The sequence below is a fragment of the Roseovarius sp. W115 genome, assembly GCF_032842945.2.
GTDB classification, from domain to species: Bacteria; Pseudomonadota; Alphaproteobacteria; order Rhodobacterales; family Rhodobacteraceae; genus Roseovarius; species Roseovarius rhodophyticola.
Window position 1 is genome coordinate 738,781 of sequence record NZ_CP146606.1, and the last position, 223,127, is coordinate 961,907.

General features: G+C 57.7%; 229 protein-coding genes, 2 tRNA genes and 7 pseudogenes (2 of these 238 only partly in view). 87 read left to right on the plus strand and 151 right to left on the minus strand.

The genetic code is table 11. The annotated features are described in order from the left end of the window. Both RZS32_RS03745 and RZS32_RS03750 read left to right on the plus strand, forming a co-directional pair. Window positions 1–424, plus strand: the 3' portion of a protein-coding gene (locus tag RZS32_RS03745; RefSeq protein ID WP_317055690.1) for an HD domain-containing protein. The gene continues 200 nt to the left of window position 1, outside the view; only the last 424 of its 624 coding nucleotides appear in the window; its start codon lies beyond the left edge, outside the window; it ends in the stop codon at window positions 422–424. A 277-nt stretch (window positions 425–701) separates the two neighbouring features. Further along, the gene (locus RZS32_RS03750; RefSeq protein ID WP_317055691.1) at window positions 702–3,851 is read left to right on the plus strand and encodes a valine--tRNA ligase; all 3,150 of its coding nucleotides are present in this window, start codon (window positions 702–704) and stop codon (window positions 3,849–3,851) included. 152 nt (window positions 3,852–4,003) lie between these two features. On the opposite strand, the gene RZS32_RS03755 is transcribed toward RZS32_RS03750, so the two are convergent. Beyond that, on the minus strand, window positions 4,004–4,792 hold the full coding sequence (locus RZS32_RS03755) for a crotonase/enoyl-CoA hydratase family protein (protein WP_317055692.1): 789 nt from the start codon (window positions 4,790–4,792) through the stop codon (window positions 4,004–4,006). A gap of 60 nt (window positions 4,793–4,852) precedes the next feature. After that, window positions 4,853–5,017, minus strand: a complete 165-nt coding sequence (locus RZS32_RS03760; RefSeq protein WP_317055693.1) for a Tat pathway signal protein — start codon at window positions 5,015–5,017, stop codon at window positions 4,853–4,855. Between the two features lie 100 nt (window positions 5,018–5,117). On the opposite strand from RZS32_RS03760, the gene RZS32_RS03765 reads away from it, so the two are divergent. Then, window positions 5,118–6,224: a pyridoxal phosphate-dependent aminotransferase gene (locus tag RZS32_RS03765; RefSeq protein WP_317055694.1), complete on the plus strand. Its 1,107-nt coding sequence runs from the start codon at window positions 5,118–5,120 to the stop codon at window positions 6,222–6,224. Between the two features lie 86 nt (window positions 6,225–6,310). Beyond that, window positions 6,311–6,490, plus strand: a complete 180-nt coding sequence (locus RZS32_RS03770; RefSeq protein ID WP_317055695.1) for a hypothetical protein — start codon at window positions 6,311–6,313, stop codon at window positions 6,488–6,490. On the opposite strand, the gene RZS32_RS03775 is transcribed toward RZS32_RS03770, so the two are convergent. After that, window positions 6,462–7,691, minus strand: a complete 1,230-nt coding sequence (locus RZS32_RS03775; RefSeq protein WP_317055696.1) for a pyridoxal-phosphate-dependent aminotransferase family protein — start codon at window positions 7,689–7,691, stop codon at window positions 6,462–6,464. The two genes, RZS32_RS03770 and RZS32_RS03775, sit on opposite strands and share 29 nt — an antisense overlap. Before the next feature lie 133 nt (window positions 7,692–7,824). On the opposite strand from RZS32_RS03775, the gene RZS32_RS03780 reads away from it, so the two are divergent. Further along, window positions 7,825–8,508 (plus strand): tyrosine-protein phosphatase, encoded by a 684-nt coding sequence (locus tag RZS32_RS03780; protein WP_317055697.1) that lies wholly within the window; start codon window positions 7,825–7,827, stop codon window positions 8,506–8,508. Between the two features lie 3 nt (window positions 8,509–8,511). Here RZS32_RS03780 and RZS32_RS03785 read toward each other — a convergent pair whose 3' ends face one another. Continuing rightward, window positions 8,512–9,183, minus strand: a complete 672-nt coding sequence (locus RZS32_RS03785; RefSeq protein WP_317055698.1) for a TIGR04283 family arsenosugar biosynthesis glycosyltransferase — start codon at window positions 9,181–9,183, stop codon at window positions 8,512–8,514. A 67-nt stretch (window positions 9,184–9,250) separates the two neighbouring features. Between RZS32_RS03785 and RZS32_RS03790 the strand changes: the two genes are divergently transcribed. Beyond that, window positions 9,251–9,994, plus strand: coding sequence for a YgfZ/GcvT domain-containing protein (locus tag RZS32_RS03790; protein WP_317055699.1), 744 nt, complete (start codon window positions 9,251–9,253; stop codon window positions 9,992–9,994). A 75-nt stretch (window positions 9,995–10,069) separates the two neighbouring features. Here the strand turns inward: RZS32_RS03790 and efp are convergent, their stop codons facing one another. Further along, complete coding sequence (efp, locus tag RZS32_RS03795) at window positions 10,070–10,633, minus strand: elongation factor P (protein ID WP_317055700.1); 564 nt, start codon at window positions 10,631–10,633, stop codon at window positions 10,070–10,072. A 218-nt stretch (window positions 10,634–10,851) separates the two neighbouring features. Between efp and RZS32_RS03800 the strand changes: the two genes are divergently transcribed. Then, the gene (locus tag RZS32_RS03800; RefSeq protein WP_317055701.1) at window positions 10,852–11,172 is read left to right on the plus strand and encodes a DUF6280 family protein; all 321 of its coding nucleotides are present in this window, start codon (window positions 10,852–10,854) and stop codon (window positions 11,170–11,172) included. A gap of 63 nt (window positions 11,173–11,235) precedes the next feature. On the opposite strand, the gene RZS32_RS03805 is transcribed toward RZS32_RS03800, so the two are convergent. After that, the gene (locus RZS32_RS03805) at window positions 11,236–11,820 is read right to left on the minus strand and encodes a cobalamin biosynthesis protein CobQ (RefSeq protein ID WP_317055702.1); all 585 of its coding nucleotides are present in this window, start codon (window positions 11,818–11,820) and stop codon (window positions 11,236–11,238) included. Window positions 11,821–11,878: 58 nt separating this feature from the next. Between RZS32_RS03805 and RZS32_RS03810 the strand changes: the two genes are divergently transcribed. Continuing rightward, entirely contained in the window at window positions 11,879–13,339 is a 1,461-nt protein-coding gene (locus RZS32_RS03810; RefSeq protein WP_317055703.1) for a cobyric acid synthase, read from the plus strand. Here RZS32_RS03810 and RZS32_RS03815 read toward each other — a convergent pair. The 9 genes from RZS32_RS03815 to RZS32_RS03855 form a co-directional block, all read right to left on the minus strand. Next, window positions 13,330–14,631 (minus strand): hypothetical protein, encoded by a 1,302-nt coding sequence (locus tag RZS32_RS03815; RefSeq protein ID WP_317055704.1) that lies wholly within the window; start codon window positions 14,629–14,631, stop codon window positions 13,330–13,332. The two genes, RZS32_RS03810 and RZS32_RS03815, sit on opposite strands and share 10 nt — an antisense overlap. Before the next feature lie 76 nt (window positions 14,632–14,707). Continuing rightward, entirely contained in the window at window positions 14,708–16,117 is a 1,410-nt protein-coding gene (locus tag RZS32_RS03820; RefSeq protein ID WP_317055705.1) for a TolC family outer membrane protein, read from the minus strand. A 26-nt stretch (window positions 16,118–16,143) separates the two neighbouring features. Continuing rightward, the gene (locus tag RZS32_RS03825) at window positions 16,144–16,797 is read right to left on the minus strand and encodes a protein-L-isoaspartate O-methyltransferase family protein (RefSeq protein WP_317055706.1); all 654 of its coding nucleotides are present in this window, start codon (window positions 16,795–16,797) and stop codon (window positions 16,144–16,146) included. A 172-nt stretch (window positions 16,798–16,969) separates the two neighbouring features. After that, window positions 16,970–18,949, minus strand: a complete 1,980-nt coding sequence (locus RZS32_RS03830) for a thiamine pyrophosphate-dependent enzyme (protein WP_317055707.1) — start codon at window positions 18,947–18,949, stop codon at window positions 16,970–16,972. Between the two features lie 11 nt (window positions 18,950–18,960). Then, complete coding sequence (locus RZS32_RS03835) at window positions 18,961–19,230, minus strand: hypothetical protein (RefSeq protein ID WP_317055708.1); 270 nt, start codon at window positions 19,228–19,230, stop codon at window positions 18,961–18,963. Continuing rightward, window positions 19,227–19,991 (minus strand): hypothetical protein, encoded by a 765-nt coding sequence (locus RZS32_RS03840; RefSeq protein ID WP_317055709.1) that lies wholly within the window; start codon window positions 19,989–19,991, stop codon window positions 19,227–19,229. Before RZS32_RS03840 ends, RZS32_RS03835 begins: the two co-directional genes overlap by 4 nt. After that, window positions 19,991–21,034: a Rieske 2Fe-2S domain-containing protein gene (locus RZS32_RS03845; protein ID WP_317055710.1), complete on the minus strand. Its 1,044-nt coding sequence runs from the start codon at window positions 21,032–21,034 to the stop codon at window positions 19,991–19,993. Before RZS32_RS03845 ends, RZS32_RS03840 begins: the two co-directional genes overlap by 1 nt. Continuing rightward, window positions 21,031–21,396 (minus strand): hypothetical protein, encoded by a 366-nt coding sequence (locus RZS32_RS03850; protein ID WP_317055711.1) that lies wholly within the window; start codon window positions 21,394–21,396, stop codon window positions 21,031–21,033. Before RZS32_RS03850 ends, RZS32_RS03845 begins: the two co-directional genes overlap by 4 nt. Beyond that, on the minus strand, window positions 21,393–23,003 hold the full coding sequence (locus tag RZS32_RS03855) for a glutamate synthase-related protein (protein ID WP_317055712.1): 1,611 nt from the start codon (window positions 23,001–23,003) through the stop codon (window positions 21,393–21,395). Before RZS32_RS03855 ends, RZS32_RS03850 begins: the two co-directional genes overlap by 4 nt. A 95-nt stretch (window positions 23,004–23,098) precedes the next feature. On the opposite strand from RZS32_RS03855, the gene RZS32_RS03860 reads away from it, so the two are divergent. Next, entirely contained in the window at window positions 23,099–24,112 is a 1,014-nt protein-coding gene (locus RZS32_RS03860; protein ID WP_317055713.1) for a histone deacetylase family protein, read from the plus strand. Between the two features lie 65 nt (window positions 24,113–24,177). Then, window positions 24,178–24,960, plus strand: coding sequence for a phosphonoacetaldehyde hydrolase (gene phnX / locus RZS32_RS03865; protein WP_317055714.1), 783 nt, complete (start codon window positions 24,178–24,180; stop codon window positions 24,958–24,960). Here phnX and RZS32_RS03870 read toward each other — a convergent pair. The 6 genes from RZS32_RS03870 to hisS all read right to left on the minus strand — a co-directional run bounded on the left by RZS32_RS03870 (window position 24,957) and on the right by hisS (window position 30,628). Beyond that, window positions 24,957–25,484 carry a DUF4166 domain-containing protein gene (locus RZS32_RS03870; protein WP_317055715.1) on the minus strand — a complete coding sequence of 176 codons (528 nt, stop codon included), beginning with the start codon at window positions 25,482–25,484 and terminating at the stop codon, window positions 24,957–24,959. The two genes, phnX and RZS32_RS03870, sit on opposite strands and share 4 nt — an antisense overlap. Further along, window positions 25,481–25,942, minus strand: coding sequence for a thiol-disulfide oxidoreductase DCC family protein (locus tag RZS32_RS03875; protein ID WP_317055716.1), 462 nt, complete (start codon window positions 25,940–25,942; stop codon window positions 25,481–25,483). Before RZS32_RS03875 ends, RZS32_RS03870 begins: the two co-directional genes overlap by 4 nt. Window positions 25,943–26,047: 105 nt before the next feature. Beyond that, the gene (locus tag RZS32_RS03880) at window positions 26,048–27,220 is read right to left on the minus strand and encodes a mandelate racemase/muconate lactonizing enzyme family protein (RefSeq protein WP_317055717.1); all 1,173 of its coding nucleotides are present in this window, start codon (window positions 27,218–27,220) and stop codon (window positions 26,048–26,050) included. Window positions 27,221–27,366: 146 nt separating this feature from the next. Beyond that, window positions 27,367–28,062, minus strand: coding sequence for an ATP phosphoribosyltransferase (gene hisG, locus RZS32_RS03885; protein ID WP_317055718.1), 696 nt, complete (start codon window positions 28,060–28,062; stop codon window positions 27,367–27,369). After that, window positions 28,059–29,144 carry an ATP phosphoribosyltransferase regulatory subunit gene (locus RZS32_RS03890; protein ID WP_317055719.1) on the minus strand — a complete coding sequence of 362 codons (1,086 nt, stop codon included), beginning with the start codon at window positions 29,142–29,144 and terminating at the stop codon, window positions 28,059–28,061. The genes hisG and RZS32_RS03890 overlap by 4 nt, the downstream gene beginning before the upstream one ends. Next, window positions 29,141–30,628, minus strand: coding sequence for a histidine--tRNA ligase (hisS, locus tag RZS32_RS03895; RefSeq protein ID WP_317055720.1), 1,488 nt, complete (start codon window positions 30,626–30,628; stop codon window positions 29,141–29,143). The genes RZS32_RS03890 and hisS overlap by 4 nt, the downstream gene beginning before the upstream one ends. A 141-nt stretch (window positions 30,629–30,769) precedes the next feature. Between hisS and RZS32_RS03900 the strand changes: the two genes are divergently transcribed. After that, complete coding sequence (locus RZS32_RS03900) at window positions 30,770–30,964, plus strand: SlyX family protein (protein WP_317055721.1); 195 nt, start codon at window positions 30,770–30,772, stop codon at window positions 30,962–30,964. Window positions 30,965–30,971: 7 nt separating this feature from the next. Here the strand turns inward: RZS32_RS03900 and dnaE are convergent, their stop codons facing one another. Next, the gene (dnaE, locus tag RZS32_RS03905) at window positions 30,972–34,475 is read right to left on the minus strand and encodes a DNA polymerase III subunit alpha (RefSeq protein ID WP_317055722.1); all 3,504 of its coding nucleotides are present in this window, start codon (window positions 34,473–34,475) and stop codon (window positions 30,972–30,974) included. 168 nt (window positions 34,476–34,643) lie between these two features. On the opposite strand from dnaE, the pseudogene RZS32_RS03910 reads away from it, so the two are divergent. From RZS32_RS03910 to RZS32_RS03925, 4 genes and pseudogenes are all read left to right on the plus strand, one after another. Beyond that, window positions 34,644–36,166 (plus strand): annotated as a pseudogene (locus RZS32_RS03910) (ABC transporter ATP-binding protein). Further along, on the plus strand, window positions 36,153–37,235 hold the full coding sequence (locus RZS32_RS03915) for an ABC transporter permease (protein WP_317055724.1): 1,083 nt from the start codon (window positions 36,153–36,155) through the stop codon (window positions 37,233–37,235). The pseudogene RZS32_RS03910 and the gene RZS32_RS03915 overlap by 14 nt, the downstream one beginning before the upstream one ends. Further along, window positions 37,235–38,155 (plus strand): ABC transporter permease, encoded by a 921-nt coding sequence (locus RZS32_RS03920; RefSeq protein ID WP_317055725.1) that lies wholly within the window; start codon window positions 37,235–37,237, stop codon window positions 38,153–38,155. Before RZS32_RS03915 ends, RZS32_RS03920 begins: the two co-directional genes overlap by 1 nt. A 27-nt stretch (window positions 38,156–38,182) precedes the next feature. Then, window positions 38,183–39,253 (plus strand): BMP family ABC transporter substrate-binding protein, encoded by a 1,071-nt coding sequence (locus RZS32_RS03925; protein ID WP_317055726.1) that lies wholly within the window; start codon window positions 38,183–38,185, stop codon window positions 39,251–39,253. 84 nt (window positions 39,254–39,337) lie between these two features. Here RZS32_RS03925 and RZS32_RS03930 read toward each other — a convergent pair whose 3' ends face one another. Next, a complete protein-coding gene (locus tag RZS32_RS03930; protein WP_317055727.1) occupies window positions 39,338–40,072 on the minus strand; it encodes a THxN family PEP-CTERM protein in 735 nt (244 codons plus the stop codon). 254 nt (window positions 40,073–40,326) lie between these two features. Further along, the gene (locus RZS32_RS03935; protein WP_339106812.1) at window positions 40,327–40,968 is read right to left on the minus strand and encodes a Hint domain-containing protein; all 642 of its coding nucleotides are present in this window, start codon (window positions 40,966–40,968) and stop codon (window positions 40,327–40,329) included. A 170-nt stretch (window positions 40,969–41,138) separates the two neighbouring features. Between RZS32_RS03935 and RZS32_RS03940 the strand changes: the two genes are divergently transcribed. From RZS32_RS03940 to RZS32_RS03950, 3 genes are all read left to right on the plus strand, one after another. Next, window positions 41,139–41,804 (plus strand): DUF938 domain-containing protein, encoded by a 666-nt coding sequence (locus RZS32_RS03940; RefSeq protein WP_317055729.1) that lies wholly within the window; start codon window positions 41,139–41,141, stop codon window positions 41,802–41,804. Window positions 41,805–41,938: 134 nt separating this feature from the next. Then, window positions 41,939–42,595, plus strand: a complete 657-nt coding sequence (locus RZS32_RS03945) for a GH25 family lysozyme (RefSeq protein WP_422395933.1) — start codon at window positions 41,939–41,941, stop codon at window positions 42,593–42,595. A gap of 101 nt (window positions 42,596–42,696) precedes the next feature. Further along, window positions 42,697–43,308, plus strand: coding sequence for a DUF937 domain-containing protein (locus RZS32_RS03950; protein ID WP_317055731.1), 612 nt, complete (start codon window positions 42,697–42,699; stop codon window positions 43,306–43,308). Window positions 43,309–43,366: 58 nt separating this feature from the next. Here the strand turns inward: RZS32_RS03950 and RZS32_RS03955 are convergent, their stop codons facing one another. The 4 genes from RZS32_RS03955 to RZS32_RS03970 all read right to left on the minus strand — a co-directional run bounded on the left by RZS32_RS03955 (window position 43,367) and on the right by RZS32_RS03970 (window position 50,559). Continuing rightward, a complete protein-coding gene (locus RZS32_RS03955; RefSeq protein ID WP_317055732.1) occupies window positions 43,367–45,874 on the minus strand; it encodes a GcvT family protein in 2,508 nt (835 codons plus the stop codon). 144 nt (window positions 45,875–46,018) lie between these two features. Beyond that, complete coding sequence (locus tag RZS32_RS03960) at window positions 46,019–47,704, minus strand: hypothetical protein (protein WP_317055733.1); 1,686 nt, start codon at window positions 47,702–47,704, stop codon at window positions 46,019–46,021. 90 nt (window positions 47,705–47,794) lie between these two features. Next, a complete protein-coding gene (ggt, locus tag RZS32_RS03965; RefSeq protein WP_317057841.1) occupies window positions 47,795–49,573 on the minus strand; it encodes a gamma-glutamyltransferase in 1,779 nt (592 codons plus the stop codon). Further along, window positions 49,573–50,559, minus strand: a complete 987-nt coding sequence (locus RZS32_RS03970) for a 2-hydroxyacid dehydrogenase (protein WP_317055734.1) — start codon at window positions 50,557–50,559, stop codon at window positions 49,573–49,575. Before RZS32_RS03970 ends, ggt begins: the two co-directional genes overlap by 1 nt. A gap of 104 nt (window positions 50,560–50,663) precedes the next feature. Here RZS32_RS03970 and RZS32_RS03975 point away from each other — a divergent pair, with 104 nt between their 5' ends. Continuing rightward, entirely contained in the window at window positions 50,664–51,161 is a 498-nt protein-coding gene (locus RZS32_RS03975; RefSeq protein ID WP_317055735.1) for an SH3 domain-containing protein, read from the plus strand. 96 nt (window positions 51,162–51,257) lie between these two features. Further along, window positions 51,258–51,332 (plus strand) — tRNA-Gln (locus RZS32_RS03980). A 313-nt stretch (window positions 51,333–51,645) separates the two neighbouring features. Here RZS32_RS03980 and RZS32_RS03985 read toward each other — a convergent pair. From RZS32_RS03985 to RZS32_RS04000, 4 genes are all read right to left on the minus strand, one after another. Next, complete coding sequence (locus RZS32_RS03985) at window positions 51,646–52,404, minus strand: ABC transporter ATP-binding protein (protein WP_317055736.1); 759 nt, start codon at window positions 52,402–52,404, stop codon at window positions 51,646–51,648. Then, window positions 52,401–53,369, minus strand: coding sequence for a FecCD family ABC transporter permease (locus RZS32_RS03990; RefSeq protein ID WP_317055737.1), 969 nt, complete (start codon window positions 53,367–53,369; stop codon window positions 52,401–52,403). Before RZS32_RS03990 ends, RZS32_RS03985 begins: the two co-directional genes overlap by 4 nt. A gap of 83 nt (window positions 53,370–53,452) precedes the next feature. Continuing rightward, on the minus strand, window positions 53,453–54,559 hold the full coding sequence (locus RZS32_RS03995) for an ABC transporter substrate-binding protein (protein WP_317055738.1): 1,107 nt from the start codon (window positions 54,557–54,559) through the stop codon (window positions 53,453–53,455). A 170-nt stretch (window positions 54,560–54,729) separates the two neighbouring features. After that, window positions 54,730–55,071 carry a hypothetical protein gene (locus RZS32_RS04000; RefSeq protein ID WP_339106813.1) on the minus strand — a complete coding sequence of 114 codons (342 nt, stop codon included), beginning with the start codon at window positions 55,069–55,071 and terminating at the stop codon, window positions 54,730–54,732. A gap of 69 nt (window positions 55,072–55,140) precedes the next feature. On the opposite strand from RZS32_RS04000, the gene RZS32_RS04005 reads away from it, so the two are divergent. Next, window positions 55,141–55,374 carry a hypothetical protein gene (locus tag RZS32_RS04005; RefSeq protein ID WP_339106814.1) on the plus strand — a complete coding sequence of 78 codons (234 nt, stop codon included), beginning with the start codon at window positions 55,141–55,143 and terminating at the stop codon, window positions 55,372–55,374. A 112-nt stretch (window positions 55,375–55,486) separates the two neighbouring features. On the opposite strand, the gene RZS32_RS04010 is transcribed toward RZS32_RS04005, so the two are convergent. The 8 genes from RZS32_RS04010 to groES form a co-directional block, all read right to left on the minus strand. Then, window positions 55,487–57,004, minus strand: a complete 1,518-nt coding sequence (locus RZS32_RS04010) for a hypothetical protein (RefSeq protein WP_317055741.1) — start codon at window positions 57,002–57,004, stop codon at window positions 55,487–55,489. Window positions 57,005–57,008: 4 nt separating this feature from the next. Beyond that, window positions 57,009–57,875, minus strand: coding sequence for a hypothetical protein (locus tag RZS32_RS04015; RefSeq protein WP_317055742.1), 867 nt, complete (start codon window positions 57,873–57,875; stop codon window positions 57,009–57,011). Beyond that, window positions 57,862–59,565 carry an Hsp70 family protein gene (locus RZS32_RS04020; protein WP_317055743.1) on the minus strand — a complete coding sequence of 568 codons (1,704 nt, stop codon included), beginning with the start codon at window positions 59,563–59,565 and terminating at the stop codon, window positions 57,862–57,864. The genes RZS32_RS04015 and RZS32_RS04020 overlap by 14 nt, the downstream gene beginning before the upstream one ends. 583 nt (window positions 59,566–60,148) lie before the next feature. Continuing rightward, on the minus strand, window positions 60,149–60,631 hold the full coding sequence (locus tag RZS32_RS04025) for a hypothetical protein (protein ID WP_317055744.1): 483 nt from the start codon (window positions 60,629–60,631) through the stop codon (window positions 60,149–60,151). Window positions 60,632–60,772: 141 nt separating this feature from the next. Further along, window positions 60,773–61,045 (minus strand): hypothetical protein, encoded by a 273-nt coding sequence (locus tag RZS32_RS04030; RefSeq protein ID WP_339106815.1) that lies wholly within the window; start codon window positions 61,043–61,045, stop codon window positions 60,773–60,775. Continuing rightward, complete coding sequence (locus RZS32_RS04035) at window positions 61,042–61,278, minus strand: carboxyltransferase domain-containing protein (RefSeq protein ID WP_317055746.1); 237 nt, start codon at window positions 61,276–61,278, stop codon at window positions 61,042–61,044. Before RZS32_RS04035 ends, RZS32_RS04030 begins: the two co-directional genes overlap by 4 nt. 541 nt (window positions 61,279–61,819) lie before the next feature. Further along, complete coding sequence (groL, locus tag RZS32_RS04040) at window positions 61,820–63,463, minus strand: chaperonin GroEL (protein WP_317055747.1); 1,644 nt, start codon at window positions 63,461–63,463, stop codon at window positions 61,820–61,822. Between the two features lie 45 nt (window positions 63,464–63,508). Further along, a complete protein-coding gene (groES, locus tag RZS32_RS04045) occupies window positions 63,509–63,796 on the minus strand; it encodes a co-chaperone GroES (protein ID WP_317055748.1) in 288 nt (95 codons plus the stop codon). 205 nt (window positions 63,797–64,001) lie between these two features. On the opposite strand from groES, the gene RZS32_RS04050 reads away from it, so the two are divergent. Beyond that, on the plus strand, window positions 64,002–64,997 hold the full coding sequence (locus tag RZS32_RS04050) for a TraB/GumN family protein (RefSeq protein WP_317055750.1): 996 nt from the start codon (window positions 64,002–64,004) through the stop codon (window positions 64,995–64,997). A gap of 185 nt (window positions 64,998–65,182) precedes the next feature. Here RZS32_RS04050 and RZS32_RS04055 read toward each other — a convergent pair whose 3' ends face one another. Beyond that, window positions 65,183–65,590 carry a hypothetical protein gene (locus RZS32_RS04055; RefSeq protein ID WP_339106816.1) on the minus strand — a complete coding sequence of 136 codons (408 nt, stop codon included), beginning with the start codon at window positions 65,588–65,590 and terminating at the stop codon, window positions 65,183–65,185. A 411-nt stretch (window positions 65,591–66,001) separates the two neighbouring features. On the opposite strand from RZS32_RS04055, the gene RZS32_RS04060 reads away from it, so the two are divergent. Then, window positions 66,002–66,604: an NAD(P)H-dependent oxidoreductase gene (locus RZS32_RS04060; protein WP_339106817.1), complete on the plus strand. Its 603-nt coding sequence runs from the start codon at window positions 66,002–66,004 to the stop codon at window positions 66,602–66,604. A gap of 3 nt (window positions 66,605–66,607) precedes the next feature. On the opposite strand, the gene RZS32_RS04065 is transcribed toward RZS32_RS04060, so the two are convergent. The 4 genes from RZS32_RS04065 to RZS32_RS04080 all read right to left on the minus strand — a co-directional run bounded on the left by RZS32_RS04065 (window position 66,608) and on the right by RZS32_RS04080 (window position 68,876). After that, window positions 66,608–67,297, minus strand: a complete 690-nt coding sequence (locus RZS32_RS04065) for an MBL fold metallo-hydrolase (RefSeq protein WP_317055753.1) — start codon at window positions 67,295–67,297, stop codon at window positions 66,608–66,610. Further along, window positions 67,297–67,458: a hypothetical protein gene (locus tag RZS32_RS04070; RefSeq protein WP_317055754.1), complete on the minus strand. Its 162-nt coding sequence runs from the start codon at window positions 67,456–67,458 to the stop codon at window positions 67,297–67,299. The genes RZS32_RS04065 and RZS32_RS04070 overlap by 1 nt, the downstream gene beginning before the upstream one ends. 66 nt (window positions 67,459–67,524) lie before the next feature. Next, entirely contained in the window at window positions 67,525–68,217 is a 693-nt protein-coding gene (locus tag RZS32_RS04075; protein WP_317055755.1) for an SGNH/GDSL hydrolase family protein, read from the minus strand. Then, window positions 68,217–68,876, minus strand: a complete 660-nt coding sequence (locus tag RZS32_RS04080; RefSeq protein ID WP_317055756.1) for a DUF2161 domain-containing phosphodiesterase — start codon at window positions 68,874–68,876, stop codon at window positions 68,217–68,219. Before RZS32_RS04080 ends, RZS32_RS04075 begins: the two co-directional genes overlap by 1 nt. A gap of 95 nt (window positions 68,877–68,971) precedes the next feature. Here RZS32_RS04080 and RZS32_RS04085 point away from each other — a divergent pair, with 95 nt between their 5' ends. Then, window positions 68,972–69,892: a manganese-dependent inorganic pyrophosphatase gene (locus tag RZS32_RS04085; RefSeq protein WP_317055757.1), complete on the plus strand. Its 921-nt coding sequence runs from the start codon at window positions 68,972–68,974 to the stop codon at window positions 69,890–69,892. Here the strand turns inward: RZS32_RS04085 and RZS32_RS04090 are convergent. From RZS32_RS04090 to meaB, 8 genes are all read right to left on the minus strand, one after another. Beyond that, complete coding sequence (locus tag RZS32_RS04090) at window positions 69,870–71,300, minus strand: 3'-5' exonuclease (RefSeq protein ID WP_317055758.1); 1,431 nt, start codon at window positions 71,298–71,300, stop codon at window positions 69,870–69,872. The two genes, RZS32_RS04085 and RZS32_RS04090, sit on opposite strands and share 23 nt — an antisense overlap. Window position 71,301: 1 nt before the next feature. Next, complete coding sequence (locus RZS32_RS04095) at window positions 71,302–71,820, minus strand: hypothetical protein (protein ID WP_317055759.1); 519 nt, start codon at window positions 71,818–71,820, stop codon at window positions 71,302–71,304. 4 nt (window positions 71,821–71,824) lie between these two features. Continuing rightward, window positions 71,825–73,645: a DUF294 nucleotidyltransferase-like domain-containing protein gene (locus tag RZS32_RS04100; RefSeq protein WP_317055760.1), complete on the minus strand. Its 1,821-nt coding sequence runs from the start codon at window positions 73,643–73,645 to the stop codon at window positions 71,825–71,827. 104 nt (window positions 73,646–73,749) lie between these two features. After that, window positions 73,750–75,534, minus strand: coding sequence for a sodium:solute symporter family protein (locus RZS32_RS04105; protein ID WP_317055761.1), 1,785 nt, complete (start codon window positions 75,532–75,534; stop codon window positions 73,750–73,752). A gap of 4 nt (window positions 75,535–75,538) precedes the next feature. Further along, on the minus strand, window positions 75,539–75,799 hold the full coding sequence (locus RZS32_RS04110) for a DUF4212 domain-containing protein (protein WP_317055762.1): 261 nt from the start codon (window positions 75,797–75,799) through the stop codon (window positions 75,539–75,541). A 59-nt stretch (window positions 75,800–75,858) separates the two neighbouring features. Beyond that, window positions 75,859–76,545, minus strand: a complete 687-nt coding sequence (locus tag RZS32_RS04115) for an adenylate kinase (RefSeq protein ID WP_317055763.1) — start codon at window positions 76,543–76,545, stop codon at window positions 75,859–75,861. Between the two features lie 2 nt (window positions 76,546–76,547). Beyond that, on the minus strand, window positions 76,548–78,509 hold the full coding sequence (acs, locus tag RZS32_RS04120; protein WP_317055764.1) for an acetate--CoA ligase: 1,962 nt from the start codon (window positions 78,507–78,509) through the stop codon (window positions 76,548–76,550). A 435-nt stretch (window positions 78,510–78,944) separates the two neighbouring features. Then, the gene (gene meaB / locus RZS32_RS04125) at window positions 78,945–79,925 is read right to left on the minus strand and encodes a methylmalonyl Co-A mutase-associated GTPase MeaB (protein WP_317055765.1); all 981 of its coding nucleotides are present in this window, start codon (window positions 79,923–79,925) and stop codon (window positions 78,945–78,947) included. A 440-nt stretch (window positions 79,926–80,365) separates the two neighbouring features. Here meaB and hrpB point away from each other — a divergent pair. Then, window positions 80,366–82,812 (plus strand): annotated as a pseudogene (gene hrpB / locus RZS32_RS04130) (ATP-dependent helicase HrpB). A gap of 290 nt (window positions 82,813–83,102) precedes the next feature. Here hrpB and RZS32_RS04135 read toward each other — a convergent pair. The 3 genes from RZS32_RS04135 to gndA all read right to left on the minus strand — a co-directional run bounded on the left by RZS32_RS04135 (window position 83,103) and on the right by gndA (window position 86,206). Continuing rightward, on the minus strand, window positions 83,103–83,696 hold the full coding sequence (locus tag RZS32_RS04135) for a DUF416 family protein (protein WP_317055767.1): 594 nt from the start codon (window positions 83,694–83,696) through the stop codon (window positions 83,103–83,105). Between the two features lie 120 nt (window positions 83,697–83,816). After that, window positions 83,817–84,797, minus strand: coding sequence for a sterol desaturase family protein (locus RZS32_RS04140; protein WP_317055768.1), 981 nt, complete (start codon window positions 84,795–84,797; stop codon window positions 83,817–83,819). Window positions 84,798–84,799: 2 nt separating this feature from the next. Then, a complete protein-coding gene (gene gndA, locus RZS32_RS04145; protein ID WP_317055769.1) occupies window positions 84,800–86,206 on the minus strand; it encodes an NADP-dependent phosphogluconate dehydrogenase in 1,407 nt (468 codons plus the stop codon). A gap of 73 nt (window positions 86,207–86,279) precedes the next feature. Here gndA and RZS32_RS04150 point away from each other — a divergent pair, with 73 nt between their 5' ends. Beyond that, complete coding sequence (locus tag RZS32_RS04150; RefSeq protein ID WP_317055770.1) at window positions 86,280–86,639, plus strand: cupin domain-containing protein; 360 nt, start codon at window positions 86,280–86,282, stop codon at window positions 86,637–86,639. A 116-nt stretch (window positions 86,640–86,755) separates the two neighbouring features. Here the strand turns inward: RZS32_RS04150 and argF are convergent, their stop codons facing one another. The 3 genes from argF to folK all read right to left on the minus strand — a co-directional run bounded on the left by argF (window position 86,756) and on the right by folK (window position 89,655). Next, window positions 86,756–87,682 (minus strand): ornithine carbamoyltransferase, encoded by a 927-nt coding sequence (gene argF / locus RZS32_RS04155; protein ID WP_317055771.1) that lies wholly within the window; start codon window positions 87,680–87,682, stop codon window positions 86,756–86,758. Then, window positions 87,679–88,872: an aspartate aminotransferase family protein gene (locus RZS32_RS04160; RefSeq protein ID WP_317055772.1), complete on the minus strand. Its 1,194-nt coding sequence runs from the start codon at window positions 88,870–88,872 to the stop codon at window positions 87,679–87,681. The genes argF and RZS32_RS04160 overlap by 4 nt, the downstream gene beginning before the upstream one ends. 219 nt (window positions 88,873–89,091) lie before the next feature. Beyond that, window positions 89,092–89,655: a 2-amino-4-hydroxy-6-hydroxymethyldihydropteridine diphosphokinase gene (folK, locus tag RZS32_RS04165; protein ID WP_317055773.1), complete on the minus strand. Its 564-nt coding sequence runs from the start codon at window positions 89,653–89,655 to the stop codon at window positions 89,092–89,094. A 148-nt stretch (window positions 89,656–89,803) separates the two neighbouring features. On the opposite strand from folK, the gene RZS32_RS04170 reads away from it, so the two are divergent. Further along, complete coding sequence (locus tag RZS32_RS04170) at window positions 89,804–90,376, plus strand: NYN domain-containing protein (RefSeq protein ID WP_317057842.1); 573 nt, start codon at window positions 89,804–89,806, stop codon at window positions 90,374–90,376. A 126-nt stretch (window positions 90,377–90,502) separates the two neighbouring features. Here RZS32_RS04170 and RZS32_RS04175 read toward each other — a convergent pair whose 3' ends face one another. From RZS32_RS04175 to fabD, 3 genes are all read right to left on the minus strand, one after another. Further along, window positions 90,503–90,736: an acyl carrier protein gene (locus RZS32_RS04175; RefSeq protein ID WP_298912012.1), complete on the minus strand. Its 234-nt coding sequence runs from the start codon at window positions 90,734–90,736 to the stop codon at window positions 90,503–90,505. A gap of 227 nt (window positions 90,737–90,963) precedes the next feature. Next, a complete protein-coding gene (fabG, locus tag RZS32_RS04180; RefSeq protein WP_317055774.1) occupies window positions 90,964–91,701 on the minus strand; it encodes a 3-oxoacyl-[acyl-carrier-protein] reductase in 738 nt (245 codons plus the stop codon). 81 nt (window positions 91,702–91,782) lie between these two features. Beyond that, a complete protein-coding gene (gene fabD, locus RZS32_RS04185) occupies window positions 91,783–92,718 on the minus strand; it encodes an ACP S-malonyltransferase (protein WP_317055775.1) in 936 nt (311 codons plus the stop codon). A gap of 148 nt (window positions 92,719–92,866) precedes the next feature. Here fabD and RZS32_RS04190 point away from each other — a divergent pair, with 148 nt between their 5' ends. Further along, window positions 92,867–94,162, plus strand: coding sequence for a cytochrome b/b6 domain-containing protein (locus tag RZS32_RS04190; RefSeq protein WP_339106818.1), 1,296 nt, complete (start codon window positions 92,867–92,869; stop codon window positions 94,160–94,162). Window positions 94,163–94,331: 169 nt separating this feature from the next. On the opposite strand, the gene RZS32_RS04195 is transcribed toward RZS32_RS04190, so the two are convergent. From RZS32_RS04195 to RZS32_RS04205, 3 genes are read right to left on the minus strand one after another with little or no spacing between them, the layout of a single operon-like run. Further along, a complete protein-coding gene (locus tag RZS32_RS04195) occupies window positions 94,332–95,228 on the minus strand; it encodes a hypothetical protein (protein ID WP_317055777.1) in 897 nt (298 codons plus the stop codon). 11 nt (window positions 95,229–95,239) lie between these two features. Further along, on the minus strand, window positions 95,240–96,256 hold the full coding sequence (locus RZS32_RS04200; protein WP_317055778.1) for an SPFH domain-containing protein: 1,017 nt from the start codon (window positions 96,254–96,256) through the stop codon (window positions 95,240–95,242). A gap of 2 nt (window positions 96,257–96,258) precedes the next feature. Continuing rightward, window positions 96,259–96,969 carry an NUDIX hydrolase gene (locus RZS32_RS04205; RefSeq protein WP_317055779.1) on the minus strand — a complete coding sequence of 237 codons (711 nt, stop codon included), beginning with the start codon at window positions 96,967–96,969 and terminating at the stop codon, window positions 96,259–96,261. 134 nt (window positions 96,970–97,103) lie between these two features. Between RZS32_RS04205 and ispH the strand changes: the two genes are divergently transcribed. From ispH to rnhA, 8 genes are all read left to right on the plus strand, one after another. Beyond that, the gene (gene ispH, locus RZS32_RS04210; RefSeq protein ID WP_317055780.1) at window positions 97,104–98,054 is read left to right on the plus strand and encodes a 4-hydroxy-3-methylbut-2-enyl diphosphate reductase; all 951 of its coding nucleotides are present in this window, start codon (window positions 97,104–97,106) and stop codon (window positions 98,052–98,054) included. A 272-nt stretch (window positions 98,055–98,326) separates the two neighbouring features. Then, window positions 98,327–98,989 carry a lysophospholipid acyltransferase family protein gene (locus RZS32_RS04215; RefSeq protein ID WP_422395934.1) on the plus strand — a complete coding sequence of 221 codons (663 nt, stop codon included), beginning with the start codon at window positions 98,327–98,329 and terminating at the stop codon, window positions 98,987–98,989. Beyond that, window positions 98,986–99,936, plus strand: coding sequence for a phosphatidate cytidylyltransferase (locus tag RZS32_RS04220; RefSeq protein WP_317055782.1), 951 nt, complete (start codon window positions 98,986–98,988; stop codon window positions 99,934–99,936). The genes RZS32_RS04215 and RZS32_RS04220 overlap by 4 nt, the downstream gene beginning before the upstream one ends. Then, entirely contained in the window at window positions 99,933–100,301 is a 369-nt protein-coding gene (locus RZS32_RS04225) for a hypothetical protein (RefSeq protein WP_317055783.1), read from the plus strand. Before RZS32_RS04220 ends, RZS32_RS04225 begins: the two co-directional genes overlap by 4 nt. Then, complete coding sequence (locus tag RZS32_RS04230; protein WP_317055784.1) at window positions 100,298–100,942, plus strand: CDP-alcohol phosphatidyltransferase family protein; 645 nt, start codon at window positions 100,298–100,300, stop codon at window positions 100,940–100,942. The genes RZS32_RS04225 and RZS32_RS04230 overlap by 4 nt, the downstream gene beginning before the upstream one ends. Window positions 100,943–101,006: 64 nt before the next feature. Then, on the plus strand, window positions 101,007–101,459 hold the full coding sequence (locus tag RZS32_RS04235) for a DUF3429 domain-containing protein (protein WP_317055785.1): 453 nt from the start codon (window positions 101,007–101,009) through the stop codon (window positions 101,457–101,459). Then, window positions 101,456–102,055 carry a class I SAM-dependent DNA methyltransferase gene (locus RZS32_RS04240; protein WP_317055786.1) on the plus strand — a complete coding sequence of 200 codons (600 nt, stop codon included), beginning with the start codon at window positions 101,456–101,458 and terminating at the stop codon, window positions 102,053–102,055. The genes RZS32_RS04235 and RZS32_RS04240 overlap by 4 nt, the downstream gene beginning before the upstream one ends. After that, window positions 102,048–102,506, plus strand: a complete 459-nt coding sequence (gene rnhA, locus RZS32_RS04245) for a ribonuclease HI (RefSeq protein WP_317055787.1) — start codon at window positions 102,048–102,050, stop codon at window positions 102,504–102,506. The genes RZS32_RS04240 and rnhA overlap by 8 nt, the downstream gene beginning before the upstream one ends. A gap of 54 nt (window positions 102,507–102,560) precedes the next feature. Here the strand turns inward: rnhA and RZS32_RS04250 are convergent, their stop codons facing one another. From RZS32_RS04250 to def (RZS32_RS04270), 5 genes are all read right to left on the minus strand, one after another. Beyond that, window positions 102,561–102,800: a GlsB/YeaQ/YmgE family stress response membrane protein gene (locus tag RZS32_RS04250; protein WP_317055788.1), complete on the minus strand. Its 240-nt coding sequence runs from the start codon at window positions 102,798–102,800 to the stop codon at window positions 102,561–102,563. 3 nt (window positions 102,801–102,803) lie between these two features. Continuing rightward, window positions 102,804–103,046: a hypothetical protein gene (locus RZS32_RS04255; protein ID WP_317055789.1), complete on the minus strand. Its 243-nt coding sequence runs from the start codon at window positions 103,044–103,046 to the stop codon at window positions 102,804–102,806. A 104-nt stretch (window positions 103,047–103,150) separates the two neighbouring features. Further along, a complete protein-coding gene (fmt, locus tag RZS32_RS04260; protein WP_317057843.1) occupies window positions 103,151–104,056 on the minus strand; it encodes a methionyl-tRNA formyltransferase in 906 nt (301 codons plus the stop codon). Between the two features lie 11 nt (window positions 104,057–104,067). Continuing rightward, on the minus strand, window positions 104,068–104,568 hold the full coding sequence (def, locus tag RZS32_RS04265) for a peptide deformylase (protein WP_317055790.1): 501 nt from the start codon (window positions 104,566–104,568) through the stop codon (window positions 104,068–104,070). 6 nt (window positions 104,569–104,574) lie between these two features. After that, entirely contained in the window at window positions 104,575–105,099 is a 525-nt protein-coding gene (gene def, locus RZS32_RS04270) for a peptide deformylase (protein ID WP_317055791.1), read from the minus strand. Between the two features lie 85 nt (window positions 105,100–105,184). On the opposite strand from def (RZS32_RS04270), the gene RZS32_RS04275 reads away from it, so the two are divergent. Beyond that, window positions 105,185–106,354 carry a MalY/PatB family protein gene (locus tag RZS32_RS04275; protein WP_317055792.1) on the plus strand — a complete coding sequence of 390 codons (1,170 nt, stop codon included), beginning with the start codon at window positions 105,185–105,187 and terminating at the stop codon, window positions 106,352–106,354. Then, the gene (locus tag RZS32_RS04280) at window positions 106,351–106,980 is read left to right on the plus strand and encodes a glutathione S-transferase family protein (RefSeq protein ID WP_317055793.1); all 630 of its coding nucleotides are present in this window, start codon (window positions 106,351–106,353) and stop codon (window positions 106,978–106,980) included. The genes RZS32_RS04275 and RZS32_RS04280 overlap by 4 nt, the downstream gene beginning before the upstream one ends. 6 nt (window positions 106,981–106,986) lie before the next feature. On the opposite strand, the gene RZS32_RS04285 is transcribed toward RZS32_RS04280, so the two are convergent. From RZS32_RS04285 to RZS32_RS04325, 9 genes are all read right to left on the minus strand, one after another. Continuing rightward, window positions 106,987–107,337: a hypothetical protein gene (locus RZS32_RS04285; protein ID WP_317055794.1), complete on the minus strand. Its 351-nt coding sequence runs from the start codon at window positions 107,335–107,337 to the stop codon at window positions 106,987–106,989. A gap of 110 nt (window positions 107,338–107,447) precedes the next feature. Then, window positions 107,448–108,230 carry a precorrin-4 C(11)-methyltransferase gene (cobM, locus tag RZS32_RS04290; RefSeq protein WP_317055795.1) on the minus strand — a complete coding sequence of 261 codons (783 nt, stop codon included), beginning with the start codon at window positions 108,228–108,230 and terminating at the stop codon, window positions 107,448–107,450. Further along, window positions 108,227–108,757 carry a DUF6882 domain-containing protein gene (locus RZS32_RS04295; RefSeq protein ID WP_317055796.1) on the minus strand — a complete coding sequence of 177 codons (531 nt, stop codon included), beginning with the start codon at window positions 108,755–108,757 and terminating at the stop codon, window positions 108,227–108,229. The genes cobM and RZS32_RS04295 overlap by 4 nt, the downstream gene beginning before the upstream one ends. Beyond that, complete coding sequence (cobJ, locus tag RZS32_RS04300; protein ID WP_317055797.1) at window positions 108,754–110,562, minus strand: precorrin-3B C(17)-methyltransferase; 1,809 nt, start codon at window positions 110,560–110,562, stop codon at window positions 108,754–108,756. The genes RZS32_RS04295 and cobJ overlap by 4 nt, the downstream gene beginning before the upstream one ends. Further along, complete coding sequence (gene cobI, locus RZS32_RS04305; RefSeq protein ID WP_317055798.1) at window positions 110,553–111,254, minus strand: precorrin-2 C(20)-methyltransferase; 702 nt, start codon at window positions 111,252–111,254, stop codon at window positions 110,553–110,555. Before cobI ends, cobJ begins: the two co-directional genes overlap by 10 nt. A 54-nt stretch (window positions 111,255–111,308) precedes the next feature. Beyond that, window positions 111,309–112,511 (minus strand): precorrin-6y C5,15-methyltransferase (decarboxylating) subunit CbiE, encoded by a 1,203-nt coding sequence (cbiE, locus tag RZS32_RS04310; RefSeq protein ID WP_317055799.1) that lies wholly within the window; start codon window positions 112,509–112,511, stop codon window positions 111,309–111,311. A 57-nt stretch (window positions 112,512–112,568) separates the two neighbouring features. Next, window positions 112,569–113,210, minus strand: a complete 642-nt coding sequence (locus RZS32_RS04315) for a precorrin-8X methylmutase (RefSeq protein ID WP_317055800.1) — start codon at window positions 113,208–113,210, stop codon at window positions 112,569–112,571. Between the two features lie 53 nt (window positions 113,211–113,263). Continuing rightward, complete coding sequence (locus RZS32_RS04320; protein ID WP_422395935.1) at window positions 113,264–114,379, minus strand: sirohydrochlorin chelatase; 1,116 nt, start codon at window positions 114,377–114,379, stop codon at window positions 113,264–113,266. Between the two features lie 114 nt (window positions 114,380–114,493). After that, window positions 114,494–114,718 carry a DUF6732 family protein gene (locus RZS32_RS04325; RefSeq protein WP_317055801.1) on the minus strand — a complete coding sequence of 75 codons (225 nt, stop codon included), beginning with the start codon at window positions 114,716–114,718 and terminating at the stop codon, window positions 114,494–114,496. A 308-nt stretch (window positions 114,719–115,026) separates the two neighbouring features. On the opposite strand from RZS32_RS04325, the gene RZS32_RS04330 reads away from it, so the two are divergent. The 3 genes from RZS32_RS04330 (at window position 115,027) to RZS32_RS04340 (ending at window position 117,947) form a co-directional block, all read left to right on the plus strand. Then, window positions 115,027–116,010 carry a glutathione S-transferase family protein gene (locus tag RZS32_RS04330; protein WP_317055802.1) on the plus strand — a complete coding sequence of 328 codons (984 nt, stop codon included), beginning with the start codon at window positions 115,027–115,029 and terminating at the stop codon, window positions 116,008–116,010. 26 nt (window positions 116,011–116,036) lie between these two features. Then, window positions 116,037–116,930, plus strand: coding sequence for a DMT family transporter (locus RZS32_RS04335; protein WP_317055803.1), 894 nt, complete (start codon window positions 116,037–116,039; stop codon window positions 116,928–116,930). Window positions 116,931–117,095: 165 nt separating this feature from the next. Next, entirely contained in the window at window positions 117,096–117,947 is an 852-nt protein-coding gene (locus RZS32_RS04340) for a DMT family transporter (protein ID WP_317055804.1), read from the plus strand. A 6-nt stretch (window positions 117,948–117,953) separates the two neighbouring features. Here RZS32_RS04340 and RZS32_RS04345 read toward each other — a convergent pair whose 3' ends face one another. Further along, on the minus strand, window positions 117,954–118,391 hold the full coding sequence (locus tag RZS32_RS04345) for an NUDIX domain-containing protein (protein ID WP_317055805.1): 438 nt from the start codon (window positions 118,389–118,391) through the stop codon (window positions 117,954–117,956). A 35-nt stretch (window positions 118,392–118,426) separates the two neighbouring features. Here RZS32_RS04345 and RZS32_RS04350 point away from each other — a divergent pair, with 35 nt between their 5' ends. Continuing rightward, a complete protein-coding gene (locus tag RZS32_RS04350; protein ID WP_422395936.1) occupies window positions 118,427–119,185 on the plus strand; it encodes an esterase/lipase family protein in 759 nt (252 codons plus the stop codon). Between the two features lie 40 nt (window positions 119,186–119,225). Then, the gene (locus RZS32_RS04355; protein WP_422395955.1) at window positions 119,226–120,320 is read left to right on the plus strand and encodes an alpha-D-ribose 1-methylphosphonate 5-triphosphate diphosphatase; all 1,095 of its coding nucleotides are present in this window, start codon (window positions 119,226–119,228) and stop codon (window positions 120,318–120,320) included. 32 nt (window positions 120,321–120,352) lie between these two features. Here RZS32_RS04355 and RZS32_RS04360 read toward each other — a convergent pair whose 3' ends face one another. From RZS32_RS04360 to purE, 3 genes are all read right to left on the minus strand, one after another. After that, window positions 120,353–120,781 carry a hypothetical protein gene (locus RZS32_RS04360; protein WP_317055807.1) on the minus strand — a complete coding sequence of 143 codons (429 nt, stop codon included), beginning with the start codon at window positions 120,779–120,781 and terminating at the stop codon, window positions 120,353–120,355. Window positions 120,782–120,853: 72 nt separating this feature from the next. Beyond that, window positions 120,854–121,927 (minus strand): 5-(carboxyamino)imidazole ribonucleotide synthase, encoded by a 1,074-nt coding sequence (locus RZS32_RS04365; protein WP_317055808.1) that lies wholly within the window; start codon window positions 121,925–121,927, stop codon window positions 120,854–120,856. Beyond that, on the minus strand, window positions 121,920–122,408 hold the full coding sequence (gene purE / locus RZS32_RS04370; RefSeq protein ID WP_317055809.1) for a 5-(carboxyamino)imidazole ribonucleotide mutase: 489 nt from the start codon (window positions 122,406–122,408) through the stop codon (window positions 121,920–121,922). Before purE ends, RZS32_RS04365 begins: the two co-directional genes overlap by 8 nt. A gap of 77 nt (window positions 122,409–122,485) precedes the next feature. On the opposite strand from purE, the gene RZS32_RS04375 reads away from it, so the two are divergent. Continuing rightward, window positions 122,486–123,286 carry a class I SAM-dependent methyltransferase gene (locus RZS32_RS04375; protein ID WP_317055810.1) on the plus strand — a complete coding sequence of 267 codons (801 nt, stop codon included), beginning with the start codon at window positions 122,486–122,488 and terminating at the stop codon, window positions 123,284–123,286. A 9-nt stretch (window positions 123,287–123,295) separates the two neighbouring features. Here RZS32_RS04375 and RZS32_RS04380 read toward each other — a convergent pair whose 3' ends face one another. After that, window positions 123,296–123,520 (minus strand): YdcH family protein, encoded by a 225-nt coding sequence (locus RZS32_RS04380; RefSeq protein WP_317055811.1) that lies wholly within the window; start codon window positions 123,518–123,520, stop codon window positions 123,296–123,298. Between the two features lie 163 nt (window positions 123,521–123,683). On the opposite strand from RZS32_RS04380, the gene RZS32_RS04385 reads away from it, so the two are divergent. From RZS32_RS04385 to RZS32_RS04405, 5 genes and pseudogenes are all read left to right on the plus strand, one after another. Further along, window positions 123,684–124,097, plus strand: coding sequence for an Hsp20 family protein (locus RZS32_RS04385; protein ID WP_317055812.1), 414 nt, complete (start codon window positions 123,684–123,686; stop codon window positions 124,095–124,097). Window positions 124,098–124,101: 4 nt separating this feature from the next. Next, window positions 124,102–124,329 carry a DUF1150 family protein gene (locus RZS32_RS04390; RefSeq protein ID WP_317055813.1) on the plus strand — a complete coding sequence of 76 codons (228 nt, stop codon included), beginning with the start codon at window positions 124,102–124,104 and terminating at the stop codon, window positions 124,327–124,329. A gap of 133 nt (window positions 124,330–124,462) precedes the next feature. Continuing rightward, window positions 124,463–125,336: pseudogene (locus RZS32_RS04395) on the plus strand (TIGR01459 family HAD-type hydrolase). A 103-nt stretch (window positions 125,337–125,439) separates the two neighbouring features. After that, entirely contained in the window at window positions 125,440–125,883 is a 444-nt protein-coding gene (locus tag RZS32_RS04400) for a MaoC family dehydratase (RefSeq protein WP_317055815.1), read from the plus strand. A 330-nt stretch (window positions 125,884–126,213) separates the two neighbouring features. Further along, on the plus strand, window positions 126,214–126,402 hold the full coding sequence (locus tag RZS32_RS04405; RefSeq protein WP_317055816.1) for a hypothetical protein: 189 nt from the start codon (window positions 126,214–126,216) through the stop codon (window positions 126,400–126,402). Window positions 126,403–126,565: 163 nt separating this feature from the next. Here RZS32_RS04405 and RZS32_RS04410 read toward each other — a convergent pair whose 3' ends face one another. Further along, a complete protein-coding gene (locus RZS32_RS04410) occupies window positions 126,566–127,336 on the minus strand; it encodes a nuclear transport factor 2 family protein (protein ID WP_317055817.1) in 771 nt (256 codons plus the stop codon). 92 nt (window positions 127,337–127,428) lie between these two features. Between RZS32_RS04410 and RZS32_RS04415 the strand changes: the two genes are divergently transcribed. Genes RZS32_RS04415 through RZS32_RS04430 form a run of 4 tightly spaced genes read left to right on the plus strand, consistent with a single transcriptional unit; the run spans window position 127,429 to window position 130,281 of the window. Then, window positions 127,429–127,803 (plus strand): winged helix-turn-helix transcriptional regulator, encoded by a 375-nt coding sequence (locus tag RZS32_RS04415; protein ID WP_317055818.1) that lies wholly within the window; start codon window positions 127,429–127,431, stop codon window positions 127,801–127,803. Between the two features lie 38 nt (window positions 127,804–127,841). After that, window positions 127,842–128,768 carry a bifunctional riboflavin kinase/FAD synthetase gene (locus RZS32_RS04420; protein WP_317055819.1) on the plus strand — a complete coding sequence of 309 codons (927 nt, stop codon included), beginning with the start codon at window positions 127,842–127,844 and terminating at the stop codon, window positions 128,766–128,768. After that, a complete protein-coding gene (locus RZS32_RS04425; RefSeq protein ID WP_317055820.1) occupies window positions 128,765–129,235 on the plus strand; it encodes a YcgN family cysteine cluster protein in 471 nt (156 codons plus the stop codon). The genes RZS32_RS04420 and RZS32_RS04425 overlap by 4 nt, the downstream gene beginning before the upstream one ends. After that, window positions 129,235–130,281, plus strand: coding sequence for a threonine aldolase family protein (locus tag RZS32_RS04430; RefSeq protein ID WP_317055821.1), 1,047 nt, complete (start codon window positions 129,235–129,237; stop codon window positions 130,279–130,281). Before RZS32_RS04425 ends, RZS32_RS04430 begins: the two co-directional genes overlap by 1 nt. On the opposite strand, the gene RZS32_RS04435 is transcribed toward RZS32_RS04430, so the two are convergent. Further along, window positions 130,278–130,691 carry a DUF2177 family protein gene (locus RZS32_RS04435; protein ID WP_317055822.1) on the minus strand — a complete coding sequence of 138 codons (414 nt, stop codon included), beginning with the start codon at window positions 130,689–130,691 and terminating at the stop codon, window positions 130,278–130,280. The two genes, RZS32_RS04430 and RZS32_RS04435, sit on opposite strands and share 4 nt — an antisense overlap. A 10-nt stretch (window positions 130,692–130,701) precedes the next feature. After that, a complete protein-coding gene (locus RZS32_RS04440; protein WP_317055823.1) occupies window positions 130,702–131,301 on the minus strand; it encodes a 2-hydroxychromene-2-carboxylate isomerase in 600 nt (199 codons plus the stop codon). Window positions 131,302–131,418: 117 nt separating this feature from the next. Between RZS32_RS04440 and RZS32_RS04445 the strand changes: the two genes are divergently transcribed. Further along, window positions 131,419–132,435, plus strand: a complete 1,017-nt coding sequence (locus RZS32_RS04445) for a ribose-phosphate pyrophosphokinase (protein ID WP_317055824.1) — start codon at window positions 131,419–131,421, stop codon at window positions 132,433–132,435. Window positions 132,436–132,520: 85 nt separating this feature from the next. On the opposite strand, the gene RZS32_RS04450 is transcribed toward RZS32_RS04445, so the two are convergent. The 7 genes from RZS32_RS04450 to RZS32_RS04480 all read right to left on the minus strand — a co-directional run bounded on the left by RZS32_RS04450 (window position 132,521) and on the right by RZS32_RS04480 (window position 139,461). Then, on the minus strand, window positions 132,521–132,871 hold the full coding sequence (locus RZS32_RS04450) for an H-type lectin domain-containing protein (RefSeq protein WP_317055825.1): 351 nt from the start codon (window positions 132,869–132,871) through the stop codon (window positions 132,521–132,523). 116 nt (window positions 132,872–132,987) lie between these two features. Beyond that, on the minus strand, window positions 132,988–133,413 hold the full coding sequence (locus RZS32_RS04455; protein ID WP_317055826.1) for a F0F1 ATP synthase subunit epsilon: 426 nt from the start codon (window positions 133,411–133,413) through the stop codon (window positions 132,988–132,990). 91 nt (window positions 133,414–133,504) lie between these two features. Continuing rightward, window positions 133,505–134,929, minus strand: a complete 1,425-nt coding sequence (gene atpD / locus RZS32_RS04460) for a F0F1 ATP synthase subunit beta (RefSeq protein WP_317055827.1) — start codon at window positions 134,927–134,929, stop codon at window positions 133,505–133,507. 18 nt (window positions 134,930–134,947) lie between these two features. Beyond that, on the minus strand, window positions 134,948–135,826 hold the full coding sequence (locus RZS32_RS04465) for a F0F1 ATP synthase subunit gamma (RefSeq protein ID WP_317055828.1): 879 nt from the start codon (window positions 135,824–135,826) through the stop codon (window positions 134,948–134,950). Between the two features lie 13 nt (window positions 135,827–135,839). Further along, window positions 135,840–137,378, minus strand: a complete 1,539-nt coding sequence (gene atpA, locus RZS32_RS04470; protein ID WP_317055829.1) for a F0F1 ATP synthase subunit alpha — start codon at window positions 137,376–137,378, stop codon at window positions 135,840–135,842. Then, window positions 137,379–137,945 (minus strand): F0F1 ATP synthase subunit delta, encoded by a 567-nt coding sequence (locus RZS32_RS04475; RefSeq protein ID WP_317055830.1) that lies wholly within the window; start codon window positions 137,943–137,945, stop codon window positions 137,379–137,381. It lies immediately after the preceding gene. A 766-nt stretch (window positions 137,946–138,711) separates the two neighbouring features. Beyond that, the gene (locus RZS32_RS04480; protein WP_317055831.1) at window positions 138,712–139,461 is read right to left on the minus strand and encodes a class I SAM-dependent methyltransferase; all 750 of its coding nucleotides are present in this window, start codon (window positions 139,459–139,461) and stop codon (window positions 138,712–138,714) included. A gap of 63 nt (window positions 139,462–139,524) precedes the next feature. On the opposite strand from RZS32_RS04480, the gene gloB reads away from it, so the two are divergent. Both gloB and clpA read left to right on the plus strand, forming a co-directional pair. Then, on the plus strand, window positions 139,525–140,292 hold the full coding sequence (gloB, locus tag RZS32_RS04485) for a hydroxyacylglutathione hydrolase (RefSeq protein WP_317055832.1): 768 nt from the start codon (window positions 139,525–139,527) through the stop codon (window positions 140,290–140,292). Between the two features lie 150 nt (window positions 140,293–140,442). Next, window positions 140,443–142,776 (plus strand): ATP-dependent Clp protease ATP-binding subunit ClpA, encoded by a 2,334-nt coding sequence (gene clpA / locus RZS32_RS04490; protein WP_317055833.1) that lies wholly within the window; start codon window positions 140,443–140,445, stop codon window positions 142,774–142,776. Window positions 142,777–142,892: 116 nt separating this feature from the next. On the opposite strand, the pseudogene RZS32_RS04495 reads toward clpA, so the two are convergent. From RZS32_RS04495 to RZS32_RS04505, 3 genes and pseudogenes are all read right to left on the minus strand, one after another. Then, window positions 142,893–144,568 (minus strand): annotated as a pseudogene (locus RZS32_RS04495) (peptidoglycan -binding protein). Between the two features lie 12 nt (window positions 144,569–144,580). After that, window positions 144,581–145,771 carry a biopolymer transporter ExbB gene (locus RZS32_RS04500; RefSeq protein ID WP_317055835.1) on the minus strand — a complete coding sequence of 397 codons (1,191 nt, stop codon included), beginning with the start codon at window positions 145,769–145,771 and terminating at the stop codon, window positions 144,581–144,583. 67 nt (window positions 145,772–145,838) lie between these two features. After that, window positions 145,839–146,369, minus strand: a complete 531-nt coding sequence (locus tag RZS32_RS04505; RefSeq protein ID WP_317055836.1) for a gamma-glutamylcyclotransferase — start codon at window positions 146,367–146,369, stop codon at window positions 145,839–145,841. Window positions 146,370–146,450: 81 nt separating this feature from the next. On the opposite strand from RZS32_RS04505, the gene RZS32_RS04510 reads away from it, so the two are divergent. Continuing rightward, window positions 146,451–147,455, plus strand: a complete 1,005-nt coding sequence (locus RZS32_RS04510; RefSeq protein ID WP_317055837.1) for a DUF2125 domain-containing protein — start codon at window positions 146,451–146,453, stop codon at window positions 147,453–147,455. Here the strand turns inward: RZS32_RS04510 and RZS32_RS04515 are convergent. From RZS32_RS04515 to RZS32_RS04535, 5 genes and pseudogenes are all read right to left on the minus strand, one after another. Then, window positions 147,452–148,045, minus strand: coding sequence for an extensin family protein (locus RZS32_RS04515; RefSeq protein WP_338550251.1), 594 nt, complete (start codon window positions 148,043–148,045; stop codon window positions 147,452–147,454). The genes RZS32_RS04510 and RZS32_RS04515 overlap by 4 nt on opposite strands. 13 nt (window positions 148,046–148,058) lie before the next feature. Continuing rightward, entirely contained in the window at window positions 148,059–148,976 is a 918-nt protein-coding gene (locus tag RZS32_RS04520) for a prephenate/arogenate dehydrogenase family protein (protein ID WP_317055839.1), read from the minus strand. After that, window positions 148,973–150,073, minus strand: a complete 1,101-nt coding sequence (hisC, locus tag RZS32_RS04525) for a histidinol-phosphate transaminase (RefSeq protein WP_317055840.1) — start codon at window positions 150,071–150,073, stop codon at window positions 148,973–148,975. Before hisC ends, RZS32_RS04520 begins: the two co-directional genes overlap by 4 nt. 117 nt (window positions 150,074–150,190) lie before the next feature. After that, complete coding sequence (gene rpsD / locus RZS32_RS04530) at window positions 150,191–150,811, minus strand: 30S ribosomal protein S4 (RefSeq protein WP_317055841.1); 621 nt, start codon at window positions 150,809–150,811, stop codon at window positions 150,191–150,193. 211 nt (window positions 150,812–151,022) lie between these two features. After that, window positions 151,023–152,086 (minus strand): annotated as a pseudogene (locus RZS32_RS04535) (Hint domain-containing protein). A gap of 202 nt (window positions 152,087–152,288) precedes the next feature. Here RZS32_RS04535 and RZS32_RS04540 point away from each other — a divergent pair. Further along, window positions 152,289–153,071 (plus strand): maleate cis-trans isomerase family protein, encoded by a 783-nt coding sequence (locus RZS32_RS04540; protein WP_317055842.1) that lies wholly within the window; start codon window positions 152,289–152,291, stop codon window positions 153,069–153,071. Here RZS32_RS04540 and RZS32_RS04545 read toward each other — a convergent pair. The 6 genes from RZS32_RS04545 to RZS32_RS04570 all read right to left on the minus strand — a co-directional run bounded on the left by RZS32_RS04545 (window position 153,068) and on the right by RZS32_RS04570 (window position 156,314). Continuing rightward, a complete protein-coding gene (locus RZS32_RS04545) occupies window positions 153,068–153,652 on the minus strand; it encodes a GNAT family N-acetyltransferase (RefSeq protein ID WP_317055843.1) in 585 nt (194 codons plus the stop codon). The genes RZS32_RS04540 and RZS32_RS04545 overlap by 4 nt on opposite strands. A gap of 8 nt (window positions 153,653–153,660) precedes the next feature. Then, entirely contained in the window at window positions 153,661–154,314 is a 654-nt protein-coding gene (locus RZS32_RS04550; RefSeq protein WP_317055844.1) for a thioredoxin family protein, read from the minus strand. Next, window positions 154,311–154,709 carry a ketosteroid isomerase-related protein gene (locus RZS32_RS04555; RefSeq protein ID WP_317055845.1) on the minus strand — a complete coding sequence of 133 codons (399 nt, stop codon included), beginning with the start codon at window positions 154,707–154,709 and terminating at the stop codon, window positions 154,311–154,313. The genes RZS32_RS04550 and RZS32_RS04555 overlap by 4 nt, the downstream gene beginning before the upstream one ends. Continuing rightward, a complete protein-coding gene (locus RZS32_RS04560; RefSeq protein WP_317055846.1) occupies window positions 154,706–155,167 on the minus strand; it encodes a low molecular weight phosphatase family protein in 462 nt (153 codons plus the stop codon). Before RZS32_RS04560 ends, RZS32_RS04555 begins: the two co-directional genes overlap by 4 nt. Window positions 155,168–155,172: 5 nt before the next feature. After that, on the minus strand, window positions 155,173–155,652 hold the full coding sequence (locus RZS32_RS04565; protein WP_317055847.1) for a UPF0262 family protein: 480 nt from the start codon (window positions 155,650–155,652) through the stop codon (window positions 155,173–155,175). A 143-nt stretch (window positions 155,653–155,795) separates the two neighbouring features. Then, a complete protein-coding gene (locus RZS32_RS04570) occupies window positions 155,796–156,314 on the minus strand; it encodes an REP-associated tyrosine transposase (protein ID WP_317055848.1) in 519 nt (172 codons plus the stop codon). A 185-nt stretch (window positions 156,315–156,499) separates the two neighbouring features. On the opposite strand from RZS32_RS04570, the gene RZS32_RS04575 reads away from it, so the two are divergent. Further along, window positions 156,500–156,781: a hypothetical protein gene (locus tag RZS32_RS04575; protein WP_317055849.1), complete on the plus strand. Its 282-nt coding sequence runs from the start codon at window positions 156,500–156,502 to the stop codon at window positions 156,779–156,781. A gap of 216 nt (window positions 156,782–156,997) precedes the next feature. Here the strand turns inward: RZS32_RS04575 and hisD are convergent, their stop codons facing one another. The 4 genes and pseudogenes from hisD to RZS32_RS04595 form a co-directional block, all read right to left on the minus strand. Continuing rightward, a complete protein-coding gene (gene hisD, locus RZS32_RS04580) occupies window positions 156,998–158,302 on the minus strand; it encodes a histidinol dehydrogenase (RefSeq protein WP_339106819.1) in 1,305 nt (434 codons plus the stop codon). A 58-nt stretch (window positions 158,303–158,360) separates the two neighbouring features. Further along, window positions 158,361–158,831, minus strand: a complete 471-nt coding sequence (locus RZS32_RS04585) for a DUF2948 family protein (protein ID WP_317055851.1) — start codon at window positions 158,829–158,831, stop codon at window positions 158,361–158,363. After that, window positions 158,828–160,095: pseudogene (gene murA / locus RZS32_RS04590) on the minus strand (UDP-N-acetylglucosamine 1-carboxyvinyltransferase). The gene RZS32_RS04585 and the pseudogene murA overlap by 4 nt, the downstream one beginning before the upstream one ends. A 2-nt stretch (window positions 160,096–160,097) precedes the next feature. Then, window positions 160,098–160,256 carry a hypothetical protein gene (locus RZS32_RS04595; protein ID WP_317055853.1) on the minus strand — a complete coding sequence of 53 codons (159 nt, stop codon included), beginning with the start codon at window positions 160,254–160,256 and terminating at the stop codon, window positions 160,098–160,100. A gap of 88 nt (window positions 160,257–160,344) precedes the next feature. Here RZS32_RS04595 and RZS32_RS04600 point away from each other — a divergent pair. From RZS32_RS04600 to RZS32_RS04630, 7 genes are all read left to right on the plus strand, one after another. Further along, window positions 160,345–160,419, plus strand: a tRNA-Thr gene (locus tag RZS32_RS04600). Window positions 160,420–160,728: 309 nt separating this feature from the next. Beyond that, a complete protein-coding gene (locus RZS32_RS04605; RefSeq protein ID WP_317055854.1) occupies window positions 160,729–161,775 on the plus strand; it encodes a rod shape-determining protein in 1,047 nt (348 codons plus the stop codon). Between the two features lie 31 nt (window positions 161,776–161,806). Next, window positions 161,807–162,730 carry a rod shape-determining protein MreC gene (gene mreC / locus RZS32_RS04610; protein ID WP_317055855.1) on the plus strand — a complete coding sequence of 308 codons (924 nt, stop codon included), beginning with the start codon at window positions 161,807–161,809 and terminating at the stop codon, window positions 162,728–162,730. Beyond that, a complete protein-coding gene (locus RZS32_RS04615) occupies window positions 162,723–163,262 on the plus strand; it encodes a rod shape-determining protein MreD (protein WP_317055856.1) in 540 nt (179 codons plus the stop codon). Before mreC ends, RZS32_RS04615 begins: the two co-directional genes overlap by 8 nt. After that, entirely contained in the window at window positions 163,259–165,208 is a 1,950-nt protein-coding gene (gene mrdA, locus RZS32_RS04620) for a penicillin-binding protein 2 (protein WP_317055857.1), read from the plus strand. The genes RZS32_RS04615 and mrdA overlap by 4 nt, the downstream gene beginning before the upstream one ends. A 9-nt stretch (window positions 165,209–165,217) precedes the next feature. Beyond that, window positions 165,218–166,357, plus strand: coding sequence for a rod shape-determining protein RodA (gene rodA, locus RZS32_RS04625; RefSeq protein ID WP_317055858.1), 1,140 nt, complete (start codon window positions 165,218–165,220; stop codon window positions 166,355–166,357). Between the two features lie 3 nt (window positions 166,358–166,360). After that, entirely contained in the window at window positions 166,361–167,293 is a 933-nt protein-coding gene (locus RZS32_RS04630; protein ID WP_317055859.1) for a 2-hydroxyacid dehydrogenase, read from the plus strand. A gap of 76 nt (window positions 167,294–167,369) precedes the next feature. On the opposite strand, the gene RZS32_RS04635 is transcribed toward RZS32_RS04630, so the two are convergent. From RZS32_RS04635 to pncA, 3 genes are read right to left on the minus strand one after another with little or no spacing between them, the layout of a single operon-like run. Then, window positions 167,370–168,149 (minus strand): SseB family protein, encoded by a 780-nt coding sequence (locus RZS32_RS04635; RefSeq protein ID WP_317055860.1) that lies wholly within the window; start codon window positions 168,147–168,149, stop codon window positions 167,370–167,372. After that, the gene (locus tag RZS32_RS04640; protein ID WP_317055861.1) at window positions 168,142–168,729 is read right to left on the minus strand and encodes a uracil-DNA glycosylase family protein; all 588 of its coding nucleotides are present in this window, start codon (window positions 168,727–168,729) and stop codon (window positions 168,142–168,144) included. The genes RZS32_RS04635 and RZS32_RS04640 overlap by 8 nt, the downstream gene beginning before the upstream one ends. 4 nt (window positions 168,730–168,733) lie before the next feature. After that, entirely contained in the window at window positions 168,734–169,330 is a 597-nt protein-coding gene (gene pncA, locus RZS32_RS04645; RefSeq protein ID WP_317055862.1) for a bifunctional nicotinamidase/pyrazinamidase, read from the minus strand. Between the two features lie 101 nt (window positions 169,331–169,431). Between pncA and RZS32_RS04650 the strand changes: the two genes are divergently transcribed. After that, complete coding sequence (locus RZS32_RS04650; protein ID WP_317055863.1) at window positions 169,432–170,346, plus strand: rhodanese-related sulfurtransferase; 915 nt, start codon at window positions 169,432–169,434, stop codon at window positions 170,344–170,346. 53 nt (window positions 170,347–170,399) lie between these two features. Continuing rightward, window positions 170,400–171,353 carry a KpsF/GutQ family sugar-phosphate isomerase gene (locus tag RZS32_RS04655; protein WP_317055864.1) on the plus strand — a complete coding sequence of 318 codons (954 nt, stop codon included), beginning with the start codon at window positions 170,400–170,402 and terminating at the stop codon, window positions 171,351–171,353. A gap of 49 nt (window positions 171,354–171,402) precedes the next feature. Here the strand turns inward: RZS32_RS04655 and RZS32_RS04660 are convergent, their stop codons facing one another. The 5 genes from RZS32_RS04660 to RZS32_RS04680 all read right to left on the minus strand — a co-directional run bounded on the left by RZS32_RS04660 (window position 171,403) and on the right by RZS32_RS04680 (window position 175,719). Then, window positions 171,403–172,590 (minus strand): DegT/DnrJ/EryC1/StrS family aminotransferase, encoded by a 1,188-nt coding sequence (locus RZS32_RS04660; protein ID WP_317055865.1) that lies wholly within the window; start codon window positions 172,588–172,590, stop codon window positions 171,403–171,405. Then, the gene (locus RZS32_RS04665; protein WP_317055866.1) at window positions 172,587–173,519 is read right to left on the minus strand and encodes a GDP-L-fucose synthase family protein; all 933 of its coding nucleotides are present in this window, start codon (window positions 173,517–173,519) and stop codon (window positions 172,587–172,589) included. The genes RZS32_RS04660 and RZS32_RS04665 overlap by 4 nt, the downstream gene beginning before the upstream one ends. Next, on the minus strand, window positions 173,516–174,565 hold the full coding sequence (gene gmd / locus RZS32_RS04670; RefSeq protein ID WP_317055867.1) for a GDP-mannose 4,6-dehydratase: 1,050 nt from the start codon (window positions 174,563–174,565) through the stop codon (window positions 173,516–173,518). Before gmd ends, RZS32_RS04665 begins: the two co-directional genes overlap by 4 nt. Window positions 174,566–174,683: 118 nt before the next feature. Beyond that, entirely contained in the window at window positions 174,684–175,001 is a 318-nt protein-coding gene (locus RZS32_RS04675) for a hypothetical protein (protein ID WP_317055868.1), read from the minus strand. Beyond that, on the minus strand, window positions 174,979–175,719 hold the full coding sequence (locus RZS32_RS04680) for an SDR family oxidoreductase (protein ID WP_317057844.1): 741 nt from the start codon (window positions 175,717–175,719) through the stop codon (window positions 174,979–174,981). The genes RZS32_RS04675 and RZS32_RS04680 overlap by 23 nt, the downstream gene beginning before the upstream one ends. Window positions 175,720–175,820: 101 nt before the next feature. On the opposite strand from RZS32_RS04680, the gene RZS32_RS04685 reads away from it, so the two are divergent. Next, window positions 175,821–176,441 (plus strand): cysteine hydrolase family protein, encoded by a 621-nt coding sequence (locus tag RZS32_RS04685; RefSeq protein ID WP_317055869.1) that lies wholly within the window; start codon window positions 175,821–175,823, stop codon window positions 176,439–176,441. Between the two features lies 1 nt (window position 176,442). On the opposite strand, the gene RZS32_RS04690 is transcribed toward RZS32_RS04685, so the two are convergent. Both RZS32_RS04690 and RZS32_RS04695 read right to left on the minus strand, forming a co-directional pair. Next, complete coding sequence (locus tag RZS32_RS04690; RefSeq protein ID WP_317055870.1) at window positions 176,443–177,609, minus strand: winged helix-turn-helix domain-containing protein; 1,167 nt, start codon at window positions 177,607–177,609, stop codon at window positions 176,443–176,445. Further along, window positions 177,606–178,394 (minus strand): hypothetical protein, encoded by a 789-nt coding sequence (locus RZS32_RS04695; protein ID WP_339106820.1) that lies wholly within the window; start codon window positions 178,392–178,394, stop codon window positions 177,606–177,608. The genes RZS32_RS04690 and RZS32_RS04695 overlap by 4 nt, the downstream gene beginning before the upstream one ends. Window positions 178,395–178,668: 274 nt before the next feature. Between RZS32_RS04695 and panB the strand changes: the two genes are divergently transcribed. Both panB and panC read left to right on the plus strand, forming a co-directional pair. Beyond that, complete coding sequence (gene panB, locus RZS32_RS04700) at window positions 178,669–179,508, plus strand: 3-methyl-2-oxobutanoate hydroxymethyltransferase (protein ID WP_317055873.1); 840 nt, start codon at window positions 178,669–178,671, stop codon at window positions 179,506–179,508. Further along, window positions 179,505–180,347 (plus strand): pantoate--beta-alanine ligase, encoded by an 843-nt coding sequence (panC, locus tag RZS32_RS04705; RefSeq protein WP_317055874.1) that lies wholly within the window; start codon window positions 179,505–179,507, stop codon window positions 180,345–180,347. The genes panB and panC overlap by 4 nt, the downstream gene beginning before the upstream one ends. A gap of 44 nt (window positions 180,348–180,391) precedes the next feature. Here panC and RZS32_RS04710 read toward each other — a convergent pair whose 3' ends face one another. Genes RZS32_RS04710 through rpe form a run of 3 tightly spaced genes read right to left on the minus strand, consistent with a single transcriptional unit; the run spans window position 180,392 to window position 183,069 of the window. Further along, a complete protein-coding gene (locus RZS32_RS04710; RefSeq protein ID WP_317055875.1) occupies window positions 180,392–181,672 on the minus strand; it encodes an acetylornithine deacetylase/succinyl-diaminopimelate desuccinylase family protein in 1,281 nt (426 codons plus the stop codon). Between the two features lie 60 nt (window positions 181,673–181,732). Continuing rightward, window positions 181,733–182,389 (minus strand): phosphoglycolate phosphatase, encoded by a 657-nt coding sequence (gph, locus tag RZS32_RS04715; protein WP_317055876.1) that lies wholly within the window; start codon window positions 182,387–182,389, stop codon window positions 181,733–181,735. After that, on the minus strand, window positions 182,386–183,069 hold the full coding sequence (gene rpe / locus RZS32_RS04720; RefSeq protein ID WP_317055877.1) for a ribulose-phosphate 3-epimerase: 684 nt from the start codon (window positions 183,067–183,069) through the stop codon (window positions 182,386–182,388). The genes gph and rpe overlap by 4 nt, the downstream gene beginning before the upstream one ends. A 127-nt stretch (window positions 183,070–183,196) precedes the next feature. Between rpe and RZS32_RS04725 the strand changes: the two genes are divergently transcribed. From RZS32_RS04725 to cueR, 5 genes and pseudogenes are all read left to right on the plus strand, one after another. Then, window positions 183,197–184,834: a long-chain fatty acid--CoA ligase gene (locus tag RZS32_RS04725; RefSeq protein WP_317055878.1), complete on the plus strand. Its 1,638-nt coding sequence runs from the start codon at window positions 183,197–183,199 to the stop codon at window positions 184,832–184,834. Then, window positions 184,831–185,850, plus strand: a complete 1,020-nt coding sequence (locus tag RZS32_RS04730) for a phosphotransferase family protein (RefSeq protein WP_317055879.1) — start codon at window positions 184,831–184,833, stop codon at window positions 185,848–185,850. Before RZS32_RS04725 ends, RZS32_RS04730 begins: the two co-directional genes overlap by 4 nt. Beyond that, window positions 185,847–186,215, plus strand: coding sequence for a PaaI family thioesterase (locus tag RZS32_RS04735; RefSeq protein WP_317055880.1), 369 nt, complete (start codon window positions 185,847–185,849; stop codon window positions 186,213–186,215). Before RZS32_RS04730 ends, RZS32_RS04735 begins: the two co-directional genes overlap by 4 nt. A 111-nt stretch (window positions 186,216–186,326) precedes the next feature. Further along, window positions 186,327–188,784 (plus strand): annotated as a pseudogene (locus tag RZS32_RS04740) (heavy metal translocating P-type ATPase). Continuing rightward, window positions 188,781–189,167: a Cu(I)-responsive transcriptional regulator gene (cueR, locus tag RZS32_RS04745; RefSeq protein ID WP_317055882.1), complete on the plus strand. Its 387-nt coding sequence runs from the start codon at window positions 188,781–188,783 to the stop codon at window positions 189,165–189,167. The pseudogene RZS32_RS04740 and the gene cueR overlap by 4 nt, the downstream one beginning before the upstream one ends. Window positions 189,168–189,324: 157 nt before the next feature. On the opposite strand, the gene RZS32_RS04750 is transcribed toward cueR, so the two are convergent. The 18 genes from RZS32_RS04750 to RZS32_RS04835 form a co-directional block, all read right to left on the minus strand. After that, the gene (locus RZS32_RS04750) at window positions 189,325–190,656 is read right to left on the minus strand and encodes an NAD(P)/FAD-dependent oxidoreductase (RefSeq protein ID WP_317055883.1); all 1,332 of its coding nucleotides are present in this window, start codon (window positions 190,654–190,656) and stop codon (window positions 189,325–189,327) included. Next, complete coding sequence (locus tag RZS32_RS04755) at window positions 190,653–191,384, minus strand: SDR family NAD(P)-dependent oxidoreductase (protein WP_317055884.1); 732 nt, start codon at window positions 191,382–191,384, stop codon at window positions 190,653–190,655. Before RZS32_RS04755 ends, RZS32_RS04750 begins: the two co-directional genes overlap by 4 nt. Further along, entirely contained in the window at window positions 191,381–191,500 is a 120-nt protein-coding gene (locus tag RZS32_RS04760; protein WP_339106821.1) for an SDR family oxidoreductase, read from the minus strand. Before RZS32_RS04760 ends, RZS32_RS04755 begins: the two co-directional genes overlap by 4 nt. Next, window positions 191,461–192,111 (minus strand): SDR family NAD(P)-dependent oxidoreductase, encoded by a 651-nt coding sequence (locus tag RZS32_RS04765; protein ID WP_339106822.1) that lies wholly within the window; start codon window positions 192,109–192,111, stop codon window positions 191,461–191,463. Before RZS32_RS04765 ends, RZS32_RS04760 begins: the two co-directional genes overlap by 40 nt. After that, window positions 192,101–193,294: a cytochrome P450 gene (locus RZS32_RS04770; RefSeq protein WP_317055886.1), complete on the minus strand. Its 1,194-nt coding sequence runs from the start codon at window positions 193,292–193,294 to the stop codon at window positions 192,101–192,103. The genes RZS32_RS04765 and RZS32_RS04770 overlap by 11 nt, the downstream gene beginning before the upstream one ends. Window positions 193,295–193,297: 3 nt before the next feature. Beyond that, entirely contained in the window at window positions 193,298–194,404 is a 1,107-nt protein-coding gene (locus tag RZS32_RS04775; RefSeq protein WP_317055887.1) for a mandelate racemase/muconate lactonizing enzyme family protein, read from the minus strand. Continuing rightward, entirely contained in the window at window positions 194,404–195,957 is a 1,554-nt protein-coding gene (locus tag RZS32_RS04780; RefSeq protein WP_317055888.1) for a trimethylamine methyltransferase family protein, read from the minus strand. The genes RZS32_RS04775 and RZS32_RS04780 overlap by 1 nt, the downstream gene beginning before the upstream one ends. Continuing rightward, complete coding sequence (locus tag RZS32_RS04785; protein ID WP_317055889.1) at window positions 195,947–196,324, minus strand: hypothetical protein; 378 nt, start codon at window positions 196,322–196,324, stop codon at window positions 195,947–195,949. Before RZS32_RS04785 ends, RZS32_RS04780 begins: the two co-directional genes overlap by 11 nt. Further along, on the minus strand, window positions 196,321–197,814 hold the full coding sequence (locus tag RZS32_RS04790; RefSeq protein ID WP_317055890.1) for an aldehyde dehydrogenase: 1,494 nt from the start codon (window positions 197,812–197,814) through the stop codon (window positions 196,321–196,323). The genes RZS32_RS04785 and RZS32_RS04790 overlap by 4 nt, the downstream gene beginning before the upstream one ends. 117 nt (window positions 197,815–197,931) lie before the next feature. Then, on the minus strand, window positions 197,932–198,840 hold the full coding sequence (locus RZS32_RS04795; protein WP_317055891.1) for a dihydrodipicolinate synthase family protein: 909 nt from the start codon (window positions 198,838–198,840) through the stop codon (window positions 197,932–197,934). Next, entirely contained in the window at window positions 198,830–199,534 is a 705-nt protein-coding gene (locus RZS32_RS04800) for a GntR family transcriptional regulator (RefSeq protein ID WP_317055892.1), read from the minus strand. The genes RZS32_RS04795 and RZS32_RS04800 overlap by 11 nt, the downstream gene beginning before the upstream one ends. Window positions 199,535–199,649: 115 nt before the next feature. Next, window positions 199,650–200,246, minus strand: coding sequence for a hypothetical protein (locus RZS32_RS04805; protein WP_317055893.1), 597 nt, complete (start codon window positions 200,244–200,246; stop codon window positions 199,650–199,652). Beyond that, window positions 200,243–201,094 (minus strand): carbon-nitrogen hydrolase family protein, encoded by an 852-nt coding sequence (locus RZS32_RS04810; RefSeq protein ID WP_317055894.1) that lies wholly within the window; start codon window positions 201,092–201,094, stop codon window positions 200,243–200,245. Before RZS32_RS04810 ends, RZS32_RS04805 begins: the two co-directional genes overlap by 4 nt. A gap of 4 nt (window positions 201,095–201,098) precedes the next feature. Then, on the minus strand, window positions 201,099–201,512 hold the full coding sequence (locus tag RZS32_RS04815; RefSeq protein WP_317055895.1) for a hypothetical protein: 414 nt from the start codon (window positions 201,510–201,512) through the stop codon (window positions 201,099–201,101). A 74-nt stretch (window positions 201,513–201,586) separates the two neighbouring features. Continuing rightward, window positions 201,587–202,951: an FMN-binding glutamate synthase family protein gene (locus tag RZS32_RS04820; protein WP_317055896.1), complete on the minus strand. Its 1,365-nt coding sequence runs from the start codon at window positions 202,949–202,951 to the stop codon at window positions 201,587–201,589. A 58-nt stretch (window positions 202,952–203,009) separates the two neighbouring features. Beyond that, complete coding sequence (locus tag RZS32_RS04825; RefSeq protein ID WP_317055897.1) at window positions 203,010–203,879, minus strand: GXGXG motif-containing protein; 870 nt, start codon at window positions 203,877–203,879, stop codon at window positions 203,010–203,012. Then, window positions 203,867–204,802 (minus strand): glutamine amidotransferase, encoded by a 936-nt coding sequence (locus RZS32_RS04830; RefSeq protein ID WP_339106823.1) that lies wholly within the window; start codon window positions 204,800–204,802, stop codon window positions 203,867–203,869. The genes RZS32_RS04825 and RZS32_RS04830 overlap by 13 nt, the downstream gene beginning before the upstream one ends. An 81-nt stretch (window positions 204,803–204,883) precedes the next feature. Next, the gene (locus RZS32_RS04835) at window positions 204,884–206,362 is read right to left on the minus strand and encodes a glutamine synthetase family protein (protein WP_317055899.1); all 1,479 of its coding nucleotides are present in this window, start codon (window positions 206,360–206,362) and stop codon (window positions 204,884–204,886) included. Window positions 206,363–206,569: 207 nt separating this feature from the next. Between RZS32_RS04835 and RZS32_RS04840 the strand changes: the two genes are divergently transcribed. From RZS32_RS04840 to recR, 4 genes are all read left to right on the plus strand, one after another. After that, entirely contained in the window at window positions 206,570–207,253 is a 684-nt protein-coding gene (locus RZS32_RS04840; protein ID WP_317055900.1) for a FadR/GntR family transcriptional regulator, read from the plus strand. Between the two features lie 94 nt (window positions 207,254–207,347). Continuing rightward, window positions 207,348–208,175: a hypothetical protein gene (locus tag RZS32_RS04845; RefSeq protein ID WP_317055901.1), complete on the plus strand. Its 828-nt coding sequence runs from the start codon at window positions 207,348–207,350 to the stop codon at window positions 208,173–208,175. A 180-nt stretch (window positions 208,176–208,355) separates the two neighbouring features. Continuing rightward, entirely contained in the window at window positions 208,356–208,700 is a 345-nt protein-coding gene (locus tag RZS32_RS04850; RefSeq protein WP_317055902.1) for a YbaB/EbfC family nucleoid-associated protein, read from the plus strand. 16 nt (window positions 208,701–208,716) lie between these two features. Further along, the gene (gene recR / locus RZS32_RS04855) at window positions 208,717–209,310 is read left to right on the plus strand and encodes a recombination mediator RecR (protein ID WP_317055903.1); all 594 of its coding nucleotides are present in this window, start codon (window positions 208,717–208,719) and stop codon (window positions 209,308–209,310) included. A gap of 94 nt (window positions 209,311–209,404) precedes the next feature. On the opposite strand, the gene RZS32_RS04860 is transcribed toward recR, so the two are convergent. Both RZS32_RS04860 and RZS32_RS04865 read right to left on the minus strand, forming a co-directional pair. After that, window positions 209,405–210,559: an NAD(P)/FAD-dependent oxidoreductase gene (locus tag RZS32_RS04860; RefSeq protein WP_317055904.1), complete on the minus strand. Its 1,155-nt coding sequence runs from the start codon at window positions 210,557–210,559 to the stop codon at window positions 209,405–209,407. Window positions 210,560–210,605: 46 nt separating this feature from the next. Continuing rightward, entirely contained in the window at window positions 210,606–211,355 is a 750-nt protein-coding gene (locus tag RZS32_RS04865) for a DUF1013 domain-containing protein (protein ID WP_317055905.1), read from the minus strand. 177 nt (window positions 211,356–211,532) lie between these two features. Here RZS32_RS04865 and RZS32_RS04870 point away from each other — a divergent pair, with 177 nt between their 5' ends. Continuing rightward, on the plus strand, window positions 211,533–212,120 hold the full coding sequence (locus tag RZS32_RS04870) for a ribonuclease T2 (protein WP_317055906.1): 588 nt from the start codon (window positions 211,533–211,535) through the stop codon (window positions 212,118–212,120). Between the two features lie 54 nt (window positions 212,121–212,174). On the opposite strand, the gene RZS32_RS04875 is transcribed toward RZS32_RS04870, so the two are convergent. The 4 genes from RZS32_RS04875 to RZS32_RS04890 all read right to left on the minus strand — a co-directional run bounded on the left by RZS32_RS04875 (window position 212,175) and on the right by RZS32_RS04890 (window position 215,574). Next, entirely contained in the window at window positions 212,175–212,726 is a 552-nt protein-coding gene (locus tag RZS32_RS04875) for a hypothetical protein (protein WP_317055907.1), read from the minus strand. Further along, window positions 212,723–213,841 carry an exo-alpha-sialidase gene (locus RZS32_RS04880; RefSeq protein WP_317055908.1) on the minus strand — a complete coding sequence of 373 codons (1,119 nt, stop codon included), beginning with the start codon at window positions 213,839–213,841 and terminating at the stop codon, window positions 212,723–212,725. Before RZS32_RS04880 ends, RZS32_RS04875 begins: the two co-directional genes overlap by 4 nt. A 3-nt stretch (window positions 213,842–213,844) precedes the next feature. Continuing rightward, complete coding sequence (locus RZS32_RS04885) at window positions 213,845–214,816, minus strand: NAD(P)H-quinone oxidoreductase (RefSeq protein ID WP_422395956.1); 972 nt, start codon at window positions 214,814–214,816, stop codon at window positions 213,845–213,847. A 74-nt stretch (window positions 214,817–214,890) separates the two neighbouring features. Continuing rightward, window positions 214,891–215,574, minus strand: coding sequence for a COQ9 family protein (locus tag RZS32_RS04890; RefSeq protein ID WP_317055910.1), 684 nt, complete (start codon window positions 215,572–215,574; stop codon window positions 214,891–214,893). Window positions 215,575–215,686: 112 nt separating this feature from the next. Between RZS32_RS04890 and rpsU the strand changes: the two genes are divergently transcribed. Continuing rightward, on the plus strand, window positions 215,687–215,893 hold the full coding sequence (gene rpsU, locus RZS32_RS04895; RefSeq protein WP_007818122.1) for a 30S ribosomal protein S21: 207 nt from the start codon (window positions 215,687–215,689) through the stop codon (window positions 215,891–215,893). Between the two features lie 128 nt (window positions 215,894–216,021). Here rpsU and RZS32_RS04900 read toward each other — a convergent pair whose 3' ends face one another. After that, entirely contained in the window at window positions 216,022–216,423 is a 402-nt protein-coding gene (locus RZS32_RS04900; RefSeq protein WP_317055911.1) for a hypothetical protein, read from the minus strand. A 175-nt stretch (window positions 216,424–216,598) separates the two neighbouring features. Between RZS32_RS04900 and ilvD the strand changes: the two genes are divergently transcribed. From ilvD to RZS32_RS04915, 3 genes are all read left to right on the plus strand, one after another. Further along, window positions 216,599–218,326: a dihydroxy-acid dehydratase gene (gene ilvD, locus RZS32_RS04905; RefSeq protein WP_317055912.1), complete on the plus strand. Its 1,728-nt coding sequence runs from the start codon at window positions 216,599–216,601 to the stop codon at window positions 218,324–218,326. A 137-nt stretch (window positions 218,327–218,463) separates the two neighbouring features. Beyond that, complete coding sequence (locus RZS32_RS04910) at window positions 218,464–219,228, plus strand: DUF6478 family protein (protein WP_317055913.1); 765 nt, start codon at window positions 218,464–218,466, stop codon at window positions 219,226–219,228. A gap of 15 nt (window positions 219,229–219,243) precedes the next feature. Then, complete coding sequence (locus RZS32_RS04915) at window positions 219,244–219,621, plus strand: hypothetical protein (protein ID WP_317055914.1); 378 nt, start codon at window positions 219,244–219,246, stop codon at window positions 219,619–219,621. A 123-nt stretch (window positions 219,622–219,744) separates the two neighbouring features. Here the strand turns inward: RZS32_RS04915 and RZS32_RS04920 are convergent, their stop codons facing one another. Continuing rightward, window positions 219,745–221,703 (minus strand): bifunctional 2',3'-cyclic-nucleotide 2'-phosphodiesterase/3'-nucleotidase, encoded by a 1,959-nt coding sequence (locus tag RZS32_RS04920; RefSeq protein WP_317055915.1) that lies wholly within the window; start codon window positions 221,701–221,703, stop codon window positions 219,745–219,747. A 158-nt stretch (window positions 221,704–221,861) separates the two neighbouring features. On the opposite strand from RZS32_RS04920, the gene nudC reads away from it, so the two are divergent. After that, window positions 221,862–222,830: an NAD(+) diphosphatase gene (gene nudC / locus RZS32_RS04925; RefSeq protein WP_317055916.1), complete on the plus strand. Its 969-nt coding sequence runs from the start codon at window positions 221,862–221,864 to the stop codon at window positions 222,828–222,830. A 55-nt stretch (window positions 222,831–222,885) separates the two neighbouring features. Next, window positions 222,886–223,127 carry the 5' portion of an SRPBCC family protein gene (locus RZS32_RS04930; RefSeq protein ID WP_317055917.1) on the plus strand. The gene runs 226 nt beyond the window's last position, so 242 of the gene's 468 nt are visible here — the first part of the coding sequence; its start codon is at window positions 222,886–222,888; its stop codon lies beyond the right edge, outside the window.

The following is a 223,127-nucleotide window of genomic DNA, read 5'->3' on the forward strand; positions in this document are numbered from 1 at the left end:
GGATGGGGCAGATATCGACTGGGTTGTCGCCGCCCTTCTGCACGATATCGGTGACATCTACGCGCCCTACAATCACGATGAATACGCCGCCACGATCCTCAAGCCCTTCGTGCGCGAGCAATGCACCTGGGTCGTGGCGACCCATGGTGATTTTCAGATGGTCTATTACGGCCACCACCTTGACGGGGCAGACCCCAACAAACGCGACCGGCACGCCGGTCACCAATACTTCAACGACTGCGCCGAGTTTTGCGAACGCTGGGATCAGGCGAGCTTTGACCCCGACTATGACGACCTGCCGCTGGAGTTCTTCGCACCTATGGTCGAAGAGGTCTTCGCCCGACAGCCCTATGACCCCGACGTGATCCAATCAGGCGTACGCGAACCGCTGGTCGATGAAAAACGGGCCGCTGACCGCAACTGACGCGCTTTTCGGGTATTTTCAACAAGAAAGAAGCCCAATCGAAGCGCCCCGACCCATGCGAGGTCCTGCGCTGCGGCCGGGCACAGGTGGGGCAGCTTCTTCCTTGTGCGGTCATCGACTCCCCAGCCTGTACCGCCCGCATGTCCTACCAATCCATGGTTAAGAAAGCGTGGGCTGCTTCTTTCTTGTTCCAAATACCCGTGCCAGCCTCTTCCCCTTGCCCGGCCATTTGGGTATTCGAGCGTCAACGCAAAAGACGAGCACGAGGTCCCGCGACATGGGCATGGACAAGACATTCAATGCGGCCGAGGCCGAACCACGCCTGTCAAAGGCCTGGGAAGAGAGCGGCGCTTTCAAGGCCGGGGCCAATGCCAAGCCGGGGGCCGAGCCGTTTTCCATCATGATCCCACCGCCCAATGTGACGGGTTCGCTGCATATGGGCCACGCGTTTAACAACACGCTGCAGGACATCCTGATCCGCTGGCACCGCATGCGCGGCTTTGACACGCTCTGGCAGCCGGGCACCGATCACGCAGGGATTGCCACGCAGATGGTGACCGAACGCGACATGATGGAGCATCAGGAGCCCACACGCGTTCAAATGGGCCGCGAAGCTTTCGAAAAACGCGTCTGGCAGCAGAAGATCAAATCGCGCGGCACGATCATCGGACAGCTCAAACGGCTTGGCGCGTCATGTGATTGGTCGCGCGAGGCCTTCACCATGTCCGGCGCGCCCTCTGCTCCCGAAGGTGAGGAAGGCAATTTCCACGACGCAGTGATCAAGGTCTTTGTCGACATGTACAACAAGGGCCTGATCTATCGCGGCAAGCGACTGGTCAACTGGGACCCGCATTTCGAGACCGCCATCTCTGATCTTGAGGTCGAGAATATCGAAGTGGCGGGCCATATGTGGCACTTCAAATACCCGCTCGCCGGTGGCGCGACCTACACCTATGTCGAGAAGGACGAGGACGGCACCATCACGCTGGAGGAAACCCGCGACTACATCTCCATCGCCACAACCCGGCCAGAGACCATGCTGGGCGATGGGGCCGTTGCGGTTCACCCATCCGATGAACGTTATGCGCCAATCGTCGGAAAACTCTGCGAAATTCCAGTTGGCCCCAAAGAGCACCGCCGCCTCATTCCGATCATCACCGATGAATACCCTGATCCCGACTTTGGCTCCGGTGCGGTGAAGATCACCGGCGCGCATGACTTCAACGACTATGAGGTTGCCAAACGCGGCGGCATCCCGATGTACCGCTTGATGGACACCAAGGGTGCCATGCGCGACGATGGCGCGCCCTATGCGGAAGCGGCTGAGATTGCCATGGCCGTGGCCAAGGGAGAGCGCAGTCTCAGCGAGGCAGAGGTCGATACGGTCAACCTGATCCCCGATGATCTGCGTGGGCTGGATCGGTTTGAAGCGCGCAAGCGGGTGGTCGAGCAGATCACCAGCGAAGGTCTGGCCGTGATGGTTGCCGCTCAGGGCGAAGCACCGTCACCCTCCAGCTCGACCCGAGGACCTCTTGACGCAGAGATCCCCGGTCAAGCCGGGGATGACGTGCAAATGATCCCCTTCGTTGAAAACAAACCCATCATGCAGCCCTTCGGCGACCGCTCCAAGGTCGTGATCGAGCCGATGCTCACTGATCAGTGGTTTGTGGATACTGACAAAATCGTCGACCCCGCCATCGAGGCGGTGAAATCCGGCGAGGTGAACATCATGCCGGAGCAGGACCGCAAGGTCTATTTCAACTGGCTGGAAAACATCGAGCCGTGGTGCATCTCCCGCCAACTGTGGTGGGGGCATCAGATTCCGGTTTGGTATGGGCCGAAACGCATACCAAACGTAGGCAATGGCATTGACTACAGGTCTGCAGAGCGTGTGGCGTTTTGCGGTGCGAATTTTCAGGAAGTTGCAGACAAAGCTCGTGCATATTACGAACGAGACTTTGTTGAGGAATTTAGTCTCGAAGAACGTCCCGCTACCGTCGACTTAGAGACGCCGGATGACATCACACCAATGTGGAACTCTACGGTTTGGACTATCGAACGAGATCACGATACGTTCATTTCAACTCGGGAGACTGGCACCAATAACATAGTACTGCTCGAAAGAGACCCCGACGTGCTCGACACCTGGTTCTCCTCCGGCCTCTGGCCCATCGGCACGCTGGGCTGGCCCGAAGACACCGATGAGCTGAAGAAATACTTCCCCACGTCCGTCCTCGTCACCGGCTTTGACATCATCTTCTTCTGGGTCGCCCGGATGATGATGATGCAATACGCCGTGGTTGACGAAAAGCCCTTCAAGGACGTTTATGTCCACGCCCTCGTCCGCGATGAGAAGGGCAAGAAGATGTCCAAATCCCTGGGCAATGTCCTCGACCCGCTTGAGCTGATTGATGAATACGGCGCCGACGCCGTGCGCTTTACGCTCACCGCCATGGCCGCCATGGGACGCGACTTGAAGCTCAGCACGCAACGTATTGCAGGATATCGGAATTTCGGCACCAAGCTCTGGAACGCCGCCCGTTTCGCCGAAATGAATGAGGCGGTTGGCAGCACGGGTGCAATCCCACAGCCAAAAGCCACGGTAAACCGTTGGATTCTCGGCGAAACTGCGAAAATTCGCGGTGTCGTCGATTCTGCCCTTTCGCAGTACAGGTTCAATGACGCCGCCAATGCGCTCTATGGTTTTGTCTGGGGCAAAGTCTGTGACTGGTATGTGGAATTCTCCAAACCCCTGCTAATGGATGGCGATGCGGCGACCAAGGCCGAGACGCAAGAGACCATGGCCTGGGTCATTGACCAATGCCTGATCCTGCTGCACCCGATCATGCCTTTTGTGACGGAAGAACTCTGGGGAACCCTCGGAAAACGCGAGAAAATGCTCATTCACGCCGATTGGCCCACCTATGGCGACGAGCTGATTGATCCAGCGGCCGATGCCGAGATGAACTGGGCCATTTCGCTGATTGAAAGCGTCCGCTCAGCGCGCGCACAGGTGCATGTGCCCGTGGGCCTCAAGACACCTTTGGTGGTCACAGGCATGTCCGATGCGGCGCGTGCCGCCTGGACCAACAATGAGGTGATGATCCAGCGGCTGGCGCGTATTGAGGGTCTGACCGAAGTGGACGCCTTCCCCAAAGGCTGCATCACAATCGCGGCTGAGGGCGCGAGTTTCGGCCTACCTCTGGCCGATGTGATCGACGTGGGCGAGGAAAAGGCGCGGCTGGAGAAAACGCTGGGCAAGCTCGCCAAGGAACTGGGTGGGCTGCGGGGGCGGCTCAACAACCCGAAATTCGTCGAAAGCGCGCCCGATGAGGTGGTCAACGAGGCGCGTGAAAACCTTGCCATCAAGGAAGATGAAGAGGCCAAGCTGAAGGCCGCGCTTGAGCGGTTGAACGAGCTGGGCTGACCTGCGCTTTCATCGTTCCCGAAATACTCAGACAAACGCCGCGCCCACCTCAGGCGCGGCGTTTCAATTTCAGGAACACCGACATCCGTACCGACGTGATACCGACGCAATACCGACATGATACCGACGTGATACAGACGTGGGTTTTGCCCTTACTCGAACTTTGGCGCACGCCCGGCCATGTTGGCGGCGATCACCTCCATCTGATGCGGTTTGCCGATGAGATCGGCCTGTTCCCGGCTCTCGGACAGAAGAACAGCCTCCTCATCCGCGCCGCTTTCGGCAAAGCCAATCAGACGCTTGGCCGCGCGAATTGCCGATGGGGATTTCCCCGCAATTTCAGTGGCTAACCCCATCGCACGGGCCTGCACATCTTCGGCAACCTCTGTCACCAGACCCCAGTCCAGCGCCTTCTGCGCCTCAATCGGTGCGGCCGTGTAGGTCATTTGTCGGATCACATCCGACCGCGTCAGCCGGGACAGAAGGACCATGCCACCCATATCCGGGATGAGCCCCCATTTCATCTCCATGATCGCCAGCTTAACCTCTTGATCCGCAATCCGAATATCAGCCCCAAGCGCCAGCTGAAACCCCGCGCCATAGCACACCCCGTGCAGGGCCGCGATCACAGGTACAGGCAGGTTGCGCCACACCATGGCGACCTCCTGAAACAGGTTGCCAGAGCCATGGGTGCGCGGCATGACGAACGCCTCGGGATCCTGAGCGGCGAATTGGGCAAAGCTCATCACGTCAAGCCCGGCACAAAAGGCCTGCCCTTCGCCCGCGAGCACCACGGCACGGATGTCATCGCGAGCGCTAAGCCCCTGCCCTGCCGCGACAATTTCCTCGGCCATCTTGATGTCCATGGCATTGCGCTTGTCGGGCCGGGTCAGTGTCACCCGGGCAATATGACCTTCAATTTCAACAGAAACACGCGGCATGGGGAACCTCCTTGGTTATCCCCATGAAAGCGCAAGAGTGGCCTGCTGACCAGCGCGACGTCAGGGCACAACGCGTTCCACGGCGCGCATCATGCCAAGCCCTTTGTCATAGACCAGCGTCAGAATGCGCCGTCCACCCGTGCGCGTGGCGATCATCGGCACGGCGCGCACGCCCCCGGCGGCAATGGTGGCGGCGATAAAACTGCGGCGCGTGAGATTGGGCATACCTTGCCCTCCTTTTACTTGCGAACGATTCTCATCTATGTGCGAATGCCATGTTTTCAAGGCCTTGCCTACGCCCTGATGATAACGTTATCTGCAGGTCATGACTGGCCCACGCTACACAAAACTGGTCGACTCGCTGCCCGCCACGGTGCCGTTTGTCGGCCCCGAACAGCAGGAACGCGCCCGTGGTGCCCCCTTTGCCGCGCGGCTGGGGGCCAATGAGAATGTCTTTGGTCCCTCTCCCAAAGCCATTGCCGCAATGCAGGCCGCGACCGGTGATATCTGGATGTACGGTGATCCAACCAGCCACGATTTACGCGCAGCGCTGGCCGTGCATCACGGTGTCGGGATGGAAAATATCGTTGTGGGCGAAGGGATTGACGGGCTTCTGGGCTACCTCGTGCGGCTCATGATCGGGCCAGGTGATGCCGTGGTGACATCGGATGGCGCTTATCCCACGTTCAACTACCATGTGGCGGGGTTTGGTGGGGTGTTGCACAAAGTGCCCTACAACGATGACCGCGAAGACCCGTTCGCTCTGTTTACCAAAGCGAAGGACGTTGGCGCGAAGCTTGTGTATCTCGCCAATCCGGATAATCCGATGGGCACCTGGCACGAAGGACCGGCGCTTGCCCGCGCGCTGGATGACCTGCCCGACGGATGTTTGTTGGTGCTGGATGAAGCCTATGTGGAGTTTGCGCCAGAAGGTACAGCACCGAGCATTGCGATTGACGACCCCCGCGTTATTCGCATGCGTACTTTTTCCAAAGCCTACGGTATGGCCGGGGCGCGTGTCGGCTACGCCATGGCTGCTGCGGAGTTGGTTCAGAGCTTTGACAAGATCCGCAATCATTTCGGGATGAACCGGGTGGCGCAGATCGGTGCGCCGGTGGCCTTGCAGGATGCCCAGTGGCTGGCAAAGACCTGTGCGGATGTGGCCGCAGCGCGGGACCGGATCAGCGAAATCGCAAGCGGCAATGGACTATTGGCCTTGCCATCGGCAACAAATTTCGTCGCGGTGGAGTGCGGTCTGGACGGCGCATTTGCCCGGCGCGTGCTGGCCGCGTTGGTTGAGCAAGGCGTGTTTGTTCGCATGCCATTTGTCGCACCACAAGATAGATGCATTCGCATTAGCTGCGGCCCGAAAGCGGATATGGAGCTTTTGGAAAAGACCCTTCCCAAAGCGCTTCAGATTGCGCGCGGATAGACCGATCTAATCGGGAAATTGGAAAAAATACGCCGAACGCAGAAATTTTACCTGAAAATTTCGAAAGCTGCGTTAGTGTTTTAATCATGCGTGATCGTGAAGTGTCAGAAGCTCCCAATTACACCAATGCCGCCCTTGTGATGGGGGCTGTTAACTTGATCTGGATCTTCATCGTCCTTTGGGCCGTCTTCGGCTTTCACATCGTGCTGGCGGCGGGATGGCTGATCAACTGGGCGATCACTCGGCTGCTTTTGCGCCGGGCATAGCCATTGAACCTTTGGCCAGTTCACGGGCGGCTGCGTCAATGGCGCCAACACCATGCGGGATGCCCAACGACTTAAGACCGGCTTCCATGGCACCGAGTACACCTAGAACCGCCTGACCGTTCACATGCCCCATGTGACCAATGCGAAATGCCCTGTCTGATCCGGGGTCATCCGGCGTTTCCATGCCAAGCCCAATGCCCAAGGTCAGCCCCATTTCGGACTCAAGCCACTGTCGCAGGCGCGTGCCATTTTGCCCATCCAGCGAAAGCGACGTAACTGCCCGGCTGCGATGGTCGCGATTGGCGATGTTGAGGCGAAGGGGGCCGTCCTGAGCCCAAATGTCACAGGCCGCCCATATGGCCCGGGCCAGCCGCTCATGTCGCGCCCAGATTGCTTCAAGCCCCTCTTCGGCAATCATATCGAGTGCGGCGCGCAGCCCAAAGACGTGGTGTGTCGGGGTGGTGCCCATAAAGTACTGGTAAAACATCTCAGGCCGCGCCCGTGGCACCCAGTCCCAATACCGGCTTACCCGGTCGATCCGGGTGCGTGCTTGAGCCGCCTTTTCGCTGAAAAAGACAAAGGCCAGTCCCGGTGGCGTCATCAGACCTTTTTGGCTGGCAGCCATTGTCACATCAACGCCCCAAGCGTCCATTTCAAACCGGTCGCAGGCCAGCGACGCAATGCAATCGGCAAAGAGCAAAGCCGGATGGTCGGCGGCATCCATGGCGGCGCGAATGGCGGGTATGTCATTGCGAACGGATGTAGAGGTATCCACGTGGCACACCATAACCGCTTTGATGTCACGGGATTTATCCGCTCTTAGCGCGGCCTCGACCTGATTGGGATCGACGGGGGTTTGCCGCCCGAAATCAAGTACGTCGAATGCGACCCCTAGCCCTTCTGCCATCTCGGACCATGAATAGGCAAACCGCCCTGTTGCCAGGAAAAGCACCTTGTCGCCGGGCTGCAACGTATTGGCCATCGCGGCTTCCCAGCCCGCATGGCCGTTGCCGATATAGATGGCCGCCTCGCCCTTGGTGCGGGCCACAGCGCGCAGGTCATCGACAAGCGGTGGGATCGAGTCAACCAAGGCACCGGAATAGATATCGGGGGCCGGGCGGTGCATCGCCTGGAGCACGCGGTCCGGCATGATCGACGGTCCGGGAATTGCAAGATAGTGTCGTCCGCCCGCACCGCTCATCGATTTACTCCTTGATATGCCGCCCACAAGACTACCGTGATGCTCTCTGCCGTCAATTCTGCAGTGCTCTTAGCTTGTGCTTGCGTGCCATGCACCCTAAATGGGTCCGACGAATTCGGTGGGACACAATCACGTGAAGCTTTTCAAACGCATATCTGATTGGGAGGCCAATTTGCGCGCCTCCTATAACACGGATCTGTCCACACCTGAAAACCGCAGGCGCGCCCAGATTTATAACCTGTGGTTTGATCACGCGATCCTGCGCGGTGTTTACACAAACTTTTATCAAATCGCACCGGGGGTGTATCGCTCGAACCACCCAACGCGTAAGCGTTTTGAACAAATGAAAGCTGATGGCATCAAGTCAATTTTGAACCTGCGCGGCAGTTACCCATCTGCGCACTACCTCGTGGAAGAAGAGACCTGCCGCGAGATTGGATTGCAACTGACTTCGGTCAGCATGCAGGCGCGGCATGCGCCGCCAGCGAAGGATATTCTGGAATTGATCGGGCATTTTCGTACGATCGAAAAACCCTTCGTCATGCATTGCAAGTCAGGGTCAGACCGCGCCGGTTTTGCCTCGGCACTCTATCTTCTTTTGATTGAAGGGCGCCCCATGGAAGAGGCGCGCAAGATGCTGGGTTTCAAGTACCTGCACATCAAACAGTCAAAGACCGGCGTACTGGACCATATTCTAAAGGTTTATGAGGAACGTAACAGCAAAGACCCTATTGGGTTTGAGGATTGGTTGCGCACAGAATACGACCATCTGGCCATGCAGGCGGATTTCCAGGCCAAGTATAAGCCTTGGTTCTGAGATTTAGTAGCGGCGCGCCAGGTTTTTAGGGTTGGCACCGCATAAGTACCTCAGCAGCAAACCCAAATTACGCCTGCCCCGCCGCAGCCAGCCATCACGCTCGTAGCGTTCAGCGCTCGTGGTGACGGCCAGCGGCAAGAGCGTGATCCGCTTTTGCAAAGCACGGGTCATAGCGACATCTTCCATAAGCGGAATGTCTGCAAAGCCGCCTGCCATGTCATAGTCTTTGCGCGACACCAAAAGACCCTGATCACCATAGGGCAAAGAAAACATGTGACTGCGTAGATTGGCCCATCCAGCCACCAGCTTGGGCATCAGACCAACGCCATCGAATTTCAGTTGAAAGGCTGCGGGTCTGCCTGAAGGAATGTGTGCAACAACGGCATCTGACCAACCAGCAGGCAAAACGCTATCGGCATGCAGAAAGAGAAGCCACTCCCCTTCCGCCACTTCAGCCCCGCGGCGCAGCTGGCCGCCGCGAGAGGCCGGACCGGTCAGGAAAACAGCTCCTGCCGCATCTGCAATCTGTTTCGTTGCATCATCAGATCCGCCATCAGATAGAATGAGCCCACGGATCAGCCCTGCCTGCAAGCCCTCAGCGAGAGATGGCACAGATCGCTCAAGCCCTGATGCAGCGTTCAGAGTCGGAATGATGACCGAGAGCTTGGCGCGCATGAGAATTCCTCTGTTACACGTCGTCTTTCTGCCTATATGTCACGAAAGGATCAATGAGAGAGAGCCTATGACACGCAGCATTTACCGGATCAGTGGTGCCGACAGGCTGAGCTTTCTGCAAGGCTTGATCACCAATGACATCGCCAAGCTGGATCAGGGGCTGGTGTATGCAGCGATTTTAACGCCACAGGGCAAGTACCTCGCTGACTTCTTTTTGGTGCCAGAAAAGGAGGCCGTGCTGTTGGATGTGGACGTGTCGATTGCAGCAGGGTTGGCGCAGAGGCTCAACATGTACAAGCTGCGCGCCGATGTGGCGATTGAGGAAACGGGTTTGCAGGTCACGCGCGGAACGGGCGACATGCCAAAAGGAGCCTTCGCTGATCCACGCCATGACGCTATGGGCTGGCGATCTTACGGTAAAAGTAGCGGTGATGACGGCACCGATTTTGATGCCATCCGGGTGGCGCATTGTATTCCGGAGACGGGCGTTGAGCTGACGCCGGACACCTATATCCTCGAGGCCGGTTTTGAGCGCCTGAACGGCGTGGATTTTCGCAAAGGCTGTTATGTTGGTCAGGAAGTGACCGCTCGGATGAAACACAAGACCGAGCTGCGCAAAGGATTGGCTCGGGTCGGCGTTTCGGGTGAAGCGCCGGTTGGCACCGAAATCGCCGCGAATGGCAAAGCGGCTGGAACGCTTTTCACGCAATCAGGGGCGCATGGGATTGCGTATTTGCGGTTTGATCGAGCAACTGAGTCGATGATCGCAGGAGGCGCGACGGTCAGCTATCCAATTTCCATAGCTGAATGACGTCGCGTAAGCGGTCCTCCGCCGACGATATTCGTGCCTGACAGTCGCTTGTTAGAGCAGCATTAGACCACAAGATCAGGCGCGTTCGGAATATTCCATGGTCTCGGTGTTAACGATGATATCTTCGTCCTGCCCGACGAAAGGCGGCACCATGACTTTGACGCCATTGTCGAGGATCGCAGGTTTGAAGCTGTTGGCCGCTGTTTGGCCTTTGACGACCGGTTCGGTCTCAACCACGCGGCAGGTTACCTTTTGTGGCAAAGTGGCGTTGAGCGCTTCGCTTTCGTAAAACTCTACAATGATGGTCATGCCATCCTGAAGGAACGGACGGCGGTCGCCCAAAAGTTCGGCGGGCAGCTCGATTTGCTCGTAAGTCTCTGAATCCATGAAGACAAGCATGCCGTCGCTCTCGTAGAGAAACTGCTGATCTTTCTGCTCAAGGCGCACGCGCTCGACCTTGTCCGCGCTTCTGAAACGCTCGTTCAACTTAGAGCCATTGCGCAGATTGCGCATCTCGACTTGGGCAAATGCGCCGCCCTTGCCGGGCTTGACATGGTCGACTTTCACAGCGCTCCAAAGTGCGCCGTTATGCTCCAGAACATTGCCTGGGCGGATCTCATTTCCATTGATTTTGGGCATTGGGCAAAACCATGACAAAAGGTTGAACGATATTTGATCCTCCCTATATCTAGCTGTGCGACAGGTGGCAAGACGACGAGATATCGTGCTGCACCTGCAGAAAGCCATGCGATAAATGCATGGCTGTTATGCATTCAGGGGCTATCCGAATCGAAGAAAACGCGCCATAAACGTCGCTACGCCGAAAAGACAATAATAAAGAAAAACAAGGACGAAACATGAAAGATTTCGTTGACGGCTCCGCGTTCAATGCCGAACAAGGCAATCGCGCCCGTAAACTATTTGCAGCCGTGGTGTTGGCTGCGCTGGATGATGCCATTGCAGACGACAAGAAGTACGGCAATGGCCCGGAACAGATCGCTCGTTGGGCGCGTTCGCGCGACGGACGGGAGGTTTTGTCATGCGCGGGGATCGACCCCAATGAGCGCGTGGTCTCCGGCCTGATGGAGTTCGTCTCCAAGGGTGTCCGTACGTCTGTAGCGCTGTCTCGTGAAGAGAGCGAACGCCGCAATGCGGCTGCACAGGCGGAAGCTGCGTAGGCTTTTCCGAACATTTTGCTGCTCAAAAGGCCCTGTCAGTTCTGGCAGGGCTTTTTGCTTTGTTCAGACCGCATCGCTGGCGAAGATAAACATCCAGATAAAGACCGGAAAGAGCTGTAAAATCGCCAAAGCGCCGATCAAAAGACGCGAACGCAGGCTGGTGAACCGCAGCATCAGGATCACGCAGAAGAGTGCAGACAGCGCCATTTCGATCGGACCCACGATAGTGGCGTGATGTGCGCGGTCCCAATAGCTGACCGGGCTTTGAAAGACCCAGTCGCTGATGGGCCAGAAATGCGGACGTCCATCATCGTGGTGCAGCGGAAAATCCAAGGCCAGATGCATAAGCCCGGACGCGGCAAAGACCATGCCATTGCGCGCTTGATACCACCAAGCCAGGGCAAACCCCGCGCCCCAAACGAGGAAAGAATTGTCGACCTTGAACACCTGCTGCCAGGCATCCGAAAAATAGAGCGTGTTGAAAACATAGTTGGGGCTCAGCCCGAGAATGTATAGCGAAGTCGCGGCCATCAAATAGAGCGACAAATCCGGTGCCAGCGCCCCGGCCATAGCCGCAAAAGTGCGCTTTCGGTCAAAGGGGCGCGCAAAAGCGGCGGTCGCAAAAATCACATGGGCGGGCGTGTTCATGGCTTTCCAAGATGGGGCACGAGTTATACCTGTTATGCGGGTACTATGAGGTCAGGCCATGGCGCAGTCCATCATGATTCAGGGGGCAGGCTCAAACGTGGGCAAGTCGATGGTCGTGGCTGGGCTGGCGCGCGCATATACACGCCGCGGTCTGTCGGTGGCCCCGTTCAAACCGCAGAACATGTCCAACAATGCCGCTGTGACCGTGGATGGCGGTGAGATTGGGCGTGCGCAGGCTTTGCAGGCGCGGGCCTGTGGGCGGGATGCACATACGGATATGAACCCCGTTTTGTTGAAGCCTGAGTCAGAGATCGGTGCACAAGTGGTGGTCCAAGGTCAGCGTTTCGATACGTTACGCGCACGCGACTACGGCAAGGTAAAGCATAAACTCCTGCCGCCGGTTCTGGAAAGCTTCACGCGGCTTTGCGACACAGCTGATCTTGTTCTGGTAGAGGGAGCCGGCAGCCCGGCTGAGATCAATCTGCGCGCCGGGGATATTGCCAATATGGGCTTTGCTGAGGCCGCTGGCGTGCCTGTTGTGCTGGTGGGTGACATTGACCGGGGCGGTGTCATTGCCCAGCTTGTGGGCACGCAGGTTATTTTGCCCGAAGACGACGCGGACCGGATCAAGGCGTTTGCCGTCAACAAGTTCCGGGGAGATGTCCGGCTATTTGACGAGGGTCTGAGTGAGATTGCCGCGCGGACCGGTTGGCCTTCGCTTGGCGTAATCCCATGGTTTGCGGATGCCTGGCGCCTGCCTGCCGAAGACGTCATGGACATAGGATCTTCAAAGGGCGGCACGCTGCGCGTGGTTGTGCCAAGACTAAGCCGGATCGCCAACTTTGATGATCTCGACCCGCTCTCATCGGAACCTGACGTCAACGTGGAAATTATCGAGCCGGGCCGGCCCTTGCCGGGCAATGCCGACCTTGTCCTGATCCCAGGCAGCAAATCCACCATTGGCGATCTGGCTGACTTTCGCGCCAATGGGTGGGATGTGGACCTTGAGGCGCATATCCGACGCGGCGGGCATGTTCTGGGTATTTGCGGCGGCTATCAGATGCTTGGACGCGAAATCGCAGACTCCGAAGGCATCGAAGGGGCGCCTGGGACGGTAAAAGGGCTGGGGCATCTGGATGTCACAACCGTGATGCACCCTGAGAAACGGCTCGCACTGACACAGGCAACTTATCAGGCAACGGGTGACAGCGTGGAAGGCTATGAAATCCACATTGGCAAAACCGAGGGTCCCGATACAACGCGTGCCTGGCTCAGCGTCGGACATCGCCCCGAAGGTGCGGCATCACCAGATGGGCGTGTGCGGGGATGTTATCTGCATGGGCTGTTTGCCTCGGACGCGTTTCGTGCAGCGTATCTGTGCGAATTAGGCGGGGTATCCGACCTTCAGTTCGACAACCGGGTTGACGCAACGTTAGATGCGCTTGCGGATCATCTGGAAAAGCATATGGATTTGGATTTGCTGCTAAATCTGGCTGAAACGCCAAAGATTCAGTCGTAGTCCTGACCCATCATCGCGCGATGAATTTCGCGGCGGACCAGTTTGCGCACATTGCGCGTGATGCGCTCGCCAAGCGCGCCTTGCAACTCCTGACGCACAATTTCGCTCACCAAGTCTCGCAACGTGTCTTCGTCGATGACAGTGTCTTCGGAAAACCAAGCCGCATCCGCCGCTGCTTCGGCGGCGCTTTCGGTGACGGCATCTGACACGATCTCGGTGACATCATCGGTCAGAGCCACGTCAGCGAGGTTCAATGGCTCCGATGTCGGCGCTGGCTCTTCGCTTGGCATAGATGCCGCTTCGCTCATCGCCTCTGCAAAAGCGTCTGCCGCCGGTTCCACCGGCTCATCGAGCACAACCGCTTCTTCAATCGCCTCGACTTCTTCGGGGCTGACTTCTTCTACGTGCTCTTCGGGGGTGAATTCCGGGTCTCCTCCATGGTCTTCCCAAGGAAGAGGCGCTACCTCACCACCGGCATAATCATCTTGCTCTGCGGAATCCGGGTCCCATTGCTCAGTCCGTGCGGCAACCGCGGCTTCTACCTCGGCGATGCGTGCTTCAAGCTCACTTTCCAAAGGCGCGTCGGGCTGCTCCGGTTCGGCGTAAGACGTGTCATCTTCGAGGTCTTCTTCGGTCCAATCCTCAGCTTCGTCAGCCTCGGACAATACTTCAAGTTCAGTGTCCAGGCTGTCATCGTGCAACTCATCCTCAGGCCATGTCTCATCCTCGGCCAAAGGTGCTTTGGGAAGGACATCTTCGCTCTCTTCGCTGGTGACCCAATCCTTTTTCGCCTCAGGGCGCAGGCGCACAAAGTCCGAACCTTCTTCAGGGGCTTTCAGAGGATCATCCCCCTCGCCCAGACACTCATGCTCTTCATGATCATCCGCATCGTGTTCTGCATGTTGCGGCTCTTCAAAGCTGAAATGCGCTTTGTCTTCTGCCTGATCTTCGGCGTCTACATCAGGGGGGTCTTGTTCGCCTCCCTCTTCATTCACGCGCAAAGCCGGTGTCAAAACGAGTTTCACACCCGTTGTCCCAAGCTCAATACCCTTGGCTGTGTCCTCAGGCGCATCATCCCCATCAGCGTAAACCGAGACATCGGGCGTGTCCGCCGGGTCGACCTGATCATCCACGGACGCATCATTTTCAATGTCCTGATCATCATGAGACACCTGATCCTGGCGCTCAACTTTCACACCAAGCCCGGCTTCACCGCGGTGATCCACGGACACGAGGCGACGAATGGAGGACAGAACGTCCTCGATTTCCGCATTGGAGACGGGATCAGACATGCTCAATTACCAATCTTGCCTGAGCGCAGTGTAGCTTCAGCGGGAAAATCACACAACAACCCAAACCATTCGTATTTTAATCTTTGCCCAAGGCGCGCAACACACGGTCAAGCTTTTGGCCTTGAGGACTGATCGGCACCGGCGCGTCTTTGACAAGATTATAGTACGCCGCTGGATCATATAGCTGTACGTCGAGGTTCAGATCCTTGGCTGTAAGCTGCCCCAGAGAGGCCAGAACAGAGTAGGCCGCAACCACGACATCTGCTTCCGCAGCGATCATGTTGGCGCGGGCGTCCAGTAACTCCTGTTCCGCATCAAGCACATCAAGCGTTGTTCTTGCGCCTAACGTGGCCTCCTCGCGGACGCCTCTGAAGGCCACGTCAGCGGCACGCACCTGTTCGCGGCTGGACCTGCGTTGCGCCTGCGCGGCCCTCAAGATCGCATAGGCATCACCAACATCCTGAACAATACGGCGACGCACTTCATGAAGATTACCGCGCGTCGCATCGCGCTGTGCCATAGCCTGGCGCTTAAGCGAGCTGATAAGGCCACCTTGGTAAATTGGGCCTGTAACCTGAACGCCGAAGCTTCCTGTTCGGCTGAAATCATTGTCAGAGATGTCCTCGCTTGCGCCAAGATTGCCAAACAAGCTGACATCCGGTTTTGTTTCTGCATCAGCAGCCAGGACATTCAGTTCAGCAGCTGACACTTCGTGCCGTGCTTGCAAGATATCCGGATGAGCCCGCACGGCAATCTGAGCGGATTCATCAATGTCTCCTGACAGATTCGGCAAATTCCGAGGTGGCTGCAGGTTTCCGGGAAGGCGGCCGACTGCGGCTCGAAACTCTTCGATCGCCTGGGTCAAGTCACCTTCTGCAGCAGCGAACTCGCTGCGTGCAGCTGCCAGGCGCGCTTCGGCTTGTGCCACATCTGTCCGCGTCACTTCTCCGACTTCAAACCGGTCTTGTGCGGCGCGCAATTCCTGTCGTAACAGCCGAAGGTTGTTATCTCTCAAAGCCACAAATTCTTGGTTGCGACGTACATCTTGAAATGCTGCAACAGCGCGCAACAGGACTTGTTGCTCGACACTGCGCAATGCCTCTCGCGTCGCCAAAACGGACTCTTTCGCGGCCTCAAGCTGAAACCGTGTTTGTCCGGCATCAAACAACAAAAGTTGAAGCGACAGTCCAATATTGACTGTATTTGATGATGTCGTACCGGTGAAAACGCCAGCGGCCGAACGTCCAAAAGAACGCGTGAAATCAGCGCTGTAATTGATAATCGGGCGCAAAGCAGCCAGAATTTGAGCCGCATCTTCATCTGCGGCGCGCAGCAATGCCCGGTTTTGGTCTAGGAGACCCGAATTTTCATAAGCACTTACCAAGGTTTCCGCGAGTGTTTCGGCGCGGGCAAGTCCAGTCGTTGTAAGTGATATCGCTAGTCCGATGCTGGCTGATTTAAGCCAGTCTTTTATCATTCGTTTCATGCTCTGCCTCCCGTGTGAACGCGTTGTCACAAGGTGAAAGCGGCGTGGCGTTCAAAACCTGCTAGCACAGGCGCACCTGCATTGAACGCAAACCGCCAGTTGATGTCTCCGTCAATCTTGTAGCCAATCCGAACAGCACCCAGCGCCTGTTCGGCAAAAAGGCAGCCGATGCGGCCCCCTTCTTTCAGTTGATCCGCGATTGTTTGCGGCAAGTGTTCGATCGCGCCCTGCACCACGATCACGTCATAAGGTCCATGCTCTGATGCACCTTCGGTCAGTGCGCCTTGGTGCAGCACAACGTTGTCCGCGCCCTGATCGGACAGGATCGTCTGCGCCTCGCTTGCGCGGGTTTCGTCATCTTCCACGGCGATAACAGCTTCGGCCATGCGCGCGATGACCGCGGAGGAATATCCAAGCCCCGCGCCAAGGTCGAGCACAAGCTCGTCATTCTGAATATCGAGCGCATCCAGAAGCTTGGCCAGAGTGCGCGGCTCCAACATCACGCGCCCGCCGCCAAGGTCTACGTTTTCACCCACATATGCGGCCTCGCGCAGCGCATCTGGCACGAACGCCTCACGTGGGACTGACAACATAGCCTCAATCACGGGAAACTTCGTAACATCCGACGGGCGGATTTGCGTGTCTACCATCATGGTTCTGCGCGTGGCGAAATCAGTCATAGGCGGGTCTCTGCACCATGTTCAACTTGGGTTGTGTTCTGACACATTGCAGCCCTTGCGACAATGGCAATCTGGATAGCTGAGGTGTGGCATTCCCCAGCTATGGTTTGTTTACAATGATTAATTCTTAAGGAACGAACGCTGGGGCGTCACCGATCAATGGCCGCCAGTTCTACACCAACTCCGCGTCGGTCATGAACTCCACAAGGGCTGGCCCTTTGGCAGACAAAGCCTCTTTGAGCACAAGCACAATCTGATCCGCCTCGGTCACCTTTTCGCCGACACCGCCGCAAAGCCGGGCAAAGGCAGAAAACGGCGGGTTCACAAGATCAGTCTCCCAAACGGGCCATTCGCCGGCGCGTTGCTCTTTCGAGATCTTCCCAAGCTGACCATTGTGAAGCAGAAGATGGGTGATGTTCATGCCGTATTTGACAGCGGTGGTAAACTCCATCGGGTACTGACCAAAGCCTCCATCGCCGGAAATCGAAATGACCTTGCGCCCTTTGAGGGCGTCAAAATCCTGCGTCGCCGCCCAGGCGCCCAATGCTGCGGGAAGACCAAAGCCGATAGAGCCAAGATAGCCAGACATAAGAACGCGTTGCGTGCCCTTGGTTTCCAGATAGCGGCCAAAGGAATAGGTGTTGTTGCCCACATCCACAGCAAAGATTGCGTCATCAGGTGCAAGTTCCGAAAGCGCCTTGAACACCGCCGCTGAATGCAGGCCGGTGCCGTGATCCTCTGACAGACGCGTGGTCTTTTCATCCCGCCAGATGCGCCAGCGGTCGGCCAGTTCTGTTACTTGATCTTCCGCCTGCGCATGCGGTTTGGCCCGTGCTGTCATGACGTTGCAAAAGACGCCAACTTCACCCCAAATGGGCAAGTCAACAGGGTGGAATTTACCTAATTGCATCCGGTCATAGTCGACCTGAATGATCGGCTTGGAAGGCTCAATTCCTGAATGATTTGAAAAGCTTGCGCCCAGAGCTATGATAAGATCAGTTTCATTCATGAACCAGCTGGCAATGGGCGTGCCTGACCGGCCCAGAACGCCCGCAGCGTTTGGATGATCATCGGGGATCAGGCCTTTGGCCTTGAACGTGGTCAGCACCGGCGCACCAAGTTTCTCAGCCAATGCAATGATTTTTTCGCGCGCATCAAAGGCACCGTGGCCGACAATGATTATGGGCCGTTTGGCGGCATTTATCTTGTCTGTTGCAGCTTCCAGGTCGGATGCAGATGGTGTCACATCCACGCGGCTGATACGGCCTTGAGGGTGGCTTGCAGGCTTGTCGGAGGGCACGGTTTGCACGTCATCGGGGAAGATGAGATGCGCGACATCTTGATTGATGATGGCATTTTTGCAGGCCAGTGCGGCCAGCTCAACGGCGTTGGCCCCGCCCAAGACCGGTTGGGAAAAGCGCGACACAGCGGCAAAGGCAGACGCCAGATCAATGTCCTGAAATGCACCGGGACCAAGAACCTGGGTCTGCACCTGCCCCGTCAGCGCCAGCACGGGGGCGCGATCCACCTTGGCGTCCCACATGCCGGTCAGAAGATTGGTGGCCCCGGGTCCTGCAATGGTCAGACATCCCGCGGGCATGCCCGTAAGTTTGCCATAGGCCGAGGCGGCAAAGGCGGCGGCCCCTTCGTGGCGGATGCCATAGTACTTCAAGTCCTTTGAGCCAACTTTCAGGCGAATGGCTTCAGCGAGGCCAAGGTTGGAATGTCCCACCATGCCGAAAACCGACTTCAGCCCCCAGTTCACGAATGTCTCGACCATCGCATCGCTGATTGTGCGCGGTGCTTCTGGTTCTGGCTCCAGCCCCACAAAAATTTCGCCATCACGCAAATCAATCGGGAACATCTTTTGCCCGGTGTCTTCATGCCCGCCGGGCGGCTTGCCCGTCAGCGGGTCAAAATCCCATCCGTGCCAGGGGCAACGCACCCAGCACTGGTCATCCACGCCTTTCTCGATGGACCCTTCCCCCAACGGTCCGTTTTGGTGCGGACAACGATTGTCCATCGCCGCCCATTGCCCATCGAAATGCACAAGACAAATCGAGGTCGTGCGCGCCGTGACCGTTTTCACTCGGCCTTCCGGCAAGTCCTCCACACGGCCCACAGAAATCCAGTCAAGTGCCTCATTGGCCATGTTTTTTCCTTTCACTCGTGGCTGCCGCCACTGGTTAGATCATAGAGTTTTTGCAGGATGGTCAGGATCAGGAAGCTCAAGACGACCCAGATCACCAACTCAAATTCTGCAAAGTCTGTGCCGCGCAGCCAGCGCGCCAGAAGGCCACCTTGGGGGCGCAGCGCCTCAATTCCGAAAAGCCCCTCACGACCCCAAAGCTGAAACACCCAAAAGCGGGAGATATAGAGCAGGCCCAAGCCCACAATGCCCGCGACCCCGGTCCAGATGAGCCGCCGGATCATTGCATCAGCTCCGCCGTTTCAGGCTCAAGGTGGAAGACCAGAAGATCGCCGTGGCGCACCACCTTGCCCTCTACCGAAATATAGGCCGCAACAAGGTCGTAGGCGGATTTCGGGAAAATCGTGCCATCCGGTCCGACGACCAGCAGAAACTCACTGCCTTCAACAGGTTGCGTGCTGACAAAGACCGGAGGGATATCCCCGATCAGACAGAGGTTGGCGCAAGCCTTATGCGCAATACCTGTGCCAGGGCGCATGGCCCCAGCCAGGCACTTTCCATCGCAAATCTCGCCGGCAATGCGCCAACGACCCAAGTCTTCGCTGTCCATCTCAGGCGCGTCGCCTTCCGCTCTGGAAATGCCATTTTGACCACCGCGCACCTGCATCATGTCCAACTCACCCCGGTCGAGAATAGTGCCAGATACCGTGACAAGCTGCCCGTCCAGATCCCGAACCCGGTTCATAAGACTTTGCTTACCTCCTGCCGAAAGCATGAGCGTGTGCCCCTCCGGCACATGCTCGCTGCCTTGGGTGACACGCACCACGGGGTAAGGCGTCAGCTCCATCACACCCGTCACGGTCTGACGGCCATAATCGCCGCGAAACGCTCCATTGCCCGGATCATCCTGAGTGGCACCAATACCAAGACCCACGCCCGCCATGAGCAAGACCAGTCCAATGCCAATCCCAATGAGGAAACTTCTCAGCCCATCCGGGGCGGTCAGGTAGCCCACGAAAAACGGTTTGTCTTTGTTGTCGGCCATTATGATACCTCAACTGGATCGACATGTGTGCCAGGTGGATTGGCTTTGGGGTCAACCAGAACCGCACCGTCCTGAACACGCAGATTGTAAGTTGGGATTTTCTCGGTGAAGGGGGCGGGTGATTGTCCGTCCGTCACGCGATACTGAAACCCATGCCAGGGGCACGTCACCAGACAATCAATGATGCGCCCTTCTCCCAAAGGGCCGTTCTGATGCGCGCAGGCGTTCGAGATCGCCGAAAGCTTTCCCTCATGCTTGAACACCGCCACACGCTTGCCATCCGGCAAAAGAGCGATGCGTGCGCGACCTTCGTCGATCTCGTCCGCCTGACAGATGCGCATCCAGTCGCCTTCAGCGCTGGCCAGCGGGTCGCCCGTTTTGCGTTCCGCCAGATAAGCCCAGACATGCAGCAGTGCGACGAGAAACGCGGTGACAATAAAAAACACCGGCAAAAAGAGGCTTTGTTGATCTTGCAGGATGCCAAGGCTGATATGCGCCACAACCGAAACATATGCGAGGTAAATTAGATAGTGCAGGCGCTTCCACACAGGCGCGGTAAGGAACTTGAGCCAAAAGTCGTGACTTGTCGCGGCGAGGATCAACAAAATCACTAAAGCAAACGCGCCCAGCGCTTCAAAGGGAAAGCCCAAAAGCTGGCCGTAGTTGGTGTTTGACAGGATCAACGCATCCCATTTGGGCACGAACGAAAAGGCGAAATACCAATTGAGAATATATCCCGCATGGGCGGTCGCGACGAAAGCGGTCATCACTCCAAAATGGCGACGATTGTAGAGCAGCGGCATGAAGCGTGTGTCGAGCTTTGCCAAAGGTCCAATCGCCAGAATAATCGACAACATCAGAAACGCGCAGGCCCCAAAGGCGCGGGCATTGTGGACCTGGCTGTTGATTGGCCGCTCGTGGCTGAGGATTTCAGGGGTGACATGGATGAAAACCCAAAGGAATGCCGCCACACCGGCCAACATGATACCGTCATAAATCCACTTGTTCGGGTTCCACTGAACGGGGATGTACTTGACGCTCATTGCCCCGCCTCCGACAAACGTTCGGGGGCGATGTGGGCGGGCCAGGTTTGTTTGATACTCAACCCGGTGGCGATGATGACACCGATGGCGATGGCCATGCCGATGGCGACAAAACCATATGCGCCGCGCACGGCCTTGTACCGTTTGGCCTCATCCGCGCGCCCGGTTTCCAGAGCGTACCAGCGCCACAGGACCATCGGCCAGATCAGGAGCACACCGGGCACCAGAAGCGGGCGAAAGATGTAAGCGCCGCGTGCATCTTCGTCGATCCGGTCAATGCCTATGGTTAGAAAGAAAAGCGCGACAACTGCACCCACCATGAGCCAGTATTCCGCGAAAATCACCAGTCCCGCGGCCATCATTGCACGCCTCCATAGGCCACGCCCGACAGGTCCGCCATGTCACGTTTCCAGGTGGTCAGATCATCTGCGTTGAACTTCGAGAGGTGATCATGCCCACAGGCCCGGGCCATCACCTGCATCAACTCTACCGAAGCCTCAAAGAAATTGGCCAGCTGCCGCGCGGATTTCTCAATGACCAGACGGCTCACAAGATGCGGTTTTTGCGTCGCGATGCCGACCGGGCAGTTATTGGTGTGACAAGCACGCATGGCGATGCAGCCGATCGCCTGCATGGCTGAGTTGGACAGCGCCACGGCGTCGGCACCGAGCGCCATCGCTTTCACAAAATCAACCGGCTTGCGCAGCCCGCCTGTGATGACAAGGCTGACATCCCCGCGTTCAAGGCGGTCAAGGTGCCGTCGCGCACGTGCCAAGGCCGGAATGGTCGGCACCGAAATATTGTCACGGAAGATAAGCGGAGCGGCCCCTGTGCCACCGCCGCGCCCATCGAGAATGATATAGTCCACGCCCACCTCTAGGGCCGCATCTATGTCCTTTTCAATATGCTGCGCGCTGAGCTTGTAGCCGATCGGGATACCGCCTGTGCGGTCGCGCACCTGATCAGCGAAGTCCTTGATCTGGCTGGGATCCGTCCATTCCGGGAAGCGCGCAGGCGAGATCGCGTCCTGCCCTTCCTCAAGGCCGCGCACATCGGCGATCTTGCCTTTGACCTTGGCTCCGGGAAGATGCCCGCCCGTGCCGGTTTTGGCCCCCTGCCCGCCTTTGAAATGAAAGGCTTGCACCCGGTCCAGCTTGTCCCACTCAAAGCCAAACCGCGCGGAGGCCAGCTCATAGAAATAGCGGCTGTTGGCTTCCTGCTCTTCGGGCAGCATGCCACCCTCGCCTGAGCAAATCCCGGTTCCGGCAAGCTCTGCCCCGCGCGCCAGCGCCAATTTGGCCGGCTCGCTCAAAGCGCCAAAGCTCATGTCAGAGACGAAGAGCGGGATATCAAGTGTTAAGGGCTTCTGTGCATTCGGGCCGATCACAACTTCTGTGCTTACTGGATCGTCGTCCAGAAGCGGCGCACGATGCAGTTGCGCGGTGATGATCTGAATGTCATCCCAATCCGGCAGTTCGGCCCGCGGCACCCCCATGCTGTCAACCACGCCGTGGTGGCCCGTTTTGGAAAGTCCTTCGCGTGCGTAGCGCTGCACAAGTGCATTATGTGGCTCTTCTTCGGTGCCGTGGCTCGTGTCGGCATAAAGGCCTAAGTACTCATCGCGCTGAAACGGTTGGGGGTGATCTTTGGCCCAGGCGTTGATTTCATCCTCATCCACCCAAACCTCGCCATTTTCGGTCCAGGAGGTGAATTTTGGCAGTACTTCGGCGTTGTTATATTCCGACACGCCCGAGTCGAGGCGGTAATCCCAGTAGTGCAGTCCGCAAATCAGGTTGTCACCCTGCACAAAACCGTCCGACATGAGCGCCCCACGATGCAGGCAGCGACCATACATCACCGACACCTCCTCATCAAATCGCACCACCACGAGGTCTACCTCACCCACCAGCGCGTATTGTGGTTTGCGATCCGGCAGGGTGTCTAACTTAGCGACCGAGACTTTTTTCATGCGATTCCCTTAGCTTGATTTGTCGCGATGTTGCTGCATTTGAATTTGTAAGGCTAGGTTTACAGAAAAAACGTGATCTGATTTGAGTGTCAGGCATGAAAGTTTTTCTCGATTCCGCACAAGAGGCGCATCATCCGCAGAACTTCCTTCACCAGGGAGTAATCAAACCATCCCCGGAAAGCCCTGAGCGCATTGAGCTTTTGCGAAAAGGGGCAGAAGATGCGGGGGCCAGTATTCATACGCCACCTGACGCAGGTTTTGCGCCCATCGCGGCGGTGCATGACGCGCGGTATTTGACCTTTTTGCAGACGATTCACGAAAGATGGAAAGCCCTGCCAGGCGCCGCGCCGGAGGTCATTCCAAATGTGCACCCCCGCGCGCGCAGCGATGGCTATCCCAGCTCAGCAGTGGGTCAGGCAGGCTACCATCAGGCTGATACGGCCTGTCCCATCGGGCCACACACCTACATGTCAGCCTATGCCTCGGCACAATCGGCCATTGCCGCGACGGATGCGGTTCTCGCAGGCGAAAGACATGCCTATGCGCTCTGCCGTCCGCCAGGGCATCATGCCTATGCCGATCAGGCAGGCGGCTTTTGCTTTCTGAACAACTCCGCCATCGCGGCGCAGCGGTTGCTGGATCATGGGATGCGCCCTGCAATATTGGATGTGGATGTGCATCACGGCAATGGCACCCAAGGCATATTCTATGCACGTGGCGACGTGCTGACCGTTTCGATCCATGCCGATCCGGATGGGTTCTATCCGTTCTTCTGGGGCCATGCCGATGAATTGGGCGAGAAGGATGGAGTGGGGGCCAATCTCAACCTGCCTTTGGCGCGCGGTAGCGACAACGTTGTGTTTCTCGGCGCTCTGGACAGGGCGCTGACCCGAATTGCTGACTTCGGTGCAACCGCGATTGTCGTGGCGTTGGGGCTGGATGCGCATGAAGACGATCCTTTTCAGGGTCTGGCACTGAGCACGGACGGCTTTACACTGGTTGCCGCCGCAATATCTACCACGGGGCTGCCACTGGTTCTCGTACAGGAAGGCGGATATGTCTCGGACGCCCTTGGCCACAACCTGACGGCTTTCTTTGAAGGGCTGTAGCCTGTCAAACTTCTCTTCACCTTGCAGGCCAGTGCGTTCGGGCTGAAAGAAAGGAACCGTTGCTCATGTCCCGTTTTACTGCTGTCGTCTTTGACTGGGCCGGTACAACCGTTGATTTTGGGTCGTTCGCCCCGATGGGCGTGTTTGTCAAAGCCTTTGCAGAGTTCGGCATTACCGCCACAATCGAGGAGGCCCGCGCGCCTATGGGCGCGGCCAAATGGGACCACATCCGTGTGATGATGGACATGCCCTCCATCGCGCGGCAATGGCAGGACACCCATGGGCGTGCCCCGACAGATGCCGATGTCGATGAGGTCTACAAGGTTTTCGTGCCGATGAATGAAAAGGTTGCGGCGGAGTATGCCGATCTGGTGCCCGGCTGTGCCGAAGCCATTGCGGCATTGCGCGAAATGGGGCTCAAGATTGGATCAACCACCGGATATACCCGCTCGATCATGGGACATGTTCTACCTGTGGCCGCAGCACAAGGGTATGTCCCGGACAATCTGGTGTGTTCTGATGACCTGCCCGAAGGACGACCTGGGCCGTTGGGGATGTATCAGTGCATGATTGATCTGGTGGCCTATCCGCCCAGCTCGATCCTCAAGGTGGATGACACCGCGCCGGGCATTGCCGAAGGCGTTGCGGCAGGGTGCATCACCGTTGGCGTGACGCTTTCTGGGAATGCGGTTGGCAAAACGCCTCAGGAACTGGCGGCTTTGTCCAAAAATGACATCGCTGCGCTGCGCGATCATGCGACAAATATCCTTGTGGGCGCGGGGGCGGATCATGTCATCGACACGGTGGCGGATCTGCCTGAGCTTGTGCGTCGGTTGGACGCGAGCTAGCCCACCGCCAACCAGCCATGATAGCGCACGATAGGTTTGTTACTCCAAGGCAGGCAAATGGCGATCTCGAAGCGATACCGCCCCTGATCTGGTCGTTCACTGGCCGTGACATTCGGCGCAGCCCAACGCGGCACAGGAAGACCTACAAAACGAAACTGCCATTCCGTCAGGTCAAGGCCGCCCGAGGCAGGCGATAGGCGGCTGATTGCTGTCATCGCGCCCAGGCGTTCCGCCAATCTGTCCCCGTCTTCCACCCATTGAACAGTGCGCATCACCTGATCTCCAATTTGGCGGGTCCAAACCTCTCTTTGCCCTCGTTTTTCCTTGTTAAAACTCAGAGACGCCTGTTCGAACGCCTTTGGAAAACCCGCGCATCTCAAGGCCAATCGCAAGAACGGGTTACGCGTCATCTCAACCGTAATCTCACCCTGGAACCGGCCCATGCTTTCATGCAAAACCCGGCATTCCGGTGCCAACGCCGCAAGCCCTTCAGCGCCCAAAATCTGCGCATAGACGCTTGTCACCGCACCAGCCTTGATTGCACCGCTGCATCCGGCAAAGCGCATAAATCCGCACGACCAAAGATGCGATACCGGTTGCGCGCGATGCGGGCGTAGATCCAATCCTGCAGACCGAAAGGCAGGGCCGACAAGACGCGCAAGGGCGCGTAAATCACGCTGAGCCTGGGGAACAAGCGCAACATGGCATCCAGCGAACCATAGGCGCGCCCCTCTTCTACCAAGAGCCAGGTTTCCGGATCGTCCGGACGCATACCATAGTGCCGCAACAGCGCCTGACCCAGGGCCCCTTGCGCAGGGGCAATGCGAACGGCATCCTCCCGATCAAGCCGCGCGATCCGCCGGGCGGCGCGTGAACACAACGCGCATTCTGCATCCATCACGACATGTATGCGCGTCTCGTCAAATGCCGGAACCTCAGGATCATCGCGATAAGAATAGGCGGGGTGTGGCTGGGGTCGCATGACATCGATCCTTTCGGCGAAAACTTAAGTCTTTCAGGTTCCTACGCCAAGATGCAGATCGTCACATGGGCTTCTTTCTTGTCAAAAATACCCAATTGCCTTGGTCTATCTCTTGCGAAAATTTCCCCCATATCCGCCGCCGGTTTGCCCCGCAGGAAACGCGCCCTCGTCGCAATACCGCTGATGGCAGCGCGCCAGCGCTTTGGGATCAATCGCAACGCCCAAACCCGGCCCGGTGGGCACTGGCAATGTGCCGGAACGCGGCTGCATTGGGCCGCCTTCGATCACGTCATCCGCGTACCAGCGCAGCAAGGTCTGGCTGGCCTCTCGCACAGGCTCCAGTGCGGCACTGAGATGCAGGTAAGCGGCGCTTGCAACACCTGTTTCGCCACTGTGAAATCGAAACCCTATATCGAACCGCGCGCAGGATCGGATAAAATCAACAGCCCCGGACATGCCGCCCAATTCATTGATATTGGTCACGATTGCGTCTGGCGCGCCAAGCTCCACCGCGCGACGCAGATCAATCCGGTGGCTTGACAACCCCGCGTCTGTAACGGACCTCAAAGCGGCCATTTCTTCATAGCTTTCAACGGGCTCTTCGTACCACGCCACGTCATACGGCCCAAGCGCCTTGATCGCGCGCTTTGCTGTGGTCAGCACCCAGCCGCCATTGGCATCAAGCCGCAATTCGCGGTCGCCAATCGCCGCGCGCACCTCGCGGACCATGTCCACTTCGGTTGCAAGATCGAATGTCGCCAGCTTGCCTTCAAAAATCTGCGCGTCGTGTTTGTCGATCATCTCGGCACAAAATTTTGCAATCTCAACCGGTGTGGCCTCACCGGGATGCGCCGGGCCGGGATCGCGAAAGGCGAAATATTCGGTCAGCGCAATCTCATCGCGGACCTTACCGCCAAGAAGATGCCACAGGGGAAGGCCTTCGGTTTTGCCACGCGCATCCCACATGGCCATTTCGATGCCACCGAACACACGCCGCTTGGCCTGCACATTGTCCCAGGGCGAATAGGCCATGCCGGGCACACAAAGACGTTCGGCCTCGGTCACAAGCCGAATATCACGTCCGACAAGACGCGCACCCATCGCGTCAATATCGGCGGCCCGATCCCCGTCAGCGCATTCGCCAAGACCCACAACACCATCTTCGGTCTGCAACTCAATCACAGTTTTGGTCAAAGAGGCGATGGCGCCGTAGCTGAACCGATAAGGGGCGACAAACGGAACATTAACCGGCGTGGCCTTGATGGAGCGAATGATCATCGCGTTCTATCCCTTTGATGTTCAAAAAGGTTAGAGCGTTGACGCAGTTCTGGGAAGAAACAAAGTCCGTTTGGCCCTTGGTTTCTACACTTGCACCATCGTGATTGGCATTTTGCACATATCAAACCTGAGCAGCGGTTATCCCCTCAAGCAACACCCAAGCGCTCGATCAGCTCACCAAGTGTTTTGCGATCCGGATCACAGATATCTGCACGGCGCGCGCGATAGAGCGTGGCCTCACTGCGCAAGATCAAGCCGTCTTCCAGTGTTTTCAAATGATTGGCGCGCAATGTGTCACCTGTAGATGTAATGTCGGCGATCGCCTCGGCGGTTTCGTTCTTGACCGTACCTTCCGTGGCGCCCTGGCTATCGACGAGCTGATAATCGGCCACGCCATTCTCGCGCAGAAACTCACGGCACAAGCGATGGTACTTGGTGGCAATGCGAAGCCGAAACCCGTGCACAGACCGAAAGGCCGCCGCCGCTGCGTCCAGATCATCCAGCGTATTCACATCGACCCAGGCCTGCGGGACGGCCAGCACGAGGTCAGCCTGACCAAAGCCCAAGGGCTCCAACTCCTCAACCACCTGATCCCATTGCCCCAGTTTTTCGCGCACAAGATCGGTGCCGGTCACGCCCAGATGAATGCGCCCGGCGCGCAATTCCCGGGGGATTTCTCCAGCGGACAACAAGACCAGTTCAACACCGTCGATACCGTCTACAAAACCCGAATACTCACGATCTGACCCGGCACGGCCCAACGTGATGCCGCGCTTGGCAAACCAGTCAAAGGTCTTTTCCATCAATCGCCCTTTGGAGGGCACACCGATCTTGATGCTCATGCCGCGCCTCCGAGTTCAACCACCAGACCGGGCCGTATGACACCGCCGACTGCTGGAATTTCACGCCCCTGCCCCAATTGGCGGGTCAGCGCGTCGTAGCGCCCACCACTAGCGACTGGCGGCAGCTCCGGACGGTCCGGCGCATAGAAGCCAAAGACAAACCCGTCATAGTATTCCATCTGTGTGCGGCCATAACTGGCTTCGAAATCAAGCACTGTCACGTCGATGCCAGCAGCGTTGAGCGCGTCAAGCCGTTTGGCAAGCCGCGCAACAGCGGGGCTGATAGAGGGCAGGTCAACCGCGATCTCGCGGAGGTGTTCGAGCGCGTTAACAGATGTTTCGCGCACAGACAGAATGGCATCCAAGAGGGCGACATCATTTTCAGACAAATTTGGGGCTGCTGCATCTTCACGCAGGGCGGCAATGCGCGCTTCGATCTCGGTATGGCTGCGCAGACCGATCAGAGGGGCGGCTTGCTCCATCGGGTTGTCCATAGCCAAGAGGCTGGCGCGGCTTTCCGGCACGGATGTGCGGCCGGAGAACCGGTCGACAAGTGCGCGAAACCGACGGGGCCGCCAGATGTGACGCATCAAGGCCGCCTTGCGACGTTCTGTGGTTTGCAAGCCGGATACCGCTGCGGTGAGAATGCCGATATCACCTGTCGACGCCCGCAGATTCAGTGGCTTCAGAATGTTGTAAATCTCTGAAAACACACGGGCATCGGCGGCCTCAGGGGCCTCGCGATCAAAAAGCTCAAACCCAACCTGATGATACTCACTGGCCCGGTCGGGATCGTCCTCTTGCCGACGAAACACCTCGCCGGAATAGGTGTAGCACGCGGGTTCGGCACCGTGTTCCATATGCATTTGCACAACTGGCACCGTAAAATCCGGGCGCAGCATCTGCTCGCCGCGTAACGCGTCAGACGTCACATAGGCGCGTGCACGGATATCTTCGCCGTAAAGATCAAGCAGGGTAACCGCAGGCTGCAAGATTGGCGGATCAACCGGCGTGGCCCCCGCCGCCTCAAAAACACCGCGCAGGCGCGTTGACTCGGCTTTGATCGCGGCAAGGTTGGTCATTTCCCCTGCCCGTCGAGGATGTCTTTTACCTTGTTAACCAGTTGGTCACGCGGCACTTCAAACTGGCTGGGGCGTTCTTTCCATTCTTCGAGCGTCGCGCTTTCGGCAATTTTTGCGCCCAAGATCAGGTCCTTGATCTGGATGATGCCTTTTTCCTTTTCGTCACCGCCTTCAATCACTGCAACCGGGCTGCCGCGCCGATCTGCATATTTAAGCTGGTTGCCGAAGTTCTTGGGATTCCCGAGGTAAACCTCAGCGCGGATGCCTGCCTGGCGCAGCTCGGCGACCATCGCCTGGTAATCTGCCATCCGGTCGCGATCCATGACCGTCACAACCACAGGACCCTCGACCATACCGCCAATCCGGCCCTTTTCGCGCAAAGCCGCCAAGAGCCGGTCCACACCGATGGAGACACCCGTGGCTGGCACGGCCTGACCGGTGAAGCGTTTGACCAGATCATCATAGCGCCCGCCGCCTGCGACCGAACCAAATTGCCGTTTGCGGCCCTTTTCATCGTGAATTTCGAAGGTAAGTTCGGCCTCGTAGACCGGGCCTGTATAGTAGCCGAGACCACGGACAACGGAAGGGTCGATGACGATGCGGTCTGGTCCGTAGCCTTGAGCGACAAGAAGATTGACAATAGTTTCAAGTTCTTGCACACCTTCAAGGCCCATTTGACTGGAGCCTACCGCTTGGCGCAAGTTCGAAGTAGTCTCTGACGCCTCGTTTGATTTTGAGGTCAGGAAACCCAAAACGGGGCCAGCCTGATCGTCGCTTAAAGCCACCCCATCAATGAACGCCCCGGATGCATCCAAACGGCCTTTGCCCAAAAGCTCCCGCACGCCGGCCTCGCCCACCTTGTCAAACTTGTCGATGGTACGCAGCACCGCATCGCGTGTTTCGCCCTCTTCAAGGCCCATGACTTCGAGCACGCCATTCAGAACCTTGCGGTTGTTCACCCGCACGACATAATCGCCGCGCGGGATGCCCACCGCCTCCAGCGTATCCGCCAGCATCGCACAGATCTCAGCATCAGCGGCCATGCTTGCCGTGCCCACAGTGTCTGCATCACATTGATAAAATTGACGAAATCTCCCCGGCCCGGGCTTTTCATTGCGCCAGACTGGTCCCATCGCATACCGCCGATACGGTGTGGGTAGATCATTGCGGTGCTGCGCATAGACCCGCGCCAAGGGGGCCGTGAGATCATAGCGCAGCGCCATCCAGTCGCCCGCGCCGTCTTCATCCGCCTCTTGCCAGGCAAACACACCCTCATTCGGGCGATCCACATCAGGCAGAAACTTCCCCAGTGCCTCGACCGTCTCAACCGCGCTCGTCTCAAGCGCGTCGAAGCCATACTGATGATAGACCCCGGCAATTTTATGCAGCATATCAGCACGTTCCGTGACTTCGACACCGAAGTAGTCACGGAACCCTTTGGGCGTTTCCGCCTTGGGTCTTGGGGCTTTTTTCATCTTGGCCATGTCCAACGTCCTTGGCTTTGGGCATCTGCGGGCGGTCTAGCCGAAGGGCCGTCAATGGGCAAGCGATGGCGTATTCACGCCCAAGCATCACGAATTGCTGCGCCACATTGACCGCATTAACTCTTTGCCGATAATTGCAATATGGAACGGCTGGAAGAGAATATTGCGCATTTGCAGCGCACCGTTGATGAGTTGTCAGACGTGATCGCCCGTCAGGAAGCCACAATCTCGATGCTCAATCGCCGCGTTCAGCTTTTGATGGAAGCCGAGGCGGAACGCGAAGCCATGAACACAGGCCAGGTTCTTGCAGGAGACAAACCCCCACCGCACTGGTGATGAGCCGTTAGATATCCTCGACTGTCACAACACCTGAAAGACTTTTGATTGCGCCTTTGATCTTGGGTGTTACAGGGAATTCGCGCCCGGCGGCAATCTCGACTTCTCCTGGAAGCTCCTGATGCATCAGGCAAAAATAGATGGGCCCTCTTCCTGTCCTCTGTTTGAGATCTTCGGCAGAGGTTAGGACACTTGCGACCGATGGGATCGCAGCCTCGCTTTCCACAAATATCCGCAGACCCGAGGCACCTGCATCGGCCACAACGGTATCGGCGGGTTGTACACTTCGGGCCAGAAGTTTGAGTTGATCGGCCTCCATGGTGGCCTCAACGCCGAGGACAATCTGCGCACCGGTTTCCAGATCATCGCGCGACGCTTCTAATGTGTCAGAAAACATAGTGACCTCATAACCGCCCGTCACATCGCTGAGCTGAACAAAGGCAAATCTGTTGCCACGGGCGGATTTGCGTTCCTGACGCCCTGCAACGACCCCGGCCATTTTAGCCACAAGCGCACCCTTTTGGGCAGCCAATTCCGTGACCTCATCCAGCGTTTTGACATCCTTGCGACGCAGAGCGGCCATGTAGTCATCCAGCGGATGACCGGAGAGGTAAAAGCCCACAGCGGTAAATTCTTCGGTCAATCGCTCCGCCGGAAGCCAGTCTTCTACCGGACTGAGACGCGGTTCGGGAAGGTCATCGCCCGCCTCGCCAAAGAGTGAAACCTGATTGGAGGCGCGTTGTTCAAAAATGGCTGCAGAATACCGCATCAACGCCTCAAGGCTGTCAAACACACGGCGGCGGTTGCGATCCAGTTCATCAAAACCGCCCGCGCGGGCCAGCATTTCCAGCGGCCGCTTGCCAATGGATTTCAAATCAACCCGCCGCGCAAAATCAAAGAGCGTCACAAAGGGTTTGTCACCCCGCGCTTCAGTGATCAGGCGCATCGCCTCGGCACCCACGTTCTTGAGCGCGCCGAGCCCATAGTGCAGCACACCCTCCTTTACGGAAAACGTCGCTTCTGAGCGGTTCACGCAAGGCGGCGCCCAAGGCAGATCAAGTTGTTTGCGCACTTCTTCAAAATAGACAGCCAGCTTGTCGGTGAGATGAATATCGCAATTCATCACCCCGGCCATAAACTCCACCGGATGGTTCGCCTTCAGCCAGGCCGTCTGGTAGCTGACGACGGCATAAGCGGCGGCATGCGATTTGTTGAAGCCGTAATTGGCGAACTTATCCAGAAGGTTCCATACCTCCAGCGCCTTGGCGTCATCGACACCGTTTTCCTTGGCGCCAGCAATGAATTTCGGCCGCTCGGCATCCATCGCCTCTTGAATCTTTTTGCCCATCGCGCGGCGCAGAAGATCCGCACCGCCAAGGCTGTAGCCTGCCATTTCCTGCGCGATCTGCATCACCTGTTCTTGGTAGACGATGATACCTTGGGTCTCATCCAGAATGTGATCAATCGAAGGGTGCAGCGTTTCGCGCTCTGAAAGCTGGTTTTTCACCTCGCAAAACTTCGGAATGTTCTCCATCGGGCCAGGGCGGTAGAGCGCCACAAGGGCGATGATGTCCTCGATGCAGTCGGGCTTCATTCGCTTAAGCGCATCCATCATGCCGGAGCTTTCCACCTGGAACACGGCGACGGTTTTGGCGGCGGCATAAAGCTCATAGGTTTTGGTATCATCCAGCGGAATGGCGTTGATCTGATTGACCGCGCCTTCGGCAGGTTCATAAAGCTGCGTGCCATCAGCGGCGACATGCAAATCCCGGCCTGAAGCGTGGATCTGCGCCATTGCGTTCTGAATAACGGTCAGGGTTTTCAGGCCGAGAAAGTCGAACTTGACCAGCCCGGCCTGTTCCACCCACTTCATGTTGAACTGCGTGGCCGGCATGTCAGAACGTGGGTCCTGGTAGAGCGGCACCAAAGCATCCAATGGCCGGTCGCCAATCACAACACCGGCGGCGTGGGTCGAGGCGTTTCTGAGCAAACCCTCTACCTGCATGCCGTATTTCAGCAGACGGTCGACAACCTCTTCGCGCTTAGCCTCGTCGCGCAGTCGTTCTTCCTGTGCCAGGGCTTTCTCGATGCTCACCGGCTTCACACCTTCGACCGGGATCATTTTGCTAAGCCGGTCCACCTGTCCGTAGGGCATCTGCAACACCCGGCCAAGGTCGCGCACCGCCGCCTTGGACAAAAGCGCGCCGAACGTAATGATCTGCCCCACCTTGTCGCGGCCATATTTTTGCTGAACGTATTGAATGACCTCTTCGCGACGATCCATGCAGAAGTCGATATCGAAATCCGGCATACTGACCCTCTCTGGGTTCAGGAACCGCTCAAAAAGAAGCGAGTAAGCCAGCGGATCAAGGTCCGTGATGGTCAGTGCATAGGCCACAAGGCTTCCCGCACCTGAGCCACGGCCCGGCCCCACTGGGATGTCCTTTTCCTTGGCCCATTTGATGAAATCGGCAACGATCAGGAAGTAGCCAGGAAACCCCATGCCTTCGATAATGCCAAGCTCAAAGTCGAGGCGTTTTTCGTACTCTTCAACAGACGTCGCATGGGGAATAACGGCCAGTCGCTCTTTGAGACCCGCTTCTGCCTGTCGGCGCAGTTCTTCGATCTCATCATCTGCAAATTTTGGGAGGATTGGGTCGCGTTTGTAAGCTCCGAATGCGCAGCGTTGCGCAATTTCCACCGTATTTTCAATGGCCTCAGGCAAATCAGCGAAGAGCGTCGCCATCTCTGCCGGACTTTTGAAGTAGTGCTCGGCCGTCAGCCTTCGGCGCGGCTCGGACTGATCTACATAGGCCCCTTCAGCCACGCAGATCATCGCGTCATGCGCCTCATACATCTCCGCCTTGGGGAAATAGACGTCATTGGTGGCCACCAAGGGCAGCTCCATCGCGTAGGCCATTTCCACAAAGCCACGCTCTGTCAGCTGCTCGGCCTCGGGTATGCCAGCCTCACCGCGATGGCGTTGCAACTCGACGTAAAACCGGTCTCCAAAGGCGGCTTTAAGCCGTGTCATCAAAGCCTCGGCCGCTGTGTGCTGGCCAAGCTGCAAGAGCTTGCCCAACGCGCCATCCGGACCACCGCTGAGACAGATGACCGCCTCAGCATACGCCTCAAGGTCTTCGATTGTCAGGTGTGGCAACTGCCCATCCGCGCGCAGGTAAAGCGCCGAATTGAGCTTCATGAGGTTCTCATACCCCTGCTCATTCTGCGCCAACAGAACGACGGGGGCGGGTGGCACTGCGCGCTTACCGGGTTCAGGCACGAGATATTGCAGATCGAACTGACACCCCATGATCGGCTGCACACCGGCCCCGCTGGCAGTCACTGAGAACTCCAGTGCCGCGAACATATTGTTGGTGTCGGTCACAGCAACCGCCGGCATGTCGTGGGTGACGCAGAGATCCGCTAGCTTTTTGAGGCGCACGGCCCCTTCAAGAAGCGAATATTCGGTATGAAGGCGAAGATGGATGAATCGAGGGGTGCTGCTCATGGTGGCGATCCTAGGCGACCACCCCGCCCTTCGCCAGAGCCCAGTGCTCAAATCAGAGGCATTTTCTGTGGACAACTGCCCCATCCTGGACCCGGCCCATTGCAGCGCCTGCCCGCCTTGGGCTAAGCAGATGCGGGGTTGCCGGACATCCGGGGGGACAAGCGGCGCGTGACAGAGCCATTGCTGAGACTTTCCGGCCTAACCAAAGCCTATCCTGGGGTTGTGGCCAATGACGATGTCAGCTTTGACATCCAGGCCGGAGAGGTTCACGCACTCCTGGGAGAAAACGGTGCTGGCAAATCTACCCTTGTGAAGATGATTTACGGGTTGGTGGCGCCTGATCGCGGGTCCATGCAGATGCATGGAGAAACGTTTTCGCCAAAAGAACCCAGAGAAGCCCGCGTCTCTGGTGTCGCCATGGTGTTTCAGCATTTCTCGCTCTTTGAAGCTCTTAGCGTTGCTGAAAACGTGGCCCTTGGCATGGAGACCCCGCCGCCAATGTGGCAGCTATCCGAGCGCATCCGCGATGTCTCGAACAGTTACGGTCTGCCGCTGGATCCAAGCCGCATGGTTGGCGACCTTTCTGCAGGGGAACGACAGCGCGTCGAAATCATTCGCTGCCTGCTGCAGGACCCTCGGCTGTTGATCATGGATGAACCGACATCGGTTTTAACGCCGCAAGAGGTCGAGATCCTGTTTGAGACTTTGCGCAAGCTAATGTCTGAAGGCGTCGCGATCCTCTATATTTCCCACAAACTTGAGGAAATTCGGCGCCTGTGTGATCAGGCCACGATCCTTCGGCACGGACGCAAGGTCGGCACGTGTGTACCGTCTGAGACATCGGCGCGAGACATGGCCGAAATGATGGTCGGCAACAGCTTTGCCACCCCAGCGCGTGCAGATCACAAAGCGGGCGACGTAATACTGGAATTGCAGAACCTCTCGATTCCAGCAACGTCAACCTTTGGCATCTCATTGAAAGATATAAACCTTTCCCTTCGGGCTGGCGAAATCCTTGGCATTGGTGGCGTTGCCGGGAATGGTCAGGATGAGCTACTTGCCGCTCTGTCTGGTGAGGTGCGCAGCGCCCGTGACGCCATCCTCTTACAGGGCCAACCCATTGGTAAAACCGACCCGACTGCGCGGCGCGCAATGGGTCTTCTAGCGGCTCCTGAAGAACGCCTGGGCCATGCTGCCGCCCCCGATATGAGCCTGACGGAAAACGCGCTTCTGACGGGTCTGACGCGTCAAAACCTGCATTGGCATGGGGTTCTCAAATGGTCGGCGGCTCGAAACTTTGCGGAATCCATCATTGTCAAATTTGATGTGCGCACCCCGAGCGCAAACGTGACGGCACGCGCGCTTTCAGGGGGAACCTGCAGAAGTTTGTCATAGGGCGCGAGATCATGCAGCGCCCATCGGTCTTTGTCGTGAACCAGCCCACGTGGGGCGTTGATGCTGCGGCTGCGGCCGCGATCCGCCAAGCCCTGCTTGATCTGGCCACCAATGGAGCGGCTGTGCTTTGCATCAGCCAGGATCTGGACGAGCTTTTGGAAATCTCTGATCGGTTCGCGGCCCTCAACGAAGGACGACTGTCCGATATCAAACCGGCCAGCGCGCTTACGGTCGAAGAGATCGGCTTGATGATGGGCGGCGCGCATGGGATGGAGGTGGCGCATGATCCAGCTTGAAAAGCGCCCTCAACCGTCGCGCCTCTGGACGTTTCTGACCCCGATGCTTGCCGTGGCCATCACAATGATTGTCGGCGGCGCGCTATTTGCCGCTTTGGGCAAGAACCCTGTCGAGGCCATTCGCACCATCTTTTGGGATCCGCTCTTTGGTGAGTTCGCCTTTTACTACCGTCCTCAGTTGCTGGTCAAAGCCGCGCCCCTTATCCTCATCGCCATAGGCCTCAGCCTTGGATTCAAGGCCGGCATCTGGAACATCGGGGCCGAGGGGCAATATATCATGGGCGCATTGGCAGGTGCGGGCGTGGGCCTTGCCTTCTATCCGCTAGAAGCGGCATATGTTTTTCCCCTGATGATCATTGCCGGGGCTTTGGGCGGCTGGGCCTGGGGCATGATTCCGGGGCTTTTGAAAACCCGGTTTGGCACCAATGAAATCCTTGTCTCGCTGATGCTCGTTTACGTGGCCGAACAGCTCTTGGCTAAAATGGCGCTTGGGCTTTTGCGCAACCCCGACGGTCGCGGCTTTCCCGGCTCGCGCAACCTGCAGCAATATCCATCAGCCCATAACGCCGAGATCATCGCAGGCACGGGTATACATTGGGGCGTGGTTGCCGCCCTCATCGCTGTCATCTTTGCCTATATTCTCTTCACCCGGCACCTGCTTGGATATCAGATTAGGCTGGCGGGCCAAGCGCCCAAGGCCGCGCGATTTGCAGGTGTAAACCCTGCACGCCTGACGCTGGTCTGCCTTGGATTGTCGGGGGCGCTCGCGGGTCTCGCAGGCATGTTTGAAGTCTCAGGGCCCGCGGGCCAAATCAACATCGACTTCAACGTGGGCTACGGCTTTACGGCGATCATCGTGGCCTTTCTGGGCCGCTTGCACCCTGTCGGGATTCTACTGGCGGGGCTATTGCTGGCCCTGACATTTATCGGTGGAGAAAACGCCGAGTCGAATCTTGGCCTACCCGCTGCTGCGATCCAGATGTTTCAGGGGATGCTGCTCTTTTTCCTTTTGGCGGTGGATGTGCTGACGAATTTCCGGCTGCGCTGGAAAACGGCGGAGGTGGTGTGATGGACCTTTCCTCAATCAACCCCACGCTTCTTCTGGCCTCGCTCATTGTCGCATCGACCCCAATCCTTCTCGCGGCTCTGGGCGAGTTGGTGGTTGAGCGCGCAGGCGTCTTGAACCTTGGGGTCGAGGGGATGATGATCACCGGCGCCATCTGCGGCTTTGCCATTGCGGTGAATACCGGCTCACCCTTTGTGGGCTTCATTGCCGCAGCACTCGGCGGTGCGGCATTGGCATTTCTCTTTGCTATCCTCACGCAATTTGCACTGGCCAATCAGGTGGCCTCGGGCCTGGCGCTGACGCTCTTTGGATTAGGTCTAAGCGCCCTTCTGGGACAGGGGTATCAGGGCCTCAAGCCGCCCCCAACATCCGACATCGACATCCCAATCCTTTCCGACCTGCCCATTCTTGGCCCGGTCCTCTTTTCCCATGACCCAATGGTCTATCTTGCTCTGTCACTGGTGGCCGCCGTGTGGTTCGTGCTCAATCGCACACGTGCAGGCCTGATCCTGCGCGCCGTTGGCGAAAACCACGGTGCGGCTCATGCCTTGGGGTACAAGGTCATCCGTATCCGCATCCTCGCGATCCTCTTTGGCGGGGCCTGTGCGGGTTTGGGTGGTGCCTACCTCAGCCTCGTGCGCGTGCCGCAATGGACCGAAGGTATGACCGCCGGGTCGGGTTGGATCGCGCTGGCCCTCGTGGTCTTTGCGAGCTGGAAGGCAGGCCGCGTTCTTCTGGGCGCCTGGCTCTTTGGCGGGATCAGTGTGCTGCAACTGAATCTGCAAGCCGCAGGTGTTGCCATTCCAGTGGAATATCTCAGCATGTCGCCCTACTTGATCACCATCCTCGTGTTGGTCATCATGTCGGCTGACAAATCACGCGCGCCCGGATCACTGGGCCGCACCTTTCACGCCTCGGACTAGGGGCCAATTCAAACAGGGAGTATCTGCATGTCCTTAACCCGTATACTTGCCAGTGCTGTTGTGGCGCTTGGGATGGCTGGCGCGGCAGTCGCCGAAGACAAGACTAAGGTTGGCTTTATCTATGTCGGCCCAATCGGTGATGGCGGTTGGACCTATGAACATGATCAGGGGCGTCTCGCCGTAGAAGAGCATTTTGGCGACAAGGTCGAGACCGTGTTTCAGGAGAGCGTGCCGGAAGGCGCGGATGCCGAACGCGCGATCACGCAGATGGCTTTGCAAGGCGCGGATCTGATCTTCACCACGTCTTTTGGGTATATGGACAGCACCATCAATGTGGCCTCAAAATTTCCGGATGTGAAATTTGAGCATGCTACTGGCTTCAAGACCGCCGACAATGTTTCGGTGTATTCCGCGCGTTTTTACGAAGGCCGCGCCATTCAGGGGCACATCGCTGGTAAGATGACCAAGTCGAACGTCATCGGCTACATCGCGTCCTTCCCCATCCCCGAGGTCATTCGCGGGATCAACGCAGCTTATATTCACGCCAAGGCGGTGAACCCGGATGTCGAGTTCAAGGTGATCTGGGTTTACACATGGTTTGATCCGCCAAAAGAGGCGGACGCGGCCACGGCTCTGATTGATCAGGGCGCAGACGTGATCCTGCAGCACACAGATTCCACCGCGCCTCAGGCGGCGGCGGAAAAAGCCGGTGTGATTTCCTTTGGTCAAGCCTCTGACATGTCCGAATACGCGCCGTTGCCACGGGTGAGTTCGATCATCGACAACTGGGCGCCGTACTATGTCGCGCGCACGCAAGCGGTGATTGATGGAAGCTGGGAAAGCACTGAGACCTGGGACGGCATTGCGCCCGGCATGGTCGAGATTGGCGCCATTTCCGAGGCTGTTCCGGCGGAGATCAAAGCCGAGGCTTTGGCGATGAAAGATTTGATCGCCTCCGGTCAGTACCACCCGTTCACCGGCCCCCTGAACAAGCAAGACGGCACGCCTTGGCTCGCCGAAGGCGAAGTGGCCGATGACGGTACACTTTTGGGTATGGATTTCTATGTCGAAGGGCTGACGGCGGAAATTCCACAGTAAGTTTTCGCTTTATTTGCAAAAGAAAACCCCACCTGTCGTGGGGTTTTCGTTTTTCCAGCTAAAGCGTTTCGCGATAAACCTGTGTTACACAGCTTTGCGCTTACGCCGCGCAAGACCCAGCGCGCCCAGACCTGCAAACAGCATCCAACCCGCAGCAGGAAGCGGAACAGGTGCGACCTCAACGATAGGTTGGCTGAACCGGCCGACGAGAAACGCCTGATTGTTTTCGTTTTCCAAAGTTGTGAAACTGTTCAGAAACGAAGACGGATCCAGCGGGTCTGTGACAAACCCAGCGATTTCAAGCGTAAAGTCTGTGTCTCCAACCGTCACGATCTGAGTTGTGTCCTGCGCATTGAGCAGTGTGACCAGATCAGGACACGGCGAAACCGTCCCCGGTATAGCACAGGGTGAGGCGTTGTTCGGCGTTTCAAAATGGTCGAAGGAAAAGACCGAGTCGAATGCAAATCCTACGTTTTCGACCATACCTTCGATCGACACTGTCAGATCAGCCGAAACCAGTGAAGGTGGGAATACCGGGAAGTTCAGGTGGTTAAACGTTCCCAGAATAAACAGCTCATCGGGATCTGCGGACAGAGGCGTTGCAGCGCCTGTAAAGTCGTATCCGCTTGGCCCATTGGACGTTGCAGGATCCCCCCAACGGATTGACCCTGTCCCTTCGCCTGAGGCGGTCCCGCCACCTGCAAGAACTGTGTTTTGCCAGCTGCCTGAAATGGCATCTACGGAAAAGGTAACGGCGGAGGCAGCCCCTGTTCCGATCAGCACCGCAGCAGCGGCACCCAAGATCTTCAATTTAAACATGGTTCTTCTTTCGTACATACATGTGTACGAGGGCGGTTTTTCGCTTCTTGCTAATCGCACACTTCCCCATCACCGCATGAACCTATGGTTCACACAGGTTAACAAAAAGCGTCTGAAGTAGAGCATAGTGAATGCTCCAAGAGCAAGCGAACTTTTGCGCAAGAGAGGGGGAAAATGACACCAAAGAAGTCATTTCTGACATAAGTGCGTATTTGCGCCCTCCAAATGGCACCGATGCGTGCGCAACCGCGCTCTTACGCCGTCTGCGCCAAATAAGCACTCGCACGCGCCACAGGGACCGACAAGCCAGGGTAGGCACAGCGGCGGCGGCTAAGCTCTGGGAAGAGATCCTTGAGCGTTTGTTGTGCCGAGACGTCCAGAAGGTTGAGTGCCTTGGGAGATGGCAGGAACGATTCCACTGGAAGCCCTTCGGCGGTGATCACTTCGTGCTGATCAAAAACAACATTGTAGTAAGTCACTTCTTCGGCAGTGCGCTCGGCAAAGGCCTTGTCGCTGTTATGCGCCACGCCATCGACGCGCATCAGGCATCCTTGGTTATCTTCCGACCCGGCAATGCGGTAGCCGGGTATGAGAACGCGGTGACCGCTGGCCATGCGCAGATCGCGCCCAGGCATCATCGGACCAATCGCGCGAGTCTTGAGACGGATTGGGGCAAGCTCAGGGTGCGCGCGCATCTCGTCTGCCGTCACGGTCCAGCTCCAGATCATGCGCACAGGCTGTAAGCCGTTGTTGCGCGTCACAACCATATCGCCCGGATTGAGCATCTCGATGCGACGTCCACCAAGCGGCGTGCGCACATTGGCCTCGCCACAAATCCCGGTCAGATACCGACGGTTGGTTTTTGTCCGTGCAGTGATCGAAGCGACATAGCCCATGTGAAACTCCCATTCGTCCTCAGCTATTGTTGAGAATTCTAGGTCAATGCGCCGCATTTGGGGTCGAAGTAGGGAATTCCTGTGCCGAAGGCCGGGTTTTCGCCACTTTTCAACGCTGCGGCAAGCTTTAGCATAGACATATAGCTGTTAATCAACCGTGAAAGCATAACATGCCTCAATCCCCGCCCCCTCCGCGCATCTCTGTGGCGCATGCCGATGAAGACGGTCGCATGCATGCCCCCGCCGCAGAGCGCAACGCCGATGCCATCGCGGGTTTGCTTCAAAATCACGCGCCGCAAGACGGGCATGCGTTGGAAATAGCCAGCGGCACGGGCCAGCATGTAGCGCAATTCGCACGCGTTACGCCTGGGCTTATCTGGCACCCGACTGATGTGGCCAAAGACCGGCTGGCAAGTATCAACATTTGGGCGCGGGAGACTCACCTGGGCAACATTGAACCATCGGTTCACCTTGATGCCACCCGTCACGGTTGGCACACGGATCACAGGCAGACTGCGCTCATACTTCTTGTAAACCTGCTGCATCTGATTTCGACGCCGAAAGCGTGCATTCTGATCTCCGAGGCCGCTCGGGCCTTGGTGCCTGGAGGCAGGTTCATCTTCTATGGTCCGTTTCTACGGGACGGGTCTGCGACGTCAGAAGGAGATCGGCGGTTTCACGCAAGTTTGCAGGCGCAGGACCCGGAGATTGGGTACAAGAATGATACCGATGTGGTAGCTTGGATAGAGTCCGCCGGATTACAGGTTCATACCATAGAAGACATGCCGGCCAACAATCTGGCCTTCGTCACCGAAAGGCCTAAGGAGCAGCGATGAATTCTTGCCGAGCATGGCCTTTAAATATATGTTTTTTATCTATATTTTTCATTTCTTTAGTCGCTTTCTCCACAGACCAAGCGAACGCTGATACATCCCCTCCCAAAGGCTTGAAATACGGCGATAGTGACCCTGTGGCCTGGTCTGGCCGGGCGCCATCTCGATACGCCATCCATGGGCTTGATGTGGCGCGCTTTCAGAATTCTATAAACTGGCGTCGGGTGAAGGCGGCGGGCATATCCTTTGCCTTCATCAAGGCAACCGAGGGTGGCGACCTTTTAGACCCCATGTTCAACGAAAACTGGCGCAAGGCAGGGCGCGCAGGTGTGCCGCGCGGGGCGTATCATTTTTACTATTTCTGTACGCCGCCAGAAGTACAGGCGCGGTGGTTCATCCGCAACGTCCCCAAAAAGCGAGGCGCGCTTCCTCCGGTGCTCGATCTGGAATGGAACCCGTTTTCGCCCACCTGCACCAAACGCCCGTCTGGCCGAGAGGTTCGGCGGCAGGCGCGGGTGTTCATGGACATGCTCGAACGCCACTACGGTCAGCGACCGATCATCTACACCACGATAGAGTTTTATCGCGACACGGGCATTGGCCGTTTCAACGAAGAGTTCTGGCTGCGATCCACGGCCAAGACGCTCGACAAAACTTACCCCGGACAGCGTTGGAGTTTCTGGCAATACACCGGCACAGGCCGCGTTCCGGGTGTTGTGGGGGATGTGGATATCAATGTTTTTGGCGGCAATCGCGCCACTTGGAATCGATGGCTTAAAGCGCGTGCGCGCTAAGGCAATCCAACGCTTATGCGGCAAGGCATCCTGAATTCCCCTTACAATACGGACGTGTTTCGCCGACCTTGTTTTCAGATTTCTTTAACTGAGGGGATGCAATGTCACTTTTGAAATTATTGGAGCAGGCTCAGGGCGGCCAGGGATTGATGCAACTGGCGCAACAATTCGGGCTGGACAATGAAAAGGCTCAAGGCCTGACACAGATGCTGGCACCGGCGATTGGCTCGGCCGCCAAGCAACGCGCGCAACAAGGTGGTGCAGCGCAGGTTTTGGAATCGTTCCGTGGCCAAAACCAGGCGGGGCTTTTCGAGGATGCGCAATCCGCGGCAAGTGCCGGTGGTCAGGCGCAGGGGATGGACTTTCTGCAAAGCCTGCTCGGCGGCAAGGCCGAGGCAGACGGGCTGGCTCAGGAAGCCGCCCAGCGCAGCGGTGTTGACGCCGGCACAGTGTCGCAATTTCTGCCAGCACTGGCGGCTATGATCCAGGGCGGGCTGCAGAAAAACATGCCCGACGCCTCGATTGATGGGATGTCCGCCGGCCTGATGGGCAGCTCCGAAGGCGCAGGCGGAGGCATCATGGGTCTTGTCGGAAGTCTGATGGGCGGCGCCAAAGAAGGCGACGGTGGTGGCCTTGGCCCCCTTATGCAAATGCTCGATGCCGATGGGGATGGCTCTCCGATGGACGACATTCTTGAGAAATTCATGAAGTAACCTGCCTTAGAGACAGGAAAAACGAAGCCCGCGCGCACACCGCACGCGGGCTTTTTGTTTAGCCGTCTTTACGGATGACCTCGTTCTTCGGATCATACGGGCTGTCACAGGTCACAACCGCATCCCAGAGCTTGTCCTGTATTTTGACGCGCAGTTTTGTGCCCTCCACCGCGAGTTCAGATGGCACATAACACATGCCAATGGACTTGCCGAAATGCACCGAGTACCCGCCAGAGGTCAGGCGCCCCACACGTGTACCATCTTCGGTATAGAGCGCTTCGCGCCCCCATGGGTCCGCGTCGTCCGGCCCATCGATCAGCACGGTACAGCATTTGACCCGCACACCGGTCTCCACCAGTTTTGCCTTGCCGTGGAAGTCTTTCTCAAGGTCAACAAAGCGCGGCAAATCGGCCTCGAGCGGCGTCGCATCGCGACCCAATTCGGTGCCGAAGGCGCGATAAGATTTTTCCTGCCGCAGCCAGTTTTGTGCCCGCGCCCCCACCAGCTTCATCCCATGCGGTTTGCCAGCCTCTTCGAGCAGGTCAAAGAGGTAGTTCTGCATTTCCATCGGGTGATGCAGCTCCCATCCTAGTTCACCAGTATAGGCCACGCGGATCGCATTCACGGGGCACATTCCAAGCTCAATCTGGCGTGCAGAGAGCCAGGGGAAGCGTTTGTTGGAAAGAGCGGTCGTAGGATCGGCATCCTTGATCACGGCATTCAGAACGTCCCGCGACTTGGGTCCCGCTATGGCAAAGACACCCCATTGCGTGGTGACATCCTGAATTTCGATATAGCCGAACTCATCCAACTTATCTTCGGCAGCCTTGCGCAGGAAATCGGCGTCATATTCCGTCCAAGCGCCTGCGGAAACGCAGTAATACTCATTCTCAGCCTGCCGCACGATGGTGTATTCGGTGCGTGTCGTGCCATGCGAGGTCAGCGCATAGGTCAGGTTGATGCGGCCCACACGGGGCAGTTTGTTACAGGTGAACCAATCGAGAAACGCCGTGGCGCCGGGCCCTTTGACCACGTGTTTGGTAAAGGCCGTCGCGTCAATCAGCCCCACGCCCTCGCGAATGGCTTTGGCCTCTTCAACTGCATATTGCCACCAAGCCCCACGCCGGAAAGACCGGCTGTCATGGTCAAAACTGTCGGGTGCATCCAGTGGCCCATAGTAGTTGGGCCGTTCCCACCCGTTGACCCAGCCAAATTGCGCGCCGCGCGCCTTTTGCCGGTCATAGGCCGGAGCAGTGCGTAAGGGGCGGCAGGCCTCACGCTCCTCATCGGGATGGTGCAGGACGTAGACGTGGTTGTAGCACTCTTCGTTCTTGCGCGCCGCGAACTCGGTGGTCATCCAGTTCTGGCTGTAGCGTTTAGGGTCGAGCGAAGCCATGTCGATCTCGGCTTCGCCATCAACCATCATCTGCGCCAGGTAATAGCCCGTGCCGCCTGCAGCCGTGATGCCAAAGCTGAAGCCTTCGGCCAGCCACATGTTGCGCAGACCCGGCGCCGGACCCACGAGCGGGTTGCCATCGGGTGTGTAGCAGATGGGGCCGTTGAAATCGTCCTTGAGGCCACTTTCCTCGCAGGACGGCACGCGATGGATCATCGCCATATATTGCTCTTCGATCCGCTCCAGGTCGAGCGGGAACAGGTCGGCGCGGAAGCTGTCTGGCACGCCATGTTCAAAGACAGCGGGCGCGCCCTTCTCGTAGACACCCAGGATCCAGCCGCCGCGCTCTTCACGTACATAAGATTGCGCATCCGCATCGCGAACAACCGGGTGTTCCACCCCACCGTTTTTGCGGAACTCCACCAAGGATGGATCCTGATCCATGACGATGAACTGGTGCTCTACAGGAATGGCCGGGAACTTGATGCCAAGCATCTTCGCGGTGCGCTGCGCATGGTTGCCCGAGGCGGTGACCACATGCTCAGCCGTGATCACAACCTGCTCGTCAGAGGGCACCAGGTTGCCACCCTTCTCCAACATTTTGGAGCAAGTGACTTCCCAGGCCTCACCGTTCCAGTGAAAGGCATCGGCCTGCCATTTGCGTTCGATCATCACGCCGCGCTGGCGCGCGCCTTTGGCCATGGCTTGCGTGACATCGGCCGGGTTAATGTAGCCGTCTTCCGTGTGGTAGATCGCACCTTTCAGGTCTTCGGTGTTGATCAACGGCCAGCGCTCTTTGATCTGGTCCGGCGTCAGCCATTCATAACTCACATCGCAGGTCTCAGCTGTTGAGGCATAGAGCATATACTCGTCCATGCGCTCTTGGGTTTGCGCCATGCGCAGGTTGCCCACAACCGCGAACCCTGCGTTGAGACCTGTCTCTTCCTCGAGCTGTTTGTAGAAATCGACCGAGTACTTGTGAATGTGGGTGGTCGCATAGGACATATTGAAAAGCGGAAGCAGGCCAGCGGCATGCCATGTCGAGCCTGAGGTTAACTCGTCACGCTCCAAAAGCATAACATCGTCCCAGCCGGCTTTGGCCAGGTGATACGCAATCGAGGTGCCAACGGCACCGCCACCAACGACTAGGGCTTTGACTTGGGTTTTCATGAAGCGCGACTCCCTGCAGGCTTGCTGGCAGGATATTTACCATGCCTGTACGTGCAAGGCGGGTCTACCCGACGCAAGGATGCGCAAAAGCGACGCGACGCGCCTGTGACGGGCACGCCGTGTTAAGAATTCATGTGAAATCCCTTAGTTGCAGAAGCTTCCGACGCATGAACTGCCGGAGTTTGTTCCGTTCGACAGTTTCAGGCGGGAAGGTTTGGGCGCGCTCTGCTGTTGCACTTGAGGCTTCAATGCTGGCTCTTCGCTTTGTCCCGTCAAACGCTGAATAAGAGCTGCCATCCCTTTAGCTTCTTCGTTCGTCTTTGTCGCATCGCATTCAAGACGATACCGCGACCCTTCGTAACGGCAGCTGTTTTCGGCCAGACCGTGCTGACCCTCAAAAACCCGCGCCGCGAGGGCAAAGCCCATACGCATTTCAGCATCGGACGACCCGCGCTTTTCCATGAAAGCGTCCAACTCGGCAGGGTCTACGGACTTGGAGTAAACCATGCCCTCATCCGCATCAGAAGCCGCTTTATCGATTTCCATCATCACAGCGCCGGGTGAGCGCGCTCCTTGCTCCCCACCTTGGTCCTTCATGATCTCAGCAGTTGCAGCGGCAATTTGTGACGACAATGACTCTGTTGTGTTTCCGCTTTCGCTGTACCCGCCCAACTCTCGAGCCAGTTCAGGCGACATTTCAGGGGCCTGCTCCTCGTGGGATTGCGCTTGCTTTGCAGTTTCTGCATCGGCAAAGGCCACGGCAATATTGACCAGCTTACCTACTTCGGCGGAAATCTCGTCCGCTGATTTACCTTCCATCAAGGCCGCAATAGCGGTGTGGTACCCGACATCAATCAAAGAGTTGAGATTCATCTGTTTGCCGCCGGTGATGTCGAGCAGCCCGTCGCCACCATAGCCTTGGGTATACGTGTTCACGATCATCGCCGTCGCATCCATGTTGGCCATGCGGTACTGCGCCTCGGTGGCGCGCAGCTGCAGGAACTCAGAGCGAAGATCATACATCTGTTTGGCGACCGCCACTTCACTTAGGGTATCGGCAAGAACCACATCGTTGCCAACCGTTGCCATTGGCTGCGGCAAAAGCTTGTTCAGCCCGTCGTAATCGATGCCTTCAAGGATTTGGCGTGTCGACTCGCTTGAGGCGTTGGCATGCACCATGATCTGCGCCTCATGGCCAAATCCAAGGGTCGCATTGAGCACACGGAAATGATGCGCGCGTTTACCGTCGTTGCCGAATTGCTCGACGTAGCCGACGCCGCCGACAACGGCATAGCCTTTCTCAGACTCACCAAAGTTGAAACTGATGCCTTCTATCGTTGCCGCCACCAAGCCGATCATCGAGTTGCTGCTAGGGCGTTCATACAAATCGATTTCCACGTAGATCGCCTCGGATCCATTCTCATAAACCCAGCTGCGCTCTGCGCGTTTGCGATCCTCTGCGCGACGTTCTCGCGCCTGCATTGTATCCAGCAAGGAGGCTCCGGCATTGCCGTTTGCCGAGGCAGGTTTGTAAGGCATGACCGCAGCATTGTCCCCTTCGGCCAGTGACCGGCGCGTCCAACCTTCCGGCGCTTCTGGCAAATACTCCAGCGCACCGCGACGCCAGGCGGTTTGACGCTCTTTCTCGGCTTTCTCGGCGGCTTTGTCAGCGCTGGCTTGCGACATGCGCTCAGAGAAGGACCCGACATAGGTGCTCACGGGCATCTGACCGAAAGAATAACCGCCTTTGGTGCTTTGCGTGTAGTAATCAGCACCTGCAATGGCCGTGGCGGCCACACATACGAAACCAAGGGAATATACGTTAAACATACAGAATGCTCCGGGATTCACAGTTGCGTGATACCTGCGGGGCAAATCTGGCGATAATTCGGTCAGGCTGAGGCGATTTCCTGATATGCGCTATTCGCCCAATGCAATCCCTTCGCGGCGCGGATCAGCACCGCCTTGCAAAACATCCCCAATGGAAATGGCATGCAGACCGGATGTCAGGTCACGCAAATTGACCTCAAACCCCAGTGATTCAAGGTCGGGAGCAAGGTTTGCGGCGGATGTTCCGGCCTCTACATCATAGACGCCAAACCGGTTGACGAGATGCGGCATGCCCACAGCCGTTTGCACATTCATCCCCCAATCCAGATGCGCGATGATCGTCTTGGCCACATATCCGATTATGCGACTGCCACCGGGGCTTCCTATCACGAGCACTGGCGTGCCATCTTTGAGCACGATCGTGGGCGCCATCGAAGAGCGCGGCCGTTTTCCCGGCTCAACACGATTGGCCACCGGCACCCCATCACGGTGGCTGACAAAAGAGAAATCCGTCAGTTCATTGTTGAGCAAAAACCCCCGGACCATGAGGCGCGATCCAAAAGCGTTTTCAATAGTTGTCGTCATTGAAAGTGCATTGCCGAAGCGATCAACTATGGAGATGTGCGAGGTTGAAGGCTGCTCAATCGGATCATCAGGTGCAAGATTGAGGGAATGATCAAACTCCGGACGGCCCGGGCGCACGGTTGGCAAAGCATCATCGCCTTGCAGCAACCCTGAGCGACGGGACAAATAAGCCGGATCAATGAGGCCCTCAACGGGTACAGGGACAAAATCGCTATCGGCCATGTAAAGCCCACGATCTGCAAAGGCCAAACGGCTGGCGTCCCCAATCAAGCGCCATGTTTCTGGATTGTTTGGGCCAAGTTGGGCGATATCGCTCTGTGCCAAGAGCCGCAGAATTTGCCCAACCGTCAGCGCACCAGAAGATGGTGGCCCCATGCCGCAAACGTCATGACCTCGATAGGGCGCGCAAACTGCGGGGCGTTCCTTGACGCGGTAAATCGCCATATCCACGCCGCTTAGGACACCTGGATTACCTGCTGCGTTTTGTACCGCCTCGACGATGTCACGCGCGATATCACCAGTATAAAACGGCTCGGGCCCTTCTTGTGCCAGGATGCGCAGCGTGTTGGCATAGGCCGGGTTTTTCAGAAGAGTTCCTTCGACAAGCGGCGCTCCTCTGGGAACGAAGTATTTCGCGGTGTTTGAATTCAGCGCCAGCCTTTCGGCATCACGCGCGACCATCAGGGCCATGCGTGGCGAGACAGCAAAGCCCTTATCGGCAAGGTCAATCGCCTCTCGAAAAAGACCCCTCCAGCGCGCCTTGCCCCAGCGCGCATGCGCCTCGGCCAAAAGTGCAGGCACGCCGGGAACTCCAACGGACCGCCCACCAATCACAGCGTCAAAAAACTCTAATGGCGCGCCGTTTTCATCCTGGAAAAGCCGCGGTGTCGCTGCCAAAGGCGCTGTTTCACGACCATCCAATGTCGTGATTTCGCCCGTTTGACCATCGTACCAGACCAAAAAGGCCCCACCGCCCAGCCCGGAACTCTGAGGTTCGACCAGACCCAGGACCGCCTGCACGGCTATCATGGCATCCGCCGCCGAGCCGCCATCGCGCAAAACCCGCGCTCCGGCCTCTACCGCCAAGGGGTTGGCCGCGACGACCATCCAATCTTGCGCCTCGACGGGACGGCTTTGCGCTTTGGCATCTTGAGCTTCTGCCGAAGGTCCGGACAGCACCAGCGCGCCAGCCCCTGCAGCCTCAGGTGCAACTGCATCCGCTGCTTCTTGGGCCAAAGCAGATGGCGCCCAAAGCAGACAGGCAAACAGCGCGACCAGACGCATCATAGCATGGATGGCACGACCTGATCCGGCGGACGGTGCCCATCGTCAAAGGTCTTGATGTTCAAAAGAACTTTTTCACCCATCTCGACCCGGCCTTCCATGGTCGCCGAACCCATATGCGGCAAGAGCACCACGTTCTTGAGCTCTCTGAGCCGCGGATTGGCGGTGTTTTCCTGCTCGTAGACGTCGAGACCCGCCCCTGAAATCTCGCCCGAACGCAGCATCCGTGTCAGAGCGTTTTCATCAATGACTTCGCCACGGCTTGTGTTCACGATGACCGCCTCTGGCTTCATCAGTTTCAACCGCCGCGCATTCATCAGGTGAAAAGTCGAGGGGGTATGCGGGCAGTTCACACTGATCACATCCATCCGCGCAACCATCTGATCGAGGCTCTCCCAGTAGGTCGCGCCCAGGTCCTGTTCTATCTCTTCGCGCAAACGATGACGGTTGTGGTAATGAATTTGCATGCCAAACACCGCCGCGCGTCGCGCCACGGCCTGACCGATCCGCCCCATACCCAGAATACCCAGCCGCCGCCCCGCGATGCGCCCGCCAAGCAAGGCCGTAGGGGACCACCCTGCCCAGCTTTCCGATTGCATCACTGCCAAGCCCTCAGGAATGCGCCGTGTGACGCTCAGGATCAGAGCCATGGTCATATCAGCCGTGTCATCGGTCAGCACGCCGGGGGTGTTAGACACCAAAATGCCGCGCTGGCGCGCGGTATGTACATCAATGTGGTCCACCCCCGCGCCGTAATTTGCAATAAGCTTGAGGTTCTCACCCGCCTGCCCGACCAAACCCGCATCGATCTTGTCGGTGATCGTGGGCACCAGAACGTCCGCAGTTTTCATCGCCTCAACCAGCTCTTCGCGGGTCATCGGAGCGTCGGTCTCGCGCAACGTGACATCAAACAAATCACGCATTCGGTTCTCAACGACATCGGGCAAGCGTCGCGTAACAACAACACTTAATCGCGCAGATGGCATGGACCCCTCCTCATGTCTTCCAAAACGTCGGCTCTGATGCCACAGTGGCGCAGGAAAGACCGGGGCACAAGAACCCCACCCAATGAATGAGCAGTAAACAGGCTATGAATTTTAAATTAATCGTTGTTGCAGCAGGGTTTCTGCTGACCACAAGCTTGTCCGCCTTCGCTCAGGAGCGCGGACCGGAAACCAACCTGCCTTTGCCGCGCTTCGTGTCAATGAAGGCATCTGAGGGCAATGCAAGGCGCGGACCCAGCCTGACCCACCGGATTGACTGGGTTTTTAAGGTAAAGGATCAGCCTCTCGAGATCACCGCTGAGCACGGCCACTGGCGGCGCGTGCGCGACCGCGAGGGCGCCGGCGGGTGGATCCACTATTCGCTGTTATCCGGCGCGCGCACAGCTCTGGTCGAGAAAGATATGCTCGACATGCGCGCCAAACCCGATGAGACCGCCATGGTCGTCGCGCATCTTGAACGCGGGGTGGTCGCACATATCGATGAATGTCACCTGGAGTGGTGTCGCCTAAAGACGGGTGGTTATCGCGGCTGGGTGGCAAAATCCCACATCTGGGGTGTCGAAGCGAGCGAAGTTCTGGAGTAATCCCAAACGCGAGCAGAGAAGTTTCGCGCGACAGGATTTTTTTACCCAAGCGCTCTTGATCCACATGCGCGCTCGGAGTAAGGAACGCGTCACAAATGGGGTGTGGCCTAGCGGTAGGGCAACTGTTTTTGGTACAGGAGATCGTAGGTTCGAATCCTACCACCCCAGCCAACCTTCCTTGAAATATGAGCTCGGTGGAGACGATCGCGATTTTTCGCGTAATGTCCTGCGATTGCTTTGTGTGTTTTCCAGCTAAGACTCACTTTTGGTCAGAATCCGGCCCGGAATGGGCCTGCGTCTCTCCAGGCGATTTTGCCGTAATGCGTTTTGCGACAAACCTGACTCACAGAGTGTCGCCAAACCCAGCGTGACACTCAATCGCTGCACGCGTTTTGCCTGTCGCGGATGTCTCAGGGTAAAGACGAAAGGCTTTTGCAGGTAAGCGGCACAATGCGGTCGCCCGTTGCTCCTTAGAAAAACAGGTTCAAATTGCTTTGATCGCGGTGATCCTGAGCCTGTTGTCTGTCGAGTGTTGTACATCGGCCTGAATGCCGTAGACACGTTCAAGACGGTCTGCTGTCAGCACTTGAGGTGCTGTTCCGCACGCATCCAATTGCCCGTTGCTTAGGCATGCGACCTGGTCGCAGAATTGGGCTGCAAGGGACAGGTCATGGAGCGCCACGACGACTGCGATCTGTTTAGACTTCGCAAGATGCTGCAGTGTTTCAAACACGACCAGTTGATGCCTTAGGTCAAGCGCAGCCGTTGGTTCATCAAGCATCAGCAAACGAGGTTGGCGAAACAGCGCCTGGGCAAGATATGTCAACTGCCGTTGTCCACCACTCACTGCGTCCAGAGTTCTGTGAGACAAGTGCGCAAGACCAAAATCTGCCAAAAGGTGCTGTGCGGCCTGGATGAGATCGTCGCTCACGCGAATGCCCAAGGTGGCAAGCCGCCCGAGCAACACAACTTCGGTAAGGGTCAGGGACGACCCCGCGCTGCTGTCCTGGGGCATGTAGGCCACCATGTCGCGACGGCTTGATACATGCAAAGGTGAGCTGTCAAAGGTCATCTCCCCCGTACACGGCGCCAGGCCTGCCATGGCCTTGAGCAGGGTTGACTTGCCCACGCCATTCGGGCCGATCAGCCCCGTGATTTGTCCTATGGGTAAACTCAGGCTCACGTCTTGCAGCACAGGCGTTCTGCCGTACCGGACGGAGATGTTATGTGTTGCAAAACTCACCAATGTCTCCTTTTGCCCAGCACAATAAGGCCGAACAAAAACGGCACGCCCAGGACGGCTGTGACGATTCCGATTGGGATGACGGATCCGGGGGAAATGAGTTTGGACAAGATTGACGCACCTGACATGATGATCGCCCCACATATCGCTGACATCGGAAGCAGAAACCTTTGATCCTCACCAACCAGGCCTCGTGCGACATGTGGGGCGACAAGTCCGATAAAACCGATCGTGCCGACAAAGGCCACGGCTCCGGCCGTCAGAAGTGCAACGATGACAAACATGCGCACACGCAACCGGGTCACGTTGACACCGACCGCTGCGGCGCGTTCGTCGCCCAAACGCAAGGCCGTGAGCCGCCAGACATCCGGCAGGATTGCCAGGACGCAAAACCCCAAAATTGCCGTTGTGATTGGCAGGTTGTCCCACGACGCTTTCAGCAAAGACCCAAAGAGCCAGAAAACGATAGACTGTAAAACCTCAGGCGCCGCCAGATACTGCACAAGAGATTGCAGAGACTGAAACAAAAACAGCGTCGCAATCCCCGCAAGGACCATGACTTCTGGCGTCATGCCCCTTGCTCTGGCCAATCCATAAACCAGAGCCGCTGAAACCATTGTGGACGCAAAAGCCGCTATCGGCACCGTGAGCCAGCTCAGCACAGGCAGAGTGATGCCTGTAAGAATAATCACAGCAGCGCCAAACCCAGCTGCGGCCGAGAACCCAAGCGTGTAGGGGCTGGCCAGCGGGTTGCCGAGAATTGTTTGCATAATCACACCCGCCACGGCCAGCGCCGCGCCGACCACAATCGCCATAAGCGACATCGGCAAGCGGATGTCCCATACAATGACTGAGGTGGTTGAATTGGCTTGGCCAGGCCAGAATAGAGCCGTGATCACATCACCGAAGCCAAGCATCGCAGGTCCGGTAAGGATATCGAGCAATATGCACACGAAAAGCAACATGGCCGCACCGCACAGGGCCGTCATGCGCCTAGCTACAAGGTTTCGATAAGACGGGGCGGCGTGAACCGCCCCACTGTTCACGCTCATTTAAGCTGCGTCATGTAAGTGCCGCTGAATTGGATCGGCATGTAGGTTTCAAAAAACGCGTCCAGATTGGCCTGTGGGTCCACATCCTCAAAAAGCTCGGGATGAAGCGTTTTAGCGATGTACTGGAAGAACGCGAAGTCATAGAGCGTACGGGCTCCGCCATGGTAGAGAGCATGGATTTCGTTCGCGGCCACAGCGTCAAGTTGATCCCATCCTGGCCGCCCGAGATAAGGCTGCATCCGGTCATGCGTCAGTTCTTTTTCCACCCCCGGCCCCATGATCACAGCCTTGTCCCTTGACCGCCAGCCTGACCCGGCGAGAAACACAACTTCGGGGTTTTGCGCCAGAACGTATTCCGGGCTGAGAGGGCCCCATTTTGCAACCTGACCCTCTGCAATGTTTTGTCCGCCAGCGGACGCAACCAGTTTGCCCCACATCGTGTTTCCGTAAGAATTGTCGACCTCATCCGCCCCTTTGCGACCAAGTTCGACGTAAACCCGCGGCTGTGTCTCCGCTTGGGCGACCCGAGCCAGAACATCCGCATAGGCTTTCGCATAGGTGTCGGCCAGGGTTTGAGCACGTTCCTCTTCCCCCAGGATAGCGCCAAGCGCTAACGTCGATGCGACATGCTTGTCCACCTCTTGCGCGTTGTAGTCGAGAATAACGACCGGCACGCCGGCAGCTTCGATACGCGATATCGCATCGCCCAGCGCATCGTGCTGCCAGGCCGCAAAAATCGCCACGTCCGGTTGGGTTGCCAGTGCCGCTTCGAGAGAGAAGGTGCCTGCATCAACTTCTCCTATATCAGCAATCTCGGCAATCCGCGGCACGGCTTCGACATAGGCATCCCACTGCAGGCTGCGCCATCCTTCCCAGGCGTCCCTTGAGATACCAACGACGCGGTCGTAAACATCTGGGCCACCAACAGCAAACGTGTCTTCATAATAGAACCCAAGCAAAATACGTTCTGACTTTTTAGGGACGTCCACGGTCCGACCGAGGACGTCGGTGACGGAAATAGTTTCGGAGAAGGCTGGCATTGGGAGCATCAAAGTTGTGCCCAGAAGCGCCGCGAAAAAACGGCGTGTGAAAAAGTTGGTCATGGTTGTTCCTGTTTTCAGAATTGGCAGTCGGCCCCACAGTGCCTGCAAAAAAGCATGTGATTGCTGTGCGCTGTGGTGCTGGGCGTGTTGTGAAATCACGGCTGCGAGCGTGGCCGGTCCGAAGGGCCGTTGCCTTGCCCCTCAGTCACGCGACACCGCATAGAACCGTATTACGCGACAGGCGGCGCGCGGGACGGTCTGGACTGGTCGAACGCCTGCGACAGCCCTCCAGGCTCGCGGAAGCTGGTCGGAAGAATGCTCCAACGGGTGGCGTGATGGCAGGTTGGCTTTTGCTTGTTGAGAAAGGCAAAGCTGTTTTTGAGCAGACACGCTTCACACTCCGGGATTGCCGCACCGCCGCTCCCATCTCCTGTACCACAAATGTCGCTGATTGAACCGCCAGCTTCGAGGTAGCTTTGGATTGCCGGATCAAGAGCCTCAGGCGTGTCCTGCCACTTGTGGGCAAATCCAACCATCACAATCGCGAGGAACATGACGGTTGTCATGCCCAAGGAAGCGATCCGTTTTGCCAACCCACCGTTCATGCACCTATGACGCCATGTCCTTCGGAAAATAACAAGATGAATTTTGAAGCAAAACAAGTGAAGGACATCACAACTCTAAAACCTGCATTCGCTTTGGTCTCAGAGCGCGCATCCCAGAACACTGGTCAGGCAAAAAGCGGGATTTTGCGTTCAAAGGTCGGCAATGCGGACGAAGCTGTCATTGCGAAACCAGGAGAAAGGCGAGCACTCAGTTTAGCTCCTGTTACACCGAGGACAAAAAGACGACAAAATTCGTTTGAGCTACGTTGATGCTTTCTTCGACAAAGCCACTTCGACGTGCCGCAGCGCGGCGACCTCGATTTCGAATGGTTTGAAGCTTTTGGCCGTGAAGTTATGGTCTATGACTTCGCCGCACCTTGACTTACCGAAACCCCAAGCTTGAAAGTTGCATTTCCAAGGCATCTTTCAATATTGGCGCCCAGTACTCTCTGTCTCTGTAAAACTGGTAGAGCTGTGGCTGCCGGATCAATGCGCGCTCTATGAATTGTCTATTCTCTGATAGATCACCCGCGCTGTCCCATCCCAAAACCGTGGCGTAATCGCTGACGATCTTGGATTTGATCGTTTTCATCATTTCCAGCTCTGCCTTTGTCAGCTCTACGTTCACCCCCTGTGACATGGCAAACATGGACAGAAACACATGATCCACGGTCTGGTTCAACCGGTGAAACAAGACTGTGCCAGGTAGCTGCGGCACCAGGGTATTGGACACAGTAATGGTGGCGGCTAAGTCACGGCTTTGAACATCAAGCGACCGCGTGATTTCAAAAATCTGGAGACTGTCGCAGGTTTGCCAGGCCAGGTTTGGCCCATCTTTGCAGGTCCATGGTCTCAGCTCTGAAAATTCGGCATGCTGACAGTCTTGACCTTGATCTGCGCACAGACGGTTGTACTGCACGTCATAAGCTGTTTGATCCAGAGTGATCTCGATCCACAAATTTTGGCGACCCGCCATCAAATCACGCAGAGCGGTCAGGGCCTGTGGTGTGTCGAGAGTGCCGCGGCGTGTCAGATCCATGCGTGCGGCAGGGGACGGCGTGCTCAGATCAACCTGAAAATAATCTTCCAACGGCCTGCGGGATTTATTCGGTGTGACCAATGTGGTGGCAAACTGATCACCGCTGGCTTCGAGCTCAATGGAAATCCCGGTAAGATGCACATTGAACGCGCTGCTTCGGAAGGCCGGTCTGTTCTGTTGTGCATTCAACCTCGCAAAGGTGGCGAAGGCCGGAATGCGCAAGGACAGCGCGCAGTCTGGTTTTTGACTAACGACAGTTGACTGACAGACCAACGCACGCACTTGTTTGTCACCGAAATGCCTGCGCGTGTTTGGTATCGGGATATGAGTAAAGCTTGGGGCCTGTCCGGGCGCGAGGCCTTCTGCAAAAAGCTTTGGGTACGGCAGGTCGACCAGAGCAAGGGTTGGCTCACGCCGGTCTGCGCGTTTCAGCCTTTCCGCGCTAGTCCCAAAATATTTCGCGGCATCGCGCAAATCCGCGTTGATTTCAGAGCGGTCAACGCGCGGAACAGGCGAAAACACCTCATGAAACCAAAGCAGATGTCCCCCAATTCCCATCCAGATTGCCATGTAGATGAGAACCTGTGCGCGTTTGTACCCCCACACCGGCTTGCTCAACCAAATCCGAAAGGCCCAGACCGAGGGCAACTTGTATACCCTGTTTGCCAGGCCAGTTTTGCGCAGCAGCATGGGCACACCGCGCCAGGCCAGCATCGTGATCACACCGAATGCAAACGTGGCTTTGAGAACATGGTCACTGGACAGGTGGTCATTCGCGATCAAACCAATGGACACGACAAAGCCAAAGACAATGCCGATCATCAATGCGGGTGCGGACAACAAGGCTTTGAAACCGTGCATCTGATTACACCGCCAACAAAAACAGCCACGCCACAAAGGGAAAAACCCACATGAGCGGTGGGATACGTTTGGCAAAATCCTTTGGTGGAGGCCGGACGGCACCTGCACGTGCCGCATCGCGCCATCTGTCTTCGCGAAGCACCTTTGCCATGGTTGCCTGCAACGTTCGGGCGTTTGGAAACTGCCTCAAGAACCCGATCCCGTCTGAGACCCAACCAAACCGATCATCAATCAGGCCACAAAGATCGCCTCTTCCGCCCGATATGTTGCCACCGGACTGAATTCTTTGCGATAGGAAAGCAACCATAGTTTGTTGCAAATGTCGTGACACGGCCGGGTCATCCAATGCAGAGGATTTCAGCAAAGGTGCCCAGTCCTCTGCGTTCAGGTGTTTGCCTTCGACAAGGTTTTGCGCTTTCCTTAAAAGCACTTGTGGATCTGAAAGATCTTCGGCACCCCAAGGCCCTGCCTGCTCGGGTGGCTTAGACGGGGCTGCAGGTTTCGAGGATGGTTTTAACTTGGGTGGCGTGTCGGTAGGACCCTTGGATTTCGCGCCTTTGCCTGTGACCCGGGGCTTTGGCGGTGTAGCGACTTGTTGGGGTTGCGCAGAGGCGCGTGGGTTCGTGACCTGAGACACAACCGTGCGATGTCCGTGCTTGGGCGCGGCACCTTCTTTCACGCTCTTGAAAGATTTCACCATCCTCCGCGCGGCATCATAAGCTGCGCGTAGCGCTTCGAACCCTTCGATATCTGCTTCTGCGTCAATTTCTTTCAGACGCGCAGCATAAGCACGCCTTATGTCGCGCTCTGAGTCAGGACAGTACGGCAGCCCCAGTTGGGACCATGGCCAAGATGGCTTAGTGTTGGACAAATCGGGCCTCAATTTGAACGATGAGGTCCGAAATTTCCTTGCGCTCACGCTCAATCACCGAGGGATCTTGTGTTTCGAGCGCAGTTTCGAACCGGGCCAGGATACTCATCAATGCCTGACGGTCTTCGCCCAAAAGCATTTCGTGCAAATGCTTGATGCCTTCAATGAGCGCAATATTTGCAGCGTCATCGCGCGCGTTTACCTTGAGCGCCTCCATCGCCTTCAAACGTTTGGCTTTTTCACTGTCCGACATGGCCTCGGCCAAGTTGTCGATGACTGTCGATACGGTCTTGCCGATTGACAACACCTTGACGTCCACAGCCAACAAACCGCTGACATCATAGGTAAACCGAACCTCGATTGCTTCCTTGCCTTTGGGGCCTGGTGGTACGGGCACCATCAGCATACCCAATGGGACATTGTCCTGTGCAATAGCGGATTCGCCCTGAAATACACGCACCTCGATTTTGGTTTGTTGGTCCATGGCCGTTGAAAAGAACTGACGGCGGCTTGCAGGCAATATGGTGTTTCGCTCGATGATCGGAGCAAAGGCGCCGGCCACCACGGTTTTGCCCTCCCAATGGTTGGATTCAATGCCCATGGAAAAAGGCGCGACATCGGTCATGACAATGTCGTTGAGATCCTCATGCTTGTCCGCAAGACCGGCCTGTACCGCCGCGCCAAGCGCTATGGCATGATCCGGGTCAATCGTGCGCTCGGGAAGTTTCTTGAAGACCTTCGCGGCCAAAGATCTGATGCAGGACATGCGCGTGGCACCCCCCACCAAGATTACGCGGTCTACGTCACCAGGTGAAATATCTGCGTCATAAAGACTCTTTTCAATCGGTCTGTTGAGACGGGTCAACAGATGTGCGGTGACCTGATCAAAGAGGTCGCCTGTAACCGTGAAACTGTTTGTCTGTCCGGAAAGCTCGATTTGAGCTGTAGCCTCCTCACTTCGTTCCAGCGCGCGCTTGAGCTGTTCTGCAGTGGAGAGAAGCATTTCCTTTTCGTTGGCCCGCAGGTTCTTCCAGAGCAGGCCCTTTTCCTCACAAAAATGGCGGGCGAGCGCCTCGGTGAAATCTTCACCGCCCAGAAAGGCGTCCCCCGAACTGGCTCGCACTTCCATGACGCCGTCAAACATTTCCAAAATCGAGACATCAAACGTTCCGCCCCCCAGATCAAGCACAACAAAGGTGCTTTCGCCGTCTCTGTCCAGGATGCCATTTGCCAGAGCTGCGGCTGTGGGTTCGTTGATAAGACGACGAACATTCAAACCGGCAATTTCTGCGGCATCCTTGGTTGCCTGGCGCTGCACGGCATTGAAGTAGGCTGGCACGGAAATGACAGCATCAGTCACTGTATGTCCCAAATCCGCCTCTGCGTCTGCTTTCAGGTTGGACAGAACCATGGCGGATAGATCGACCGCGGTGTAGCGTTTGCGCCCCAGTTTTACCTCTGTGTTGGTGCCCATCATGCGTTTGAAAAGCGCCTTGGTCTGTTCCGGGTGACGCACCAACCTTTGCTGCGCAGCACGGCCAATCAATACCGTCTTCATGTCATCAGCCAAACCGACAACAGAAGGGGTCAGCATCTCCCCAATCGCATTTTTTATGATACGTGGTCCTTCCGCCTCGTAAACGGCGACCAGCGAGTTTGTCGTACCCAAATCAATTCCGACGGAAACCATCTCGAACAAAACCTCAATTTTTTTCTATCCCAACGTATTTATTCGACGCAGGCACTCGCGGTATGCCAAATCCACACGAGAGTTCAACGTGGTTTCATCGCCAAATGTCTCTTTTTTAGACAAGCGTTGGACAATCCCAAGATCAACCACGGAAACATAACATCGAGCCAAATGGGACATGCAGATCAACGGTACGGATGGAACTGCCATTCAGAACTATGTGTTAAATTTCAGCTCCTTTCCAAACAAGCAAGACCCTACCAATCAATGCTCGAGTCGGTAGTCCACTAGCCGCTTTCAGAAATTGATCTGAAGTATCAAGTCACCTGCGCCTGAACAAACCTTCATGCTTGACTTGTTCACTTAGGGTTCGAAGCGGTCATCTGATAGTTTCGGTCGGGAAGATTAACAGTTTTTGGAACGCGAAAGTCGGCTGAGCGGACAAACCCGACCTTCGCCTCAGCTCATGGAGCGCCCGCTTTCGGGCATAGCGAATTGCAATTGCGAACTGCCTTCATAGATGGCCGTTCACAATTTTGGTGCTCTGAGCAGCTTCCGTTCGCCGGGGTGTTTAAGCTACCGTCTACACAAACTGAAAATCATCCTGGTCAAGCAAACTTGCAACGAGTTTGTCCACGGTTATCGTGTCAGTACCATTGTACGTGACTACCGCATCACCAGCAGTTTCTGAAATCACCAAGTCGCTAAACTGGGTAGGCCCACCTGAAAAGCGAATGATGTCGAACCCGTCGTTGAAGCCTTGAACGACGTCATTCCCATCGCCAGGCGAGAACAAGAACACATCATCGCCTAGCCAACCATCCAATGTGTCATTGCCCGTCCCGCCCGCAACGACGTCGCTGTAACGAGTGCCGATAATGTCATCGTTTCCCGACGTCGCTTGATCCGCAACTGCACGCTCACGAATGCCAGCGTCATCTAATGTGACATCTGCAAACACAAGGGATTCAATATTTGTTGAGTGATGGCCAACGTCATATCGCGATTGACGATCCAACTCGATTGTCCCGTCTGGTGTTTCGATGAAAATATCATCAACAGCCACTGAAAATGATACTTGGTCTGACGTGTATTGGCTGAGATCGAGGGTGTCGATGACACCCGTGCCGCTGCCGCCGATTACTTTGTCATTGCCGGATGTTTAGATAAACGTATCTGCCCCAAGCCATCCATCGATTGTATCGTTTCATTCGCCACCGCCGAGCACATCCTCAAAGCGCGTTCCGACAATGTTATCGTCACCCGAAGTAGTTTGATCTGATCCAGCTCTCGAGCGGATCGCTGCTTCGTCCAAAACCGTATCAGAAAAGATGATTGAGGCGATGTTGCCAGAATTGTGACCAATGTCATAAGCCGTCTGACCATCTAGTTCGATCACGCCATCAGGCGTTTGAATCAGTATTTCTCCAATAGTGTCTGCGACAGTGAATAGCACTTGGTCCGAGCTGTATTTGCTCAAGTCCAAGACATCTGCCTGCTGTGGATTTCATCATAGGGGATCGTTGTGAGATCGACAGAAAGAAATGCCGACACCAAGGACGAAGACGTTTCCTGAACCTCGCCCCAAGCTTGGGCATCAACTGCAGCTCGAAAGGCAATCGCGGCAAGATTGGCCTGCTTGGACAATGCGTCGCCGAACGTGACCACCACACCCGGCACCCCGATGCGGCGAATTTCGGGATCACGGCTCATGAGACGGCACCCGTCGATACAATCGCGGCAGCAGGATCGGTGTGAGATACATCGGCAATTGGCAAAGGGGCGCTCGAAACTGTTTGCATTGTAGTTTGTAAACCATGGCGGCAACTATTTGAATTTGATGCCTGTTTTTCCTGTTCGCGAAAAATTCAGACGCAGAGTATTCCTTTACCTAGATGAAACTGCGGTGATGAGAAGACGGTGTGCGATCTTACTTTAGAACGGTCCGCAACGACCAAGCGTTTCACGATCCACACACCGCCTCTGCCTGCCATAAATGGTGTGGCTGGCAGAGGCTCCATCTTCGCATGGAGACAGGCAAAGTCATAGGACAAGCGCTTCGTTTTTAACCTGAGACATCAGCGAAAGGTAAACCGCGTGCAACTGTTAGGTGTCTCGCTGCGTTTCCTGATGATCTGTGTGTCAGGTTTACCGCGAAACGCTTTGGGAAATCACCTGAGTCTCAAAGATCGCCCCAACGAAAAAGGGACCGCCCAAAGGCGGCCCCTCAATCTCACGCAATGTGCCGAGTGGCTTACATCATGCCGCCCATGCCGCCCATGTCAGGCATGCCGCCGCCTGGGGCTGCGCCCTCTTTGGCGGGTTTGTCGGCGACCATTGCTTCTGTAGTGATCAGCAGGCCTGCGATTGAAGCTGCGTCTTCCAGAGCAGTACGAACGACTTTGGCCGGGTCAATCACGCCGAACTTGAACATGTCGCCATATTCTTCGGTCTGCGCATTGAAGCCGAACGAGTCGTCGCTGGATTCGCGGATTTTGCCCGCAACGACGGAGCCGTCCACACCAGAGTTCTCGGCGATTTGACGCAGAGGTGCTTCAAGAGCTTTGCGCACGATTGAAATACCGTTGTTCTGGTCACTGTTGGCACCTTCAACGCCTTCCAGCTTCTTGGCGGCTTGAACCAAAGCCACACCGCCACCGACAACGATGCCTTCTTGCACGGCTGCACGGGTCGCATTCAGGGCGTCATCGACACGGTCTTTGCGCTCTTTCACTTCGACCTCGGTCATGCCGCCCACGCGGATCACAGCCACACCGCCTGCGAGTTTCGCAACACGCTCTTGCAGTTTTTCACGGTCGTAGTCAGATGTGGTTTCTTCGATCTGGCCGCGGATCTGAGAGACGCGCGCTTCGATTTCGGCTTTCTCGCCAGCACCGTCGACAACGGTTGTCTCGTCCTTTGTGATCTGCACTTTCTTGGCCGAGCCGAGCATATCCATTGTGACATTCTCAAGCTTCATGCCCAGATCTTCGGAGATGACCTGACCACCTGTCAGGATCGCGATGTCCTGCAGCATGGCTTTACGACGATCGCCGAAGCCAGGTGCTTTCACCGCAGCAATTTTCAGGCCGCCGCGCAGTTTGTTGACCACGAGGGTTGCCAGCGCTTCGCCTTCCACATCTTCCGCAATGATCAGCAGAGGCTTTTGCGACTGAATGACCGACTCAAGGAGTGGCACCATCGGCTGCAGCGACGAGAGTTTCTTCTCGTGCAACAGGATCATGCAGTCTTCGAGTTCTGCTGTCATCTTGTCAGCGTTGGTCACGAAGTATGGTGACAGGTAGCCACGGTCAAACTGCATACCTTCGACAACATCGGTTTCTGTTTCCAGACCTTTGTTTTCCTCAACAGTGATGACACCTTCGTTGCCAACCTTTTGCATCGCACCAGCAATTTGCTGGCCGATTTCGGCTTCACCGTTGGCCGAGATGGTGCCGACTTGCGAGACTTCTTCGCTGTCTTTGACTTCGCGAGATGCGGATTTGATCGACTCAACCACTTTCGACGTGGCCAGGTCGATGCCGCGCTTGAGGTCCATCGGGTTCATGCCCGCGGCCACTGCCTTCATGCCTTCTTTGACGATTGCCTGCGCCAGAACGGTCGCAGTTGTCGTGCCGTCACCGGCTTCGTCATTGGTGCGGCTGGCGACTTCTTTCACCATTTGCGCGCCCATGTTCTCGAACTTGTCTTCCAGCTCGATTTCCTTGGCAACCGATACACCGTCTTTGGTGATGCGCGGTGCGCCGAAGGATTTGTCCAGAACCACGTTGCGGCCTTTGGGGCCGAGGGTCACTTTGACCGCATCGGCCAGAATGTTGACGCCGCGCAGCATTTTGTTGCGGGCATCTGTATCAAATTTCACGTCCTTGGCAGACATATGTGTCTCTCCTGACTGGTCTTTAAGAATGTTGTTGCGAAGCGATTAGGCCTGAACGCCCAGGATGTCGCTTTCTTTCATGATCAACAGCTCTTCGCCGTCGATGGTGATCTCGGTGCCCGACCATTTGCCGAACAGGATGCGATCACCAGCTTTTACAGCCATATCGATCAGTTCACCGTTGTCCTTGCGCGCGCCGTCGCCGCAGGCAACAACTTCGCCTTCACTTGGTTTTTCCTTGGCGCTGTCTGGAATGATCAGACCACCAGAGGTTTTCTCTTCGCTCTCAACGCGACGCACAAGCACGCGGTCATGTAGCGGTTTAAATGCCATCTTCTTTGGCTCCTTGGCTCAAAGTTACTCCCTTGAGGTCTCATGACCCCGTTAGCACTCACCTCAGATGAGTGCCAACGGCGCATAGCTAAGGATCAATTCTTTCCGAGTCAACATCTCAGCCAGGAATTTTTTGCACCCTTCGATTGCGGTCTTCGATCCAAGCGCATAGGTTAACAAAACCATAAAAACAAAGGATAAAGCGATGCGGCGCGTTTGGGCAATTTTGACTTTTGTCTTTGGGGTTTTACCGATCACGGCCCTGGCGCAGGATGTCTGCGGCGGTGAGGACCTGATTGACCTGATGCCATCGCAAGAGCGTCAGGCCCTGCTGGATGACGTCGCGCGTGAACCTTACGCCGAGGGGCTTTTATGGCGCGCCACCAAGGGCGACACAATGATCGAATTTTTCGGTACTTACCATTTCCGCCATGCCCAGACCGATGCACATCTGGAGCGTCTGAAACCCATGATTGAGGCCGCCGATACGGTTTATCTGGAGATCTCCAACGCGGATCAAACCAAGATGGAACGCGAAATGGCCAGCGACCCTAGTTTGATGTTCATTACCGAAGGGCCGACATTGGTGGACCTTTTGGGCGAAGAAGACTGGAAAGCCTTTTCTGAGGCCATGCGCGAGCGCAACATTCCCGGCTTCATGGCCGCCAAGTTCAAGCCCTTTTGGGCCACGATGATGCTTGGCATCGGCCCGTGCGAGGCGCGCTCCGGCGCACTTGAAGATCGCGGCATCGACGTTCTGGTGGGCGAGTATGCCAAGGAACTGGGCACGGGCAGCAAGTCACTTGATGACTTTATCGCCCTTCTAAAGATGCTCGATGAGGACCCGCTTGAACAGCAACTCAACCTTATCCGCCTGACGCTGGCCTGGCCCGGCAATGTCGATGACATGTCCTACACCATCCGCGAACGCTATCTGGCCGAAGAGATCGGCCTTACATGGGCCTTCTCCAAAGCAGTATCGCTCAAATATGGCGGCCCTACCGCCGAGGCGGATTTTGCCCGATTCACCGAGCTTCTGCTCGAAGACCGCAACCGCAAATGGGTCGACACACTTGTGGCCGATACCCAACCCGGTGAACGCGTCTTCGTGGCCTTTGGCGCAGGCCATCTGCCCGGAGAGATTGGCGTGCTGTGGATGCTGGAACAGGAAGGCTTTGCAATTGAGCGGTTGGAAATGTGACCGCAAGCGGCCAATGATTGAACCCAAAATAGCAAAGCTGTCCGAAAAACTGATTTCTACAACAGAAAGCTGAGGAAACCTTCGAAAGCTTCAAAACGACTGTTGGAAGCAACGGACTGTAGGAGTGTGTTCCGGCATGCATGGCATCATCGAACAGACAATTGCCAATCCTTTGTCATCAACTGTCAAAAAGAATAATTGAAAAGCGCCAAATCTCTTTTGTGGCGCTTCGCGATAATCTCTACATCGTTGTCAGAATAGTAATCTTGGTACTTTTTGCCTGTGCCAAACTTGTTCAGAGGTTTTTTAGGCATTCTCAAAATCAAACCGTACCGATCGCGCAAAGCTTCCAAATCTGACATCAATGTCTCTTGGCGCAGTATTTCATTCACCACAACCTTTCCGTTTTCGTCACAAACCCAATCAGAAACTTGCCGCCCCATATCATGTCGATGAGTGCGCTGCGCAGTCTCATCTTCGAGCCAGGAAATATAGTCCGAAAAGCTAAACTTCTGAAAAAGCACGTGTTCTAAATCATAGCCGGTTTTTTGGGTTTTTGTCGTTTTATGTAGTTGAACCACGAGATGTGCCACTCAAACGGATTTCGAATGGCGCTAAAAGTTATGAATTCCGAAATCTCACAGCCCAAGATTGGAAGGCATTCACGATACTCCATCCACGTCAAATGACCCTTGAGTTCTTTGGTCCGCACTGAAACGCATTTCCGAAACCTATTGCCAAACGCACTGCCCACAGTGCTGCCGCCGCACTTGGGAGTATGGATGAAGAGCATTTTCAGGCCTTTAGTTGGGATAAATCGCTCATGAAATGTACGCGGAACATACATGAATTAGTCACTCAGGTTCTATTTGCCTGAACAATACAATTTGCTGAATCTATGTCTACATATGGTCTATAAACGACTTTGGTAACTTTGGTCGCTGTTACCCAAAAGTGGCTTCACCCGTCTGCCCGCACTTCGCGCTTCACAAGCGACTTAACCCATGCAACGCTCAAATATGCACGTCCTCACCGTCCTTGATCACCCGAACCCGGACTCGTTCAGCGCTGCAGTGGCACAGCAATTCATGTCCGGGGCTGAAGCGGCCGGGCATTCCACAGAGCTGGCCGATCTGAATGCCGAAGGGTTCGACCCCTGCTGGTCCATGGCCGATATTGAGGCCGATGATGGCGATACGGCCCCGAGTGATGTGCAAAAGGAGCAGACGCGCATCGCGCGGGCGGATGCGATTTGTTTTGTCTTCCCACTCTTCTGGTGGGGCATGCCTGCGATGACCAAGGGCTGGGTGGACCGGGTCTGGTCTTGGGGCTGGGCCTATGATCAGCTCGACGACCCCGAGAAATCGCTGCAACGCCCGCGCACTGGTGTTCTATTGGTCCCTGCCGGGGCACGTTCTGACGAGATGGAAACGGAAGGCTATCTTGCCGCGCTCGACACCGCCTGGATGAAAGGCACGTTTGGCTATTTCGGATTTACCCAACGCGACTTGCAGATCCTGAATGGGTCAACCGGATCCGACGCGCGGCGCAAGGCTTTGCTGAACAGGGCCTATGACATCGGAGCTTCGCTCAAACCGCCGCTCTAGCCCTCACCCGTCCTCATCCCACGCAAACGCATCCCCTTTGGCGCGCACCCTGCCAATCGACGGCAGTTGAAAATGCGTGCCCAACACGCGTCGGTCCGCCTCACACGCGGCCTCCAGCAAGGCGCGTCGGGACGCAACCGCCTGCTTCGCATCCTGATCGAACTTGAAATGCCACTCGGGATGCCAGCATTGCGCCGCCGAATGGATCGCATCCCCAGTGATGATCGCCTCTTTGTCGTCCGCCTTGATCAGGACAGAGACATGCCCCGCCGTGTGACCAGGCGTTGGCATCAGCGTCACGTAGTCCCCAAGGGCATGCGCGCCCTCCACAAACTCCGCTTGCCCGGCCTCTATGACCGGCAAAATACTCTCTTGATACATGGCCTGAGCATTTTCGCGGTAATAGGGCTCGTCCGCCTTGGGCAGAAGGTATTTGGCATTCGGGAAGGTCGGCACCCAACGGCCATCTAAAAGCTGCGTGTTCCAGCCCACGTGATCCACATGCAAATGCGTGCAGAGCACGTAATCCACATCACCGGGCTCGATCCCAGCCGCCGTCAACCCGGCCAGAAACCGTGTGTCATCCCGCTGATGCCAATCCGGAAAGCTGGGTGCGGTCTTATGATTGCCCACGCAGGTGTCGATCAGGATCACATGATCCGGTGTCTTGAGCAAAAACCCCTGCACCGGCATCAAAAGCCCTCCGGTTTTGGCGCAAACGCCCCCGGAACATGCGTCTCAATTACATGGGCCACATCCGGGCCAGCCGTCGGGAACAACTCTTCAGGCGCCAGAAATGGACCATAGAGATCAAGCGCGCGCCAAATCTCAATCGCACCGATCCGACATAGCATGGGCTTTCTCCTTGTCTCGAAAGGGATCGCTTCAGCCTGCATCGCAGAAGCAGGAATGTCGAGCCGTCAGCCAATCATCTCAGCCACGCGCGCCGCCCAGCGATCGTAGATCACCGGTCCGGGATGAAACCCGTCCTCTGCCATCAGATTTGTGTCCATTGGAAAGTCGAACGGCACGTATCGCACAGCATCTTGATATGAAGCAATGCGGCGCAGGTCCTCGTCAAAGAAGGTCGCACGGCGCCCCAGCACAGTACGAAGAGGTGCTGGCAAAAGCGGAAACTCACCCAACGGAGGCACAGCCGTGGCGTAGACCTCACGCACGCCAAAGCACCTTTGCAAAAGCATGATCAGGTCTTTGTAATTTTTCTGCCACCGACTGCGCGACATGCCATTTTTGGAATCATTCACGCCCAAAGCAATGACCGCGATGTCGAACCGGGCTTCGGACTCGGCCTCCAGGTTCTGCAACACCGTTGTCGTGGTCGCCCCACAGCGCGCAACCAGTCGCCAGCTCACCTGGTGGCGCTGTGCCAACCGCGCCACCAACCGCCCGATCAGCGCATCTTCTTGATGTGTCACGCCAACACCCGCGGCCGAACTGTCGCCCAAAACCAAAAGCCGCAAGGGAGGGCCATTACCCGCGACGCCCTCTCGCGGCCCGGCCGCCTCCTGCAAGCGCGCGGCGCGAAAGCGAACCCAGGCGACCTGCGGGATGAGGATCGGCGCAAGGGCGAGCGTCAAAGCCAGATCGCGCATCAGGACTGACCCTTTCGCGATTTAAGCCCGGCCTCGCTCAGCGCATACACACCCCGTGCTGCACGAAAAAACCAGCCGGAATGATTGTCCGCCATGATCCGCGTGGCCCGTGTGACTCCAGTTTCCCGCGCAATCTCGGCCCCTGAACACGGACCATGTTGCGCAAGGTAGGCCGCACATTTCTCTACATCCTGCTTATAGGCCGTCTGAACCTGGCCTCGCGTACCACCGAGATTCGGATCACCGTCGCGTGCTGTAAACTCTTTGATCAGACGCGCTTGCTTCACTTTGGACTTGCGTGGCTTGAACGGCGTGGGATCGCAATGCACCTGAAGCGCGCTGTCTTTGACTTGCACGCTCAGCACCCCCAGCCCCAGACGTTTGCACAACCCCACATTGCCCTTAAACGTGCGCCAGCCCGCCTTGCCCTTCCAGCGCGGCACAGCAACATAGACATGATCGGTCACCGCCTGCCGCGCCACCGCCTGGTGCAAAAGCGTCAGAGAAAACCCGGTTTTGAGCTCAACAATCACCGGATCCTGCGCCAGCTTTACCCCAACGACATCCGCCGCGCCCACTTCGGATTTTACCTCATAGCCCTGACCTTCCAGCCATGCTTTGACAGGAGGATAGAGATCAGTTTCACGCAGATGCGACATGCATGCAATTTGGCCGCAGCCGAGGTGGGTGACAAGCCCTCAAAGCAAGCCTATAAGGCGCGCAAATTCTTTCATTCAAGGTACAGGACACGTCCATGACCACGCTCGTATTTGGCCACAAATCTCCCGACACTGACAGCACAGGATCCCCCATCCTCTGGGCGTGGTATCTCAACGAGATCCAAGGCGGTAATGCCGAAGCAGTTCTGTTAGGAGAGCCGAACACCGAAGCCGCCTTTATGCTGGAAAAATGGGACCTGCCCAAGCCACGCATCATCGAGGATGTGGCCGACGATCAGCCCTGCGTGATTGTCGACACCAACAACCCCGCCGAGCTTCCTGCCAATATCAATGGCGCGGATGTTCAGGCCATCATCGACCACCACAAGCTGGTGGGAGGTCTGGAGACCAAAGGCCCCATCGACATCACCGTGCGCCCGCTGGCCTGCACTGCGACGATCATGGTCGATCTGATGGGCGACGACGCTGCCAAAATGCCCGACTGGGCCAAAGGCGCGGCACTCACCTGCATTCTCAGCGACACGCTGGAATTCCGCTCGCCCACCACGACGGACCATGACCGCACCGTGGCCGAAAAACTGGCTGCGGATCTGGGTATTTCGATCTCGGACTACGCCTCAGACATGTTCGCCGCCAAATCCGATGTCAGCGCCTTTTCCGATGCCGAGCTGTTGCGCATGGACAGCAAGGAATACGGCGTCGGCGACACCAAATTCCGCGTCTCCGTTCTGGAAACCACGGCGCCCGACATGGTGCTCAACCGCAAGGATAGCCTGATGGCCTCCATGTCGGATGTGGCCGCCGAGGACGGTGTCGATCAGGTGCTGCTCTTTGTTGTCGACATCCTTAACGAAGAAGCCACGCTTCTGGTGCCCAACGACTTGGTCAAAACTGTCGCCGAGAAAAGCTTTGGCGCATCCGTGAGCGGCGACGCCGTTGTCCTGCCCGGCATCATGAGCCGCAAGAAACAGATCATCCCGAATTTGGCGGTGTAAGGTTCATATCTTTTAGAAGGCGACCGTGCTTTTTGGTCTCAGCGATGACATCTCCAAAGGTGACAAGACCTTTGCCCTCCAACAGCGGGATCAGTTTGACCAACGCCTCCGCGGTTGCCTGAGCGTCGCCCAAGGCAGTGTGGCGCAACTCTGCTGGTATGCTGACGGAAAGCCGATTGCAGAGCGCATCTAGAGAATGCTGCTCCGTTGTTCCAAAAACCACGGCAGACAGCAGCACTGTATCTAAAACGGGATGGCTCCATTCTACATCCATTTGCGCTGCGAACCGGTGAAGAAAGGCAAGGTCAAACGGCGCATTGTGGGCCACAAGAACCGCGTCGCGGGCAAAGTGATGAAGTTGTCGGCCGGCGGTGACGAAATCCGGCGCACCGCGCACATGGTCATTTGTGACACGGTGCACTTTGGTCGAGGCTGGTGGAATGGGGCGGCCTGGATTGACATAGCTGTCCAAAATCTCACCCGCGACAATACGGCCATTCAACACGCGAACGGCACCGATTTGAACAACATCATCAGTCTGGGGAGACAGACCTGTGGTTTCGGTGTCAAACGCGACGAAACACAAAGACCGAAGTTCTGTATTCATAATGTCAACGGTTTGGCCACTGTCCAGTAAATCGAAATCATAGACCAGTGGACGCGGGCTGCGAGAGCCGGTGTCGACGGTTTTGGCGTCCAGGATGAGCATATACCCGTTGGTTGCCAATGGCTTCAGGCTGACATTGAAGGAGCGTTCGCCGGAAAGATCTGCAAGCTGAGTGGATATTTCCGCGTCGGCCTTGGCCAGTTTCGCTTGAGCACTTGCAAGGCCTTCAGCGTCGAAATAGTCCGTCAACGGCGCTTTCAGACGCGGTGGCGCGATCTGTGCAAGCACTTCAGCGGCCTGACCATCGTAGAGCACAATTTCATGCGCCGGATTGACCAGGATCGTGGCGAGTGGGATCTCTGTCAAAAGCGCGGTAAGTCGCGCCGTTTCGGCCTGAAGCCGTTCGGTTTCGCGGGCAACCTGCGCGGCCGTATCCACAACATTTGTGTTCAGCGTCGCCGAGACGGCATTGGCGGCAGGAGCCAGATCACCAAGGTACTTGGCGGCGTCGGTTTCAACTTCCTTGTCGACACCTGAATGCGCACGAAGCCGCAACTCGGAGGCGAGCTTATCAATTGGCTTGGCGACGTTCTCATCGAACAAAAGCCAGATGCCCGCGATCAGGGCCGTGTTGAGAAAAGCAAACAGGATAAGTGCTGTGACAAAGGGGGCCGATGGCACCCCCGTTTCGGCGCGCGCCCAGCCGAAGTAAAGCGCCCCAGCCGCCAACAGCGCCGCACCCAACGCCAAAAGGCCGAAGAACAGGAAAATGCGCAGGCGAAGGCTGAGACGGGTGAACATGTCAGGTCTCACACACCAGTTTCAGGATCGGATCATCCGGTGGCATGGATTGCCAATCGGCATTGGTCACTGTCCCATCTTCTGCAAAGGATGCGCCATCTATCAGAAGCGCGGATTTTGCCCCCGCACAGTCATAGAGCATCGGCGCCTGGTTCACAGGCGACCAGCGGCCAAAGAAGTATATGTCCGCCAGCCGCTGATCCGGCAGGTTTTCATTGCTGCGCGCCGTAGCGGTGTCGACGGCGACAAAACGCTTGGTGTAGGGCCAGAACTGCGTCCAGGGGCGAAGCCAGCTTTGTTCCTCGACCGTCATGGCGACCTCAACACCTTGAGGAAGGCGTTCAACGGTTCTGTCGAACCATGTGTATTCGTTGGAAATAGTCATGCCGATCATGCCAAGCCCGGCAGCGACCGGCATAAGCCAGCGCGGCAAACGCCGACCGGTTGCAATATTGAGTAGCATGGCAACCCCGGCACAGGCGATCCCGGCAAAGATGGTAGCGATAAGTTCTAGAAACATGCGCTTATCCTAACGTGCCTTTCCCGGATGACACAGACGATTGCATCGTTTTGACAACAACGAACGCATCTCGGAGATGGCTGCGCTCGAAGTCCGAGAGGTCAGAGGGATCGAGAAAATTGTCCGGGTGTTCACCCGCCTTGACCAGTGTGGCCTGATGTTCAAGCCGCAGAGTTGCAATGGCATCATAGGCATCCAGCAAGTCCGCACCGCCGGACTCAGAGAGTATTCCCGCAGCTTGCGCAGCGTCCAGCCGCGCGCGGGTATTGACCGGTTTGAGCTTGCCCTGAAGCGCATAGATACGACCCAGATCAACAATGGGCACGACCCCGTTGTGCTTGAGGTCCAGGTGATTTCTGTGTTCACCGGACCGGATTGTTGCCAACCCCCGCAAGAGCCCGAGCGGCGGATGATGCTTAAGCGAATTTGAAATCATATGCGCCACGAAGATCGAGTTCTTGGAGGCTTTTCCCAATGTGTCCGACTGCAACTCGGCAAACAGGCTTTCCTCGCCGCCAATGGGGCGCAGGTCAAACATGACCGAGGCCAGCATCTGCGCCTCTGGATTAGGCTTCGCAATCCATCCTTTGAAGTAGTCGCGCCAGACATGCACGGGCTGACACCAGCGCGCATTGGTCGCCATCATGTCGCCGGGGCAGTAGAAGTATCCGCAGGTATCGAGACCATCGCTCACGAATTTTGCGAGCTCTGCAAAATAGGCCATGTCCGCCTCGGTCGCATCGTCGGAAAGGATGAGACAGTTGTCCTGGTCCGACACACCGGTCTGCTCCTGCCGTCCTTGAGAGCCACAGGCAAGCCAGAGATAAGGCACCGGTGCCGGGCCAAGCTGTGCTTCAGCCAAGGCAAGCAGACGGCGCGTGACGCAATCCGCGATGTCTGTAATCAGCCGCGTGACCACATCATGCCGGTTGCCTGTCCCGACAAGCTGCGCCAGGAGCTGCGGGATTTCGGCGGTCACACGCGCCATGCTGGCCGCATCCTGCGCCTTGGCTATGCGACCAACCAAAGTTCCCGATGACAACGCCTGAACGCGTGTCAGATCGGTTTGCGTGACAATGCCAACAAGCTTGGTGCCATCGACAATCGGAATATGACCAATGCCGCGCTCCATCATCAGGTGCAGCACATCGGTGCCCAGCGCATCCGGCCCAAGCGTCAGTGGGTCGGCGGTCATGATGGTGGAGACGGGTGCCCCTGTGTCCGCGCCCTTGGCCACAACACTGCCGTTCATGTCGCGCACGGTGACGATGCCGCGAATACCTGCATCATCCACAACGCAGATCGAAGAAATTCTGTGGTCATGCATTCGGGCCGCCGCGTCGCGGATCAGGGTATCCGGCGCGCAGATCACAGGGTTGCGCGACATCAGTTCTTCAACCGGCAGTGTCGTCAAGTCCTTGCGGTCAGCCCGCGCCGGACGGCGGCGATCAAAAAAACGGGCGACTTTCGGCGAGGTGTCGATCAGATCGAACAAAGCCTTGGATGGCATGCAGATCAGGGTTGCATCGGCTGTGACTTTTGCCGTTCGACTGGCGACATCTTCGCGCAGAATGGCCCGCTCGCCAAAGGAGTTGCGCGGACCTAATAGAGAGAGCTGAACACCAGTCTCGTCCTTGATCTCGATCTCGCCGGACACGACGATGTAAAGGTTTTCTACCGTATCACCAGTCTCGAATACGGCCTGCCCCACAGAATAGTCCTGCGCCGTGCAGTGTTCTATGAGCACGTCTAGATCGCTTTTTGACAGGCTGTCATAGGGGTGAACAGAGCCAAGGAAATGAGTCAGCGAAGCCGAAAGGGACATGTCTTGGGCCTTATGCAATGTGGTCCTGCCCACCATGTGGCGGACAGGACCGAGTTTACAGACGGCACACCGTCGCGAACACCGCGACGGTGCAGATCACAAGCCTAGTGGCCTTCAACTGCTGTGCCTGCGCCACGTGGGACACGTACACTCGCCACGAGATCCTTGATCTCTTGTGGTGTCTCTTTGGTCATACCCGAAACCACATAGGCAACGATGAAGTTCACCATGGCACCGATGGCACCGAAGGAGGTGGACTTGACCGGCCCCAGGAGGGGATCAGCATCCGTGAACGCATTGGTGTCCGGGATGAAGAACCAGCCTTTGTGCAGGAAGATATAGAGCAAAGTGACCACGAGACCTGCCAGCATGCCTGCAACGGCACCGACATTGTTGATGCGGGTCGAGAAGATACCCATCATCAGCGCCGGGAAGATCGAGGCCGCTGCAAGACCAAAGGCGAGCGCCACGGTTTGCGCCGCAAATCCCGGGGGATTGAGCCCAAGGATCACCGCGACCACAATGGCGGCTGCCATCGAGATACGCGCGGCCAGTAGCTCGGACTTCTCGGACATGTTTGGCGTTAACTGACCTTTCAGGAGGTCGTGACTGACCGCCGATGAGATCGCCAGCAACAGACCCGCCGCCGTGGACAGAGCCGCCGCAAGACCACCTGCCGCCACCAGACCGATGACCCATCCCGGTAGGGATGCAATCTCGGGGTTGGCCAGCACCAGGATATCGCGGTTGAAGTTGGTCAGCTCATTGCCTTCCCACCCATTCTCCGCGGCCTTGGCCTGAAGCTCCTCGTTGGCATCGTTGTAATACTGGATCATGCCATCGCCGTTTTTGTCTTCCCAGCCGAGCAACCCGGTTTTCTGCCACGTGGCCATCCACGCGTATTCCGGCGCTGTCTCGATCTGTTCGACACTCACAGCGGCGCCATCCGTTCCATTGGGCCACATCAGCTCTGAGATGTTCAGCCGCGCCATCGCACCCACAGCAGGAGCCGTCAGGTAAAGCAGGGCGATGAACACCAGCGTCCAACCAGCCGACCAGCGAGCGTCAGAGACTTTGGGGACAGTGAAGAAGCGCATGATGACGTGTGGCAAACCAGCCGTGCCGATCATCAGCGACAGGGTGAAGAGCACCATGTTGATGGTCGAGCCATGCGCGGCAGTGTATTCCTTGAAGCCAAGGTCAGTCACGATCGCGTCCAGCTTAGCCAGAAGCGGCTCACCACTTTCGACTGTTCCAAAGAGGCCAAGAGCCGGGATCGGATTGCCTGTCAGTTGCAGGGAAATAAACACTGCCGGAATCGTGTAAGCGGTGATCAGAACACAATACTGAGCGACCTGAGTGTAGGTCACACCCTTCATGCCGCCGAACACTGCATAGGCAAACACAACGCAGGACCCGATCAGCAGACCCCAGAACGCGTCGATTTCAAGGAAACGACCAAAGGCAATGCCCACGCCCTGCATCTGACCAATCACATAGGTGATCGAGGCCACCAGCAGACATATCACGGCCACCATGCGCGCGGTCTTGGAGTAGAACCGGTCGCCGATGAACTCGGACACGGTGAACTTGCCGAATTTGCGCAGATACGGTGCCAGGAGAAGTGCCAGAAGCACATAGCCACCCGTCCAGCCCATCAGGAAGGACGAGTTGTCATAGCCGGTAAAGGCGATGAGGCCAGCCATCGAGATGAAAGAGGCCGCCGACATCCAGTCAGCCGCCGTCGCCATCCCGTTGGTGACCGGATGCACGCCGCGACCCGCAGCGTAGAATTCTGAAGTGGACCCGGCACGAGCCCAGATCGCGATGCCGATATAGAGCGCGAAACTCGCGCCCACAAACAGCAGATTGAGTGTAAACTGATCCATGGTTTTATTCCTCGTCCACGCCGTGTTCTTGATCCAGCCTGTTCATCCGCCAGGCGTAGAAAAAGATCAGCGCCAGGAAGACCAGGATCGAGCCTTGCTGGGCGAACCAGAAGCCAAGATCGGTGCCGCCGACGGAAATGCCCGCCAGCGCAGGGCGCAGGATGATCCCGAACCCGAAAGAGACCAGCGCCCAGATGACGAGGCTGATCAGGATGAGACGCACATTGGCAGACCAATACGCGTTGCTTTCATCGTTTTGAGACATGGGTTTGTCCTCTCTTGAAAGTGTTCCTGAGACCCTTGAGGGCCTTGTTATGATGCGCTTTATTCTGTGGCTCTGGACACAACAGCGCTTAGATCGGACGCGATCTTGTCGATCGCCTCCATGGCATCGACGCGGCTTAACGCATCTTTGCCGTCGTAATAGGTGATGAGCGGCGCGGTCTGGGCATGGTAGGCCTCTAGCCGCTGTGTCACGGTTTCCGCAGTGTCATCCGCACGGCGCTTCATATCGGTCGAGCCGCATTTGTCACAGACGCCGGGCTTTGCGGTTGGTTTGAAGGTTTCATGATACCCTTCTCCGCAGCCGCCGCAGGTAAAGCGTTGTGTGATCCGCGTGACCATTGCCGCGTCATCAACCTCCAGGCTGATCGCCGCATTGATCCGCTGGCCGGTTTCTTCCAACAACGCATCCAGCGCCTCGGCCTGAACCGTTGTGCGCGGAAACCCATCAAGGATCACGCCACTGGCGCAATCGGGTTCAGTCAGACGATCGCGCAGGATTGCGATGACGATGTCGTCACTGACCAGCTCGCCGGCTTCCATAACAGCCTTGGCTTGCTTGCCAGCCTCTGTGCCCGCAGCCACAGCAGCACGCAAAAGATCCCCGGTCGATAGTTGCACCAGACCATGCTTTTCTTCCAGAAGACGGGCCTGCGTGCCCTTTCCGGCCCCCGGTGGTCCAAGCAGAATGAGAACAGGCGCGGTCGTGGGTGTGGTTGTGCCATCCATGGTTACACCCTCCGGTTCATACGGTTGTCGATCAGGTCATCCACGACCGATGGATCGGCCAGGGTCGAGGTATCGCCCAGGCTTCCAAAATCGTCCTCAGCAATCTTGCGCAGGATGCGGCGCATGATCTTGCCTGAACGGGTTTTGGGAAGACCGGGGGCCCATTGGATCAGGTCCGGCTTGGCAATCGGGCCAATTTCGGTGCGAACCCAAACTTCAAGCTCTTTGCGCAGTTCGTCCGAAGGCGCCTCACTGCCCATCAACGTGACATAGGCGTAGATGCCCTGCCCCTTGACGTCATGCGGATACCCCACCACAGCGGCTTCAGCGACCTTGGCATGGGCGACCAGCGCGCTTTCAACCTCGGCCGTGCCCATCCGGTGACCAGAGACGTTGATCACATCATCGACGCGGCCCGTGATCCAGTAATCGCCATCCTCGTCCCGGCGACAGCCATCACCTGAGAAATAATACCCCTTGTAGTCGCTGAAATACGTCTTCTCGAACCGCTCATGATCGCCCCAAACGGTACGCATCTGACCGGGCCAGCTGTCGCGCATGCAAAGAACGCCCTCGATACCGTTGCCATCGATCTCAACACCGCTTTGCGGATCAAGAACCACCGGCTGCACACCAAAGAACGGCTGTTGCGCGGCACCGGGTTTCAGCGTTGTGGCCCCCGGCAGGGGCGTCAGCATGTGGCCACCGGTTTCGGTCTGCCAGAACGTATCGACAATCGGGCAGTTCCCTTTGCCGACAACATCATTGTACCAGGTCCAGGCCTCAGGATTGATCGGCTCACCGACCGACCCCAGAAGCCGCAGGTTCGACAGATCGTGCTTTTCGACCCAGTCATTGCCAGCCCCCATGAGCGCGCGAATAGCCGTTGGTGCCGTGTAGAATTGATTCACCTTGTGCTTGGCACAGACTTCCCAGAAGCGTCCCGCGTCGGGATAGGTGGGCACGCCTTCGAACATGATGGTCGTCGCGCCATTGGCCAGAGGGCCGTAAACAATGTAGCTGTGTCCAGTGACCCAGCCCACATCGGCAGTGCACCAGAAAACATCACCGTCGTGATAGTCAAACACGTATTCATGCGTCATCGCGGCATACACGAGATACCCACCGGATGTATGCACCACGCCTTTAGGCTGGCCCGTACTGCCGCTGGTGTAGAGAATGAAGAGCGGGTCCTCGGCGCTCATTTCCGCAGGCGCGCAATAATCTGACGCCTCCAGCATCATCTCGCCATAATCATAGTCACGGTCGGTCCAGGTCGTTTGACCTCCAGTGCGCTTTACAACGAGACATTTCACGCTGTCCTTACAGTGCAGAAGGGCTGCATCCGTGTTCGATTTGAGCGGTGTTTCACGACCCCCACGCGGAGCATAGTCAGCTGTGATAACCAGCTTCGCGTCACATCCGTTCACCCGCGCGCCCAATGCATCGGGCGAAAATCCGGCAAACACAATCGAGTGGATTGCACCAATGCGGGCGCAGGCCAGCATGGCGTAGGCGGCTTCCGGGATCATCGGCAGGTAAATGACAACCCGGTCGCCCTTGCGAATGCCGAGCTCTTCCAGAACGTTGGCCATTTTGCAGACCGAGCTGTGCAATTCCCGATACGTGATGTGCTTGGCGTCCTGCGTGCTGGGATCATCGGGTTCCCAGATGATCGCCGTCTGATCGCCACGTGTTTCCAGATGCCGGTCTATGCAATTGGCTGATACGTTCAGGGTCCCATCCTCGAACCACTGAATGTCGATATTGCCGGGCTCAAAAGACGTGTTCTTGACCTTGGAAAAGGGCTTGATCCAATCAACCCGCTTGCCGTGTTCTGCCCAGAACCCGTCCGGATCGGAAATCGAGGCCGCATACATGTCCGCATACCCGCGCGCATCAATATGTGCGCGTGAAACGGTGTCTTCGGACGGCGGGAAAGACGGCTGAGTCTGTGCGTTCATGATGTTCCTCCTCATCGCGCGCGTGCTCTGAAAGGCGCAAATGCGGTTCAGAGACATGGCTGGAGACATCATAGGGCGTTTAGTAAATTTAATTAATTAGTGCATGATATTATTGGTTTTTATTTGTAAAAAATATGAACTGTTCTTTTCGAAAAGCGTAATTTTATTTACAAATCGCGTTTTTCTTGAATGTTTTCCGCAAGGTGGAAAGCGGGCGCAACACCATTCAGCATACAATTGCATACCGATTTAAGCCATACGCAGAGATATTCAACCTGCGACAAATCGTCAAGCCACTCACAGACGCATCGACTCAGGTGCGTAACGCGCGACGCTCTCTCAGCGCGTCTTCATTCTGAAAATGCCTGAGCCGCGCAGCACGCGTTGCCAGACACGCATCGGGCATTTCACGCTTCCCTCCCTTGGTGAAGGCACTCATTCGTATTTGAGCGCGCCCAGCACCTCTCCCGCTGCTGCAGTCGGCGTTTTTCGACCTGACGAGACGTCTTCGGCCGCCCGAGCCATAGCCTCGCGTGCCTCAGCTGTCTCCAGCCGCGACAGAAGGCCCTGCCGCACTTCCTGCTCAAACCAATATTGCGCCTGTATCTGACGCCGCTGGTCGAAATGCCCGTTTTCCCGCCGCCAATTGATCAGCGCGTGCATCTCTTCCCATGCGGTTCTCAACCCCTCTTCATGCAGGGCCGAGACCATCAGCGCCTTGGGAAAACCATCGGGGTCATTCGGGCGCTTGCGCATCAGCCTGAGAGCACCTGCATAGTCGGAACAGGTCCGTGTCGCGGCAGGTTTCAGATCACCATCCGCCTTGTTTACGAGGATCAAATCAGCCATTTCCATGATCCCGCGCTTGACCCCCTGAAGCTCATCGCCACCCGCGGGGGCCAGCAAAAGCAGGAACAAATCGCACATTTCGGCCACCACGGTTTCCGATTGCCCAACGCCGACGGTCTCGATCAAGACAACGTCAAAACCAGACGCCTCACAGAGCGAAACCGCTTCGCGCGTACGCCGCGCCACGCCGCCCAAATGCGTCTGGCTCGGGCTGGGACGGATAAAGGCGTTTGGATCCCGGCTAAGCCGCTCCATCCGGGTTTTGTCCCCCAGGATCGAGCCGCCCGTGCGTGCCGAACTGGGATCAACCGCCAGAACCGCCACACGCAGGCCCTGCCCCGTCAGCATCATGCCAAAAGCTTCGATGAAGGTGGATTTTCCGACACCAGGCGTGCCCGAAAGCCCGATCCGTACCGCCTGTCGTCCCGAGCGCCCGAGTCGCTCCAGAAGCTCCCGTGCCGTTGCCCGATGATCTTCTCGCGCGCTTTCAATCAGAGTGATCGCCCGCGCCAGCGCACGTCGCTCTCCGGCGAGAAGCCGCTCGGCAAGCTTTTGCGTATCACTCATTTCGCTCTTGGTCCTTCAATCAATCAGTCGCGGCCTTGTAACAAAGGTCTTTTGCCTTTTGCCTTAGTCCAACAGAGATTGTCCAGTGGTCCTGCGAACGGGCCCTCGGCAGAGTCTTGCGCGCAGTTGAACGGATTTTTGCCAACAGTAACAGAGACATCAGACAGAAATGCCCTCGACTGTTAGTCTCACCGTCAGAACGAGTTCCGTTATCCCGGGGTCATCTGCGCGTCTCGCGCAAACCCGATCCTGCCACAGACCCCGGTCTGCGTCCGGATACGCCTCAACCGTGGGTTATGCGTCTTGTACCAGGTTCGGTCCATCCCCAGGTCCCGGCTTGGTATAAGTCTCAGTCAAAGCCCCAGAGGCGTGTCCGGGCGCCAAGAACTCTATAAATTGTCACTCTGGAAACCGAGAGCATCATCGCCGATAAGTCTGGCATGACAGATGCTCATCTGCCCATCCAAGATGCCATAGCGCCATTGCTGAAAGCCCTGCAAGATCAGGGGCGTGCCGTGCTTCAGGCGCCCCCCGGAGCGGGTAAGACGACTGTGGTTCCCCTGGAAATCCTCAAATCCGGGCTGAGCCGGGGGCGCATTGTCATGCTTGAGCCGCGCAGGCTTGCCGCGCGGGCCGCCGCCGAGCGGATGGCCCAAACTCTGGGCGAGCCGGTTGGCAAAACGGTAGGCTACCGGGTGCGTGGTGACGCCAAGGTCTCGGACACCACGCAGATCGAAGTTGTGACCGAAGGCATCCTGACCCGCCGCATTCAATCCGACCCGGAACTCAAGGGCATTGGCACCGTCATCTTTGACGAGTTTCACGAGCGCTCTCTCAATGCCGACCTTGGTCTCGCGCTGTGCCTCGAAGTGGCGGGGGCGTTGCGGGATGATCTGATGCTGCTGGCGATGTCCGCCACGCTGGACGCAGAACCCGTGGCCAATCTCATGCATGCGCCCGTGATCACCTCTGAGGGGCGCAGTTTCCCGGTGGAAACCCGTCACCTCCCCCGCCCGCTGCACAAAGACACCCGATGGGACGCCGCCCTTGCTGATCTGGTGCAGCAGGCCGTGCAAGACACCCAAGGCGGCATTCTGGTGTTTTGCCCCGGAGAAGGGGAAATTCGCCGTCTGGAGTCGGCGTTGAGGGATCGGTTGCCTCAGGATTGCCACCTGCAGCCCCTCTTCGGCGCCATGCCCTTTACCGCGCAACAGGCCGCGATTGCGCCAGTGAAAGGCGGCCGCAAAGTCGTTCTGGCCACAGCCATCGCTGAAACCTCGCTCACCATTGAAGACATCCGCGTTGTTGTGGATGGCGGTAAAGCGCGGCGCGCACGGTTTGACCCCGGCTCAGGCATGTCGCGGCTGGTGACAGAGCCTGTGACCCGCGCCGAGGCCGCCCAACGTCAGGGGCGCGCGGGGCGCGTGGCCGAAGGTGTCTGTTACAAGCTCTGGACAAAGGCCGAGGAAGGCGCGTTGCCGGCCTATCCCCCGGCAGAGATCGAGGCCGCGGACCTCACGGGTCTGGCCCTGGAACTGGCCCTTTGGGGCACCACGCCCGAAGCTCTGCCGCTTTTGACGCAGCCCAATGCAGGCAGTTTTGCCGAGGCAAAGGGGCTCTTGCAGATGTTGCAGGCCCTGGACGACACGGGGCGCATCACTGCGCATGGCAAGCGACTGGCCCGTCTGCCGCTGCACCCGCGTCTCGCGCATATGCTGGAGCGCGCTGGCCCGGAGGCTGCCTTGCTGGCGGCTCTGCTCGCGGACCGTGATCCGCTTGCGCGCGGCGCGCCGTGTGACCTGTCGCTGCGCCTCGCCGCGCTGCGCGATGCCAAGAGCTATGCCGCAAGACACCCATGGCCCGCCAACGCCGGGTCCCTTGCCCGCATCCGGAAAGAAGCCAAAAGACTGTCGTCGCAGGTTCAAACCAGCCCATCCGGCTTGAGCGACGCGGACATGGCGGCCCTTGCCTATCCCGACCGCATTGGCCTGCGCCGCAAAGGAGATGCGCCGCGCTATGTTTTGTCAGGTGGCAAAGGGGCTGTGATGGCCGATGACGATGCGCTGGCAGGCACGCGGCTTATCGTGGTCACGGATCTTGATGGCAACCCGCGTGAGGCGCGCATTCGACAGGCGATTGCCCTGTCCGAGGCCGAGCTGCGCGGGCGCTTCGGTGATCAGATCGCATGGCAGAACACATGCCAATGGGACAAGCGCTCTCGTCAAGTCACCGCCCGCAGCCAAGAGCGATTTGGCGCACTCGTGCTCGAAGACCGTGTTTGGAAAGACGCGCCTGATGCAGAGATTGCCAAAGCCATGCTGGACGGGGTGCGTGACCTTGGGCTGACATGGACCGACGCCGCGCGCCGGTATGTGGCGCGCGTCGCGCTGTTGCGGGACGCTGGTGAGGACGTACCTGATATGTCCGACATGGCGCTTCTAGAAGAGCTTGAAGACTGGCTCTTGCCCTATCTCAACGGCGTCAAGACCGCCCAGGATTGGAGACGGTTTGACATGCTAGACGCCCTGCGCGCGCGGCTCAGCTGGGATCAGATGCAGCGTGTTGACGCCGCCGCCCCGGCGCATTTCACCACGCCTCTGGGCCGCAAAATCCCCATCGACTATTCCGGTGAGCATCCCGAGATTTCCCTGCGCCTGCAGGAAATGTTCGGCCAGACCACGCATCCCATGGTGGGCGCCACCCCCTGCGCGTCACGCTCCTGTCCCCCGCAGGCCGCCCGGTGCAAACCACGCTCGATATCCCCGGGTTTTGGGTGAATTCCTACCCGGACGTGCGCAAAGACATGCGCGGGCGGTATCCAAAGCACCCCTGGCCAGAGGACCCGCGAGAGGCGGACCCGACGTTGCGGGTGAAGCGGCGGGGGTAACCCTTCAACCAAAAGGGACATGAGCCGCGCGATGGCCAGACCGCGGGGTGGCGACCATCCATTGCTTCAAAGCACTTTATGTCAGCCAAGTTCGCATGGTCTCGGAGTGAAGCGTTGATGTCATCCAATCGCCAGCCCGGGGGCGGTCTGGCGATCGCGCGGAGGGCCTGCGGCCCTTGATTCCGCGCGAGAGGTGTACCCTAGGACTCGAAATGGTCATCCGGCGGAATCAGTTTGACCTAATTAATTCTAAACGGCGGTAACATAGACCAATAGTTTTCCATACTCTTCTAGAAGTCTGGTAACGGGCAGACATCGACAAGCTGTTCATGTTTTGCAGCGGCTTTTAGAAGTTGAACGCTTTCACCACTAAGCTCTTTGTCACAAACAACCGAAAGGTCTCTTTTCTGGCGAATGAATTCTCTTTGAATGAGTGGATGTTGATCGACTAAGTCATCGTTCACATTGGACACAGTTAAATCCATTAACTCATAGACTAAGCTATCCAAAGAATCCAAAGCATGCGAAGACACTAATTTTGTTGGTATGTCTAAATTTTTGACCAAGAAGTTATGCAGAGTTGCAACAGAATAAATAACATCTCCAAATCCCTGCCCGTAACTCATAAGCCCATAGCTGTCCAAGAATAGATCAATGGAGAAATTTCCTCTGAACACCTTGTCTGTTTCATCTTCTAACCAAGCCCAAACTTGGTCCAAATAACGCCCTAAACTTTCACGTTCGGTCGCGTACTTCGCCTCCGCTTTGAAGGTCGAAAGTTGCCTTTGACACACCGAGCATGCGTAGCAAACATGCTGCATTTTTGTTAGACCAGAGCTCTTCGATTCAATTTCGTTGAGATGTTCTAACATGACGCGTGCCAAACTCTTTCCTTTCTTATTCCTATGAAGACATGCATCAAAATCGTCACACCGCGTGATGGTTTAGCAGGTTTGGGAAAGTTTACTCCGGACTCAAACCTACCGCCCCAAAGCCACCTGCAACTACCCCCGCCCCCGCCGGTCCTTCAACGCCTCATGCGCCTCCACCGTCCCATCATGGAACGTCCCGAACCACTTGTCCCACGGCATCTCCAAATTCCCGTAATTCACCTCGAAATACCGATGGTGCATCTGGTGGTGGAATGTGCCCAGCGCCAGCGTCTTGCGGTCCCGCACCAGCATATTCTCAAACCCGGTATGCGACGTTGCCGCCGTCAGCGCCTGATGCTGCATGTGAAAAAGAATGTGCAAAGGATGCGTCGGGATCACAAAATGAATGAGGATCGAACTGAAAAACATCACATGCTCAATGGGATGCATCGACAGCCCCGACCATGGCCCGACATTGATGTTGCGGTGATGCAGGGAATGCGCGATCTGGTAGAGCGGACCCCAATGCAGGGCGCGGTGAATCCAGTAGAAGTGAAACGAAATCCACACCGGCGTCAGCAGGAAGAGCAGCACAAACCAGACCGGATTATCGGACCACAGCAGCACCGGCGCATACCCATTGGCCATGGCCCAGAACATCAGCACCTCATAAGTCGTCCAGAACCCCACCCCGCTGGTCAGGCTCCAGAACATGTTGTCGCGCACCTGCCCACCAAGGGTGAACTGCTTGCCTTTGCGCATCAACTCTCGCGGATCGAACTTGAGCCGATCCCCCTGCCGCCGTGCGCCGTGGAAAAACCAGTGCAGCCCGCCCGCGACCAGGATCATCAGCCCCATATTGCGCAGCCAAATGCCCGCCACCCAATCAAGGCTCAGCGTTCTGGCTGTCTCCAGTGACGGCTGAAACAGCCACCAGCAGATCAGAGCGAATACAACAAGGATCGAGTTTTCGGCGATCTGAAACCAGCGCACGGCAATCCAGCCAACCATGCGCCGCGGATCAGGGGGCCAGCTAAAGAACGGAGACACGGCAATGGGCACATCCGGCACGTGGTGCCAGCCGGGTAGCTTGTGATCGTCTTGTTGCGACATGTTCAGTCCCACCAAGGCCCGTGATGCATGCCCTCATCCCCCAATCGTTCAAACCCGTGATAGCCAAAGAAATCGCGCTGCGCCTGAATGATATTCGCCGTGCCAAACCCTTGCCGCATCGTATCGTACCATTGCAAGGCCGCCGACAGCGCCGGAATGGCATGCCCGCCCGCCACCGCGTCCCCGACCACCTTGCGCAACGCCGGGAGGCACTCGGTCAGGCGGCTGGCAAAACGTGGCGCGAGGATAAGCTGCCCATGCGGAAGCTCACCGCGAAACGCCTCTGAGATATCATCGAGAAGCGCAGACCGGATGATGCAGCCTGCGCGCCAGACCTCGGCAATTCGGGCAAAATCAAGCGTCCACTCGTATTCCCTTGACGCCGCCGCCAGCACGCGAAACCCCTGCGCATAGCACAGGATCCGCGCCGCCATGAACGCCTCTGACAACGTGCCTGCATCCACCTCCAATGCTCCCCGCGCGCCGCCCAGTATAGTCTGTGCGCTTTGGCGGGTGTCTTTCTCTGAGGACCAGCTGCGCGCGCCCACGGCGGCCTCAATCATATTGGCAGCTTGCCCCATGCGCACCGCCTCGACCACAGTCCAGCGCCCGGTGCCCTTTTGCCCGGCGGCATCCTTGATCACATCGACCACCGGATGGCCGGTCTTGGGGTCGTGATATTGCAAAAGCTGCCCGGTGATCTCAACAAGATAGGATTTCAGCGGACCTTCGTTCCAGGCCTCAAAAAGCTTGCCAATCTCGGCAGGCGGCCACACCGCGCCATAGTGCAAGAGCGCATAAATCTCGGCGATCACCTGCATATCGGCATACTCGATCCCGTTATGCACCGTCTTGACGAAATGTCCTGCTCCGTCCGGCCCAAGGTGATCCACACATGGCTCACCTTCATACCGCGCCGCAATCGCACGCAAGACATCCCGCAGCTGCGCCCAGCTGTGATCACTGCCACCCACCATCATGGAGGGCCCATGCCGCGCGCCCTTTTCACCACCCGAGACGCCCATGCCTACGAAATGCAGGTCCTTCTCGGCCAACGCCGCAGACCGGCGACGGGTGTCATGGAAATCTGCATTGCCCCCGTCAATGATCGTATCGCCCTCCTCAAGCAAAGGCGCAACCGCCTCGATCATCATGTCCATCGGTTTGCCCGACGGGATCATGAACAGGATCACCCGCGGCGTCTTTAACCCCGCCACAAACGCCTCAAGCGTATCATGTGCCATTAGGGCGTTCGCCAGGTCCCCGGCCTCTTTCATGAATTCCGCGATCCACTCAACCTCGCGATTGGTCACGGCCACGCGAAAGCCTTTCTCGGCCATGTTGAGCGCCAGCGCACTGCCCATCGTCCCCAGACCGTACACCCCGATCTGTGCCTTGTCGTCTGCCATGGGGTCTCCCTTTACGGCGCGTCTTTTGCCGCTAGGGTAGACCGACATGCCCCCGAAGCCAAGGAGCCAGCCAATGTCCCAGACCCCCTTTCGCATCGACCCCTCGCCGGGTTCTTCCATGGGCCCCTCAACCCTGACCGAGGCAGAGGCCTTTACGACCGACGACACGACCGAACTCAACCACACCCATTTCGCCACCGCCGACGAAAGCGTTCTGACCGGCACCTGGGAATGCGCGCCCTGCCGCGAGGAAATCGACGCCTATCCTGTGCATGAAATGATGACCGTGGTCGAAGGTCACCTGCGGCTCACACATCCTGATGGCAAGATCGAAGAATTCGGTCCAGGCGACACGTTTTTCATCGCCAAGGGCGCTCCGGTGATCTGGGAAATCACCAAACGGCTTCGCAAAATCTACATGATTGTAGAGTAGCCTGACACCGCTTCTTTCTTGTCTCCAATACCCCCGCCGGAGGCTATCCGAGGCGGCGGCCAACGGCCAGAGCCGAGACAAACCTGCGCGCGCACTGCGCGCTCAATCCAGCCGGCTCAAACCCCCAAACACCAGCGCATGATCGCCTTTTGCGCATGCAACCGGTTCTCGGCCTCATCGAAGATCACTGAATTTGGCCCATCCATCACCGCCGATGTGGCCTCTTCCTCGCGATGCGCAGGCAAGCAATGCATGAAAAGCGCGTCAGGCTTGGCATGGGACATCAGCTCTTCGTTGATCTGGTAGGGGCGCAGCATGTTGTGACGGCGCTCCTTGCTGGACTGGCTGTCATGCATGCTGACCCAGGTGTCCGTCACCACAAGGTCGGCGCCTGTCAACGCCTTCACCGCGTCGCGCTCAATCACGACCTTGCTGCCAGCCTTACGCGCCAGCCCGACGAACTCGTCCTCAGGGTCCAGTTGCGCCGGACCGGTAAAAGTCAGGTCAAACTGAAACTGTGCTGCGGCATGAAGGAAGGACGAACACACATTGTTGCCGTCCCCCGACCACACGACTTTCTTACCCTTGATCGGCCCGCGATGCTCTTCAAACGTCATGACATCGGCCATGATCTGGCAGGGATGTGTGCGGTCGGTGAGTCCATTGATCACCGGCACATCGGCATATTCGGCCATCTCCATCAGCACGCTTTCATCAAAGGTCCGGATCATGATGAGATCGACATAGCGGCTCATCACGCGGGCTGTGTCGGCAATCGTCTCGCCATGGCCCAACTGCATATCCGTCCCGGACAGAACCATGGTCGTTCCGCCCATCTGGCGCACGCCTACATCAAAGCTGATGCGCGTCCGGGTCGACGGCTTTTCAAAGATCAGCGCCACAACCCGGTCTTTCAAAGGCAAGTCATCGTCCAACGCGCCACGCGTACGACCGGCGCGGGCGTCTTTCATCTGCTGAGCCGAATTGATGATCTGATGCAACTCGACCGCATCGGTTTTGTGAATATCAAGAAAATGGTTCATGCCGGTTGCTCGTCATTTGCGTTAGCCAATTTTTGAGCCACGGCCTCCAGCCGTGCCACCGCCTCGGAGATTTCGTCGTCGGTAATGGTCAATGGCGGCAAAAGCCGGGCCGTGTTTTCCGCCGCAGGCACAATCGCCATTTCCGCATCATACGCAGCCGAAACAACGTCTCCGACAGGTGGCACGCATTTCAGGCCCAGCATCAAGCCCGAGCCGCGCACCTCTTCAAAGACAGACGGATAACCCGCCACAAGCGCCTCCAGTTTCTGGCGCAAAAACCCCGCCTTGCGGTTCACATCGTCGAGAAAACCCGGTGCTGTAACGTGATCCATCACGGCATTGCCAACGGCACAGCCCAGCGGATTGCCCCCATAGGTCGACCCATGTGTGCCCGCCGTCATGCCCGAGGCCGCCTCTGCCTTGGCCAGAACTGCCCCGAGTGGGAAGCCCCCACCAATGCCCTTGGCGACCATCATGATATCGGGCTCAATCCCCGCCCATTCATGCGCAAAAAGCTTGCCGGTGCGTCCGACACCGCATTGCACCTCATCCAGGATCAGAAGCAGACCATGCTCATCACACAGATCACGCAAGCCCTTCAAACAGACATCCGGCAAAGGCCGAATACCGCCTTCGCCCTGAATGGGCTCAACCAAAATCGCCGCCGTCTTGTCGTCAATCGCGGCGCTCAGCGCGTCGTGGTCCCCAAAGGGCAGATGCTTGAACCCCGGCAGCAGCGGCCCAAAGCCGTGCGTCATCTTCTCTGATCCCGCAGCTGCGATGCCCGCAGAGGACCGACCGTGGAAAGACCCCTCAAACGTCAGAATTTCAACCCTCTCCGGCTGATCTTTTTCAAAGAAATACTTGCGCGCCATTTTAACAGCCAGCTCGCAGGATTCCGTGCCCGAATTGGTGAAAAACACCGTATCTGCAAAGGTCGCGGCCACCAGCTTGTCCGCCAGCGTTTGTTGTTGCGGGATATGATAAAGGTTTGACGTGTGCCACAGCGCACCTGCCTGCTCGGTCAAAGCGGCGACAAGCGCTGGATGCGCATGCCCGAGCGCATTCACCGCAATCCCGGCGCCCAAATCCAAAAATCGGCGGCCATCTGCCTCAATCAGCCAGCTGCCTTCGCCTTTGACAAACTGCAAAGGCGCACGGTTATAGGTTGGCAAGACAGACGAGATCATAGCGTCATTCCTTATTTTCGAAGGTTTCTTGAGTGCCGCATGGGCGGCGACAAGTCAATCTGGGATGGGAGTGTGGCAGCGCACTGCCGGGATCAAACAAATGGCGAAACGTCAGACGGGAAAACGTCGGCGTCGGCTTGCAGCGTATATGGCTCGTTTGATCATGACGCGGTCATGGCATAACTCACGCCACGAAGCAAAGGCATTTTTGCGACCGCCTTACAACGGCACGACCTCCGCTACGTCCTGCTGGGACAAACAGGCCAACATTTCGCGCACGCTAAGGTCCAAAATCGGATGCCGCCAGTCCGGCGCGATGTCAGCCAATGGCACAAGAACAAATGCCCGGTCTTGAAGTCTGGGATGCGGCAGGATGAGCGTGTCTGGCGCGTTTTGCATCTGCTCTTCCATGGGCAACGCGCGCCACTTAGCATGGGTTTTTTCATCCGGCCAAACCTCTGCGTCCACCGCCAAGAGATCGAGGTCCAGCGTTCTTTGCCCCCATCTCTGGGTCCGCGCGCGGCCAAACTCGGCTTCAACCTCGTGCAGCACCTGCATCAGCATTTCGGGCGTGTGATCGGACATGAGTAATGCGGCCGCGTTGACATAGTCCGGTCCGGCCCCTTTGGGAAAGCACGGAGTTGCATAAAACCGGCTCACGTCTTTGACCTCAATCTCACGTCGCGCGAGTGACTTCAGGCCCTCTTTCAATGTGTGTGCCGGCCCACCTTCAGCGGTCGGAATATTGCCGCCCAAAGCAATCAGACAGGTTTGATTTGACATGACACAGACCTATCCCTTTGGATGGTTACAAGACTCTTGCGCGACCGAAACTAAACTTTTAGGTTCGCATTTTGAACCCGCCCGTTTCCTTACCACTCACACTCGGAACAACGCGGGCGGTAAAAATGATAATTTGGAAGGACTTTTAATGTTTTACAAGGACGAACGGCTTGCGCTGTTCATCGACGGGTCGAATCTGTACGCAGCGGCTAAGTCGCTCGGGTTCGACATCGATTACAAGCTTCTCAGGACGGAATTTATGCGTCGTGGTAAGCTGCTGCGCGCGTTTTATTACACGGCACTTCTTGAGAATGATGAGTATTCGCCAATCCGGCCTCTGGTCGACTGGCTGAACTACAACGGCTTCACCATGGTTACCAAACCGGCCAAGGAATACACCGACAGCCAGGGACGCCGCAAAGTCAAAGGCAATATGGATATTGAACTTGCCGTTGATGCCATGGAATTGGCGCCACGGGTTGAGCATATTGTGCTCTTCTCCGGTGACGGTGACTTCCGCCCTCTGGTGGAAAGCCTTCAGCGTCAGGGCGTGCGCGTCTCAGTGGTCTCGACCATTCGCAGTCAGCCGCCAATGATTTCCGACGAGCTGCGCCGTCAGGCCGACAACTTTATCGAATTGGAAGATCTGCGCGACGTGATTGGCCGCCCCCCGCGCGAAGACGCACCCGTCCGTGAGCAAATGGCCGTTCCCGCAAAATAAGCCCGATCCGGGCGCGTGAGCCCAAACAGAACCACGACACCGCACCACATCGTGACCCAACCGGTCAGAGCATAGAAAAAGCCCCCGCCACACGGCAGGGGCTTTTTTTCATCAATCGAAAGCGGTTTAGGACGCTTCAGAAATAAACTTTACCGCGTCACCAAAGGTCTGAATGGTTTCGGCTGCGTCATCAGGAATTTCGATGCCGAATTCTTCTTCGAAGGCCATAACCAATTCGACCGTGTCGAGGCTGTCCGCGCCCAGATCGTCAATAAAGGAAGCGTTTTCAGCCACCTTGTCTTCTTCCACACCAAGGTGTTCCACAACGATCTTTTTTACGCGGTCTGCGATATCGCTCATTTTGTCATCCTCATATTCTGTCGGGCGCGTGGCCCACAAGTCCTGCGCTCAGCCCAGTGAAGCGCCATATAGGGTGCCCGGCGGGCGTCTGCAATGTGCCCAGTTTCCCAGGCATATCGAGGACAGTCAGATGCTGCCCCCGCGTCATCTGCGCCGCCTATAGCACATGGCGCTGGATTGGCAAATGGTTTCCCTCGCGTGCTTTGGAAGCAGCACAAAGGCGCAAATCAAAGCATCGCCATGCCGCCATTGACGTGCAAGGTGGTCCCCGTCACATAGCCTGCTTCCTGGCTTGCAAGGTACAGAACAGCCGCGGCAATTTCCTCTGGCGTGCCCATACGCGCCGCTGGAATCTGACCGTTGATCTTGTCTTTCTGCTCGTCCGTCAGCTTATCCGTCATGGCCGTGGCAATAAAGCCCGGCGCCACCGCATTGGCGGTGATCCCGCGGCTGGCCACCTCATAAGCAATGGATTTGGTCAAACCAACCATCCCGGCCTTGGACGCGGCATAATTGACCTGCCCAGGGTTGCCTGTGGCGCCAACGATGGAACTGATGTTGATGATCCGCCCCCATCGCGCCTTCATCATCGGTCGCATGACCCCGCGACAGAGACGCATGGTGGCGGTCAGATTGACATCTATGACGCTCTGCCATTCTTCGTCCGACATACGCATGAAAATCTGGTCGCGGGTGATGCCAGCGTTATTGACAAGGATATCCAGCGACCCCATCGCCTCCAGCGCGGCCTTGGGCAAGGCATCTACCGCCTCGGGATCACTGAGATTACACGGCAAAACATGCGCGCGGTCCCCTAGCTCTTTGGCCAAGGCCTCAAGTGGTTCGACCCGTGTGCCTGACAAAGTGACAGTGGCACCCGCACCATGCAAAGCAGAGGCAATCGCCCCTCCGATGCCCCCGGATGCCCCGGTCACCAGCGCGGTTTTTCCCGTCAGATCAAACATGTTTTTTCCTTCCTTGATCACATGGCAAATTTCTTCACAAAGAAATTTGCCATGAAAATTAGAATTTTCTTGGTCTTAGGCTCAGGCGTCGGCCACTGCTGCCGCGACATCCTCTGGCGTGCCAACAGCGCGCACCGCGATCTCGCGATTGATGCGCCGCACCATCCCGCTCAATGCTTTGCCCGCACCAATCTCCCAGATCTCGGTCACGCCTGCGCCGCCCATATGCTCCACCGTTTCCCGCCAGCGCACCGAGCCGGTGACCTGCTCAACAAGCAAGCTGCGTATCTCTTCGGGATCCTCAACCTGAGCGGCGCGCACATTGGCAACCACCGGCACTTTGGGCTTGGCGATCTGCACCTCTGCCAAAGCTTCGGCCATCGCATCTGCGGCCGGTTGCATCAGGGCGCAGTGGAAGGGGGCGCTCACCGGCAAGAGCATGGCGCGCTTGGCGCCCTTCTCCTTCGCGATGTCCACAGCGCGCTCCACCGCCGCTGCGTTACCTGACACCACCACCTGAGCCGGATCGTTGTCATTGGCGGCCTGACAAACCTCGCCTTGGGCCGCCGCCTCCGCGACATCACGCACAACGGCCAAGTCCAGCCCAAGGATTGCCGCCATGGCACCCTGACCGACCGGCACCGCGGCCTGCATCGCCAGACCCCGCGTGCGCAAGAGCCGCGCGCAATCGCCGATCTGGAGCGCTCCGGCGGCTGCGAGTGCGGAGTATTCTCCCAAAGAATGCCCCGCGACCATAGCCGCCTGATCAACGCCCACGCCCTCAGCTTCCAGCGCCCGCATCGCGGCCATGGAGGTGGCCATCAAAGCGGGTTGCGCATTTTGCGTCAGCGTCAGTGTTTCCTGATCCCCGTCCCAGATCAGCCCACTCAGGCTTTCGCCGAGCGCCTCATCTACCTCTTCAAAAACCGCCTTTGCTGCCGGATACGCCTCAGCCAGCGCCTGGCCCATGCCGATGCTCTGCGCACCTTGTCCGGGAAAAACAAATGCTTTGCTCATGATAAGCCCTTTCCTCCGCCTGTTCTTTTTCCGATACCGCGCCACAACGCTGCACGCAATGTCCCTCCGCGTCGCATCCTTCCGCGCATCTTTGCACGAAACATGTGCGTGAGTGGGAATTGTTCTGGTCTCTGAGGCGTATAGGTACATGTACACGACCAAGATCGACGGGACGCCCATCATGCCGATGACAAATTCGAACACTACCTATGGCGCTATCACCAAGAGCTTTCACTGGCTCACGGCGCTGTTGATCCTGAGCGTGATACCCTTGGGCATCTTCGCCAATGATCTGGCCTATGCGATCAAGGATCCGGATGTGGCGACCACAGATGCGGATATCTCGCGCGCGGCGTTTCTATTTTCGCTGCACAAAACGATTGGTGTGACGATCTTTTTCGTGGCGCTCTTGCGCATCCTCTGGGCGGTGTCCCAGAAGAAACCGGGGCTGTTGAACGGGGACAATACGCTGGAGGCCACGGCTGCGGAAACCGTGCATTGGTTGCTCTATGGCTCATTGGTTCTTGTCCCGCTCACCGGGTGGATCCATCATGCCGCGACCACGGGATTTGCGCCCATCTGGTGGCCTTTTGGTCAATCCCTGCCCTTTGTGCCCAAGGACGAAGCGCTGGCGCATCAGATGGCCGGTTTGCACTACATCCTGCAATGGGTGCTGGTCGGGTCCGTGGCCTTGCATATCGCTGGCGCGCTGAAGCACCATGTGATCGACGGGGATGCCACGCTGCGGCGCATGTTGCCAGGGCGGATGTCTGCTGAGCCGACAACGGAGCAACCTGGACATGCTCTGCCATTCATGGCTGCGCTGATTGTATGGGGTGTTGCTCTCGGCACCGGATCTGCCCTCGGCTGGCTCAAGCCGCATGAGGCTCATGTTGAAACAGCTGCACCCGCTGTGGAGAAGACACAAACCGCCGAGACCGCCGAACCCGTTGTCGCCGCCGGCGACAACCAATGGATCGTTGAGACCGGCACGCTCAGTATCGCGGTCACGCAACTCGGGTCTGAGATCAAAGGCAGCTTTGCGACTTGGAACGCAGACATCACCTATTCTGAAACAGCGGATAACGATGGGGTTTATGGTACAGTTCAAGTCAGCGTCGACATAGCCTCGCTCACGCTCGGCTCGGTAACATCCAACGCGACCGGCGCAGACTTCCTGGACGCCGCGAACCACCCCACCGCGCTTTTTGAGGCGCAGATAATTGAGGGCGAAACCGGTCTCGTGGCGCAAGGCACACTGACCATAAAGGGCGCAGAGGTGCCCGTGGCGATACCCTTTGAGCTTGCCATCACCGACGGACTCGCCGACGCCCAAGGACAGTTGACCGTAGACCGGCGCGATTTTGGGGTTGGCGGTTCGGATGAGGGAAATGTGGGAGCCAGCGTGGTGATTTCCTTTGAGCTGACGGCGCGCAAAGGGTAACGCATACGGGCCTCAAATGTTTCGCGCGCGAAACAAGTTAACAGATTGTTAAAATTTGGCTTTTCGAACCTTTCCACCCGAGTGCGGGTCCGGTCTGCCGGGGTTCACCCCGGCCTTTGAGGTCACGTCAGGCGGGATGAAATCCCGCCCTACCGCGCTGGGCAACGTCCTATCCCACCACAAGCCTGAGCCGCGCCTCGGCCACGCGCACACTCACCTGCGCGCCCCAGTCAAAGCTCAGAAAGTCCTGCTCGATCCCGTCGGCAAAGATCACCCCGCCTTCATTGATGCGCGACAGCACATCGAGCGGCGCTTTTTCTTCAATCACCCCGGAGCGCAATTCGGCACCGGATTGACGGCTCGGCCAAGGCTCGCGCGCAAAGAACACCGCCTTGGCGTCCTCAGCGCCAAAGCTGTAGTCGGCCTGGGTGGCGGTCATGATCGACTTTGCCCAGCCTGTCAGGCCCGTGCCAGTGGACACGATCATCCCGCTTGAGGATTGAAACTCACGCGCATCCCCAAACTGCAGCTCATATCGCGCGCTTTGGTGTGACCGGTGCCCGATGAAAAGCTCATTGAGCGCCAAGAGCCTGTCACCCCCGGCAAGCTGCGCCTCGACCATGGCGCGGGCCTGAGCCTCGACATCGCCGGTACCGGCGCGCTGCATCAAATCAGGCAGCGCTTTGAGCCCATGTGGTGTCAAAACCCCCTCGCCCATATCGCTGGAGGGGGTGACGCCGATGACCGGCTGACCCTCGAGATACTTGGCCAGATTGGCCACCAGACCGTCCTGCCCAAGGGCGACGACAACGTCATTGGGAAAGAACAAAAACCGGTTGAGATCGCCGCGCTCGACCTCGGCAAAGGACCACTCGGGCGGCACCATCGCCTTGGCCGCGGTCACGGCGTCACGTTGGATGCGGTCACGGGTTTCGACCTCCTCAAAAACCTGACCGCGCGAGGACAGGTAGAACTCCACCTGCCCCCGCGTCCCGTGCCGGGCCAGCAGCGCTGAAAGCTCGGTTTCGCGCGTCACAAGCACAACACGGGGGCGGAGACTGGACATCACTCATCCTCCTATTCTCGGGCCGCTGCAGGCATTGCCCCCTGCAGCTGTTTGACCAGACCGGCCACCATATCAGGGCTGATGGTCACGCTGTCGATTTTCTCCAGCTTGGTGGCGAATTCGCGCGCCGCCAGGGCATAAAGCGCCTCAGGTGCCAGTTGCGAAAGCGCGGCCATACGGGCCTTTTCCATATCGGCCTGCGCCTGTTCCACCGCGCGCACGCGGGTGGCTTCGGCTTCGGCCCCGATGACCTTGGCCTCGGCTGCCCCCTCTGCTGCGATCTTGCTGGCCGCCGCCTTGGCTTCGGCTTCGGCACGGCCATTGGCGTCTTCGCGGGCAATCAGCTCGGCCTGACGCGCAGCCAGTTCGACCTGATTGTTCAGCTCGTTCTCGGCAATGGCGCGTTCTTTTTCCACCGCCAAAGCGCGGCGGGCAAAGGTGGCCTCGTCCGATTGCTGTTGCAACGCCTCAAAGGTCGGGGCCTGCAAGGCACGGGCCAGCTCTGAGCTTGGGCTGAGATTGGCCACGCGCACCGCGATGACCTCAAGGCCCATGGCCTCGGGGGTGGGGTCCTTGGCAAAACCCGCGTTCAGCGCTGTTTGCAAAGGGGCTAGCCCCGCCTCAAGCACCGCGCGCACGCCCAGCGCCTTGATGTAGTCATCCACATATTGCCGCGACAACGCGCTCAGCACAGAGCGGATGTGGTCCTCTGGCTTGCTCTTCGGCTTTCCGGTCTTCAGATCAAGGGTGAAATCCACCCGGTCCGAGAGCCGCGCCGCATCCGCCACCCTCCACAGAACGGTGCCTTGCACAGCCAGATCCTGATAGTCGGAGGATTGCGATTTGACCAAAAAGGTCAGCTCGCGGTCCGCAAGCGGGACCTCAATGATCGACCCACGGGTCGGGTCAAACCAAAAGGACAGCCCGCGGCCCTCGCGACGGATCTTGCCTTCGCGGTAATGCCGGATGTGGCTCGAGGCCTCAGCCCGCAGGTGGCTTGCAAATGGGTATCTTGTGATTTGTGCCATGATCATTCCTCCTGATCTTGTGACAACTCGTACAATTCGGCCGGGCGATAGGCCCCGCCACTTTCCCGCACGCCGGTGGCGCGCAGGGTGTGCCTGTCCAAAAGCTTCCGGCGAAAGGCCGGTTTGGTCAGGCTTTGGTCCAGAATGGCTTCATGGACCGCCTGCACATCCCGCAAGGTGAAGCGGGGTGGTAGGAACTCGAACCCGATGGGCGTGTAGTCCAGCTTGCCGCGCAGGCGCTTGACCATGTCACCAAGGATGTCGGCGTGATCAAAGGCCATATGCAGGGGCGCGCCGGTGTCGTCCGACACATTCGCCGTGCCGCCAGTTTCTCCGGGCCAATCCACTGACACACGGACAAGCCGCAGGTCTGGATTGGCCGCAACGCCTTTGATCAAAACCTCAGCCGGCATGATTGCCAGATACACCACGCTGATGACGTGGCCGCGCGGGTCCCGGCCCGGCGCGCCATAGGTGGCGAGCTGTTCGAAATGCACGTCCCGAAGGCCGGTCTTGTCGCGCAAGACCCGTGTCACGGTCTCTTCCAAAGACCCGTCGCGATGCACGAAACCACCGGGCAAAGCCCAGTCACCGCCCATCACGCCCCCGTCCTCGCGGCGCATGATCACACAGCGCAGCGCGCCATCATGGACGCACAGGATCGCCAGGTCCACCGCTATGGCCGGGCTGGGATAGTCGAAAATCGAGGTCATCTTTGGGTTATCCTTAGTTATTTTCATTATAGTTATTACTATATTGATAATATGTCAAGCCCTGCCCAGAAATTCCTTTCCCTCTGGACCTCGCGCGCCCGACCGCTTACCTCTTGGAGCATGTAGGAGAGACCATGACGAAACCGCCTCTGACCCTCTATCTTGCAGCGCCGCGCGGCTTTTGCGCAGGCGTGGACCGCGCCATCAAGATCGTGGATATGGCTTTGGAAAAATGGGGGGCGCCGGTCTATGTGCGCCATGAGATTGTGCACAACAAATACGTGGTCGATGACCTGCGCGCGAAGGGCGCGGTGTTTGTCGAGGAACTCGAGGAATGTCCCGATGACCGCCCGGTGATCTTTTCGGCCCATGGCGTACCCAAATCCGTGCCCGCCGAGGCCACCAAGCGCGAGATGCTCTATGTCGATGCCACCTGCCCTCTGGTGAGCAAGGTGCATATCGAGGCCGAGCGGCATGCCTCAAACGGGCTACAGATCATCATGATCGGTCATGATGGGCACCCGGAAACGGTGGGCACGATGGGGCAGTTGCCCGAGGGCGAGGTGCTCTTGGTGGAAACGGTTGAGGATGTGGCCGAGGTTGAGGTGCGCGATCCGCAAAAGCTCGCCTTTGTCACGCAGACCACGCTTTCGGTGGATGACACCGCTGATATCGTGGCGGCACTTCAGACGCGGTTCCCCGCCATCGTCGGGCCGCATAAAGAAGACATTTGTTACGCCACCACCAACCGGCAGGAAGCGGTAAAAGCTATGGCACAAAAGGCCGAAGCGATGCTGGTGGTCGGCGCGCCCAATTCGTCGAATTCCAAACGGCTGGTGGAAGTGGGCGCGCGCGCGGGCTGTTCCTATGCGCAGCTTGTGCAGCGGGCGACCGACATCGACTGGCGCGCCTTGGGCGACATCAAGACCATGGGCATCACCGCCGGAGCCTCTGCGCCCGAAGTGCTGATCAACGAGGTGATTGATGCGTTTCGGGATCGGTTTGACGTGACCGTTGAGGTTGTCGAGACCGCGCAGGAGAACGTTGAGTTCAAGGTGCCAAGGGTGCTGAGAGTACCGGCGTAGGGCGGGGTTTCACCCCGCCTTGTTCCTCTTTTTTTGGTGCCGGGGTGAACTCCGGCCTACTTCTTCTGCCGCGCGATTCTCTAAAAAACAAATATTAACAATATGTTAAAGTGTTTCGCGCGCGAAACATTTGAACATCAAACTGCGCTTTGTCGTAGGGTAGGATTTGCTTAAATTCTGCTAACTGCGGCTTACAAGGTCAGGAAAACCCGCCTTCCCAAATGTGCGCCCTCGTGTAGGTTGAGACGCATAACAAGACCATGGGACAGCCTTTGTTTAAACAGTTTCTCGCCTGGATCACGGGCAATGCCATCACGACGTTCGCACGGTTCATCACCGCTGTGCGTGCCATTTGGGACGGTGTGGAGCCGGTTCCGGCGCAGCGTGTGTACTTTGCCAACCATACATCCAACGGCGATTTCATCCTGATCTGGACGGTGCTGCCGCCCAATCTGCGCTCTCGCACGCGGCCTGTGGCGGGGGCGGATTACTGGCTCACGTCTCCCTTGCGCACGTTTATTGGCCGGGATGTGTTCAACGCTGTTCTGATCGACCGCAATTCGGAAACCCGTACCGACGATCCGATGCAGTTGATCCTTGACGGGATCGACACGGGTGCGTCGCTGATCATCTTCCCCGAAGGCACGCGGAACATGACCGATGCGCCTCTCTTGCCGTTCAAAAGCGGTATTTTCAACATCTCGGAGGCCCGGCCCGAGGTGGATCTTGTGCCGGTCTGGATCGACAATCTGAATGACGTGATGCCCAAGGGTAAGCTGGTGCCTATTCCGCTTCTCTGCACGGTGACCTTTGGTGCCCCGATCAGAGCGGAGGCAGGCGAGGCGCGCGAAGATTTCCTCAAACGCGCCGAAGCTGCCTTGCTGAACCTTGCCCCCAAAGACAAACAGCCAGTCGATGCGGAGGTTGCAGCATGAACGGTATGCACGCAGATTTCCTCACTCTGCTGGCTGGCATCATTGGGCTTTTGATCGTGGCCAGCGGTGTTGGCTATGCGCTCAAGCAACGCATCGCCCCCGATGGTAACAACGCGACCATTGAAAACCTCAATGCGCGTATCCTGGCCTGGTGGGGCATGACGGCCTTTCTGGCTGTGGCGTTCCTTGCCGGGCGTGGCGGGGTGATCCTGCTTTTCGCTTTCGTCTCCTTTGCTGCGCTGAGAGAATTTGTAACGCTCACGGACCGGCGGCGCGCTGATCACTGGGCGATTGCTGCGGCTTTCTTTGTGATCCTGCCTGCGCAATATGCCCTGATCTGGTGCGAGTGGTACGGCATGTGGTCGGCTTTGATCCCGGTCTATGCCTTCCTGATCCTGCCGATCATCGCGGTGCTGCAAAGCGACACCGAGGATTTCCTGATGCGTATCTCGCAAATGCAGTGGTCTTTGATGATCTGTGTGTTCTGCGCCAGCCACGTGCCAGCGCTGCTTTTCCTCGACATCCCTGGTTTCGAAGGCCGCAACGTGCTGCTCATTGCCTTTCTCATTGTGGTGGTGCAGCTCTCGGACGTGCTGCAATATACCTGGGGCAAGCTTTTGGGGCGTCATCCGGTGGCCCCCAAACTCTCACCCTCAAAAACATGGGAAGGGCTGATTGGCGGCGTTGCCTCCGCCACCTTGATTGGCACAGCGCTGTGGTGGATTACCCCCTTCACACCACTGCAGGCCGCGCTTATGTCGCTGATCATCACGCTCGCGGGCTTTTTTGGTGGGTTGGTGATGTCGGCCATCAAACGTGACCGGGGGGTCAAGGATTGGGGGCATATGATTGCAGGGCATGGCGGGTTCATTGACCGGCTCGACTCGGTGGTGTTCTCGGCCCCCATCTTCTTTCACCTCACGCGCTACTTCTGGTCGATGACATGAGCCTTCTGCGGTCCAACTTCGCGCATATGGCCGGGGGCTTTGCCCTTATGGGCGGATGGGCTGCGCTGGCGCATGCGAGTTATCCATTCGCCACGCAGGTCAAGGCGGGGCTGACACAAGGTACATTGACCGCAATCATCACACTGGGTTTGAAACAGGTGGTCGAAGCTCTTTCAACGCGGTTGCCCGGCCTTGCAGGATTGATCCTGCCTCCGCTGGTCGCCTGCGCGGTCTCCGTTTCTTTGCTCTACACCATTCATACCCTCGTCGGCACGCCCGAGGTTTGGACCACCCTTGCCTTGCCCTCCACTGTTGCCACGATATACGCGGCCCTCTACACCATCCGTCTGAGGCAAACGCCATGACCGAGAGCCGCCGACCACTGGCCAGCCGTGACACAGGCTGGGCCCAGCGCATCGCCCGCTGGCTTAGTGGCACGTCGCTCACACCCAATCGGATCAGTCAGGGCTCGATCCTCTTTGCGGCGATTGCCTTTCTCGCATTCTGGGCCTCCGCGTACACCGGCACCGTTTTGACAGGCGCGCTCTTTCTGCTGGCCGCGCTGGCTTGTCAGTTCCGCCTGCTTTGCAATCTCTTTGATGGCATGGTCGCGGTTGAGGGAGGCAAGTCAGAACTTGACGGCCCTTTCTGGAACGAGGCACCGGACCGGGCCGCCGACCTGTTGATCCTGACAGGCGCGGGGTTGGCCATCGGCAACCTCGCTCTTGGATTGGCCGCGTCAGCTATGGCCATCGCCACGGCCTATATCCGAGAGCTGGGCCGAGCCGAAGGACTTGGCTCTGACTTCTCGGGGCCTTTTGCCAAACCCCAACGGATGGCCGCCATCACCGTTGGAGCCGTACTGGCTGCGCTGGAGCTTTGGCTGAATGGCACGCGTTACACCTTGCTTGTAGTCCTCTGGATCACGGCCTTGGGCACAGGTTTCACTGTCTTGCGCCGCTCTGCCCGCATGATTGCCGCCTTGAAAGACCGATCCGGGCCTTGAACGTCTGCGAGCGGCCTTCTACACCCAAGGCCAACCCGTATGGTTTCAGAGGACTTATCGCACTGTGACGCAGATCCCCAAAGCGCCGCTCTATCTGGGCCTTGCTGGCACTTTGCCGTTTTTGTGGAGTGCTGCGACGGTTTTATTGCCGAGCCTGTCCGATTGGACAGTCGCCACGCTTGGGGCGCGCTTTGCAGGGCCTTATGTGGGGCTCTTTTACGGCGCGGTGATCCTGAGTTTTATGTCCGGTGTGCTTTGGGGGTTTGCCACAAAACTGCCCGAGGCTGACGCCCCCAAAGGGTATGCCCTCTCAGTTCTGCCGGCCTTGTGGGTGTTTTTCACCCATGGAGGCGGTGCATTTCAGGCAGGGCAGCTTTTGATTCTCGGATTTGCAGCTATCTTACTGCTGGACTGGCATTTCTGGAAAGCCGGGGTTGCGCCATCATGGTGGATGCGCCTGCGCCTTTTGATCACAGCGGTGGTGATCCTGTGCCTGACAATTGGAGTGACGCAATGAGCCAGGATGACGAAACCATTCGGGTCTACAGCGCTGAGGCGGATCGCTATGCAAAGGTCTTCACGCCGCCTGAAAATGATCCGGCACTCATGGCGTTTCTGGAAAGCCTTTCGCCCAACAGCGCCCTTCTTGATCTGGGATGTGGCCCAGGATTTGCGGCAGCTTACATGGCCAAGGCAGGCCACAGCGTCACGGCCACTGACGCGACCCCGGAAATGGTTGAAATGGCGGCGGCGCATCCCGGCGTGACAGCCGAACTGGCCACCTTCGATGACATCTCTGGCACTGATATTTACGATGGTATCTGGGCCAATTTCTGCCTTTTGCACGCGCCCCGCGCTGATTTGCCCAAACACCTTTCGGCGCTGTCAAAGGCGCTCAAACCCCGTGGACTTTTCCATATCGGCATGAAAACCGGCGCGGGTGAGAAACGCGACGGCATCGGACGTCTCTATACCTATGTCACCGAAGACGAGTTGCGCGGGCTTTTGCGAGACGCCGGTTTGACGCCCCTTGACAGCCGCACCGGCGCGGACCCTGGCCTTGATGGCACCGTCGCTCCTTGGGTCACCATGCTGGCGCGTGCGGATGCCTGAGCTTTTTGCCTATACCGATGGGGCCTGTTCAGGCAATCCCGGCCCTGGGGGCTGGGGCGTGCTGATGCAGGCCAAGGATGGCGAGGCGGTTGTGAAAGAGCGAGAGCTTCAGGGCGGCGAGGCGGAGACCACCAACAATCGCATGGAACTGCTTGCGGCCATCCATGCATTGGAAACCCTGTCCAAGCCATCCTCCATCACCATTGTGACAGACAGCGCTTATGTAAAAAACGGCGTCACCGGTTGGATCCATGGCTGGAAGCGCAATGGCTGGAAAACCTCGAATAAGAAACCTGTCAAGAATGTCGAGCTGTGGCAGCGTCTAGATGAAGCCGCTTCGCGCCATGATGTGATCTGGGAATGGGTGAAAGGCCATGCAGGACACCCGGAAAACGAACGCGCAGATGAGCTGGCGCGCGCTGGCATGGCCCCTTTCAAGCCGGAAAAGTAAGCCTGGGTTTCACTGTTCGAAAAATACTCAAAACCCGACGTGACACGCGCGCGCCTATTTGCGTTTTTGCAGCGCCTGATACATCCAGATCACCACAAAGGCCCCAACGACCGCGCCGATGATCCCGCCCAATAGGCCCAGAACGGCCAAAGCGCCTTGCAGGATGAAGCCACCCACCAAAGCGCCAGCTATGCCAATGCCGATGGTCACAGCCGGGTTGGCCTCAATCCGCATCATCCGGGTAGCAAAATACCCTGCCACAGCGCCGACGATCACAAGGTAGATCAATCCCATGGTCTATCTCCCTTTGCGCCAATGTGTCGGCACGATAATAAGCGCACCTATCGAGGACAGGATGGCGTCAAACCCCGGCGTACCAAAGCGGAAGCCGAACATGATCCGCACAAAGTAAAACAGGAACGCCCCACCGACACAGATGATGATGGATGGTAAGTATCCGTTTCGGGTGAATCCAGATTTCTCGCTTACATATCCCACGATCCCGGCGATCACGACCGTGCCAAAAAGCTGCAAAAACATCTGCTCATCCTATTTTTTAGGTTTGACGCTATGCTGGCGGCTTTGACGCAGTAAGGCAAGCGTCGCTGGGTATTTGGGACAAGAAAGAAGCAGGATTGGGCGGCTCAGAGCCGTGTGCCTTTGGGCAAGGGGAAGCCGCGCAAAAAGGTGTCGCGATCTTGCGGGCCTTTGCCCGCCCGTTGCAGACGGAGTATTTCGACGGCACCTTGCCCGCAGGCGACGGTCAATGCATCGTCCAGGATTTCGCCCGGCGCGCCACACCCACTGGCCACGCGTGATGCAAGGAATTTTAGACGCTGTCCCTTCACATCGCACCACGCACCGGGGAAAGGCGACAGACCTCGAATATGCCGATCCACCTCCGCCGCACGCCAGGCCCAATCAATGCGCGCCTCGGCTTTGTCAATCTTGTCGGCATAGGTCACGCCGCTTTCTGCCTGAGGTTCAGGGTTTAGCTTATCCAGGTTTTCAAGTGCTTCGACAATCGCCGCGGCGCCTATGTCAGACAGTCTGTTGTGCAATTCACCGGTGATTTCTTCAGCTCCAATCGCGGTGGTTTTGCGCAAAAGAACCGGCCCTGTGTCCAGCCCCGCCTCCATCTGCATAATGCAGACACCCGTCTCAGAATCTCCCGCCATGATCGCGCGATGAATAGGAGCCGCCCCACGCCAGCGCGGCAAGAGGCTGGCATGAATGTTGAGGCATCCGCGGGTTGGGGCATCGAGAATGGCCTGAGGCAGGATCAGCCCGTAGGCCACCACCACGGCAACATCGGCATTCAGTGCAGCAAATTCCGCCTGCGCGGCTTCATTCTTCAGATTAACGGGATGGCGCACGTCCAACCCCAACGCCTCGGCGCGCACCTGCACGGGGCTGGGGCGGTCTTTCTTGCCACGACCCGCCGGGCGCGGGGGCTGGCAATAGACGGCAGCAATCTCATGGCCAGCATCCAACAGCGCATCAAGCACCGGCACGGAAAAGTCCGGGGTTCCCATGAACACGATGCGCAGTGGTGTGGTGGTCATTTGCCGGCTCGCTTCCGTGCCCTTTTCAGCACCATATCGCGTTTCATCTTGCTCAGCCGGTCAAAATACATCCGGCCCTCAAGATGGTCGATCTGGTGCTGGACGCTGGTGGCCCAGAGACCGACAAAGTCGCGCTCTTCCATCTCGCTCGTCTCGTTCAGGAACCGCACGGTCACGGCGCGGGGGCGGGTGATTTTGGCGTAGACACCGGGCAGGTTGGGGCTGGCTTCCTCGTGGTCGCGCATCTCTGTGCTGGCGTGCAAGATTTCGGGATTGGCCATACGCACCGCCTGACCCCGTTCGTCCGAGGCGTCCACCACGGCCAGCCGAAGCATCACACCGATCTGCGGAGCGGCCAAGCCAACGCCCGGCATGGCATCCATCGTCTCGATCATATCGTTCCAGATGGTGCGGATCTCATCGGTGATCGTATCCACAGGGTCGGCCGCCGTGCGAAGCCGCTTGTCAGGCCAGATGACGTAGGGCCGTGTTGGCACGCCGCGCTACTCCCGCGCCTTTTCGCGCTTTAACTTCTGCATCTTGCGCGTGATCATCTGCCGTTTGATCGGACCCAGGTAATCGATGAAGAGCTTGCCGTTGAGGTGATCAATCTCGTGTTGCACACATGTGGCCCAGAGCCCATCGAAGGTCTCGGATTGCGCATTGCCATCGCGGTCGATCCACGCCACCTCCACCACCTTTGGCCGGGTCACTTCGGCGAAGTGATCGGGGATGGAGAGGCACCCCTCTTCGTAGACGTTTGTCTCGTCTGAAGAGGCCACGATTTCCGGGTTAAACATGACCAAGGGACGAGGATCTACATCGGCCTCTTCATCCTTGGCGCAGTCGAGCACGATCAACCGGTTGAGACTGCCCACCTGCGGTGCGGCAAGCCCGATCCCGGGCGCATCATACATCGTCTCAAGCATGTCATCGGCCAGTTCACGCAACTCATCGCTGAGATCGGCGACCGGATCACAGTGCTTTTTCAAGCGTGGATCAGGGTGGAGGACAATGGGACGTAACATGGAGGTTCATTTAGGCGATTGCACGCGCGCCTGCAACGCCATAGCTTGCGACAATCACCACAAACAAGCCTCGCCGGAGACCCCTATGAATTTTGACGAGTTGATCGAGCGCCGCGGCACGCAATGCGACAAGTGGGACAGTATGGAAACCAAGTTTGGCGTCCCGGCTGAAGATGGGCTGGCCATGTGGGTCGCTGACATGGATTTCCGCCCGCCTGCCTGTGTTACCGATGCGTTGCGCGGGATGCTCGGTCATGGTGTTTTTGGCTACTACGGCAGTGATACGAACTATCGTGAGGCGATCTGCTGGTGGATGCAGACACGGCATGGCTGGACGATCGACCCAACTTGGATTTTCACGACGCATGGATTGGTCAATGGCACAGGCATGTGCGTTGAAGCCTTTACCGAGCCAGGGGACGGTGTGGTGCTGTTTACGCCAGTCTACCATGCTTTTGCCCGCGTTCTGAAAGCAGCCGAGCGCAAAATCGTGGAATGCCCGTTGGTCAATAATGACGGGCGATATGAAATGGATTTCGACGCCTATGACGCGATCCTTGATGGCAGTGAAAAAATGGTCGTCCTGTGTTCGCCGCACAATCCCGGCGGGCGTGTCTGGACCAAGGAAGAGTTGGAAGGCGTGGCCGCATTTGCCCGCAAGCATGACCTTATTCTGGTGTCTGATGAGATTCACCATGACCTCGTCTTTCCCGGTTCAAAACATACGGTGATGGCCCATATCGACGGGATTGAGGACCGGCTTGTGATGATGACGGCCACCACCAAGACCTTCAACATTGCTGGCGCGCATTCGGGCAACGTGATTATCGCTGATGACGCGTTGCGCGCGCGCTTTGCCAAACGAATGGGTGCGCTTGGCATGTCGGCCAATTCCTTTGGCGTGGTCATGGCCGAGGCGGCCTACACCGCGCAAGGCGCAGAATGGGTCGATGCGCTGTTGGAATATCTTGATGGCAACCGAAAAGTGTTCGATGCAGGTGTGAACGCTATTCCCGGGCTACGCTCGATGCCGCTCGAAGCGACCTACCTGTCGTGGGTGGATTTCTCGGGCACGGGCATGGCGCGCGACGCGTTCACCAGTCGGGTTGAACATACCGCCAAGATCGCCGCCAATCATGGCCCGACTTTTGGCAGCGGCGGGGAAAATTTCCTACGCTTCAACATCGCAATGCCGCGCGTGCGGGTGGAAGAGGCGGTTGAGAGGTTGCGCGGGGCCTTCTCAGATTTGCAATGACACCGCTCTGCCTGCATGGCTATCGGTTCAGCGTTTACACACGAATTGTGCGGATTGTTCTTCTCGAAAAAGAGCTGGAATACGCATACTCGGAAGTGGACCCTTTCCTGAACACTCCTGAGCCTGCCCTGCACCCTTTTGGCCGCGTTCCAACGCTGACGCATGGACCCGCTACACTTTACGAGACATGCGCGATTACGCGGTATCTTGATGCAGAGTTTGACAGCCCCGGCTTGACCCCATCCGATGCTTTGTCGCAGGCGCGCATGATGCAGGTTATCTCCATCGTTGATAACTACGCGTACTGGCCTTTGGTGCGACAGGTCTTTTCGCACAGCGTGTTCCGCCCAATCGAAGGGGAAGCGTCAGACCCTTTGGAAATAGAGATGGGCCTGAAGGCTGCGGAACCTGTGCTTGAAGCTTTGGACGTGATTGCCGCAGAGGGGCGGGTCCTCGTGCCGGACCAGTTCACGCTTGCATCCGCACATCTGATACCGATGCTCGACTACTTCACACGTGCACCGGAAGGCGCAGACGCCCTCCAGAAGCACCCAAATCTTTCGCACTGGCTTGAGGTCACGCAGCAGCGCCCATCCATCACCGCCACGTCACCTGTTTTGAGTTGAGTTCTTTCAAACCTTAGAAATCAAGGCCACCGGCGCGTTATCTGCACGCTCGAAATCCACTGGCTGTTCGCTGCCTGCTTCGTTCACGACTTTCAGCTCAAAGCGCATTTCGGGGCCTTCTTCCTCTGACGCAACAATGAGACAGCGCGACAGATGGTGTGCGCCATCATAGAGGTCCACAAGCCCCCGCAGATGCGGTGCGGTTTCGGCATGAAGCGCAAAACCCCCATCCCAGGCCCGGATCACAGAATAGCTTTGATTGCCTGCTTCGACGCGCAGGCGTCGGCTTTTTTGCAGGCCACGTTTGCGGGCATCTTCAAGCCCGGCCTGAACTTCAGCAGAGAGAAACGTCGTCATGGCATCCCCAGAATCACACAACCAACTGGGGCAGGATGTAGGGCTAAACTATGACAGTCACGTTAAAATTCCGCTGCAGCGCAGTAAAACGCCGCCGCGGCGCAACAATACTACCCATCGGATGCCACTGTTGCGACTCGGGGTCTCAATACATGCGGGATCGCAGCATCGTATAGCGCACTTTCCGTGAACTCTGCGATTTCGCCCAGCACGGGGCCCACCAGGATCAGCGCCGTGCGCGTGATCTTTTCGGCGCGCACCTTTTCGCGGATGTCACTCAGAGTGCCGCGAATGAACATTTGATCGGGCCAGCCAACGCGATAGGCCACCACCACAGGGCAATCCGCGCCATAATGTGGAGTCAGGACACGTTCAATTTCGCGAAATGCGCGCACGCCCAGATGAATGGCCAATGTTGTTCCGGTCCGAGCGAAATTTTCCAGTGTTTCACCCTTGGGCATCGACGTTGACTTCATCGACACACGCGTGAGCACGATAGATTGTCCGATCTCCGGCACGGTCAGTTCCTGACCAAGTGCAGCGGCGGCAGCTGCATAGGCGGGCACGCCGGGAACGATCTGATAGTCTATGCCTTCTGTCCGCAGGCGGCGGATTTGCTCGGCAATGGCTCCGTAAAGCGAGGGATCGCCGGAATGCACCCGCGCCACGTCCTGGCCTTTGGCATGGGCGGCCACGATCTCGGCATGGGTTTCATCGAGTGTCATGGGGGCCGTGTCCATCACCCGCGCGCCTTGCGGGGCACAGGCGACCACTTCGGCCGGCACCAGCGAACCGGCATAAAGGCAAACGGGGCATTCCCCGATGATGCGCTCAGCCTTTTTGGTCAGAAGTTCGGGGTCCCCCGGACCTGCGCCAATGAAATAGACGGTCATTGTCCCAAAAGCCCCTTCAACTGATTGTTCTGGTAGTAGCAGACACAGACCTGTCCACCGGCGCCATGTGCGCCCATAAAGACACCGTCGGCGTCCGAGATATAGGCGCATATGGCCTGAAACTCCGCCAGACGCGTGGCATCAATGGGACCACCGCGGCTCAGCAGGTCTTCGATCTCCTGGCGCTCACCAAATTGCTGCACGGCCCAGGCGGCCTGTTGCATCGGCTGCGGCACATCAGGGTGCCCCCAGCCCCACATCCAGGACCCGTCATCGGAATAGGTGCCCACCACTTGTGCATCAGCGGCAACCTCTGGCGCGCCGTCAAAGACAAAGCTGATGCGACCCTTTTTGAGGTTGAGGCGGTAGTCGCTGACATCGCCCAACCGCTGCGCCAATTCTGACCCGGCCATACGCGTCTTCAGATGGAACTCCGCATTGACCGCAAGCGCCTTGTAGCTTTCCGGCAGTTGCGTTGCCCCGCCATCCGCCATGCGCCCTGCAAATTCCAGGAGGATTTCGTTCATGCGATGCCCTTTTTGTCGGATAAGTCGCCATCAATCTTGCGCGCGTAGCCGCGTGGCGTGAACATGCGCGGCCCTTGGCCCAGCTGTGCCAAACGGGAATTGGAGGAACCCACAAGAACTACAGTGAGCATATCGACCTCGTCCACCTGCAGATCTTTGAGTTTGCGATAGCGCACATGCTCTTCAGGACGCCCCAAATTGCTGGCCAGCATCACGGGCGTGTCCGCCGGACGATGTTGGAGCAGGATATCGCGTGCCTCAGCCAGAAGAGTGCGGCGTGTTTTGCTGACCGGGTTGTAGAAGGCGATGACGAAATCACCCTCGGCTGCAGCCTTGAGACGGCGCAGGATGTCGTCGCGTGGGGTGAGTAGATCACTCAGACTGATGGTGCAGAAGTCATGCCCCAAAGGGGCCCCCGCCCGCGCTGCGGCCCCTTGCAGGGCACTGACACCGGGCGAGCAGATCACCTCGACGCGGTGTGCCGCATCAGAGACGCCTTCATTCTCGGGACCTCGGTCCAAGAGTTCAAAGACCAGTGCTCCCATGGCGTAAATGCCCGCATCGCCCGAACAAACCAGCGCCACGTTGCGCCCTTCCGCCGCCCGCTCCAACGCATAACGGCACCGCGCCTCTTCACCGCCCAACGGAAAGTCAGAGCGTGTCTTGACCGCCGCGAGCGGACCTAGCAGGTCGATGTAGAGCCCGTAGCCGACCAGCTCTTCTGCCTCCGCCACCAGCTTGGAGACTTCCGGCGTGCGCCAGCTGGATTGGCCGGGTCCGATGCCCACCACGCTCAGTTGCCCGCGCGCCCGGCCTTTCATTTCCATCGGGACATGGTTTGCACGCGAAATACTGCATGTGCAGGTTGCATTCTTGCGTTTTTCAACCACAAGCTCTCCGCCCATGGCCAATGCGGACCCTTCTGCCACACCGTGGCAGCCGACCTCAGCGAAGACCACGTCTGAAGGGTTGGCGAGCTTATCGGCCTGCGCCTCAAGCTCTGCCGGGGTGAAGACACGCATTGGCACACCCAAGCGCTGCGCCAAGGTATTCACGGCAGGCTCATCGGCTTTGATGTCCACAGTGGCAACAGCCGCAACAGCGCCTTGCGCAACACCAGCCGTTTGCAACGTCTCTGTTACCAAATCCCAAAGCGCTTCGGGGTCCGCATTGCGCGCGCAGCCCACACCGACCACATAGGATTGCGGGTGATAGACCAACCGATGCTCAGAAGGGGTTTGCGGGGCATCACTTACCACAAGCTCAACAGCGCCGCCTGTCTCTTCCACGCCAAAGATGTTGTTACCTGTGACACGGACGCCTGCGCCATTCAGCAAAGCCGCCATCGCAGCTTTTGCATCGCCCGGATTGACCAAGCGATATCCCTCTGGCGGCTCATCCAACGCCACGCCCATGGCCACGTCACCTGCAGTGGTGACCGCGGCTGTGGCGCCCAGTTCTTCAGCGATGAGAGAGGCCAGGCGGTTCGCGCCCCGATGCCCTCCGAGGAGGGGCACGACGACCGCACCATCGTCGCTCACCGACACAACGGGTGGCTCTTTGGTCTTGTCGCTCAACACCGGTGCCACCGCGCGGATCAGAATGCCGCTGGCGCAGACCCCCACAACCGGCACACCGGCTGCAAAAAGATCGCGGGCATGATCCAATGCATTTGGGAAGAACGCGTCTGCCTGCGCTACCCTGCCCTCACGCCCGTGCACCTGCGCGCCCAGACTGACGGCCACCCGATGCGCCACCGCTTCACCGGATCGGCTGAGGGCCAATACAACAGGGGTCACAGCCATGGATCGGCTCCTTTGGTCAATAAGATCATCGAGAAGTAAGGTGCCTTTTCCGGCGCATCATTGAGCGGGCAGACAACTTCATCCGGCAGGCTGGCGCGTTCGACATAGACGGCCTGATCTGTGAAACCCAAAGCGTCAATGACCGCGCGAATTTTACTCAAATGCCGCCCGACCTTCATGATGGCCACGCTTTCCGCGCCTTCAATTCGGCTGCGTAACTCATCCTCCGGCAAAGGCCCCGGCAAGACGGTCAGCCGCTCATTGCGCGCAGCAAGCGGCAGGCCTGCACGCGCGGCACAGGTGGTCACCGATGTGACACCCGGCACGACCTCGACCTCATAGCGCTGCGAAAGTCTTGCAAAAAGATACATGAAAGAGCCGTAAAAGAACGGATCGCCTTCGCAAAGGCAGATGACATCATTCCCGGCATCAAGCGCCTCAGAGATGTCCGCAGCGCCCTGATCATAGGCCGCTTGAGCAGGGGTACGCTCGGGTGTCATGGGCACGTCCATGACGATCTCTCGAGCGTCAGCAGGGATGACACCAGCCGCAATCGAGCGTGCGAAACTCTGCGCTCCGGCCAGCGTGGGGTATGCTATTACCTGTGCGCCTGAGATCAAACGATGCGCCTTTAGCGTCATCAGTTCCGGATCCCCCGGCCCCAACCCGATGCCGTAAAGCCTACCGGGCATGGTCACCCCCGGCTTTCACTGTTCTGTAAATACTCTCATGTTGGCCTCGGACCCTCATCGCTTCACAAGGCTCCACTGTGTGACCGGCATCAAGGGGCGCCATCCGGTCAATCCACCCACAGGTTCTGCGCGCTGCACCGAAAGCTTAACCAATTGCCCGCCATGCTGTTTGTGCAACGCCAGCAACACCGCTTCGCTTTCCAGGGTGACGGCATTGGCAACGAGCCGTCCTAAAGGCCGCAGCGCCTTCCAGGTCGCGTCAAACACCTCTGCACTTAGCCCACCGCCAATGAAAACAGCGTCGGGGGCGGGCAAACCTTCAAGGGCAGCCGGAACCGTTCCGTCAACCAGTTCGAGTTTCGGCACACCCAAAGCCAAGGCATTGGCTGCTGCCATGGCCCGGCGGTCTGCGCGTGGCTCAATCCCAATCGCCCGGGCATAACGGGCACCGCGCATCCATTCCACCGCGACCGAACCGCACCCTGTGCCGATATCCCAAAGCAAAGCGCCCCGCATCGGCATCAGTTTGGCCAAAGTGGCCGCGCGAACCTCCTGTTTGGTCATGGTGCCATCGCTTTGGAAAAGCGTGTCCTCCAAACCCGGCACACGCGGCAAGAGCGCGGCGTCGGGGGCGGCGATGCAATCCACGGCCAATGTGTTAAAGGCCGGTACTCTATGCGACCAGCTTTCTGCGGTGCCGTCAAAACGCGCCTCATCTGAGCCGCCCATCGCCGCCAACACGGTCATGTTGGATGCTCCAAAACCGCGTTCGGTCAGAAAGCGCGCGATCTGTGCCGGTGTTTCTTCTCCAGTGGTCAGGATCAAGAGCCGTGCGTCAGGCTGGATGAAAGCGATCATCTGCTCAACGGGACGACCATGCACGGTGAGTGTTTCTACATCCGGCAAGCTCCAGCCCATGCGCGCAGCGGCCAGTTGGAAGGCTGAGAGCTGCGGATGATAGGTGATTTCGGCGGGATCAATTTCGCGCCCGATACGCGCGCCCACCGAGAACCAAAGGGGGTCTCCCGTCGCCAGAACCACCACGCGACGACCCTGAAACCCACGAAGCATGTCGATGAGCGCGTCAAACGGGCTCGGCCAGGCCACGCGTTCTGCTGTCACGGCCTCTGACAGCAAATGGTGTCGATCCCCACCAACGATCACCTCTGCGGCTTCGACCACGGCGCGGGTGGCAGGCAGCAGGCCTTCAAGCCCGTCTTCGCCGATGCCGACAATATGCAGCCAGGGATCAGACATGGCGTTCGGAGAAACTTTTTTGAAAAGTTTCGCCAAGTCTTTTCTGAAAAGACTTGCTCATCGTGTGTCTCCTTCCGGAATACCTGCAGCCAGCGCGTTCACAGCAGCCGAGGCCATGGCAGAGCCGCCGCGCCGACCGCGCAGCGCGACAAACTCACAGTCGCGGGGGTTGGCAGCGAGTTCCGCCTTGCTCTCCGCCGCGCCCACAAAACCCACTGGGAATCCAAGGATGACCGCCGGTTTTGGTGCACCCTGTTCGAGGAGTTCCAACAAATGGAAAAGCGCTGTGGGCGCATTGCCGATGGCCACGACAGCACCATCGAGGTGCTCGGCCCAGAGCTCAACTGCAGCCGCTGAGCGGGTGTTGCCAATACCGGCGGCGATGCCTGGCACGCGTGGGTCGTTGAGGGTGACAATGACCTCGTTGTCGGCAGGCAAGTAGCGGCGGATGATACCAGCGCCGACCATTTCACAATCGCAGAGCACGGGCTTACCCGCCTGCAAAGCCGCGTGGCCCGCGTCATAGGCGGTTTCTGAGAACGCCAGCCGGTCAGCGACCTCAACCATGCCGCAGGCGTGGATGAGCCTTATGGCCAGTGCCTCAAGCCCCGGACCAAACCGCTCCAGCCGGGCTTCGCGCCGTACTGTGGCAAAGCTTTCGGCATAGATTGCCGATGGGTTTTTCTCGTAGGGGCGCAAGGTCAGGTCGGGGCCTCCGGCGGGGATATTTTCAGGCAAAAAGAAAGCCGCGGTCAGGCTTTGGTTTTACGCGCGCTTTCGGGCCCATGCGGGTGTTTGGCATGGGGGTATTCCGCGTGATGATGATGGTGGTGATGATCATGATCGTGGTGGTGATCGTGGTGATGGTGATGATGATGCGCCTGCATTTCAAGGCGGCACATGCCGGTGCAGAACGTGTCGCAGAGCTTGCAATCTTCGACGTTGGACCCCGGCGCGCTGGCGCCCTGGCCTTCCACATGGTGATGGTGGCTTTCCTGCACCGCGCCCACTTCAGCCTCAAAGCCCAGCACGGCGGTGCGGTACTTGCACATCACACAAGTGGGCGGCGGGACATCACCAAAGGCGGGGTGTCCCGCACCTTTTTCGGCAGTGAGAATGGCACGTTGGGCGGGCGTGATCTTTTGCGGGTCCTGCCCTTCGATGGCGAGAATCTGCGTGCGGTACTGGCAGGTGCCGCAATTGGGCGGCGGCACGGCTCCCACCTGTTCGCGGACACGTTCAGCGAAGGTTTCCAGCACTTTGGGATGGTCGCCGAGATAGCCCGCTTTGACGAATTGCTGCGCAGGGTATTCAGCCGCGACCTGATCGGTGAAACCATAGATGCGGTCAATCAGGATGCCAGAGAAGAGGAAGTACGGAAAGACGACCACGCGTTTATAACCCAGTTTCACCACATGCTGCAGACAGGGTTCAACCAGCGGGAATGTCACGCCCGAATAGCCCACCTCGCACCAGCCAAAGCCCATACCTTCGTGCAAGAGCCGCGCGATTTTGGCGACGTTGGAATTGGCGTCAGGGTCAGAGGCCCCGCGTCCGATGACCACAAGACAGGTGTCGTGGCGGCTGACCGGGCCCTGTTCAGCGTCTGCTTTGGCGAGTGCGTCTTCGATGCGGCCTCCGGCGGCGGCAATCATTTTGGGGTCAACACCCAGTTCACGGCCATAGCGCACGTCGATGTCGTGTTTCGCGGCATAGGTGTTCAGAACCGTGGGGATATCATTTTTGGAATGCATTGCAGCAAAGAGCATGCCCGGCACGGCAAGGATGCGCTCACAGCCTCTCTCGCGGAGGTTGTCGAGGCCATCACGAATGACCGGGTTGGCAAATTCGAGATAGCCGTATTCCATCTCCCAGTCAGAGGGCAGAAGGGGGGCAGCTTTTCGGCCAGTGTGGCAAACTCATCAACCGCCGATTGGCTGCGCGAGCCGTGACCACAGATCATCACACCGGTTTTCATCGCGCTACGCCTCCTGTGGCTCGTCGTCTTCGAGGGGCGCGTCCGACGTGTTTTCCGCGTTTTCTTTGGATTTGCGCCCCTTGGCAGCCCAAAGGCCCAGTGCCGCCGCAGCAGCCAACGCACCCGCGGAAAGCCAATGCCCGTGGCCCGCGACTTCGGCGAGATGTCCAGGGTGGGCCAACGCCGCGCCTGGCAAGAGCAGCGTCAGAAGTGCAAAGAGCCGGTGCATAAGAGGTCTCCCTTCCGCGTTCATCGTGCCACTGGGCGAACCACAAAGGAGGCCATGGGCGCGCATGCGCCCCGACGATCATGCGTGAAAGCCCCCTAGTTGGGTCGGCTCTTTGGCATGCCCCTTTCCGGCCCGCTTTGGGCACCGTCTGGTTCGTCTATAGGCCCGCATGGTGCGCCGCGCAAACAGAGAATCGCCGTGCGACACTCGGATTACGACATGTGCAGCGCTGCACGGCAGGTGCGCGAGCATGTGGGGATGTTGGATGCGGCAGCGCGCGCTAGTTAGCGGTACAAAGGAGATCACACATGGGACAACTGGTTGACGGAGTCTGGCAGGACACCTGGTACGATACCAAATCCTCAGGCGGTGCGTTCAAGCGCAGCACCGCGGCGTATCGCAATTGGATCACAGCAGATGGAAGCGCCGGACCCACAGGAGACGGCGGGTTCAAGGCCGAAAGCGGTCGGTATCACCTTTACGTCTCACTGGCATGTCCATGGGCGCATCGCACATTGATCTTTCGCGCGTTGAAAGGTCTTGAGCCGCATATCGGGGTGTCTGCGGTGCATCCGGACATGATGGCGGATGGGTGGAGCTTTGCCACGGATTACGAAGGGGCCACGGGCGATCAGCTTCATGACCTGCCCTTTGCCCGGGACATTTATCTCAAGGCCGATCCCAAGACGTCGGGCCGCGTGACTGTGCCGATCTTGTGGGACCGGGAGCGAGAGACGATTGTGTCCAACGAATCCTCAGAAATCATCCGTATGTTCAATTCGGCCTTTATCGGCATCACAGGAAACACCGATGACTATTGGCCCGAAGACATGCGCGACGAGATCGAGCCGGTCAATGAACGGATCTATTCAACGCTTAACAATGGGGTCTACAAGGCCGGGTTTGCGACCAGTCAGGAGGCTTATGACGCGGCAGTTGTGCCACTGTTTGACACGCTGAGCTGGCTTGAGGCGCGGCTGGCCACGTCGCGCTACCTGATGGGGGATCGGATCACCGAAGCAGATTGGCGGCTTTTCACGACGCTTATCCGGTTTGACCTGGTCTATCATCTGCATTTCAAATGCAATCTGGCGCGGATTGTGGATTATCCAAACCTATGGGGATATCTGCGCGAGCTTTATCAATGGCCCGGTGTGCGCGAGACGGTGAATTTCGATCACATCGTACGGCATTATCACTACAGTCATGACACCGTGAATCCGCATCGGATTATCCCGATCAATCCGGTACTGGATTTCGATGCGCCGCATAAACGAGAAGTCTTGCGCTAGCCCGCGATGACAGGCACTCAGCTTGCATGAGTGCCCATCCGCTTCATAATCCTCCGCTGGCCGCCGGGTTGACCCTGGCAGCGGCGGCATTCGTGGCGGGCACCACGCTTTTGGCCAAGGCGTTGGGCACAGATGCGCTTGGGCCTGCGCTGCATCCATTGCAGATCAGCCATGGACGGTTTCTTTTCGCGCTCGTGGCGATATTGGTTTTTGTGGCGGCCACGCGGCCTCGGTTGACCCGGCCCCACATCAAGCTGCACATCCTGCGATCTTGTTTGGGGTGGGGCGGTGTGACGCTGATGTTTGCGGCGGCGGCCTTTATTCCGCTCTCTGACGCCACGGCGATCAGCTTTCTCAATCCGGTGTTTTGCATGGTGCTGGCGGTACCGATCCTGGGCGAACGGGTTGGCCCGGTGCGGTGGACAGCAGCACTGATTGCACTGATTGGCGCGGCGATCCTGACGCGGCCGGGCGCGAGCACGGTGGAGCTTGGTGCCTTTCTCGCGCTCGGAGCGGCGATGCTTTTCGGGGCAGAGCTTATTGCGATCAAGAGGCTGGCAGGGAGTGAGGCACCGGTGCAAATTCTTTTGATCAACAACATTATCGGGCTGTGTATTGCGACTTTGGCAGTGCTCTTTGTCTGGGCCGCGCCCACGCTTATGCAATGGCTGGCGCTGGCGGCTCTTGGCGTGCTGATGGCGGCAGCGCAGGCATGTTTTGTCAACGCGATGGCGCGCGCGGATGCCAGTTTTGTGGCACCGTTTTTCTATGCGGCCCTTGTTTTTGCCGCCGCTTATGATGCGGCTGTATTTGGCGTCTGGCCGGATACGGTTTCGGTGGTTGGAGCGGCGGTCATTCTTGCAGGTGCGGGGCTGTTGGCGTGGCGCGAGGCCATGGTGAAGGGGAAGGTTTCTGGATAGGTGTCGTATGAGGTGTTTGGCGGGGGGATTGGCGGGGTGAAACTCCGCCCTACCGGTGAACCTGATGGGGGGCCTCTGGCCCTCGTGCCGCGTCTTAACGCAATCGTCATGCTGGTTGCCTCTCGCGGCATTCCCTTTCTGCGCCGGTCGGGCTAGGGGTTGCGCATGCGTCTATTTCTCCTCACGGCTCTGACCATGGTGGCCTTTGCCGCCAATTCCATTCTAAACCGGATGGCCCTTGCCGGGGGTCATATTGATGCGGTGAGTTTCGGAACGATCCGATTGGCCTCGGGTGCGCTAATGCTGGCGCTCTTATGCGTGCTTTTTCGCGGAGGCTTAAAGCTCGGAGGACCTGCGAGACTGGTGGGTGTTATCGCCCTGCTGATCTACATGTACGGCTTTTCCAGTGCTTACACGTCGCTAGATGCAGGACTTGGCGCACTCATCCTGTTTGGCATGGTGCAGATCACCATGTTTGCGGCGGCTTGCCTGACCCATGAAGATATGCCGGCTCTGAAATGGATCGGCGCGGCATTGGCGCTTGTGGGGTTGGCCTGGCTCATCTGGCCGGGACCGCAGGCTCAGGTGAGCCTGTGGCATGGCGGATTGATGGCGATTGCGGGCATCGGGTGGGGGTTCTACTCTCTCGCGGGGCGCAAATCGCGTGACGCGCTGCAGGCGACGGCGGCGAATTTCGTTTTGGCCACGCCTTTTGGCATTCTGGCCCTTTGGGTTTTGCCCGCGCCAGCCGAGGCTGTGGAGATGAACAGCACCGGCATTGCACTGGCCATTCTGGCGGGCACAGTGACCTCTGGGCTGGGCTATGCGCTTTGGTACACGGTCCTGCCAAGCCTCGCCTCTTCTGTCGCGGCGGTGGCGCAACTGACCGTACCGGTGATTGCGCTCTTGGCGGGTGTCGTTTTGCTGGGCGAGGTCGTGACGCTTCGAATAGTGCTTGCCTCGGCTCTGATCCTCGGCGGTGTGGCTTTGTCGGTTTTGGCGAAAAAGCCTGGGTGAGTGAAGTCAGCCCACGATTTCTTCCAAAGGGTCATAGCCAAAGCCGCGGTTGAAGGCGACGTCCGGCAGGCTGTCGGGTTTGAGGCGAATATCGGCGAGTTCCCTACGGGTGAAAAAACGCCGTTGGGTAACGACATTTTCCGGGTCAGCCCAGCCTTCGGTCAAGGTTCCTTCAATGATCTTGCCGCGAAAGAACAGATCGACCTGATGAAATCCGCGCTCCGGATCGTGAAATTCATTGATGAGGCAGGGCGGGCCGACCTTGATGCGCAAACCCGTCTCCTCATGCACTTCGCGTGTCAAGTTATCGGGCAAGGACGCGCCCGGTTCTGCCCCACCACCCGGCGCGCACCATAGGTCGCTTTGACCACCGGGATACGCATTCACCAGCAAAAGCCGATCTTCATGTACGATCACCGCACGGGTGGCAAGGCGTATGGGCATAACGTTACGGCCTTTCAGTGGATTGAGGGCTGTTTATGCGGGGCAAAACCCCTTATCTCAAGGGTATGAAACGGATTTTGACCGTGCTTGCCCTGTTGTTGCCTGCGCCTGCATATGCAGATTGCGTGGTGCTTTTGCACGGGCTGGCGCGGACGCAAGCGTCGCTCTTGATCATGGAAGAGGCGTTGCAGGCCGAAGGGTATGTCACGAAAAGCCCGAGCTATGCATCGACCTCGGCAGAGATTACGCGGCTTGCGGATACAACCCTGCCCGATGCTGTGGCGGCCTGCGAGAAGGATCGTATTCACTTTGTCACACACTCCATGGGCGGCATTCTTCTGCGCTATTGGCTGGCCGAGAACCGCCCCGACAAGATGGGGCATGTAGTCATGCTCGCCCCCCCGAACCAAGGCTCGGAAGTGGTCGATCAGCTGGGTGCGCTGGAGCTTTTTGAGTGGCTCAACGGCCCGGCCGGGCAACAGCTTGAAAGCGGACCAGAAGGGTTTGTCGCGTCACTGCCTCCGGTCGACTATTCCCTTGGGGTGATTGCCGGGACGCAATCGCTCAATCCGTTTTTCTCGACCCTTATTGAGGGGCCTGATGATGGCAAGGTAAGTGTCGACTCAACCAAGGTCGACGGTATGGCCGATCATATTGAGTTGCCGGTCAGCCATACGTTCATGATGAACAACGCCTATGTGATCGCGCAGGTCTCGGAATTTCTCAGGGAGGGTAAGTTTGATCCCGATCTGGACCTTACAGATTTCCTTTGGGGGAAACCGAGTGAGCCTTGATCTGCGGCTTGTGGGGGCGGAAGTTCTTGCACCCGATGGGATGGGCGATGCGCCGTTGCGCCTTGGGGATGGTCTTGTGCAACAAGACTCGCCGGGGCGCGAGGTCGATCTCAGTGGTTACATGATCCTGCCGGGGATCGTGGATGTGCATGGAGATGCTTTTGAAAAGCATCTGGCACCGCGCCGGGGGGCGATGAAGGATATTGATCAGGGGTTGATCGCGGCGGAGGCTGAGATTGCCTCGAACGGGATTACAACCGCGACTTTGGCGCAGTTCTATTCCTGGGAAGGGGGCATGCGGGGAGCGGAATTTGCGGCGCGCGTGTTTGAGGGCCTGCGCACGATCCGTCCACGGGTCGGCACCGATCTGCGGCCGCAGTTGCGGTTCGAGATTTCGATGGTTAAGGACTATGACACGGTGGTGGACTGGATTCAGCGCCACGACATCCCCTATCTGGTCTTCAACGATCATCTGCCGCATGAAATTCTCGCCAAAGGCAAGACGCCTCCGGGGCATGTGGGCAAGTCGCTGCGCATAGGCAAGAACCCGGACCGGCATCTGGAAGACATCATGGCGCTGCATGCCGGGATGGACCGGGTGCCTGCCGCTCTGGATGCGCTTTGCGCGCGGCTGGCGGAGATGCCGGTGCGCTTGGGCAGTCATGATGATGCGACGGCAGAGGCGCGCGAGGTCTGGCATGCGCGCGGGGCGCAGATTGCCGAGTTTCCCGAGACCCAAGTGGCCGCCGAGACGGCGCAGACGCAGGGCGACCCGGTGATCTTGGGGGCGCCCAATGTCGTGCGGGGCGGGTCGCACAAGGGCAATGCAAGTGCTTTGGAGTTGATCATGCTGGGGCTCTGCGATGCGCTGGCCTCGGACTATCACTACCCCTCGCTCAAACGCGCGGCGTTTCTGGTGGCGGATGGCGGCGTGATGGAGTTGGGCGCGGCTTGGGGGTTGATCTCAACAGGGCCTGCACGGGTGTTGGGGTTGGACGACCGGGGCGATTTGCGGCCCGGGAAACGCGCCGATCTGGTGGTGCTGAACCCTGAGAGCCGGGATGTGTGCGCGACGCTATCTGCCGGGCGCGTGACCTATATGAAGGGCGATGTGGCGGGGCGGTTTGTGGGGTGAGTTAAGGGCCAGCGACAGACCGTGTGCTTTTGTTACTCAAGATACCATTCGATCAGCTCGAAGAACGAATTCCATGTCGCCTCGCACTTCCCATCTGCAAGGTCTTTGAATTGGGTCACTGACAGATCGTAGACTTTACGATCAAGCAGGGAATAGAGAATGAAACCTTCACCTTCCCCTGATGTGAGACAGATATAACCATCTGGAAGCTCATAAATATCACGCGCGAATTCTGTTGTCCGAAAGATTTGACGCGTTGGCGAACAGAGGTCCATGAGCTCCGTTAGTTGTTTGCTTAGGACAGCGCCGAGTTTGTACTTTTCAAAGAAGACTTTGACTTGGTCATGCTCTTCGAGGCCAAGTTCAATCAAACTATCTTCGACTTCCTTAAGATGCTCACCTTGCCTCGACACGGAAAGGCCCTGTGCCCGCATTCCTACCAAAATCTTATCAGTTAGCATTTTGTTGCTTCCTGCATGAGCACCATGTTTTCTTAAAAAGAAAACGGGCCAAAGTTTTTTGAAGATTTTGAATCAATCCCGGCGAACAACCCTATTCACATGTCCCATCTTGCGGCCTGCCTTGACCTCGGCCTTGCCATAAAGGTGCACGGACACGTTGGGATCCTGTGCCAGTTCTGGCACCCTGTCCATGTCGTCCCCAATGAGGTTCTCCATCACCACATCAGCGTAGCGGCTGCCATCGCCCAACGGCCAGCCTGCCACCGCCCTTATATGTTGTTCGAACTGGTCCACGCTGCACCCCTGTTGGGTCCAGTGGCCGGAATTATGCACGCGCGGGGCGATCTCATTGACGATGAGGCCCTGAGGCGTGACGAAAAGCTCCACGCCCATGACGCCGACATAGTCGAGCGCGTTGAGGATTTGACCGGTGAGCAGGACCGCGTCGGTGCGCTGGGCCGCACTCAGGTTGGCAGGCAGGGTCGTGGTGCGCAGGATGCCGCCTTGGTGGACGTTTTCACCGGGGTCGAAACAGGCGACCTGCCCGTCCACACCGCGCGCGCCGATGACCGAGACTTCGTGGCTGAAATCGACAAAACCTTCGAGGATTGCGGGCGCGCCGGACATGTCGCTGAGAGCGGCGTCGGCATCCGAGGTCTGCATGATCCGCGCCTGCCCCTTGCCGTCATATCCAAAGCGGCGGGTTTTCAGGATGGCAGGCGCACCGATCGTGTCCAGTGCGGCCTTCAGGCTGGCGGCGTCGGGGATATCTGCGTAGGGCGCGGTTTTGAGGCCCAGATTGGTGAGAAAATCCTTTTCGGTCAGGCGATCCTGACTCACGCGCAGAGCCTCGCGGCCAGGGCGGATGGGTTTGAGGCCATCCAGCACATCCAGGGCGGATGTAGGGATGTTCTCAAACTCATAGGTGATGACATCTACCGCCTCGGCAAACTGGCGCAGGGCGTCCTCGTCTTCGTAGGGCTTCTGAAAGTGATAGTTCGACACATGGCTTGCCGGGCAATCGCCACCGGGCTCATAAATGCAGGTCTTGAACCCCAGACGGGAGGCCGCGACCGAGAGCATGCGGCCCAGTTGGCCGCCGCCCAGAATGCCAATAACCGCACCTTGGGGGAGCGGCTCAGTCATCTTGAGGGTCCTCTGGGATCGAGGCAGAGAGGGCCGCGCGCCAGTCATCGAGACGTTTGGCAAGCGCCGCATCGCTGGTGGCCAGAATACCCGCCGCCATCAGGCCTGCATTGGCCGCACCCGCCTCACCAATGGCCATGGTGGCCACGGGGAAGCCCTTGGGCATCTGCACAATGGAATAAAGACTATCGACACCCGAGAGTGCCTTGGTTTGTACGGGCACGCCTATCACAGGAACCCGCGTCTTTGAGGCCATCATCCCCGGCAAATGCGCAGCCCCGCCTGCCCCGGCGATGATCACTTTGAGACCTCGCTCCACGGCGGATTTCCCATAGTCCCAAAGCCGGTCTGGCGTACGATGCGCCGAGACAATCTTGGTCTCATAGGCCACGCCCAATTCATCAAGGATATCAGCAGCATGTTTCATAGTGGCCCAGTCGGATTGACTGCCCATGATGATGCCGACGTTGATCTCTGCCATTTCGCTTTCCCGCTGCTTCGGAGTGCGGCACTATAGCGATGCCGTAAAGTCAGACAAGATGAATTGGAGCCACGTGCATGGAAGAGCTTGAGACCTATACGCAAGCCAACAAAGACGCGTGGAACGCCTCGGCAGAGGCGCATCGGCACACCAAAGAGTGGCAGGAGATGATCGCCAGTATTGCCGCTCCGGACTTTTCGGTGCTTGACGACACGCTCACGCAGGTCCTCACCGAGATGGATATCATGGGGGCGCGTGCCGTGCAGGTTGGCTGCAACAATGGGCGCGAGCTTTTGTCTTTGCCGGTGTTCGGGGCCCAGGCGGTTTTGGGGATTGATCAGTCAGAGGCGTTCCTGGATCAGGCGCAGGAGTTGGCGGCACTGGCGGGGTCAGGCTGCACGTTTCTTAACGCAAATATTTATGACTTGCCCGATGACGTGCCCCGCGACTTTGATGTGGCGCTGGTTACAATTGGTGTGTTGGGATGGATGCCGGATTTGCCACGATTTTTTGAAGTTGTCGCCGGGCTTCTGACCACAGGGGGCAGGTTGGTGATATACGAGTCGCATCCCATTCTTGATATGTACGAGCCCGATGAGGCCGACCCGTTCACACCGGTGCGATCCTATTTCAACAAACGCCCGCAAAGCTGGTCAGAGACGATCACCTATGACGGGTCTGCCGGAGCGCCCGGCCCCGAAAGTTATTGGTTTACGCATACGATGGGAGAGATTGTCACCGGCTGTATTGCATCGGGTCTGCGCATCGCGCAGCTCACGGAATATGCCCATTGCAATCGCGAAGTGGATTTTGAGAAATACGAAGGCCGCACGGCGCAGCTGCCGTTGTGCTATGTTCTTGTGGCGGGAAAAACCTAGGCGGCGCGTTCAGGCAATGATGTCAGGTGTCAGCCGGTCTTCGATCCAGGTGATGCGGTCCTTGAGGCGGAGTTTTTGCTGTTTCAGGCGTTTGATGGTGAACCTGTCACCCGTGCCTTTGTCCTCAAGCGCCTTGATGGCTTCGTCCAAATCCCGGTGCTGGCGTTGGAACTCGGCTAGTTCCACGCGCAAAACCTCGTCTGATTTCATGGACAGATCGTCGTAGACGTTCATGTGTGCCCGATTCCTCTTTAAATCGAGATATTGAGGATAGCCCGTTTCACGCATTTCGCAAAGCTCTTGCACATTACACGTGTCATCCCCATATTTTTCAGGTCAGTCGCCGCAATGGGGCTGGCGCAGCCGGACTGTCGCTTTACTGGATAAGGACACGCCCATGACGAAGCTTACCCTGGGGTCGCACCCTTATATGCTTGGGTTTGAGCAGCTTGAGCAATTGCTGGAACGCAGCGCGAAATCCGGCAATGAAGGCTACCCTCCCTTCAATATCGAACAGACCTCGCAAACATCCTATCGCATTTCGCTGGCGGTCGCCGGATTTGCCGAGACTGACCTAGCGATCACGCTGGAGGATCGTCAGTTGGTCATTCGTGGCCGACAGCGCGACGACAGCGATGGACGCGTCTTTCTTCACCGTGGCATTGCCGCGCGCCAGTTTCAGCGCAGTTTCGTGCTCGCAGATGGCGTTGAGGTCGGGGACGCCATCATGGAAAACGGCCTGCTGCATGTGGATCTGACCCGTGCGCAGCCAGAGACCGTGGTACAAAAGATCAATATTAAGAAAGGGTAAGAGCATGGATACGCAATATGATTTCGGAGCCGAGACAGACCGGGCCATCGTCTATGTCCGCGAAGTTAAGGTGAATGAGCTTCCGCGCGAGCTACAGGAACAGGTTGGCGACCTTGAGACGCTGTACGCTGTGCATAGTTCCGAAGGGGAGCGCCTTGCCTTGGTCAAGGACCGTGCGATGGCCTTTGTGTTGGCCCGTCAAAATGATCTGGAGCCTGTGACGGTTCACTAAAAGGTTGTTTTTGAGGGGTCTCCCCTCAAACACCCCGGGGTATTTCCAACAAGAAAGAAGCCTGACCGGGCTGGTCAAGTGCGGGTTGCGCTGGCATAGCTTGCGGCGTTCCTGATTGCAAAGGCTCGTGCGCATGACCCGTATCATCTCGTCTCTTTCAGAGGTTTCTACCCCTTACAAAGCGCTTTTTGTGGATCTTTGGGGGTGCGTGCACAATGGTGTGACCGCGTTCCCCGAGGCTGTGGATGCGTTGCGCGCGTATCGCGCCGACGGCGGGACGGTGGTTTTGGTCACGAATTCACCCAAGCCTCGTGCAGGTGTCGAGGCGCAACTTGGGCAGTTCAACGTTCCGCGCGATTGCTGGGACACGATTGCGACTTCTGGCGATAGCGCGCGCTCTGCCATGGCGCGGGGGCCGTGGGGCACAAGGTCTGGTTCATGGGAGAATGGGCGCGCGATGAGGGATTTTTCCAGCCCATCAAGCTTATTGAAGATCCAGTTCGGGTTGATCTGGTTGATCTCAAAGAGGCCGAAGGGATTGTGTGCTGTGGACCGTTCGATCCGCTGGCCGATCCGGATGTGAACCGTGCTGATTTTCTCTATGCCAAGCAAAAAGGGCTCAAGCTTCTTTGTGCCAACCCCGACATTGTCGTGGATCGCGGTGAGGTGCGGGAATGGTGCGCGGGCGCTCTGGCGCGGCTCTACACCGAAATGGGGGTGAGAGTCTCTATTTTGGTAAGCCGCATCCGCCGATCTACGACCTTGCGCGGCGCAGGCTTGCTGAGATTGATCGACTTGTGGATGATGCGCATATATTGGCGATCGGGGATGGAGCGATCACGGATATTCGCGGAGCCATGGGGGAAGATATCGATTCGCTCTTTATTTCGGGCGGATTGGCCGCGGTTGAGACAAAAACCAAAATTGACCCGGAACCAGAGGCGCTAAACGCCTATTTGCAAAAAGAAAACATCTCTCCAAAATTCTCCATTGGACGGTTGCGGTAAGCAGAAAACACTTGATTTTCTGCGCCTGCAAAGTAATAAAGTTACAACTGTACACTTAAAGACGTAGCGATTATTACCCGCATAACCGTTTCTGGAGGATATCATGTTGGACAACATGCCCCGTGGCACGATCACAATTGAAGAAATTGAAATGGGCATGGTGCGCAGCCTTCAGAAGGTTGTGACCGACGAAGATATCCAGATGTTTGCTGAGGTCTCGACCGACTTTAACCCGGTGCATATGGACGATGACTATGCCCGCGATACGATCTTTGAGGGCCGTATTGCGCATGGCATGCTGACCGCGGGTCTGATTTCCGCGGTGATTGGCGAACAGCTTCCGGGGCATGGGACTGTCTACATGGGTCAGACTTTGAAGTTTCTGGCGCCTGTGCGACCCGGAGATATGGTCCTAGCCGAGGTCGAAGTGATCGACATCGACTATGCCAAACGACGTGTGCAACTGGCCACGCGGTGCCTGGTGGACGGCAAGAAAGTTTTGGTCGGCGAAGCAACGGTTTTGGCTCCCACCGGCAAGTTCGATTAAAGCGTTTCGCGATCAACCTGACGCGCAGAGTGTCGCGAAACGCAGAAAGACACTTAATCGCTGAACGCGTTTCGCCTTTTGCTGATGCCTCAGGTTAAACGCGAAACGTTTTAATTGCTGCGATACAGCACCGAAATTCTGCGTGCGCAAATCCACTAACCTATTGTGATTTCGACAATCATTTCGCTTCGGCGGAATCCTGCAAAGCGGTCTGCAGGCTGTCACATTCTCGTCTATACTTTTGGCTATGCTCGTCGCACAGTCTAGAACGTCTCGCAATCATCTGCGGGCCAGGTTGATCGCGTAACGCTTTAAGGGAGGAGATTGATCATGGATACCGTCCAGACCATTGAAGTTGCTCGTGCCCTGTTGAGTACACATGGAGGCCGGGCCGTGGCCGAAGCCGCGCGCAAAATGCGCGAAGCCAAAGCCGCTGGGCATATGCTGGATGCCGCGCATTGGGAGGCCATTCACAAGGCCATCGAAGAGCGCAGCGGGCTGAGCGTGCGCTACGCCTGACGATTGATTGGCGCAGGAAGGCCCTGCGCCGCAACTGAATTTGATCTCACTGAAGCGTTTCGCGTTTAACCTGAGACATCAGCGAAAAGCGAAACGCGTGCAACGATTGGGTGTCGCGCTGCGGTTCGCGATCATCTGTGACTCAGGTTTATCGCGAACCGCTTTAGAACTTACCGTTGTCATGCGGCATCTCGGACGGGATTTCCGAGACTGTGTCCCAATGTTCTACGATTTTACCGCCCTCAAGCCGGAAAAGATCGAAAAATGCTGTTGGCGTGTCCCCCATTGCACCTTCTGACGCGGTGAATACAAAATTGCCTTCGGCGACAACCAGATGGGTTTCATCGTAGCGCATCTCCATGCCTGCTTCTGCCATGGCCTGCAAAGCCGCGCCCAACCCATCAAGCCCATCGGCAACGTTTGGATTGTGCTGCAGATATCTATCGGTTGAGATGTAGTCGGTGATCTTCTCTGGCGCACCACCTTGCAGAACGTCAGCAACAAAAGCTTCCACGATGGCCTTGTTCGCCGCAGTCTTGTCCAGGTCAGTAATCTTGGTGATACCGTCCACCATGCTGCGGCCAGAAGGATTCGGTCCCCCCGGTACCTGCAGGTTGTCCCAATGCTCTGCGATCTTGCCATCCTCAACACGGAACACATCGAAGGCCACGAGGGTCTCAGCGCCAAACGCCTGTGCATTTTCGTAGGTGTTATGTAGAACAACCAAATCACCTTCTGAGATCACGCGATGGGTAGTTACAGTGATACCGCTTTCTTGCAGGGCCGGAATAAAACCTAGGATTGGGGCTGCGCCGGTCGGAACAGCAACGTTGTGCTGAATGTAGTCCGGCGCAAGGAGCTCTGCGGCGGCGTCGGCATCGAACTGGGTGAAAATGGCGGTCATTGCGTTCAAGACGATTTCTCTGGCTGACATAAGTTTTCCTTTCGACTCAGATTGCGTTCATGAGCGCGAATAGGTATCAAAACAATACCAAGTATCAATTACGCACTTTAAGGGAACCAGGTATGGTTGAGGTAACTGCTTTGACGAAAGAAGAGGCCGAACATTGCCCTGTGCGCAGTGTTTTGACCCGCGTGACCGGCAAGTGGCAGATGCTCATTCTTTTGGCGTTGGAGGAGGATGAACTGCGGTTTGGCGCGCTGAAGCGCAAGATCGGGGATGTCACGCAACGCATGTTGACCGAGAACCTTCGCACATTGGAGCGCGATGGTCATTTGACGCGAACTGTGCATGCCGGGCCGCCTCTGGCCGTGAGCTATGCATTGACGCCCCAAGGGCTTTCGCTGGTGGGTATTCTCAAACCTTTGGTGTTTTGGGCGGCGGAGCATTTCGATGCAATCGATGCCAGCCGGGTCAAGGTGGATGCGGCAAAAGCCTAGCGCTTGCACAGGGCTGCGCATCTCGTTACCCCTGCCTCATGCGCGTTATCCGTGACTATACCTATGTTGATCCAGCTGATCGTGGCGCGTCTGTCGCGATTGGTAATTTTGATGGTGTGCATATCGGCCATCAAACGGTCATTGATTTGGCGCGCCAAGCTGGTGGGCCACTTGGGATCATGACGTTTGAGCCGCATCCACGTGAATATTTCGCGCCAGATGCACCTCCCTTTCGACTGATGAGCCGCGAGGCGCGTGCCAATCGGTTGGAAAAGCTGGGGGTGGAACGGCTTTACGAGTTGAATTTCAACGCTGCTTTGGCAGGACTTACGCCGGATGAGTTTGCGCGCAATGTGATTTCTGAAGGCCTGGGATTGACCCATGTGGTGGTGGGCGCAGATTTTTGCTTCGGCAAAGGGCGCGCAGGCAATGCATCCGATCTGGAACGGTTCGGGGCAGAGATGGGCTTTGGTGTGACCATCGCCGCCTTGCTGGAAGGCGATAACGGACAGGTCTCTTCAACAGCCATTCGCACCGCACTGACCGAAGGCCGACCCCGCGACGCCGCTGCGATGCTGGGACACTGGCACCGCATTGATGGGCCCGTGGTGGGCGGAGAGCAACGCGGACGTAAGCTGGGTTATCCGACCGCGAACATGTCAATTGAGGGGCTTCATCCGCCGAAATTTGGCGTCTATGCCGTGTTGGTGGACGTGCTCGATGGCCCTCACAAGGGATATTATCAAGGTGCCGCCAGCCTTGGAGTACGGCCCATGTTCAATGGTGACGTGCCTAATATCGAAACCTATCTCTTTGATTTTTCCGGTGACCTCTACGGCGCCGAGCTTTCGGTCGCTTTGGTCGACTACCTGCGCCCGGAAGAGACCTTTGATGGGCTGGATGCCTTCATAGCGCAGATGGATGCCGATTGCGCCGAGGCGCGTAAGGTTCTGACCGCCCTATGACCGACCCCATCGACCGGTCCGGCCTGCGCCCGCGCTATTGGGAGACGACGCCGCTCAATCGGATGACAAGGGCCGAGTGGGAAGCGCTCTGTGATGGCTGTGGCAAATGTTGTCTCAACAAACTTGAGGATGAGGATAGCGGAGATGTCGCCCTCACGCGTGTGGCGTGTCGGCTTTTTGACGATGCGACCTGTCGGTGCGGGCAATATGACATCCGGCATCAGTTCGTGCCGGAATGCATCACATTGTCGGTCAAGAACATTGAGCGGAATCTCTACTGGCTGCCCGAGACCTGCGCCTACAAGCTATTGTGGAATGGAAAGCCGCTTTATGACTGGCATCCGCTGATCTCTGGCACACCGCAATCCGTGCATGACGCTGGCGTGTCGATGCAGAACCAGACAGTGGCAGAGTTTGATGTCGATGAAGACAACTGGGAAGACTATCTGATCGAGGAGCCCACCTGATGCGATTGGCGTCTGACAATACCGGACCGGCCTTGCCACAAGTGATGGACGCGCTTATGCGCGCCAATGAGGGGCATGTCTCTCCCTATGGCGAGGATGAGATTACCGAAACCGCGCGCGACAAAGTGCGCGAGGTTTTTGAAGCGCCTGAGGCAGCGGTGCAATTTGTAGCCACAGGCACGGCGGCGAATGCTCTTTCACTGGCCTGTTTCACACAGCCCTGGCAGACGATTTTTTGCACGCCACTGGCGCATATTCAGATCGATGAGTGCCACGCGCCAGAGTTTTACACGGGCGGGGCGCGGCTGACTCTGGTGGGTGAGAAAGACAAGATGACGCCCGCAGATCTGGAGGCCGCGATTGCCGCCTTGCCCAAAGGGGATGTGCATGCCTCGCAAGCCGGGCCTGTGTCACTGACCCAAGTGACCGAGCTGGGACAGCTTTACACACTGGAAGAGCTGCGCGCGCTGAGCGATGTGGCCCATGAGGCGGGGCTGAAAGTCCACCTAGACGGGGCGCGCTTTGCCAATGGATGTATAGCCTTGGGTTGCAGTGCCGCCGAGATGAGCCACAAGGCTGGCATCGACGCGGTGTCCTTTGGGGCCAGCAAGAACGGCTGTCTGGGCGTTGAGGCCGTGGTGATCTTTGATCCCGAAAAGAACTGGGAACTGGAACTGCGGCGCAAGCGCGGGGGACATTTGTTTTCAAAGAACCGGTATCTGGCGGCCCAAATGCTGGGATATCTCGAAAACAATGCCTGGCGAGAGGCGGCGACACAGGCCAATGCAAACGCGGCGCGTTTGGTCGCTGGTCTGCGCGATGTTGAGGGATGCGACTTCACCGCCGAGCCGCAAGCCAACATGATCTTTGCCCGCCTGCCCCGCGCCGTGCATCAGCGCCTACACGCGGGCGGCGCAATCTATGGCCTGTTTGAAGGGCCCCTGGAGACGGGCCACCCAGATGAGCCGCTTTTGATGCGGTGCGTGTGTGATTGGTCAATCACAGAGGCGCAAATCGATCAGTTCATCGCTTTGGCCAAGGGCTAAGTACCCGGCGGCGCTAAGGTTCGTGTAATCAACACACCCACTGTGGCGGCCGTTCCGGTCAGGACTGTGCCCCAGACAAGATCGGTCATCACCATGCGCCAGGTCCAGCCTTTGATCGTTGCCAGATTTGTAAACTCATAGGTCCCATAGGCCATCGCCCCCAAAAGCGCAGCCGATCCAAAAACCCAGATTAAAGAGTGCCCGTTCTGGAGCGCAGGCCAGCTTACAAACCACAGCAAAACGGCGATGTAAAAGGCGTAGAACACCAAAGCTGGACCAATCAATATGCTATCGCGCAGCACCGGGCCTACGTCTTTTTCAAAAACAGGCTTCACGATATAACTTAGACCGAAGTAATCCAGCCCAAGAAACACAATGAATGTGGCGCCATAGAGAATGGCCAGTGTCATAAAATGGCTCCTAAAGCTTGCCCGACAAGTGCAGATCAATGTCGTCAAGCCGGTCCTGGCCCCAAAAGTTCTGTCCGGTGTCGATGACATAAAAAGGCGAGCCGAAAACATTCGCCTTGACCGCATCTTCGAGGTTCTGCGCATAGGTTTCCGCGCCTGTGAGCAAACCGCTATCGGCAAGAGCCGGATCAAAGCCCGCCCTTTCAAGGCAATCCCGCACCACAGCGTCTTCTGCAATGTCGCGCTCTTCGGCCCAAACTGCTGTTAAAAAGAGCCGGCACAGCAGGCCAAGATCGCCACCGCCCGCATTCTGCGCCGCAATAATGGCGTAGGAAGATGGAGCGGCGTTTGTCGGCCAATGGGCCGGTTTGAGATTAAGTGGCATGCCAACTTTGCGCGCCTGACGCGGCAGTTCCTGGGCACGCCATTCCTGTCGGCTGATATGGCGGTCCTTTGGCGGCGTCCCTCCGGTGCGCGCAAAAAGCGCCAGAATGTCGAGCGGTTTGTAGGTGATTGTCGCATTGTGTTTTTCGGCCAATCTCTCCAACCGGTCACCTGCGAGGTAGGCATAGGGCGAGAGCGTGGCAAAATAGTAATCGATATGGGCCATTTTGGGCGATCCTTCCAAGGCATTGCTTTGCCTGACGGTAAGCCCGTGTTAAGCGGTGTCAACGTCATGATTCTGTCATGTCTGCTGCTTTTGCATGATGAACGGAGGGGTCCGCACATGCCACTTTCTCAAGAACCAAAGCTTATTTCCGGCAATGCCAATATGCCACTGGCGCAAGGCATCGCCAAGCGTATGTCAATGCACCGGGGCGTTGCCATGGAACTCGTGGATGCGCGGGTGGAGCGGTTTAACGACGGAGAGATCTTCGTCGAAGTTTTTGAGAATGTGCGCGGCGAGGATATGTTTATTATCCAGCCCACTTCGAACCCGGCCAATGACAATCTTATGGAGCTGCTTATCATGGCCGATGCGCTGCGGCGCTCTTCGGCCCGGCGCATCACGGCGGTGATCCCTTATTTCGGCTATGCCCGTCAGGACCGCCGCACCAAGGCGCGGACGCCTATTTCGGCCAAGCTGGTGGCCAATATGATCGTTGAGGCGGGCATTGAGCGGGTGCTGACGATGGATCTGCATGCTGCGCAAATTCAGGGTTTCTTCGATATTCCGGTGGACAACCTCTATGCCTCCCCGGTCTTTGCCCTCGATATCGTGACGCAGTTCCGCGAACAGATCAGCGATGTGATGATCGTCTCTCCCGATGTGGGCGGTGTGGCCCGCGCGCGAGAATTGGCCAAACGCATCAATGCGCCGCTCAGCATCGTAGACAAACGCCGCGAAAAGCCCGGTGAAGTCGCGGAAATGACTGTTATTGGGGATGTCAGCGGCAAGATCTGCGTGATCGTGGATGACATGTGCGACACGGCCGGGACGATGTGCAAGGCGGCGCAGGTGCTATTGGACAACGGTGCTAAGGAAGTGCATGCCTATACCACGCACGGCGTCCTGTCGGGACCTGCGGTCGAGCGGATCACCAACTCGGTTCTGAAGTCCATGGTGATCACGGACACGATTGCACCAACTGAGGCGGTCAAAAACACACCGAACATCCGCATTATTCGTACCGCCCCGGTCTTTGCGCAAGCGATCCTCAATATCTGGAACGGCACGTCTGTCTCTTCACTTTTTGAGACACCGACGCTAGAGCCGATCTATGAAGGGCAGTTCGGGACATGACCGGCGCGGTTGGGTATTTGAAACAAGAAAGAAGCCTGTGACGCTTTCTTTTTGCTAGAAATACCTCCGCCAGAGGCGAAAATCCTCAATAGAGTTCCCAGTCGTCTTCATGCGCGACGGGACCAATAGCCATCCACCTGATGCGTGCGCGAGCGACGCGGGTGTCGCCCCAGGTTCGAAACACGGCATCGAAGCCTTTTTCCGTGATTTTCTCGGCGCTTACGTCCGCGCGGGCATTGGTGGCGCTGTCCATGTCCCACATTGACAGACTCACCTGAACACTAGGCACATCCTTGAATGGCTTTTTGAATCGTACGGATTTGGCACGTTTGCGGGGCCCTTGGCCCGTCCACATATCGCCTCCGTCCTCATAATCCGAGAACAATGCATCATCGCCTTGTTCGATGCCAATTGTTTGATTCACAAGGTATTTCATTGGATCACACACACTAAACGCGATGTTCGTAATACGCCTTTGGGGCGAAATTGCGAAACAAAAAAGAAAAGGACCCGCGCAAACGGGCCCTTTTCGAACAAAAAACCGGTAAAAGATCAGTTGGCGCTTAGGCCGATTTCATCCCCCATAGCCACCATGTCAGCAAGCAACTTCGCTGCCTCATCCACTGGGCCAGGCTCATTGACATAGGTTTCCTGAGTCTTTGCCAGACGATCCGTGGCAGCGTCGACCATGGCCTTGAAGCCTTCCTGCGTCAGCTCATCACGTGGAACCGCTTGTTCCGCAAGGACGGAAATAGAGCTCGCGTTGATCTCGGCAAAGCCACCTGTGACGACATACTCGGCATCGCCCTTGGCGCTGGAGACTTTCAGAATGCCGGGGCGCAATGTCGTGATCAGCGGCGCGTGATCCGGCATGGCGGTCATGTCGCCTTCGGCACCGGGGATTTGCACCTCGGTGGCCTCGACCGACGCCAGAAGCCGCTCAGGGCTTACCAGATCGAATTGCAAAGTATCAGCCATTTGCTTTCTTCCTTTTGGGTGGAAGGTGGGTTGGAAACCCAGCCTACACCCGGACAACATTCGTAGGGTGGGGTTTCACCCCACCACAACATCAGGCCGCTTCGGCCGCCATCTTCTCGGCTTTGGCTTTCACCTCGTCGATGCCGCCCACCATGTAGAAGGCACCTTCTGGCAGGTGGTCATACTCGCCGGCCACAACCGCTTTGAACGAGCTGATCGTGTCTTCGAGTGGCACCTGAACACCGTCAGAGCCGGTGAAGACTTTCGCCACGTCGAACGGCTGGCTGAGGAAACGCTGGATTTTCCGGGCGCGGGCCACGGTCAGCTTGTCCTCTTCCGAGAGTTCGTCCATGCCGAGGATCGCGATGATGTCCTGCAGGGATTTGTAACGCTGCAGGATCCCCTGCACGTCACGCGCCACTTGGTAGTGCTCTTCACCCACAATCGCCGGGTCCATCAGACGAGACGTGGAGTCAAGCGGGTCCACCGCAGGATAGATGCCCAGCTCGGAGATCGCACGGCTGAGAACCGTTGTCGCGTCCAAGTGCGCAAAGGTCGTCGCAGGCGCAGGGTCGGTCAAGTCATCCGCAGGCACGTAGACGGCCTGAATGGACGTAATTGACCCCGCTTTCGTGGATGTAATCCGTTCCTGCATCGCGCCCATGTCGGTCGCCAGCGTTGGCTGGTAGCCCACCGCCGAGGGGATACGGCCGAGCAGAGCCGACACCTCGGAGCCCGCTTGCGTAAAGCGGAAAATGTTGTCCACGAAGAAGAGAACGTCTGTCCCGGACTGGTCACGGAACTGTTCTGCCAGTGTCAGACCGGTCAGCGCCACACGTGCGCGCGCTCCGGGAGGTTCGTTCATCTGGCCATAGACCAGGGCCACCTGAGATTCTTCCAGATTGTCGGGCTTGATCACGTTGGATTCGATCATCTCGTGGTAAAGGTCGTTGCCCTCGCGGGTCCGCTCACCCACGCCCGCGAACACGGAGAAGCCCGAGTGCACTTTGGCGATGTTGTTGATCAGTTCCATGATGAGGACGGTTTTGCCCACACCCGCACCGCCGAAGAGGCCGATTTTACCGCCCTTCGCGTAAGGGGCCAGAAGGTCCACAACCTTGATCCCGGTCACGAGGACCTCGGATTCGGTTGACTGTTCTTCAAATGTTGGGGCCGGTTGGTGAATGGCCCGGGTTTCCTTGGCTTTGAGCGGCTTGCCTTCGTCCACAGGCTCGCCCACCACGTTCAGGATCCGGCCCAGAGTGGCATTGCCCACGGGCACCATGATCGGGCCATCGGTGTCAGTCACTTCCTGACCGCGCACAAGACCTTCGGTGGCGTCCATCGCGATGCAGCGCACCGTGTTTTCACCAAGGTGCTGCGACACTTCCAAAACCAGTTTCTTACCGTTGTTCTCTGTATTCAGAGCGTTGAGAATTTCGGGCAGGTGATCGTCAAACTGAACGTCCACCACGGCGCCGATGACCTGGGTCACTTTGCCTTTTGCGTTTGCCATGTTTCGTCTCCGGTTCGTTTAGAGCGCTTCCGCGCCCGAAATAATTTCGATCAGTTCGTTGGTGATCACGGCCTGGCGTGAGCGGTTGAACTGAATGGTCAGTTTGTCGATCATCTCGCCTGCGTTGCGCGTGGCGTTGTCCATCGCAGACATCCGCGCGCCTTGCTCGGACGCACCATTTTCCAGCAGACCGCTGAAAATGGCTGTGGCCACACCACGAGGCAGAAGCTCGCGCAGAATGGCCTCTTCGTCAGGCTCAAAGTCGTAGAAAGCGCCATCGTCCTCAGCGCCCTCTTCGGCAGAGAAATCCGCCGGGATGACCTGATGCATTGTTGGGATTTGCGTCACGACGTTCTGGAACTTCGAGTAGAAGATCTTGGCGACGTCAAACTCACCCGCATCAAAGCGGTCCAAGAGGTTCTGCGCGATGGTCTGTGCATCCGCATAGCCCACATTGCGCACAGCGGTCAGATCGACATGGTCAATGAACTTATCAGCCAGATCGCGTTTGATCGCATCCCGGCCCTTCTTGCCCACAGTAATCACTTTGACCGTCTTGCCCTCAGCCAGAAGCTTTTCGGCTTCCTGACGGGCCATCCGGGCAATGTTGCCGTTGAAACCACCACACAGACCGCGCTCGGCGGTCATGACAACAAGCAGATGCACTTTGTCATCGCCTGTGCCGCGCAGCAGCTTTGGCGCGCTTTCGCTGTCACCCACGGATGCGGCAAGCTTGCCCATCACATGGTTAAACCGCTCTGTGTAGGGGCGCGACATCTCTGCCGCCTCCTGCGCGCGCCGCAGTTTTGCGGCGGCCACCATTTGCATGGCCTTGGTGATCTTGCGGGTCGATTTGACCGACTCGATCCTTGTTTTAAGGTCTTTAAGACTTGGCACTGCCTCGTCCCCCTTATGCAAAGTCAGCGGCGAACTCGTCCAGCGCGGCCTTGATCTTGTCCTCTGCGTCACCCTTAATTTTGGGGTCTTCATTGGTGATCATGTCGAGCAAGCCCTGGTGCTTGGAGCGCAGGTGATTGAGAACACCCGCCTCAAAACGACCCACCTGATTGACCTCAATCTTATCGAGGTAGCCATTCACACCGGCGTAGATCATGCAGACGATCTCAGCGTTGGTCAGAGGCGAGTATTGCGGCTGCTTCATCAGCTCTGTGAGACGCGCGCCCCGGTTCAGAAGCTGCTGTGTTGCCGCATCAAGGTCGGAACCGAACTGCGCAAAGGCCGCCATCTCACGATACTGCGCAAGGGAAAGTTTCACCGGACCGGCAACCGATTTCATCGCGTTGGTTTGCGCCGATGATCCCACACGAGACACCGACAGACCGGTATTCACGGCGGGGCGGATGCCCTGGTAGAAGAGTTCCGTTTCAAGGAAGATCTGTCCATCTGTGATCGAGATCACGTTAGTCGGAATAAAGGCCGACACGTCGCCGCCTTGGGTTTCAATGATCGGCAGAGCCGTCAGGGAGCCCGCGCCGTTGTCTTCGTTCAGCTTGGCCGAACGTTCCAGCAGACGGGAGTGCAGGTAGAAAACGTCACCAGGATAGGCTTCACGACCGGGTGGACGACGCAGAAGCAGCGACATCTGGCGATACGCCACAGCCTGCTTGGACAGGTCATCATACACGATCAGAGCATGACGGCCATTGTCGCGGAAATGCTCAGCCATCGCTGTGGCGGAGTATGGCGCAAGGAACTGCATCGGGGCCGGGTCGGACGCAGTCGCGGCCACAACGATGGAGTATTCCATCGCGCCAGCTTCTTCGAGTTTCTTTACCAGCTGTGCCACGGTGGAGCGTTTCTGGCCCACAGCAACGTAGACGCAATAGAGCTTCTTGCCCTCGTCGTCGCCTGCAGCGTCATTGTAGACCTTCTGGTTCAGCATGGCGTCGAGAGCGACGGCTGTTTTACCAGTTTGGCGGTCGCCAATGATCAGCTCCCGCTGGCCACGGCCAATTGGGATCATCGCGTCAACGGATTTCAGGCCGGTTGCCATTGGCTCATGCACAGATTTCCGTGGGATGATGCCGGGGGCCTTGCTGTCTGCAATGCCGCGTTTCTTTGTTTTGATCGGGCCCTTGCCGTCAAGCGGGTTGCCAAGGCCGTCCACAACGCGGCCCAGAAGTTCGTCACCGATTGGCACGTCCACGATGGACTTGGTGCGTTTGACAGTGTCCCCTTCTTTAATGTCGCGGTCAGAGCCGAAGATCACAACACCGACATTGTCTGTTTCCAGGTTGAGCGCCATGCCCATGATGTTGCCTGGGAACTCGACAAGCTCACCGGCTTGCACGTTATCAAGGCCATGGACACGGGCAATCCCGTCACCAACCGACAGCACGCGGCCTACTTCGGCGACTTCGGCTTCTTGACCGAAATTCTTGATCTGGTCCTTTAGGATCGCAGAAATCTCTGCAGCTTGGATACCCATTTATCCGACCTCTTTCATTGCATTCTGGAGGGAGTTCAGGCGCGAGGCGATCGACGTGTCGATCATTTTCGAGCCCACCTTAACGACAAGACCGCCAATGAGGCTTTCATCGACGGTCGCATTGATTTTCACGTCCTTGCCCACGGTCTTTTTCAACGACGCGGCAAGTTTCTTGGATTGAGCAGCGCTGAGCGCAACGGCGCTGGTCACATCTGCTGTTACTTCGCCTTTGTCTTCGGCGATGCGATCCGCGAGTTGGCGCACAAGTTGCGGCAATACAAAGAGACGGCGCTTGGAGGCCATAAGGGCCAACCCGTTCTTGAGTTCAGCAACAAGGCCCATCTTATCCGCAATAGCCTGAATTGCGGCACCCTGATCGGCCCGGCCCAGCACGGGGCTGGAGATCAGATCGCGCAAATCAGCGCTTTCATTCAAAGCAGCGGTCAGATCGGTCAGGTTGGTTTCGAGCTTGGCCAGTGATTTGGCATCCTTGGAGAGCTCGAAAATGGCGGTGGCATAGCGTTCGGCAATGCCGGAGGAGATCGAAGCTGGTTCGGACACGTCCACCCTTCCGAAGTTTTGGCCCCGGCTTAAGCTAAAGACGGCTAACTTGGCAGTCTCCCCGGGGGCGTTTTTGTTGATGTAACTGGCAAAACACCCAAATTCGGCTGCGGTGTAACAGAGCCTTTGGTCCCTCGCAAGACAGTTGAGGCGTTACGCTCTCCTTTGAATTTTATTATTTATCAGTGACTTAAATGAGATGCGACCGAATGCGCAAATTTAGTGCACGAAAAATACACATGTTTTCTCAGTATTTTGCGATTCCTTACCGTATGGATCGAGCTGCTACGAGAATTCACACCTATTGTGGCACCCCCGAACCGGCTCGGCGGTGTTACCGCTATCGCAGCTGGACCAATAATTGAGGAAACAGGAATTGTACCCGCAGCTTCGGCGTCATAACAGAACCAAATGAAGAATGTCACCGACTCTGGCAAGGCGGCACTGCCGCGATGGGCGCTGATGCTCACCGTGCTGTTCGCGGCATTGATCCTCTGGGGAACATTGAAGCCACCAGGGTCGGGCGAAGGGTCGTTTCCGCTCATTGATAAACAGGCGCACGCGTTGGCCTTTACTCTGCTCGTGCTTCCGCTGAGCGTGGCCGTGCCTCGGCTTATACCCAAGCTGGCAATTTCAGCGTTGATCTTTGGTGGCATGATTGAACTGGTCCAGCCCAGCTTTGGGCGCTCCGGTGATTGGGGCGACTGGGTGGCCGATGCTGTTGGTATCGCCGTGGGGGTTTTGCCGGGTTTCTGGCAAAAAGAAAAAAGCGTTAAACGGGTTTCACGCCAGCCTTGGGTTTCGGCGTCAGCACTTCCAGCGGACGTCGCACCGTTTCACGAATACCCAATCCACTGCTTGGAGCCTGCACGCGTTTACTGGCCTGTACAATCAGAACACCGCCAGCGGCAATAAACGATAGTTTGCCACCAAGGCTTTCCCACATACCAGAGGTCTTGCGCCAAAAGCGACGATGTGAGGGCGGCTGATACAGCGTCGTCACATGTGCCTCCGGAAGAAAGCTATGCGATTTAAGTTGGTTTTCGAGTTGCGACTGACTGTAGGGCCGGCCGTTGCCAAAGGGCGTTCGGTCACTGCGTGACCAAAGCCCGGCACGGTTGGGCACCACAAATAGCGCAGACCCTCCAGGCCCCAGAACACGCCAGCATTCTTCGAGCAAGTCGCGCGGGCGTTCGGACGATTCCAACCCATGCATCACCAACAACTTGTCGATATGTCCGGTTTCCACAGGCCAGTATGTTTCTTCGCAAAGCACACTGACATTTGGAAGATCGCGCGGCCATCGGATGACACCTTGCGGGGCTGGCATAAGGGCAAGCACCCTTCGGCTGTCATTCAGATAAGGCCGCAGGAATGGCACCGTAAAACCGTAACCTGCCACGGTTTGACCTTTGGCTTCCGGCCAGAGGCGCCGGATTTCTTCACGCAGGGTTTTCTGCACCGCTCGCCCAAGGGCGCTGCGATAATAGAAATTGCGAAGATCCTGCACATCAAGATGCATTGCGGCTCCGGGCGTGATCCGTCAGTCTTGGCATAACACTAACCCGGAAATGAGGTCAGGACCATGACATTGCAAATCGAAACCATCCCGTGCCTTTCGGACAATTACGCCTACCTGGCGCATGACCCGGCGACGGGCGAGACGGCTGTGGTGGATGTGCCGGAAGCGGCACCCATTCTGAATGCCCTTGCTGAAAAAGGCTGGCGTGCGACTCAGGTTCTGATCACGCATCACCATGCAGACCACGTCCAAGGGCTCTCTGACCTTTTGGCGCAACATGACGCAAAGGTTGTGGGCCACGCCGCCGATGCGGCGCGATTGCCGCCGCTTGACCAGTCGGTGAGCGAAGGCGACACCGTCTCAATCGGCAGCGAGACCGGGCATGTCATGGATGTCTCGGGCCATACCGTCGGACATATCGCGTTTCATTTTCCGCAAAGCGCAGTGGTTTTCACCGCTGACAGCCTGATGGCTCTGGGCTGTGGCCGGGTGTTTGAAGGCACGATGCCGCAAATGTGGGATAGCCTGTCAAAGCTGGCCTCCCTGCCGCCGGAAACGACTGTGTGCTCAGGTCACGAGTACACAGCCGCCAACGCACGGTTTGCGTTAACCATTGATCCGGATAATCCGGACCTTATATCGAGGATTGAGGCGGTCGATGCCGCCCGAGCACAGGGACGCCCAACAGTCCCGTCCCGTCTTTCTGAAGAGCTGGCTACAAATCCGTTTTTGCGTGCTGCTGACCCCGGCATTCAGGCCCATTTGGGCATGACAGGGGCAAATGCAGTCACAGTTTTTGCTGAAATACGGACCAGAAAGGACAATTTCTGATCACAAGATGTGTGCAAATGCTTCATTTGAGAGGAAATGTGATCAGGTTTTGAAAAAAGCCCTTGAAGGCGGCCAGAGATCGACCACACTTTAACTATAAGGCCATAGTCTCTGGTCGAGCGGGTGCCTGAAACAATAAGGAGCACGATCGTGCCGTCATTCTCGAACAGTCTTGAACAGGCAATCCATGCCGCGCTGGCGCTGGCCAATGCACGACAGCATGAGTTTGCAACGCTGGAGCATCTGCTTTTGTCGCTGATCGACGAGCCGGATGCGGCCCGCGTGCTCAAGGCCTGTAGCGTAGACACCGAAGAATTACGGACAACTCTTGTGGAGTTCATCGACGATGATTTGTCCAATCTGGTGACGGATATCGAGGGCTCTGAGGCGGTCCCAACGGCGGCATTCCAGCGTGTTATTCAACGCGCGGCTATTCATGTTCAATCTTCCGGCAGAACGGAGGTCACAGGAGCGAACGTTCTGGTGGCAATATTCGCAGAGCGCGAAAGCAATGCGGCCTATTTCCTGCAGGAGCAGGACATGACACGCTATGACGCGGTGAATTTCATTGCTCATGGCGTTGCAAAAGACCCGGCCTATGGAGAGTCTCGCCCGGTGCAGGGCATTGAAGGCTCCGACGAGGAAGGGTCCAAGTCGGATACCGAAGCCGAAGCGGTTGAAAATGGAGAGAGTGCTCTTGCAAAATATTGCGTCGATCTGAATGAAAAGTCGCGCCGCGGCGATGTTGATCCGCTGATCGGTCGAGACAGCGAAGTTGAACGCTGCATTCAGGTTCTGTGCCGCCGCCGTAAGAACAACCCGCTTCTGGTGGGCGATCCAGGCGTTGGCAAAACCGCTATTGCCGAAGGCTTGGCGCATAAGATCGTTGGGGGCGAGACCCCAAAGGTTCTTTCGCGCACGACCATCTTTTCACTAGATATGGGCGCTCTGCTGGCTGGTACGCGCTATCGCGGCGATTTTGAGGAGCGATTGAAGGCGGTTGTGACAGAGTTGGAAGAGCATCCTGATGCGGTGTTGTTCATCGACGAAATTCACACTGTGATTGGCGCAGGCGCGACATCGGGCGGGGCTATGGATGCCTCAAACCTACTGAAACCTGCGTTGCAGGGCGGCAAGCTGCGCTGCATGGGATCGACCACGTTCAAAGAGTTCCGCCAGCATTTTGAAAAGGACCGCGCGCTCAGCCGCCGGTTCCAAAAGATCGATGTGGTGGAACCCACGGTTGAAGATACCGTGAAAATCCTGAAGGGGATCAAGCCCTATTTCGAGGAACATCACAGCGTGAAATACACCAATGATGCGATCAAATCGGCGGTTGATTTGTCGGCGCGGTACATCAATGACCGCAAACTGCCGGACAAAGCTATCGACGTGATCGACGAAGCTGGTGCAGCACAGCATCTTTTGACCGCCTCCAAGCGGCGCAAGTCAATTGGTGCCAAAGAAATCGAGGCCGTGGTGGCCAAGATTGCCCGAATTCCGCCGAAAAACGTGTCCAAGGACGATGCCGAGGTTCTCAAAGACCTCGAAAAATCGCTCAAACGGGTCGTGTTTGGCCAGGATAAGGCGATTGACGCGCTGTCTTCGGCGATCAAGCTATCCCGTGCGGGTCTGCGCGAGCCGGAAAAGCCCATTGGCAACTATCTTTTTGCCGGACCCACTGGCGTGGGCAAGACCGAGGTTGCCAAGCAGCTGGCCGATACGCTGGGCGTAGAGTTGCTGCGGTTTGACATGTCGGAATACATGGAAAAACACGCGGTCAGCCGTCTGATCGGTGCGCCTCCGGGCTATGTGGGTTTTGACCAGGGCGGTCTTTTGACCGATGGCGTGGATCAGCATCCGCATTGCGTGCTCTTGCTTGATGAAATCGAGAAGGCGCACCCGGATGTGTTCAACATCCTGTTGCAGGTCATGGATCACGGCAACCTGACTGACCACAATGGACGGACGGTAAATTTCCGCAACGTGGTCCTGATCATGACCTCGAATGCCGGGGCCACGGAACAGGCCAAGGCTGCCATCGGTTTTGGGCGCGACCGCCGTGAGGGCGAGGACACGGCTGCGATTGAGCGGACGTTTACGCCAGAATTCCGCAACCGTCTGGACGCGGTGATCTCCTTTGCGCCACTGCCCAAAGAGGTCATTTTGCAAGTGGTTGAAAAGTTTGTACTGCAGCTTGAAGCACAACTCATGGATCGCAATGTGACCATCGAATTGACCCGCCCGGCCGCAGAATGGCTGGCCGATAAGGGCTATGATGACAAGATGGGTGCGCGTCCGCTGGGCCGTGTCATCCAGGAGCACATCAAGAAGCCTTTGGCCGAGGAACTTCTGTTTGGCAAATTGGCCAAAGGCGGCATCGTCAAAGTGGGTGTGAAAGACGGGCAGATTGACCTGCGGGTTGAGGGGCCACAACGTCCGCGTCTGTCGGGCAAAAAGCCTCCGCTTTTGACCGCGGACTAAAAACGCCACATATGGATCAGGAAACGCCCGGCGATAGATCGGGCGTTTTTCGTTGAGCACACAAGATCTGCGCCGATTTTGCCCGTGGAAATTTGCGTTTCCGCGCCCCGTAGCGCTTATTTCTCGGTGAGCTTCAACTCAATCCGCCGGTTCTGTGCACGCGCCTCCGGCGTGGTGTCGGTATTTACCGGCTGGTATTCCCCAAAACCATTCGCCGAGAGGCGCTCAGGCGGGATGCCAAGGTTTTCGCTCATATAGCGCACCACAGACAGGGCGCGCGCCTGGCTGAGTTCCCAGTTATCGGCAAAGAGTGCACTGCCAACAATCGGCACGTCATCGGTGTGTCCATCCACCTGGATGACCCAATTGAGTTCGGGCGGAATGTCACTCGCAATATTGCGCAGGATTGCGGCCACGGTGGCAAGATCATCCAGACCTTCGGGCGAGAGGTTGGCCGCGCCCGGTGCAAACAGTACTTCGGAGGAGAAGACAAACCTGTCGCCGACGATCTGCACGCCTTCTTGCGCCGCAACCACATCACGCAACCTCCCGAAAAACTCCGATCTGAACCGCTCCAGATTGGCCTTCTCGTTTTCCAGATCAGCCTTTTCCTGTTCCAAACGCACCCGTTCGGCCTCTTCCAACTCGCGCCGTCGGCGTTCTTCGGACGCCACACGCGCGAGGGCCGTGTTCAACTCGTTGCCAAGCGATTGAAGCTGCACATCTGTCGCCGCTTCACGCGCCTGAGCATCGTCCAAAAGCGCCTGTAGCTGGCCCAGTTGCTGGCGCAGGGCCGTGACTTGTTGCGACAAGAGCGCCTGCTGGCGTTGCGCTTCTGTCGAGATTTCCGTTTGCTCCGCCAAGGCTTGCTGAGCTTGCGCGAGAAGCACCGCGCGTTCCTCGGCTTCGCTCAGCGCCGTTTCGTCTTCGGCTTCGGCGGCGAGCCGGGCCGCAATTTCAGCTGCAAGTTCTGTCTTGAGGTCCTCCGACGCCAGCTCGGCGGCGGCAAGCAAGGTCAACGTCTCTTCTGCTTTGCGCCGCTGTTCCTCAAGCGCCAGAGTCATGGCGGTCAGCTCGGTGTCAGCGCTTTGCAAGCGTTCGCGCAGTGCTTCGGCGGCTGCGGCATCCGCAAGCCGTGCCTTTTCCTCATCACTCAATTGCGTCTCAAGCTCACTGACCTGCGCCGACAAAGCCGCCTCAGTCTCAGCACTCTGCTTGCGCAGATCAGCGATGAGGGCCTCAAGCGCTTCCTCCGCGCCGCCGCCAAACGGGCGACTTCACTTTGCGCATCAATCTCATCGCGCAACCCGGCAAGGGCCAGTTGCAATTGTTCCTGTTCGCTCAAGAGCTCTGTACGTTGACCTTCCAGATCGGCAATCTGTCCAAGGTTTTCGTCACGCTGGGCCAGAAGTCCCGCCACTTGCTCTTCAAAGCTGGCAATGCGCGCCTGTTGTTCTGCAGTCTGACCTTGAAGGGCGGCAATTTGTGCCGCTTGGTCCTCTTCGCGCGCGCGTGCATCGCCAAGCGTCGCTGTCAGCGCGCCGACCCGCTCGGTGAGCGTGGCGCTGCGATCCTGTTCCAGCCCCAGAGCATCCGCCAACGCCGCGACTTCAGCTGAAAGAGCATCAAGCCGATCCGCCTGTCCCGTGATGGTTTCGCGCAACACAAATTGCACAATCATAAAGATCGTCAGCACGAACATGAGCACCAGCAAAAGACCGGTCATCGCATCCACAAAGCCGGGCCAGATTGAGGCCTGAAACCGTGCACCTGTGCGCCGCGAGAGGGCCATCGAGACGCCCTCCTATGATCCGCCCGAGCGACGGGCTTGCAGACCAAGTTGTGCAATGGATTTCGTCAACGCCGACAGATCACCGCGCAGCTCTGACATGCTTTCCTGTCGACCTGCGCTGATCTCTTCAAGAATACGCAGCATTTGCACGTCAATAGACCGCAGGCGCATCCGGCTTTCGGCGTCGATGCCGTCACTTGGCATATCGGCCTGATCCGAAAGCTTGGCCAAAAGCGCCTCCTGACCCTGAGCCACCCGGGCCAGTGCCTCGTTCATTGGATTGTTCTCACTCATCCGATGCGTGAGCCGCTCAACCGAATCCGCCAAGAGGCCCAATTTCTCATCAACCATGGCGCGGTTCACATCCGATTGGGTGAGCATGGTTTGAAGGCTCTCCATCTGCTCGGCCATATGATCCACCACGCCGGCGATGACCCCGGCGTCACCCGATCCATCGCCATCGCCCGCGGCAAAACCTACCCGAGTGATCGTCGAGACCCATTCTTCCAATTCGCGGTAAAACCGGTTCTGACCGTGCCCTGCAAAGAGTTCCAATAGCCCCACAACAAGTGAGCCAGCCAGTCCCAAAAGAGACGACGCAAAGGCCACACCCATACCGCCAAGCTGCGCCTCAAGACCGGTCATCAGGCGGTTGAACACGTCTACCCCACCTTCGCCCTCCTGCGGGGCGAGGCTCCTGATCGTATCGACCACGGCAGGCACGGTCGTGGCCAGACCATAAAACGTCCCTAAAAGCCCCAGGAAGATCAGCATATTGACGATGTAGCGCGTGATTTCCCGCGCCTCGTCGATGCGCTGTGCCACAGAGTCGAGTATCGAGCGCGCCGAGGTCGACGCGATTTTCATCTGCTTGCCTTTGCGCTGTCGCAAGAGCGTCGCCAATGGGGCAAGGAGTTGCGGCGGTTGTGCAATATCATGGCCGGGAATGTTGGCCACAAAACCTTCAATCCAGCGCTTGGACCCGCTCAACTGGAAGACCTGCCAGAAACAGGCGAGCACGCCGATGAAAAAGACAAATAGGATAAACCCGTTGAGATAGGGGTTGGCCTGAAACACAGGCAGGACGCTCGGCAACAGAAGAAAAGCCCCGGCGCCGGTCAGCCCCAGCACAATAAGCATCAGAACGATCTGTCTGATGGGGTGTGAAAACTGCGGCTCGACCTCACGGTCCGGCAAGTCCATCTGCGCGGCTCCCGGCACTGTTTTTCTTGGGCTCACCCTACGCGTTCAAGCCGGTCAAGCCAAGGTCTTATGCGCGCAGGCTCCGCACCCGTTTCACAAGCCACTCCAGATCGGGATCAGAGATGCCAAGCTCGGCCAGATGGGCTTGAGTTTGGTAAAGATATTCGTCATTTGGGCCACGCCCGCCGATGGCTTGCGATATGATCTGCGCCTGTTCTTCCAGCGCGATCCCGCCGCAATATTGCACATGGTCGGCGTCCACCACATAAGTCACGGCCTCGACCTCGCGGCCATCATCAAGCCTCAGCCCCAAATTCTTTTCCAAGTAGGCCGAAGAGATGAGTTCTCGTTCTCGCAGATACGCAAGAACGCTGTCTTCCTGCCCCTCGGCGACAGCCAGCGCAATGCCACGACAAACAGCTTCAGGATACTCATCAAGTGCCAGAACAAGTCCCGGCTCTGCCTCTGTGCCGCGGTGATGGATGGAGCGCATGCAAAAACTTCGGTGATAGCCGGGCAAGGTGGCCAGTTCGCGCGCGCTCGGCTCGAAGCCGGGGTTCCAGACAAGCGACCCATAGCCAAACACCCACATCGTCATATTCCCGCCTCTTGCGCTTTTACCTTCTCTGCAATCGCTCTAAACACCATTCCAAAGGTACAGAAAAGAGGGGCCGGGCAGATGCGGGCACTCCTAACGGTTATTGTGATCGCGGCTTTGGCTTGGTCGATCTATTGGGCTGTGGGGTCCACTGGGGTCAACACGGCGTTTAATACCTGGTTTGAAGATCGCCGGTCTGAGGGCTGGGTGGCAGAGGTGTCTGCGCTTGAGACCAAGGGCTTTCCCAACCGGTTCGACACGACTTTCAGCGATGTCTCTCTGGCCGATCCTGAAACGGGTCTCGCCTGGGAGGCACCGTTTTTTCAGATTTTCGCGCTCAGCTACAAGCCGAACCACGTGATTGCCGTCTGGCCCAACGAGCAGCGCATCGCGACGCCCCTCGCAAAGTATGATCTCGCCAGCGAAGACATGCGCGCCAGCCTTGTGACGCAAGCCGCGACAACCCTGCCGCTGGATCGCTTAACGCTGACGGCCGAAGCGCTGAGTGTCCTGGAAGAAGGCGCACGCGAGCCAACCCGCGCCAAGGCGCTGACCCTGGCGGTTGAACGCCAGTCCGTTGCCGAAAACAGTTACAGGTTGGGGTTCAAGGCCGATGGATTTTCGCCCGCGCTCGATTGGCGGGTTCAGATTGACCCCAATGGCACCTTGCCTGACACGTTGGACGCGCTGTCTGCGGATCTGACCGTGGATTTTGATGCCCCTTGGGACATTAACGCGATCCAAACTGCCCGTCCTCAGCCACGCAAGATCAATCTGCGACTGGCCGAGGCGCGGTGGGGGCAGTTGGAATTGCAAGCCGCAGGCGAAATGACAGTGGACGCCGCTGGCATCCCGGAAGGCGAGATCACGATCAAGGCGCGCAACTGGCGTGATATCCTCAAGCTAGCGGTTGAAACCGGAGCGATCCCCGAAGGGTTTGCAGGCAGTCTTGAGGACGGGCTGTCGCTGATGTCGCAACTGGCGGGCAATCCCAAAACTCTGGACATTCCTTTGGGGCTGCGCGGCGGACGGGTGCTTCTTGGCCCAGTACCAATTGGCCCGGCCCCCAGGCTTGTTCTGCGTTAGCGGCAAAAGGCCCCGCCACGATGGCTGGCCGTGTCAAAGTGGAAATGATCCCGGTGATGGCGGTCCGAATTCGGCCCAAGCACGGTCCCAAACGGACCACAGGCTGATTTGTGCAATTTGCGAAGGATCTTACCGCGCTTGCCGCCGCCCCAATCATTCAGCACAGAAATCGCACTGCCATCAGCCAGACGAAACTCCGAGATATCAATTGCATTGCCTTTCGCATGCTCTGATAACCGCGCGCCCCGCTGATGATTGCGGGTACGACACGCATAGTGTGCCGCCACCTTGAAGCTGCGTACGCCACCGCCGGCGTTGCCAATGGTCGGAATGGCCTGCTTGGTGGTCCAGCTGTGCAGCGTGCGCGCCGTCTTACAGTTCATGCTCGACGCCTGGCTTAGCGTAACTCCGCCGACCGAGGTCACAGAGACCGCGTTTGAGATGCCGCAGGCACCGGGGCCTTCGACCGTGCCAATCACAGTACCCTCAATCCCAGGCACGCCACACAGATTGCCGCGCGCCACCAGATCAGGGGCATCATTATCACCACCAATCAGACCGCAACTCGCTAGAACCAAAGGAAAAAACATCGCCACTCGCATATCACTCTGCCTTTTTGATGCGTCCGAAATCCGGTACGCCAGTATCTTGCCCTGCTTCAATAATACCACGGCGGATTTCGCGTGTCCGAGTGAAATATCTATGCAGGTGCTCGCCATCGCCTGCGCGAATGGCGCTTTGCAGTTTGAACAGCTCTTCGCTGAAACGCCCCAGAACATCCAGTGTGGCGTCTTTGTTGTTGAGAAACACATCGCGCCACATGGTGGGGTCGCTTGCGGCTATCCGCGTGAAATCGCGAAACCCAGCGGCTGAGAACTTGACAACCTCGCGGTCTGACACCCGGCGCAGATCATCGGCTACCCCTACCATCGTGTAGGCAATCAGATGGGGAATGTGACTGACCACGGCACAGACTTGATCGTGATGCTCAACGTCCATCCGCTCGGTCAAGGCACCCATGCCCTGCCACAGCGCCTCAAGCTGTTGTGTGGCGTCCTCGTCCGCGCCATCGGGCACAATCAATGTCCAGCGCTCGTCAAAAAGTTCGGCAAAACCCGAGGTCGGGCCGGAATACTCGGTGCCTGCCATCGGATGCGCCGGGACGAAATGCACGCCTTCGGGCAAATACGGCGCGACGGCGTCGATGACGGCGCGTTTGACAGAACCAACGTCGCTCACAGTGGCGCCGGGTTTCAGCGCCGGTGCAATTTCTTCGGCCACCGCGCCCATGGCCCCCACTGGCACACACAGCACCACAAGGTCAGCATCACGCACCGCCTCTACGGCGGTGTCGCAAACCACATCGCACAATCCGATTTCGCGGGCTGTCTGACGCGTCTCGGCTGACCGCGCGTATCCGGCAACCTCACGCGCCAAGCCACCACGTTTCATAGCCCAGAACATTGACGACGCAATCAGGCCTAACCCGATAAGCGCCACGCGGTCATAAATCTGGCTCATGCTTGGCCTCCGGGTGCCCCTGCACCCATGAACTGCCCAATCGCATGGGCCACCCGGCGACAGCTTGGTTCGTCGCCGACGGTTATGCGCAGGCAATGTGGCAGGTTATACCCCGCCACACGGCGCACAATGAGACCAGAGGCCTGAAGGTAGGTGTCGCAGGCTTCTGCCTGTGCCCGGTTGGCAAAGCGCGCCAGCACGAAATTGGCGGTAGACGTGTCCGAGACGACGCCGTGCTCGGCAAGGGCCTCGGCCAGCCAGGCACGCAGCCGTGTGTTCTCAGAGCGGCATTTTTCGGCCCAGGCCTTATCGCGCACTGCGGCCTCGGCCGTCACCAATGCCGCTTGGCTCAGGTTGAACGGTCCGCGAATACGGTTGATCACATCAATCACCGGCGCTGGCGCATAGCCCCAGCCCACGCGCAATCCCCCAAGACCATAAAGTTTGGAAAAGGTGCGCGTCATAACCACATTCTCGCGGGTCTCGACAAGCGACGCGCCGCCATCGTAACCGTCAACATATTCTGCATAAGCCCCGTCGATGACCAGCATCGCCTGTGAAGGTAATCCATCCGCCAGACGCGCCAGTTCCGCCTCACCGATCATCGTGCCCGTGGGGTTGTTGGGGTTGGCGATGAAGACAAGCCTGGTTGCATCCGTGCACGCCGCAAGAATGGCATCAACATCCGTCACCCGTTCGCGCTCCGGCACCTCAACAGGGGTCGCCCCGTTGGCCAGGGCGGCGATCTTGTAGATGGCAAACCCGTGTTCGGTGTGGATGACTTCATCGCCTGGTCCGGCGTAAGCCTGACACAGAAGCGACAGGATCTCGTCACTGCCCACGCCGCAAACAATCTGATCACTGTTCAGACCATGCACCTCGGCAATTGCGCCGCGCAGCGCGGCATGATCCGTCGACGGATAGCGGTGCAGCTCATGTGCCGCGCGCCGAAACGCCTCTTTCGCCGCATCGCTTGGCCCAAACGGATTTTCGTTCGAGCTGAGCTTGATCACGTTCGCGACACCCTCGACATGGCTTGCACCCCCGACATAGGGCGCAATCTCAAGGATTCCAGGCTGTGGCATGATTTTGGTCATTGGTCTCTCCCTGCGGGGTGTTCTAGCCAGCGTCTCCCGCCTTGACCATCCCTTTCACACACGAAAAAGGCCGCGGCGGGTCCCCGTCGCGGCCTCTCTAACTTGATGCAGAACAGGTTAGTTCTGCGCGTAGAATTCGATGACGAGGTTCGGTTCCATCATCACCGGATACGGCACGTCGCCGAGGCCCGGAGTGCGGACGAAGGTTGCAGTCATTTTCGAATGGTCCACATCGAGATAGTCAGGCACATCGCGCTCTGGCAGCTGCGCTGCTTCCAGAACGATGGCCAACTGCTTGGAGCGATCACGCACTTCGATCACGTCACCCTCTTTCACACGGTAGGAGGGGATGTTGACCTTCTGGCCGTTCACACGGACATGGCCATGGTTCACAAACTGACGTGCAGCAAAAATGGTGGGCACGAATTTCGCGCGGTAAACGACCGCGTCGAGGCGGCGCTCAAGCAGACCCACCAGCAACTCACCAGTGTCGCCTTTTGCACGCTCGGCATCGCGGAAGATGCGGCGGAATTGCTTTTCGGTCAGATCGCCGTAGTAGCCCTTGAGTTTTTGCTTGGCACGCAACTGCAGACCAAAGTCAGAGATTTTCGCCTTGCGACGCTGACCGTGCTGGCCGGGGCCATATTCACGACGATTAACCGGGGATTTCGGACGACCCCAGATGTTTTCGCCCATCCGGCGGTCGATTTTGTACTTGGCAGCCGTTCTTTTAGTCATCGACTGATCTCCTCTTCGTGTTTCGAGAGGGCGTTGTCCTTGTCCCGGATTTGGCCGGGCCGACAGGTATCCCCTTGCGGGGGCCACCAACACCAATGAAGCCGCGCTTATACAGGCGTTTCGGGGCGAGTCAACATGCGATCTGCTCAGGTGTGCGCGAGGCATTCCCATGTGAGCGACATCGGCAGGCAATGTTCAAGCGCGCCGCGTCTCAGGAGGCTTCGTGCAGCAAAATGGCCGTCTCGGACTTCGTCAAACTCCGCCGTGCAAAGGCCCCATAGGATTGCGGATCGAACTCGAAATTCGGATTGATCTCAAGCAGCCGGCGCCGATCCTCTTGGTCCAAGGCCGATAGAGCAGCACTGGCGGGATGGAAGCTCTCGGTTTCCACACCATTGGCCCACAGGATCTGATGCCGTGACAAAAGAATGTGGATGTAAGTCACTTCGCGCACCGCCAGATCGACGAGAATGGACCGGTCATTCACCAGATCCCGCGCCGCCACCAGCACTTCGGGCGTGTTGAAAAGCGCACGCGCCACATCACCCTGCAGAACCATGCGATGTTCCGGGCTGACCAAAAGCTCAGCATCGGGGCGGTCCGGACCCAGCGCACCGGGCCGGATGCGCACTGGGCGCAGATGCGGCATCGCAAAAAGCCGCGCGCCGCTCATCCGACGGCTGCCGATCCACTGAACCTCTTGCGCACCATTGTCCTTGGTCTGCACATAATCGCCTTCGCGCAGTTCCTCGACCAATCGCGGCCCTTCAGGCGTTTCAATCCGCGTGCCCGGCGTGAAGCAGATCACACCCCCTCTTCGGTGCCCTGCGCGGTCTGTTTGGTTTGCTGCAATGCGTGATGCACAACCCACATCTCGGTCTCGCGTGGTGGCACCTCGTCGAGGAACATCAGCAAAGGCTGCGCCCCGCCGCCGACCTCGATGACTGTGATCGTATAGCTCTTGATGCCGTTGGTGACGACGAAACAACTGTCGGTCAGCGCCTCGCTCACGTCTATCTGTTCGAGTTGTGTTGTGTTGGTACGCGCCGCTGTGACCAGCCGCCGGACCATTTTAGCTGCGCATCTGCGCCGCGTTTCATCTTGCTCTGTGTTCTCAAGCCGCAATACGCCGCTTGGCCCATCTACACGTACAGTATCCCCGCGCCACGACCACGTTGCCCCAACGGTCAAAGCCCCAAGTGGCGCTTCTTCCAAACCGTCTAATTCTGTCTGCGACCAGGAGATAACAAACGTGCCACGAAAGCTCGTTTCCATTACCTGAATGCCTGCCTTTTATTTTTTTATTAACCAAAGGTTAACAAAAGTGATTCGCTGAGGGAAGCCCTGAATTCACTTGGGTGAAACTATGTTGCGTGACGTCATGTGTTTTGGTCACAGACCTATAAGTGAATTTTCTCCTTTGGTCTGTGCGACAGGGCGTATAGCGTTGAGAAACCCTTATCGAGAAGGTGAACCAATGACGCCGCGAACACCACCCGACACATTTGCAGAGGCACTGTTGTCCTCACCACCCCGACTTGATGGCGGGCGACACGATCGGGCGCGGATTGGCTTTGTGCTGATCCCCAATGAGCAAACCATCGAAGAGGATATGATCCGACACATGCCCACGGGCGTCGGTGCGTTCTTTGCCCGCGCCACCATGCCGCGCGAAATCTCGACCGAAAGCCTGGCTCAGGTGCGCGGGTCTTTGGCCGGAGCCGCCCAGCGCATTTTGCCCGACGACGGGCTTGATGTGATCTGTTTTGCCTGCACCTCTGGCACCGTTGCCGTGGGCGAGCAGCAGACCTGCGAGGAATTGACCAAAGGCGTGCCCGGCGCGACCCCAACCTCTCTGGCAGGCGGCGTACGCAAGGCACTGGCAGCGATTGGAGCCAAAAAGATCGTTCTTGGCAGCCCCTATACCGATGCGTTGAATACCGCCGTTGTCGACTACCTGACAGGTGCAGGTCTTGAGGTTTTGTCAGCCCATGGCATGGGGCTTCACTATGACACCGAAATGGTGCGCGTGGCGCCAGAGTATATCAAGGACTACGCCCGCGCGATTGACCATCCCGATGCAGATGCCGTGCTGCTCAGTTGCGGGGCGCTGCGCAGTCTTGAGGTGGTGGATGAAATAGAACAGAGCTTGGGCAAACCCGTGATCTGTTCCAATCAGGCAATGCTTTGGGACTGCCTGCGATTGGCAGGTGTCAACGACAAGCTGCCCGGACTGGGACGTCTGTTGCGGGACTTCTAAAGCGCCCGCATCCAGAATTGCAGGTCGTGATCGGTCTCACCGGGCTGGTCGATATCTTTCCAGCGATACTGCGCGACAGCCCCCTCCACGGGCGCATATCCCCGCCTGTGCCAAAAGCCGTCCAATGGCCGGTGATCCTCAGGCCTGAGCGGGTGATCCACCGGTCGCACCACACCACAAAACGCCGAATGCGTACACCCAAGACCACGCGCATGCGCCTCACGTGCATCGAAAAACGCATGGCCCACCCCATGACCGCGATACTCCGGCAAAAGCACGCTTTCCGCGCAATAGAAGATGTCAACTAGAGCAATGCCAACACCACTCAGCGCCGCTGCAAAATCCTCGGCGTGGTCCACCATCGGTGTGCCAGTCGATGCCCCCACCAAACGGCCCCCATCAAAGGCACCAACCAGGATCGCATCGTCACTCTCACGATAGGTCTGAAGATAATCGCGCTCATAAGCCAGATCACCGTCATAAATATAAGGCCAGTCGCGAAAGACGGAGATCCTCAGTCGCGCTAGATCATCCAGAGCCATATCAAGCGCGGCTCCGGTCAGGACACGTGTCTCTATCATGGCCCGGCTCATTTCTGCGCCTGATCGAGAAGGTGTTTCAGCTCCTCCAGCAATACGGCCCGATCATAACCACGGTACCAAAGTACCCCTTCACGACGATGCTCCATCTCGGGACGCTCCTGAAACGTGGGCAATCGCCCGGTCATCTGACCTCGCGCATCCAGTGCATAGACAAACGGGATCCAGTTGATCAGCTCACCCCCTGCCCCGGTCTTCACAAGAACCCGGTCCGCGCCTGTGGCATATTTATGCTCAATCGCCGCAATAACAAAATTCTCGGCGGCAAAGCGGGCCAGCGCAGCGGCCTGCGCTTTGTCCTCTTGGGTGGCAAATTCGTTCATGTTGTACCCGGACTCACCTTCGAGCGTGTATTCGAAAAACCCGGACTCGCCCTTCAGGTAGTTCTTCAGCACATGGCACCAGATGCACCACTCGGCCCCGAGCATGACCAGAACTGTCTTGCCTGTCTCCTCCGCCCGCGCTTTTGCATCTGCCAGATGCCGTGTCTGATCCCCGCATTCATCGTAGCTCTCAGCGCGGCCGCCAAAGCAACTTTTCGAAATGACTTGCGGGAAGATGTCAAGCGTGGGTTTGGTCTCATCCGCCGCGCTTGGCAATGCGCCAAACAGCAGGCAGAAAAGCAAGACAACCCAGCGCGTCATGACACCTGACGCGTCCAGTCTGCGAGGTTGTAGTAGGTCACGACCCGGGAAATCTTGCCATCCGTCAGCGAAAAGAATGACCCCGCCGGAAGGCGATAGGTCTGCCCCTTGGCCTCGGGCAGTCCTTCGTCAGTCTCAAGATAAGTGCCGTTCACCACATACTCGGCCGCAGCACGCATACCTGCCTCGGCCTCGAACACCACCATATCGGTTAGCTTTTCACCGTAGCAGCGGTTCATGTGTTCGCAAAAGGCGCGAAATGCCTCTTTGCCCTGCCGCACCTGCCCTTCATTGACGTAGTGTGCCACATCATCGGACAGACAGGCCAGCATTGCGGCCACATCGCCCCGATTAAAGGCCTCAAAATAGGCTTGAACGGTGGCTGTTGTACTCATGTCTCGACCCTCGGTTCCCCCCAACGGGATTTGAGATGCTGGATGATCTGATCACGGCTCTGGCGATAGGCGTTGAGCTTCGCCTCGCGTGTCTCACCTAGCCCAGTGGGGTCCATAATCGGCCAGTAGACCACATCCAGATGAAAGACCCGTGTCAATTCCAGCGCCTTGCGCTGACTGGCCGGGCTGAGTGCCACAACCAGATCAAAAGACGACAGGTCATCGCCCCACTCTTCCATCTCGTCAAAACTGCGGGTGCGATGCCGGGCCAGTTCGACATCCATTTCCTGGCACACGGCAATGGAGAACCCGTCAATATCCATGTCTCCCATGACCCCGGCGGATTGCACATAGGTGCCCGTGCCATAGAATTTCTTCATGATGCCCTCGGCCATAGGCGAGCGCGCCGAATTGTGGTCACAGCAGAACAGAACGGACTGAGGAAGCTCCTCGGCCATGCGCATCAGCCCCCGAAATGCAGCACGCAGATCAGCGTAAAGAGCCGCCGCGCCGTGTCATTGTCGATCTCCGCCTTGCCCTCAAGGCGTTCTTCGAGCACACGCGCGCCCTCATTGTGAATGCCGCGCCGGGCCATGTCGATGGTCTCGATCTGGCTTGGGGGCAGGTTCTTCACCGCATCAAAATAGCTCTCGCAGATGGCCCAGTAATCCTTGACCACCTGCCGGAACGGGCTGAGCGAAAGATGAAACTCGGCCGCGGGTTTATTGTCCTCGGTCTGTACGTCAAAAACGAGCCGCTTTTCGCGAATGGCCAGCCCGACCCGGTAGGGGCCATCAGGTGCGATGCGATCATCGCGCTTGGGCAAAATGAACGAGTTTTCCTCGATCAGATCAAACATCGCCACCTTGCGCTCTTGCTCAATCTCGGGCGTGGGCGGCGGCAGGTTGGCGTCATCCAACTCAATATGACAAATACGGCTCATGGAACATCTCACTGGCAGTCTGGCCAGAGGTCTAGCGCAGGAAATGTAAACGGGCAATGGAATGCCGCGACGCAGCACAGCGTTTTTGCGACGGTGTGGTTTTGGGGGTGGGGCATAAAAGATGGTGGGCAGGATTGCCCACCCTACCGCGAAAGATAGTCCGGTGCTCTTCCAAGGCGAATATCGCGATGTAGGGAGGAGTAAGGCCAATCTACCGCATGCTCAACAAACCCGTGCTTCACCGGGTTCCCCCAACAGTAAGCGACATGGGCGGCATAGTCCGCCTCATTGCGGATCACATGCTCCCAAAAACGCCTTTGCCAAATACCACACTCTCGTTTTGCACGCTTGCTCGCCGACAAAGCCGTAGGGTGGGCAGTTCTGCCCACCGCGCCGCCCAGATTCCGGGAAAACCGGTGTTTGATCTTGCGCCAGCGCTCCGAAAAATCGCAATCGCCCGGCGGCAAAGTCCAGACCGCGTGCAAATGATCCGGCAAAACAACCATCGCGTCGCAGATCACGGGCATATCCCGGATCGTGGCGGCATAGGCTGCGCGCAGCTCGTGGATATGCGTCACAAGCAGATCCGAGCGGCGACTGGCAAGGTTCACCGTGAAGAAGTAACTTGCCCCGGAAACCCGGGCGCGGCGATAGTTTGGCATGTGCCGAGTAAAGCCGATATTGTGTTAATGCTTGGTTGACTTGGGCGGTGGGCAGAACTGCCCACCCTACGCTTGCTTTGCTGGTCATCGGCTTGTTAGTTCGACACATGTTGTATGCGGCGCAACCAAACATGAACGGCAATGCTAGTGATTAAATTTTTTCGCGAAAATAGGGAAATCTAAATATGGTTGTTTTGCCCGAAAGAGCCCTTGTACTTAAGCAGTCCAGCATCCTTAAACTCAATGTTCATGTAAATGAACTCGCAGAGCTGTTGGCCTTTGACTCCCCCTATGCAGAGACCAATGAGATAGTAGTCTACGGTCCATATTTTGATTTTGAATCTTTAGAAGAAGTCTGTGCACGTCTCAGAAACTGTGGACTAGAATACTGGGACGATTTCATGGACATAAAAGAAGATACCCCCGAATGGATAACTTTATACGTCGGCGGTTATAGAGCAAAGTAAGTTTCCCGCTGGCAGGTGGTGCTTCATCGCGCCTCAACGAACCCGTTATCGTCAAACTTTATTGAAACCGACCTTTCCATCTTCCTACCCCACCGCACGTGCCATTAACCCGCCCCCATACGGACATCCGCACCGACGCAATACCGACGTATTACCGACGCGATACCGATGTCGGAATTCCTAAAAAATAAGGGCGTTAAACACGATTCGGGGCGATCACCCCTGATTGAGCCGATCCAGCCGTGCGCGCACGCTCAACCCATGCGCCTCCAGGCTCTCGGAGATGGCCAGCGTTTCGGCCGCCGGGCCGATGGCCTTGAGCGCCTCGGGTGTCATCTTGGCCATCGTTGTTCGCTTGAGAAAGTCGAGCACATTGAGCCCGGATGAGAACCGTGCGGAGCGCGCGGTGGGCAGAACATGGTTGGGCCCACCCACATAGTCGCCAATGGCCTCGGGCGTCCAAGCCCCAAGGAACATGGCACCGGCGTGGGTGATTTGCGCGGCCAGAGCCTCGGGATCGGCCACGCAGAGTTCCAGATGCTCGGGCGCAATCCGGTCTGTCAGTTGGGTCGCAACATCGAGATCGGGCACAACAATGACCGCCCCATAGTCACGCCAACTGGCCCCGGCAATGGCGCGGCGCTCCAGTGTTTCAAGGCGCTTTTCAATAGCCGTTTCAACAGCTTGCCCAAAGCCCGCATCATTGGTGATCAAAATCGCCTGCGCGCTTTCGTCATGTTCTGCCTGGCTGAGCATATCCAGCGCGATCCAATCGGGATCATTATCCGCATCGGCAATGACGAGGATTTCTGACGGCCCCGCGATCATGTCGATGCCGACCTTGCCAAAGACCCGCCGCTTGGCCGCCGCTACAAAGGCATTGCCCGGACCCGTGATTTTATCAACCGGATCAATCGTTTCCGTCCCATAAGCGAGCGCCGCCACGGCCTGCGCTCCGCCCACGCGGTAAATCTCGTCTACCCCTGCAATCCGCGCCGCCAGCAGCACCGCAGGGTTGGCCACGCCATCGGGTGTGGGCACGACAATCGCCAGCCTCTCAACCCCGGCCACCTTGGCGGGGAGGGCGTTCATCAGGACAGAGGAGGGATAAGACGCCAATCCACCCGGCACATAAAGACCCGCCGCGGAAACCGGGCTCCAGCGCCACCCCAGAGTGGCTCCGTTTTCTTCTGTCCAGTTTGCATCTTCGGGGATTTGCTTTTCGTGATAGGCGCGAATGCGAAGCGCCGCAAGCTCGAGCGCTTTGCGTTCGTCATCAGGCACTTGTGCAACAAGCTCATCGATTTCGGCACGTGAGAACCGAAGCGTTTCAGGCGTCAGTTCCAGCCGGTCAAATCGCGCTGTCAACTCGATCAGTGCCGCATCGCCCCGGGCCCGCACATCAGCAATGATCTCGGCCACGACAGCATCCACATCGGGGCTGTCCTCGCGCTTGGCACTCAGCAGTGCACGGAAGGCATCTTCGAAATCAGCAGAACTGGCATCTAGGCGAACGGGCATAAGGCGATCCTTTCGCCGCGAGGCTTACAAGCTCGGTCTGATACGCTCAAGAGGCAGGTTAGTCGCCATGATCCGGCGCTTTGCCACTGACGGCTTTGTAGGGTCGTGTGACATCGCGTAGATTGACTTCCAACGCCTCTGCTTCTGCCCGGATCGCGCCGTCACCTGCCAGGGTCAGAACCACATATCCTGCGCCATCCTCGCCCGGTTCGAATGTGAGGGACAGCACGGATAGAATTGTATCTTTCTCTTTTCGATCAACCCCTTGACTGGATACACCAAGCACGTTGTCGATCACCAGAAGACTGCGCACCCGTTCTGCCCCATGACGGTCGCGACCGTCATCCTCCCAGCGGAACCGGTTGATCAGTATGGCCAGGCGGTGCTCTCCTGCGCGCCAGGTCATGTCGGCAACCGTGAACACCGCATCTTGCGTCAGCGACGAAATGACCTTGAGGTCGTCCTCATCCAAAGCCCCCAGATTCAGAGGGGTTTCGCTGCCGTCTTCAAATCGAGCGTCATCACTCATTCGCCTTGAACCCTTTCAATCTTGGCCCCGACATGGCCGAGCTTTTCCTCAACGCGCTCATAGCCGCGATCCAAGTGATAGACCCGGTTGACCAGCGTTTCACCCTCTGCCGCAAGCCCGGCAAGAATGAGCGAGACACTGGCGCGCAGATCGGTGGCCATCACTGGCGCGCCTTTGAGACGTTCGACCCCCGTGACAGTTGCCGTACCACCATGCACATCAATCTCCGCACCCATGCGCATCAACTCCGGTGCATGCATGAAGCGGTTTTCAAAGATCTTTTCTTCCAAGACGCTGGTGCCTTCGGCGGTGCACATCAGCGCCATCATCTGTGCCTGCAAGTCGGTTGGGAAGCCGGGGAACGGCTCTGTTACCACGTCCACAGCACGCACGCGTCCATTCTTGCGCGCCACCTTTAAGCCTGCTTTGGTTTCTTCCACAGACACGCCTGCTGCATCTAGCTTTTCACAAAAAGATTTGACCAGGTCGATCCGTCCTCCAAGGCATTCCACTTCGCCACCGCAAATCGCGGGGGCCAGCATGTAGGTGCCCAATTCAATCCGATCCGTCACCACCGGATGCGTCGCCCCGTCGAGCCGGTCAACCCCTTGAATTTCAAGGGTGCTGGTGCCCTCTCCAGTGATCTGAGCACCCATCTTTTGCAGGCAATGCACGAGATCAACAATCTCAGGCTCGCGCGCCGCGTTCTTGATGATCGTCGTGCCCTTGGCCAATGTCGCGGCCATCACAGCGTTTTCCGTGGCCCCCACGGACACGAAGGGAAATTCGACAGTGCCGCCTTTGAGGCCACCAACGGCTTTGGCGTGCACATAGCCTTCTTTCAACTCAAGATCGGCCCCCAGCGCTTCCAGCGCCTTGAGGTGCAAATCCACCGGGCGCGCGCCAATGGCACAGCCCCCGGAAGCGACGCCACCGCATGACCATCGCGCGCCAGCATCGGCCCCAGCACAAGGATCGAGGCGCGCATTTTGCGTACGATGTCGTAATCCGCCACATGGTTGGTCAGGTTATGACTTGATAGAGCAAGCACCTGCCCTTCCTGAAGGCTGGTGACTTCGACACCAAGGGACTGCAGCAGCGTGGTCATTGTTTTGATATCCGACAGCCGCGGCGCATTGGTCAGTGTCAAAGGCGCATCGCTCAGCAAGGTGGCGGGCATCAATGTCAGACACGCATTTTTAGCCCCTGCGATCGGGATTTGGCCGTTCAACGGGCCGTTGCCCGTCACGAGAATGGAATCCATGGTTAACTGTCCTTGTCCTTGCCTGCCTCAGTCTCTTCCCCAGCTTTGGCCCGGGCCTGTTGTTTGCGCCGGGCAAGATTTGCCTTCAGCGCGGCCTTGAGCCGGTCTTCGCGGCTTGAGGCCGCATTTCCCGGCTTGGAGGTGTGGGGTTTCGAGCTCATGCAGTCTCTCTACAGCAGACATCAAAAAGCGTCCAGATTACCCTTGCGCGAGGGTGCGGAACGGTCTAATCACCGCGCCACGCAAGGCGCTGCTGTAGCTCAGTGGTAGAGCGCACCCTTGGTAAGGGTGAGGTCGGGAGTTCAATCCTCCCCAGCAGCACCAGATGCAAGCTTTGCTGCCGAAACAACCGTACAGTTTGATTGATGAATGCGCCTCCGCATCTACCGCAAAGCCCGTTTTGCGTGCATTTACGCCCGATTTTACACGAATTTCGCCCGGAGCTTGCCTAATTTCACCCAAACGGCCATCTCCGTGCCGCGATGCGTGATGCAAATGCCGCGCTGGCGGGTTGACGCCGGGAGAGAGGAAACTGCCTCTTTCGCATGGGATAACCCCGTTCTATAACGGCATTCAGCGCCGGCCGCAGAGTCGGGAACCGTAGCAGTACATCGCATTAGGGTGCATTCCGATATGTCTATTTTCGACAAAATCCCCGGCCTGTTCACGTCGGACATGGCGATCGATCTCGGGACAGCGAACACGCTTGTCTACGTCAAAGGACGGGGTGTGATCCTGTCTGAGCCATCCGTCGTGGCCTATCATGTCAAGGATGGCGTCAAAAAAGTGTTGGCCGTAGGAGAAGATGCCAAGCTTATGCTGGGCCGCACGCCCGGAAGCATTGAAGCCATCAGGCCCATGCGTGAAGGTGTGATTGCCGATTTTGACACCGCCGAGGCAATGATCAAGCATTTCATTCGCAAGGTACATCGCCGGTCGTCTTTCTCGAAACCAAAGATCATCGTCTGTGTCCCACATGGTGCCACACCAGTTGAGAAACGCGCCATTCGTCAGTCGGTGCTGTCGGCGGGCGCACGGCGCGCTGGTCTGGTGGCCGAGCCGATTGCGGCCGCTATCGGGGCGGGCATGCCAATCACGGACCCAACCGGCAATATGGTGGTGGATATCGGCGGCGGGACCACTGAAGTGGCTGTTCTGTCGCTGGGTGATATCGTTTATGCGCGCTCGATCCGTGTGGGTGGTGATCGGATGGATGAAGCGATTATCAACTATCTGCGCCGCCAGCAAAACCTTCTGGTAGGCGAAAGCACAGCAGAACGGATCAAAACCTCAATCGGCACAGCCCGCATGCCCGATGACGGCCGCGGCACGTCGATGCAGATCCGGGGCCGTGACCTATTGAACGGTGTGCCCAAGGAAACCGAGATCAGCCAGGCGCAGGTGGCCGAGGCATTGGCCGAGCCTGTCCAACAGATTTGCGAAGCGGTGATGACCGCTCTGGAAGCCACCCCACCCGATTTGGCCGCCGACATCGTGGACCGTGGTGTCATGCTGACCGGTGGCGGCGCGCTTTTGGGGGATCTGGATCTTGCCTTGCGCGAGCAAACTGGTTTGGCCGTATCGATTGCGGATGACAGCTTGAATTGCGTTGCGCTTGGCACTGGCAAGGCGCTGGAGTTCGAAAAGCAGCTGCGCCACGCGATTGACTACGACAGCTGAAACGCCCACCCTCTGAGGGAAGGGGGTATATTTGGCCCGAGACAGAGCACAAAACGGAGACTATTCTGGTCCAATCAAGCGGCTGCTGATTGGCTTTCTGTTGTTGTGCCTCGTCGGTTTCTTTTTGGTGTGGCGCATTGACAGCCCAAGGGTGGAACGGTTTCGAGCGCAGGTCATTGACCGCGTTGTGCCCAGTTTTGATTGGGCCATGGCGCCCGTTACCGGAGCCGTGAACATCCTCCGTGACTTTCAAAGCTACCAGAGAATTTATCAACAGAACCAAGAACTTCGGCGCGAATTGCAACAAATGAAGGCGTGGAAGGAAGCTGCTCTTCAACTGGAGCAGGAAAACGCGCGGCTTTTGGATCTGAACAACGTGCAGTTGGACCCTCGCCTGACCTTTGTGACGGGTGTGGTTCTGGCTGATAGCGGCTCGCCGTTCCGGCAATCAGTGCTGATCAATGTCGGTGCGCGAGACGGGATCATTGATGGCTGGGCCACAATGGATGGGCTGGGGCTTGTCGGGCGCATTTCCGGCGTAGGCGACAACACCGCGCGCGTGATCCTTCTGACCGATACCTCCAGCCGTATTCCCGCAACGATCCAGCCTTCGGGCCAACAGGCACTTATCATTGGTGACAATACCGCTGTGCCGCTCATTGATTTCCTGGAACTGCCGGATCAAGTCCGCCCCGGTGACAGAGTGCTCACCTCTGGAGACGGCGGCGTCTTTCCAGCAGGGCTTTTGATCGGTCAGGTGGCGCAAGACCCTGGCGGGCGACTGCGCGTGAGACTCTCTGCCGATTACGAGCGGCTTGAATTTCTCAGAGTTCTGAGAAACCGGGGCAACGAAAAGCTAACGGACCCTGGTTCCCTTATCGGACCTGCCGAACCCGACCTTCCGCTGCAAGGGCCGCCCAGCCCGTTTGAAAGCTCCGAGGCCGCCGATGGTTGAGAATGCGGCTGTGCATATGTGGGCGATGCGCGTGATCTATGTCACGCTTGTCTTTCTGGTGATCTTCTTTCACCTTCTGCCGCTGCAAACCTTGCCACTTGGCTGGGCTGGTCCGGACATCTTGCTGGCGCTGACGATTGCCTGGGTGCTGCGGCGTCCGGAGTTTGTGCCGCCTGTTTTGATTGCCTTAGTATTCTTGCTGTGTGATCTGATGTTTCATCGACCACCTGGGCTCTGGGCCGCGCTTGTTTTAATCGGATGCGAAACATTGCGCGCACGTCACATAGACCTGCGCGATCTCACCTTCGCGATGGAATGGGCCTCTGTGACGACAACGCTGGTGACGATCACACTGATCTACCGCGCCATTCTGGCAGTGCTGGTTGTAGATCAAGCACCTCTCGGACTGAGCCTGATGCAGCTTGTCGCGACGCTGATTGCGTATCCTTTGGTTGTTGTGGTCTCGCAAAGCGTGTTCGGAGTGCGTAAATTGGCACCAGGAGACATTGACGCCCTTGGAGGCCGGACATGAGACGCCCAACACGAGACACCGCCGAAAGCCATCGCCTTGTCACACGGCGCAGCCTTGTGGTCGGTGGATCGATGGCGGCGTTTATGGGCCTGTTGGGTCTCAGGATGCGGTATCTGCAAGTCGAGCAGGCCGATCAGTTTCGCCTTTTGGCGGATGAAAATCGCATCAACATTCATCTCATCCCTCCCTCTCGGGGTCGCATTTTTGACCGCGAAGGGCGGGTGGTGGCTGAAAACGTTCCGTCCTACCGCATCAACATGATCCGGGAACAAGTGGGCGATGCTGATATTGACCAGGTGATCGAACGGCTAAGCCAATTGGTGACACTTGATCCCGCAGAGGTGGAAGCCGCGCGCGAAGACCTGCGCAAACTGCGCGGCGACACGCCCGTGACCCTTGCAGACCGTGTCAGTTGGGAAGACATCAGCCGTGTGGCGGTGAACACCCCGGCCCTACCCGGTGTGACACCCGAAGTGGGCTTGTCGCGGCATTATCCCTTGGGACCCGACTACGCGCATCTCATTGGCTATGTGGGTCCGGTCAGTGACCGCGATCTGGAAGAGATTGACGCCCCGGATGCTCTTTTGCTGATCCCACGTTTTCAGATTGGCAAGATTGGTCTGGAGTCCAAAAAAGAAGACACGTTGCGTGGCAAAGCCGGTAGCAAACGGGTCGAAGTCAACGCTGCGGGCCGCGTTATGCGCGAGATTGACCGTGTAGAAGGCGAGGCGGGTGCGGATGTCCAAGTCACTCTGGACAATGCCTTGCAAAGCTACGCCGCCGCGCGACTGGAAGGCGAGAGCGCCGCGGCCGTCGTGATGGACTGCGAAACCGGGGATTTGCTGGCGTGCACGTCCGCGCCAAGCTTTGATCCGAACCTCTTTGTGCGTGGCATCTCTGTAGCCAATTACAGAGCCCTTCTGGAGGACAAATACCGCCCCTTACCAAACAAAGCGATGCAGGGCGTTTATCCTCCGGGCTCCACGTTCAAAATGGTGACGGCGCTGGCAGCAATGGAGGCGGGCGTGGCAGACCCCAATGAAACGGTCTACTGCCCAGGGCATCTCAGGGTATCGAACCGGCGCTTTCATTGCTGGAAACGAGCTGGACACGGTAATGTGGACCTGCATCGCAGCCTGCGTGAAAGTTGTGATGTGTATTACTACGAAATGGCAGTGCGCACCGGCATCGATAAAATCGCTGAGATGGCCCGCAAGCTGGGTTTGGGCGTTGAGCACCAATTGCCACTGACCTCTGTTTCAGAAGGTCTAATCCCGACCAAGCTCTGGAAGGAAACAACGCGCAATGATGATTGGCGCGTAGGAGACAGTGTGAACGCCTCCATCGGTCAGGGCTTTGTTTTGGCGTCCCCTTTGCAACTGGCGGTGATGACCGCTCGCCTGGCAACTGGACGCTCCGTATCGCCACGTCTTGTGAAGTCGGTTGATGGTGTTGAGCAACCCGTGAACCGTGGCGAACCCCTAGGCATAAATGAGAACATGCTTCGCGAGGTTCGCAACGCTATGAATGCAGTGTCCAACAACAAGCGCGGCACAGGCTATCGCAGCCGGATCATAGAAGACGCCTTTCGCATGGCAGGCAAAACCGGCACAAGCCAGGTGCGCAACATCACCGCTGCAGAACGCGCGCGCGGTGTGTTCCGCAACGAAGACCTGCCTTGGGAGCGGCGCGATCACGCGCTGTTCGTCAACTACGCGCCGGTCGAAAACCCGCGCATTGCCGTGGCCGTCATTGTTGAGCATGGCGGTGGTGGCTCCAAGGCTGCGGCACCGATCGCACGAGATATCACTCTACAAGCACTATATGGGGGCGACCCACCGCTTGAAGCCTACCCCACCGCAGACAGGGATCGCATCCGCGAACAACAAGAACGCTTGCGGAGGGCACGCCCCAATTTTGATGACCCCAACAGCGACAGGGCCTAGTGCAGCGCGATGAGTTATCTTGAATATACCGTCAAGCACACGCCCACAGGCGTTCGCAAGCTACTCTACTTGAACTGGCCGCTGATTATACTGATCTCAGCCGTGGCCAGCGTTGGCTTCCTGATGCTTTACTCAGTGTCGGGAGGGTCTTTCTCTCCTTGGGCCGAGCCACAGATGAAACGCTATGTGCTCGGCCTTTTCGTCATGCTCTTTGTGGCAATGGTGCCGATCTGGTTTTGGCGCAACATGTCGGTGCTGGCCTATATCGTCTCGGTTTTGCTGTTAGTGGCTGTGGAACTTGTAGGTGTCGAGGGAAAAGGCGCGCAACGCTGGATCGACCTTGGATTTATGCGCCTGCAACCCTCGGAGCTGATGAAAGTGACGCTCGTGATGCTGCTTGCGGCCTACTACGACTGGCTGCCCTTACAAAAGATATCGCGGCCCTTGTGGGTCATTTTTCCGGTCATACTGATCCTGATCCCTGTGGCCCTGGTTCTCAAACAACCCGACCTCGGAACTTCGATCCTCCTTATCACTGGCGGCGGTTTGATCATGTTCATCGCTGGTGTTCATTGGGCTTATTTTGCAGCGGTGGTTGCCAGCGGCGTTGGTCTGATCACTGTCGTTTTCCAAAGCCGCGGCACAGACTGGCAGCTCCTGGCAGATTACCAGTTCCGCCGCATCGACACATTCCTTGATCCTGCAACCGATCCCTTGGGCGCGGGTTACCACATCACCCAATCCAAGATCGCGCTCGGCTCAGGAGGGTGGACCGGGCGTGGGTTCATGCAAGGCACGCAGTCACGTCTGAACTTCCTGCCCGAGAAACACACCGACTTTATCTTCACCACATTGGCCGAAGAGTTTGGGTTTGTAGGGGCCTTCTCGCTTCTCGTGCTTTACGCGCTAATCATCATCTTCTGTATATTCTCTGCACTGTCCAACAAGGATCGGTTTTCGTCCCTCCTGACTCTTGGAATCGCCGCAACATTCTTCCTCTTCTTTGCTGTCAACATGTCCATGGTGATGGGTTTGGCACCCGTCGTGGGCGTGCCGCTGCCGCTAGTCAGCTATGGAGGTTCGGCCATGCTCATCCTGATGCTGGGTTTTGGTCTTGTGCAAAGCGCACATGTGCATCGTCCGAGGTAATCCATGAGCATCAACGTTCTTTTCGCCGCCAAGGCCGAGCGGTGGGTGACTTATGAACCGACCCTGCAACAGGCATTTGGGGAGCTTGGTTTGGATGTGAACCTGCGCACGGAAATACCGCCTGAGGATGTGGACTATATCGTTTATGCCCCCAACAGCGACCTGCAGGACTTCACGCCTTACGCACGCACCAAAGCCGTGCTTGGCCTCTGGGCCGGGGTCGAGGATGTTGTCGGCAACCAAACCCTGACACAGCCCTTCGCCCGCATGGTGGATGAGGGCCTGACACGCGGCATGGTGGAATGGGTGACCGGCCATGTTCTGCGCCATCACCTTGGCATGGATATGCACATTCTGGGTCAGGACGGACAGTGGCGCGATCATGTGCCTCCTCTGGCAACAGACCGATCCGTGACCGTTTTAGGCATGGGCGCTTTGGGACAGGCTTGTGCCGAGGCGCTGAGCTTCCTGGGCTTTACCGTCACAGGGTGGTCACGCAGCCCCAAGGACATCGCAGGTGTGACGTGCCTTTCAGGCGATGACAGGCTGAGTGAAGCCTTGAGTGGCGCTCAGATTATCGTGCTTCTGCTGCCCTCCACACCAGACACCGAGAACACGCTCAACGCAGAGACCCTGGCTCTTCTGGAACCCGGAGCCACGGTGATCAATCCTGGACGCGGGCCCTTGATTGACGATGATGCGCTTCTCGAAGCATTGAATAGCGGGCAGGTCGGACATGCGACACTGGATGTGTTTCGCGTAGAACCTCTACCTCCCACGCATCCCTATTGGTCCCATCCCAACGTCACAGTCACCCCGCATATCGCGTCCGAAACCCGTCCGCTGTCAGCCTCTCGCGTCATCGCGGAAAACGTGCGCCGTGGCGAAGCAGGCGAGGATTTCATCAATCTGGTGGATCGCAAACTGGGGTACTAAACCCTTCTTCTGGCCAGAAGTATCCCCGCCGGAGGCATCCGGAATTTAGAAAATTCCGGCACCTTAAACGCAAGTCTCACCGCAATTTCGGCGGCAGGTCCGGGTTCATTCCCGGCGCGGCACCGGGCGTTGCTTTCAGTTCCGCTTTGGGCAAATCAAATCTCAAACCGACCAAAGCCATATGCGCACAAATCTGATCAGACGCTTGAAAAAACCCGACATCCAGCATAGCCGCTTCCAATCCGGAAAATTGCAGCACTTCCGAAACGGCCCGCGCCAGAGCCTCATCAGCACCGGGATGCGCATCCACAAACCCCAGAAGATGACCCTTGGCACCGGACTCGTAGCTCACACCAACAAGATAGGCCGCCTCTGCCAACCCTTCTGCCGCGGCCAGCCGCGCGTCAAGTGCTGTGACAAGGGATTCTGGCAAACCAGCCGGAGCATAGATTTCCTGCGGTTGTGCCTCCACCTCTATTGGCACATCTCCAAGCGTCTCAACCAGCCAAGCCATTGCTTCTGGTGGCAACAGCATTGCGGATGGCCCGGCTTCGAGATTCAAACCAAGGCCCAACTTGGCCTCAGCCAGCATTTCGGCCACAACGCGACCGGAAAGCGCCACGTAATGTGCTTCTTGACCCGCGAACCCCGCGAGGCGCTCTTCGGTGTCAAAGGCCAATACGAATGCCTGGCCGTCAACCTCAAAGGCCTGCGGGGCCACCTGATCCCCCTCCGCCTCACCGTCCAGAAGCAAAAACAGCTCCGCCGCCACAAGCGTTTCATAAAACCGCAGGCGTTCACTTTCACCACCAGCCTCCATAGCAGCATGCGCGCGGTCCAAGTGCGTTTCATCCATCTCGCATCACCTCTTGCACCCGTTTCCGTAGCACAGGCAACAATTCAGCCTCAAACCACGGGTGTTTCTTCAGCCAGCCGGTATTGCGCCAGGACGGATGCGGCAAAGGAAAAAGATCCGGGGCGTGACTGCGCCAGTCGGCCACCGTATCGGTCACCGGAGTTTTTACGCCCATGTGGTACTTTTGCGAATATCCCCCGACAATGACCGAGAGCCGGACCTTGTTCAGCGTCATCATCACCTTTTCATGCCAGGTCTTGCCACATATTTTGGGCGGCGGCAGGTCGGAGCCTTTGGCATCGTATCCCGGAAAGCAAAACGCCATGGGCACGATAGCCACGCGGCTTTGGTCATAGAATTCGTCCGGCGAAAGCCCGAGCCAATCGCGCAACCTGTCGCCGGAGGGATCATCAAAGGGCTTGCCGGACTGATGTACACGCATGCCTGGGGCCTGCCCTGCAATCAAAAGCCGTGCCGAAGGTTTGAACCAGGCCACTGGTCGCGGCGTGTGGCCCGTGTGCGTTGCGGCAAAGCGATCTGCGCAAATGCGGCAGGCCTGGATGTCTTTTGTAAGAGCCAAAACCTCAGGCCAGTGTGACGCCAGCGGCGGTCATCCCCTCAACCGCGGCGGCCAGCGACCCGTTGAGATCAATGGCACCGCATAGATCCTGCCGCACGGTCACGGCATATCCCAGCTTGGCGGCATCGACGGCAGAGAAATTCACGCAAAAATCCGTGGCCAACCCCACCATGGTCAATTGATCAATGCCACGCGTTTGTAAATAGCCATGCAAGCCCGTCGGCGTTTCGTGGTCATTTTCAAAGAAGGCGGAATAGCTGTCGATGGCCGGGTGATAGCCCTTGCGCACGATCATATCGGCGTGCGTGGTGTTCAGGTCGGGATGAAAGTCAGCTCCTTCAGAGCCCTGCACGCAATGATCCGGCCAGAGCACCTGCGGCCCGTAAGGCATGTCGATCATCTCAAGCGGTGCCTTGCCTGCGTGGCTGGAGGCAAAAGAGGAATGGCCCTCTGGATGCCAATCCTGCGTCAGGATCACGGCACCTGCGTCCTGCATCAGATCATTGATCCCGGCCACGATCTCATCCCCACCTGCCACGGCCAGCGCGCCGCCTGGGCAAAAATCATTTTGTACGTCAATTACGATCAGGGCATGGGTCATAGAGCACCTCCTCATTGCCTAAAAGGGGTAGGCACGCAAAGGTCTCGCGTCAATGGCTGGCCCCTTGCTCTAAAACTGACAAGGCCTTAGATCACGCGTTTATGTACACGATTGCAGCACTCTATCATTTCACGCGGTTTGATGACCCTGAAACGATTCAGGCGCCATTGCTTGAGCTGTGCGAGGCGCAGAAAATCTCTGGTTCGCTCTTGCTGGCGCGCGAAGGCATCAACGGCACCATCGCCGGACCGCGTGCCGGGATTAACACCGTGCTGGCTCATATCCGTGCCTTGCCCGGTTGTGCCGACCTGGAATGCAAGGAAAGCACAAGCGCCAGCCAACCCTTTCGCCGTCTCAAGGTGCGACTGAAAAACGAGATCGTGACGATGGGCCAACCTGATGTCGATCCAAAGGCGCGTGTCGGGCATTACGTGGAGCCAAAGGAGTGGAATGATCTCATCCAAAGCCCGGATGTCGCCGTTATCGATACGCGCAATGACTATGAGGTTGCGATTGGCACGTTTGAAGGTGCGATTGATCCCGAGACTGAGTCTTTTCGCGACTTCCCCGCCTGGTGGGAGGCCAACAAGGACCGGTTCCACAACAAACGCATCGCGATGTTCTGTACAGGGGGCATTCGGTGCGAAAAGTCGACCAATTACCTGCTCGGCCAAGGGGTTGAGGACGTCTACCACCTTAAGGGCGGTATTCTGAAATATCTTGAAGAGGTCCCCGAGGAGGACAGCACATGGCAAGGCAGTTGTTTTGTGTTTGATGGACGTGTGTCAGTTGATCACGGCTTGCGAGAAGGTCCGCACCTGCTTTGCCACGCCTGTCGTCGGCCAATCTTACCAGAGGATACAAATCGCCCTGAATACGAGGAGGGTGTGTCCTGTCATCAGTGTGCCTATGAGACGACCGAGACGGACAAGGACCGATTTCGGGAGCGGCAAAAGCAGATGGCCCTCGCCGAGGCGCGCGGGGAACGGCATATCAAGATTGTGCATGACGACTAGGCGGCCCGACAACCAGCAGGTATGGCTAGTGCGATGAACCAGAAAGACAGACCATGAGCGACCGGCGTCCTTCCGATATTGCCCGCACAGTTCTGGAAACTGAGACGAATGCGCTCAGCCAGATGCGCGAGGCCCTGCCCGATGCGTTTGATGCTGCAATTGAGCTTCTGCTGGCCACCAAGGGCCGGGTCATCGTCTCTGGTATGGGCAAATCTGGGCATGTCGCTGCCAAGATTGCCGCCACATTGGCGAGCACGGGCACGCCTGCACAATACGTACATCCCGGAGAGGCCAGCCATGGCGATCTGGGGATGGTGACAGCACAGGACGCGATGATCCTGATTTCGAACTCTGGCGAGACCAGGGAACTGGCTGACATCATCGCCCATTGCGCTCGGTTTTCTGTGCCAGTGGTTGCGATCACCAAAAAACCAAGAAGCACATTGGGACGTCAGGCAGATCACGTGCTGACATTGCCCGACGCCCCCGAAGCCTGCGGCATCGGCGCGCCCACCACATCAACCACCTGCACGATGGCTCTGGGCGATGCAATTGCGGTGGCCATGATGGAGCTACGTGGTTTTGAAAAAGAGAATTTCCTGGCATTTCATCCCGGAGGCACGCTGGGAGCCCAACTCTTGAAGGTATCCGCCGTGATGCACACCGGAGAGGAGCTGCCAGTTGTGACCCCAGACACCACTATGGGCGATACGCTTTTGGAGATGACAGCGAAAGGGTTTGGTGTGGCTGCAGTCGTCGTTGACAACCGCCTGCATGGCGTGATCACCGACGGTGACCTGCGCCGCAACATGGACCAGTTGATGACGCGTTCTGCGGGCGAAGTGGCAACGCAGAATCCCATGACGACAAGCCCTGATACTCTCTTGGTTGAGGCGCTAGGTGTGATGAACACAAACAAGCGGACGGTGCTTCTAGTCGTTGAGGATACCGGCGCGCTTTGCGGTCTGGTCCATATACACGACGCGCTGCGCGCGGGTGTGGCCTAAACTTTTCTGAAAAGTTTAGGCAAAAGCCTTCAGAAGGCTTTTGCGGCGACTACCCTGCAACCTCATCCAAAGCCGCGCGCAGCAAATCCCATCTGCCTTCAAGCGGATAGTGGTGATTGCCGACAAAGAGTCCGTTCTGGTCAATATCATTGGCATGACGCAGCTCACCATGGATCACATGATCCATGTGCTTGGTTACAACATCGTTCTTGGCGAAATTGCCCGCCACGATGGGACGGCAATCGACATAGTACTTTCCCAGCGCTGCGATCAGATCGGCGCGGCTGAAGCCCGCATCCGGCTCCACTACCATGGAAAAGCCAAACCAGCTGCTCTCCCCAATTTCCCGCTGAATGCGGATCTGAGGGTATCCCTGCATGAGCGCGCGGAACTGTTCGGCATTCTTGCGCCGCTCAGAGACGATCATCGGTAATTTGGCAATCTGCTCCTGCCCGATCGCCCCGCTCATCTCCAGCGGGCGCAGGTTGTAGCCGGGCAGGACAAACTTGAAGCTTTCCTCAAAGGGATCGTCCGATTTTTCGCCCGTCACATGGTTGATTTTGGGCAAATGCCGTGTCCAGCCATGAGAGCGCACCGACAGCATGATGTGGTAAAGCTCTTCGTCATCGGTGACGACAAGCCCGCCTTCCATGGTGGCGATATGGTGGGAAAAGAAAGATGAGTAGCTGCCCGCGATGCCAAACGTTCCGGCCTGCCGCCCCTGATAGGTGGCCCCAAGGCTTTCGCAATTGTCTTCCAGGATCAGGATGTCCCGGTCAGCGACAATGGCTTTGATCCGGTCAAACTCATTGGGATTGCCCAAAAGGTTCACCACCATGATCGCGCGGGTTGCGTCCGTGATGGCGTCCGCCAGAGCCTCAAGATCATAGTTGAGCGTGTTAGGATCGATATCCACGAACTTTTGCAAAAGCCCATACTGATGCAGCGGATAGTAGGTCGTGGACCAGCTCACCGCAGGCACGATGACCTCAGCCCCTTCCGGCAAACCGTGTTTGGAATGATACCGCAGGGCCGCCACGATGATCAGGTTGGCCGACGACCCGGAATTGACCATCACCGCATGGGCCGATCCCATGGCGCGGGCAAACTGGTCTTCGAACTTGGCCACTTCCGCCCCCATCGAGAACATGCCGGATTTCACCACGCGCTCGATGGCGGCGTATTCCTTCTCGTCCCAGCTTGTGGTGGCCAATGGAAATCCGTCGGTATCACTCATGCGTCGCCTCGTTTCAAAAGGTCCTGAAAGTGCAAATATGTCTGTGCGATACCGTCTTGCAGAGTGGTTTTTGGCGTCCAGCCAAAACGTGTCTGCGCGCTAACGTCGAGAAGTTTCTGCTTCATACCGGTGGGCTTTGAAAGGTCATGCGTGAAATGACCCTTCCATCCGATCACTTTTGCCGCTTCTGTGTAGTACTCATTGATCGAATAGTCATAGCCCAAACCGATATTCATCATACCTGGCAGGCTCTCAAACCCGTCTACCGCGGCCCAGACACCGTCTGCCAAATCCTCTGAGAACATGAATTCCCGCCGCGCTGTGCCGTCCCCCCAGATTTCAACCGTGTCTGCGCCTTGTTCTTTTGCCTCATGCACCTTGCGGATGATCGCCGGAACTAGATGCGAGACCTTGGGGTCGAATTTGTCGTTGAGCCCATAGAGATTGCAGGGGATGAGCGTTTTATAGGCTAAATCAGCACGTTCCTGAGAAACGAAGGCACAGAGCCGGGCGACCGCTACCTTGGCCAGGCCGTAGCCCTCGTTTGTTGGCTCAAGCTCCCCTTTTCCAAGGCTCTCTTCGTGCAGAGGATTGGGCGCGTCATGTGGATACATGCAGGAAGACCCAAGGTTGAGCACCTGCGGCACACCTGCCTCGCGCGCGGCCAGAACCACGTTGAAGCCCATGTCCATATTGTCCGCCAGAAAGGCGGCAGGTGAGGCCATGTTGGCTTGAATCCCGCCCACACGCCCGGCGGAATGAATGACAATATCCGGCTTTTCACTGGCCAGGATCGCCATCACCGTCTCGCGGTGCGTCAGATCAAGATCGGCACTGTTGGGGGCCAAAACCTGATGCTCGGACGCGCGATCATGCGCCTGAATGGCGCGGCCCACCATCCCGCGCCCGCCTGTCAAAAAGACCTTCATGCGCGCGGCAGTCCTGCTTTGGCCTCTTCCAGATCACTCAGGGCCATTTCCTCGACCAGTTGCTCAAATGGGGTTTCCGGCTCCCAGCCCAGTTGCTGACGCGCCTTGCTGGCATCACCCAAAAGCGTCTCCACTTCGGCAGGCCGGAAATAGGTCGGATCGACCCGGACAATGATCTTACCCGTCTCGTCGCGACCTACCTCATTCACGCCTTCGCCCTCAAAGGTCACTTTCATGTCCAGTACACTGGCCGCACGTTCTACAAACTCGCGCACAGAATACTGTTGCCCCGTGGCAATGACGTAATCCTCAGGCGTGTCCTGTTGCAGCATAAGCCACATCATCTTGACGTAGTCGCGCGCATGGCCCCAGTCGCGTTTGGCGCTCAGATTTCCGAGACGCAGTTCATCCTGCACGCCCAGCTTGATACGCGCTAAGGCACGGGTGATCTTGCGCGTGACAAATGTTTCGCCGCGAATAGGGCTTTCGTGGTTAAAGAGGATCCCGTTGCAGGCGTAGATGTCATAGGCCTCACGATAATTGACCGTGATCCAATACGCATACAGCTTGGCCACCGCATAGGGGCTGCGGGGATAAAAGGGTGTCGTCTCACGCTGCGGCGTTTCCTGCACCAGCCCATAAAGCTCGGACGTGGAGGCTTGGTAGAAGCGGGTCTTTTCACCCAACCCGAGAAAGCGGATCGCTTCCAGCAAACGCAGCGCACCCATTGCATCAGAGTTCGCGGTGTATTCGGGCTCTTCAAAGCTTACCGCGACATGTGACTGCGCGGCCAGGTTGTAAACTTCATCAGGCTGCACGGATTGCAAAATACGGGTCAATGACGAGCTATCGGTCATATCCCCGTGGTGCAGTTGAAATCGCCCCGATTGCCCCGGTTCGCCTTCAAACAGGTGATCAATACGAGCTGTGTTGAAGAGCGACGTGCGCCTCTTGATTCCATGCACCTCATAGCCCTGATCCAGGAGGTATTCCGACAGATACGCCCCATCCTGACCCGTGACGCCTGTGATCAATGCTTTTTTCATGGGCTGCGCCCTCGCTTACTTTCCTTTGCTGTTCGGATACTGGGTTGGCGGAGAAATGAACAGAGGGTTGATTGTTGTTTCAACCAAGAGACCCAACAACAGCAACGCAGACATCGTCTTATACGGCAGAAAGCACAATTGACGCGAAAACGATCAAGGTCACAAGCGCCAACATCGCGGCGACAATCAATTTGGGCTTGGAAACATGGCCGTATTTTTTGGGGAATGACGGATCAAGTTGAATACAAAAGAAAAACCGCAGCCAGCTGTATCGACGCTTGTTTTCAATGGCGTGCCGTTTGTAGCGGCCGTATTGCGTGCCCAAAAAACAGCGATACGCACAGGTCAAAAATAACAGGTAAGCCAACAAGAACAACAGGATAGTGGCAACAGCCACCACGCCATTTGGTTGATCAAATACACCGCCCACCGTCAACTTCCATGCAAACACCCGTAATCATACTCGCTTCATCACTGCAAAGGAAGGCGGCTGCATTGCCCATGTCTTGTGGTGTTGAAAAGCGGCCCAGAGGAATGGTCGACAGGAACTTTTCACGCATCTCGGGCGTGTCTTCCCCCATGAAACTCGCCAGCAGCGGCGTTTCCCCGGCCACGGGGTTGAGCGCGTTCACGCGTATACCCGACGGTGCGAGTTCAACAGCCAATGCGCGCGTGGCGGTGATCATCCAACCCTTTGAGGCATTGTACCAGTTGAGCTTGGGACGAGGGCTGACTCCAGCCGTTGAAGCGACATTGAGTATTGCGCCAGAGCCGCGCTCTTTCATTGCGGGGACAAAGGTGCGTGCGGCCAGATAAACGGACTTGCAATTGACTGCGAATACCCTGTCAAAATCTTCTTCGGTGACATACTCGGCCGCTTGCGGCAGATGCGTGATACCGGCGTTGTTGACGATAATATCGGGCGCACCAAACGTCTTGTCAGCGGCCTGCGCCAAGGCCTGCATGCTGGCCCCATCCGAGACGTCCACTGGACAAGCGGATGCGCCCAACTCATTGGCCAGAGTCAGCGCTGCTGTCGCGTTGATATCAGCTATCATCACCTGCGCGCCTTCGGCCAAAAACTTGCGTACGATGCCCTCACCGAACCCACTGGCTCCGCCTGTGACGATTGCCGTTTTGCCCTCCAGTCGCATCATGCACCTCCCTTGTCCTGCCGTTCTTGGTAAAGCCTTTGTCGCGGACGCGCCAGTCAACAGCCACAAGGTCTTGTCTTATCCATCAAAAGGAGTGACCGATGATTCCGAAGTTTGGTTCCGAAACCGCTCTATTGCTTATTGACGTGCAAAAAGGCGTCAATGCTCTGACCCATTGGGGAGGCCCAACAGGGCGACGCAACAATCCAGATGCTGAGGCCGAAATGGCACGGCTGCTGGAGACCTGGCGCACAGCGGGCCTGCCGGTGATGTTCACGCAGCACGACTCGCGCGAGGCGGCTTCGCCTTTGAAACTCTCTTTGCAAACAGGCGAGATGATAGATGGGTTTGAGCCGCGCGATAGCGACATCGTCATCCAAAAGGACGTGAACTCAGGATTTGTTGGCACTAACCTTGAGTTGCGCATGCGCCAGCTTGGCGTGTCACGTCTGGTGATCGTCGGGTTTTTTACCAATTTCTGCGTCGAAACCACAACGCGAATGTCCGGAAACATGGGGTATGACACCTATCTGGTGCCCGATGCTTGCGCGACGACGAACCGCGTGGGGCCAGATGGCATGGATTATGACCCGGATCTGGTGCATGCCATGTCTGTCGCGTCGCTCCACGGCGAATTCTGCACGGCAATCACCCCGGATCAGGCGATTGCTCTGACCAAGGCTGACGCCCCGGATTTAGAGCGCGCGCAAGGCAACGAGTAGATCACACCGGGCGCGGCACTTCCCAATCCACATCCGAGATACCGGCCAGTCGAGCAAATCGCGACAGTTCCCGTTCAAGTTTGCCCAGCCGTGACGCTGTCCACTTGACGCGTGGTTCAGGCCAAAACCCGGTCACGCGCATCCAGCCCTGATCACGGTTCGCCTTCAGCTCCAAACGCCCTACGAAACGCGCGCCCTCGAGCAAGGGATAGACATAGTAGCCCCAGCGCCGCTTGTCCTTTGGCACAAACATCTCGTTGCGATAGTCAAAGCCAAAGAGCCGCTCCAACCGGTTGCGATCGCGGATGGCGGGGTCAAAAGGGTTGAGCAAGCGCAGATGAGAAGAGATCTTCCCGGCCTCTGCCAAACGGTTTTCGATGTCATCCGCGCCCCACATCGCACGCCAGCTTCCATCGGCGCCCTGCACCTCCAACGGGACAAGGTTGCGCCGTTCCGACCACTGCTTGGCCTCACGCGCGTTCATGGCCTCCCAAAAGCGCTGGACCTCTCCTGTCGTTGCCATACCAAGCCGATCCAAGGCCTGATCGCAAAGCCAGGTGCCAGACAGATCCTCTCCTGCACACTGACATAAATCGGGCGGGAAGACCCTCTCTCCAAGGTCATAGAATTTTACAAAGTTTTCGCGGTGACAGGTGGCCAGTTCTCCGGCATACCACATCTGATCCAGGGCCTTTTTGTGCGGCGGGCGCGCCCACATGTCCCGGCTTTCGGCTTTGGTATCAAACGCATGGGTCGAGAGCGGCCCCTCCTGAGCAATGCGGTCGCGAATGCGGCGAATTTCATTCTGTCCCAGCCCGGACTGATACCAGTCACTGTTGGCCACTTTGTCCCCGAGCCGCCGGAACTGACGCTGCCAGAAGGGCAACACCTCTATCGGGATCAGCGAAGCGTCATGGGTGAAATGCTCAAACAACTGCCGCTTGCGCAAAAGAGGCCATAGTTGTTTTTCCCGGTAATTGCGGTTGCGGGACCACAGGATATGGTGATGCGCGCGCGTTACATTCCGGATCGTGTCAATCTGCAGGAAACCCAGGCGACGGATGATGCGCATGACATCCACAGGCCCGCTGGGGTTGTCCGCCAGATCATTTGCATGGAGCCAAAGCTGCCGTGCCGTCCGATTGTCGATTTGTAGGGCGGCCGTCACGGCAGGCTCATGTAAATCAGCGTCTCACGCAGCGCGCGCCCCTCCAGTTCCATGACCGTTTCCATGAAAAGCCGCCCGATCTGACAGGCCTGTCTGTTCCCAGCGCGCTCCAGATTGCCAATGGCCGAGCGAAGGGCGCGCGCGTTTTCGGACTCTGCTATCTTCTCAGACAACCGTCCGTTGACCCGATTCTCAACTTCGACGCTCTTGGCGGGACTCAACAGAACTGGATCGCGGGTAGCGCCAAATCGTGCCGCCTTGGCCTGAACCCGGTAATACTCGCGCAACGACGCCACATTGAAACCGGCGGCGAGACGCGTGATCAATTCTGAGAACTTTTCCGGCGGCAAACGATCCCTAACCGCCCGTCCACAGGTACGCTCCGGCAAAGACTGAAGCATGATCTGTTCCACACGGTAGTAGTACCGAAGCTCCCGTGTGCTGAGATGCCCCAAACCGCGGCGGATCAAACCTATGACCAGACCACCAGAGTTACGATCAACGCTCTCTGGCGACTGGTAGGCCGCAATCAATCGATCTGCCAGATACCCCGCCAGAACCGGATCTCGATAGAGCAAACCCGCCTGTTCGACAGCAAGATCGAGCTTTTCGCCGGAATACCCTAGCGCCTCATATTCCTGGCGGATCACCGTGAAATTAGGAATCTCTCCCAACAGCCGAATGACATCGCTCCGATTGGCCGTCACTTCAGGTGTTTGGGCGTGTGCAGGTGAGACCACGCCCAACAAAAGCCACGCCAGAGTCAGAAGAGAAAGAGCACGCAAGAAAATCTCCCATTTGGTTGGTGGCCTACGTCGTGGATCTTACCGTAGCGGTTTCGCGGCGGATGGAAAGAGAGGGGAAGGCTCCTCATGTTTGCTTTGCTGACAAAATCAGGCACAAATACGTGAGCGGTCAGATGAAGCCACCAAGTTGGTGCCAAAAAAGATGAGCACAATAGTCATCCCAATCAAAGGATTGTGCCTTGCGTCAGAGTGGATTTAAGCAAATTTTACTGCTAAGCCGACAGGAACGTCTGACCGCGCCACGAGGGACTCCATGAGCGCTACTGCCCAAAAATCCGCCCCGATGCCGGACGATATCCGCGCGATGAAGGGCGGCACACCGATCGTATCGTTGACAGCTTACACAACGCCAATGGCCGAACTGATGGACGCGCATTGCGACTTTGTGCTTGTGGGCGACAGCGTGGGCATGGTGCTACACGGCTTGCCGAGCACTCTGGGTGTCACGTTGGAGATGATGATACTTCACGGGCAAGCCGTGGCGCGTGGCCTGAAAACCGCCATGATGGTGGTTGATATGCCGTTTGGTTCCTACGAGGAAAGCCCGGCTCAGGCGTTTCGCAATGCCGCGCGTCTCATGGCAGAAACCGGTGCTGGTGCAGTCAAGCTTGAGGGTGGCGTGGCGATGGCCGAGACGATCCGCTTTCTGGTGGATCGCGGTGTGCCGGTGATGGCGCATATTGGCTTGACCCCTCAATCCATCAATACATTGGGCGGCTACAAAGTGCAGGGCCGCGACGAGGGTGCCGAACAGGTCCTTGCCGATGCGCGCGCCGTGGCCGAGGCCGGGGCCTTCTCGGTCGTGCTGGAAAAGCTGCCAGCCTCTTTGTCGGATAAAGTGACCGCTGAGATCCCCATCCCCACCATCGGCATCGGCGCGTCCGCCGGATGCGACGGTCAAATCCTGGTCCATTATGACATGTTGGGCCTCTTTACCCGGTTCAAACCAAAATTCGTCAAACGCTATGCTCACCTGGGCGATGACGCGGAGAAAGCCATTGCCGCCTATGCCGATGAGGTTCGCGCGCGTGCCTTCCCGGCCGAAGAACACATCTTTGCCGATACCGCCCCGAACAAAGGCAAAGCCAAATGACAGCTCCGATTTTGCGCGACCTGCCGAGTCTTCGGGCGATGAGCCATGACTGGCATATGGCAGGTGAAAGCATCGGTGTTGTCCCGACCATGGGGGCCCTGCATGACGGTCACCTGTCGCTTGTGGCCGCGGCAAAGAAGGTCTGTGACCGGGTGATTGTCACGATCTTTGTGAACCCCAAGCAGTTTAACAACCCCGACGACCTCAAGAACTATCCGCGCACCGAGGAAGATGATGCGCGCAAGCTTGAGCGTTTCGAGGTTGATGCGCTTTGGGTGCCGGATGGTGATCAGATGTACCCTCAAGAGTTTGCCACGACTGTCTCGGTGGCGGGCCTCACAGACGTGATGGACGGGGCCTATCGCCCGGGCCATTTCGACGGTGTGGCCACGGTCGTGACGAAGCTTTTCACGCAAACCGCCGCGACAGACGCTTTCTTTGGCGAAAAAGATTTTCAACAGCTTCTCGTCGTGCGCCGCATGGCCGCTGACCTTGACCTGCCCATCACCGTGCATGGCTGTCCGACAATCCGCGACATCGACGGTCTGGCACTCAGTTCGCGTAACCTGCTTCTCAGCGACCGTGCCCGCACTCTGGCTCCGCGTCTTTTCGAAGAGCTCGAGGGCATTGCCGAAGGCCTTAAAGCCGGACACATCTTTGCCAGTTTACAAGACGGCGCCAAAGACAGGCTTTTGAAAACCGGCTTCACCGAGATTGACTATATTGATTTGCGCGCTCAGAGCGATTTGGCGCTGGTCACCGATACGTCACAGCCTGCGCGCCTCTTTGCTGCTGCCTATCTTGCAGGGGTGCGCCTCATCGACAATATCGCGGTCTGATCTGGCTTCTTTCTTGTCAAAAATACCCAATCCAGCGCCTGATCTTATGCGTCCAGCAAATCCTGGAGCGCCAACGCCATCACCTGCGCACTTTCCACCATATCTTCGATGCCCACATACTCATCGGGTTTATGCGCCAGATCAAGAATGCCGGGGCCATAGGCAATACAGTTTTTCAACCGGCCAATGCGGTCGATATGCTTCTGATCATAAGTGCCCGGGCTGACCACATAATCCGCCTCGCGGCCAAAAACATCGCGCACCGCCTCGGCCACGGCCCCCACAACGGGCGCATCACGCTCGGTCATTGTGGGTTCGACACTGTGAATGCCGTGAATGTCATAGTCAAATCCAGGCCGCGCCTCGCGCACACGTTCCAGCACATCGCGCACTTCCTGCTCGACCTCGCCGATGTCTTCCTCAATCAAAAACCGCCGGTCGATCACCATGCGACAGCGATCCGGCACGCAAGGGCTGGGTAAACCGGTATAGTCCTCGTCCTGTTCCGGCTCGCCACCATGGATCGAATTGATATTGAGCGTGGATTGCTTGGCCCCTTCAGGCACCACCGGCATATCGGTGCGTTTTTTCGCCAGCGCGGGAAAAAGACTCTCCTCCATCTCCGCCACCACGGCCCCCATATGCCGCACCGCACAATCGCCAAGAAACGGCATTGAGCCATGGGCAATCTCACCCTTAGTTTCAATCTCGGCCCACCAGACGCCCCGATGACCCAGGCAAATGCGGTCCTTGTTTAAGGGCTCAGGGATGATCACATGCTGCACACGCTCGGGGCTGAAATAGCCCTTCTCCGCCAGATAGGCGACGCCACCAAAGCCACCGGATTCCTCGTCCGCCGTGCCACTGATTTCAATTGCCCCTGCATAATCCGGGCAGATCTCCAAAAAGGCCTCGGCGGCAACAATGCTGGCGGCTAGGCCTCCCTTCATATCACAGGCGCCGCGGCCATAGATCTTGCCGTCCTTCACCTCTCCGCCAAAGGGATCTGCGGTCCAACCATGTCCCACTTCGACCACATCAATATGGCTGTTAAAATGTACGCATTGGCCAGGCGTTTTACCCTCACGCCGCGCCACGATGTTCCAGCGCGGATGCGCATCGCTGTCGCCAATGGCGCCTTCGGCACGGATGAGTTCGGTATGGAACCCGGCACGCAACAGGCGGTGATCGAGATAGTCGCAAATCTCGCGGTAATTAGCCCCGGGAGGGTTCAGTGTGGGAATGCGAATGAGGTCTTGTGTCAGCGCGATCAAGTCGTCACGCCGCGCCGCAACTTCTGCTTTCAATTTCTCGGCAATGCCCATACCCAACCTTTCCAAATTAGGTTAGCCTAGCACCGCTATGTCACTGAGTGAAAGCCGCGCTTACGACAAAAGCCGTTGAACGAGCGCAGGAAGTTCTGCGAAGTTATCAAAAGCAGCGTCATGGTGAAGTTGGTCCACCGGCGTCTTCCTGTAGCCTTCGGTATAAAGCGCGAACGGCACGCCAGCGTGCCGGGCCGTCTCAGAATCCACCTCGCTGTCTCCGACAAACACCACCTGCGTGGCCTTCATCCGCGCAATCGTCTCCAGAAGCGGTAGGGGATCTGGCTTGCGTTTGGGCGTCGTGTCACCCCCGATGATGACCTCAAACTTCTGGTCAATACCCAAATGCGACAGCACCGCCTGCGTCGGGCCCTCGGGTTTATTCGTGCAGATGGCCATGGGCAGCGCATCTTTTGTGAGTGTATCGAGACAGCTGGCAACGCCGGGATAGAGCTTGGTCAGGTGCACCGCGCTTTCGTAAAGGGCGAGAAAATCAGCCAGCAGTTGATCGCGCAGGGCGGTTTCCGCTTGGCGCCCCCGTGCTGCCAGACACCGCTCTATGAACACCAAAGCCCCATGCCCCACAAAGCTGCGCGCCTCTTCCAGCGTGAAAGGCGCAATACCCCTGTGCATCATCACCTTGTTGGCCGCCGCATGGATATCCGGCGCGCTGTCAATCAGCGTGCCATCAAGATCAAAAATGACGGCCTTGGTCATCCCACGCAGGCTTCTCGGATGGCCGCCATATTGGCGCCGTAGACCTCTGGCTTATCTACCGAGCCGCCCTTGAACACCGCCGATCCGGCAACCAGCACATCGGCCCCGGCCTCATGCACCAAGGGTGCGGTCTCTGGCGTCACGCCGCCGTCAATTTGAATATGGATAGGCCGGTCGCCAATCATCTCGCGCAGACGGCGGGTTTTCTCGACTCCTGAATGGATGAACTTCTGCCCACCGAAACCTGGGTTCACCGTCATGATCAGCACCATGTCCACCAGGTCGAGCACATGCGCGATGCTCTCTAACGGCGTACCCGGGTTGAGGCTGACGCCCGCCATTTTACCCGTGGCCTTGATCGCCTGCAGAGTACGATGAATATGCGGCCCCGCCTCGACATGGGCGGTGATCATATCTGCCCCTGCTTCGGCATAGGCCTCGATATAGGGATCGACAGGTGCGATCATCAGGTGCACATCCATGAAGGTGTTCACATGCGGTCGAAACGCCTTCACCGCGGGCGGCCCAAAGGTCAGGTTCGGCACGAAATGCCCGTCCATCACATCCACATGCACCCAATCCGCGCCCTGTTCCTCAATCGCGCGGATCTCTGCGCCGAAATTGGCGAAATCCGCAGACAGGATGGAAGGTGCGATTTTCAGCGACCGGTCAAATGGCATGTGGCAGGCTCCCCTTTGTCTGCCATGCTCATGCGGTCTTTGGCGGCGCAGGTCAACCACCCGGATTGATCATGCCCCCCATTCATGCCACGAATTGAACCCGGTCAACCCAAGAGGCACCCCCATCATGCATGGTTTGATGCAGCATCATCCGCTTCGGATTATCGACATCCTGACCTATGCCGCCGAAGCCTTTCCCGATGAAGGCATCGTGTCTGTGCGCGAGGAAGGCGATGTGCATCGCATCACCTATCCCGACGTTTTGAACCGCGTGTCGCAACTGGCACACGCTCTTCAAAGACTTGGTGTTGGCATAGGCGACCGCGTGGCGACGCTGGCCTGGAACGGGTTTCGCCATTTTGAGCTTTATTACGGCGTCTCAGGCATCGGCGCGGTCTGCCACACGATCAATCCGCGGCTGTCACAAGAACAGCTTTGCTTCATCATTGCACATGCTGAAGACAAGGTGATCTGCGTTGATCCAAGCCTTCTGCCGGTTCTTGAGGCTGCCAAGGCGAAGCTACCTCAAGACATTGTTTTCATCGTTCTAACGGACCCGGTGCACATGCCGGACACATCACTTGACGTGCTCAGCTACGAAGAGCTTCTCGCGGCGGAGCCTCCAACCTTTGACTGGCCTGTCTTCCCCGAAGAAACAGCCGCCGGGCTGTGCTATACTTCCGGGACCACTGGCAATCCCAAAGGGGCGCTATACTCACATCGCTCTACGGTGCTGCACGCGCTAATGGTGGTCGCGGGCCATCCGCAAAGCCTGGCCAACGGCAAGTCGGTTCTGCCGGTGGTCCCGCTCTTTCACGTCAATGCCTGGGGCATGCCCTATACCGCGCCACTTGTGGGCATGACGATGGTCATGCCCGGATCAAAGCTTGATGGAGCCAGCCTGTTCCGACTGATGGATGCCGAACAGGTTTTCTCCGCCTGGGGCGTGCCCACGGTCTGGGCCGGGCTTTTGCAGGAAATTCAGACCCAAGGCCGTCTGCCAAAGGGCTTTGTCGATCTTGTGGTCGGCGGCTCTGCCGCGCCACGGTCGATGATTGCCGCCTATGAAGAGATGGGCGTCAACGTCAACCAAGCCTGGGGTATGACCGAGATGAGCCCCATCGGCACGCGCGGCATTCTGCCCAGAGGCTTGCAAGATGCGCCGTTTGACGAACAGGTAGATGCCAAGGTGGGCGCAGGTCGTAGGCTCTTTGGTGTGGACTTCAAAATTGTCGACGAAGATGGCATGCCCCTGCCCCATGATGGGCAGACGGCTGGCGAGCTTTTCGTGCGTGGCAACACGATCATCTCGGGGTATTTCGAGAACGAGGATGCCACACAAGCGGCGATGGACAGCGATGGGTGGTTTGGCACGGGCGATGTCTCGACGCTTGATGCCAACGGGCGGCTTATCGTGCGTGACCGGGCCAAGGACCTGGTCAAATCGGGCGGAGAATGGATCAGCTCGATTGATCTTGAAAACGCCGCCGTGTCGCATCCCGGTATCGCCGCCTGTGCAGTGATTGCCATCCCCCACGCCAAATGGGACGAACGCCCGGTGCTGGTCGTGGTGCCCGAAGGCAAAGCGCAGGTTAGCCTTGAGGAGATCCACGCACATTTGACACCTGAATTTGCCCGCTGGCAGTTGCCCGACGACATCCTTTTTGTCGAGGCGCTGCCCCTGACTGCCACCGGCAAGGTCTCCAAGCTGACCTTGCGGGCACAGTTTGCCGACTACGTGCTGCCAGATGAGCGCGACGCATGAGCCTTGAGCTTGACACAGAGGCGGTCGCGGGTTGGGCCCACAGCCATGTTCCCGGGTTTCAAGGGACACTCTCGGCCACCAAGTTTTCAGGCGGACAATCCAATCCCACCTATCTGCTGAAAACACCCACGCGCACTTACGTGCTGCGCCGCAAACCACCCGGCGTTCTGTTGAAATCCGCCCATGCGGTCGACCGGGAGTTTCGCGTGCAAAAGGCCCTGGCTGGCACGGACGTTCCAGTGGCGCAGATGCTGGCCTATTGCGCTGATGACACCGTCATCGGGTCTGAGTTCTACATCATGGAACATGTTGAAGCCCGCGTGTTCGACCAGCCCAGCATGCCGGACCTCACCCCCGAGCAGCGCTCTGCCATCATGAACGACATGAACCGCGTACTTGCCGCCATCCATGCCGTGGATATCGACACTGTCGGTCTGAACGACTTTGGCCCGCCCGGCCACTACTGCCAGCGGCAAACTGATCGCTGGACAAAACAATATCGCGCCACACAAACCGAAGCGATTGCCGATATGGACACACTCATCGACTGGCTTCAGGCCAACATGCCCGCTGATGATAGTCAGCGATCTCTCGTTCATGGCGATTACCGGCTAGACAATCTGCTCATAGCACCCGACGCACCCAAAGTGGTCGCCGTGCTCGACTGGGAATTATCAACGCTGGGCCATCCCTATGCCGATCTGGCTGCCGTGATCATGCAATGGTCCATGCCCGCCAGCAAGGAGGGCCGTGGCTTGCAAGGCGTGGATCGGGCAGCATTTGGTTTGCCTTCGGACGCGAAGTTCATCGAGGCCTATTGCAAACGCCGCGGTCTGCCCGGCATCGATGATTTCAACTTCTATCTTGCTTTCTGCTTTTTCCGTATGGCCGCGATCCTGCAAGGTGTGAAAAAGCGCGCGTTGGATGGCAATGCATCAGACCCCCAACGGGGTCTTAAACTCGGAGCCTTCGTTCCGCATTTCGCCCGCGCCGGGCTGGAGGCCGCTCAAAAATGACCCGCAATCTTGATCCGCGATTGGCCGAAGCGCCCTCACCCTTGTCACGAACCCTCGGGTTTAAGCTGACCGACTGGACAGAGGGGTTTGCCCGTGTCGAGGCGCCCTTGGCTGATCATCTGATGAACCGCCAGGGCCTGCCGCATGGCGGGGTGTACGCGGCGATGCTCGACACCGCGATGGGATTTGCCGGGTGCTACACGGGCGATGCGAAGGTCAGGCAAAACGCTTTGACCCTGTCGATGACGGTCAACTACCTCAGCCGCGCCACGGGCAAACACCTGATTGCCGAGGCGCATGTGACGGGGGTGGAAAATCCACGTTTTTCGCACGCGGAGAGGTGCAAGATGACACGGGCACGCTGATTGTTGAGGGCACAGGCGTGTTCAAATTGCGCGCACGGTGCTGAACGCCACCTCTTGACCTTCCAGTGACTAGAACCTTTATTTACAGTGTGACCACTTGAGGATCACACAATGACCACGCTTCGCATCGAAATTGACGGGATGACCTGCGCAGGCTGCGCCGGGCGGGCGGAGCGTGCCTTGCGGGCCGTGCCCGGGCTTGAGGACACGCATGTCAATTTCGCCACGCGGTCTGCGCAGATCGACCCAAGCAAAGCCGCGCTCGGTGATATCACAAATGCGCTGAAATCAGCAGGCTACCCAGCGCGCCAGGCGCAGGTGACCTTGTCGATCCCGACTATGCATTGCGCTTCTTGCACCCGGCGGATCGAGGACCGCCTGATGCAAACGCGGGGCGTTGTGGCGGCCAATGTTAACCTCGCGACGCGCAGCGCGGACGTGACCTATCTTGAGGGAACAACCCAGCCGCAAAATCTGGCCCATGCCGTCACAGATGCAGGGTTCCCAGCCGAGCCCGTGGGTGAAGACACGAACGCAGACCTCTCGGACCGGCAAGCAGAAGAGATCACCCATACCCGTCGTATGATGATGATCGCTGCGGCGATGACTTTGCCAGTGTTTGTCATGGAAATGGGTGGACATCTTGTCCCTGTGTTTCATCACTGGCTACACGGCACGTTCGGCACCACACAAATTTGGACGATGCAGTTTGCCCTAACCACGCTCGTTCTCCTCTGGCCCGGACGCGGGTTTTTCACTATTGGCATTCCGGCTCTTTTGCGCGGCGCGCCTGAGATGAACAGCCTTGTGGCGCTCGGCACGTCCGCCGCTTGGGCGTTTTCCACCGTGGCGCTCTTTGCCCCCGCGCTTTTGCCCGAAGGCACGCGTGCTGTTTATTTTGAGGCCGCGGCCGTTATCGTCACACTTGTCCTTTTGGGCCGCTGGCTGGAGGCGCGGGCGCGCGGGCAAACCGGCGTCGCAATCAAGCGCCTTATAGGGCTGCAACCCAAGACAGCCCGGGTGGAACGCGATGGCACACCGCGTGACATTCCCATTTCTGAGGTCGTGCAGGGCGACATCCTGCATGTCCGCCCCGGTGAAAGCTTTGCCGTGGACGGCAAAGTCTTGTCTGGCGCGTCTTTTGTTGACAGAATCTATGATCTCAGGCGAGCCGGTGCCGGTTTCCAAAACCATAGGCGACACGGTGATTGGCGGCACAGTCAACGGCGACGGGCCTCTGACCTTCCGCGCCACGGGTGTTGGCGAAGACACCATGCTCGCGCGCATCATCGCGCTGGTCGAAGCCGCGCAGGGTGCCAAGCTGCCGATCCAGGCGCTGGCCGACCGCGTGGTGCGCATCTTTGTACCCATCGTCATGGCCATTGCAGCGTTGGCCGTTGCTGGCTGGCTGATCTTTGGCCCTGACCCTACCCTTGGTCTTGCTTTGGTCGCCGGGGTCTCGGTCCTGATCATCGCCTGCCCCTGCGCCATGGGGCTGGCCACGCCCACGTCGATCATGGTCGGCACAGGCCGCGCCGCTGACCTTGGTGTGCTCTTTCGCAAAGGCGATGCGCTGCAGCGATTGGCCGAGGCGCGCATCGTGGCCTTTGACAAAACCGGCACGCTCACCCAAGGCAAACCGAGCCTGACGCACATGACCCTTGCGCCTGGGTTTGACCGCCGCGAAACATTACGCCTCGTTGCCGCCGTCGAGGCGCAATCGGAACATCCTATTGCGCGTGCGATTGAAGCGGCAGCAGAAGAAGAAACCCTGCAAATTCCCACGGCAGAAAAAGCCACTGCCCTGCCCGGCTTTGGAATGCAGGCAGAGGCAGAAGGCCACACCGTGCTGGTGGGAGCCACGCGCCTGATGCAGCGCGAAGGGATTTCAACCGACGCTTTGGAGGGCGATCTGAGAACACTCGGCGCACGCGGGGAAACTCCCGTCTTTGCCGCCATTGATGGACAACTCGCCACCCTCATCGGTGTCTCTGACCCGCTCAAACCCAATGCCAAAGCTGCGATAGATGCACTGCATACCGCAGGTCTCACAACAGCATTGATCACCGGCGACAGTCGCGCCACCGGGGCGGCCATCGCGAAACAACTGGGCATCGACCATGTCGAGGCGGAGGTGTTGCCGGAAGACAAGCTCACCGCGCTGCAAGCCCTCAGGACACGCCACGGCACCGTGGCCTTTGTCGGCGACGGGATCAACGACGCGCCCGCACTGGCCGAAGCCGATATCGGTATCGCCATGGGCACCGGCACGGATGTGGCCATTGAGGCGGCAGATACCGTGCTGATGTCCGGCGACCCGTTGGGCGTGCTCAACGCGCTGCGGCTCTCACGCAAGACATTGGGCAACATACGGCAGAACCTCTTTTGGGCGTTTGCTTACAATGTCGCCCTGATCCCGGTGGCCGCAGGTGTGCTCTACCCGCTGACCGGTCAGCTTCTGTCGCCCATGCTGGCCGCAGGGGCAATGGCGCTCAGTTCAGTGTTCGTGGTCAGCAACGCGCTGCGCCTGCGGCATGTGCGCCCGGTTGAGATTGGAGACACGCCATGAACATCAAGGACGTCTCCGCACAAACCGGTCTGCCTGCCAAGACAATCCGCTATTACGAGGATATCGGCCTCGTCCGCCCGGACCGCAGCGCCAATGGCTACCGGGTGTTCAGCGACACCCAAATCCACAAACTTGCCTTTCTGGGCAGGTCACGGGCGTTGGGCTTCTCCATTGAAGACTGCCGCACCCTGCTGGCGCTCTATGAAGACAACAGCCGCGCCAGTGCGGATGTGAAGGCGGTGGCCGAGGAGCATCTCAGCCAAATTGGTGAGAAGATTGCGCAACTGGAGGCGATGCGGGACACATTGCGCACATTGGTTCAAAGCTGCGCGGGGGATGCGCGTCCGGACTGTCCAATTTTGAAGGATCTGGCGCGGGGATGAGGGTTAGGATGGTGGGATGAAATCCCACCCTACGGCATTGAAATGTTTCGCGCGCGAAACGCTTTAAGCCCTTGTTAGAGTTTGCGCCTTTGCGATGTGAGACGCAAGTCGCGCGGATGACCGCAGATGTAGGGTGGGATTTCACCCCACCTCCCTCTCACAACTCCCGCCCGGCCTTCCACTCGCCCCATTTCATCGTCGCGGTCGCTCCGAGATAGGTAAACGGCAAGGGCGGCAGGCGAGAGGGTTCCCCCTGCCCCATCACGTCCGTCACAGTCTCACTCTCGACGCCCGAGGCCATCTCCGCCATCGCCATCCCGTGCAGCGTGCCCCGCGCAAGGCCAAGCCCATTCTGGCAGCAGGCGGCATAAAGCCCCTTCTCCACTTCCCCCAAGGCGGGCGCGCCGTTCCAACTCAAGCAGAGACGCCCGCCCCAGCGGTGCTCCATCTCGACGCCCTCAAGCATGGGAAAGCGCGCGGCGAAGGACCGGTCATGCGTGCGGCCCATCGCGGCCACGCGGGCCTCTGACACCTTAAGGCTGGGATCATAGGTCACCCGGTTGCGCATGATGATCCGCGTGCCGCCTGTCCCATTGATCTTGCGCACCGTGCTGCCCATGGGGTCGGCTGGTGTAAGACCCCACTGTGCCGCCCCGCCCAATCGCTTGCTCTGCGCCTCCGTCAGAGCGCGGGTCATGGAGCCGTAGAGGAACACATGCAAAAGCCGCCCCTTGAAATGCCCAAAGCTGTTGGCATGGCCGTTGACGGCCAGAATGACCTTGGGCGCGGTGATCTGACCTTTTGGGGTTTTGGCGACCCAATCGCCTCGCCGCTCCAATGCGACGACCGGCGTGTTTTCAAAGATCTGAATGCGGTTGCTGGCCAATGCGCTGGCAACTCCACGCACAAAAAGCACAGGCTGCAGCATCGCTGTTCCCGGCGTGTAAAGCCCGCTTTGATAGTAATCCGACCCGGTCAAATCACGCATCGCTGCGGCATTAAGCACTTCATGCGCCTCACCCATCCGCGTCAGGTGCGCGGCATAGTCGAGATTGTGCTGATGTCCCTTGGCGCTGGCGGCGGCGTTGGTCTTGCCAGATTGGGTAAATGCCTCTGCGCTCAACCCATATTCCGCTGCCATCTCAGCAGCAAAACCGATGGCCCTTCTGTTCATCCGGGTCTGCGCGATATCTCTTTCCAACGCCCCGCCGTAATCCTCGGACGCCAGATCATGTGGCAGGTCGATCATAAAGCCGGAGTTGCGCCCGGCAGGACCCTCACCGATCCGCTTGGCATCCAGCAGCACAATCCGCGCATCGGGGTGCAACTGGCTGAGCCGCCGAACCGCCGACAACCCAGCAAAGCCGCCACCGATCACAAGCCAATCCGCCGTGGTTTCAGCCTCCAACATCTGCGCTGGTGCTGCGTCGGGCAAAATCGCGTTCCACCCCGTGACACCGGGGTCGCAGGGCATTTGGGTGATCTTCATGGCAGGCTGAGCTGAGCCATACGGCCCCCATCGATGGTCCAGACCTGACCGGTGACAAAACTCGCATCGTCGCTCGCCAGCCAGCAGATAAGCTGTGCCACCTCCTCGGGTGCGCCCGTGCGGCGGATGGGGTGAATGCCACCGATCTCGGCGCGAAACGCATTGGGGTCAGGCATGCTCTCAATGAAATCCTCATTGAGCGGCGTGTCGATCCAGCCCGGCGCAACCGCGTTGCATCGCACACCCTCCGGGCCATGATCCACCGCCACCGCGCGCGTGAGCCCGTGCAGCCCGGCCTTCGACGCGCCATAGGCGGGATGGCGGGGGTTGTTCCCCAGCCCCTCGATTGAGCCCACATTCACGATCGCGCCACCACTCACTTTCAGCAAAGTCATAGCATGGCGCATCAGCAAGAATGGCGCTGTGAGGTTGACCTGAATTTGCAGATGCCAATCCGCTTCAGGGCTTTCCTCCACCGTGCCTTCTCGCATCACCCCGGCATTGTTGATCAGAATATCCAGGCGACCTGCAAGGGATTTGACCTGCTCCATCACAGCTTGAGGTGCGGTTGGATCGGCAAAATCTGCCGTGATATCCTCATGATCAGAGGACCCGCGCTGTGCACAAAAGACCCGTGCGCCACCCTCTGCCAGAAGGGCCGCTGTCGCCGCGCCCATGCCGCTGGATGCCCCTGTAACGAGTGCGGTTTTTCCCTCAAAGCGGCTCATATCACAGGCTTCCCACCATTGACCTCAACCAACGCGCCACACATGTACCGCGCGGCATCGGAGGCGAGAAAGAGCATCACATCGACGATCTCCTGCGGGCTGGCGATATGGCCCACCGGGACGCTGGCATTGAGCTCGTCAATCGCCTTCTCCGGGTCCAACCCCGGATCGCGAAACCGGTGCGCAACATGGGTGTGTCGACTTCATTTGGACAGACCGCGTTCACACGAATGCCCTGATGCGCGTGGTCCCGGCCCAGGCATTGCGTGAGAGACGCCACCGCCGCTTTGCTCATGACATAAAGTGGGTGGTTGGCCCCGGGGCGCAGGCCCCAGCAGGACGACGTGTTCACAATTGCCCCACCCCCGCGCGCAGTCAGGATCGGCACAGCGGCGCGGCAAATGCGAAACGGCGCCTCGACATTGACACCCATGGTCAAGCTCCAGTCTGCATCGCTTGTCTCGGTTATGTCGCCACGTGTAATGACCCCGGCATTGTTGAAGACCATGTCGAGACCACCAAGGGCCGCCTCGGCCTGTCCCGGCAAGGCATCACAGAACGCCCCATCGAGCAGATCTCCATCGAGATGCGCATCGGCCTCTACCCCGCTACTGTCGCGATCACTTACCGCCACGCGCGCGCCTTCGGCGCGCAAGCTTGCGGCAAGGACCACGCCAATCCCGCCCGCACCTCCGGTGACAAGCGCTGATTTCCCTTCAAATCGCATGATCCACCTCATATCGAATGGGCAGGCTTAGTGCGCCCGTGTTGCCACTGTCGGGTAGCCACTCTGGCGTGCCGTCGTAGGACACTGTGCGAAACGTCCGGCGCAGCGCCGCGAGCGCACAGGCCGTGTCGGTGCGTGCCACGAAATGCCCGATGCAATGATGTGCACCGCCGCCAAAGCCAAAGTGCTTGCGACGCTTCGCCTTGATGTCAAAGGAAGGGTCTTCGCAAATTTCAGGGTCGCGCGCACTGGCGTGAACCAGAAGATGCAGCACCGTGCCTTTGGCGATATGAACGCCGTCGAGATCGACATCTTCCATTGCTTCGCGTGTGGCCCAAGTGGTGGTCGGACGGGCGCGGATGAATTCCTCAACGGCGGCAGGGATCAGGGACGCATCGTTCCGCAGCGCGCGCCATTGATCCGAATTCTCGATAAAAAGCGACAGCCCAAGTCCCAGCAAGGCGCGCGTCGTATCCACCCCTCCAAAGATTGAGATCACGATGGTATTGAGAAGTTCTTCGTAGCTGCAATCGCCGTTGCGATGAAATTCCGCCACCATGCGCGCCACGTAAGAGCTGCTATCGCGGCCCTTGCGCACCTTGCCGACAAGTTTGTCGGAAAGATCGAACAACGTCTCGCAGGCCTTGTTGAATCGCGCCTGATACTTGGGCGCCTCAATCCCCATGGCCAGACCGAGATCAGCGGCATTGTGGGCCACCAGCGGCCAGTCTTGGCGATCCATCCCCAGAAGCGTGGTGATCGCCTGCCCGGCGAAGGGCTCGCAAAAGGCGGTTTGGAATTCACAGTGATCCTTTTCGCGCAGAGTTTTGCATAGATCCTGGGCAATCTCATCAAAGGCGGGCTTGAGGCTGCGCACATAGTCTTCTCTTAGCGCCGGGATCGCCAGGGCGCGCAGTTTTTGGTGCTCTGCACCTTCTCGGCCGATAACCGATGCACGCCAGAAATCGGCAAAGCTGCCTTCGATGCCCACCGTGTCAGGCCAGTTGTGGCTGCCCTGTCGGAAGCGCCGGTCGCGCAGAATTTTGCCCACCTGCCGATAGCGCAGCACCGCGAGACCAAAGGGCGTCTCGGCGCACCAATGGGTATCGCGCGCCGCAATAACTTCCGGGCCGCGTGTGGACACTGCCCCGTCCGCTAGATCGAGATATGGCAGCCCACCCACGGCCTATCCCCCAAATGAGGCCGCTGGCACGCCGAACATATTAGGATCAGGTGTCACGCCAAGTCCCGGCCCCTCTGGCAGGTTGATGTGACCGCCTTCTATCCGTACGCCACCGTTTGGATCATAATGCCCGTCTATATAAGGCTGCGCCAGCCACACGCCTTCAAGCAGGTCAGGCCGCACCGTCGCCCCAAGATGTACGCAGGCTGCGTTGACGATATCCCCACCCCAGCTGTCCTCACAGGAATGCGCCATACGCCGCACCGCTGCGATATCGCGGAAGGTCGACGCCGGGCGCAGCCCGCCCAAACGCGAGATTTTCATCCCGAACCCGTCCACCAGGCCGTCCCCCACCAGACGCAGCAGCGTGTTGAGATCGACCATGCTCTCATCAATATGGATCGGGTGGTGCATCATGGGGCGGATGCGGGCGATTTCCTCAATGGTATTGCAGGGCTGTTCCAGCACGAAGGGGATATCCTGACACTCCCGCGACAGGCGCAGGGCATCACTGGCACTCATGCCACGATTTGGGTCCACAAGCACCCGCGCGCGGTGGCCAATGACTTCATGCACCTTACGCAGAGTGGCGATGTCTTCGGCCACATCACGCCCACCTGCTTTGATCTGAATGCGGGGGTACCCCTCATCGACCTTCTCAAGCGCCAAAGCAGCAATCCCTTCCGGCGTGCCAATCCCGGTGGCGTAGTAGGAGGGCAACCGGGTCTGATAGGCCCCGCCCAGAAGCGTGGCCACTGACACACCGAGCGAACGCCCCAACGCATCATGCACGGCGATATCCACAGCAGAGCGCGCATAGTTACCGCCCTCAATCATCCCATCAATCGCGGCCTGCACGGCATTGACGGACAGTTCCACTCCGATGAGCCCGGCACCAATGTCGTTGAGCAACGCGCGCACGCCACTGGCTTGCACCGGGGCATAGAGCGGACCGATGGGGCACACCTCTCCCCAGCCGTCGACACCTGCCTCTGTGACCAGCTGCACGAGCGTTGTTTCAAGCGACCAGACCGGCCCGTGTGACATGGTGTAGGGCCCGTTTTTGACCGGCAGATCGTGGTGATAGATATGGAACTCTTTGATACGCATCAGTAGTCCTGATTAAGGGCGTCTGCGGCGGGAATTTCCCGTTCCCGCCGGGCGATATAGTCTAGCAAGGCCTCATTCTTGGCTTCATCAAGCTTGGGCTCTTCGTAGTCGTTCAGCATCTGACGTGTGTAGTTGAGCGCGCGCTCATTGGCCTCAACCGCGCCCTCGGCTTGCCATTGCTCAATTGAGTTGTTGTCGAAGAGTTCCGGCATGAAGAACGCCCGCTGGAAATTCTCCAGCGTGTGCGGATGGCCCAGGTAGTGCCCACCTGGACCCACGTCTGTCACCGCAGCAATCGCCTCGTCAAAATCATCCCAGCGAATACCCTCCGCCATGCGGTAGGCCATCGCACATTGCTCGGCATCAATCACGAACTTGGCCATAGAACAATGCATCCCTGCCTCGTTCCAACCGGCCGAATGCCACATGTAATTCGTGCCCGCCATCTGTAGCGCCATGAGCGTCGTTGCACTCTCATACCCCGCCTGCGCGTCCAACGTCTTGGCCCCGCCCAGCGTGTTGGATGACCGCCAAGGCACGCCATAATGCCGCGCCATCTGGCCGATCATCAGGTTCATCAGGCTGATCTCTGGCGTGCCTGCCATTGGGGCACCGGATTTCATGCTGACGGTGCTCAGGTAATGCCCATAGATCGCCGGACATCCTTTGCGCACCACTTGCGTGTAGGCCAGCGCACTGAGCGCTTCAGCGTTCAGCTGCGCCACCGTGGGTGCAACGGACGCAGGCGTGTTGGCCCCGCCCAACACAAAAGGCGAGCACAGCACAGGCTGGTTGCGTTTGTTAAACGCTCGCATCGCACCCAGCATGGTCTCATCCCAGACCAGCGGCGAGTTCCCGTTGCAATTGCCCGTCACCACCGGATGTGTTTCGATATAGTCCTCACCAAACAGGATCGCGCACATCTCCATCACATCTTCCGCGTTCTTGGGGCTTGTCGTCATGCCCATGAACGTCTTGTCGGAATGCTTCATCGAGGAATAGGTGATCCGCAAGTGCCGCTGGCTGATAGGGTGATCATAGGGCTCAACGATATGATGCGCAGAGGAATGCATCGCGGGGAGCATATGGCTCAGCTTGTGGAAATTCGCGAGGTCGTCGAGCGTCGGATTGCGGCGCACATCGTCAAGATCACGCAGATAAGGCGCGCCGGTCATGGGCACAAAGATCGCATGATCCTTTCCAAACGGGAGCGTATTGTTTGGATTGCGCGCGTGGTAAGTGAACGTTTCGGGGATGGAAGCGATCAGCTCCCGCACCAGCCCGCGATCCAGATGCACCCGGTCGCCATCGCGCACATCCGCGCCTGCACTTTTCCAATCGGCGATCGCGATATCATCGCGGAAAACCACGCCGACACTTTCGAGGATATCCATGGAGGCGGCATCAATGCGCTCAATCTGTTCGGCATCCATTGGCTCTGTCAGAGGAATGCCCCGCTTGAGCGCGGGCAGCATTGTCACATCCCGAGCCTGTCGCGCCTGCTTGCGCGCGCCGCGACCGCGGCGGACGGTTCCTACGGCTTCAACGGTCATTTTTGCCTCCGAACATCCTGCCGAAAATTCTGCCCAGAAAATTCTGGCGCCGGGTTGGCTTGAGGATTCCTAACGAAACTTTTGCGTTCACTACTGCGCCAGGCTGTTTCTCTGCATTAGCATAAATTGCATACAAAGACCCCTCCACGGCTAGGGCCTCGACTTCTTCAAGCGAGAAATCCCCTGAATCCAGCAAATCCTGAATTGGTTTGGAAAGTTGTTCGTTGTCGACAAGGTCGATATCTAGCCCGTTAAACTCCAAGACTGTGGAGGCAATGGATACTCTTTCTTTGAAAAGAACGTAGGCCGCGATCTCATACCTCGCTGCTGCAAAAAGCTCGTTCATGTCAACTTGAGCTGTCGTCATCCCACCAAATCCCCATCCCTGGGATCACTCAGATCGACCCAAATCGTCTTCACTTCTGTAAACTGATCATGCGCATGGATGCCGTTGTCGCGCCCGCCAAAGCCGGATTGCTTGAAGCCGCCAAAGGGCGTCGCGATATCGCCTTCGCCGTAGCAATTCACCGTGACCGTACCCGCGCGTATGTTTTTCGCAGCACTTAAAGCACGGCGAATGTTGCCGGTGAAGACCGACGCCGCCAGCCCATACTCGGTATCATTGGCCAGCTCTATTGCCTCGGCTTCGCTGGCCACCTCGATGACACTCAGCACGGGTCCGAAGATCTCTTCCCTGGCGCGCGCGTCGGACTTGTTCACGTCATAAACCGTCGGCACCACAAAGTTACCCTTGGGCTTGGCCCCGCCAGCCACCGCCTTTCCCTTGAGATACCCCGCCACCTTCTTGCAATGCTCTGCGTCCACAAGCGCCCCAAAGTGGTTGGCCGGGTCCAACGGATCACCTGTTTTCCAATCCCGCATGCGGGCCACGATCCTCTCCATCAGCGGCTCTTTGACGGCCTTATGAACGATCAGACGCGAGGTGGCCGAGCAATTCTCTCCCATATTCCAGAAGGCTGCATTCACCACATGTTCGGCCACATGGTCGAGGTTTTCGGCATCCTCCAGCACCACAGCCGGGTTCTTGCCACCACATTCCAGCGTGACCTTTTTCATATTGCTATCAGCGGCATAACGCAGGAACCGTTTGCCGGTCTCGGTCGATCCGGTGAAACTCACCATATCCACATCCAAATGCAGACCGAGCGGCTCGCCCACGCTTGGCCCATTCCCCGGCAGTACCTGCAAGACCCCGCGCGGGATACCCGCCATATGTGCCACCTCTGCCAAACGCAGCGCCGTCAGGCTGGTCTGTTCGGCAGGTTTCACAATCACCGAATTGCCCGCCGCTAGGGCCGGGCCAATTTTCCAGGCCATCATCAAAAGCGGGAAATTCCATGGCAAGACACAGGCCACCACGCCAATCGGCTCGCGCACGATCATGCTCAGCGCATCATCGCCTGAGGGGCCAACCTGATCATAAATCTTGTCAATCAGCTCCCCATGCCACTTGATCGTGTGGATAGTTTCAGGGATGTCGATCATCTCGCAATCGCGAATGGGTTTGCCACTGTCGAGGCTCTCCATCACAGCTAGCTCATGCCGCCGCCGCGTGATCAGCTTGCACAGGCGAATGAGCACATCCTTGCGGTCACTGGGATGCGCTTTGGACCACTCACCCCGATCAAACGCCTCGCGCGCTTTCTGCACCGCAAAATCCACATCCTTCTGTCCGGCGGTGCTAACCTTCGTTAAGACCTTCCCCGTTGCAGGGTTCACTGTCTCCATCATCGGGCCCGCGCCCTTGCGGAATTTTCCATCCACAAACGGCGCGGCGGGAAAGTCCATCTCCGCGGCAATCGCGCCATATTCATCCCGTGTCAGCAATTCAGTCATCACCGCTCACCCTTCCATCGCTCGCGTTCCGGGCTTGACCCGGGACCTCTTGGCCAACGTAGAGATCCCGGCTCTTCGGCCGGGACGCGACAGCGCAATATGTCAAACAAAATTCGCTCATATCTTGCCCCCCTCAATGGCCGCAATCGCCGTGTTCATCGTGCGGATCACTTCCTCAAGCGCCCGCCGATCGTCTTTGTTCAAAGGTTGCAACGGCTTGCGCGGTGGACCCGCTTCAACCCCACGCATGGTTAGCCCATGTTTGATGCACTGAATGAATTTACCGCCTTGCTCCAGCACCCGCATCAGCGGCATCATCGCCGACATGATCGCGCGCCCTTTGGTGAAATCGCCTTCCAGCACACAAGCCCGGTAGAGCGCCACGTGCGCTTCAGGTGCAAAGTTTGACCCCGCGCAAACCCAGCCGCGCGCGCCCCAAGCAAAGAATTCCAGCGCCTGGTCATCCATACCGCAGAGCAGGCCCAAATGCGGATAGTCCCGGCCAATCAGATGCAAACGATTGATATCTCCAGAACTTTCCTTGATCCCGCAGAAATTCGGATTGCGCCCCAGCCGGTCCAGCGTCTCTTCATCCATGTTCACACCCATCCGGCCCGGATAATTGTAAAGCATGACCGGCAGGTTCGCCGCACGGTCAATCGCCAACGCATGCAGCGCAATTTCACGCCCTGTTGGCACCGCGTAGGGCGGTGTGGCCACCAAGAGTGCATCGGCGCCGATCTCAACGGCGGCCTTGGCGTAGTCAATGCTATCTTCTGTGCGCATCGCCCCGGTGCCCATCACCATCGGTACACGGCCCTTGATCAACGCTTTGATCCGGCGCGCCAAATCCACACGCTCCTCAAAGCTCTGCGCGTAATACTCCCCCGTCGTACCCGCCGCGATGATGCCATGCACACCACCCGCAATGAGTAATTCAACCGTTTCGGCCAGAGCAACCTCATTGAGCGAGAAATCCGGGTGATACGGCGTCACAATCGGGGTCCATATGCCCTCAAACTGCATGCGCGCCTCCTCTTTCGGTCAAAAAATCTATGGGAAGTGGATCAGGGGTGACAAACCGCTCCAGCCGGTCACGCGACAGGTTCCAGTGATCAATCGTCAGATCCACCGCGCGCTCTGCCTCACGCGCCGCAAAGGCCGCGATCATAGCATCATGCTGGTCGACGGCTTGCGCCACGCGCGCGGCTTCGTCGTCTGATGCGGGGCGGTAAAATGTCTGGCTGAGCCGCGTGTGATCAATCAACATGCGCTTCAGACTTGGCAGCAGATAGGGATTGCGCGCCATCTCGCCAATGCACAGATGAAACCGGTGGTTGAGCAACGCGGCCTTCCCGGCATCTCCGGATTCTGTTGCTGTACGAAAATCACCTTGCAGGGCGCGCAATCTGGCCAGATCCAAGTCCTGCCGGTTTTCCGCCGCAAGCCGCGCCACACTGGCATAGATCACCGGGGCCGTCTGAAAGAACATCCGCATGACAGCCAAATCCATCGACGCCACTTTCGCACCGCGGTTCTGGGTCAGTTCCACATACCCCTCACCGCCAAGCCGTTGAAAAATCTCGCGCATGGGTGTGCGTGACATGCCGTAACGCTCACAGAGCGATGCCTCATCAAGATCACTGCCGGGTGCGATATCCAGCGTCAGGATGCGCATCTTGATGTCTTCCAGACAGTGGGCTTTGCGATCTTTTGTCATGAACGACTCACGTTGAACATGTTATGTATACATATTGTATCCAATTTCACCAAACATAAAAAAAGAACCCGAAGGCCCTTCTTTCATTGTTCTCCAAATACTCACATCCCACGGCTCACCGTCGCCCGATCGGTGGGTCAGCGCGGCTTGCGTCCCAATCTGGCTCAAACCCAAGCACCTCAGTCGCGGGCGGCAAGGTCGGATTGAATAGAATATTATGCGCCATGGTGGCCTGATGCAGAAGGTTATGCGGCGCCAGCCGCCAGATTTTGCATTCCAGATCAAACCGTTGACCATAGGCCTCAAAGGTCAGGGTTGCATGCTTTGCCTCATGCAACGTCTTGGCCCCCGGAGATCCAGGTGGAAAGGTCGCGGTCAGGATGTCGGAAAATTCCTTGGCCTTCTGGTAGTAGGTCGCCGACAGAAACTGCAGCGCGTTTTGCCGCCGCTGGGCCGGGTCATTTGTCTTGGCCGCCATATGCTGTAACTCAGGCGTCACCGAATAGCCCGGCGCTTTGTTCATCACCGTGATCACCGCGCCGAGCGGCTCTGCCGCACCCTTTGGCGTGACTTCTGGCATGATCGCATCATCGGGGCGACCGTCATTGTTGCGCATGGACAATTGCCGCACATGGCACTGCCATTTCAGAAACGCCAACCGCAGCGGGTTGTCGGAAAAACTCTGGCCCAACTGGGCAGCAAGAGAGCTCATGCCACACTCCTTTTTGCGTCCACAGACACAAGCGTGAATTCCTGTTCATTGGCGAGACTTGGAATGCGGGCTTCTGTTTCCACGACCTGATCCAGATCGATCTGCGCCTGCACCACACCGGGGATTGTGCCGCCATCGGCAATCACTTCGCCCCAGGGATTGATGACCAGAGAATGGCCATAGCTTTCGCCACCACCGGGGACCGGACCAATCGCACAGGGAGAGATGACAAAACGCGTGTTTTCAATCGCCCGCGCACGGTTGAGCACATGCCAATGTGCTTCGCCCGTTTTCTTGGTAAAGGCCGCTGGGCAAATCAAAATCTCCGCGCCCGCCTGCGCAAGACTGCGCCACAGATCGGGAAACCGCAGATCATAGCAAATCGTATGACCGATGCGCGCAAAGGGCGTGTCATGGATGACGGCCTCGCAACCCGCTTCGACATGTGCGCTTTCGCGGTAGACTTCCGTCTCGCTCAGCTGAATGTCGAACATGTTGATCTTGTCATAGCGTCCGCGAATGTGCCCGGCATCGTCGAGCATGATCCCACGGTTGATGATCCGCCCATCCGGGCCATCCACGGCAATCGAGCCGAGATTGATCCAGACACGCCTGTCGCGTGCTAAAGCCTGCATGGCCTGAAGAAACGGATGAGACGCCTCAGGGGCAGAGGGCGGTGCCACAGCCGCCCCTTCGGTTTTCAACCCGCCGCAATATTCCGGCAGGAAGAGCATATCCGCGCCCGCTTTGACTGCAGCTTCGGCCAACGGCATCGCCTCGTCCAGCGCCGACTGAAAGTCGGGCATTGGCCTTGTTTGAAGGCAAGCGATATCAAGCGGGCGCGGCATGTTTTTAGAACTTCATATACGCCTTGCGCAGGTTGACCAAAGGATGCCGGTCCGACATCTGGAACTTGATCAAAAGCTCGCGCGCGATCATGTCCCGATCCTGCTGGTTGTCCGGCAGCTCAATGGTATCCGGCACGCGCACCCAGCCGTTGTTGTTGCGGTCAAACACCGCAGGTGCGCCTTCCTCATAGCCCATGTGAACATCTTCGAGCCAGTTGAGGTCGTCCCAGCCCATGACCTCCATATACTTGGTCAAAAAGGGCGTGATCCGGTTGTAATCCGGCACAAGGTTCACGTCGTAACGATAGCCAATGTGCTGACCGATTTCTTTTTCGCGCTCGGACTCAAGCCCATCTGCGTCTTTCAGGAACTGGTCGACATCCTTGATCTCGGAGCCGCGATATTGTGTTCCAGCCATTTTGTTTTCCTCCGTTAGGTGGGGTGGAACCCCACCCTACGCGTCAATGGTAGGGTGGGTTTTAAACCCACCGTTTACAGGTGGTGATAATCCTCGACGCCAACCGTGTGGTTGGTGCCTGCGAGTGGAACACCGGCCATGGCCGACGCTTCCATCGTCAAGGCTGCAAGGTCCTCAGGCTCAAGGCTGTGCAGATATGTTTTGCCGCAAGCACGGGCAAAGAGCTGCGCCTCGATGGTCAGCGTATGCAGGAAGTTGTACACGCGTTCGGCTGCCTCATCCGGGTCAAGCCGCTCACGCAGCTTGGGGTCTTGCGTGGCCACACCCACCGGGCAACGGCCCGTGTGACAGTGGTAGCAATAGCCCGGCTCAGACCCGATTTCCTCGGGATAGTTCGCCTCGGGTATGTCCTTGTTGCAGTTCAGCGCCATCATGGCCGAGTGACCGATGGCAATCGCATCCGCGCCCAGCGCGATGGCCTTGGCCACATCCGCACCGTTCCGGATACCGCCCGCATAAACAAGGCTGATCTCACCGCGTTTGCCCAGATCGTCAATCGCCTTCCGCGCCTGACGGATTGCGGCCATGCCCGGCACACCAGTGTCTTCGGTCGCAAGGTGCGGGCCCGCGCCCGTGCCGCCTTCCATACCATCGATATAGATACTGTCGGGGTCACATTTCACGGCCATCCGCACGTCGTCATAGACACGGGACGCACCCAGCTTGAGCTGGATCGGGATTTGCCAGTCTGTGGCTTCGCGGATCTCCTGAATTTTCAGCGCAAGGTCGTCGGGACCCAGCCAGTCAGGGTGACGCGCGGGCGAGCGTTGGTCGATCCCGGCAGGAAGCGACCGCATCTCGGCAACCTGGTCGGTCACTTTCTGACCCATCAAGTGGCCACCCAGACCAACCTTACAGCCTTGGCCAATGAAGAACTCACAGCCATCCGCCAGAACAAGGTGATTGGGGTTAAAGCCATAGCGTGACTGGATGCACTGATAGAACCACTTGGAGCTATAGCGCCGCTCATCGGGGATCATGCCCCCTTCGCCTGAACAGGTCGCCGTGCCTGCCATGGTCGCCCCACGGGCCAGAGCCGTCTTCGCCTCATAGGACAAAGCACCAAAGCTCATGCCAGTGATGTAGACTGGGATGTCCAGCTCCAGCGGCACTTTTGCGCGGGGGCCGATCACGGTCTTGGTTTCACATTTCTCACGATAGCCTTCGATCACAAAGCGTGTGAGTGTCCCCGGCAGAAATGTCAGGTCATCCCAGTGCGGAATCTTCTTGAAGAGCGAGAAACCCCGCATCCGGTAGCGTCCCAGCTCGGATTTGATGTGGATATCATCCATCACCCGTGGTGGGAAAATAAAGCTGTCACCGATACGGTTTACGTCGCGGTCCAGCGCCTTTTTTGTCGGCAGATCTCCGTCAGCCATATGTCATATCCTTTCCTAGATGGAATGGCACAGCCCGGTTGCCCGGGCCGGGGCCGAATTACAGAATGAGCTTCTTCTCGGTGGGCTCAAGATTGTCGTAGTTCCACAGCATCTTGCCCGCGACGATCTTGGTGAAATGATCCACGCCTTTGTCGGGCATCAGGCCGTATTGCGTGAGCTTGCGTGTGAGCCAGGCCTTGTCGAGATCGGTCAGCTCAGCTTCAACCGCGTCCACACCCAATGACTTGATTTCACCCCCGACAAAGATCGTGCCGTCATACATCGAGTCGCCCAGGTTCTTGCCTGCGTTGCCGCAGACCACCATGCGGCCCCGCTGCATCATGAAGCCCGAAAGCGCACCGGTGTCGCCACCCACGATAATCGTGCCGCCCTTCTGGTCGATGCCCGTCCGAGATCCAACCGAGCCACGGCAAACCAAGTCACCGCCACGAATGGCCGCGCCAAAAGTCGAGCCGGCATTCTTCTCGATCATGATCGTGCCGGACATCATGTTCTCACCGCAGGACCAGCCAACCCGGCCATTGATGCGCACATTCGGCCCGTCAATCAGACCAACCGCAAAGTAGCCCGTAGACCCTTCGATGATCAGGTTCAGTTTGCTGAGGATGCCCACACCAAGCGAATGCATGCCGCGCGGGTTCTTAAGCACCACCGTGCCGTAGCCCTGCGCCATCAGATCACGAATGCCGGAATTCACTTCCGTTGTGGTCATCCCATCGCAATCCATCTCGGTGCGCTTGTTGAAATCAACATCAGGTGCCCAAGGATAGGTGAAGCGCTCTTCGGCATCGGGGTCAAACTCTACATAGAGCGATTTGCCCGTCAGCGCTTCGGTGCGCATCCCCAGAGCGGTCACCCGCTCTTCCTGGGTCATTTCCTTCAGTTCTGCGTCTGTTACGCCTGCCATACCCGGACCTCCTCGTCATATGGGTCATACGTGTCGATCTCTTCGGGAAGGATCGCGCGGATTGCCACCTCTTCTGAGGCCATCGCAATCAGGTCATCACTTTCGTAAAGAACCAGTGGTTTTGCCGCCATTGTGTCCTTGGCCATGCCAAGCTGATCTTTGGTCGCCACCAGATAGGTAAACACGCCATCAATCTCTTCGATCGACTGGCGCAGGCTGTCCTCAAGCGACACACCATTGGCAAGGTTGTGCGCAGTGTAGACGGCCAGAAGCTCGGAGTCGCAGTTGGACATGAACCGGTGGCCCTTGCGCTCCATCTCGCGGCGCATGATCCAGTAGTTGGTGATCTGGCCGTTATGCACAACGCTGACGTCGTTGTAAGGGAACGCCCAGTATGGGTGCGCCGATTTGATGTCCACGTCCGACTCGGTGGCCATGCGGGTGTGACCAATTGCATGGGTGCCTTGAAAATCATTCAGGCCATAAGCTTCTGACACAACCGTCGCGTCGCCAAGGTCTTTGATCAACTCAAGGCCATTGCCCATCGAAAGGATCTCAACACCATCGGTCTCTTCGATATGCTCAGCCATCTCGCCGGTGTCACCATCATGGCTGATGACGTAGCGCAGAGAATATTCCCGAGGGGCATCCTTGGATTTCACCTTGGCGCCATGCTCTTTGAGAATGGCTTCAACCTCGGTGATGCGGTCGGCGATCACCTGATGGATGCCGCGGCCCTTTTCCATGTCCTCGGCTTCGGCCACCTTCAAGCGCATGATATAGTCGCCCTTGGTGGGGTTGCCGTAGACGGCATAACCGGTGCTGTCAGGCCCCCGGTGTTTGAGCGCCTGCAACATGGCGGTCATTTCCGACCCGACCGAGCTGCTTTTGCCCTTGTGAATTAGTCCAGCAATTCCACACATCTGGAAGCGCCTCCTCTGGGTTGCGTGTTCGTGTAAGGTGGCGGCGAGTTCCTCAACCCGCTGCCAAAAGCATGGTCTGCCTCAGGGAAGACATTCCATGTAAGTTTCACTGTCCCAATCGGTGACGGTTGCGTTGAAGCGCGCAAATTCGTCATACTTGTATTCATGGAACAGGCGGTACATCTCGCCGGGCAGACCGCGCTGCACGACAGGGCTGTTTTCGAGGAAATCAAGGGCCTCGCCTAGCGACATTGGCAGTTTCTTAACCTGCTTGCCGGCTTTGATCGCCTCGTAGATGTTACGCTCTTCAGGTTCACCAGGATCAAGCTTGTTGTCGATACCATCATCCATGGCCGCCAAGAGGCAAGAGCCCATCAGATATGGGTTCACCATCGAGTCAACAGAGCGGTATTCAAAGCGCCCCGGGGCCGAAACCCGAAGACCTGTCGTGCGGTTCTGAAAGCCCCAATCGGCGAAGATAGGCGCCCAGAAACCGGTATCCCAAAGACGGCGGTAGGAGTTTACAGTAGAAGATCCGATGGCCGTCAGGGCCTGCAGATGGTGCACCACACCACCGATCGCCTCGAGCCCTTCTTTTCCAGGCATTTGCGGGTCATCATCGTCGGGCATGAAGGTGTTTTCACCACCTTTGACATACATGTAGTTCTCGGCCATGCCCGGCAGGTCATCGGGGTTGTTGCCGCATTTTACGAACTGATCCTCACCCCCGCGCCACAGGCTCATGTTGTGGTGACACCCCGACGCCGATACGCCCATGAAAGGCTTGGTCATGAAGCAGGCGAAAATGCCGTGCTCGCGCGCCACCTGCGCACAGATCTGGCGATAGGTGGTCAGACGGTCCGCATTGCGCAGCACATCGTCGAACATCCAGTTCAGCTCCAACTGACCCGGTGCATCCTCGTGGTCACCCTGGATCATATCCAGACCCATCTGGCGCGCGTATTTGATCACCTGCATGGATACCGGACGCAGGCTTTCGAACTGGTCGATGTGATAGCAGTAGGGCTTGGAGAACCCGTCTTTGGGCTTGCCATTCTCATCGAACTTGAGCCACATCATTTCCGGCTCTGTGCCGATGCGCAGGCTGCGACCGTGCTTTTTCTGAAAATCCTCATGCATCCGGCGCAGGTTGCCCCGGCAATCTGATGTCAGGTAGCCGCCCGGATTTTCCTTTTCTTCCCGGTTGCGGAAGAGCGTGCAGTAGAATCGACCAATCTGCGGCGCCCAGGGCAGCTGCATAAAGGTTTCAGGCTCTGGAATGCCGACCAGCTCAGCAGCCTCAGGGCCATAGCCCAGATAGTTGCCCGCACGGTCGGTAAAGAGGTTCACCGTGGCGCCGTAAACCAGCTGGAAGCCTTTCATGGCAACGCTTTCCCAGTGATCGGCGGGAATGCCCTTGCCCATGATTTTGCCGGTTACCGAAACGAATTGCAGGTACAGATATTCAATGCCCTTGGCATCAATCATCTTCCGCACTTCTTTGATTTTCTCGGCGCGACCCGGCGCCTCTACAAATCTTTCGAGATCAGTTTCAGCCACAATATAACTCCCTGATGTTATGCAAGCCTCCGATGGTTCGCCGGCGCTTGCGAATTTTTGTTTGGTGGCAGGGGGCGAAAAAGCTCCCCTATCATTAACAATTCCCAGAGCCGGTCCAAAAGTCAACCGATTTTGATCCAAATTCGATAATTTTGCTGGAATACCCCGAAAAATGGTTTAGTATTGGTCTAAATTTAGGGGATTCTGATGGCAGACGCACAGAGAATGGGCGCGGCGGACATAGCTGCTTTGGTCAGACGCGAGATTGCAAAGGGAACCTTGCAGCAACATGACCGCCTTCCGCCAGAACGCGTGATGTCTGACACCTATGGGGCGGCACGCGGCACCGTGCGTAAGGCTCTGCTGCAACTCGAAGAAGAGGGCTTTGTCGAAACCCGTCCCGGCAGTGGCACATATGTGGTCCACAAGTCCGAAACCATCTCGGCCAGCGAAATCGAAAACGCCACGCCGTTGGAACTCATGGATGCCCGCTTTGCACTTGAGCCGCATATCTGTCGCCTTGCGGTGCTGCACGGTCGGCGCGCCGATTTTGATCAAATGGAGATCCTGTGCGCCCGAATGGAGGCAAGCATGGAAGACCCGGTTGCCTTTTCCGAGGCAGACACGGCCTTTCACCGCGCTCTGGCGGAAAGCACACGCAATGGTCTTTTGGTTTGGATCATGAACCAGATCGCCAACGTCCGCGGACAGGATGACTGGACCCGCATGCGCCGCCTAACGCTCGATCTGCAGACGATCAATCTTTACAACGCGCAGCATCGTCAAATTCTCAACGCCCTGCGAACACGCGAGCCAGAGCGCGCCGCGAACGTGATGAAAGAGCACTTGGAAACAGCACGGCTGTCGCTGACACGGGCCTCAGAGACATGAGTTGAAGTAACAATTCTAGTAGCGGCCAAATACAGACTACCAGACCTTGCCCCATTGCTGCTATGGCACTTTCCATATCTGGAAGGTTGGGCATTTGTTCAGGACCACTCGTAAACATTCACCGGCCGTACAAAATCAAGTTCTGGATCGTGTCGTAGCAACCTTCACCAAGCCGGAACCGCTTGAATTGTTTGCGGAAGAAGGCAATCGCGCGGCCTGTTTCGGGGAAGCATTGCACGCAATCTCTACCCATGTCGGCGAAGATATGGTGTCTCCCCCGGATCAAGCGATTCTCAGGCCTTTGGAAGTCGCGTACCGGAAAATGAAAACAGTTTGGGGGGATTTTAGCCCTCAGGACTTTACGCTTTACGCCATGTCACTTCTTCTCGCGCAATTGGAAGACAAGGACGAAATACGCCGCTTCAGGCGTGGCGCGGCGAAGTATCTGTTGGAAACAAAGTCTCAGATCGCACCAGAATTTCAGAAGCTGACTCTCAATGCTGAGATCCTTCTGAAATCTATGCCCGCTGCGCCCAAGAGCCCGTGGGAGCTTATTGTGTCAGGGACTCAGGCGACCCCTCCAATTTGCAAGGATTTGGACAGGTCCGCGGTGCAACTCAAAGGCTCTGATTCTGCTCTGCGAGAACCGAAGAGACCCGCAGCAGCACGGACAGACAACAACATATACAGACGGTCCACAATTGTTCACAAACGAAACCACCTGCGTGTCGTGCAGCAAGATGCAGCGCCGGCCGGCGCGGGTTTAGCAAATGACACAGCAGACCATCCCCGCGCGTCCGTGGCGCTCGACAAGAGCGAAAACAAAGCCATCTTAGTCACCACTACTCTCGCTTTGCTCGTTTTCGCGGCGCTTATTCTTGCTGTGTTGTTTTTCGTAGAGATACCATCGCCCACAGGTTGATAGGCCTTTTGAGCGAGTTCCTTCCTGACCGCACACGTCACCTTTGCGATACAGTTTTCCAATTCACGATATTCGGTACTCTGCGCTTTGAATGAACACGTCTCCATCTTTCCGCCCCTTGCCCCGCCCTGTCCTGCCCCGTATCTAGAACCCAACCGCAGTCAAACCTCGGAGACCGATATGTTCAAAGGATTGGGCCAAATGGGCGACATGGCCAAGATGATGAAGGCCGCTCAGGAAATGCAGCAGAAGATGGCGTCGCTGCAGGAAGACATGCACAATCTGATGGTCACCGGCGAATCCGGAGCGGGTCTGGTCAAAGCCACCTGCACGGCAAAGGGTGAACTCAAGGGTCTGGATATCGACCCGTCAATCTTCAATTCCGACGATAAGGAAGTTGTGGAGGATCTGATCCTTGCCGCCATAAAGGATGCCCAGACCAAGGCAACAAAGAAGGCTCAGGAAGAGATGGGAAAGATTACCGAAGGTATGGGGCTTCCCAAGGATATGAAGCTTCCATTCTAGGGCGCTCTGACTGGGCATGAATTCCACGCGCGATCTGGAAGCTCTCATTGAGATGATGGCCAAACTTCCCGGGCTGGGTCCGCGTTCGGCCCGCCGCGCCGTGCTTCATATGATCCGCAAACGTGAACTTTTGCTGACGCCTCTGGCAGATCTTATGCAACAGGTTGCTGTCACGGCTCGTGAATGCCTCAACTGCGGCAATATCGGCACCACGGATATTTGCGACATCTGCGCCTCTGAGAAACGAGCGAACGGTTTGATCTGTGTGGTTGAAGATGTCGCCGACCTGTGGGCCATGGAACGCACAGCCATGTTCAAGGGACGTTACCATGTGCTGGGCGGAACGCTTTCAGCCTTGGACCAGATCGGCCCGGAACAGCTTCGTATTCCAAAGCTCTTGGACCGGGTGCAAAGCGAGAATATCTCAGAGGTCATTTTAGCTCTCAACGCCACAGTTGATGGTCAAACAACGGCACATTACATCGCCGACCAATTGGAAGACCGCGTAACGCTCACCTCGCTGGCGCAAGGTGTGCCAATCGGAGGAGAACTAGACTACTTGGATGACGGCACGATTTCTGCTGCTCTCAATGCGAGGAAAGCTCTTTAAAGCGTTCGACCTAAAACCTGACTCACAGCTTTGGGTCGAATGCAGCGCAAGGTATGCGTGTTGCTTGCGCCGTGCCTTTGTTTGATGTCTCAGGTTAAAGGCCGGACGCTTTTGGTCTGGCAACATCAACCCAGACAGGCAGGTCATGTCCAAGTGCTATCACCGCCCCCAAACGCCCCAGCTCATCACTGCATTTCGCACCGCGCCCACACCCTGCTGTCGCGACGCTCACTCGATCACTCAGACGTTTCAGGATCGGTCGCTGATCCTCGCTGAAGGTTGTGACACATGACGCAATATAGCGCGACCCCAGCTTGGCTGAGGGCATGAGAGTTGTCAGGATTTCATCCAGGGTTCCGCCTACTGCGCCATCACCGCCTTGCCGAAACCATTTCTTAATTTGGCCGATATCCCCCAACACGACATCGCTGGGGTCTCCTCCCAGTTTGATGTAATACCGCCCATCGGGATACTTGATCGGTGGCAATAAATACATATCCGTGCCATCTCCGAAATACTGTATCACAGGCGGCAACCCGGTTAGCCGCTCGGCTTCACGTTCCTCGACCTCCACCATCAGGATGGTGCGCGCCATGACTGTGATGGGCAGTGGCTCTGACAAGACCATGTTCGAGAAACCACCCGCAGCTACCAGAACCTGGTCAGCCGTAAATTGCCTGTCTTCTGTTTCGATTTCGACGCCGGACGCTGTCTCCCGAACACCGTTCGCAATCTGGAGAGCACGTGTTGCTCCGGCGTTCTGCGCAATGGCAATCTGTGCCGCGACCAGAGCCCGAGGATCGATGTAGCCCGCGCCTTTAGGCTCAAAGAGGGCATGCGTCGAAGCATCAAAGGAGAAATCAGGGAATCTGGATGACAGCGCACCAGCAGAATAGCTTTGAAACTCATAGCTTTCCTGTATCGCCAGCGCCTGGGTTTTCGTTATAGCCGGATGACCCGAAGGCCCGGCCATCAACAATCCACATTCTGTGTAAAAAGGAATACCGCTTTCGGCCTGGATGTCGCCGTATCGTGCAATACTGTCCGCGCTTGCTCGTGCCCAGAACGGATCCGGGTCAAGCGTGCGCGTGATCCGACCAGCGTCATAATGTGACGCAAACACACCCTTATGGTGCTTCTTCTCGCGCGGTTCGTCTGGACCAATCAGGCACACCTCATGGCCAAGCTTTGACAAATGACGGGCGGCGGCAGATCCGATCATGCCTGCCCCAATGACTGCGACTTTCACGGCACGCCCCCGTTCCACCTGGCAGTTTAGTTGGCGCGAGAATGCGTCAAGCTTCGTCTTTGTCCTCTTCGTCACCGTCACCGGACGGCAAGTTAAAGAAGCTGTCCGCGTCGATTTCCTTCTCAGGCTCTTCGGGCTCGTCGTTACCAAGGCTGAACGTCTCAAGCCCTTCAATCGCTGTCGGAATGCGCGGCTCTGCATCGGCCTCAAGACTTTGCTCGGTACTCAGAAGCTTGCGACGCTCGTCATCATCCATGGGCGCGCCTTCCTTGGCCTTTTTGGCAGCGGCCTTTTGTACAACCGCGTCAAGTTCGCTTTGCTTACATAGTCCAAGCGCCACCGGATCCACCGGCTCCATGCTCGAGATGTTCCAATGCGTGCGCTCACGAATTGACTGGATCGTGGGCTTGGTGGTGCCGACAAGTTTGGCAATCTGGCTGTCTACCAGCTCTGGGTGAAACTTCACCAACCACAGGATCGCATTTGGGCGGTCCTGACGTTTCGACAAAGGCGTATACCGTGGACCGCGTCGCTTTTCCTCGCCCACGGCCGCTGGGTTAAACTTCAAAGTCAGCTTATGCAGCGGGTCTTTCTCGGCCTTTTCAACTTCTTCCTGCGTCAATTGATTGTTGGCAATCGGGTCGAACCCTTTGACACCAGTCGCCACATCCCCATCGGCTATGCCTTGCACTTCCAATTCATGTAGGCCAACGAAATCGGCAATCTGCTTGAAGCTGATTGTTGTGTTGTCCACCAGCCAAACAGCGGTGGCTTTGGTCATCAATGGCTTTGACATCGCGGCATCTCCTTGGCGCAAATCTGTCCCGTCGCCTGGAAAAGGCGGTCCTGAGGGTCTTCAGGACGGGTTTCCGTTGTCGGGGAACTTGGCGCGTATATAGTCGGGACAAATCCAAAAAGAAAGAGCGATCTGTTGCGTGCGTTTCTCGTTTTTCTGTTCACGGCGTCATCGGCCATGGCCGACGCAGACAAGCCCGGTGTGTTCGACTATTATGTGCTATCTCTCAGTTGGTCGCCCAACTGGTGTGCGCTCGAAGGCGATGCGCGCGACGCTCCACAATGCGATGTGTCACAGGATTATGGCTGGGTGCTTCATGGACTGTGGCCTCAGTATCACCGCGGCTGGCCCGCCCATTGCCAAACCGCCGAACGCCCTCCCTCGCGCAGGATGACGCGCGAGATGACGGACATCATGGGAAGCGCGGGTTTGGCCTGGTATCAATGGCGCAAGCATGGATCCTGCTCGGGCCTCTCTGCACCGGACTACTACGCGCTTAGCCGTGAGGCCTATGAGCAGATTGAACGCCCCGAGGTTTTTCGCAAACTGAACAAACCCGTAGAACTGCCAGCCTCTGTTGTGGAAGACGCGTTTCTCAAGGCCAATCCGAACCTGACCCGGGACATGGTCACCGTCACCTGCCGCGCGGATCATATTCAAGAGGTTCGGATATGCCTGTCGAAAGACCTCGACCCAGTGCCCTGTGGGCGCGACGTGATCCGAGATTGCACACTTAAGGATGCACAGTTTGAGCCAATCCGATAAAAGGCATTCTTGCTTCTTTCTTGTCCGAAATACCCTATTGCGCGGCCCACAGTCCTAGATCAGCTGGGTGAGAAGCACGACCGCTGCCACCGGCCAGAGCACCACATGCAGCACATGGTCCAGCCAGTTGCTACTGCCCCAGCCAAGCGTCCAGATACCTTGCGCGAGGACAGCCACAGTCGCCAGAAACCAGTTGCCGGTTAGAAGGGCATAGGCACAGACCACCAGCACCATGATCGCCACGGGCTTTGGCGCGTAGCCATAGCGGTAGAGATCAAGTGGCAGCTTGCCGAAAGCGGCCAGCAGAAACCCGGTGTAGAGCAGTAAGAACACCCCTATTTCGAACGCGGCAAAGCCGGGAATGGGTATGCCAAACGCCACGGCAACATCGCGCAGCGCCAAGGCGGGCAACATAACGCCAAACGGCGCCAACAGCGCGACAAAACCGTTTATGCCAATGGTTTTTCGCAAAATGGTCGCGCAAGCGCCACCTGCCCCCACGGCACAGATCAAAGCCAACCATGCAGGCAACACCAGACCGGTCACCGCAAAGGCCACCCAGCCCAGCAAAATGGCGATGCATGCCTTTGCCCCGAGCTCTGTCATTGCACCGCCACCCAATCCGAATTGAACGCCAGGACCCTCAGGCCTTTCTTATTGCCCACCGAATACGTCAGCAGAATCGTCCCGTCGGGGAGCGTGCGCAGCATCGGATACCGGGCTCCAGCCCCTTGCGATGCAACTTCTTTCAGAAAATGAAACGTCTCGCCTTCGTCCTGTGACAAAAGCAGGCTAAGACGATCATCCGGAGTGGTTGCATCATTGGCCGCCATCAAGATCAGCCCATGCCCCAGCGAGAGTGCCGCGACCGGCGCGCTGGGATTGGCCATATCGATCGGCACCGCATCCGTCCAGGTTTGCCCACCATCCGGCGTCTCGCATTTCAGGACGTGCCCGGAGGGGTCAAAATCGCGCAGGAAGGCCACCGCGTGTGTCTCAGTCAAAGGCACGACCATCGGCTGGATGGGTTTGCCCTCTCCGCTCATCCGTGCCGTGTCGCGCACACGGCCATCCTTGGCGAACCGAACAAACGTACCATGCGTGGCCCCAAGCTCGAAATAGGCGGGCAAGCCGTGGCTGCCGTCGGCGAATTTCACCATCGGGGATTTCACCAGATGCGAGCGATTGAGAAACGGCGACAGGTTCAGCTTGCGCGCCCAGACCGGACCTTGCGGTCCCATTTGAACATCTGCAACCGACGCCATGGCCCAGCCCCCGACCGAGACCACCGTCGCAAAGACATGTCCGGGGCGGGCGTCGTTCTCCACCGTGTTGCCAAGCGTGACCACAAGCTGTTCCGGCTCCATTGCAGCGCCCAGATCGGCGCGGCCGATACGTGTCCCCTGATCCGTCTTGACCCATCCTTCACCAGACCGCTCAAACCGTGCAAAATAAATGTCCACATCCGCCTGCGCCTCGGCTGAGCCTTCGAACCATAGAAGCTCAAAACCTTTGTCCGTGACGACCAGAGAGGGCGCGTGTGCCTGGCCCTCGGTGATATCATATTCAAACACCGTCTCAAATCTGGGCGTGCCTTGTGACGGAACCTCATCGGGCGGTGCGAACCGCCAGACAGGCGCTTTGTCACGCCGCATAGCCACAGCGCTGAGCAAAAGGCTGAGGCCTGCCAGACACAAGATGACCGCCTGTGCCGTGCCCATGTCTCAACCCACCTTCAGAACGATTTTGCCAATGTGATCAGAGCTCTCCATGCGGGCGTGCGCCTTGGCGGCATCCATCAGCGGAAACTCTGAATCCATCACTGGTGCGACGCGCCCGGCCTCCAACAACGGCCAAACGTGGCGGCGCAAATCCTCGGCGATGCGCGCCTTGGCAAGGGTCGATTGAGGCCGCAGGGTTGAACCGGTGACGGTCAAGCGCCGGGTCATAACCTGTGTAAAGTTAACATCAACCCGCGGTCCTTGCAGGAAGGCGATCTGCACCAGGCGTCCCTCATCGGCCAGCGCATCCAGGTTTCGTGCAAGATAGGCCCCGCCAACCATGTCGAGGATCAGGTTTGCGCCCCCGGCCTTCTGCAACACAGTGACGAAATCTTCCGTGCGATAGTTGATCGCCTGCTCTGCCCCAAGCTTCAGGCATTGCGCGCATTTGGCATCGGATCCGGCGGTGGCAAACACCCGTGCGCCATAGGCATGGGCCAGTTGAATGGCCGTTGTCCCAATGCCGCTTGATCCGCCATGCACAAGAAAACGCTCGCCCGTCCGCAGACGTCCGCGTTGAAACACATTGGTCCAAACGGTGAAAAACGTCTCAGGCAGACACGCTGCCTGTTTCAGGGTGAGACCTTTGGGAACGGGAAGGCAATGCGCCGCCGCAGTGACCACATATTCGGCGTAGCCGCCGCCGGGCAACAGAGCACAGACCCGATCCCCCAAAGCCACATCCGCGACGCCGGGCCCGAGGGCCACGACCTCTCCTGCGCCTTCCAGACCGGGAAGGTCGCTAGCGCCTTTCGGGGGATCGTAGAGCCCTGCGCGCTGCAAGGCATCGGGCCGATTTACACCCGCATAGGCCAGCTTGATCACCACCTCGCCATGGCGCGGCACTGGAATGGCCCGTGTCGATGGCACCAGAACCTCTGGCCCACCGGGTTTGGTGATCTCAACGACACGCATTGTCTGAGGCAAGTATCCACCCTCCACGAGGAAAGGTGGTATCAGCCTCGATCAGAATTGCAAAGAACCGGTGATCAGCGACTCCAGCGGCCCGGCATACCGGTATGAGGCCTGCCAGACGGAGCTTTGATCCGGTTGAGGAAGGAGAATGGACCTTTCATAAGGCCATCGACCAGCTTGCTCTCGCGCGCCTTGGCTTTGACTTTCTCAAACTGCATCACATCCTCAATCCGCCGGTCAAGAAACGCCCAGGTTTTTTCATGCCCTTCGCTCTGATCACCCAGCCAGTAGAGAACGGTTGACGAATAGACACCCGACAGCGTGGCACGCTTGGTGTACCAGTTCACATCGTCCGACGTGTCCCCCAAAGCGGTCCAGATATGATCGCAGGTCTTCCAGATCGCCTGCGCCCCCTCAAAAGCGTAGTGCGGCAAGGCAAAAAGCGTCATGCCCCGGCGCACCAGTTCCTTGTCCTCCACCGCTTCCAGACGAAACCGAACCGCCGCCGTCACCTTGTCGCGAAACCGCATCTGGTTAAGGTCCGCATCATTCAGACTGGCCAGCATGGCTTGGTCGCCCTCCTCATGATACGCCATCGCCAGATCAACCGCCCCGCGCGGACAGACCGCCGCAGCAAGGCCCGGGCTCACCCCGGAATCCGCTTGCGCCGCTTTGAACGTCGCCTCGCTCCAACCGTCGAACGGCACGTGCGGTTTCGCCGCTTGCAGCAGCGCGTCTTTCACGTCTGTGTCGGCCATCGGTGTCTCCATCGTGATCAGGTGTTGCCCTAGACAAGCTAGAACGCCTTTGCTATACGGCCACTTCCTGCAATCTTATGCAACTTTAACCTAGAAAGGTGGTGACAACCACATGCAGGTCAGTGTTCGCGACAACAACGTCGATCAGGCGCTTCGTGCCCTGAAAAAGAAACTGCAGCGTGAGGGCGTGTTCCGCGAGATGAAGCTTCGGCAACATTTCGAGAAACCCTCCGAGAAGAAAGCGCGCGAGAAGGCCGAGGCCATCCGCCGCGCCCGCAAACTCGCACGCAAAAAAGCCCAGCGCGAAGGTTTGCTCTAAGGAGCTATCTCGCAAGGCTGAGTAAGATGACCCCCGGGCAGACGCTTCGGGGGTTTGTCTTTTTTGGGGGACATAAGTCTGGTTTAGTTTCAAGTACTGTGCATGATGTCGGCTTTGAGCCCAAAGTGTTAACCAAATAGCGTCGATGACAAGCTCGCTCCATCGGTCACAACAACCGGAATTCCGAATGCCTCAATAACATTCTCCGGCAAGTGTTCGGGCATATCTGATCGCGCAACAACAGGAACAATGCGTCCTTCTGGCGAAAAGAGCATATAGGGTCCGCGTTTTAACAATTCAAAAAGCAACTCATACAACGAATGGTGACCATAGGGTCTATCAATTGAGATAACAGTAGCAGCGTTGTTTTCTTGAGTTATGGAGTATTCGCAATAGGTTTTTTCGTCGTGGGCCAGAACACCTTCAAGATCATTATTTGGCGATTTCCCGAATAGTTCAAGCACCTCCGATGTGGGCATGCCGCCTTCTTTTTGGTTCCAATATCCGAGTATGATGATTGAAATGCTCATGTGACTAGGCTCTCACTCGATTGTCAAAGTTCAATACCTATATGAAAATCGGTTAACAAGAATGTCCGTTTTGTCCGCAAACCAGCCATCGCCTGAGTCTATTTTTCCGCCCCCAGACTTGCCCCTTCCGCCCCTCTGGCCTAGACCATCCACAACACACGCCAGGGAGGCCCCAATGACCAAGTTTGATAAGAAAATCCTGCCCAGCCGTCATGTGACCGAGGGTCCGGCTCGTGCGCCGCATCGGTCGTATATGTACGCCATGGGGCTCTCGGAGGATGAGATTCACCAACCTCTCATCGGTGTGGCCACCTGCTGGAACGAGGCGGCGCCGTGTAATATCGCGCTCAACCGTCAGGCGCAGTCGGTCAAGATGGGGGTTAAAGAAGCCGGCGGCACGCCGCGGGAATTTACCACCATCACCGTCACAGACGGTATCGCCATGGGGCATGAGGGCATGCGCTCCTCTCTGGCCAGCCGCGAGGCGATTGCCGACACGGTTGAGCTGACCATGCGCGGGCATTGCTATGACGCGATTGTGGGGCTTGCGGGCTGCGACAAATCCCTTCCGGGCATGATGATGGCGATGGTGCGCCTCAACGTACCGTCCGTGTTCATCTATGGCGGTTCCATCCTTCCGGGTCGGTTCCAGGGCAAGGACGTCACCGTTCAGGATGTGTTTGAGGCAGTGGGCCGGCATCAGGCCGGGGCCAATTCGGACGAGGAGTTGACGGCGTTGGAAAAAGTCGCTTGTCCGTCCGCAGGGGCCTGTGGCGGACAGTTCACAGCCAATACCATGGCCTGTGTTTCTGAGGCGGTGGGTTTGGCACTGCCGAACTCTTCTGGTGCGCCTGCGCCTTACGAGTCGCGCGATGCCTATGGCACTGCTTCGGGCGAGGCAGTCATGAACCTGCTCGAAAAGCGCATTCGCGCGCGGGATGTGGTCACGCTCAAGAGCCTGGAGAATGCCGCACGCGTGGTGGCCTGCACAGGGGGGTCCACCAATGCCGGCTTGCACCTGCCTGCGATTGCGCATGAGGCTGGGCTTGAGTTTTTCCTCGATGACGTCTGCGAGATTTTCAAGGACACGCCTTATTTCGTCGATCTCAAACCCGGCGGACAGTATGTGGCCAAGGACCTCTACGAGGTGGGCGGCGTGCCGGTGGTCATGAAAGAACTGCGTAAAATCGGCATGATCCATGAGGATTGCATCACCGCAACCGGGCGCAGCATGGGCGAAGAACTGGACTTGATCGAACGTGAAGCCGACGGCCAAGTGATTTATCCCGCCGCGTCACCCATCACCAAGACCGGTGGTGTCGTTGGCCTCAAGGGCAACCTTGCCCCGCAAGGCGCCATCGTGAAGGTCGCAGGCATGAGCGAAGAAGAGCAGGTCTTCTCCGGTCCTGCGCGTGTCTTTGAGAACGAGGAAGAGGCATTCGAGGCCGTGAAGATGCGATCCTACAAGGAAGGCGAAGTGATCGTCATCCGCAACGAAGGTCCCGCGGGCGGGCCGGGCATGCGCGAAATGCTGGCAACCACAGCCGCCCTTTCGGGCCAAGGCATGGGCAAGAAAGTCGCGCTCATCACAGATGGGCGCTTTTCGGGTGCGACACGTGGCTTCTGCGTCGGCCATGTTGGCCCAGAGGCAGCACATGGCGGGCCGATTGCGCTTATTCAGGATGGCGATGTCATTACCATCAATGCCATCACCGGTGAATTGAGTGTTGATCTGAGCGATGATGACTTGGCCAAGCGCAAAGACGCCTGGGCCGGGCCGCGCGAGACGATCTACGCCTCAGGCGCGCTATGGAAATACGCGCAGCTTGTGGGGGAGACGTATAAAGGCGCTGTCACACATCCCGGCGCCGAGGCTGAGCGGCACGTTTACGCAGATCTGTAGCCAGATAAAGGCCGCACGGCGGCACCGTGCATTGATTGACCCGGAATGGATTGTTTCCAAATCCGGGTTAATGCTATGCAAAGAGACGTGGGGCATTTTACAGCGGTCTCGAAACAAATGGATCGGGCATACAACCGATGAAACGTTCGCTTGTGGATTGGGTCGCGGCGCGACGCGGCGTGCAGAAATGGCGCAACACGGCGGCCAAGGCCTCTGATTTGCGTCTGTCTGAATTGCGCCGTGAACGGTCTCGTGCGCAGGAACTCCGGTATTTTCTGAACGAGTTTATTTCTCAGGCGGATCAAAGGCTGGCCTTGCCGATGATCGGATCCAGTACTTTTCCAAAGCCACATGGAACAGATTGGTCCTGGCGGCCTGCCGTCTGGCGCGAACCTTTGGCTGTACCGGGGCGCTCCTCGGTGCAGAGCAAGACACAGCTTGGCGATGAACTGACACTGTTTCATGATTGTCGGCATTCGGAATTAACTCTAAGGCAACTGCGTAACACACGTGAAGCCGATCTTGCGCCCTTTGGTCTACGCATGGATGTGTTCAGCTTTGATGGCTCCTTCCTCTCTCTGGTGCTGGATTTGCCCGATGAGGCCATTGTCGGGCTGCAACGTCGCCATCTCATTCGGATGGACACAATTGTGGAGATGGAGAAGCCGCTGGAAATCTTTGCCCGGCTCAACGTCAAGCATGGGCCGAACACTGAGCAAATCGTACGTGAGTTGCCGCTGCACGAAGAAGAGATCATGGTCGAATTCGACCTAGCCTATACCAAACTCAATGAAAAGCGCATTGAACGCGCCTGGATCGACCTGATTTTTGAGAACCCACAGATGAGTCAGGTGATCCTGCGAGACCTTACATTTAGCCGACGCCCCCGGGCGGAATTATAGACGCAGGAGCATGGCATGACAGCATGGACATTGACCAAGACGCGGCTCTTTGAAGGTGTCTGGGAAGGCGTTTTGACCAACGAAGGTGTTGACGCGAAGGTTCCCGAAATTGTCGTGACGCATTTGCAGGAACCTGTGCCCAATGTCGACCTGCGGGAAAACAAGGAAGAGGCCTGCTGGGTTTTGCGCGTGCCAATCCCCGTGGACCGGATTTCAGATGGTCTGCAAACCTTTGTAATTTCTGATGCAGGCACGGAAGAGACGCTGGGGAGTTTTGCCCTCATGTCAGGAGATGCGCTTAGCTATGATATTCGTGCAGAGATGACACTTTTGCGCGAAGAGCTTGATATGCTCAAACGTGCGTTTCGACGTCATTGCCTTGAGACGATGTAGTTTGGCCGCCTCAAGCGTTTCGCTTTTGACCTGAGACATCAGCCAAAGGCGAAACGCGTTCAACGATTGAGTGTCTCGCGGCGTTTCGCGATCATCTGCGGGTCAAGTTTATCGCGAAACGCTTTATTCCAGCGGAATTTCCAATCGCAGGAACCCACGTTCCGTTTGATCCAGGGCCCTGGCTGAGAGTGACTCCATGTCATTGTGGTGTTTTGTGACACCTGGGCCAGTCTCCAAGCAAACCGAGGCGTTTTCAACAGGTAAGAAAGCCCACGACGGCGTTTCCCGATTAGCGAAATCACAACCGTTTTTCTTAATATACTGCATAAGCAAGTCGCGGATGAGCGTCTGACCAGTGTACACCAAGCGGTCCTGGTCGGAATAGGCAACCATCCCAGAGCTGAACGCCCGGAAGCTTTTGAGGGCCAAAATAAAGTCATCGTCTTCCGATACGGGCCGTCCCTGATGGCGCAGATCGCCAATGCGGCATGCCTTCGGATTGGTGATTGCTCCGCTTTCATTGTAGCGCGCGGGTTGGGTCAGGTTTATGTTGTATGTTAGCCCGCAGATCGTATCAAAAGTGTGTCCAGCAAAATCTGGATTCCAAAGGTGCTGGCGCATTTTCCCTGGAACGACCTGTTGGAAACACGAAACCGCGCGCTCCAGCCATGCAACGATCTGAGCGCCCTGCACGCGGATGCCGACCAAGGTGTTCGGGAACGGGTAGATATCGGCAATGTCGCGGACAAAAATGTCACCAGCGGCGATGTCGGTGTAGTACCCCGGCCCTCCCGCTCCTCCGGTTTTATAAGGTGCGCTCACCGACAAGATCGGAACACCGGCAAATGGGGTGTCAGCCAAAGCGTCCGCCAACGCATCGCGTTTACAGGCCATGATCAGGTATTGCCCCAAATCAGGGCGAAACTGGCTCAGATAGCTGTGAATGGGTTTGCAAGTCCGGCTGATCACTTTCGAAGTGTAGGCGAGCGTCACCTGATGTGCCTCATCGACGAGCCGCGAAACAGTTTTGTCCGGCTCAATTCCCGCTCGGTCAACGGGCCGGACCTCTGCAAAGTGATCGGTGATCCGCCAGCCATCTTTTTGAGGGGCGAGTTTGAGGTCGATCACGCCTAAATGAGAGCCCCGAAAGCCCGCCATGATCGAAGGAACATCTGCAAGTGCGCCATTTTCTACAGAAATTGCGGGATGGTGCGGCGAGTCTGCGGGATCAGGAAAAATATTGTGTGTGTGCCCCGTCAGGATCGCATCAACTCCGGGCACATGTGCCAAAGCCAGGCCAACGTTTTCCTGGTCTGGCTCCGTAACGCCCTCGCCGATCCCAGTATGGGCGAGTACGACCACAATTTGCGCCCCTTTGCTGCGCAGCAAGGGCACGTAAACCTTCAGCGTTTCCACCATGTCGCGGACTTCAAGACGGCCGGCCAAATGATCTTGGTCCCAAAGCAGAATTTGCGGAGGGACCAAACCGATCACACCGATTTTCAGCTTGTGTGGATGTCCGGAATTATCGTGGACCTCACGGTTGAGCAAAATGAATGGCGGCAAGAGGTGTTGGTCTTTTTCTGGGTTGCTTGGATGCCGGACATGAACCGCGTTGGCACAGACAAGCGGAAAATTTGCACCTTTGAGAGTCCGGGTCAGCCAATCCAGACCAAAGTTGAATTCATGGTTGCCAAGCGTCGCCGCGTCATAGGTCACATGGTTCATGGCATTGATGACAGGATTGCTCTTAGTCCAGCCGTTTTCAGGTCGCGCGCCGATGTCCGTTAAGGCCGAGCCTTGCAAGAAATCACCATTGTCAAAAAGAAGCGTGTTTTGAGCCTCTGCGCGCGCCTTATGAATTTGCGTCACAACACGGGCAAATCCAAAGTCTTCAACGGGCGCATCTTTGGCATAATCATAAGACAGGATGTGGCCATGGAGATCAGTGGTTCCGAGAATCCGAACCCAGATATGTTGATCTGGCTCTTGTACAGCGCCAACGCAAACTCTGCCGCTGGTGTCACATCGCCATGGCCAAGTTACTGTATCAGAATATGCAAGCGTGTTCGTTCTTTTCACCTAAATCTCGGTAATCAATAACGGATTTCCCATGACCCATACGTATTCCAATATACCTTAGGTTGCAATAAAAATTGAGTTAACGCATTTAACGGGAGAGCGGAAAGCTCTTGCCCCAAATCAGTGATCATGGCACCTGCAAGTGCGGAGGTCACGTTATGCGTCATGCCGAAACAGTCACATTCGGAGGTTCTGGCCTTGATCGCTGCGCGGAGCTTCGGTTACGTCCTGATGAGATTCAGAAACTGGTTCGTGAAGGCCGGGCGTCTGCCGTAGTGCAATGGCGCGGCAAACCCTTGGTGGAAGCACCAGATCTTGACAAGCTCACACGCCTCCCCGCCGATCATCCGTTGATGTCTAAGGATGTTGAGGGCCCGATCTTGTTGGGCCGGGAGGAAGATGGCCGGGTCGTTCTGGCTTATGAGTTGAAAGACTGGGCGCCGGACGATCTTGACGCGGAAAGCCTCGGTGGTTTTGTCGACCAAAGCGAGCAAACCCATCCTGATCTACCCCAAACACAGGTGTTTGCCGAACTGCGTCGCATCATGACACGCCTTTCACCCCGCGATGCGGAATTGGCAGCGTCGGCCAAAGCCGTCCTGGGCTGGCATGCAACGCATCGGTTTTGCGCCAGATGCGGGTCCGCAACTCAGATCACACAATTCGGCTGGCAGCGCATTTGCCCGGACTGCAGCGGCCAGCATTTTCCCCGCACAGACCCGGTTGTCATCATGTTGATCACCCATGGGAACCGTGTCCTGATGGGGCGGTCGCATGGCTGGCCCGAGGGGATGTATTCCCTGCTTGCAGGGTTCATTGACTCCGGGGAAACGATGGAAGCTGCGGTGCGCCGAGAAGTGATGGAAGAAGCCGGTATTCGCGTGGGCGAGGTTGGATATCTCGCCAGCCAGCCCTGGCCCTTCCCGGCGTCCTTAATGTTTGGATGCTGGGGGCAGGCCCTCTCAGAAGAGATCCGCGTAGACCCCACAGAAATCGAAGATGCCATCTGGGTGACCCGCGAAGATATTGCGCGTGCTTTTGCGGGCGAAAACCCTGACATTCTGCCGGCCCGAAAAGGGGCCATCGCACATTTTTTGCTGCGCAACTGGCTTGCCGATACGCTATAAAAAGGTAAACAGGGAAAAAGACCAACCCAAAAGGGTTAACAAAAGAGGCCAGCAGATGAAGTTCGTAGAGCGCGAAGATATCGAAGCGCCCATCGAATACGTATTTTCCCAGATTTCAGATTTTCCGGCGCTGGAGCGATCTGCCATGCGGCGCGGCGCCGAGGTTCAACGTGTGGACAATCTGGGTCAAAACGGTATCGGCATGGCATGGGACACGTCTTTCATGCTCCGCGGCAAACGGCGTGATATGCATTTGGAAATGACGGATTATGATGAGCCTAATTGTCTTGCCATTGA

What these genes read in the sequence shown, in the direction of transcription:
- RZS32_RS03750 (WP_317055691.1), top strand. Translation starts at nt 702, where the DNA reads ATGGGCATGGACAAGACATTCAATGCGGCCGAGGCCGAACCACGCCTG.
- RZS32_RS03755 (WP_317055692.1), bottom strand. Translation starts at nt 4,792, where the DNA reads ATGCCGCGTGTTTCTGTTGAAATTGAAGGTCATATTGCCCGGGTGACA.
- RZS32_RS03760 (WP_317055693.1), bottom strand. Translation starts at nt 5,017, where the DNA reads ATGCCCAATCTCACGCGCCGCAGTTTTATCGCCGCCACCATTGCCGCC.
- RZS32_RS03765 (WP_317055694.1), top strand. Translation starts at nt 5,118, where the DNA reads ATGACTGGCCCACGCTACACAAAACTGGTCGACTCGCTGCCCGCCACG.
- RZS32_RS03770 (WP_317055695.1), top strand. Translation starts at nt 6,311, where the DNA reads ATGCGTGATCGTGAAGTGTCAGAAGCTCCCAATTACACCAATGCCGCC.
- RZS32_RS03775 (WP_317055696.1), bottom strand. Translation starts at nt 7,691, where the DNA reads ATGAGCGGTGCGGGCGGACGACACTATCTTGCAATTCCCGGACCGTCG.
- RZS32_RS03785 (WP_317055698.1), bottom strand. Translation starts at nt 9,183, where the DNA reads ATGCGCGCCAAGCTCTCGGTCATCATTCCGACTCTGAACGCTGCATCA.
- RZS32_RS03790 (WP_317055699.1), top strand. Translation starts at nt 9,251, where the DNA reads ATGACACGCAGCATTTACCGGATCAGTGGTGCCGACAGGCTGAGCTTT.
- efp (WP_317055700.1), bottom strand. Translation starts at nt 10,633, where the DNA reads ATGCCCAAAATCAATGGAAATGAGATCCGCCCAGGCAATGTTCTGGAG.
- RZS32_RS03800 (WP_317055701.1), top strand. Translation starts at nt 10,852, where the DNA reads ATGAAAGATTTCGTTGACGGCTCCGCGTTCAATGCCGAACAAGGCAAT.
- RZS32_RS03805 (WP_317055702.1), bottom strand. Translation starts at nt 11,820, where the DNA reads ATGAACACGCCCGCCCATGTGATTTTTGCGACCGCCGCTTTTGCGCGC.
- RZS32_RS03810 (WP_317055703.1), top strand. Translation starts at nt 11,879, where the DNA reads ATGGCGCAGTCCATCATGATTCAGGGGGCAGGCTCAAACGTGGGCAAG.
- RZS32_RS03815 (WP_317055704.1), bottom strand. Translation starts at nt 14,631, where the DNA reads ATGTCTGATCCCGTCTCCAATGCGGAAATCGAGGACGTTCTGTCCTCC.
- RZS32_RS03820 (WP_317055705.1), bottom strand. Translation starts at nt 16,117, where the DNA reads ATGAAACGAATGATAAAAGACTGGCTTAAATCAGCCAGCATCGGACTA.
- RZS32_RS03825 (WP_317055706.1), bottom strand. Translation starts at nt 16,797, where the DNA reads ATGACTGATTTCGCCACGCGCAGAACCATGATGGTAGACACGCAAATC.
- RZS32_RS03830 (WP_317055707.1), bottom strand. Translation starts at nt 18,949, where the DNA reads ATGGCCAATGAGGCACTTGACTGGATTTCTGTGGGCCGTGTGGAGGAC.
- RZS32_RS03835 (WP_317055708.1), bottom strand. Translation starts at nt 19,230, where the DNA reads ATGATCCGGCGGCTCATCTGGACCGGGGTCGCGGGCATTGTGGGCTTG.
- RZS32_RS03840 (WP_317055709.1), bottom strand. Translation starts at nt 19,991, where the DNA reads ATGGCCGACAACAAAGACAAACCGTTTTTCGTGGGCTACCTGACCGCC.
- RZS32_RS03845 (WP_317055710.1), bottom strand. Translation starts at nt 21,034, where the DNA reads ATGAGCGTCAAGTACATCCCCGTTCAGTGGAACCCGAACAAGTGGATT.
- RZS32_RS03850 (WP_317055711.1), bottom strand. Translation starts at nt 21,396, where the DNA reads ATGATGGCCGCGGGACTGGTGATTTTCGCGGAATACTGGCTCATGGTG.
- RZS32_RS03855 (WP_317055712.1), bottom strand. Translation starts at nt 23,003, where the DNA reads ATGAAAAAAGTCTCGGTCGCTAAGTTAGACACCCTGCCGGATCGCAAA.
- RZS32_RS03860 (WP_317055713.1), top strand. Translation starts at nt 23,099, where the DNA reads ATGAAAGTTTTTCTCGATTCCGCACAAGAGGCGCATCATCCGCAGAAC.
- phnX (WP_317055714.1), top strand. Translation starts at nt 24,178, where the DNA reads ATGTCCCGTTTTACTGCTGTCGTCTTTGACTGGGCCGGTACAACCGTT.
- RZS32_RS03875 (WP_317055716.1), bottom strand. Translation starts at nt 25,942, where the DNA reads ATGCGACCCCAGCCACACCCCGCCTATTCTTATCGCGATGATCCTGAG.
- RZS32_RS03880 (WP_317055717.1), bottom strand. Translation starts at nt 27,220, where the DNA reads ATGATCATTCGCTCCATCAAGGCCACGCCGGTTAATGTTCCGTTTGTC.
- hisG (WP_317055718.1), bottom strand. Translation starts at nt 28,062, where the DNA reads ATGAGCATCAAGATCGGTGTGCCCTCCAAAGGGCGATTGATGGAAAAG.
- RZS32_RS03890 (WP_317055719.1), bottom strand. Translation starts at nt 29,144, where the DNA reads ATGACCAACCTTGCCGCGATCAAAGCCGAGTCAACGCGCCTGCGCGGT.
- hisS (WP_317055720.1), bottom strand. Translation starts at nt 30,628, where the DNA reads ATGGCCAAGATGAAAAAAGCCCCAAGACCCAAGGCGGAAACGCCCAAA.
- RZS32_RS03900 (WP_317055721.1), top strand. Translation starts at nt 30,770, where the DNA reads ATGGAACGGCTGGAAGAGAATATTGCGCATTTGCAGCGCACCGTTGAT.
- dnaE (WP_317055722.1), bottom strand. Translation starts at nt 34,475, where the DNA reads ATGAGCAGCACCCCTCGATTCATCCATCTTCGCCTTCATACCGAATAT.
- RZS32_RS03915 (WP_317055724.1), top strand. Translation starts at nt 36,153, where the DNA reads ATGATCCAGCTTGAAAAGCGCCCTCAACCGTCGCGCCTCTGGACGTTT.
- RZS32_RS03920 (WP_317055725.1), top strand. Translation starts at nt 37,235, where the DNA reads ATGGACCTTTCCTCAATCAACCCCACGCTTCTTCTGGCCTCGCTCATT.
- RZS32_RS03925 (WP_317055726.1), top strand. Translation starts at nt 38,183, where the DNA reads ATGTCCTTAACCCGTATACTTGCCAGTGCTGTTGTGGCGCTTGGGATG.
- RZS32_RS03930 (WP_317055727.1), bottom strand. Translation starts at nt 40,072, where the DNA reads ATGTTTAAATTGAAGATCTTGGGTGCCGCTGCTGCGGTGCTGATCGGA.
- RZS32_RS03935 (WP_339106812.1), bottom strand. Translation starts at nt 40,968, where the DNA reads ATGGGCTATGTCGCTTCGATCACTGCACGGACAAAAACCAACCGTCGG.
- RZS32_RS03940 (WP_317055729.1), top strand. Translation starts at nt 41,139, where the DNA reads ATGCCTCAATCCCCGCCCCCTCCGCGCATCTCTGTGGCGCATGCCGAT.
- RZS32_RS03950 (WP_317055731.1), top strand. Translation starts at nt 42,697, where the DNA reads ATGTCACTTTTGAAATTATTGGAGCAGGCTCAGGGCGGCCAGGGATTG.
- RZS32_RS03955 (WP_317055732.1), bottom strand. Translation starts at nt 45,874, where the DNA reads ATGAAAACCCAAGTCAAAGCCCTAGTCGTTGGTGGCGGTGCCGTTGGC.
- RZS32_RS03960 (WP_317055733.1), bottom strand. Translation starts at nt 47,704, where the DNA reads ATGTTTAACGTATATTCCCTTGGTTTCGTATGTGTGGCCGCCACGGCC.
- ggt (WP_317057841.1), bottom strand. Translation starts at nt 49,573, where the DNA reads ATGCGTCTGGTCGCGCTGTTTGCCTGTCTGCTTTGGGCGCCATCTGCT.
- RZS32_RS03970 (WP_317055734.1), bottom strand. Translation starts at nt 50,559, where the DNA reads ATGCCATCTGCGCGATTAAGTGTTGTTGTTACGCGACGCTTGCCCGAT.
- RZS32_RS03975 (WP_317055735.1), top strand. Translation starts at nt 50,664, where the DNA reads ATGAATTTTAAATTAATCGTTGTTGCAGCAGGGTTTCTGCTGACCACA.
- RZS32_RS03990 (WP_317055737.1), bottom strand. Translation starts at nt 53,369, where the DNA reads ATGTTGCTTTTCGTGTGCATATTGCTCGATATCCTTACCGGACCTGCG.
- RZS32_RS03995 (WP_317055738.1), bottom strand. Translation starts at nt 54,559, where the DNA reads ATGACCAACTTTTTCACACGCCGTTTTTTCGCGGCGCTTCTGGGCACA.
- RZS32_RS04005 (WP_339106814.1), top strand. Translation starts at nt 55,141, where the DNA reads ATGAATTTTGAAGCAAAACAAGTGAAGGACATCACAACTCTAAAACCT.
- RZS32_RS04010 (WP_317055741.1), bottom strand. Translation starts at nt 57,004, where the DNA reads ATGCACGGTTTCAAAGCCTTGTTGTCCGCACCCGCATTGATGATCGGC.
- RZS32_RS04020 (WP_317055743.1), bottom strand. Translation starts at nt 59,565, where the DNA reads ATGGTTTCCGTCGGAATTGATTTGGGTACGACAAACTCGCTGGTCGCC.
- RZS32_RS04035 (WP_317055746.1), bottom strand. Translation starts at nt 61,278, where the DNA reads ATGAGCCGTGATCCCGAAATTCGCCGCATCGGGGTGCCGGGTGTGGTG.
- groL (WP_317055747.1), bottom strand. Translation starts at nt 63,463, where the DNA reads ATGTCTGCCAAGGACGTGAAATTTGATACAGATGCCCGCAACAAAATG.
- groES (WP_317055748.1), bottom strand. Translation starts at nt 63,796, where the DNA reads ATGGCATTTAAACCGCTACATGACCGCGTGCTTGTGCGTCGCGTTGAG.
- RZS32_RS04050 (WP_317055750.1), top strand. Translation starts at nt 64,002, where the DNA reads ATGCGGCGCGTTTGGGCAATTTTGACTTTTGTCTTTGGGGTTTTACCG.
- RZS32_RS04060 (WP_339106817.1), top strand. Translation starts at nt 66,002, where the DNA reads ATGCAACGCTCAAATATGCACGTCCTCACCGTCCTTGATCACCCGAAC.
- RZS32_RS04065 (WP_317055753.1), bottom strand. Translation starts at nt 67,297, where the DNA reads ATGCCGGTGCAGGGGTTTTTGCTCAAGACACCGGATCATGTGATCCTG.
- RZS32_RS04070 (WP_317055754.1), bottom strand. Translation starts at nt 67,458, where the DNA reads ATGCTATGTCGGATCGGTGCGATTGAGATTTGGCGCGCGCTTGATCTC.
- RZS32_RS04075 (WP_317055755.1), bottom strand. Translation starts at nt 68,217, where the DNA reads ATGCGCGATCTGGCTTTGACGCTCGCCCTTGCGCCGATCCTCATCCCG.
- RZS32_RS04080 (WP_317055756.1), bottom strand. Translation starts at nt 68,876, where the DNA reads ATGTCGCATCTGCGTGAAACTGATCTCTATCCTCCTGTCAAAGCATGG.
- RZS32_RS04085 (WP_317055757.1), top strand. Translation starts at nt 68,972, where the DNA reads ATGACCACGCTCGTATTTGGCCACAAATCTCCCGACACTGACAGCACA.
- RZS32_RS04090 (WP_317055758.1), bottom strand. Translation starts at nt 71,300, where the DNA reads ATGTTCACCCGTCTCAGCCTTCGCCTGCGCATTTTCCTGTTCTTCGGC.
- RZS32_RS04095 (WP_317055759.1), bottom strand. Translation starts at nt 71,820, where the DNA reads ATGTTTCTAGAACTTATCGCTACCATCTTTGCCGGGATCGCCTGTGCC.
- RZS32_RS04100 (WP_317055760.1), bottom strand. Translation starts at nt 73,645, where the DNA reads ATGTCCCTTTCGGCTTCGCTGACTCATTTCCTTGGCTCTGTTCACCCC.
- RZS32_RS04105 (WP_317055761.1), bottom strand. Translation starts at nt 75,534, where the DNA reads ATGGATCAGTTTACACTCAATCTGCTGTTTGTGGGCGCGAGTTTCGCG.
- RZS32_RS04110 (WP_317055762.1), bottom strand. Translation starts at nt 75,799, where the DNA reads ATGTCTCAAAACGATGAAAGCAACGCGTATTGGTCTGCCAATGTGCGT.
- RZS32_RS04115 (WP_317055763.1), bottom strand. Translation starts at nt 76,545, where the DNA reads ATGGATGGCACAACCACACCCACGACCGCGCCTGTTCTCATTCTGCTT.
- acs (WP_317055764.1), bottom strand. Translation starts at nt 78,509, where the DNA reads ATGAACGCACAGACTCAGCCGTCTTTCCCGCCGTCCGAAGACACCGTT.
- meaB (WP_317055765.1), bottom strand. Translation starts at nt 79,925, where the DNA reads ATGAGTGATACGCAAAAGCTTGCCGAGCGGCTTCTCGCCGGAGAGCGA.
- RZS32_RS04140 (WP_317055768.1), bottom strand. Translation starts at nt 84,797, where the DNA reads ATGTCGCAACAAGACGATCACAAGCTACCCGGCTGGCACCACGTGCCG.
- gndA (WP_317055769.1), bottom strand. Translation starts at nt 86,206, where the DNA reads ATGGCAGACGACAAGGCACAGATCGGGGTGTACGGTCTGGGGACGATG.
- RZS32_RS04150 (WP_317055770.1), top strand. Translation starts at nt 86,280, where the DNA reads ATGTCCCAGACCCCCTTTCGCATCGACCCCTCGCCGGGTTCTTCCATG.
- argF (WP_317055771.1), bottom strand. Translation starts at nt 87,682, where the DNA reads ATGAACCATTTTCTTGATATTCACAAAACCGATGCGGTCGAGTTGCAT.
- RZS32_RS04160 (WP_317055772.1), bottom strand. Translation starts at nt 88,872, where the DNA reads ATGATCTCGTCTGTCTTGCCAACCTATAACCGTGCGCCTTTGCAGTTT.
- folK (WP_317055773.1), bottom strand. Translation starts at nt 89,655, where the DNA reads ATGTCAAATCAAACCTGTCTGATTGCTTTGGGCGGCAATATTCCGACC.
- RZS32_RS04170 (WP_317057842.1), top strand. Translation starts at nt 89,804, where the DNA reads ATGTTTTACAAGGACGAACGGCTTGCGCTGTTCATCGACGGGTCGAAT.
- RZS32_RS04175 (WP_298912012.1), bottom strand. Translation starts at nt 90,736, where the DNA reads ATGAGCGATATCGCAGACCGCGTAAAAAAGATCGTTGTGGAACACCTT.
- fabG (WP_317055774.1), bottom strand. Translation starts at nt 91,701, where the DNA reads ATGTTTGATCTGACGGGAAAAACCGCGCTGGTGACCGGGGCATCCGGG.
- fabD (WP_317055775.1), bottom strand. Translation starts at nt 92,718, where the DNA reads ATGAGCAAAGCATTTGTTTTTCCCGGACAAGGTGCGCAGAGCATCGGC.
- RZS32_RS04190 (WP_339106818.1), top strand. Translation starts at nt 92,867, where the DNA reads ATGTACACGACCAAGATCGACGGGACGCCCATCATGCCGATGACAAAT.
- RZS32_RS04195 (WP_317055777.1), bottom strand. Translation starts at nt 95,228, where the DNA reads ATGTCCAGTCTCCGCCCCCGTGTTGTGCTTGTGACGCGCGAAACCGAG.
- RZS32_RS04200 (WP_317055778.1), bottom strand. Translation starts at nt 96,256, where the DNA reads ATGGCACAAATCACAAGATACCCATTTGCAAGCCACCTGCGGGCTGAG.
- RZS32_RS04205 (WP_317055779.1), bottom strand. Translation starts at nt 96,969, where the DNA reads ATGACCTCGATTTTCGACTATCCCAGCCCGGCCATAGCGGTGGACCTG.
- ispH (WP_317055780.1), top strand. Translation starts at nt 97,104, where the DNA reads ATGACGAAACCGCCTCTGACCCTCTATCTTGCAGCGCCGCGCGGCTTT.
- RZS32_RS04220 (WP_317055782.1), top strand. Translation starts at nt 98,986, where the DNA reads ATGAACGGTATGCACGCAGATTTCCTCACTCTGCTGGCTGGCATCATT.
- RZS32_RS04225 (WP_317055783.1), top strand. Translation starts at nt 99,933, where the DNA reads ATGAGCCTTCTGCGGTCCAACTTCGCGCATATGGCCGGGGGCTTTGCC.
- RZS32_RS04230 (WP_317055784.1), top strand. Translation starts at nt 100,298, where the DNA reads ATGACCGAGAGCCGCCGACCACTGGCCAGCCGTGACACAGGCTGGGCC.
- RZS32_RS04240 (WP_317055786.1), top strand. Translation starts at nt 101,456, where the DNA reads ATGAGCCAGGATGACGAAACCATTCGGGTCTACAGCGCTGAGGCGGAT.
- rnhA (WP_317055787.1), top strand. Translation starts at nt 102,048, where the DNA reads ATGCCTGAGCTTTTTGCCTATACCGATGGGGCCTGTTCAGGCAATCCC.
- RZS32_RS04250 (WP_317055788.1), bottom strand. Translation starts at nt 102,800, where the DNA reads ATGGGATTGATCTACCTTGTGATCGTCGGCGCTGTGGCAGGGTATTTT.
- RZS32_RS04255 (WP_317055789.1), bottom strand. Translation starts at nt 103,046, where the DNA reads ATGTTTTTGCAGCTTTTTGGCACGGTCGTGATCGCCGGGATCGTGGGA.
- def (WP_317055791.1), bottom strand. Translation starts at nt 105,099, where the DNA reads ATGTTACGTCCCATTGTCCTCCACCCTGATCCACGCTTGAAAAAGCAC.
- RZS32_RS04275 (WP_317055792.1), top strand. Translation starts at nt 105,185, where the DNA reads ATGAATTTTGACGAGTTGATCGAGCGCCGCGGCACGCAATGCGACAAG.
- RZS32_RS04280 (WP_317055793.1), top strand. Translation starts at nt 106,351, where the DNA reads ATGACACCGCTCTGCCTGCATGGCTATCGGTTCAGCGTTTACACACGA.
- RZS32_RS04285 (WP_317055794.1), bottom strand. Translation starts at nt 107,337, where the DNA reads ATGACGACGTTTCTCTCTGCTGAAGTTCAGGCCGGGCTTGAAGATGCC.
- cobM (WP_317055795.1), bottom strand. Translation starts at nt 108,230, where the DNA reads ATGACCGTCTATTTCATTGGCGCAGGTCCGGGGGACCCCGAACTTCTG.
- RZS32_RS04295 (WP_317055796.1), bottom strand. Translation starts at nt 108,757, where the DNA reads ATGAACGAAATCCTCCTGGAATTTGCAGGGCGCATGGCGGATGGCGGG.
- cobJ (WP_317055797.1), bottom strand. Translation starts at nt 110,562, where the DNA reads ATGGCTGTGACCCCTGTTGTATTGGCCCTCAGCCGATCCGGTGAAGCG.
- cobI (WP_317055798.1), bottom strand. Translation starts at nt 111,254, where the DNA reads ATGCCCGGTAGGCTTTACGGCATCGGGTTGGGGCCGGGGGATCCGGAA.
- cbiE (WP_317055799.1), bottom strand. Translation starts at nt 112,511, where the DNA reads ATGTCTGATCCCTGGCTGCATATTGTCGGCATCGGCGAAGACGGGCTT.
- RZS32_RS04320 (WP_422395935.1), bottom strand. Translation starts at nt 114,379, where the DNA reads ATGGAATACGGCTATCTCGAATTTGCCAACCCGGTCATTCGTGATGGC.
- RZS32_RS04325 (WP_317055801.1), bottom strand. Translation starts at nt 114,718, where the DNA reads ATGCACCGGCTCTTTGCACTTCTGACGCTGCTCTTGCCAGGCGCGGCG.
- RZS32_RS04330 (WP_317055802.1), top strand. Translation starts at nt 115,027, where the DNA reads ATGGGACAACTGGTTGACGGAGTCTGGCAGGACACCTGGTACGATACC.
- RZS32_RS04335 (WP_317055803.1), top strand. Translation starts at nt 116,037, where the DNA reads ATGAGTGCCCATCCGCTTCATAATCCTCCGCTGGCCGCCGGGTTGACC.
- RZS32_RS04340 (WP_317055804.1), top strand. Translation starts at nt 117,096, where the DNA reads ATGCGTCTATTTCTCCTCACGGCTCTGACCATGGTGGCCTTTGCCGCC.
- RZS32_RS04345 (WP_317055805.1), bottom strand. Translation starts at nt 118,391, where the DNA reads ATGCCCATACGCCTTGCCACCCGTGCGGTGATCGTACATGAAGATCGG.
- RZS32_RS04350 (WP_422395936.1), top strand. Translation starts at nt 118,427, where the DNA reads ATGCGGGGCAAAACCCCTTATCTCAAGGGTATGAAACGGATTTTGACC.
- RZS32_RS04355 (WP_422395955.1), top strand. Translation starts at nt 119,226, where the DNA reads ATGGGCGATGCGCCGTTGCGCCTTGGGGATGGTCTTGTGCAACAAGAC.
- RZS32_RS04360 (WP_317055807.1), bottom strand. Translation starts at nt 120,781, where the DNA reads ATGCTAACTGATAAGATTTTGGTAGGAATGCGGGCACAGGGCCTTTCC.
- RZS32_RS04365 (WP_317055808.1), bottom strand. Translation starts at nt 121,927, where the DNA reads ATGACTGAGCCGCTCCCCCAAGGTGCGGTTATTGGCATTCTGGGCGGC.
- purE (WP_317055809.1), bottom strand. Translation starts at nt 122,408, where the DNA reads ATGGCAGAGATCAACGTCGGCATCATCATGGGCAGTCAATCCGACTGG.
- RZS32_RS04375 (WP_317055810.1), top strand. Translation starts at nt 122,486, where the DNA reads ATGGAAGAGCTTGAGACCTATACGCAAGCCAACAAAGACGCGTGGAAC.
- RZS32_RS04380 (WP_317055811.1), bottom strand. Translation starts at nt 123,520, where the DNA reads ATGAACGTCTACGACGATCTGTCCATGAAATCAGACGAGGTTTTGCGC.
- RZS32_RS04385 (WP_317055812.1), top strand. Translation starts at nt 123,684, where the DNA reads ATGACGAAGCTTACCCTGGGGTCGCACCCTTATATGCTTGGGTTTGAG.
- RZS32_RS04390 (WP_317055813.1), top strand. Translation starts at nt 124,102, where the DNA reads ATGGATACGCAATATGATTTCGGAGCCGAGACAGACCGGGCCATCGTC.
- RZS32_RS04400 (WP_317055815.1), top strand. Translation starts at nt 125,440, where the DNA reads ATGTTGGACAACATGCCCCGTGGCACGATCACAATTGAAGAAATTGAA.
- RZS32_RS04405 (WP_317055816.1), top strand. Translation starts at nt 126,214, where the DNA reads ATGGATACCGTCCAGACCATTGAAGTTGCTCGTGCCCTGTTGAGTACA.
- RZS32_RS04410 (WP_317055817.1), bottom strand. Translation starts at nt 127,336, where the DNA reads ATGTCAGCCAGAGAAATCGTCTTGAACGCAATGACCGCCATTTTCACC.
- RZS32_RS04415 (WP_317055818.1), top strand. Translation starts at nt 127,429, where the DNA reads ATGGTTGAGGTAACTGCTTTGACGAAAGAAGAGGCCGAACATTGCCCT.
- RZS32_RS04420 (WP_317055819.1), top strand. Translation starts at nt 127,842, where the DNA reads ATGCGCGTTATCCGTGACTATACCTATGTTGATCCAGCTGATCGTGGC.
- RZS32_RS04425 (WP_317055820.1), top strand. Translation starts at nt 128,765, where the DNA reads ATGACCGACCCCATCGACCGGTCCGGCCTGCGCCCGCGCTATTGGGAG.
- RZS32_RS04430 (WP_317055821.1), top strand. Translation starts at nt 129,235, where the DNA reads ATGCGATTGGCGTCTGACAATACCGGACCGGCCTTGCCACAAGTGATG.
- RZS32_RS04435 (WP_317055822.1), bottom strand. Translation starts at nt 130,691, where the DNA reads ATGACACTGGCCATTCTCTATGGCGCCACATTCATTGTGTTTCTTGGG.
- RZS32_RS04440 (WP_317055823.1), bottom strand. Translation starts at nt 131,301, where the DNA reads ATGGCCCATATCGATTACTATTTTGCCACGCTCTCGCCCTATGCCTAC.
- RZS32_RS04445 (WP_317055824.1), top strand. Translation starts at nt 131,419, where the DNA reads ATGCCACTTTCTCAAGAACCAAAGCTTATTTCCGGCAATGCCAATATG.
- RZS32_RS04450 (WP_317055825.1), bottom strand. Translation starts at nt 132,871, where the DNA reads ATGAAATACCTTGTGAATCAAACAATTGGCATCGAACAAGGCGATGAT.
- RZS32_RS04455 (WP_317055826.1), bottom strand. Translation starts at nt 133,413, where the DNA reads ATGGCTGATACTTTGCAATTCGATCTGGTAAGCCCTGAGCGGCTTCTG.
- atpD (WP_317055827.1), bottom strand. Translation starts at nt 134,929, where the DNA reads ATGGCAAACGCAAAAGGCAAAGTGACCCAGGTCATCGGCGCCGTGGTG.
- atpA (WP_317055829.1), bottom strand. Translation starts at nt 137,378, where the DNA reads ATGGGTATCCAAGCTGCAGAGATTTCTGCGATCCTAAAGGACCAGATC.
- RZS32_RS04480 (WP_317055831.1), bottom strand. Translation starts at nt 139,461, where the DNA reads ATGCATCTTGATGTGCAGGATCTTCGCAATTTCTATTATCGCAGCGCC.
- gloB (WP_317055832.1), top strand. Translation starts at nt 139,525, where the DNA reads ATGACATTGCAAATCGAAACCATCCCGTGCCTTTCGGACAATTACGCC.
- RZS32_RS04500 (WP_317055835.1), bottom strand. Translation starts at nt 145,771, where the DNA reads ATGGACTTGCCGGACCGTGAGGTCGAGCCGCAGTTTTCACACCCCATC.
- RZS32_RS04505 (WP_317055836.1), bottom strand. Translation starts at nt 146,369, where the DNA reads ATGACGATGTGGGTGTTTGGCTATGGGTCGCTTGTCTGGAACCCCGGC.
- RZS32_RS04510 (WP_317055837.1), top strand. Translation starts at nt 146,451, where the DNA reads ATGCGGGCACTCCTAACGGTTATTGTGATCGCGGCTTTGGCTTGGTCG.
- RZS32_RS04515 (WP_338550251.1), bottom strand. Translation starts at nt 148,045, where the DNA reads ATGTTTTTTCCTTTGGTTCTAGCGAGTTGCGGTCTGATTGGTGGTGAT.
- RZS32_RS04520 (WP_317055839.1), bottom strand. Translation starts at nt 148,976, where the DNA reads ATGAGCCAGATTTATGACCGCGTGGCGCTTATCGGGTTAGGCCTGATT.
- hisC (WP_317055840.1), bottom strand. Translation starts at nt 150,073, where the DNA reads ATGACCAAAATCATGCCACAGCCTGGAATCCTTGAGATTGCGCCCTAT.
- rpsD (WP_317055841.1), bottom strand. Translation starts at nt 150,811, where the DNA reads ATGACTAAAAGAACGGCTGCCAAGTACAAAATCGACCGCCGGATGGGC.
- RZS32_RS04540 (WP_317055842.1), top strand. Translation starts at nt 152,289, where the DNA reads ATGACGCCGCGAACACCACCCGACACATTTGCAGAGGCACTGTTGTCC.
- RZS32_RS04545 (WP_317055843.1), bottom strand. Translation starts at nt 153,652, where the DNA reads ATGATAGAGACACGTGTCCTGACCGGAGCCGCGCTTGATATGGCTCTG.
- RZS32_RS04550 (WP_317055844.1), bottom strand. Translation starts at nt 154,314, where the DNA reads ATGACGCGCTGGGTTGTCTTGCTTTTCTGCCTGCTGTTTGGCGCATTG.
- RZS32_RS04555 (WP_317055845.1), bottom strand. Translation starts at nt 154,709, where the DNA reads ATGAGTACAACAGCCACCGTTCAAGCCTATTTTGAGGCCTTTAATCGG.
- RZS32_RS04560 (WP_317055846.1), bottom strand. Translation starts at nt 155,167, where the DNA reads ATGGCCGAGGAGCTTCCTCAGTCCGTTCTGTTCTGCTGTGACCACAAT.
- RZS32_RS04565 (WP_317055847.1), bottom strand. Translation starts at nt 155,652, where the DNA reads ATGAGCCGTATTTGTCATATTGAGTTGGATGACGCCAACCTGCCGCCG.
- RZS32_RS04570 (WP_317055848.1), bottom strand. Translation starts at nt 156,314, where the DNA reads ATGCCAAACTATCGCCGCGCCCGGGTTTCCGGGGCAAGTTACTTCTTC.
- RZS32_RS04575 (WP_317055849.1), top strand. Translation starts at nt 156,500, where the DNA reads ATGGTTGTTTTGCCCGAAAGAGCCCTTGTACTTAAGCAGTCCAGCATC.
- hisD (WP_339106819.1), bottom strand. Translation starts at nt 158,302, where the DNA reads ATGCCCGTTCGCCTAGATGCCAGTTCTGCTGATTTCGAAGATGCCTTC.
- RZS32_RS04585 (WP_317055851.1), bottom strand. Translation starts at nt 158,831, where the DNA reads ATGAGTGATGACGCTCGATTTGAAGACGGCAGCGAAACCCCTCTGAAT.
- RZS32_RS04595 (WP_317055853.1), bottom strand. Translation starts at nt 160,256, where the DNA reads ATGAGCTCGAAACCCCACACCTCCAAGCCGGGAAATGCGGCCTCAAGC.
- RZS32_RS04605 (WP_317055854.1), top strand. Translation starts at nt 160,729, where the DNA reads ATGTCTATTTTCGACAAAATCCCCGGCCTGTTCACGTCGGACATGGCG.
- RZS32_RS04615 (WP_317055856.1), top strand. Translation starts at nt 162,723, where the DNA reads ATGGTTGAGAATGCGGCTGTGCATATGTGGGCGATGCGCGTGATCTAT.
- mrdA (WP_317055857.1), top strand. Translation starts at nt 163,259, where the DNA reads ATGAGACGCCCAACACGAGACACCGCCGAAAGCCATCGCCTTGTCACA.
- rodA (WP_317055858.1), top strand. Translation starts at nt 165,218, where the DNA reads ATGAGTTATCTTGAATATACCGTCAAGCACACGCCCACAGGCGTTCGC.
- RZS32_RS04630 (WP_317055859.1), top strand. Translation starts at nt 166,361, where the DNA reads ATGAGCATCAACGTTCTTTTCGCCGCCAAGGCCGAGCGGTGGGTGACT.
- RZS32_RS04635 (WP_317055860.1), bottom strand. Translation starts at nt 168,149, where the DNA reads ATGGATGAAACGCACTTGGACCGCGCGCATGCTGCTATGGAGGCTGGT.
- pncA (WP_317055862.1), bottom strand. Translation starts at nt 169,330, where the DNA reads ATGACCCATGCCCTGATCGTAATTGACGTACAAAATGATTTTTGCCCA.
- RZS32_RS04650 (WP_317055863.1), top strand. Translation starts at nt 169,432, where the DNA reads ATGTACACGATTGCAGCACTCTATCATTTCACGCGGTTTGATGACCCT.
- RZS32_RS04655 (WP_317055864.1), top strand. Translation starts at nt 170,400, where the DNA reads ATGAGCGACCGGCGTCCTTCCGATATTGCCCGCACAGTTCTGGAAACT.
- RZS32_RS04660 (WP_317055865.1), bottom strand. Translation starts at nt 172,590, where the DNA reads ATGAGTGATACCGACGGATTTCCATTGGCCACCACAAGCTGGGACGAG.
- RZS32_RS04665 (WP_317055866.1), bottom strand. Translation starts at nt 173,519, where the DNA reads ATGAAGGTCTTTTTGACAGGCGGGCGCGGGATGGTGGGCCGCGCCATT.
- gmd (WP_317055867.1), bottom strand. Translation starts at nt 174,565, where the DNA reads ATGAAAAAAGCATTGATCACAGGCGTCACGGGTCAGGATGGGGCGTAT.
- RZS32_RS04680 (WP_317057844.1), bottom strand. Translation starts at nt 175,719, where the DNA reads ATGCGACTGGAGGGCAAAACGGCAATCGTCACAGGCGGAGCCAGTGGG.
- RZS32_RS04685 (WP_317055869.1), top strand. Translation starts at nt 175,821, where the DNA reads ATGATTCCGAAGTTTGGTTCCGAAACCGCTCTATTGCTTATTGACGTG.
- panB (WP_317055873.1), top strand. Translation starts at nt 178,669, where the DNA reads ATGAGCGCTACTGCCCAAAAATCCGCCCCGATGCCGGACGATATCCGC.
- panC (WP_317055874.1), top strand. Translation starts at nt 179,505, where the DNA reads ATGACAGCTCCGATTTTGCGCGACCTGCCGAGTCTTCGGGCGATGAGC.
- RZS32_RS04710 (WP_317055875.1), bottom strand. Translation starts at nt 181,672, where the DNA reads ATGGGCATTGCCGAGAAATTGAAAGCAGAAGTTGCGGCGCGGCGTGAC.
- gph (WP_317055876.1), bottom strand. Translation starts at nt 182,389, where the DNA reads ATGACCAAGGCCGTCATTTTTGATCTTGATGGCACGCTGATTGACAGC.
- rpe (WP_317055877.1), bottom strand. Translation starts at nt 183,069, where the DNA reads ATGCCATTTGACCGGTCGCTGAAAATCGCACCTTCCATCCTGTCTGCG.
- RZS32_RS04725 (WP_317055878.1), top strand. Translation starts at nt 183,197, where the DNA reads ATGCATGGTTTGATGCAGCATCATCCGCTTCGGATTATCGACATCCTG.
- RZS32_RS04730 (WP_317055879.1), top strand. Translation starts at nt 184,831, where the DNA reads ATGAGCCTTGAGCTTGACACAGAGGCGGTCGCGGGTTGGGCCCACAGC.
- RZS32_RS04735 (WP_317055880.1), top strand. Translation starts at nt 185,847, where the DNA reads ATGACCCGCAATCTTGATCCGCGATTGGCCGAAGCGCCCTCACCCTTG.
- cueR (WP_317055882.1), top strand. Translation starts at nt 188,781, where the DNA reads ATGAACATCAAGGACGTCTCCGCACAAACCGGTCTGCCTGCCAAGACA.
- RZS32_RS04750 (WP_317055883.1), bottom strand. Translation starts at nt 190,656, where the DNA reads ATGAAGATCACCCAAATGCCCTGCGACCCCGGTGTCACGGGGTGGAAC.
- RZS32_RS04755 (WP_317055884.1), bottom strand. Translation starts at nt 191,384, where the DNA reads ATGAGCCGCTTTGAGGGAAAAACCGCACTCGTTACAGGGGCATCCAGC.
- RZS32_RS04765 (WP_339106822.1), bottom strand. Translation starts at nt 192,111, where the DNA reads ATGCGATTTGAAGGGAAATCAGCGCTTGTCACCGGAGGTGCGGGCGGG.
- RZS32_RS04775 (WP_317055887.1), bottom strand. Translation starts at nt 194,404, where the DNA reads ATGCGTATCAAAGAGTTCCATATCTATCACCACGATCTGCCGGTCAAA.
- RZS32_RS04780 (WP_317055888.1), bottom strand. Translation starts at nt 195,957, where the DNA reads ATGACCGTTGAAGCCGTAGGAACCGTCCGCCGCGGTCGCGGCGCGCGC.
- RZS32_RS04785 (WP_317055889.1), bottom strand. Translation starts at nt 196,324, where the DNA reads ATGACGACAGCTCAAGTTGACATGAACGAGCTTTTTGCAGCAGCGAGG.
- RZS32_RS04790 (WP_317055890.1), bottom strand. Translation starts at nt 197,814, where the DNA reads ATGACTGAATTGCTGACACGGGATGAATATGGCGCGATTGCCGCGGAG.
- RZS32_RS04795 (WP_317055891.1), bottom strand. Translation starts at nt 198,840, where the DNA reads ATGCAGTTTGAGGGCATATGGACCCCGATTGTGACGCCGTATCACCCG.
- RZS32_RS04800 (WP_317055892.1), bottom strand. Translation starts at nt 199,534, where the DNA reads ATGACAAAAGATCGCAAAGCCCACTGTCTGGAAGACATCAAGATGCGC.
- RZS32_RS04805 (WP_317055893.1), bottom strand. Translation starts at nt 200,246, where the DNA reads ATGAGCTCTCTTGCTGCCCAGTTGGGCCAGAGTTTTTCCGACAACCCG.
- RZS32_RS04810 (WP_317055894.1), bottom strand. Translation starts at nt 201,094, where the DNA reads ATGCCGCGCCCGCTTGATATCGCTTGCCTTCAAACAAGGCCAATGCCC.
- RZS32_RS04815 (WP_317055895.1), bottom strand. Translation starts at nt 201,512, where the DNA reads ATGGCTGGAACACAATATCGCGGCTCCGAGATCAAGGATGTCGACCAG.
- RZS32_RS04820 (WP_317055896.1), bottom strand. Translation starts at nt 202,951, where the DNA reads ATGGCTGACGGAGATCTGCCGACAAAAAAGGCGCTGGACCGCGACGTA.
- RZS32_RS04825 (WP_317055897.1), bottom strand. Translation starts at nt 203,879, where the DNA reads ATGGCAGGCGTAACAGACGCAGAACTGAAGGAAATGACCCAGGAAGAG.
- RZS32_RS04830 (WP_339106823.1), bottom strand. Translation starts at nt 204,802, where the DNA reads ATGTGTGGAATTGCTGGACTAATTCACAAGGGCAAAAGCAGCTCGGTC.
- RZS32_RS04840 (WP_317055900.1), top strand. Translation starts at nt 206,570, where the DNA reads ATGGCAGACGCACAGAGAATGGGCGCGGCGGACATAGCTGCTTTGGTC.
- RZS32_RS04850 (WP_317055902.1), top strand. Translation starts at nt 208,356, where the DNA reads ATGTTCAAAGGATTGGGCCAAATGGGCGACATGGCCAAGATGATGAAG.
- recR (WP_317055903.1), top strand. Translation starts at nt 208,717, where the DNA reads ATGAATTCCACGCGCGATCTGGAAGCTCTCATTGAGATGATGGCCAAA.
- RZS32_RS04865 (WP_317055905.1), bottom strand. Translation starts at nt 211,355, where the DNA reads ATGTCAAAGCCATTGATGACCAAAGCCACCGCTGTTTGGCTGGTGGAC.
- RZS32_RS04870 (WP_317055906.1), top strand. Translation starts at nt 211,533, where the DNA reads ATGGCCGACGCAGACAAGCCCGGTGTGTTCGACTATTATGTGCTATCT.
- RZS32_RS04875 (WP_317055907.1), bottom strand. Translation starts at nt 212,726, where the DNA reads ATGACAGAGCTCGGGGCAAAGGCATGCATCGCCATTTTGCTGGGCTGG.
- RZS32_RS04880 (WP_317055908.1), bottom strand. Translation starts at nt 213,841, where the DNA reads ATGGGCACGGCACAGGCGGTCATCTTGTGTCTGGCAGGCCTCAGCCTT.
- RZS32_RS04885 (WP_422395956.1), bottom strand. Translation starts at nt 214,816, where the DNA reads ATGCGTGTCGTTGAGATCACCAAACCCGGTGGGCCAGAGGTTCTGGTG.
- RZS32_RS04890 (WP_317055910.1), bottom strand. Translation starts at nt 215,574, where the DNA reads ATGGCCGACACAGACGTGAAAGACGCGCTGCTGCAAGCGGCGAAACCG.
- rpsU (WP_007818122.1), top strand. Translation starts at nt 215,687, where the DNA reads ATGCAGGTCAGTGTTCGCGACAACAACGTCGATCAGGCGCTTCGTGCC.
- RZS32_RS04900 (WP_317055911.1), bottom strand. Translation starts at nt 216,423, where the DNA reads ATGAGCATTTCAATCATCATACTCGGATATTGGAACCAAAAAGAAGGC.
- ilvD (WP_317055912.1), top strand. Translation starts at nt 216,599, where the DNA reads ATGACCAAGTTTGATAAGAAAATCCTGCCCAGCCGTCATGTGACCGAG.
- RZS32_RS04910 (WP_317055913.1), top strand. Translation starts at nt 218,464, where the DNA reads ATGAAACGTTCGCTTGTGGATTGGGTCGCGGCGCGACGCGGCGTGCAG.
- RZS32_RS04915 (WP_317055914.1), top strand. Translation starts at nt 219,244, where the DNA reads ATGACAGCATGGACATTGACCAAGACGCGGCTCTTTGAAGGTGTCTGG.
- nudC (WP_317055916.1), top strand. Translation starts at nt 221,862, where the DNA reads ATGCGTCATGCCGAAACAGTCACATTCGGAGGTTCTGGCCTTGATCGC.